Annotated in this window: 215 protein-coding genes, 1 tRNA gene and 1 pseudogene (1 of these 217 only partly in view); 91 read left to right on the top strand and 126 right to left on the bottom strand. The window is 71.0% G+C overall.

The genetic code is table 11. The features are described from left to right. Positions 1–628, bottom strand: the 5' portion of a protein-coding gene (locus ACP7BP_RS13355; protein WP_426245163.1) for an LCP family protein. It extends 284 nt beyond the left edge of the window; only the first 628 of its 912 coding nucleotides appear in the window; its start codon is at positions 626–628; the stop codon falls past the left edge of the window. Then, a complete protein-coding gene (locus tag ACP7BP_RS13350) occupies positions 625–1,233 on the bottom strand; it encodes a hypothetical protein (RefSeq protein ID WP_426245161.1) in 609 nt (202 codons plus the stop codon). The genes ACP7BP_RS13355 and ACP7BP_RS13350 overlap by 4 nt, the downstream gene beginning before the upstream one ends. 141 nt (positions 1,234–1,374) lie before the next feature. Here ACP7BP_RS13350 and ACP7BP_RS13345 point away from each other — a divergent pair, with 141 nt between their 5' ends. The 5 genes from ACP7BP_RS13345 (at position 1,375) to ACP7BP_RS13325 (ending at position 8,234) form a co-directional block, all read left to right on the top strand. Continuing rightward, positions 1,375–5,229 (top strand): multifunctional oxoglutarate decarboxylase/oxoglutarate dehydrogenase thiamine pyrophosphate-binding subunit/dihydrolipoyllysine-residue succinyltransferase subunit, encoded by a 3,855-nt coding sequence (locus ACP7BP_RS13345; protein ID WP_426245159.1) that lies wholly within the window; start codon positions 1,375–1,377, stop codon positions 5,227–5,229. Positions 5,230–5,239: 10 nt separating this feature from the next. Next, positions 5,240–5,416 (top strand): DUF6104 family protein, encoded by a 177-nt coding sequence (locus tag ACP7BP_RS13340; RefSeq protein WP_426245157.1) that lies wholly within the window; start codon positions 5,240–5,242, stop codon positions 5,414–5,416. A 282-nt stretch (positions 5,417–5,698) separates the two neighbouring features. Then, positions 5,699–6,667, top strand: coding sequence for a helix-turn-helix domain-containing protein (locus tag ACP7BP_RS13335; RefSeq protein WP_426245155.1), 969 nt, complete (start codon positions 5,699–5,701; stop codon positions 6,665–6,667). Then, complete coding sequence (locus tag ACP7BP_RS13330) at positions 6,667–7,512, top strand: alpha/beta fold hydrolase (RefSeq protein ID WP_426245153.1); 846 nt, start codon at positions 6,667–6,669, stop codon at positions 7,510–7,512. The genes ACP7BP_RS13335 and ACP7BP_RS13330 overlap by 1 nt, the downstream gene beginning before the upstream one ends. A gap of 38 nt (positions 7,513–7,550) precedes the next feature. Then, on the top strand, positions 7,551–8,234 hold the full coding sequence (locus ACP7BP_RS13325; RefSeq protein ID WP_426245151.1) for an HAD family hydrolase: 684 nt from the start codon (positions 7,551–7,553) through the stop codon (positions 8,232–8,234). An 11-nt stretch (positions 8,235–8,245) separates the two neighbouring features. Here ACP7BP_RS13325 and ACP7BP_RS13320 read toward each other — a convergent pair whose 3' ends face one another. Continuing rightward, the gene (locus ACP7BP_RS13320; protein ID WP_426245150.1) at positions 8,246–8,407 is read right to left on the bottom strand and encodes a DUF7218 family protein; all 162 of its coding nucleotides are present in this window, start codon (positions 8,405–8,407) and stop codon (positions 8,246–8,248) included. A 251-nt stretch (positions 8,408–8,658) separates the two neighbouring features. Here ACP7BP_RS13320 and ACP7BP_RS13315 point away from each other — a divergent pair, with 251 nt between their 5' ends. Beyond that, the gene (locus tag ACP7BP_RS13315) at positions 8,659–8,814 is read left to right on the top strand and encodes a hypothetical protein (protein ID WP_426245447.1); all 156 of its coding nucleotides are present in this window, start codon (positions 8,659–8,661) and stop codon (positions 8,812–8,814) included. An 81-nt stretch (positions 8,815–8,895) separates the two neighbouring features. Here ACP7BP_RS13315 and ACP7BP_RS13310 read toward each other — a convergent pair. After that, positions 8,896–8,999 (bottom strand): annotated as a pseudogene (locus ACP7BP_RS13310) (DUF6766 family protein); the annotation flags it as partial. A gap of 56 nt (positions 9,000–9,055) precedes the next feature. Between ACP7BP_RS13310 and ACP7BP_RS13305 the strand changes: the two are divergent. The 4 genes from ACP7BP_RS13305 (at position 9,056) to ACP7BP_RS13290 (ending at position 12,847) form a co-directional block, all read left to right on the top strand. Next, a complete protein-coding gene (locus tag ACP7BP_RS13305) occupies positions 9,056–9,250 on the top strand; it encodes a hypothetical protein (RefSeq protein WP_426245149.1) in 195 nt (64 codons plus the stop codon). A gap of 245 nt (positions 9,251–9,495) precedes the next feature. Continuing rightward, a complete protein-coding gene (locus tag ACP7BP_RS13300; protein ID WP_426245147.1) occupies positions 9,496–10,050 on the top strand; it encodes a hemerythrin domain-containing protein in 555 nt (184 codons plus the stop codon). 152 nt (positions 10,051–10,202) lie between these two features. Then, the gene (locus ACP7BP_RS13295) at positions 10,203–11,891 is read left to right on the top strand and encodes an alpha-amylase family protein (protein ID WP_426245146.1); all 1,689 of its coding nucleotides are present in this window, start codon (positions 10,203–10,205) and stop codon (positions 11,889–11,891) included. After that, entirely contained in the window at positions 11,891–12,847 is a 957-nt protein-coding gene (locus tag ACP7BP_RS13290; protein ID WP_426245144.1) for a TIGR03557 family F420-dependent LLM class oxidoreductase, read from the top strand. Before ACP7BP_RS13295 ends, ACP7BP_RS13290 begins: the two co-directional genes overlap by 1 nt. Position 12,848: 1 nt before the next feature. Here ACP7BP_RS13290 and ACP7BP_RS13285 read toward each other — a convergent pair whose 3' ends face one another. From ACP7BP_RS13285 to ACP7BP_RS13275, 3 genes are all read right to left on the bottom strand, one after another. Then, positions 12,849–13,838 carry an LLM class F420-dependent oxidoreductase gene (locus tag ACP7BP_RS13285; protein WP_426245142.1) on the bottom strand — a complete coding sequence of 330 codons (990 nt, stop codon included), beginning with the start codon at positions 13,836–13,838 and terminating at the stop codon, positions 12,849–12,851. 39 nt (positions 13,839–13,877) lie between these two features. Beyond that, entirely contained in the window at positions 13,878–14,687 is an 810-nt protein-coding gene (locus tag ACP7BP_RS13280) for a sigma-70 family RNA polymerase sigma factor (RefSeq protein WP_426245140.1), read from the bottom strand. Positions 14,688–14,791: 104 nt separating this feature from the next. Continuing rightward, complete coding sequence (locus ACP7BP_RS13275) at positions 14,792–15,982, bottom strand: alcohol dehydrogenase catalytic domain-containing protein (RefSeq protein ID WP_426245138.1); 1,191 nt, start codon at positions 15,980–15,982, stop codon at positions 14,792–14,794. 216 nt (positions 15,983–16,198) lie between these two features. Here ACP7BP_RS13275 and ACP7BP_RS13270 point away from each other — a divergent pair, with 216 nt between their 5' ends. Then, positions 16,199–16,615 (top strand): ANTAR domain-containing response regulator, encoded by a 417-nt coding sequence (locus ACP7BP_RS13270; RefSeq protein ID WP_426245137.1) that lies wholly within the window; start codon positions 16,199–16,201, stop codon positions 16,613–16,615. A gap of 7 nt (positions 16,616–16,622) precedes the next feature. Here ACP7BP_RS13270 and ACP7BP_RS13265 read toward each other — a convergent pair whose 3' ends face one another. The 6 genes from ACP7BP_RS13265 to ACP7BP_RS13240 all read right to left on the bottom strand — a co-directional run bounded on the left by ACP7BP_RS13265 (position 16,623) and on the right by ACP7BP_RS13240 (position 21,577). Beyond that, entirely contained in the window at positions 16,623–17,390 is a 768-nt protein-coding gene (locus ACP7BP_RS13265) for an ANTAR domain-containing protein (RefSeq protein WP_426245135.1), read from the bottom strand. A gap of 170 nt (positions 17,391–17,560) precedes the next feature. Beyond that, a complete protein-coding gene (locus ACP7BP_RS13260) occupies positions 17,561–18,151 on the bottom strand; it encodes a response regulator transcription factor (RefSeq protein ID WP_426245133.1) in 591 nt (196 codons plus the stop codon). A 46-nt stretch (positions 18,152–18,197) separates the two neighbouring features. Beyond that, the gene (locus tag ACP7BP_RS13255) at positions 18,198–18,896 is read right to left on the bottom strand and encodes an SDR family oxidoreductase (RefSeq protein WP_426245131.1); all 699 of its coding nucleotides are present in this window, start codon (positions 18,894–18,896) and stop codon (positions 18,198–18,200) included. Beyond that, complete coding sequence (locus ACP7BP_RS13250; RefSeq protein WP_426245129.1) at positions 18,893–19,861, bottom strand: zinc-binding dehydrogenase; 969 nt, start codon at positions 19,859–19,861, stop codon at positions 18,893–18,895. The genes ACP7BP_RS13255 and ACP7BP_RS13250 overlap by 4 nt, the downstream gene beginning before the upstream one ends. A gap of 104 nt (positions 19,862–19,965) precedes the next feature. Then, positions 19,966–21,153 (bottom strand): NAD(P)-dependent malic enzyme, encoded by a 1,188-nt coding sequence (locus ACP7BP_RS13245; protein ID WP_426245128.1) that lies wholly within the window; start codon positions 21,151–21,153, stop codon positions 19,966–19,968. Positions 21,154–21,226: 73 nt separating this feature from the next. Beyond that, positions 21,227–21,577, bottom strand: a complete 351-nt coding sequence (locus ACP7BP_RS13240) for a S24 family peptidase (RefSeq protein WP_426245127.1) — start codon at positions 21,575–21,577, stop codon at positions 21,227–21,229. Between the two features lie 48 nt (positions 21,578–21,625). Between ACP7BP_RS13240 and sodN the strand changes: the two genes are divergently transcribed. Then, positions 21,626–22,027, top strand: coding sequence for a superoxide dismutase, Ni (gene sodN, locus ACP7BP_RS13235; protein WP_426245125.1), 402 nt, complete (start codon positions 21,626–21,628; stop codon positions 22,025–22,027). A 111-nt stretch (positions 22,028–22,138) separates the two neighbouring features. Here the strand turns inward: sodN and ACP7BP_RS13230 are convergent, their stop codons facing one another. Continuing rightward, positions 22,139–22,714: a GNAT family N-acetyltransferase gene (locus tag ACP7BP_RS13230; protein ID WP_426245123.1), complete on the bottom strand. Its 576-nt coding sequence runs from the start codon at positions 22,712–22,714 to the stop codon at positions 22,139–22,141. Positions 22,715–22,826: 112 nt separating this feature from the next. Between ACP7BP_RS13230 and ACP7BP_RS13225 the strand changes: the two genes are divergently transcribed. The 8 genes from ACP7BP_RS13225 to ACP7BP_RS13190 all read left to right on the top strand — a co-directional run bounded on the left by ACP7BP_RS13225 (position 22,827) and on the right by ACP7BP_RS13190 (position 29,755). Next, positions 22,827–23,465: a M15 family metallopeptidase gene (locus ACP7BP_RS13225; protein ID WP_426245122.1), complete on the top strand. Its 639-nt coding sequence runs from the start codon at positions 22,827–22,829 to the stop codon at positions 23,463–23,465. Next, entirely contained in the window at positions 23,462–24,610 is a 1,149-nt protein-coding gene (gene alr, locus ACP7BP_RS13220) for an alanine racemase (protein ID WP_426245120.1), read from the top strand. Before ACP7BP_RS13225 ends, alr begins: the two co-directional genes overlap by 4 nt. Then, positions 24,610–25,551, top strand: a complete 942-nt coding sequence (locus ACP7BP_RS13215; RefSeq protein ID WP_426245119.1) for a D-alanine--D-alanine ligase family protein — start codon at positions 24,610–24,612, stop codon at positions 25,549–25,551. The genes alr and ACP7BP_RS13215 overlap by 1 nt, the downstream gene beginning before the upstream one ends. Next, positions 25,548–26,546, top strand: a complete 999-nt coding sequence (locus tag ACP7BP_RS13210) for an acyltransferase family protein (RefSeq protein WP_426245117.1) — start codon at positions 25,548–25,550, stop codon at positions 26,544–26,546. The genes ACP7BP_RS13215 and ACP7BP_RS13210 overlap by 4 nt, the downstream gene beginning before the upstream one ends. Continuing rightward, a complete protein-coding gene (locus ACP7BP_RS13205; RefSeq protein WP_426245115.1) occupies positions 26,507–27,778 on the top strand; it encodes a sensor histidine kinase in 1,272 nt (423 codons plus the stop codon). The genes ACP7BP_RS13210 and ACP7BP_RS13205 overlap by 40 nt, the downstream gene beginning before the upstream one ends. Continuing rightward, positions 27,775–28,446 carry a response regulator gene (locus ACP7BP_RS13200; RefSeq protein ID WP_426245114.1) on the top strand — a complete coding sequence of 224 codons (672 nt, stop codon included), beginning with the start codon at positions 27,775–27,777 and terminating at the stop codon, positions 28,444–28,446. The genes ACP7BP_RS13205 and ACP7BP_RS13200 overlap by 4 nt, the downstream gene beginning before the upstream one ends. Positions 28,447–28,527: 81 nt before the next feature. Next, positions 28,528–28,935: an anti-sigma factor gene (locus ACP7BP_RS13195; protein ID WP_426245113.1), complete on the top strand. Its 408-nt coding sequence runs from the start codon at positions 28,528–28,530 to the stop codon at positions 28,933–28,935. Between the two features lies 1 nt (position 28,936). Beyond that, positions 28,937–29,755: an RNA polymerase sigma factor SigF gene (locus tag ACP7BP_RS13190; RefSeq protein ID WP_426245111.1), complete on the top strand. Its 819-nt coding sequence runs from the start codon at positions 28,937–28,939 to the stop codon at positions 29,753–29,755. 10 nt (positions 29,756–29,765) lie between these two features. On the opposite strand, the gene ACP7BP_RS13185 is transcribed toward ACP7BP_RS13190, so the two are convergent. Next, positions 29,766–30,164: a hypothetical protein gene (locus ACP7BP_RS13185; RefSeq protein ID WP_426245110.1), complete on the bottom strand. Its 399-nt coding sequence runs from the start codon at positions 30,162–30,164 to the stop codon at positions 29,766–29,768. A gap of 148 nt (positions 30,165–30,312) precedes the next feature. Here ACP7BP_RS13185 and ACP7BP_RS13180 point away from each other — a divergent pair, with 148 nt between their 5' ends. After that, positions 30,313–30,564 (top strand): WhiB family transcriptional regulator, encoded by a 252-nt coding sequence (locus ACP7BP_RS13180; RefSeq protein WP_110182611.1) that lies wholly within the window; start codon positions 30,313–30,315, stop codon positions 30,562–30,564. Positions 30,565–30,585: 21 nt separating this feature from the next. On the opposite strand, the gene ACP7BP_RS13175 is transcribed toward ACP7BP_RS13180, so the two are convergent. Beyond that, complete coding sequence (locus tag ACP7BP_RS13175; protein WP_426245108.1) at positions 30,586–32,061, bottom strand: sensor histidine kinase; 1,476 nt, start codon at positions 32,059–32,061, stop codon at positions 30,586–30,588. Between the two features lie 54 nt (positions 32,062–32,115). Between ACP7BP_RS13175 and ACP7BP_RS13170 the strand changes: the two genes are divergently transcribed. Genes ACP7BP_RS13170 through ACP7BP_RS13155 form a run of 4 tightly spaced genes read left to right on the top strand, consistent with a single transcriptional unit; the run spans position 32,116 to position 35,585 of the window. Then, positions 32,116–32,964, top strand: coding sequence for a DUF2785 domain-containing protein (locus ACP7BP_RS13170; RefSeq protein WP_426245107.1), 849 nt, complete (start codon positions 32,116–32,118; stop codon positions 32,962–32,964). Between the two features lie 50 nt (positions 32,965–33,014). Then, positions 33,015–34,715: an acetolactate synthase gene (locus ACP7BP_RS13165; protein WP_426245105.1), complete on the top strand. Its 1,701-nt coding sequence runs from the start codon at positions 33,015–33,017 to the stop codon at positions 34,713–34,715. 1 nt (position 34,716) lies between these two features. Beyond that, entirely contained in the window at positions 34,717–35,208 is a 492-nt protein-coding gene (locus ACP7BP_RS13160; RefSeq protein WP_426245103.1) for a GNAT family N-acetyltransferase, read from the top strand. Positions 35,209–35,222: 14 nt separating this feature from the next. After that, the gene (locus ACP7BP_RS13155; protein ID WP_426245438.1) at positions 35,223–35,585 is read left to right on the top strand and encodes a thioesterase family protein; all 363 of its coding nucleotides are present in this window, start codon (positions 35,223–35,225) and stop codon (positions 35,583–35,585) included. 75 nt (positions 35,586–35,660) lie between these two features. Here ACP7BP_RS13155 and ACP7BP_RS13150 read toward each other — a convergent pair whose 3' ends face one another. From ACP7BP_RS13150 to ACP7BP_RS13125, 6 genes are all read right to left on the bottom strand, one after another. After that, a complete protein-coding gene (locus ACP7BP_RS13150; RefSeq protein WP_369759046.1) occupies positions 35,661–35,735 on the bottom strand; it encodes a 50S ribosomal protein bL37 in 75 nt (24 codons plus the stop codon). A gap of 85 nt (positions 35,736–35,820) precedes the next feature. Then, the gene (rsrA, locus tag ACP7BP_RS13145) at positions 35,821–36,081 is read right to left on the bottom strand and encodes a mycothiol system anti-sigma-R factor (protein WP_426245102.1); all 261 of its coding nucleotides are present in this window, start codon (positions 36,079–36,081) and stop codon (positions 35,821–35,823) included. Next, positions 36,078–36,791: a sigma-70 family RNA polymerase sigma factor gene (locus ACP7BP_RS13140; protein WP_426245100.1), complete on the bottom strand. Its 714-nt coding sequence runs from the start codon at positions 36,789–36,791 to the stop codon at positions 36,078–36,080. The genes rsrA and ACP7BP_RS13140 overlap by 4 nt, the downstream gene beginning before the upstream one ends. A 62-nt stretch (positions 36,792–36,853) precedes the next feature. Then, positions 36,854–37,516, bottom strand: a complete 663-nt coding sequence (locus tag ACP7BP_RS13135; protein ID WP_426245098.1) for an alpha/beta family hydrolase — start codon at positions 37,514–37,516, stop codon at positions 36,854–36,856. Continuing rightward, positions 37,513–38,274 carry an SOS response-associated peptidase gene (locus ACP7BP_RS13130; protein ID WP_426245097.1) on the bottom strand — a complete coding sequence of 254 codons (762 nt, stop codon included), beginning with the start codon at positions 38,272–38,274 and terminating at the stop codon, positions 37,513–37,515. The genes ACP7BP_RS13135 and ACP7BP_RS13130 overlap by 4 nt, the downstream gene beginning before the upstream one ends. Before the next feature lie 74 nt (positions 38,275–38,348). Further along, on the bottom strand, positions 38,349–38,975 hold the full coding sequence (locus ACP7BP_RS13125) for a hypothetical protein (RefSeq protein WP_426245096.1): 627 nt from the start codon (positions 38,973–38,975) through the stop codon (positions 38,349–38,351). A 310-nt stretch (positions 38,976–39,285) separates the two neighbouring features. Between ACP7BP_RS13125 and ACP7BP_RS13120 the strand changes: the two genes are divergently transcribed. Genes ACP7BP_RS13120 through rsgA form a run of 4 tightly spaced genes read left to right on the top strand, consistent with a single transcriptional unit; the run spans position 39,286 to position 43,926 of the window. Beyond that, entirely contained in the window at positions 39,286–41,088 is a 1,803-nt protein-coding gene (locus ACP7BP_RS13120; protein WP_426245094.1) for a sigma-70 family RNA polymerase sigma factor, read from the top strand. A gap of 27 nt (positions 41,089–41,115) precedes the next feature. Further along, positions 41,116–41,646, top strand: coding sequence for a DoxX family protein (locus ACP7BP_RS13115; protein WP_426245092.1), 531 nt, complete (start codon positions 41,116–41,118; stop codon positions 41,644–41,646). Positions 41,647–41,656: 10 nt separating this feature from the next. After that, positions 41,657–42,931: a 3-phosphoshikimate 1-carboxyvinyltransferase gene (gene aroA / locus ACP7BP_RS13110; protein WP_426245090.1), complete on the top strand. Its 1,275-nt coding sequence runs from the start codon at positions 41,657–41,659 to the stop codon at positions 42,929–42,931. Continuing rightward, positions 42,928–43,926, top strand: a complete 999-nt coding sequence (rsgA, locus tag ACP7BP_RS13105; protein ID WP_426245088.1) for a ribosome small subunit-dependent GTPase A — start codon at positions 42,928–42,930, stop codon at positions 43,924–43,926. The genes aroA and rsgA overlap by 4 nt, the downstream gene beginning before the upstream one ends. A gap of 51 nt (positions 43,927–43,977) precedes the next feature. Here the strand turns inward: rsgA and ACP7BP_RS13100 are convergent, their stop codons facing one another. Continuing rightward, positions 43,978–44,424 carry a DUF2231 domain-containing protein gene (locus ACP7BP_RS13100; protein WP_426245086.1) on the bottom strand — a complete coding sequence of 149 codons (447 nt, stop codon included), beginning with the start codon at positions 44,422–44,424 and terminating at the stop codon, positions 43,978–43,980. Positions 44,425–44,476: 52 nt separating this feature from the next. Here ACP7BP_RS13100 and hisN point away from each other — a divergent pair, with 52 nt between their 5' ends. The 3 genes from hisN (at position 44,477) to ACP7BP_RS13085 (ending at position 46,317) form a co-directional block, all read left to right on the top strand. Then, a complete protein-coding gene (gene hisN / locus ACP7BP_RS13095) occupies positions 44,477–45,367 on the top strand; it encodes a histidinol-phosphatase (protein WP_426245084.1) in 891 nt (296 codons plus the stop codon). 116 nt (positions 45,368–45,483) lie between these two features. Continuing rightward, positions 45,484–45,915 carry a CBS domain-containing protein gene (locus ACP7BP_RS13090; RefSeq protein WP_426245082.1) on the top strand — a complete coding sequence of 144 codons (432 nt, stop codon included), beginning with the start codon at positions 45,484–45,486 and terminating at the stop codon, positions 45,913–45,915. A 33-nt stretch (positions 45,916–45,948) separates the two neighbouring features. Beyond that, complete coding sequence (locus tag ACP7BP_RS13085; protein ID WP_426245080.1) at positions 45,949–46,317, top strand: FKBP-type peptidyl-prolyl cis-trans isomerase; 369 nt, start codon at positions 45,949–45,951, stop codon at positions 46,315–46,317. A 9-nt stretch (positions 46,318–46,326) separates the two neighbouring features. On the opposite strand, the gene ACP7BP_RS13080 is transcribed toward ACP7BP_RS13085, so the two are convergent. Together ACP7BP_RS13080 and ACP7BP_RS13075 are read right to left on the bottom strand one after the other, a co-directional pair. Beyond that, the gene (locus ACP7BP_RS13080) at positions 46,327–46,572 is read right to left on the bottom strand and encodes an RNA-binding S4 domain-containing protein (protein WP_426245078.1); all 246 of its coding nucleotides are present in this window, start codon (positions 46,570–46,572) and stop codon (positions 46,327–46,329) included. An 87-nt stretch (positions 46,573–46,659) separates the two neighbouring features. After that, positions 46,660–47,934 (bottom strand): DUF445 domain-containing protein, encoded by a 1,275-nt coding sequence (locus tag ACP7BP_RS13075; RefSeq protein WP_426245076.1) that lies wholly within the window; start codon positions 47,932–47,934, stop codon positions 46,660–46,662. 38 nt (positions 47,935–47,972) lie between these two features. Here ACP7BP_RS13075 and ACP7BP_RS13070 point away from each other — a divergent pair, with 38 nt between their 5' ends. The 4 genes from ACP7BP_RS13070 to ACP7BP_RS13055 all read left to right on the top strand — a co-directional run bounded on the left by ACP7BP_RS13070 (position 47,973) and on the right by ACP7BP_RS13055 (position 51,529). Then, positions 47,973–48,368 (top strand): adenylyltransferase/cytidyltransferase family protein, encoded by a 396-nt coding sequence (locus ACP7BP_RS13070; RefSeq protein WP_426245075.1) that lies wholly within the window; start codon positions 47,973–47,975, stop codon positions 48,366–48,368. A 117-nt stretch (positions 48,369–48,485) separates the two neighbouring features. Continuing rightward, complete coding sequence (locus ACP7BP_RS13065; protein WP_426245073.1) at positions 48,486–49,991, top strand: MXAN_6640 family putative metalloprotease; 1,506 nt, start codon at positions 48,486–48,488, stop codon at positions 49,989–49,991. 56 nt (positions 49,992–50,047) lie between these two features. Beyond that, positions 50,048–50,848, top strand: coding sequence for a siderophore-interacting protein (locus ACP7BP_RS13060; RefSeq protein WP_426245071.1), 801 nt, complete (start codon positions 50,048–50,050; stop codon positions 50,846–50,848). 48 nt (positions 50,849–50,896) lie between these two features. Beyond that, positions 50,897–51,529: an RsmD family RNA methyltransferase gene (locus ACP7BP_RS13055; protein WP_426245070.1), complete on the top strand. Its 633-nt coding sequence runs from the start codon at positions 50,897–50,899 to the stop codon at positions 51,527–51,529. A gap of 43 nt (positions 51,530–51,572) precedes the next feature. On the opposite strand, the gene ACP7BP_RS13050 is transcribed toward ACP7BP_RS13055, so the two are convergent. Together ACP7BP_RS13050 and ACP7BP_RS13045 are read right to left on the bottom strand one after the other, a co-directional pair. Continuing rightward, the gene (locus tag ACP7BP_RS13050) at positions 51,573–51,782 is read right to left on the bottom strand and encodes a CDGSH iron-sulfur domain-containing protein (protein WP_426245068.1); all 210 of its coding nucleotides are present in this window, start codon (positions 51,780–51,782) and stop codon (positions 51,573–51,575) included. After that, positions 51,779–52,726 carry an iron-containing redox enzyme family protein gene (locus tag ACP7BP_RS13045; RefSeq protein ID WP_426245066.1) on the bottom strand — a complete coding sequence of 316 codons (948 nt, stop codon included), beginning with the start codon at positions 52,724–52,726 and terminating at the stop codon, positions 51,779–51,781. The genes ACP7BP_RS13050 and ACP7BP_RS13045 overlap by 4 nt, the downstream gene beginning before the upstream one ends. Positions 52,727–52,903: 177 nt before the next feature. Here ACP7BP_RS13045 and ACP7BP_RS13040 point away from each other — a divergent pair, with 177 nt between their 5' ends. The 4 genes from ACP7BP_RS13040 to ACP7BP_RS13025 all read left to right on the top strand — a co-directional run bounded on the left by ACP7BP_RS13040 (position 52,904) and on the right by ACP7BP_RS13025 (position 56,955). Beyond that, positions 52,904–53,341: an SRPBCC family protein gene (locus ACP7BP_RS13040; RefSeq protein WP_426245064.1), complete on the top strand. Its 438-nt coding sequence runs from the start codon at positions 52,904–52,906 to the stop codon at positions 53,339–53,341. Between the two features lie 4 nt (positions 53,342–53,345). Then, the gene (locus tag ACP7BP_RS13035) at positions 53,346–54,950 is read left to right on the top strand and encodes a phytoene desaturase family protein (RefSeq protein ID WP_426245063.1); all 1,605 of its coding nucleotides are present in this window, start codon (positions 53,346–53,348) and stop codon (positions 54,948–54,950) included. 142 nt (positions 54,951–55,092) lie between these two features. After that, the gene (locus tag ACP7BP_RS13030; RefSeq protein WP_426245061.1) at positions 55,093–55,950 is read left to right on the top strand and encodes a glycosyltransferase family 2 protein; all 858 of its coding nucleotides are present in this window, start codon (positions 55,093–55,095) and stop codon (positions 55,948–55,950) included. A 48-nt stretch (positions 55,951–55,998) separates the two neighbouring features. Beyond that, positions 55,999–56,955, top strand: coding sequence for a 2-hydroxyacid dehydrogenase (locus ACP7BP_RS13025; RefSeq protein ID WP_426245060.1), 957 nt, complete (start codon positions 55,999–56,001; stop codon positions 56,953–56,955). 33 nt (positions 56,956–56,988) lie between these two features. Here ACP7BP_RS13025 and ACP7BP_RS13020 read toward each other — a convergent pair whose 3' ends face one another. From ACP7BP_RS13020 to ACP7BP_RS13005, 4 genes are all read right to left on the bottom strand, one after another. Beyond that, positions 56,989–57,222 carry a hypothetical protein gene (locus ACP7BP_RS13020; protein WP_426245058.1) on the bottom strand — a complete coding sequence of 78 codons (234 nt, stop codon included), beginning with the start codon at positions 57,220–57,222 and terminating at the stop codon, positions 56,989–56,991. Continuing rightward, positions 57,219–58,655, bottom strand: a complete 1,437-nt coding sequence (locus tag ACP7BP_RS13015; RefSeq protein ID WP_426245056.1) for a glycosyltransferase family 2 protein — start codon at positions 58,653–58,655, stop codon at positions 57,219–57,221. Before ACP7BP_RS13015 ends, ACP7BP_RS13020 begins: the two co-directional genes overlap by 4 nt. Beyond that, positions 58,655–61,654, bottom strand: a complete 3,000-nt coding sequence (locus ACP7BP_RS13010; RefSeq protein ID WP_426245054.1) for an EAL domain-containing protein — start codon at positions 61,652–61,654, stop codon at positions 58,655–58,657. The genes ACP7BP_RS13015 and ACP7BP_RS13010 overlap by 1 nt, the downstream gene beginning before the upstream one ends. Positions 61,655–61,761: 107 nt before the next feature. Continuing rightward, positions 61,762–62,301, bottom strand: coding sequence for a cysteine hydrolase family protein (locus tag ACP7BP_RS13005; protein ID WP_426245053.1), 540 nt, complete (start codon positions 62,299–62,301; stop codon positions 61,762–61,764). A 76-nt stretch (positions 62,302–62,377) separates the two neighbouring features. Here ACP7BP_RS13005 and ACP7BP_RS13000 point away from each other — a divergent pair, with 76 nt between their 5' ends. Further along, positions 62,378–63,472, top strand: coding sequence for a hypothetical protein (locus ACP7BP_RS13000; RefSeq protein ID WP_426245052.1), 1,095 nt, complete (start codon positions 62,378–62,380; stop codon positions 63,470–63,472). Between the two features lie 8 nt (positions 63,473–63,480). Here ACP7BP_RS13000 and ACP7BP_RS12995 read toward each other — a convergent pair whose 3' ends face one another. The 3 genes from ACP7BP_RS12995 to ACP7BP_RS12985 all read right to left on the bottom strand — a co-directional run bounded on the left by ACP7BP_RS12995 (position 63,481) and on the right by ACP7BP_RS12985 (position 65,859). Further along, positions 63,481–64,665, bottom strand: a complete 1,185-nt coding sequence (locus ACP7BP_RS12995) for an acyl-CoA dehydrogenase family protein (RefSeq protein ID WP_426245050.1) — start codon at positions 64,663–64,665, stop codon at positions 63,481–63,483. Between the two features lie 58 nt (positions 64,666–64,723). Further along, positions 64,724–64,861 (bottom strand): hypothetical protein, encoded by a 138-nt coding sequence (locus ACP7BP_RS12990; protein WP_426245049.1) that lies wholly within the window; start codon positions 64,859–64,861, stop codon positions 64,724–64,726. A gap of 86 nt (positions 64,862–64,947) precedes the next feature. Then, on the bottom strand, positions 64,948–65,859 hold the full coding sequence (locus ACP7BP_RS12985; protein ID WP_426245048.1) for a LysR substrate-binding domain-containing protein: 912 nt from the start codon (positions 65,857–65,859) through the stop codon (positions 64,948–64,950). A gap of 113 nt (positions 65,860–65,972) precedes the next feature. Here ACP7BP_RS12985 and ACP7BP_RS12980 point away from each other — a divergent pair, with 113 nt between their 5' ends. From ACP7BP_RS12980 to ACP7BP_RS12970, 3 genes are all read left to right on the top strand, one after another. Further along, on the top strand, positions 65,973–69,383 hold the full coding sequence (locus ACP7BP_RS12980) for a bifunctional proline dehydrogenase/L-glutamate gamma-semialdehyde dehydrogenase (RefSeq protein WP_426245047.1): 3,411 nt from the start codon (positions 65,973–65,975) through the stop codon (positions 69,381–69,383). A gap of 166 nt (positions 69,384–69,549) precedes the next feature. Further along, positions 69,550–70,587 (top strand): ornithine cyclodeaminase, encoded by a 1,038-nt coding sequence (locus tag ACP7BP_RS12975; protein WP_426245045.1) that lies wholly within the window; start codon positions 69,550–69,552, stop codon positions 70,585–70,587. Positions 70,588–70,654: 67 nt separating this feature from the next. Beyond that, on the top strand, positions 70,655–71,092 hold the full coding sequence (locus tag ACP7BP_RS12970; RefSeq protein WP_426245044.1) for an Lrp/AsnC family transcriptional regulator: 438 nt from the start codon (positions 70,655–70,657) through the stop codon (positions 71,090–71,092). Here ACP7BP_RS12970 and ACP7BP_RS12965 read toward each other — a convergent pair. Genes ACP7BP_RS12965 through ACP7BP_RS12950 form a run of 4 tightly spaced genes read right to left on the bottom strand, consistent with a single transcriptional unit; the run spans position 71,089 to position 75,054 of the window. Next, positions 71,089–72,144, bottom strand: coding sequence for a threonine aldolase family protein (locus tag ACP7BP_RS12965; RefSeq protein ID WP_426245042.1), 1,056 nt, complete (start codon positions 72,142–72,144; stop codon positions 71,089–71,091). The genes ACP7BP_RS12970 and ACP7BP_RS12965 overlap by 4 nt on opposite strands. Next, entirely contained in the window at positions 72,141–73,523 is a 1,383-nt protein-coding gene (locus ACP7BP_RS12960; protein WP_426245041.1) for an aldehyde dehydrogenase family protein, read from the bottom strand. The genes ACP7BP_RS12965 and ACP7BP_RS12960 overlap by 4 nt, the downstream gene beginning before the upstream one ends. Continuing rightward, positions 73,520–73,954: a cupin domain-containing protein gene (locus tag ACP7BP_RS12955; protein WP_426245040.1), complete on the bottom strand. Its 435-nt coding sequence runs from the start codon at positions 73,952–73,954 to the stop codon at positions 73,520–73,522. The genes ACP7BP_RS12960 and ACP7BP_RS12955 overlap by 4 nt, the downstream gene beginning before the upstream one ends. Then, positions 73,951–75,054 (bottom strand): isocitrate/isopropylmalate dehydrogenase family protein, encoded by a 1,104-nt coding sequence (locus ACP7BP_RS12950; protein ID WP_426245039.1) that lies wholly within the window; start codon positions 75,052–75,054, stop codon positions 73,951–73,953. The genes ACP7BP_RS12955 and ACP7BP_RS12950 overlap by 4 nt, the downstream gene beginning before the upstream one ends. Before the next feature lie 65 nt (positions 75,055–75,119). On the opposite strand from ACP7BP_RS12950, the gene ACP7BP_RS12945 reads away from it, so the two are divergent. Beyond that, positions 75,120–75,998: a GntR family transcriptional regulator gene (locus ACP7BP_RS12945; protein WP_426245038.1), complete on the top strand. Its 879-nt coding sequence runs from the start codon at positions 75,120–75,122 to the stop codon at positions 75,996–75,998. 645 nt (positions 75,999–76,643) lie between these two features. On the opposite strand, the gene ACP7BP_RS12940 is transcribed toward ACP7BP_RS12945, so the two are convergent. Beyond that, positions 76,644–77,183 carry a hypothetical protein gene (locus tag ACP7BP_RS12940; protein ID WP_426245037.1) on the bottom strand — a complete coding sequence of 180 codons (540 nt, stop codon included), beginning with the start codon at positions 77,181–77,183 and terminating at the stop codon, positions 76,644–76,646. Positions 77,184–77,286: 103 nt separating this feature from the next. Here ACP7BP_RS12940 and ACP7BP_RS12935 point away from each other — a divergent pair, with 103 nt between their 5' ends. Together ACP7BP_RS12935 and ACP7BP_RS12930 are read left to right on the top strand one after the other, a co-directional pair. Beyond that, positions 77,287–77,619: a transposase gene (locus tag ACP7BP_RS12935; protein ID WP_426245036.1), complete on the top strand. Its 333-nt coding sequence runs from the start codon at positions 77,287–77,289 to the stop codon at positions 77,617–77,619. A 63-nt stretch (positions 77,620–77,682) separates the two neighbouring features. Then, the gene (locus ACP7BP_RS12930) at positions 77,683–77,829 is read left to right on the top strand and encodes a hypothetical protein (RefSeq protein WP_426245035.1); all 147 of its coding nucleotides are present in this window, start codon (positions 77,683–77,685) and stop codon (positions 77,827–77,829) included. A gap of 44 nt (positions 77,830–77,873) precedes the next feature. Here ACP7BP_RS12930 and ACP7BP_RS12925 read toward each other — a convergent pair whose 3' ends face one another. From ACP7BP_RS12925 to ACP7BP_RS12910, 4 genes are read right to left on the bottom strand one after another with little or no spacing between them, the layout of a single operon-like run. After that, on the bottom strand, positions 77,874–78,629 hold the full coding sequence (locus ACP7BP_RS12925; protein ID WP_426245034.1) for an MBL fold metallo-hydrolase: 756 nt from the start codon (positions 78,627–78,629) through the stop codon (positions 77,874–77,876). After that, entirely contained in the window at positions 78,626–81,211 is a 2,586-nt protein-coding gene (gene acnA, locus ACP7BP_RS12920) for an aconitate hydratase AcnA (protein WP_426245033.1), read from the bottom strand. Before acnA ends, ACP7BP_RS12925 begins: the two co-directional genes overlap by 4 nt. Beyond that, positions 81,208–81,771, bottom strand: coding sequence for an SGNH/GDSL hydrolase family protein (locus ACP7BP_RS12915; RefSeq protein ID WP_426245032.1), 564 nt, complete (start codon positions 81,769–81,771; stop codon positions 81,208–81,210). The genes acnA and ACP7BP_RS12915 overlap by 4 nt, the downstream gene beginning before the upstream one ends. Before the next feature lie 2 nt (positions 81,772–81,773). Then, positions 81,774–82,559 (bottom strand): MurR/RpiR family transcriptional regulator, encoded by a 786-nt coding sequence (locus tag ACP7BP_RS12910; protein WP_426245030.1) that lies wholly within the window; start codon positions 82,557–82,559, stop codon positions 81,774–81,776. A gap of 199 nt (positions 82,560–82,758) precedes the next feature. Here ACP7BP_RS12910 and ACP7BP_RS12905 point away from each other — a divergent pair, with 199 nt between their 5' ends. From ACP7BP_RS12905 to ACP7BP_RS12845, 13 genes are read left to right on the top strand one after another with little or no spacing between them, the layout of a single operon-like run. Then, on the top strand, positions 82,759–83,889 hold the full coding sequence (locus ACP7BP_RS12905; protein WP_426245028.1) for a C45 family autoproteolytic acyltransferase/hydolase: 1,131 nt from the start codon (positions 82,759–82,761) through the stop codon (positions 83,887–83,889). A gap of 10 nt (positions 83,890–83,899) precedes the next feature. Next, entirely contained in the window at positions 83,900–85,543 is a 1,644-nt protein-coding gene (locus tag ACP7BP_RS12900) for an ABC transporter substrate-binding protein (RefSeq protein WP_426245026.1), read from the top strand. Then, a complete protein-coding gene (locus ACP7BP_RS12895; protein ID WP_426245025.1) occupies positions 85,543–86,493 on the top strand; it encodes an ABC transporter permease in 951 nt (316 codons plus the stop codon). Before ACP7BP_RS12900 ends, ACP7BP_RS12895 begins: the two co-directional genes overlap by 1 nt. Beyond that, positions 86,490–87,344, top strand: a complete 855-nt coding sequence (locus ACP7BP_RS12890; RefSeq protein ID WP_426245024.1) for an ABC transporter permease — start codon at positions 86,490–86,492, stop codon at positions 87,342–87,344. The genes ACP7BP_RS12895 and ACP7BP_RS12890 overlap by 4 nt, the downstream gene beginning before the upstream one ends. 4 nt (positions 87,345–87,348) lie before the next feature. Next, positions 87,349–88,182: an ABC transporter ATP-binding protein gene (locus ACP7BP_RS12885; protein WP_426245023.1), complete on the top strand. Its 834-nt coding sequence runs from the start codon at positions 87,349–87,351 to the stop codon at positions 88,180–88,182. Beyond that, positions 88,179–89,018 (top strand): ABC transporter ATP-binding protein, encoded by an 840-nt coding sequence (locus tag ACP7BP_RS12880; RefSeq protein WP_426245022.1) that lies wholly within the window; start codon positions 88,179–88,181, stop codon positions 89,016–89,018. Before ACP7BP_RS12885 ends, ACP7BP_RS12880 begins: the two co-directional genes overlap by 4 nt. Positions 89,019–89,067: 49 nt before the next feature. Further along, positions 89,068–89,916 carry an alpha/beta hydrolase gene (locus ACP7BP_RS12875; protein ID WP_426245021.1) on the top strand — a complete coding sequence of 283 codons (849 nt, stop codon included), beginning with the start codon at positions 89,068–89,070 and terminating at the stop codon, positions 89,914–89,916. 2 nt (positions 89,917–89,918) lie between these two features. After that, positions 89,919–91,103 carry a CopD family protein gene (locus ACP7BP_RS12870; RefSeq protein WP_426245437.1) on the top strand — a complete coding sequence of 395 codons (1,185 nt, stop codon included), beginning with the start codon at positions 89,919–89,921 and terminating at the stop codon, positions 91,101–91,103. Beyond that, positions 91,100–92,047: an ornithine cyclodeaminase family protein gene (locus tag ACP7BP_RS12865; protein ID WP_426245020.1), complete on the top strand. Its 948-nt coding sequence runs from the start codon at positions 91,100–91,102 to the stop codon at positions 92,045–92,047. The genes ACP7BP_RS12870 and ACP7BP_RS12865 overlap by 4 nt, the downstream gene beginning before the upstream one ends. Before the next feature lie 8 nt (positions 92,048–92,055). Beyond that, positions 92,056–94,428, top strand: coding sequence for an aminotransferase class III-fold pyridoxal phosphate-dependent enzyme (locus tag ACP7BP_RS12860; RefSeq protein WP_426245019.1), 2,373 nt, complete (start codon positions 92,056–92,058; stop codon positions 94,426–94,428). 32 nt (positions 94,429–94,460) lie between these two features. Next, complete coding sequence (proC, locus tag ACP7BP_RS12855; RefSeq protein WP_426245018.1) at positions 94,461–95,273, top strand: pyrroline-5-carboxylate reductase; 813 nt, start codon at positions 94,461–94,463, stop codon at positions 95,271–95,273. Positions 95,274–95,276: 3 nt separating this feature from the next. Continuing rightward, a complete protein-coding gene (locus ACP7BP_RS12850) occupies positions 95,277–96,563 on the top strand; it encodes an aconitase X (protein ID WP_426245017.1) in 1,287 nt (428 codons plus the stop codon). Further along, on the top strand, positions 96,560–97,006 hold the full coding sequence (locus ACP7BP_RS12845) for an aconitase X swivel domain-containing protein (RefSeq protein WP_426245016.1): 447 nt from the start codon (positions 96,560–96,562) through the stop codon (positions 97,004–97,006). Before ACP7BP_RS12850 ends, ACP7BP_RS12845 begins: the two co-directional genes overlap by 4 nt. 18 nt (positions 97,007–97,024) lie before the next feature. Here the strand turns inward: ACP7BP_RS12845 and ACP7BP_RS12840 are convergent, their stop codons facing one another. From ACP7BP_RS12840 to ACP7BP_RS12795, 10 genes are all read right to left on the bottom strand, one after another. Continuing rightward, positions 97,025–100,231, bottom strand: a complete 3,207-nt coding sequence (locus ACP7BP_RS12840) for an amidohydrolase family protein (RefSeq protein WP_426245015.1) — start codon at positions 100,229–100,231, stop codon at positions 97,025–97,027. A 171-nt stretch (positions 100,232–100,402) separates the two neighbouring features. Then, positions 100,403–101,686, bottom strand: coding sequence for a pyridoxal phosphate-dependent aminotransferase (locus ACP7BP_RS12835; protein ID WP_426245014.1), 1,284 nt, complete (start codon positions 101,684–101,686; stop codon positions 100,403–100,405). Further along, positions 101,683–102,558: an FAD binding domain-containing protein gene (locus tag ACP7BP_RS12830; protein WP_426245013.1), complete on the bottom strand. Its 876-nt coding sequence runs from the start codon at positions 102,556–102,558 to the stop codon at positions 101,683–101,685. Before ACP7BP_RS12830 ends, ACP7BP_RS12835 begins: the two co-directional genes overlap by 4 nt. After that, positions 102,555–104,870 carry a xanthine dehydrogenase family protein molybdopterin-binding subunit gene (locus tag ACP7BP_RS12825; protein ID WP_426245012.1) on the bottom strand — a complete coding sequence of 772 codons (2,316 nt, stop codon included), beginning with the start codon at positions 104,868–104,870 and terminating at the stop codon, positions 102,555–102,557. The genes ACP7BP_RS12830 and ACP7BP_RS12825 overlap by 4 nt, the downstream gene beginning before the upstream one ends. Then, positions 104,867–105,367, bottom strand: coding sequence for a (2Fe-2S)-binding protein (locus tag ACP7BP_RS12820; protein WP_426245011.1), 501 nt, complete (start codon positions 105,365–105,367; stop codon positions 104,867–104,869). The genes ACP7BP_RS12825 and ACP7BP_RS12820 overlap by 4 nt, the downstream gene beginning before the upstream one ends. Before the next feature lie 24 nt (positions 105,368–105,391). Continuing rightward, positions 105,392–106,375 carry an ABC transporter substrate-binding protein gene (locus ACP7BP_RS12815; RefSeq protein ID WP_426245010.1) on the bottom strand — a complete coding sequence of 328 codons (984 nt, stop codon included), beginning with the start codon at positions 106,373–106,375 and terminating at the stop codon, positions 105,392–105,394. Further along, positions 106,375–107,811: a UbiD family decarboxylase gene (locus ACP7BP_RS12810; protein ID WP_426245009.1), complete on the bottom strand. Its 1,437-nt coding sequence runs from the start codon at positions 107,809–107,811 to the stop codon at positions 106,375–106,377. Before ACP7BP_RS12810 ends, ACP7BP_RS12815 begins: the two co-directional genes overlap by 1 nt. An 11-nt stretch (positions 107,812–107,822) precedes the next feature. Continuing rightward, positions 107,823–108,623: a GntR family transcriptional regulator gene (locus ACP7BP_RS12805; RefSeq protein ID WP_426245008.1), complete on the bottom strand. Its 801-nt coding sequence runs from the start codon at positions 108,621–108,623 to the stop codon at positions 107,823–107,825. Then, positions 108,620–109,225, bottom strand: a complete 606-nt coding sequence (locus ACP7BP_RS12800) for a UbiX family flavin prenyltransferase (RefSeq protein WP_426245007.1) — start codon at positions 109,223–109,225, stop codon at positions 108,620–108,622. The genes ACP7BP_RS12805 and ACP7BP_RS12800 overlap by 4 nt, the downstream gene beginning before the upstream one ends. Further along, on the bottom strand, positions 109,218–110,012 hold the full coding sequence (locus tag ACP7BP_RS12795) for a creatininase family protein (RefSeq protein ID WP_426245006.1): 795 nt from the start codon (positions 110,010–110,012) through the stop codon (positions 109,218–109,220). Before ACP7BP_RS12795 ends, ACP7BP_RS12800 begins: the two co-directional genes overlap by 8 nt. A 274-nt stretch (positions 110,013–110,286) precedes the next feature. On the opposite strand from ACP7BP_RS12795, the gene ACP7BP_RS12790 reads away from it, so the two are divergent. From ACP7BP_RS12790 to ACP7BP_RS12760, 7 genes are read left to right on the top strand one after another with little or no spacing between them, the layout of a single operon-like run. After that, positions 110,287–111,165 carry an ABC transporter permease gene (locus ACP7BP_RS12790; protein WP_426245005.1) on the top strand — a complete coding sequence of 293 codons (879 nt, stop codon included), beginning with the start codon at positions 110,287–110,289 and terminating at the stop codon, positions 111,163–111,165. 45 nt (positions 111,166–111,210) lie between these two features. Continuing rightward, positions 111,211–112,227: an ABC transporter substrate-binding protein gene (locus ACP7BP_RS12785; protein WP_426245004.1), complete on the top strand. Its 1,017-nt coding sequence runs from the start codon at positions 111,211–111,213 to the stop codon at positions 112,225–112,227. A 35-nt stretch (positions 112,228–112,262) separates the two neighbouring features. Further along, on the top strand, positions 112,263–113,054 hold the full coding sequence (locus ACP7BP_RS12780) for an ABC transporter ATP-binding protein (protein ID WP_426245003.1): 792 nt from the start codon (positions 112,263–112,265) through the stop codon (positions 113,052–113,054). 21 nt (positions 113,055–113,075) lie between these two features. After that, positions 113,076–113,672, top strand: a complete 597-nt coding sequence (locus ACP7BP_RS12775; RefSeq protein ID WP_426245002.1) for a hypothetical protein — start codon at positions 113,076–113,078, stop codon at positions 113,670–113,672. Positions 113,673–113,731: 59 nt separating this feature from the next. Next, the gene (locus ACP7BP_RS12770; RefSeq protein WP_426245001.1) at positions 113,732–114,787 is read left to right on the top strand and encodes a zinc-binding dehydrogenase; all 1,056 of its coding nucleotides are present in this window, start codon (positions 113,732–113,734) and stop codon (positions 114,785–114,787) included. Continuing rightward, positions 114,774–115,529, top strand: coding sequence for an acetate--CoA ligase family protein (locus ACP7BP_RS12765; protein WP_426245000.1), 756 nt, complete (start codon positions 114,774–114,776; stop codon positions 115,527–115,529). The genes ACP7BP_RS12770 and ACP7BP_RS12765 overlap by 14 nt, the downstream gene beginning before the upstream one ends. An 8-nt stretch (positions 115,530–115,537) precedes the next feature. Next, the gene (locus ACP7BP_RS12760; protein WP_426244999.1) at positions 115,538–116,977 is read left to right on the top strand and encodes a CoA-binding protein; all 1,440 of its coding nucleotides are present in this window, start codon (positions 115,538–115,540) and stop codon (positions 116,975–116,977) included. 62 nt (positions 116,978–117,039) lie between these two features. Here ACP7BP_RS12760 and ACP7BP_RS12755 read toward each other — a convergent pair whose 3' ends face one another. Beyond that, the gene (locus ACP7BP_RS12755; RefSeq protein WP_426244998.1) at positions 117,040–117,966 is read right to left on the bottom strand and encodes a LysR family transcriptional regulator; all 927 of its coding nucleotides are present in this window, start codon (positions 117,964–117,966) and stop codon (positions 117,040–117,042) included. Positions 117,967–118,037: 71 nt separating this feature from the next. Here ACP7BP_RS12755 and ACP7BP_RS12750 point away from each other — a divergent pair, with 71 nt between their 5' ends. After that, a complete protein-coding gene (locus ACP7BP_RS12750) occupies positions 118,038–119,072 on the top strand; it encodes a YeiH family protein (protein ID WP_426244997.1) in 1,035 nt (344 codons plus the stop codon). A gap of 93 nt (positions 119,073–119,165) precedes the next feature. Here ACP7BP_RS12750 and ACP7BP_RS12745 read toward each other — a convergent pair whose 3' ends face one another. The 4 genes from ACP7BP_RS12745 to ACP7BP_RS12730 all read right to left on the bottom strand — a co-directional run bounded on the left by ACP7BP_RS12745 (position 119,166) and on the right by ACP7BP_RS12730 (position 123,024). Beyond that, positions 119,166–121,412 carry a heavy metal translocating P-type ATPase gene (locus ACP7BP_RS12745; RefSeq protein WP_426245435.1) on the bottom strand — a complete coding sequence of 749 codons (2,247 nt, stop codon included), beginning with the start codon at positions 121,410–121,412 and terminating at the stop codon, positions 119,166–119,168. A gap of 72 nt (positions 121,413–121,484) precedes the next feature. After that, positions 121,485–122,423 (bottom strand): hypothetical protein, encoded by a 939-nt coding sequence (locus tag ACP7BP_RS12740; protein WP_426244996.1) that lies wholly within the window; start codon positions 122,421–122,423, stop codon positions 121,485–121,487. Continuing rightward, on the bottom strand, positions 122,420–122,626 hold the full coding sequence (locus tag ACP7BP_RS12735) for a heavy-metal-associated domain-containing protein (RefSeq protein ID WP_426244995.1): 207 nt from the start codon (positions 122,624–122,626) through the stop codon (positions 122,420–122,422). Before ACP7BP_RS12735 ends, ACP7BP_RS12740 begins: the two co-directional genes overlap by 4 nt. Before the next feature lie 47 nt (positions 122,627–122,673). Next, positions 122,674–123,024, bottom strand: coding sequence for a metal-sensitive transcriptional regulator (locus ACP7BP_RS12730; RefSeq protein WP_426244994.1), 351 nt, complete (start codon positions 123,022–123,024; stop codon positions 122,674–122,676). 157 nt (positions 123,025–123,181) lie between these two features. Here ACP7BP_RS12730 and ACP7BP_RS12725 point away from each other — a divergent pair, with 157 nt between their 5' ends. Both ACP7BP_RS12725 and ACP7BP_RS12720 read left to right on the top strand, forming a co-directional pair. After that, a complete protein-coding gene (locus tag ACP7BP_RS12725; protein ID WP_426244993.1) occupies positions 123,182–123,682 on the top strand; it encodes a DUF4396 domain-containing protein in 501 nt (166 codons plus the stop codon). Between the two features lie 37 nt (positions 123,683–123,719). After that, the gene (locus tag ACP7BP_RS12720) at positions 123,720–123,860 is read left to right on the top strand and encodes a hypothetical protein (protein WP_426244992.1); all 141 of its coding nucleotides are present in this window, start codon (positions 123,720–123,722) and stop codon (positions 123,858–123,860) included. 22 nt (positions 123,861–123,882) lie between these two features. Here ACP7BP_RS12720 and ACP7BP_RS12715 read toward each other — a convergent pair whose 3' ends face one another. The 4 genes from ACP7BP_RS12715 to ACP7BP_RS12700 all read right to left on the bottom strand — a co-directional run bounded on the left by ACP7BP_RS12715 (position 123,883) and on the right by ACP7BP_RS12700 (position 126,757). Beyond that, on the bottom strand, positions 123,883–124,074 hold the full coding sequence (locus ACP7BP_RS12715; protein WP_426244991.1) for a DUF1918 domain-containing protein: 192 nt from the start codon (positions 124,072–124,074) through the stop codon (positions 123,883–123,885). 97 nt (positions 124,075–124,171) lie between these two features. Next, positions 124,172–124,933 carry an amino acid ABC transporter ATP-binding protein gene (locus ACP7BP_RS12710; protein ID WP_426244990.1) on the bottom strand — a complete coding sequence of 254 codons (762 nt, stop codon included), beginning with the start codon at positions 124,931–124,933 and terminating at the stop codon, positions 124,172–124,174. Beyond that, on the bottom strand, positions 124,930–125,853 hold the full coding sequence (locus ACP7BP_RS12705) for an amino acid ABC transporter permease (protein ID WP_426244989.1): 924 nt from the start codon (positions 125,851–125,853) through the stop codon (positions 124,930–124,932). The genes ACP7BP_RS12710 and ACP7BP_RS12705 overlap by 4 nt, the downstream gene beginning before the upstream one ends. After that, positions 125,846–126,757 carry an ABC transporter substrate-binding protein gene (locus ACP7BP_RS12700; protein WP_426244988.1) on the bottom strand — a complete coding sequence of 304 codons (912 nt, stop codon included), beginning with the start codon at positions 126,755–126,757 and terminating at the stop codon, positions 125,846–125,848. The genes ACP7BP_RS12705 and ACP7BP_RS12700 overlap by 8 nt, the downstream gene beginning before the upstream one ends. A 205-nt stretch (positions 126,758–126,962) precedes the next feature. Here ACP7BP_RS12700 and ACP7BP_RS12695 point away from each other — a divergent pair, with 205 nt between their 5' ends. After that, the gene (locus ACP7BP_RS12695; RefSeq protein ID WP_426244987.1) at positions 126,963–127,649 is read left to right on the top strand and encodes a GntR family transcriptional regulator; all 687 of its coding nucleotides are present in this window, start codon (positions 126,963–126,965) and stop codon (positions 127,647–127,649) included. Positions 127,650–127,703: 54 nt separating this feature from the next. Here the strand turns inward: ACP7BP_RS12695 and ACP7BP_RS12690 are convergent, their stop codons facing one another. Genes ACP7BP_RS12690 through ACP7BP_RS12650 form a run of 9 tightly spaced genes read right to left on the bottom strand, consistent with a single transcriptional unit; the run spans position 127,704 to position 138,111 of the window. After that, entirely contained in the window at positions 127,704–129,401 is a 1,698-nt protein-coding gene (locus tag ACP7BP_RS12690; protein ID WP_426244986.1) for a DUF885 domain-containing protein, read from the bottom strand. Then, the gene (locus ACP7BP_RS12685; RefSeq protein ID WP_426244985.1) at positions 129,402–130,238 is read right to left on the bottom strand and encodes a M55 family metallopeptidase; all 837 of its coding nucleotides are present in this window, start codon (positions 130,236–130,238) and stop codon (positions 129,402–129,404) included. It abuts the gene before it with no gap. A 10-nt stretch (positions 130,239–130,248) separates the two neighbouring features. Further along, positions 130,249–131,508, bottom strand: a complete 1,260-nt coding sequence (locus ACP7BP_RS12680) for a methylaspartate ammonia-lyase (RefSeq protein WP_426244984.1) — start codon at positions 131,506–131,508, stop codon at positions 130,249–130,251. Then, entirely contained in the window at positions 131,505–132,461 is a 957-nt protein-coding gene (locus tag ACP7BP_RS12675; RefSeq protein ID WP_426244983.1) for a N(4)-(beta-N-acetylglucosaminyl)-L-asparaginase, read from the bottom strand. Before ACP7BP_RS12675 ends, ACP7BP_RS12680 begins: the two co-directional genes overlap by 4 nt. Then, on the bottom strand, positions 132,458–133,543 hold the full coding sequence (locus ACP7BP_RS12670) for an ABC transporter ATP-binding protein (RefSeq protein ID WP_426244982.1): 1,086 nt from the start codon (positions 133,541–133,543) through the stop codon (positions 132,458–132,460). The genes ACP7BP_RS12675 and ACP7BP_RS12670 overlap by 4 nt, the downstream gene beginning before the upstream one ends. After that, positions 133,540–134,595, bottom strand: a complete 1,056-nt coding sequence (locus tag ACP7BP_RS12665; RefSeq protein ID WP_426244981.1) for an ABC transporter ATP-binding protein — start codon at positions 134,593–134,595, stop codon at positions 133,540–133,542. The genes ACP7BP_RS12670 and ACP7BP_RS12665 overlap by 4 nt, the downstream gene beginning before the upstream one ends. Further along, positions 134,592–135,458, bottom strand: a complete 867-nt coding sequence (locus tag ACP7BP_RS12660) for an ABC transporter permease (RefSeq protein WP_426244980.1) — start codon at positions 135,456–135,458, stop codon at positions 134,592–134,594. The genes ACP7BP_RS12665 and ACP7BP_RS12660 overlap by 4 nt, the downstream gene beginning before the upstream one ends. Positions 135,459–135,474: 16 nt before the next feature. Further along, a complete protein-coding gene (locus ACP7BP_RS12655) occupies positions 135,475–136,419 on the bottom strand; it encodes an ABC transporter permease (protein ID WP_426244979.1) in 945 nt (314 codons plus the stop codon). Between the two features lie 15 nt (positions 136,420–136,434). Further along, on the bottom strand, positions 136,435–138,111 hold the full coding sequence (locus ACP7BP_RS12650) for an ABC transporter substrate-binding protein (protein WP_426244978.1): 1,677 nt from the start codon (positions 138,109–138,111) through the stop codon (positions 136,435–136,437). Between the two features lie 222 nt (positions 138,112–138,333). On the opposite strand from ACP7BP_RS12650, the gene ACP7BP_RS12645 reads away from it, so the two are divergent. Both ACP7BP_RS12645 and ACP7BP_RS12640 read left to right on the top strand, forming a co-directional pair. After that, positions 138,334–140,457 (top strand): amidase family protein, encoded by a 2,124-nt coding sequence (locus tag ACP7BP_RS12645; RefSeq protein WP_426244977.1) that lies wholly within the window; start codon positions 138,334–138,336, stop codon positions 140,455–140,457. Between the two features lie 144 nt (positions 140,458–140,601). Further along, positions 140,602–141,540 (top strand): zinc-binding dehydrogenase, encoded by a 939-nt coding sequence (locus ACP7BP_RS12640; protein ID WP_426244976.1) that lies wholly within the window; start codon positions 140,602–140,604, stop codon positions 141,538–141,540. Between the two features lie 39 nt (positions 141,541–141,579). Here the strand turns inward: ACP7BP_RS12640 and ACP7BP_RS12635 are convergent, their stop codons facing one another. Genes ACP7BP_RS12635 through ACP7BP_RS12610 form a run of 6 tightly spaced genes read right to left on the bottom strand, consistent with a single transcriptional unit; the run spans position 141,580 to position 147,278 of the window. Beyond that, the gene (locus ACP7BP_RS12635) at positions 141,580–142,758 is read right to left on the bottom strand and encodes a dipeptidase (RefSeq protein ID WP_426244975.1); all 1,179 of its coding nucleotides are present in this window, start codon (positions 142,756–142,758) and stop codon (positions 141,580–141,582) included. Next, on the bottom strand, positions 142,755–144,155 hold the full coding sequence (locus ACP7BP_RS12630; RefSeq protein ID WP_426244974.1) for a dipeptidase: 1,401 nt from the start codon (positions 144,153–144,155) through the stop codon (positions 142,755–142,757). The genes ACP7BP_RS12635 and ACP7BP_RS12630 overlap by 4 nt, the downstream gene beginning before the upstream one ends. A 13-nt stretch (positions 144,156–144,168) precedes the next feature. After that, positions 144,169–144,873 carry an SDR family NAD(P)-dependent oxidoreductase gene (locus tag ACP7BP_RS12625; protein WP_426244973.1) on the bottom strand — a complete coding sequence of 235 codons (705 nt, stop codon included), beginning with the start codon at positions 144,871–144,873 and terminating at the stop codon, positions 144,169–144,171. After that, positions 144,870–145,583, bottom strand: coding sequence for a creatininase family protein (locus tag ACP7BP_RS12620; RefSeq protein ID WP_426244972.1), 714 nt, complete (start codon positions 145,581–145,583; stop codon positions 144,870–144,872). Before ACP7BP_RS12620 ends, ACP7BP_RS12625 begins: the two co-directional genes overlap by 4 nt. Before the next feature lie 44 nt (positions 145,584–145,627). Beyond that, positions 145,628–146,548 (bottom strand): M14 family metallopeptidase, encoded by a 921-nt coding sequence (locus tag ACP7BP_RS12615; protein ID WP_426244971.1) that lies wholly within the window; start codon positions 146,546–146,548, stop codon positions 145,628–145,630. Between the two features lie 25 nt (positions 146,549–146,573). Then, the gene (locus ACP7BP_RS12610; RefSeq protein ID WP_426244970.1) at positions 146,574–147,278 is read right to left on the bottom strand and encodes a GntR family transcriptional regulator; all 705 of its coding nucleotides are present in this window, start codon (positions 147,276–147,278) and stop codon (positions 146,574–146,576) included. Between the two features lie 125 nt (positions 147,279–147,403). Between ACP7BP_RS12610 and ACP7BP_RS12605 the strand changes: the two genes are divergently transcribed. After that, positions 147,404–148,720, top strand: a complete 1,317-nt coding sequence (locus tag ACP7BP_RS12605; RefSeq protein ID WP_426244969.1) for a class I adenylate-forming enzyme family protein — start codon at positions 147,404–147,406, stop codon at positions 148,718–148,720. A gap of 95 nt (positions 148,721–148,815) precedes the next feature. On the opposite strand, the gene ACP7BP_RS12600 is transcribed toward ACP7BP_RS12605, so the two are convergent. The 3 genes from ACP7BP_RS12600 to ACP7BP_RS12590 all read right to left on the bottom strand — a co-directional run bounded on the left by ACP7BP_RS12600 (position 148,816) and on the right by ACP7BP_RS12590 (position 152,721). Then, positions 148,816–149,202, bottom strand: coding sequence for a VOC family protein (locus ACP7BP_RS12600; protein ID WP_426244968.1), 387 nt, complete (start codon positions 149,200–149,202; stop codon positions 148,816–148,818). A gap of 383 nt (positions 149,203–149,585) precedes the next feature. After that, positions 149,586–151,427 carry a fibronectin type III domain-containing protein gene (locus ACP7BP_RS12595; RefSeq protein ID WP_426244967.1) on the bottom strand — a complete coding sequence of 614 codons (1,842 nt, stop codon included), beginning with the start codon at positions 151,425–151,427 and terminating at the stop codon, positions 149,586–149,588. A gap of 118 nt (positions 151,428–151,545) precedes the next feature. Further along, positions 151,546–152,721 carry a HupE/UreJ family protein gene (locus ACP7BP_RS12590; protein WP_426245433.1) on the bottom strand — a complete coding sequence of 392 codons (1,176 nt, stop codon included), beginning with the start codon at positions 152,719–152,721 and terminating at the stop codon, positions 151,546–151,548. A 428-nt stretch (positions 152,722–153,149) separates the two neighbouring features. On the opposite strand from ACP7BP_RS12590, the gene ACP7BP_RS12585 reads away from it, so the two are divergent. Continuing rightward, positions 153,150–153,653: a hypothetical protein gene (locus ACP7BP_RS12585; protein ID WP_426244966.1), complete on the top strand. Its 504-nt coding sequence runs from the start codon at positions 153,150–153,152 to the stop codon at positions 153,651–153,653. A gap of 87 nt (positions 153,654–153,740) precedes the next feature. Here ACP7BP_RS12585 and ACP7BP_RS12580 read toward each other — a convergent pair whose 3' ends face one another. The 4 genes from ACP7BP_RS12580 to ACP7BP_RS12565 all read right to left on the bottom strand — a co-directional run bounded on the left by ACP7BP_RS12580 (position 153,741) and on the right by ACP7BP_RS12565 (position 162,423). Then, positions 153,741–159,407: a GH92 family glycosyl hydrolase gene (locus ACP7BP_RS12580; protein WP_426244965.1), complete on the bottom strand. Its 5,667-nt coding sequence runs from the start codon at positions 159,405–159,407 to the stop codon at positions 153,741–153,743. A 467-nt stretch (positions 159,408–159,874) separates the two neighbouring features. Beyond that, positions 159,875–160,276 carry a low molecular weight phosphatase family protein gene (locus ACP7BP_RS12575; RefSeq protein WP_426244964.1) on the bottom strand — a complete coding sequence of 134 codons (402 nt, stop codon included), beginning with the start codon at positions 160,274–160,276 and terminating at the stop codon, positions 159,875–159,877. After that, complete coding sequence (locus ACP7BP_RS12570) at positions 160,276–161,682, bottom strand: FAD-dependent oxidoreductase (RefSeq protein WP_426244963.1); 1,407 nt, start codon at positions 161,680–161,682, stop codon at positions 160,276–160,278. Before ACP7BP_RS12570 ends, ACP7BP_RS12575 begins: the two co-directional genes overlap by 1 nt. A gap of 24 nt (positions 161,683–161,706) precedes the next feature. Beyond that, complete coding sequence (locus ACP7BP_RS12565) at positions 161,707–162,423, bottom strand: aquaporin (RefSeq protein WP_426244962.1); 717 nt, start codon at positions 162,421–162,423, stop codon at positions 161,707–161,709. Between the two features lie 46 nt (positions 162,424–162,469). On the opposite strand from ACP7BP_RS12565, the gene ACP7BP_RS12560 reads away from it, so the two are divergent. Both ACP7BP_RS12560 and ACP7BP_RS12555 read left to right on the top strand, forming a co-directional pair. Further along, the gene (locus ACP7BP_RS12560) at positions 162,470–163,144 is read left to right on the top strand and encodes a helix-turn-helix domain-containing protein (protein WP_426244961.1); all 675 of its coding nucleotides are present in this window, start codon (positions 162,470–162,472) and stop codon (positions 163,142–163,144) included. A 46-nt stretch (positions 163,145–163,190) separates the two neighbouring features. Beyond that, complete coding sequence (locus ACP7BP_RS12555; protein WP_426244960.1) at positions 163,191–163,847, top strand: arsenate reductase ArsC; 657 nt, start codon at positions 163,191–163,193, stop codon at positions 163,845–163,847. 255 nt (positions 163,848–164,102) lie between these two features. Here ACP7BP_RS12555 and ACP7BP_RS12550 read toward each other — a convergent pair whose 3' ends face one another. Both ACP7BP_RS12550 and ACP7BP_RS12545 read right to left on the bottom strand, forming a co-directional pair. Beyond that, positions 164,103–164,327, bottom strand: a complete 225-nt coding sequence (locus tag ACP7BP_RS12550; RefSeq protein ID WP_426244959.1) for a hypothetical protein — start codon at positions 164,325–164,327, stop codon at positions 164,103–164,105. A gap of 165 nt (positions 164,328–164,492) precedes the next feature. Continuing rightward, positions 164,493–165,809, bottom strand: a complete 1,317-nt coding sequence (locus ACP7BP_RS12545) for an NAD(P)-binding domain-containing protein (RefSeq protein ID WP_426244958.1) — start codon at positions 165,807–165,809, stop codon at positions 164,493–164,495. Positions 165,810–165,894: 85 nt separating this feature from the next. Between ACP7BP_RS12545 and ACP7BP_RS12540 the strand changes: the two genes are divergently transcribed. After that, complete coding sequence (locus ACP7BP_RS12540) at positions 165,895–166,260, top strand: ArsR/SmtB family transcription factor (RefSeq protein WP_426244957.1); 366 nt, start codon at positions 165,895–165,897, stop codon at positions 166,258–166,260. A 720-nt stretch (positions 166,261–166,980) separates the two neighbouring features. On the opposite strand, the gene ACP7BP_RS12535 is transcribed toward ACP7BP_RS12540, so the two are convergent. From ACP7BP_RS12535 to ACP7BP_RS12510, 6 genes are all read right to left on the bottom strand, one after another. Next, a tRNA-Met gene (locus ACP7BP_RS12535) sits at positions 166,981–167,057 on the bottom strand. A gap of 101 nt (positions 167,058–167,158) precedes the next feature. Further along, positions 167,159–170,125 carry a UPF0182 family protein gene (locus ACP7BP_RS12530; RefSeq protein WP_426245431.1) on the bottom strand — a complete coding sequence of 989 codons (2,967 nt, stop codon included), beginning with the start codon at positions 170,123–170,125 and terminating at the stop codon, positions 167,159–167,161. Positions 170,126–170,130: 5 nt separating this feature from the next. Then, positions 170,131–170,712 carry a PPA1309 family protein gene (locus ACP7BP_RS12525; RefSeq protein ID WP_426244956.1) on the bottom strand — a complete coding sequence of 194 codons (582 nt, stop codon included), beginning with the start codon at positions 170,710–170,712 and terminating at the stop codon, positions 170,131–170,133. Continuing rightward, positions 170,709–171,764, bottom strand: a complete 1,056-nt coding sequence (locus ACP7BP_RS12520; protein WP_426244955.1) for a YlbL family protein — start codon at positions 171,762–171,764, stop codon at positions 170,709–170,711. The genes ACP7BP_RS12525 and ACP7BP_RS12520 overlap by 4 nt, the downstream gene beginning before the upstream one ends. 26 nt (positions 171,765–171,790) lie before the next feature. Beyond that, positions 171,791–172,015: a hypothetical protein gene (locus ACP7BP_RS12515; protein WP_426244954.1), complete on the bottom strand. Its 225-nt coding sequence runs from the start codon at positions 172,013–172,015 to the stop codon at positions 171,791–171,793. Positions 172,016–172,064: 49 nt separating this feature from the next. Next, complete coding sequence (locus tag ACP7BP_RS12510) at positions 172,065–172,490, bottom strand: molybdenum cofactor biosynthesis protein MoaE (RefSeq protein WP_426244953.1); 426 nt, start codon at positions 172,488–172,490, stop codon at positions 172,065–172,067. Positions 172,491–172,710: 220 nt separating this feature from the next. On the opposite strand from ACP7BP_RS12510, the gene ACP7BP_RS12505 reads away from it, so the two are divergent. Both ACP7BP_RS12505 and ACP7BP_RS12500 read left to right on the top strand, forming a co-directional pair. After that, positions 172,711–174,027 (top strand): zinc-dependent metalloprotease, encoded by a 1,317-nt coding sequence (locus tag ACP7BP_RS12505; RefSeq protein WP_426244952.1) that lies wholly within the window; start codon positions 172,711–172,713, stop codon positions 174,025–174,027. Beyond that, positions 174,024–174,578 carry an NUDIX domain-containing protein gene (locus ACP7BP_RS12500; RefSeq protein WP_426244951.1) on the top strand — a complete coding sequence of 185 codons (555 nt, stop codon included), beginning with the start codon at positions 174,024–174,026 and terminating at the stop codon, positions 174,576–174,578. The genes ACP7BP_RS12505 and ACP7BP_RS12500 overlap by 4 nt, the downstream gene beginning before the upstream one ends. Here the strand turns inward: ACP7BP_RS12500 and ACP7BP_RS12495 are convergent. Together ACP7BP_RS12495 and ACP7BP_RS12490 are read right to left on the bottom strand one after the other, a co-directional pair. Continuing rightward, positions 174,575–175,108, bottom strand: a complete 534-nt coding sequence (locus ACP7BP_RS12495) for a SprT-like domain-containing protein (RefSeq protein ID WP_426244950.1) — start codon at positions 175,106–175,108, stop codon at positions 174,575–174,577. The genes ACP7BP_RS12500 and ACP7BP_RS12495 overlap by 4 nt on opposite strands. Then, the gene (locus ACP7BP_RS12490) at positions 175,105–176,163 is read right to left on the bottom strand and encodes a PHP domain-containing protein (RefSeq protein ID WP_426244949.1); all 1,059 of its coding nucleotides are present in this window, start codon (positions 176,161–176,163) and stop codon (positions 175,105–175,107) included. Before ACP7BP_RS12490 ends, ACP7BP_RS12495 begins: the two co-directional genes overlap by 4 nt. Before the next feature lie 23 nt (positions 176,164–176,186). On the opposite strand from ACP7BP_RS12490, the gene ACP7BP_RS12485 reads away from it, so the two are divergent. The 3 genes from ACP7BP_RS12485 to ACP7BP_RS12475 all read left to right on the top strand — a co-directional run bounded on the left by ACP7BP_RS12485 (position 176,187) and on the right by ACP7BP_RS12475 (position 178,654). Then, a complete protein-coding gene (locus ACP7BP_RS12485) occupies positions 176,187–177,032 on the top strand; it encodes an MOSC domain-containing protein (protein ID WP_426244948.1) in 846 nt (281 codons plus the stop codon). A gap of 499 nt (positions 177,033–177,531) precedes the next feature. Further along, positions 177,532–177,690 carry a DUF5679 domain-containing protein gene (locus tag ACP7BP_RS12480; RefSeq protein ID WP_011754982.1) on the top strand — a complete coding sequence of 53 codons (159 nt, stop codon included), beginning with the start codon at positions 177,532–177,534 and terminating at the stop codon, positions 177,688–177,690. 151 nt (positions 177,691–177,841) lie between these two features. Then, on the top strand, positions 177,842–178,654 hold the full coding sequence (locus tag ACP7BP_RS12475; protein ID WP_426244947.1) for a hypothetical protein: 813 nt from the start codon (positions 177,842–177,844) through the stop codon (positions 178,652–178,654). Positions 178,655–178,664: 10 nt separating this feature from the next. Here the strand turns inward: ACP7BP_RS12475 and ACP7BP_RS12470 are convergent, their stop codons facing one another. The 5 genes from ACP7BP_RS12470 to ACP7BP_RS12450 all read right to left on the bottom strand — a co-directional run bounded on the left by ACP7BP_RS12470 (position 178,665) and on the right by ACP7BP_RS12450 (position 181,993). Then, complete coding sequence (locus tag ACP7BP_RS12470; RefSeq protein WP_426244946.1) at positions 178,665–178,826, bottom strand: hypothetical protein; 162 nt, start codon at positions 178,824–178,826, stop codon at positions 178,665–178,667. 130 nt (positions 178,827–178,956) lie between these two features. After that, a complete protein-coding gene (locus ACP7BP_RS12465) occupies positions 178,957–179,157 on the bottom strand; it encodes a hypothetical protein (RefSeq protein WP_426244945.1) in 201 nt (66 codons plus the stop codon). Between the two features lie 34 nt (positions 179,158–179,191). After that, positions 179,192–179,479 (bottom strand): WhiB family transcriptional regulator, encoded by a 288-nt coding sequence (locus ACP7BP_RS12460; protein ID WP_426244944.1) that lies wholly within the window; start codon positions 179,477–179,479, stop codon positions 179,192–179,194. A 108-nt stretch (positions 179,480–179,587) separates the two neighbouring features. Then, a complete protein-coding gene (locus ACP7BP_RS12455; RefSeq protein ID WP_426244943.1) occupies positions 179,588–179,800 on the bottom strand; it encodes a hypothetical protein in 213 nt (70 codons plus the stop codon). Between the two features lie 144 nt (positions 179,801–179,944). Continuing rightward, positions 179,945–181,993: a UvrD-helicase domain-containing protein gene (locus tag ACP7BP_RS12450; RefSeq protein ID WP_426244942.1), complete on the bottom strand. Its 2,049-nt coding sequence runs from the start codon at positions 181,991–181,993 to the stop codon at positions 179,945–179,947. Positions 181,994–182,082: 89 nt separating this feature from the next. Between ACP7BP_RS12450 and ACP7BP_RS12445 the strand changes: the two genes are divergently transcribed. Then, positions 182,083–182,331 (top strand): mycoredoxin, encoded by a 249-nt coding sequence (locus ACP7BP_RS12445; RefSeq protein WP_426244941.1) that lies wholly within the window; start codon positions 182,083–182,085, stop codon positions 182,329–182,331. A 107-nt stretch (positions 182,332–182,438) separates the two neighbouring features. On the opposite strand, the gene nudC is transcribed toward ACP7BP_RS12445, so the two are convergent. Continuing rightward, entirely contained in the window at positions 182,439–183,380 is a 942-nt protein-coding gene (gene nudC / locus ACP7BP_RS12440; protein WP_426244940.1) for an NAD(+) diphosphatase, read from the bottom strand. A gap of 32 nt (positions 183,381–183,412) precedes the next feature. On the opposite strand from nudC, the gene deoD reads away from it, so the two are divergent. Beyond that, entirely contained in the window at positions 183,413–184,117 is a 705-nt protein-coding gene (gene deoD / locus ACP7BP_RS12435) for a purine-nucleoside phosphorylase (protein ID WP_426244939.1), read from the top strand. Here the strand turns inward: deoD and ACP7BP_RS12430 are convergent. Beyond that, positions 184,098–187,325 (bottom strand): UvrD-helicase domain-containing protein, encoded by a 3,228-nt coding sequence (locus ACP7BP_RS12430; protein WP_426244938.1) that lies wholly within the window; start codon positions 187,323–187,325, stop codon positions 184,098–184,100. The two genes, deoD and ACP7BP_RS12430, sit on opposite strands and share 20 nt — an antisense overlap. After that, a complete protein-coding gene (locus ACP7BP_RS12425) occupies positions 187,322–190,531 on the bottom strand; it encodes an ATP-dependent helicase (protein ID WP_426244937.1) in 3,210 nt (1,069 codons plus the stop codon). Before ACP7BP_RS12425 ends, ACP7BP_RS12430 begins: the two co-directional genes overlap by 4 nt. 54 nt (positions 190,532–190,585) lie before the next feature. On the opposite strand from ACP7BP_RS12425, the gene ACP7BP_RS12420 reads away from it, so the two are divergent. Further along, on the top strand, positions 190,586–191,134 hold the full coding sequence (locus tag ACP7BP_RS12420; RefSeq protein ID WP_426244936.1) for a TIGR03086 family metal-binding protein: 549 nt from the start codon (positions 190,586–190,588) through the stop codon (positions 191,132–191,134). 1 nt (position 191,135) lies between these two features. On the opposite strand, the gene ACP7BP_RS12415 is transcribed toward ACP7BP_RS12420, so the two are convergent. Continuing rightward, complete coding sequence (locus ACP7BP_RS12415) at positions 191,136–193,814, bottom strand: ATP-binding protein (RefSeq protein ID WP_426244935.1); 2,679 nt, start codon at positions 193,812–193,814, stop codon at positions 191,136–191,138. A gap of 112 nt (positions 193,815–193,926) precedes the next feature. On the opposite strand from ACP7BP_RS12415, the gene ACP7BP_RS12410 reads away from it, so the two are divergent. Further along, positions 193,927–194,388: a nuclear transport factor 2 family protein gene (locus ACP7BP_RS12410; protein WP_426244934.1), complete on the top strand. Its 462-nt coding sequence runs from the start codon at positions 193,927–193,929 to the stop codon at positions 194,386–194,388. Between the two features lie 86 nt (positions 194,389–194,474). Here ACP7BP_RS12410 and ACP7BP_RS12405 read toward each other — a convergent pair whose 3' ends face one another. The 5 genes from ACP7BP_RS12405 to ACP7BP_RS12385 form a co-directional block, all read right to left on the bottom strand. Then, complete coding sequence (locus ACP7BP_RS12405; RefSeq protein ID WP_426244933.1) at positions 194,475–195,587, bottom strand: ring-opening amidohydrolase; 1,113 nt, start codon at positions 195,585–195,587, stop codon at positions 194,475–194,477. Positions 195,588–195,598: 11 nt separating this feature from the next. Beyond that, a complete protein-coding gene (locus tag ACP7BP_RS12400) occupies positions 195,599–196,534 on the bottom strand; it encodes a carbamate kinase (protein ID WP_426244932.1) in 936 nt (311 codons plus the stop codon). A 97-nt stretch (positions 196,535–196,631) separates the two neighbouring features. Continuing rightward, on the bottom strand, positions 196,632–197,378 hold the full coding sequence (locus tag ACP7BP_RS12395) for an SDR family oxidoreductase (RefSeq protein WP_426244931.1): 747 nt from the start codon (positions 197,376–197,378) through the stop codon (positions 196,632–196,634). A 19-nt stretch (positions 197,379–197,397) separates the two neighbouring features. Next, positions 197,398–198,090 carry an SDR family oxidoreductase gene (locus tag ACP7BP_RS12390; RefSeq protein WP_426244930.1) on the bottom strand — a complete coding sequence of 231 codons (693 nt, stop codon included), beginning with the start codon at positions 198,088–198,090 and terminating at the stop codon, positions 197,398–197,400. A 10-nt stretch (positions 198,091–198,100) separates the two neighbouring features. After that, positions 198,101–198,670 (bottom strand): TetR/AcrR family transcriptional regulator, encoded by a 570-nt coding sequence (locus ACP7BP_RS12385; protein WP_426244929.1) that lies wholly within the window; start codon positions 198,668–198,670, stop codon positions 198,101–198,103. Between the two features lie 105 nt (positions 198,671–198,775). Between ACP7BP_RS12385 and ACP7BP_RS12380 the strand changes: the two genes are divergently transcribed. Continuing rightward, positions 198,776–199,468, top strand: coding sequence for an SDR family oxidoreductase (locus ACP7BP_RS12380; RefSeq protein WP_426244928.1), 693 nt, complete (start codon positions 198,776–198,778; stop codon positions 199,466–199,468). Between the two features lie 16 nt (positions 199,469–199,484). Here the strand turns inward: ACP7BP_RS12380 and ACP7BP_RS12375 are convergent, their stop codons facing one another. The 10 genes from ACP7BP_RS12375 to ACP7BP_RS12330 form a co-directional block, all read right to left on the bottom strand. Next, on the bottom strand, positions 199,485–201,404 hold the full coding sequence (locus ACP7BP_RS12375) for a hydantoinase B/oxoprolinase family protein (RefSeq protein ID WP_426244927.1): 1,920 nt from the start codon (positions 201,402–201,404) through the stop codon (positions 199,485–199,487). Continuing rightward, positions 201,401–203,611: a hydantoinase/oxoprolinase family protein gene (locus tag ACP7BP_RS12370; RefSeq protein WP_426244926.1), complete on the bottom strand. Its 2,211-nt coding sequence runs from the start codon at positions 203,609–203,611 to the stop codon at positions 201,401–201,403. The genes ACP7BP_RS12375 and ACP7BP_RS12370 overlap by 4 nt, the downstream gene beginning before the upstream one ends. A 107-nt stretch (positions 203,612–203,718) precedes the next feature. Next, a complete protein-coding gene (locus ACP7BP_RS12365) occupies positions 203,719–204,120 on the bottom strand; it encodes a nuclear transport factor 2 family protein (protein ID WP_426244925.1) in 402 nt (133 codons plus the stop codon). Between the two features lie 72 nt (positions 204,121–204,192). Further along, a complete protein-coding gene (locus ACP7BP_RS12360; RefSeq protein ID WP_426244924.1) occupies positions 204,193–205,584 on the bottom strand; it encodes an amidase in 1,392 nt (463 codons plus the stop codon). 109 nt (positions 205,585–205,693) lie between these two features. Beyond that, positions 205,694–206,329 (bottom strand): SRPBCC family protein, encoded by a 636-nt coding sequence (locus ACP7BP_RS12355; protein WP_426244923.1) that lies wholly within the window; start codon positions 206,327–206,329, stop codon positions 205,694–205,696. Continuing rightward, complete coding sequence (cutA, locus tag ACP7BP_RS12350) at positions 206,326–208,713, bottom strand: aerobic carbon-monoxide dehydrogenase large subunit (protein WP_426244922.1); 2,388 nt, start codon at positions 208,711–208,713, stop codon at positions 206,326–206,328. The genes ACP7BP_RS12355 and cutA overlap by 4 nt, the downstream gene beginning before the upstream one ends. Next, the gene (locus tag ACP7BP_RS12345; protein WP_426244921.1) at positions 208,710–209,231 is read right to left on the bottom strand and encodes a (2Fe-2S)-binding protein; all 522 of its coding nucleotides are present in this window, start codon (positions 209,229–209,231) and stop codon (positions 208,710–208,712) included. The genes cutA and ACP7BP_RS12345 overlap by 4 nt, the downstream gene beginning before the upstream one ends. After that, positions 209,224–210,063, bottom strand: coding sequence for an FAD binding domain-containing protein (locus tag ACP7BP_RS12340; protein ID WP_426244920.1), 840 nt, complete (start codon positions 210,061–210,063; stop codon positions 209,224–209,226). Before ACP7BP_RS12340 ends, ACP7BP_RS12345 begins: the two co-directional genes overlap by 8 nt. Beyond that, positions 210,060–211,418, bottom strand: coding sequence for a uracil-xanthine permease family protein (locus ACP7BP_RS12335; RefSeq protein ID WP_426244919.1), 1,359 nt, complete (start codon positions 211,416–211,418; stop codon positions 210,060–210,062). Before ACP7BP_RS12335 ends, ACP7BP_RS12340 begins: the two co-directional genes overlap by 4 nt. A gap of 145 nt (positions 211,419–211,563) precedes the next feature. After that, positions 211,564–212,811 carry a PucR family transcriptional regulator gene (locus ACP7BP_RS12330; RefSeq protein ID WP_426244918.1) on the bottom strand — a complete coding sequence of 416 codons (1,248 nt, stop codon included), beginning with the start codon at positions 212,809–212,811 and terminating at the stop codon, positions 211,564–211,566. A 79-nt stretch (positions 212,812–212,890) separates the two neighbouring features. Between ACP7BP_RS12330 and ACP7BP_RS12325 the strand changes: the two genes are divergently transcribed. From ACP7BP_RS12325 to ACP7BP_RS12315, 3 genes are read left to right on the top strand one after another with little or no spacing between them, the layout of a single operon-like run. Further along, a complete protein-coding gene (locus ACP7BP_RS12325) occupies positions 212,891–213,631 on the top strand; it encodes a DUF2877 domain-containing protein (protein WP_426244917.1) in 741 nt (246 codons plus the stop codon). Then, positions 213,628–215,103, top strand: coding sequence for an FdrA family protein (locus tag ACP7BP_RS12320; RefSeq protein ID WP_426244916.1), 1,476 nt, complete (start codon positions 213,628–213,630; stop codon positions 215,101–215,103). The genes ACP7BP_RS12325 and ACP7BP_RS12320 overlap by 4 nt, the downstream gene beginning before the upstream one ends. After that, entirely contained in the window at positions 215,100–216,488 is a 1,389-nt protein-coding gene (locus ACP7BP_RS12315; RefSeq protein ID WP_426244915.1) for a DUF1116 domain-containing protein, read from the top strand. The genes ACP7BP_RS12320 and ACP7BP_RS12315 overlap by 4 nt, the downstream gene beginning before the upstream one ends. Positions 216,489–216,635: 147 nt before the next feature. Here ACP7BP_RS12315 and ACP7BP_RS12310 read toward each other — a convergent pair whose 3' ends face one another. The 8 genes from ACP7BP_RS12310 to ACP7BP_RS12275 form a co-directional block, all read right to left on the bottom strand. Further along, positions 216,636–217,304, bottom strand: coding sequence for a lysophospholipid acyltransferase family protein (locus ACP7BP_RS12310; RefSeq protein ID WP_426244914.1), 669 nt, complete (start codon positions 217,302–217,304; stop codon positions 216,636–216,638). Positions 217,305–217,610: 306 nt separating this feature from the next. Further along, positions 217,611–218,015 carry an MGMT family protein gene (locus ACP7BP_RS12305; protein ID WP_426244913.1) on the bottom strand — a complete coding sequence of 135 codons (405 nt, stop codon included), beginning with the start codon at positions 218,013–218,015 and terminating at the stop codon, positions 217,611–217,613. Continuing rightward, the gene (locus tag ACP7BP_RS12300; protein WP_426244912.1) at positions 218,012–218,539 is read right to left on the bottom strand and encodes a hypothetical protein; all 528 of its coding nucleotides are present in this window, start codon (positions 218,537–218,539) and stop codon (positions 218,012–218,014) included. Before ACP7BP_RS12300 ends, ACP7BP_RS12305 begins: the two co-directional genes overlap by 4 nt. Then, positions 218,536–219,816, bottom strand: coding sequence for a DUF58 domain-containing protein (locus ACP7BP_RS12295; RefSeq protein WP_426244911.1), 1,281 nt, complete (start codon positions 219,814–219,816; stop codon positions 218,536–218,538). Before ACP7BP_RS12295 ends, ACP7BP_RS12300 begins: the two co-directional genes overlap by 4 nt. Beyond that, the gene (locus tag ACP7BP_RS12290) at positions 219,813–220,778 is read right to left on the bottom strand and encodes an AAA family ATPase (RefSeq protein WP_426244910.1); all 966 of its coding nucleotides are present in this window, start codon (positions 220,776–220,778) and stop codon (positions 219,813–219,815) included. The genes ACP7BP_RS12295 and ACP7BP_RS12290 overlap by 4 nt, the downstream gene beginning before the upstream one ends. Positions 220,779–220,798: 20 nt before the next feature. After that, a complete protein-coding gene (locus ACP7BP_RS12285; protein WP_426244909.1) occupies positions 220,799–221,266 on the bottom strand; it encodes a hypothetical protein in 468 nt (155 codons plus the stop codon). Then, positions 221,263–222,000 (bottom strand): DUF4129 domain-containing protein, encoded by a 738-nt coding sequence (locus ACP7BP_RS12280; RefSeq protein ID WP_426244908.1) that lies wholly within the window; start codon positions 221,998–222,000, stop codon positions 221,263–221,265. The genes ACP7BP_RS12285 and ACP7BP_RS12280 overlap by 4 nt, the downstream gene beginning before the upstream one ends. 70 nt (positions 222,001–222,070) lie before the next feature. After that, the gene (locus ACP7BP_RS12275; protein ID WP_426244907.1) at positions 222,071–222,955 is read right to left on the bottom strand and encodes a hypothetical protein; all 885 of its coding nucleotides are present in this window, start codon (positions 222,953–222,955) and stop codon (positions 222,071–222,073) included. Positions 222,956–223,262 lie beyond the last annotated feature (307 nt).

Below are 223,262 nucleotides of genomic sequence, written 5' to 3'. Positions count from 1 at the left end.
GGGTGCGCTGCTGGTTGGCGGAGCGCTCGAAGTCGCCTCCCGCCAGTGACTTGCGGATCCGCGAGAACGCCATCGCGCCGTAGCCGTCGAGGTGGATGGGCCCCTTCTTGAACCCGTTGCTCTTGAGCGCCGGGTCGTAGAAGAAGCGCGGGTTCGCCACCGTGATGCCGCCGATGTCGTCGACCATCTGCTCGAAGAACGGGAAGCGCGTCACCATGACGTAGTCGGCGGTGATGCCGGTGAGGTTGCGGATGGCCGCGGCCATCAGCTGGGGACCGCCGAAGAAGAGTGCGGCGTTGATCTTCTCCATGCCGTAGCCGGGGATGCTCACCCAGGAGTCGCGGGGTACGCCGATCGCCGTGGCCGCACCCGTGTGGGTGTTCATCCCGACGAGCTGGAGGGCGTCGCCCCGGCTGCGCAGCATGTTCTGGCCAGGACGCGCGTCGGAGCCGACGGCCAGGATCCAGATGACGTCAGGGGTGTTGGCGACTCCCGACGCCTTGGTCACCCGCACCAGGGCGACGTCCGTCGGCTGGACTGCTGCGTCCGGCACCACGAGGCAGCACACCGACAGCACGACTCCGAGCACGACGGTGCGGGCGGCTGCCCGCCAGGAGGGTCCGGTCACTTCACGGCCTTGCGGACGTCGTACCCGAAGATGCGCCACGTGCCCTCCTTGCGGGTCAGGAACACCCGCCCGCGCACCGTGACCTGGTGCGGCTGCTCACCGGTCGTGTCGTAGTCGAGCGCGATCCGCGCGGTGACACCGGCGATGCGGCCCGACGGCGCGATGACGTCGAGACGTACGTCGCGCTTCGTGGCTGTCACCGCGGTCACGTCGGCGCCGATGTCGGCGTTGCTCAACAGGTCCTTGTCGCGACGCGCCTCCTTGGTGGCGCCCTGCGTGAAGCCCGGGAACGCGTCACGGAAGGCAGTGCGTGGCCAGGTGCCACCCAGGTAGGCGGCCTCCCACCACGTGTCGACCACCGGCGTGATCTGCCGGACCAGCTGGCCCCGGCCGCCCGACTCGAGCTTGCCAACCACCTTCTTGACCTCGGCCTGGGTGGTCAGTGGCGGTGCGACGGCAGGCTCGGCGACCGTGGTGGTGCTGGACGCCGGGGTCGTCGGGGCCGACTGTGCGCGCGGCTCGTCGTCGGAGCACGCGGTCATCATCGAGAGGCAGATCACGGCGACCGTTGCCGCCGCGACGCGCCCGTGGATCGGGCTTCTCATCTACTGCTCATCCCCTGCTCGTGTGGCTCTGGTAACACCCTGCCGCAATCGGACCCCTCGGCCCTGCATTTGTGCGCCCGTGCGACTAGCCTTGTGGGCGTTCACACACCGCGCGCGATCCCGGAAGAGGCGAACCAAGCCGTGCCGCAGTCCTCCCGTCCTGACCAGACCTCCACCGAGTCGGCCGGGGCCGACCCAGGTTCCGACCTGGGAGCCAACGAGTGGCTCGCGGAGGAGATGCTCGAGCAGTACCAGAAGGACCCGGGCAGCGTGGCCGCCGAGTGGGTGTCCTACTTCACGGCGCACGGCATGACCGGCAACGCTGCAGCCTCCAACGGTACGTCGGCCAGTGCGCCCGCCGCGCAGGCGACCCCCCAGCAGGCCGCCCCCGCGGCGCCCGCCCAGGAGAAGACCGAGCAGGAGAAGACCGAGCAGAAGGCTCCCGAGAAGGCTCCGGCGAAGACTGCGCCCGAGCCGGCGAAGACCCAGCCCGCCGAGGCCAAGGCCGCCCCCACGCCCACGGCGAAGCCGCGTCCCGCGGCCGCCGCGGCCGAGCCCGCGCAGGGCACCAGCAAGCCGGTCGCCAAGGACCCCACGCCCCCCGCGCGCTCCGAGGCCAGCGACGCGCCGAGCTTCACCGTGCTGCGCGGCGCCCCAGCCAGGACCGTCACCAATATGGACGCCTCCCTGACCGTGCCGACCGCGACGTCCGTGCGGTCGGTCCCGGTCAAGCTGCTCTGGGACAACCGCACCGTCATCAACAACCACCTGGCCCGCGCCCGCGGCGGCAAGGTGTCGTTCACCCACATCGTCGGCTACGCCCTGGTGAAGGCCGTCGCCGCGATGCCCGAGATGAACGTCGGCTTCGACATGGTCGACGGCAAGCCCAACCTGATCACCCCAGCCCACATCAACCTCGGCCTGGCCATCGACGTCGCGAAGCCCGACGGCAGCCGTCAGCTCCTGGTGCCGGCCATCAAGGCCGCCGAGAACATGGACTTCGCGGCCTTCTGGACGGCGTACGAGGAGATCGTCCGCAAGGCGCGCGACAACAAGCTCGCGGTCACCGACTTCCAGGGGACGTCGATCTCCCTGACCAACCCCGGCGGCATCGGCACCAGCCACTCCGTGCCGCGGCTGATGAAGGGACAGGGCGCCATCATCGGCGTCGGCGCGATGGAGTACCCGCCCGAGTGGCAGGGCGCCTCGGAGGAGGCCGTCGCGCGCAACGCCATCGGCAAGGTCATGACGCTCACCTCGACCTACGACCACCGCGTCATCCAGGGTGCGCAGTCGGGCGAGTTCCTCAAGCGCCTGCACGGACTCCTGCTCGGTGAGAACGAGTTCTACGACGAGATCTTCCGCTCCCTGCGCATCCCCTACCAGCCGATCCGCTGGGCCTCCGACATCGCCACGTCGCACGACGAGGACATCAGCAAGCAGGCCCGGATCCTCGAGCTGATCCACGCCTACCGGGTGCGCGGCCACATGATGGCCGACACCGACCCGCTGGAGTACCGCCAGCGCAGCCACCCCGACCTCGAGATCGAGTCCCACGGCCTGACCATGTGGGACCTCGACCGGGAGTTCGCGACCGGCTCGTTCGGCGGCGAGGGCCGGCGGTTCATGAAGCTGCGCAACATCCTGGGCATCCTGCGCGACTCCTACTGCCGCACCACCGGCATCGAGTACATGCACATCATGGATCCCGAGCAGCGCCGCTGGATCCAGGAGCGCGTGGAGCGCCCGCACACCAAGACGCCGCGCGAGGAGCAGCTGCGCATCCTGCTCAAGCTCAACCAGGCCGAGGCGTTCGAGACGTTCCTGCAGACCAAGTTCGTCGGCCAGAAGCGCTTCTCCCTCGAGGGCGGCGAGACGACCATCCCGCTGATCGACGAGATCTGCGAGGCCGCCGCCGAGGTCGACCTCGACGAGGTCACCATCGGCATGGCCCACCGCGGCCGCCTCAACGTGCTGGCCAACATCGTCGGCAAGAAGTACTCCCAGATCTTCCGCGAGTTCGAGGGCAACATCGACCCGCGCACGGTCCAGGGGTCCGGTGACGTGAAGTACCACCTGGGTGCCGAGGGCACCTTCGTGGCCGGCAACGGCGACGAGATCAAGGTGTCGGTGGCCGCCAACCCCTCGCACCTCGAGGCTGTCGACCCGGTGCTCGAGGGCATCGCGCGCGCCAAGCAGGACGTCCTCGACAAGGGCGCCGCCTACCCCGTCCTGCCGCTGCTCATCCACGGGGACGCGGCCTTCGCCGGCCAGGGAGTCGTGGCCGAGACGCTCAACCTCTCGCAGCTGCGCGGCTACCGCACCGGCGGCACCATCCACGTGGTCGTCAACAACCAGGTCGGGTTCACGACCTCCCCCGGCTCGTCGCGCTCCTCGCTCTACTGCACCGATGTCGCGCGGATGGTCCAGGCGCCGATCTTCCACGTCAACGGCGACGACCCCGAGGCGTGCATCCGGGTGGCCAGGCTGGCGTTCGAGTACCGCCAGACGTTCAACAAGGACGTCGTCATCGACCTCGTCTGCTACCGCCGTCGTGGACACAACGAGGGCGACGACCCGTCGTACACGCAGCCGCTGATGTACGACCTGATCGAGCAGAAGCGCTCGGTGCGCAAGCTCTACACCGAGTCGCTCATCGGCCGGGGCGACATCACGCTCGACGAGGCCGAGCAGGTCCTCAAGGACTACCAGCAGCAGCTGGAGCGGGTCTTCACCGAGGTGCGCGAGGCGAGCTCGGACGCCGTGTCGGAGTGGACCACCGTCCCCGACTACCCCGACAAGCCGGCCGGCGACACCGCCACAGCGGTCACTCCCGAGGTCCTCAAGCGGATCGCCGACGCCTACATCACGCCGCCCGAGGGCTTCACCGTCCACCCGAAGGTGATGCCGCAGCTGCAGCGTCGGGCCGCCGCCATCGCCGACGGCCCGATCGACTGGGGCACCGGCGAGATCCTCGCGCTCGGCTCGCTGCTCATGGACGGCCGCCCGGTGCGACTTGCGGGCCAGGACTCCCGCCGCGGCACGTTCGTCTCGCGCTTCGCCACGATCATCGACCGGGTCAACGCCGACGAGTGGACGCCGCTGACCAACCTCACCGACGACCAGGCGAAGTTCCACATCTACGACTCGCTGCTGTCCGAGTACGCCGCGCTGGGCTTCGAGTACGGCTACTCCGTGGCCCGTCCCGACGCGCTGGTGCTGTGGGAGGCGCAGTTCGGCGACTTCGTCAACGGCGCCCAGACGGTCATCGACGAGTTCATCAGCGCCGGCGAGACCAAGTGGCGCCAGCAGTCCGGTGTGGTGCTCCTGCTGCCGCACGGCTACGAGGGACAGGGTCCCGACCACTCCTCGGCCCGCATCGAGCGCTTCTTGACGATGTGCGCCGAGGAGACCATGACGGTCGCCCAGCCGTCGACGCCCGCGTCGTACTTCCACCTGCTCCGGCGGCACTCGCTGGGTGAGGAGCACCGACCGCTGATCGTCTTCACGCCCAAGTCGATGCTGAAGCGCAAGGAGGCGGCCTCGCAGCCCTCCGACTTCACCGAGGGCACGTTCCGGCCGTTCATCGGTGACGAGAAGGCCGACCCGTCCACCGTGGAGACGCTGCTGCTGTGCTCGGGCCGCGTCACCTGGGACCTGATGGTCGAGCGGGCCAAGCGCGACGACGGCGACACCGTCGCGATCGGGCGCGTCGAGCAGCTCTACCCGCAGCCGATCGACGACATCCGGGCCGAGATCGCCAAGTACCCCAACCTCAAGGCGGTCCGCTGGGTGCAGGACGAGCCGGTCAACATGGGCCCGTGGCCGTACTTCGCGCTGAACGTGTGGCCGAGCCTGGACGTGGCCGTCGAGCCGGTCACCCGGCTCGCGTCGGCGTCACCGTCGGTCGGCACCATCAAGCGGCACGCCGAGGAGCAGAAGTCGCTGATCGCGGCGGCCTTCGCTCCGTCGGCGGGCGACGGCACCGACTACTGATCCCTGACCCGTGTACTTCACCGACCGAGGCATCGAGGAGCTCCAGACCAGGCGGGGTGACGAGGACGTCACCCTGGCCTGGGTGGCCGACCGGCTTCAGGAGTTCACCGACACCCATCCCGAGTTCGAGACCGCCGTCGAGCGCTTCGCGACCTGGCTGGCGCGCGAGGACGATCCCGACGACTGAGGCCGCCGGGAGCGGGCGACGCCGAGCTCCCGGTGGATGCGGGCGAGGTCGGCGTCGCCCTCGGCGTCCGCCCCGAACGGGGCACGGGGCAGGCCCGCCGTACGACGGTGGTTGTGCTCGAGGAGGACGACCAGTCCGATCAGGACCAGCGCCATGGTCACGGCTGCTATCACTGCGTTGAGGTCTGCGAGAGTGTTCATGGCAGGAACTTTGCCACCGCACGTTTCCTGCCACGAGTGGCAGGAAAGACCGTGCTCGCAAAGTTTCTGCCATACTGGGGCGATGGCTCTCACCTCCGTCGCCGTCGTGCTCCCCGGTCGCCCCACTCTCTTCGAGCTCGGCGTCGTCCACGAGGTCTTCGGCATCGACCGCACCGACGATGGCGTGCCCCTGATCGACTTCCGGCTGTGCGCTGAGCGCCCCGGCGTGCCCGTCGAGATCTCGCACGGCATCACGGTCACTCCTCCCTACGGGCTGGACGCCGCCCGGGGCGCCGACCTCGTGGTCGCGCCGGCGTACGAGTACTCCGACACCCCCAGCGAGGCCGTGCTCGAGGTGTTCCGGCAGGCACACGCAGACGGTGCCTGGCTGCTCTCGGTCTGCTCGGGCGCCTTCGCGCTCGGCGAGGCCGGACTGCTCGACGGCCGGTGCAGCACCACACACTGGCGGCACAGCGACGAGCTGAAGCGACGGTTCCCGCGCACCCGGGTCGACCCCGGCGTGCTCTTCGTCGAGGACGACCGCATCCTCACCAGCGCCGGCACCGCCGCTGGGATCGACGCGTGCCTGCACCACGTGCGCTGCGAGCTCGGAGCCGCCATCGCGACCCGGATCGCGCGCCGGATGGTGGTGCCGCCCCAGCGCGACGGCGGGCAGCGGCAGTTCATCGACATGCCGGTGCCCGAGATCGCCGGCGAGACGCTCCAGCCGGTGCTCGAGTGGATGCGCGAGCACCTGGTCGAGGAGCAGCCCGTCCGCGTGCTGGCGAGTCGGGCCGCTATGTCCGAGCGCACCTTCGCGCGCCGCTTCGCCGCCGAGACCGGCACGACCCCCGCCAAGTGGCTGCTCGCGCAGCGGATCCACCACGCGCGGACGCTGCTCGAGGGCACCGACCTGCCGGTCGAGACGGTGGCCGACCGCGCGGGCTTCGGGTCGGCCGCACTGCTCCGACACCACTTCGGCGCCCGGGTCGGGGTCGCTCCCGGTGAGTACCGACGGACCTTCCGGTCCAACGAGCGGCGGGCCGGCTGATGGCGCCGCGCCTGTCGTCGTACGCCCACGACGGGCTGAGGTTCGACGTCCGCGACCAGGGGCCGGTCGACGGACCGGCCGTCGTGCTGCTCCACGGCTTCCCGCAGACCTCGACGTCCTGGGCGGGGGTGGCCCCGCACCTCCACGCCGGTGGCCTCCGCACCCTGGCCCCCGACCAGCGCGGCTACTCCCCCGGTGCGCGCCCGCGCCGACGGCGCGACTACCGCCTCGACCACCTCGTCGGGGACGTCGTCGCCCTGGCCGAGGCGGCCGGGCTGGACTCGGTCCACCTCGTCGGACACGACTGGGGTGCCGCCGTCGCCTGGTCGACCGCGGCGGCGCACCCCGACCTCGTCCGCTCCCTGACCGCCGTCTCGGTGCCGCACCCACGAGCCATGATGCGGTCCCTGCGCACTCCCCGCCAGCTCCGCAAGAGCTGGTACATGGGCGGGTTCCAGCTCCCGTGGCTGCCGGAGCGACTCCTTTCAGGCGGGTACGCCGACCGGTTCCTGCGCTCCTCCGGCATGAGCGAGGCGTCGGTGGCGCGCTACCACGAAGAGATGGTCCGCGGCGGGGCCCTGCCGCACGCGCTCGGCTGGTACCGCGCCATGCTCCTGCCCACTCCGCCCGGCCTGGGCCGACGGGTCCGGGTGCCCACCACCCACGTGTGGAGCGACCGCGACACCGCCCTCGGCAGGCACGGTGCCGAGCTGGCGGCGTCGTACGTCGAGGCCGACTACCGCTTCGAGGTCTTCGAGGGCGTCAGCCACTGGATCCCGGAGGAGGAGCCGGCCCGGCTCGCCGAGGAGATCCTCCACCGGGTGCGCTCGGCGGAGCCACGCTGAAGGGCGCATGAGTCGTGACCCGCGGGGTACCTCGGGAGATGGACACGCAGGACCAGCGGCCCGTGGACACGGTCGTCCTGGACGTCGACGGCACGCTGATCGACTCCAACTACCGGCACGTCCGGGCCTGGGCCGAGGCGTTCGCGGAGATCGGGCGGATCATCCCGGAGTGGCGCATCCACCGGGCCATCGGCATGGGTGGTGACCGGCTCGTGCCGGAGGTCGCCGGGGAGTGCACCGAGCGCGCCGCCGGCGACGAGCTCCGGGCGCGGCACGACGCCCTCTACGAGCGGGTGCTGCCCCACATCCAGCCGCTCCCGGGCGCCCATCAGCTCATCAGCACCCTCAAGGAGCGCGGTTTCCGGGTGGTCGTCGCCAGCTCGGGCACCGAGGAGCAGACCCGCTCCGCCATCGAGAAGCTCGAGGACTCGCGCCAGCTGGACGCGTGGGTGGCCGGCAGCGACGTCGAGGCCACGAAGCCGGCCCCCGAGCTCCTCAAGGTCGCGCTGGAGCGGGTCGACGGCCGGCATGCGATGGTCGTCGGCGACTCCGTGTGGGACATGCTGGCCGCCGAGGAGCTCGACTCGTACGCCGTGGGCCTGCGGTGCGGTGGCTTCTCCGACTCCGAGCTGGTCGACGCCGGTGCCGACGTCGTCTACGACGATCCGGCAGACCTGGTCGCGCACGCGTCGAACCTGCCCGTGCGCAGGCCGGTGGGCTAGCCCTTCCTCGGCTAGCTCTTCTTGGCGGCCGCCTTGCCGCCCTTGCGGCCTGCCTCCTTCTTCTGGGCGGTCGTGCCCCCCTGGCTGCTGTTGCCACCCCTGCCGCTGCTCTTGCCGCCGTGCTTGGACGCGTCCGGGGAGTTGGCGATCCTCGCCGCGCCCTGCGTGGACATGCCCTTGTCCTTCAGCGCCTCGTACTGGCCTCGTTCTTAACGTTCGCCTTCTTGCCGCCTGGCATGGCGCACCTCCCGATCTCACGGCCAGTCTCGTGGCCGATCGCGTGGCTGGTCCCTCCTCGCGGGTACCCGACCCGGGTCCGGGCCATGCAGGATTTTCGTCGCACCGGAGCGTTTGGAACGTCGCCAGCGGGATACCGGGTGAGGTCGGCGGCCCACCGCGGCGGGCTCACGCAGGACACGTCGTCTTGGGCCGTCGACGCCACGTCTGCGAGCCGGCCGAGGAGGCCATCTCGGCCGCCGATGCCTCGCGACGCGTCGAGGAGGACCCGGACCAGCAGGTGAACTTCCCCGAGCAGCCGCATCCCTCGGGCACCGACGCCTCCGGCCCGGAGGACCTCTGAACCGGCCTCAGCCCTCGATCCCCGTGCTGCTGTGGGTTCCCCGACCGGCTTGCTCTCGGGTGAGCCGCGCTCGCGCAGGTAGATGGACAGGGCCACCACGACCCGACGGCGAGGAACTCCGACTGCCAGTTCTGCAGGCTGCGGCTCCAGAAGTCGGCCGAGGCAGTCGTAGGACTGGTGGCCACGTGGACGACAGGCGGCCGCCGTGATGAGCCAACCGTGCCGGAAGTGCGAGAGGAACGTGACGTCTCCGCCGCCGCGCGCTTGGGCGACGTTCGACATCACGACCACGGAGCGCGGGCCGACGGCCGCGCTCACCTCGTCGAGCACCGCGGTCGGGCAGGGCGCCCCGCTCGACTCCTCCAGCTCGCGGCGCGTCTCCGGGGCGAGGAGCCTGCAGGCGGTCGCTCCGTCCTGCGCGTCCACCGCCTCGTAGGAGCGGGGGACGCTCGCGCCCACGTCGTCGTCGCGGGCGCCGGCACAGTCGGTCGCGGCCAGGAGGACGAACAGCACGACGACGGTGGTCGAGCGTCCTCGACGCCAGGCAGGATGCGGCCGCACGTCTCGGAGTCCCCCACCCCCGGCCGAGCTGACCCAGCACCGTGGGGGCGTGGCATGAACCAGGGCCGAGGTGGGTACCGGGGGCCCGAACTGCCGTCGCCACACCTAGGAGCCCTGTCAATGCCAGAGGACGTCGTCGACCTGATCATGCGCGACCACCGCGAGGTGGAGCGGATCTTCGAGCAGCTGCGGTCCGACCCGAGCTCCCGGCCCGGGATGACCCCGGTCCTGACCACCCTGCTCACGGCCCACAGCCGGGCCGAGGAGGCAGAGGTCTACCCCGTCGCCAAGGACGAGGCAGGCGAGTCCGAGGAAGTGGCCCACAGCCAGGAGGAGCACCTCCTGGCTGACCAGCTGCTGGCCGACCTGGCGGCGTGCGACCCCGAGCAGCCGGCGTACGACGAGAAGCTCGCCAAGCTGGTCGAGGCCGTCACCCACCACGTCAAGGAGGAGGAGTCCAGCGTGCTGCCCGGCATGCGCGACAAGCTCACCGACGAGCGTCGGATGGAGCTCGGCCAGGCGTTCCTCGACAGTCGGGCCGCCCACCTGGGTGAACAGCCCGACGACATCACCAAGCAGGAGCTGCAGCAACAGGCTGCGAACGCCGGCATCCCCGCCGGGGGTCGCAGCAAGGCACAGCTCGCCGCGGAGCTCAGCAAGCACGCGGAGGAATAGCTGCCTGCGCCTCGACGGGGGTCGGCGCAGGCGTGTTGCTGTCGCGGTTCTCGCCACTTACGCAGCTGGCGAGGCCGCGACAGCAACCCACTTCTCGGGCGGTCCGGGCGCGTTGGTTGGCGTGCGGCGGCGATCGCCGTACGGTCAGGCGGGTGAACTTCACCGACACCGCCGACCTGTGGTGGAAGAGCGCGGTCGTCTACTGCGCCGACGTCCAGACCTTCCTCGACCTCGACGGCGACGGCCAGGGCGACCTGAGGGGCATGACCCGCCGCATCGACTACCTGGCCGACCTCGGCATCACCTGCCTGTGGCTGATGCCATTCTACCCGACGGCGGATCGTGACGACGGCTACGACATCACCGACTTCTACGGCGTCGACAAGCGCGTCGGCACGCACGGCGACTTCGTCGAGCTCGTGCACACCTGCCGTTCCCGCGGCATCCGGGTGGTCATCGACTTCGTCATGAACCACACCTCCGACCGGCACCCGTGGTTCCGCGAGGCGCTGCGATCCACGGACAGCCCCCGGCGCAACTGGTACGTCTGGCGCAGCTCGGCTCCCCCCGGCACCTCGAAGCAGGTCGTCTTCCCCGACGTCGAGGACAGCATCTGGGAGCTCGACGAGAAGTCCGGCGAGTACTTCCTGCACAACTTCTACAAGACGCAGCCGGACCTGAACCTCGCCAACCCCGACGTGCGCGACGAGATCGCGCGCACCATGGGCTTCTGGCTGCAGCTCGGCGTCTCGGGGTTCCGCATCGACGCCGTGCCGTTCCTCTTCGCCGAGGACCAGCTGCCCCAGAAGGAGCGCCGGTTCCCCTCGTTCGACCCGCACGCCTACCTGCGCAGCCTGCGCACCTACGCCGGTCGCCGGGTGGGTGAGTCGGTGCTGCTCGGCGAGGTGAACCTTCCCTACGAAGGGCAGCGCGAGTTCTTCGGCGGTGGCGACGGCGACGAGCTCTCGATGCAGTTCGACTTCGTCGGCATGCAGGCGATCTACCTCTCGATGGCCCGCGGCGACGCCACCCCTCTCGTCGAGGCCCTCCGGGCGCGACCCAGCGTCGACCCGGCCAGCCAGTGGGCCAACTTCCTGCGCAACCACGACGAGCTCACCCTGGACAAGCTGAGCGCGGCCGAGCGCCAGGAGGTGTTCGAGGCCTTCGGCCCGGAGGAGGACATGCAGCTGTTCGGTCGCGGCCTGCGACGCCGGCTACCCACCATGCTCGGGGGCGACATGCGGCGCATCAAGATGGCGTACTCCCTCATGTTCTCCCTGCCCGGCACCCCCGTGCTCTTCTACGGCGAGGAGATCGGGATGGGTGAGAACCTCGACGTGCCTGGCCGGATGTCGGTGCGCACGCCGATGCAGTGGAGAGCGGCCGACAACGGGGGGTTCTCCCCCGCCACGACGCGCCGGTTGCCACGGCCGGTGCCTACCGGCGTGTGGGGCCCCGAGCACGTCAACGTCGCCGACCAGCGCAGCGACCCCGACTCGCTGTGGTCCTTCATGCAACGTCTCATCTCGCGCTACCGCCAGTCCTCCGAGATCGGCTGGTCCGGGGTCGAGATCCTCGACCACGACCACTCCTCGGTGCTCGCGCACGTGTGCCGGTACGACGAGTGGACGCTGCTAGCCGTCCACAACCTCGGAGCAGAGCCGGTGGAGGTCGAGCTGACGGTGCCGGACCTCGAACCCGGTTCGTGGTTCGTCGACCTGCTGGTCCCGGCGCAGGAGCGACTGGAGCCCGGCCCCAGAGAGCGCCTGGCGCTGACGCTGTCGGCCTACGACCACCGCTGGCTGCGCGTCGTACGCCCCGACGACCGGAGGATCAGCTGATGCCGACCGAGATCGCCTGGCACGCCTCGCACGAGGAGCTGCCACCAGACCGGCTGCTCGAGCTCGCGGTCCGCGCCGAGCAGGCGGGATTCGACGGGGTGCACTCCTCGGACCACCTGGCGCCGTGGTTCCCGGACGGGGAGTCGGGCCACGCCTGGAGCTGGCTGGGCGCGGCGATGGCCCGCACCCACGTGCCGTTCGGCGTCGTGACGGCGCCCGGACAGCGCTACCACCCGGTCGTCCATGCGCAGGCGATCGCCACCCTCGCCCGACTGTTCCCCGGTCGGCTGACTGTCTCCCTGGGCTCGGGTGAGGCGACCAACGAGCACGTCACCGGCGACCCCTGGCCCGAGAAGCCGGCGCGCAACGCGCGGCTTGCCACCTGCGCCGGACTCTTCCGCGACCTGCTGGCCGGCGAGACGGTCGACTGCGACGATCCCGTGGTGCACCGGGGCCGTCTCTACTCCCTTCCCGATCAGCCGCCGCGGCTCTTCGCCGCGGCCATGACGCCCGAGACGGCAGCGGAGGTCGCAGGCTGGGCCGACGGGCTGATCACCGTGGGCAGCGATCCCGACGCCGTACGCCGCGTGGTCGACGCGTTCCGTGAGCACGGAGGCGACTCGCTGCCGGTCCACCTGCAGGTGCACGTCGCCTGGGCGGCCGACGACGAGGCGGCGCAGCGGCTCGCGGTCATGCGCTGGCCCGTCAACGCGCTCCCGCCCGCGCAGACCCAGGACCTCGAGACGCCCGAGGAGGTGGCGCGGGCGGTCGCCGGCGTCGACCCGGCCACGATCCTCTCGACCATGGTCGCGTCGGCAGACCTGGACCGACACGTCACCCGCCTCGCCGAGCTCTGCGAGATCGGCCTCGAGCGACTCGTGGTCCACCAGGTCGGGCCCGACCAGGCGGAGTTCATCGACGTGTTCGCCCAGCACGTGCTGCCGCGGCTGCGCTGACTCAGCCGGCCGCCGCCCTCAGCTTCTCCAGCAGCGGCCCCGCCGCCGTCCGCAGGAACTCGTCGACGGAGTCTCCCCCGACCTGCACGAGCGCGATGTCGGTGAAGCCCGCCTCCCAGTAGGGCCTGACCTTGTCGACGATCGCGTCGAGGTCGGGCCCGCAGGGGATCTGGGCGGAGACGTCCTCGGGACGCACGAACTGGGTCGCCGCCGCGAAGCCGGCGGTCGTCGGGAGGTCGGCGTTGACCGCCCAGCCACCGGCGAACCAGCGGAACTGGTCGTGCGCGCGACGTACGGCCCGCTCCTCCTGCGGGTCCCAGCAGATCGGGATCTGCCCGATCGCCCGGGCACCGCCCGCCCCGATCGTCCGCGCACCGTCGGTCGCGTTCCAGGTCTCGATGAGCTCGGGCTCGGGCTCGACCGCGACCAGGTGGTCGGCCACGGGCGCGAACCGCTCGACCGACTTCTCCCCCGACACCGCCACCCCGATGGGCGTGGGCTCGTCGGGCAGGTCCCACACCCGCGCGGAGTCCACCCTGAAGTAGGTGCCGTCGTGCGTCACCAGCTCACCGGTGAACAGCCGCTGGATGATCTCCACCGCCTCGGCGAGCATGTCCTGGCGGACATCGACGGCCGGCCAGCCATCCCCGACGACGTGCTCGTTGAGGTTCTCGCCGCTGCCCAGCCCGAGCATGAACCGCCCGTCGGCGAGGAGGTTCAGCGTCGACGCCTTCTGGGCGACCACCGCCGGGTGGTAGCGCATGGTCGGGCAGGTGACGTACGTCGCCAGGTCGACGCGCTCGGTCGCGTGCGCGACCGCACCGAGGACCGTCCAGGCGTACGGCGCATGGCCCTGCGCGCTGAGCCACGGGAAGTAGTGGTCGCTCGTGACCTCGAAGTCGAAGCCCACCTCCTCGGCCGCGACGGCGTGCCGGAGCAGGTCCTTGGGCCCCGACTGCTCGGTCATCAGGGTGTAGCCGAACCGGGTCACGGCTCGACCCGGCCGGGCCCCTCGACGAGCGACAGCACCTCAGCCGGCCTGCAGCACGTCGGTTCCGAGCTGCTCCCGCAGCCGCAGCAGGATGCGGCTCAGCCAGCGTGACACCTGCATCTGGGCGACGCCGTACTCGTCACCGATCTGCTGCTGGGTGCGGTCCTCGACGAAGCGCAGGTAGAGGATCCGGCGCTCGTCGTCGGTCAGCCGCCGCAGGAGCGGGGCCAGCGTGAGACGGGCCTCGGCCGCCTCCAGGTCACGCTCGGGCTCGGTGATGGCGTCGCCGATGGTCGTGCCGTCGGTGTCGGCCACGGGCTGGTCGATCGACGGCGGCTGGAAGCAGCCGAACGCCATCACGGCCTGGGCGTACTCCTCGTAGGTGATGTCGAGGTCGGCCATGATCTCGGCCTCGCTCGGCTCACGACCGAGCTCGCCGCAGAGGCGGTCGATGCACTGGTTGACGCGCCACTGCAGCTCCTGGATGCGCCGCGGCGGACGCACCGTCCAGCTCATGTCGCGGAAGTAGCGCTGCACCTCGCCGCGGATCGTCGGCACCGCGTAGGTCAAGAAGTCCTTGCCGAGGTCGGACCGGAAGTTGAGCACGGCCTTCACGAGGCCGTGGAAGGCCGCCTGTTGCAGGTCCTCCTCATCCACCCCGCGGCCTCGGTAGCGGGCGGCCACGGCGGTCGCGACACGCATGTTGAGACGCACGAGCTGGTCGACCAGCTCGCCCTTCTCCTCGGACGTCGGGTCGGCGTGCAGACGCGCGAAGAGCTCGCTGGTGCGAGAGGATCGTTCTGCACGCGTCGGGCTGGAGGTACGGGATGGCTCGAACAGCATCGTCATCTGGATCAGCTCCACTTGTAGTGAAGGGATCCCCGTGCCGGCTGCCTGACGTGGGGCGCAGACGACGTTACATCATCATCGCTGTGTTGCAACCCCCAGCGAGGTCAGGCCGCAACAGGCGTGAAGACGACCTTGATCATCCCGTCCTGCTTGTCGCGGAACTTCGCGTACGCCGACGGCGCGTCGTCGAGCGGCAGCCGATGGGTGGCGAAGGACTCGGTGCCGAGCGGGTCCGCGTCGTCGACGAGCAGCGGCAGGATGTCGTCGGTCCAGGCCCGCACGTTGGCCTGTCCCATCCGCAGCTGGACCTGCTTGTCGAACAGCTTGAGCATCGGCATCGGGTCGGCCGCGCCGCCGTAGACGCCCAGCAGCGAGACGGTGCCTCCACGGCGTACGCACTCGATCGAGGCGTGCAGTGCGGCCAGCCGGTCGAACCCCGCCTTCTTCATCAGCGGTCGCATCAGCGCGTCGGGAAGGAGGCCCATCATCTTGATGGCCCCCGCGGCCACCGGGTTGCCGTGGGCCTCCATGCCCACCGCGTCGATGACCGAGTCGGCCCCGCGCCCCGACGTGCGGTCACGCACCTCCGTCGCGAGGTCGTCGACCGCGTCGAGGTCGATGGTGTCCGCGCCGAGCGCGCCCACCCGCGCCAGCCGTTCGGGGACCCGGTCGACCACGATCACCCGGTGTCCTCGGTGCAGCGCGATCCGCGTCGACATGTCTCCGATGGGTCCGGCACCCATGACGAGCAGGGTTCCACCCTCGGGGACGTCGGCGTACTCGACGCCCTGCCACGCGGTCGGGAGGACGTCGGACAGGAACACGAAGCGGTCGTCCGGCGGGCCGTCGGGCACCTTGACGGGCAGGAAGTCGGCGAAGGGCACTCGTAGGAACTCCGCCTGCCCACCCGGCACGGACCCGTAGAGCTGGCTGTAGCCGAACAGGCTGGCCCCGGTGCCGTGCTGGCGGTTCTGGGTGGTCTCGCACTGGCTGTGCAGTCCGCGTTCGCACATCCAGCACGATCCGCACGCGACGTTGAACGGTACGACGACCCGGTCGCCGACCGACAGGCCGGTGACCTCGCCTCCCACCTCCTCGACGACGCCCATCGGCTCGTGGCCCACGATGTCGCCGGGGGTCATGAAGGGAGCCAGCGGCTCGTACAGGTGCAGGTCGGAACCGCACAGTCCGGTCGTCGTCACCCGGATCACCGCGTCGGTCGGGTCGACGAGCGCGGCGTCGGGCACCTCCTCGACGCGGATGTCCTTCGGACCCTGCCAGGTGACCGCCTTCATGCCAGCACTCCTCGTCTCTCGGGTGTCTCGTGGTGCGCGTGGTGCGTTGTGCAGCACCGGTACCCGACGGTCAGGTGGTCATGCGACAGGGTCCGCGGAGCAGCGACCGGTACGTCCGTCGGCGCGCATCCTCATGTACTCTTCGTACCCGGTTGGGACATCAGCCGGCGGCACAACGTCCGCACCCCGGTTTCTGTGCCTAGGAATCGCACCCGGATGACTGACCTCGAAGATGTCGGCTCCACTGAGCCGTCACCCCCACCCGCCGGCGGGTCGCGCAGCCGACTCCACATGTGGCATGCCCCCGTCCCAGAAGACGACGAGGACGATGGCCCGACGGTCGCTGCGTTGCGGCGCGAGAACCAGGACCTCCGCGACGCCCTGGCCAGCCAGCCGGTGATCGACCAGGCCAAGGGCGCCCTGATGCTGCGCTACTGCGTGGACGCGGACAGCGCCTTCGGGCTCCTGGTGAGGTGGTCGCAGAACACCAACATCAAGGTCAGGGACATCGCCGAAACGCTGGTGCGGTCGATGAGCGGCGGCCGGGCCGGCGCCCACGACGGCGCCCTCGCGCGCGAACTGGACCACGTCCTGGGACGTGGGTCCTGCGACGGCGACGAGGCCCCGGACTGAAGCCAGGTCAGCGGGCCGTGTCGCCGCTACGGCGGAACGGCACCGGCTTGGTCGGTGCCATGCCGGTGTGCCTCTCGATCAGCTCGCGGGCCACGTCGCGCAGGCGCTTGTTGTGGTTCTGCGAGTGCTGCCGCAGCAGGGCGAAGGCGTTCTCGGCGCTGCACCTCTGCTGCGCCATCAGGATGCCCAGCGCCTGGTCGATCACCGAGCGCGACTGAAGGGCGTCCTCGAGCTGGCTCGCGTGCTGGTCCTTCTCGATCTGGCGCACCGTGAGCGTGAGGGCCGTGGACGCCTGCGCCGCGAACACCTGCGCGCGCTGGAACTCCTCCTCGTTGAAGGAGTCGGGACGGTCGAAGCCGTAGATGTTGAGGGCTCCGCGACGCTCGCCATGGATCCCGAGAGGCATGGCCAGGATGCTGCGGACACCGTGGCCGCGGGCGCTCTCGACGAAGACCGGCCAGCGCGTCTCGTGGTCCAGGTCGGGGATCTGCTGGTGCTCCCCGGTGCGCATGGCCGTCAGGCACGGCCCGTCGCCGGCGCCGTACTGCTCCTCGTCGATCAGCGAGGCGCGCTCGTCACTGGTCGCGGCCGTCACCACCCGGCCGTCGTAGTGCGTCGTGATGCCGCAGGACGCGGGAGGCTCGACCAGCTGGGCGGCGAGCCTGGTCACCTCCTCGAGGAAGGTCTGCACCTCCACGGTGCTGAGCGCCAGCGAGTGGAGCGATCCGAGGAGCTCAGGGAACTCGTAGTCGGAACCGGATTCAGTGGGGGTCATCGCCGTGCTCCGTCTCCAGCCCGCACGAGTGTCATGTGACTCTGGTCGGCACAACCCTGGCCGTCGTGGTGACGGTGCATCCGACTGCCTCCATCATCGCACAGGGTTGGGACGAGGGCCGGACCCGCGGGGGCTGCATTTTGAACCCCCGCAGGTGCCCGGGACCTCCCTCAACGCGGCTCCAGACCGTGCTCGGTGACCCAGCGCACGGCCTGGGTGCGCCTCTCCACACCCATCTTCCGGTACGCGGAGCGGATGTAGGTTCGCACGGTGTTGACCGAGACGTAGCTGCGCTCGGCGATCTCCTGGTTGCTGAGGCCGTCGGCGACGAGCAGGATCACCTCGAGCTCGCGGGCACTGAGCGAGTGCTCGTGCGTGGGCCGGCCTGCCGCGTCGGCACACGGGTCGGGGCTGACCACCACCGACCCACCCGCCACCTTCTCGAGGGCGGTGACGAGGTCGGCCGCGTCGAGGCTCTTCGAGAGGCAGCCCTGGACGCCCGCGGCGAGGCTCTCGTTGGCCTGCCTGGCGGAGAACTCCCAGGTGTACAGCACCACCGGCACGCGGGATGCCTCGACCACCTGCCGCAACGGAGCGGCCGTGGAGAGCCGGGCGTCGTACAGCACCATGTCGAAGTCGGGACCGACAGCGTCACCACAGCGCAGGGATGCCACGACCACCCGGTCGGCGTACGGCTCGAGCAGGGTCCGGAGTCCGGAGACGACGACCGGGAAGTCATCGACGATGGCGACACGAAGCATGCCGTGCAGTACCCAGAGCAGGCGGCAATCATGCAGGCCAGGCCACCTACCCCCTGGATGGCGGCATGGCTGGGCGCACCGTCACCTCGGGGATCGTGGCGTCGGCGGGCAGGTCGAGGACGTGCAGGATCGTCTCGGCGACCGTGTCGGCCCGCAGCCAGTCGGCCGGGTCGTAGACCCGGCCCTCCTGCTCGTGCACCTTCTCCTGCATCGGCGTGGCGGTCCGGCTGGGGAACACCGTGGTGACGCGCACGCCATGGGCGATCTCCTCACCCCGCAGGGCATCGGCGAAGGCACGCAGCCCGAACTTGGACGCGGCGTATGCCGACCAGCTCGGGCTGGCCGCCAGGCCCGCTGAGGAGTTCACGAATACGAACGTGCCCCGCGCACGGCGTACGGCGGACAGCGCGGCCCGGCTCAGCAGCGCCGGCGCGACGAGGTTGACGTCGAGGTGCTCGCGCAGCTGTGCCAGCTCGAGGTCGGCGACCGGGGCCAGGTCGACCACGCCTGCGACGTGCAGCACCGAGTCGAGGCGGTCGGGCAGTCCGGTCAGGCCGTCGACGGCGGTCGGGTCGGCCAGGTCGGCGACCAGCACGGTCGCACCGGGATGGCGCCGGCTGAGCTCGTCGGCACGGGTCTCGCTGCGGGCCAGCAGGCACAGCGAGTCGCCCCGCTCCTGGAGGCGGTCGGCGACGGCGGCACCGATGCCCGAGCCGGCGCCGGTGACCAGGTGGGTCCTGTTCATCGGGTGAAGACGACCTTGCCGAAGATGTCACCCTCGGCCATGGCCGCGAACCCGTCGCGGGCCTGCTCCATCGGCAGGATCCGGTCGATGAGCGGTCGGGCTCCGCTCGCGGCGAGCAGGTTCATCAGCGACCCGAGCTCGGAGCGGGTGCCCATCGTGGAGCCGATGACGCTGAGCTGGAGGAAGAAGATCCGGGTCAGCTCGGCGTTCTCGACGTCAGGGCCCGACGTCGTACCGGAGATGACGATGCGACCGCCGGGTCGCAGGGCCCGCACCGAATGGCCCCAGGTGGCCCTGCCGACGGTCTCCATGACGGCGTCCACCTTGACCGGGAGCCGCGCACCGGACTCGAACACCTCGTGGGCGCCGAGCTCCAGCGCCCGTCGGCGCTTGCCGTCGTCGCGGCTGGTCGCGAGCACCGTCAGCCCACCTGCGCGGGCCAGGGTGATCAGCGCCGTCGCCACACCCCCGCCGGCACCCTGCACGAGGACGGTGTCTCCGGGCCTGAGGTCGCCCTGCACGAAGAGCATCCGGTAGGCGGTCAGCCAGGCCGTGGGCAGGCAGGCGGCCTCCTCGAACGACAGCGCCGCCGGCTTGGGCACGAGGTTCGCCTTGGGTACGACGACCTTGTCGGCGAGCGTGCCCTGGTAGCGCTCGGAGAGCAGGGACCGGCGCGGGTCGAGCGTCTCGTCGCCGGTCCAGAGCGGGTCGCTGATGACGGCGTGCACGACGACCTCGTTGCCCTCGGGGTCGAGGCCGGCCGCGTCGCAGCCGAGGATCATCGGCAGCGCCTCCTGCTTGAGGCCGACGCCCCGCAGGGACCACAGGTCGTGGTGGTTGAGCGACGCGGCCTTCACCTCGACCGTCGTCCAGCCGTCAGGCACCTCCGGCTCGGGGCGCTCCCCCACCACGAGGGCGGCGAGCGGGTCGTCGGGCGAGAAGGACTCTGCATACACGGCGAACATGTGCCGACCCTAGCCGGGCACGACGGAGGAGTGCGCGGCGTGGGGAGGCAGCTCGAGCAAGCCCGCGACCGAGCTCGCGAGGTCGCGACGGCGCGTCGAAACCGCTAGCTGCGCGCGACCCCGTCGGCGCGCGCCGCCGCCGAGACTGCGGAGGCCACGGCCGGCCCGACGCGCGGGTCGAACGGCGACGGGATGACCAGGTCCTCGGCCAGGTCGTCACCGACGAGGTCGGCCAGCGCGGTGGCCGCCGCGAGCTTCATGCCCTCGGTGATGGCGGTGGCGTGCACGTCGAAGGCGCCGCGGAAGATGCCGGGGAAGGCGAGCACGTTGTTGATCTGGTTGGGGAAGTCGGAGCGACCGGTGGCGACGACACGGGCGTAGCGGTGCGCGACGTCCGGGTGCACCTCCGGGTGCGGGTTGGCCAGGCCGAACACGATGGCATCGTCGGCCATCGACGCCACGACCTCCTCGGGCACCGTTCCGCCGGAGACCCCGATGTAGACGTCGGCTCCATGCATCACGTCGGCGAGCGAGCCGTGGCGGTCGAGGCCGTCGGCGGTGAGGCGAGCAAGGCCCGACTTCACCTGGGTCAGGTCGGTACGACGAGAGTTGAGCACGCCCTGCCGGTCGGTGACCGCGATGTCGCGCACCCCGGCCTCGATCAGGATCCGGGCCACCGCGACGCCGGCGGCGCCCGCGCCCGAGATGACGATGCGCGTCGTCGCGGGGTCGCGACCGGTCAGGCGCAGCGAGTTGGTGAGCGCGGCGAGCACGACGACCGCCGTACCGTGCTGGTCGTCGTGGAAGACCGGGATGTCGAGCATCGCCTTGAGGCGGTTCTCGATCTCGAAGCAGCGGGGCGCCGAGATGTCCTCGAGGTTGATGCCGCCGAAGCTCGGGGCGAGCCGGGCCACCGTCTCGATGATCTCCTCGGTGTCGGTGGTGTCGAGGCAGATCGGGACCCCGTCGACACCGCCGAACTGCTTGAAGAGCACCGCCTTGCCCTCCATCACCGGCATCGCTGCCGCAGGGCCGATGTCGCCGAGCCCGAGGACGGCCGTGCCGTCGGTGACGATGGCCACGGTGTTGGGCACCCACGTGTAGTGCTGGGCCATGGACGGGTCGGCGGCGATCGCCTCGCACACGCGTGCCACCCCAGGCGTGTAGGCGAGCGAGAGCTCGTCAGGTCCGGTCAGCGCGACCGTCGAGACCGTCTCCATCTTGCCGCCTACGTGCAGGTCGAAGACGGGGTCTCCGGCGTGCGGATGTGCTGGCGATGCGTCTGCGGGCATGCCGGTCAGTCTGGCACGCAGCCCGGCCGCCCCCACGGCGTGTCCAGGCGACGTAGGGGCCCTGTGGGCAGCGTCACGCGTGGTCGCGCAGCCGCCTGGGCCGCGGCCACGCCCTGAGGAGTACGACGCCCGCGACGGCCCTCGCCGACACCGGGCCGCGATGCCGGCTGTCGATCCCGACCAGCGGGTTGTCGCTGAGCAGCCACCAGCCGTCGGAGCCGTCGCGCAGCAGCCGGCGCTCGGCGACGCGCTTGACGGAGAGCACGCCGTCGGGGAAGCGGGCGAGCACCAGGTCGCCGGGCCGCACCGGGACGCCGTACCGCACCAGGAGGCGGTCGCCCGGCAGCAGCGTCGGACGCATGGAGTCACCGGTGACCCGGGCGAGTCCCACGCGTGGACGACCCGGGTGCCTGGTGCCCTTCACGCCGAGTAGTGTCGCAGGAGTATCAGGCCATCGATCGAGAGGAACCCGATGTTCTCGCGCTTCATCGCCCCCACCGTCGACGTTTCGGCCCACTGCGACCTGCCGTGCGGGGTCTACGACCCGGCGCAGGCACGCATCGAGGCCGAGTCGATCAAGGGCATCATCGCCAAGGTCGCCGACAACGACGACCCCGACTTCCGCACCCGCGCGATCCTCATCAAGGAGCAGCGCTCGGAGCTGGTCAAGCACCACCTGTGGGTGCTGTGGACCGACTACTTCAAGCCCCCGCACTTCGAGAAGTACCCGCAGCTCCACACGCTCGTCAACGAGGCGACCAAGCTCGCGGGTGCCAGCGGCACCAAGGGCGAGCTCGACGCCGGCAAGGCCGACGAGCTGCTCGCGAAGATCGACGAGATCGCCGAGATCTTCTGGGAGACCAAGAAGGCCTGACCGCTGCGGCGGGCCGCCGGACCGCTGCTTCACGCATCCGACGCCGCCTCGGTCCGCACCCGGACCGAGAGCGGCGTCGAGCACGTGCGGGGTGCGTTCCTCAGGCCTGCCTCATTCCCGACGGGCGACACCTCGGAGCGACGGCCGCCACTCCCGCCTGATCAGCCCGTACACCCACGAGTCCGAGACCTCGCCGCTCACGACGCAGTCCTCGCGCAACGTCCCCTCACGCACGAATCCGAGCTTCTCCAGCACACGGGCGGATGCGGCGTTGCGCGTATCGGTCTCGGCCTGGACTCGGTTCAGGTCCAGCGTGTCGAATGCCCACTGCAGCACGGCGCGCGCGGCCTCGGTGGCGTAGCCCTGGCCCCAGGCCGCCTCCTCGAGGCAGTAGCCCATCGCCGCGCTGCGGTAGTCCGGGTTCCACCGGGTCAGGCTGCACCAGCCGATGAATACCCCGTCGGAGACACGGTCAACGGCCAGCCGCGCCCCCGTCCCTGCTTCGGCCATCTCCCGGCAAGCCGTGATGAACCGCCCGGCACGCCCACGCTCGCTCCAGGGCGGGGCGTCCCAGTAGCGCAGCACGTGGTCGTTGCTGTGCAGCGCGAAGAGGGCGTTCGCGTCGTCGTCGTCGAAGGGACGCAGTCGCAGGCGAGAGGTGTGGAGGGTGGGGGTCGACAAGGACATGCGTGCCATGGTGCCTGGTCACGCACCCACGGCCCACGGTTCTGTCCTCCAGGACAGCACTCTCATACCTGAGGTGGAGGCCGAGCACCCCCTCCCCAGCCAGCCTGGGAGCATGACGATCCTCCTCTCGGACCCACGCGTGTCCGCGGTCCCCGTCCACGACACCGGCGAGCCCCTGGTCGCCCTCGACGCCTCCTTCGGCAAGGCGCGGGCACTGGTGCGCGCGGGCCTGGCCGATCGGCTCGCAGGCGCCCAGGACCTGTTGCCGCCGGGTGTGCGGCTCCACGTGGTCGAGGGGCACCGCTCGGTCGAGGCGCAGCGAGCGATCATCGCCCGCTACTCCGCGCAGGTGTGTGCGGCCCGACCCGGGATCTCAGCCGACGAGCTCCACCGGCTGACCAGTCGGTACGTCGCCCCGGTCGAGGTCGCGCCGCACGTCGCCGGGGCGGCGGTCGACCTGACCCTGGTCGACGTGTGCGGCGACGAGCTCGACCTCGGCACGGCGATCGACGCGACACCCGAGGAGTCCGACGGCGCCTGCTACTTCGCGGCCGACGGCATCGGAGCCGATGCGGCCGCGCACCGCCGACTGCTGGCCGCGGTGCTCACGCCTTTCGGCCTCGTGAACTACCCCACCGAGTGGTGGCACTGGTCGTACGGCGACCGGTACTGGGCGCTGAGGACCGGCGCGCCCGCGGCGCTCTACGCACCCGTCGACGTCCGTGTCGGCGTGGCGAGCGACGCGGCATGACCGCGCTGGCCATCGCACCGCGCTCGGCCATCGCCGGTCCCCGCCTGGCCGTGGACCTGGCTGCCGTCGCGGCGAACACCCGCCTCTTCACCCGTCGTACGCCCGGGGAGGTGATAGCCGTCGTCAAGGCCGACGCCTTCGGCCACGGCGCCGCGGGTGTCGCCCGGACCGCCCTCGCGAACGGCGCCGTCCGGCTGGGCGTGACCAGCCTGGAGGAGGCGCTGGCCCTGCGCACGGCCGGGCTGGATGCTCCCGTGCTGAGCTGGCTCAACGTCGTGGACGCCGACTGGGCGACCGCGGTGGCCGGCGACGTCGAGGTGGCCGTGCCCTCGCGTGACCACCTTGAGGCGATCGTCCACGCGACGACGAGGGCCCGGATCCATCTGCACCTCGACACCGGGATGGCTCGCGACGGAGCCGCGCCCACCGAGTGGGCGGCCCTGTGCCGGGCCGCCCGGCTGGCCGAGCGCCGCGGACTTCTGCAGGTGGTCGGGGTGATGGGCCACCTCGGCTGTGCCGACGACCCGGCCGACGCCTGCAACGCGACCGGGCGGACCCGGTTCGCGTGGGGGCTCCAGGTCGCGCTCGACGCCGGCCTCCGCCCGCAGCAGCGCCACCTCGCGGCGACCGCCGCCACCCTCACCGACCCGCGCACCCACCACACGATGAGCCGCATCGGGGCCGGACTGGTCGGCATCGACCCCACGCGGACGACCGACCTGCACCCTGCGCTCACGCTGACGGCTCCACTGGTCGGCGTCCGCTCGGTGCGGGCCGGCACCGGCGTCGGCTACGGCCACACGTGGGTCGCCCCGGCGGCCACCCGCCTCGGGCTGCTGCCCGTGGGGTACGCCGACGGGCTCCCGCGGGCGTCCTCCGGCCGGGCCGAGGTCCTGGTCAGGGGCCGCCGCCGCCCCCTGGTCGGCCGGATCTCGATGGACATGGCCGTCGTGGACCTCGGCGACGAGTCGGTGACCGGCGGCGAGACCGTCACGATCTTCGGGCCGGGTCACGACGGGGAGCCCACGGTCCGCGAGTGGGCCGAGTGGTCCGAGACCATCGAGCACGAGATCGTCACCGGCCTGGGCGCTCGCCTGCACCGCACCACCCTCGCAGCCACGACTCCCGCCCTCCGGAGCCTGTGATGGACCTGCGCATCGCCGTCATCGGCGGCGGCCAGAACTGCGAGCACGACGTGTCACTGGCCTCCGCGGCCGCGGTGGCCGATGCCCTGGCGTCCTACGACCACGACGTCGTCCGGCTCACCATCGGCCCCGACGGGACCTGGTACCGCGAGGGCGGCCACCCGCTCGGTCTGGCCGGAGCCGTCCACGTGCTGCGCAGCTGCACGGTCGCCGTCCCGGTGCTGCACGGGCCCCGCGGTGAGGACGGCACCGTGGCCGCGCTGTGCGAGCTCGCCAAGGTGCCCTACGTGGGATCCGGCGTCGGCGCCGGCGCGCTGGCCATGGACAAGTGGGCGACGAAGCTCGTGGCGGGTGCGCTCGGCATCGCCACGGCTTCCGGCCGCCTCCTCACCGCCTCCACTGCTGAGTCGTACGTCTGGACGCACCCGGTGGTGGTGAAGCCGGTGGCCGCGGGCTCCAGCCGCGGCGTCAGCCTGGTCCGCACGGCTGCTGAGCTCGCGCCGGCCCTCGCCGCCGCGCTGGCGCTCGACGACCGGGTGCTCGTGGAGGACCTGGTGGTCGGCCGTGAGATCGACCTGGCGGTGCTCGGCCGCCCGGACGGCAGCCGGGTCGTGGCTCCCGCCCTCGAGATCGTCGTCGACGGCGTCTTCGACTTCGACAGCAAGTACGACGGCACGGCCGACTTCCGCATCCCGGCCGAGCTCGCCGACAGCGACCGCGCGCAGCTGGAGCGGGCCGCCGTCGGGGTGTACGACGCCCTCGGCTGCGCGGGCGTGGCCAGGGTCGACTTCTTCCTCACCGACGACGGGCCGGTGCTCAACGAGGTCAACACGATGCCCGGCTTCACCGAGCAGTCGCAGGTGCCCAAGATGTTCGCCGCGGCAGGGACGTCGTACGTCGAGCTGCTCGACCTGCTGGTCCGCGACGCACTGGCCGCATGAGCGGGACGAGGATCGCCGGGCTCGATGTGCTGCGTGGGGTCGCCATCGGTCTGGTGATGCTGCGGCACGCCTTCCCGGTCCCGTTCGCCGGGGCGGGCGTCGTCGGGGTGGTGATGTTCTTCGCGCTGAGCGGTTACCTGATCACCGGGGTGCTGACCCGGGAGCTCGACCGCACCGGGCGCGTCGACCTGCGCCGGTTCTACGCGCGCCGCGCGCGGCGGCTCGTGCCGGCGCTGGTGGCGCTGGTCGCCGGCGTCGTGCTGGTCACCGTGACCCTCGACCCCCTCGGCGACCGCGCCGAGCTGGGCAAGACCGTGCTGGTGGCGCTCACCTGGACGGGCAACCTGCCCTTCGGCCACGCCAGCGACGCGACGTTCCACCTCTGGACGCTGGCGACCGAGGAGCAGTTCTACCTGTTCTGGCCGGCCGTCCTCGCCATCGCCTTCGCCCGCCGGCGGGTCGGCACGGCGGTGCTGGTGGTCGCGGGTCTCTGCCTGGCCGCGTGCCTGGCGACGGTGCTCTGGCTGCGCGAGGATCCCGACCTGGCCTACGCGCTGCCGACGTCCTGGGCGCTCTGCTTCGTGGTCGGCGCCGCCACCAGGCTGCTCCAGCACCGGTTGTCCGTCCCGTCGTACGCCGTACCTCTCGCACTTGCCGGACTAGCCTTCCTGAGCGTGGTTCCATTGCGTGGTCACGCCCTCACCTACTTAGCAGGAGGCCCCGCCATCGCCGCGCTCACCGCGGTGCTGCTGCTGTCGTGGCGCACCTGGACCGACGTCTCGGCCCCGGCAGTGCGCGCCGTGTGCTGGGTGGGGACGGTGTCCTACGGCGCCTATCTCTGGAACTACCCGCTGACCCTGTGGCTGCACCCGTCGCTCGGCGATGCTGCCGGACCGGTCGCCGCACTAGTCACCCTGGTCGCCGCGGCGGTGAGCTGGCACCTCGTGGAGAGGCCGTGGCAGGCCCGCCCGGCACGAGAGCCGACGCCGGCATGAGGCGCGGCTGGACCCCCGACCTCGCCGTCGGCGGGGCGGTCCTCATGATCGGCCTGCTGGAGATCAGCTGGGGCACCTTCTACACGGCGTCCGGCAGCCTGCTGATGTTCGTGCTCCTGGGCACGGCTGCCGCGGTGACACTCAGCCGGCAGGCGCCGGGCGTCGCCCTGGCCCTGGTCTGGATCGTGTGCAGCGTTCAGGTCCTGAGCGTCACCCCGACGCTCCTGACCCAGCTCGCCATCGCGTGCGTCGCCTTCGGCACCGCGCGCTGGGGCAGCACCCTCACCGTCTGGCTGAGCGGGCTGTCGATCCCGGCGGCCGCGCTGGTGGGCGTGTTCTTCTTCGTCCTCGACCACCTCACCTGGGTCGAGGTGCCGAACTACCGCAACCTGCTCGAGGCGGCGTACGGCTTCGGCGACACCTGGCAGGTGGGGGCCGTGATGCTGGGCGCCCTCGTCCTGGCGGCACCCTGGCTGCTCGGCCTGGCGTTGCGGTTCGGCGCCCGGGCGCGGGACTCCCGGGTCTCCCAGCTCGCCGCGGAGGAGGATGCGGCTCGTGCCCAGGTCGAGACCGCGCAGGCGCAGGAGATCGCGCGACTGCGCGAGGAGCAGGCCAGGCTGGCGCGCGACGTGCACGACGTGGTCGGGCACTCGCTGGCGGTCATCCTCGCCCAGGCCGAGTCCGCGCAGTACCTCCCCGGCGAGGATCCGGAGGCCCTCAAGATGACGATGCGCACCATCGCCACCTCCGCGCGCAGCTCGCTCCAGGACGTGCGCCAGGTGCTCACCACGACCCGGCAGCCGGCCTCACGGCCCGGCGGGCTCGACAGCCTCGTCGACGGCGTCCGCTCCAGCGGCCACGAGGTGGTCTCGACCGAGGTCGGGACGCCGCAGCCGCTGCCGCCCGAGCTCGAGACGGTGGCATTCCGGGTGCTGCAAGAGATGCTCACCAACGCGATGAAGCACGGACGCCGCGACACCCCCGTGCGCGTGGAGCGACACTGGGAGGGCGACCTGCGGCTCGAGGTGCGCAACGGCGTGGACACCTCCGCCGACCAGACCATGCCGATCGCCACCCGCGACCCGGCCGGGTCGCCCGGGCAGGGACTCGAGGGGATGCGGCGCCGGCTCGAGTCGGTGGGCGGTCGTCTCGACGTACGCCGCCGCGGCGAGGACTCGGGCCAGACCTTCACCGCGACGGCGTGGCTGCCCCTGCGTACGGTCGCTCCGTGACCGCGGACATCCGCGTGCTGCTCGTGGACGACCAGGAGCTGTTCCGCGCCGGGGTGGCCGTCATCATCGACGCGCAGGAGGGCATGGCCGTGGTCGGCCAGGCCGGCGACGGGCTCGAGGCGCTGCGACTCGTCGACGAGCTGGAGCCCGACGTGGTGCTGATGGACATCCGCATGCCCGAGATGGACGGCGTCGAGGCCACCCGGCAGCTCTTCCACCCCGACCGGGTCGCCCGCCGGTCGGTGCCCTCGCGCGTCGTGGTGCTGACGACGTTCAACCTCGACGACCGCGCCGCGACGGCGATCCGCCACGGTGCCAGCGGCTTCCTCCTCAAGGACACCACCCCGGTCATGCTGCGCGACGCGATCCGCACCGTGCACGCCGGAAACGCGGTGCTCGCGCCGCGCGACCTGTCGGCCCTGCTCGACCACCAGTTCCGGGCGGCGACGCCCCCTCCCGCGGCGTACGTCTCCCTCACCGACAAGGAGAAGGAGGTGTTCGGCGCGGTGGCCCAGGGCCTGTCCAACACCGAGATCGCGGGGCGGATCTTCGCGAGCGAGTCGACGGTGAAGTCGCACGTCGGCGCCATCCTGCGCAAGCTGGCGCTGCGGGACCGGGTGCAGATCGTCGTGTTCGCGCACGAGCACGGCCTGACGCGCACCGGGTGAGCGTGGCCGGGCCTCCGGCACGCGGAGGTCGACCACGGATAGTGTTTCCATCGCAAGCTCAACGCGAGGACGGTGCGAAGCATGAGTGACGACTCCAGCAGTGGCGCGAGGCCCGACGTCGAGCTCCGGCTGCCTGCCGACGGCGCCTACGCATCCGTCCTGCGCACCACCACCGCGGGTCTCGCCGCCCGTCTCGAGTTCACGATGGACGACATCGAGGACCTGCGCATCGCCATCGGGGAGGCGAGCGCCATGGTGCTCCCGGACGCGGACCCGGCCTCCGACCTGACGTGCCTGTACTACCTCGAGCCGCGGCGGATGACGATCGAGGTGGCCGTCGACGCCGCCGAGCCGCCCGAGCCCGACCTCGACAGCTTCGCGTGGCAGGTGCTGAGCACCCTCGCCGCTCAGGCCGAGGTCCTCACGGATGGGGGTCGCCTGCGGGTGCGGCTCACCATGGAGTCGAGTCTCGCCGGGGCTGGCCTGTGACATGAGCCAGGAAACTTCGGGGGACGGGCTCGAGGATCCGGACGACGCGATGCCCACGCGCATCGAGCTGACCCGGCTTCGCAGCGCGGAGTTCTTCATCATTCTCAGGGACGCCGAGGCGTCGGACGCCGCCCGCAGCACGGCACGCGACGACCTGGTCCATCTCCACCTGCCGCTGGTGGAGCACTGTGCCCGGCGGTTCCGCAACCGCGGCGAGCCCTTCGAGGACCTCGTGCAGGTCGGCACGATCGGGCTCATCAAGGCCGTCGACCGGTTCGAGACCGATCGCGGGGTCGAGTTCTCGACGTACGCGACGCCCACGATCATCGGCGAGATCAAGCGCTACTTCCGCGACAAGGGCTGGGCGATCCGGGTGCCCCGGCGGCTGCAGGAGCTGCGCATGCAGATCGGAGCCACCACCGGGGAGCTGACCCAGAAGCTGGGGCGCTCCCCGCTCCCCCGCGAGCTGGCGGAGGCGCTCGGGTGCACGGTGGAGCAGATCATCGAGGGCCTGGAGTCGGCCAACGCCTACTCCACGCTGTCGCTCGACGCCGGCGACGACTCCGACGAGGGCCCCACGAGCATGCTGGCCACGCTCGGCATCGACGACGAGGGGCTCGAGCACGTCGAGATCCGCGAGTCCATCAAGCCGCTCCTCGAGGGGCTCGACCCGCGGGAGAAGAAGATCCTGCTGCTGCGCTTCTTCAAGAACATGACGCAGTCGCAGATCGCCGCCGAGATCGGGGTCTCGCAGATGCACGTCTCGCGGCTGCTGACCAAGACCCTCGACCAGCTCCGCACCTCGCTCGAAGCCGACTGATCGGCTCTCGCTAGCCCCGGTCGAAGAGCGCGCGGGTGCTGGCCGGGTGCAGGATGCCGGCGAGCACGATGAGCGCCACCACCACCAGCGCCACGGCCACCGGCGTCGTGTCGCCGCCGCGGAAGTTCCAGGCGAGCCCGAGCTGGATCAGCTGACCGAGGACGATCGGGCTGCGCGACCACGGCCGCAGCCGGACGGCGCCCCAGGCGCAGATGACCAGCCCGACGCCGTACGCCGCGAAGAAGGCCGCGGTGGTGACGCCCATGGTCACCCGAGCCGACGAGAGCGCGAAGGCCTCCAGGATGCCCAGCACCACCAGCAGCCCGCCCTCAGCCGCCACGAGCGAGGCCGCCACGGTCAGCGGCACCGGCCGGGCGGGGGCTGGCTCGGTCGAGGCGGTGGGGGTCACGCCGAGAAGGGTAGTTGTGACGGACGTGACGACGGATGGGGGTTGTGTGAAGCCCGATCTCTTGGGAGTCTGGAGGGCGCGCTCGTGAAAGCGTTCACATCGGCGCGCCCCCAGAAAACTTCTTTGTGGAAAGTGGGAAAACCCAGCCATGGATTGGCGCCACCGCTCTGCCTGCCTCGACGAGGACCCGGAGCTGTTCTTCCCGATCGGCAACACCGGTCCGGCCATCCTCCAGATAGAGGAGGCCAAGCAGGTGTGCCGACGGTGCGAGGTGCGCGAACCGTGCCTCGCCTGGGCGCTGGAGGCCGGTCAGGACCACGGCGTCTGGGGCGGCCTCAGCGAGGACGAGCGCCGGGCGCTCAAGCGCCGCAACGCTCGCGCCCGGGTCCGCACCGCCTGAGGGACAGTCCAGCCGGAGAGGTCAGTCGATCGGCACATCGACGCTGACCCTGGTGCCGCGCGCGTGCGGCACCGCTCCGAGCTCGAGCTGACCACCGAGCTCGGACTCCACCAGGGTGCGCACGATCGAGAGTCCGAGATGGGTCGAGGTGTCGAGGTCGAAGCCCTCGGGCAGCCCGGCGCCGTCGTCGTCGATCGTGACGTGCAGCCGACCGACCAGGCGCCGTACGGTCACGACGATCTCGCCCGTCTCCGTGCCGTCGTCGCGATAGCCGTGCTCGACGGCGTTCTGGACGGCCTCGGTGAGCACCATCGCGAGCGCCGTGGCGGTCTCGGAGGCGAGCTCGCCGAAGCTGCCCGTCCGCCGGGTGCGCACCCGCTCCCCCGACGAGCCGACGTCGGTCACCATCTGGCCGAGGCGGTCGGCGATCTCGTCGAAGGCGACACGCTCGGAGAGCGCCTGGCTGAGCGTCTCGTGCACGATCGCGATGGAGCCGACCCGGCGGACGGCCTCGTCGAGCGCCGCCTTCGCCGCCGGCTCGTCGATGCGCCGCGCCTGGAGGCGCAGGAGCGCGGCCACGGTCTGCAGGTTGTTCTTCACCCGGTGGTGGATCTCGCGGATCGTCGCGTCCTTGGTGACCAGCTCGCGGTCGCGCCGCCTCAGGTCGGTCACGTCGCGAAGCAGCACCAGCGCGCCGATGTGGTCGCCGTGGGGTCGCAGCGGGATCGAGCGGACGATCAGCGACACCTCCTCGGTGCCGATCTCGGTGTCGCGGGGCGCCCGCCCGCCGAGCACGGCGCTCAGCGCCTCCTCGTCGGGCCGCCGACGCGGTGGCACCAGCTCGCGGGTCAGATCCGCCAGGGCGACGCCGTCGAGGTCGCCGCTGAGCCCGAGCCGCCGGTAGACCGACAGCGCGTTCGGGCTGGCGTAGGTGACCCGGCCGGTGGCATCCACGCGCAGGAAGCCGTCGCCCACTCGCGGTGAGTCCGCGTGGTCGCTGCGCTGCGCGGCACCCGGCGGGAAGAAGCCGTGCGCGATCATCTGGGTGAGGTCGGCGGCCGTCTGCAGGTAGGACAGCTCCAGCCGGCTCGGGGTCCGCACACCGAGGAGGTTGGTGTTGCGCGCGATCACCGCGATGACGCGCTCGTCGCGGCGCACCGGGATCGTCTCGACCCGCACCGGCACGTCGTCGCGCCACTCGGGATCGCCCTCGCGCACCAGTCGGCCGTGCTCCCAGGCCTGGTCGAGCAGGACCTTCCGGCCGCGCGGGACGAACGTGCCGACGACGTCGTCCACCAGCGCCGTGGGGCCGGTCGTCGGCCGCATCTGGCCGCCCGCCCAGAAGCCGGTGTCCTGGCGGTCGGGCAGCCACAGCACGAGGTCGGCGAACGACAGGTCGGCGATGATCTGCCAGTCGGCCATGATGAGCTGCAGCCAGGCGATGTCGGCATCGTCGAGGTCGGTGTGCAGACGCACCAGCTCGTTGAGGGAGGCCACCGGACCAACCTAGTGGGGGTCGACGCCCACGGTGCTGCTGGCAGGATGGGCGCCATGGCGACGGCGTACTGGCAGCAGGTGCTCTCCAAGGGTCTCACCGTGCCGACCGACCGGCCGCTCGACGACCTCACGGCCGAGCTCGCCACCATGCTCGGGTCACCCGACCCCGCCCTGCGCGACGGCATCGCCTACCCGGCGATGGCGACCTGGATCGGCCGCGGCGTGTACGACGACCTGCTGGTCGGGCTCGGCGACGGCATGGCCACCGGGCTCGGCGTGGGGCTCGGCGAGCGCGGCACCGACACCGTGTTCCGGCGCTCCTTCTCCGCCCTCGTGCTGGCAGAGGTGATCGACCGGGACAACATCGCGCGGCTGGTGCCGGCCGGCCGGGTGATGGACTGGGCCGACCGGATCGTGGCGTGGTACCTGCGCGAGCAGGACCTGCGGGGCTACGTGCCCGGTGCCGGCTGGGCGCACGCGGCGGCGCACGGCGCGGACGCGATCGGCGTACTCGCGAAGTCGCCGCACATCGCCACCCCTGAGCTCACCGTGCTCCTCGACGTGATCGCCGACCGGGTGATCTCGGCCGACGTCGTGCTCCTCTCCGGCGAGCCCGACCGGATGGCATCGGCCGTCCTGGCGGTGCTGCGTCGCGACCAGGTGCCGCTGAAGGTGATCGAGCCGTGGATCGCCCGGATCGCCGGGTCGGCCGGCTCGATCGGCAACCCCGAGGACCGGGACCCCTACCTCGGCTCCGCCAATCCCCAGGCACTGCTGCGGGCTCTCTACCTGCAGGTCGAGCTGGCTGCCGACCCGCCGCCCGTGCGCGCCGACCTGCTGCTGGTGCTGGTCGATGCCCTGCGCGCGACCAACCCCTTCACGTTGGCCAAGCGGCGCGGGTAGCACCAGCCCATCACCGTCACCGTCATGTGACCAGCCGGTAGCCTGCGCACATGAACGACGCTCCTGAGCAGACGACCCAGGCCGACACCGACACCGACGCGGGAGTCCTCTCCGGCCACAGCGGCGAGCTCGCCGTGGCCGTGGCCCGCGCACACGGCGTGGAGACGATGTTCACGCTGTCGGGCGCGCACGTCTTCCCGATGTACGACGGCGCGGTCAAGGCCGACCCGCCGATGCGGCTGCTCGACGTGCGGCACGAGCAGACCGCGGCGTTCGCGGCCGAGGCCACCGGCAAGCTCACCCGCAGACCCGGCCTCGCCGTGCTCACCGCCGGACCCGGCGTCACCAACGGCCTGAGCGCCATCGCGCAGGCGCAGTTCGCCGGGTCGCCGATGGTCGTGGTCGGCGGTCGCGCACCCGCCAACCGCTGGGGCACCGGCAGCCTGCAGGAGCTCGACCAGCCGCCGATCATCGCGCCGATCTCCAAGATGGCCCGCACCCTGCACTCCGCCGACGAGGTGCTCGGCGGCATGGACGAGGCGTTCACCCTGGCGGGCAGCTCGCACCGCGGACCGGTCTTCGTGGACATCCCGATGGACGAGTTCTTCAACTCCGCGAGCGGCCCGGCGCCGATCGGCGGCACCACGCCCGGCCAGGAGCCCGACGGAGACCTGGTCGGCGAGATCGCCGAGCTGATGGCGGGCGCCCGCCGCCCGCTGCTGATCCTGGGCACCGACGTGTGGTCCGACGGAGCGGAGGAGGCCGCGCTGCGGCTGGTCGAGCACGCCGGGGTGCCAACGATCACCAACGGCATGGGCCGTGGCGTCGTACCCGGTGGACACCCCCTGCTCGTCACCAAGGCCCGCAGTCAGGCGCTCGGCACCAGCGACCTGGTCGTCGTGGTGGGCACGCCGCTGGACTTCCGGCTCGGGTACGGCGTCTTCGGCGGCAAGGACGGCGCCCCGCCCGCCCAGGTCGTGCACATCGCCGACTCCCCCGGGCAGCTGTCGGCTCACGCCGACCTCGCCGCATCGGTCTCGGGTGACCTGACCCGCATCCTCGACGGGCTGGCGCAGGCGCTCGACCAGGTGGTGCGGCGCCCCGACTGGTCGTCGTGGGTCACCGACCTCCAGGCCGGCGTCAAGGCCGCCATCGAGCGGGACGCCGCCCTGCTCGGCGCCGAGGCGGACCCGATCCACCCCGCCCGCATCTACGGCGAGCTGGTGCCGCGACTGGCCGACGACGCGGTCGTCATCGGCGACGGCGGCGACTTCGTCAGCTTCGCCGGCAAGTTCGTCGAGCCCAAGCGCCCGGGTGGCTGGCTCGACCCCGGCCCCTACGGCTGCCTCGGCGCGGGCCTCGGCGGCGCCATCGCCGCCCGTCTGGCCCGGCCCTCCGCCCAGGTGGCGCTCCTGCTCGGCGACGGCGCCGCCGGTTTCTCGCTGATGGACGTCGACACCCTCGTCCGGCACGACCTGCCGGTGGTGATGGTGATGGGCAACAACTCGGCGTGGGGCCTGGAGAAGGGCCCGATGCAGATGATCTACGGCTACGACGTGGTCGCCGACCTCGCCCCCCGCACGGCCTACGACGAGGTGGTCAAGGCTCTCGGCGGCGCCGGCGAGACGGTCACCGACCCGAGGCAGATCGGCCCGGCCCTCGACCGCGCGTTCGCCGCGTCGGTGCCCTACCTCGTCAACGTCATCACGGACGTGAACGCCGCCTACCCGCGCGCCACCTTCGGGATCTGACGTGCGCATCAGACTGGCCGAGGACGCTGACCTGAAGGTGGTCGCCGACGTCACCGAGGCGGCGTACGCCGAGTTCACCCGCGGCCCCGACGATCCCTACATCGCCCACCTGCGCGACACCGCGTCGCGGGCCGCCGAGGCGGAGCTGTGGGTGGGCGTGGACGAGGACGGCGTCATCCTCGGCACCGTCACCCGGTGTCCGACCGGCTCCCCGTGGCGGGAGGTCTCGGAGCCGGGTGAGGGCGAGTTCAGGATGCTCGCGGTCGCCCCGGAGGCCCGCGGCCGCGGCGTGGGAGAGGCGCTGACCCGCCACGTCCTGGACCTCTGCGCCGCAGCCGGCGAGGACGTCGTCGTGCTGTCGAGCCTGGCCGAGATGTCGGCCGCGCACCGGGTCTACGGCCGGCTCGGCTTCCGGCGGCTGCCCGAGCGCGACTGGAGCCCGAATCCCCACGTCGACCTGATGGCGTTCATCCGCGACGGCCGGACCTCGTGAGCAGCGGCGTGAGCATGGAGGCGAGGCTGACCTTCACCGTGACCGACGCCGACACCGCGGTCGCGATGGGCAGCGGCAGCCTGCCGGTGCTCGGCACGCCCCGGCTGCTGGCGTGGTGCGAGGCGGCCACCTGCGCCGCCCTCGAGCCGACCCTGGCCGCCGGCTCGACGAGCGTGGGCACCCGGGTGACGCTCGAGCACCTGGCCGCCAGCCCCGTGGGCGCCGAGGTGGAGGTGAGCGCCGCCGCGTCGTACGTCGACGGGCGGCTGCACCGCTTCACGGTCTCGGCCCGGCACGCGGGCGACGCGAAGCTCGTGGGCACCGGCGAGATCACCCGGATCGTGGTCGACGGCGAGCGCTTCCTGGCCCGCCTCTGACCCTGCGACCTCGCAGGCACCCACAAATGCGACCGACCCGCCCGAGACTCTCGGGCGGGTCGATGAAAACTACGCTCAGGCGTTGGGGCGCTTGCCGTGGTTCGCGCCCTTCTTCTTGCGAGCGCGGCGCTTGCGGCCAGTCTTGCCCATGATGTCTCCTCGATCGGATCGAATGCCGGGCCATCTTCTCAAATGCCCGGGCGGAGAGCCAATCAGGGACCCCGACGAGCGCTCGTCAGCCCTCTTCGGTGATGCGGACCTGCACCTCGCGGATCTGGACGCGGACCCGGTCGAGCAGTCCCTCGGGCGCCCGCTCGGAGCACGACCGGGCAACGATGGACTTCACGGTGCGCTGCAGGTCGTACTTCTCCAGGCACGGGCCGCACTCGTCGAGATGGCCGCGGACCGCCGCGCAGTCGGCGTCGTCGAGCTCGTTGTCGAGGAAGTAGACGATCCGCTCGAGGTAGTCGGCACAGTCGTGGTGCTCGCTGCTCATGGCGTGTCACCCTTCCCGTTCTGACCCGCCGGCAGGAGGGTGCCCTCGCGGACGTAGTCGGACAGCATGTCGCGCAGCTGGCGACGGCCACGGTGCAGCCTGGACATGACCGTGCCGATGGGAGTGTCCATGATCTCGGCGATCTCCTTGTAAGGGAATCCTTCGACATCGGCGAGGTAGACCGCCATGCGGAACTCCTCGGGGAGACGCTGCAGCGCGTCCTTGACCTGCGAGTCGGGCAGGTGCTCGAGCGCCTCGGTCTCCGCGGACTTGAGACCACCGGACGTGTGCGACTCGGCGCGCGCGAGCTGCCAGTCCTCGACGTCCTCGGCCATCGACTGCTGCGGCTGGCGCTGCTTCTTGCGGTAGGTGTTGATGAAGGTGTTCGTCAGGATGCGGTAGAGCCAGGCCTTGAGGTTCGTGCCCGGCCGGAACTGGTGGAAGGACGCGTACGCCTTCGCGAACGTCTCCTGGACCAGGTCCTCGGCGTCGGAGGGGTTGCGCGTCATCCGCATCGCCGCGGAGTAGAGCTGGTCGAGGAAGGGCAGCGCGTCACGCTCGAAACGGGCGGAGCGCTCGGTCTCGGTCTCGGTCTCGACGTCGATCTCCTCGGGAGGAGTCGGGTCGTCCGTCAGGGAGTCGGTCATCGCGTCCCAGACTAGCCGGGTGGCCTCGTCGAGGGGCGGGTCCACCGGCTTCGGGGGCGACATCAGAGCAGGCACATGGTGGGAACACGTCGGGGCCGCCCGTGATTCCCGAACCCGAGCGGGACTCAGGGACCAGCCTCGGACCGGACCTCCGGGCCGGTGATCTCGCGGACGATCCACTCGAGCGCGGACTCCACCACGATCCCGTGCGCCTCGTCCTGGCTCACCGATCCGCGTCGGGGCACCTTCAACCCGTGGTCGGCGTCGGGCACCACGCACACGTCGAGGTCGGCGGGGAACTCATCGGGCCGACCGAAGGTGTCGCGCTCCCCCTGCACGACGAGGGTGGGTACGCCGGCACCGGTCAGCTCGTCGAGCCTCGACTTCTCCGGCCGCCCCGGCGGGTGCAGCGGGAACGACAGGGCCAGGCACCCCCGGGCGCCCAGGTGCTTCGCGGTGCGGGCCGCCGAACGCGCCCCTGCCGACCGGCCCCCCACGACCAGCGGGGTACGGACCCGCATGAAGTCGGCGGCCGCGGTGAACGCGGCGTCCAGGGTGGGAGGCGGGGTGGCCACCTTGCGACCCGCCACCCGCCACGGCTGCTCGAACAGCACCACGGTGATGCCCTGGGCGGGCAGGTCACGGGCCAGGGCCTCGAGGTCGCCGGCGTCGATCCCCCCACCCGCGCCATGGCTGAGCAGCAGCGTCGCGAAGGGGCTCTTCGCCCGCCGCGTCACCAGCCGACCGTCGCCGTGCGGGGTGGGAATGACGCGCTCGACTCTGCTCACTCGACCACCTCCTCCAGCGGAAGGGGCTCGACGAGCTCGGGGCCGTTGTTCTTCACGTTGCCCACCGCGGTCGACACCGGGAACGCCTCCAGGCCGCCCGGCGCGGCCGGCACGAGCAGTCCGAGGTCGCCGGGGATCCGCGGGTCCAGCCACTCCGCCCAGCGGTCCCGCTCCACCATGAGCGGCATCCGGTCGTGGATGTGGCCGAGGGAGTCCTCGGCCTCGGTGGTCAGCACGGTGCAGCTCCAGCGGAACCGATCCTCGGCGTCGTCGTCCTTCGACGGGTCGCGCCAGATCTCGTAGAGACCGGCCATGGCGAGCACCCCACCGTCGCGGGGGCGGATGAAGAAGGGCTGCTTGCGAGGCTTCCCGGCGGCGGTGAGCTGGGAGGTGGGGTACCACTCGAAGTAGCCGTCAGCCGGCAGCAGGCAGCGCCGTACGGCGAAGGCGCGCTTGAACGCCGGCTTCTCGGCCACCGACTCCATGCGCGCGTTGATCATCCGGCTGCCGATGGCGGGGTCCTTCGCCCACGATGGCACGAGCCCCCACGTGAGCACGCGCAACTGGCGCTGCGGCTGGTCCGGACCCTCGCCGCGCTCGGCGTCCGGTCGCGCGGCCCTCTCCAGGACGGCATAGACGGGCTTGGTGGGCGCGACGTTGTAGTCGGGCTCCAACGGCGCGCCGACGCGGCTCTCAACGATCTCGAACTCCTCGACGAGGTCCTCGGGCTTCCGGCTCGACGCGTAACGACCACACATGTGGACCACCCTAGGGAGCGCGCCCACACGCGACCAGACTCAGCCGGCGACACGGCCGGGGCCGCCGGCTGAGGTCAGGGTCGCGCGAGCTCGTCGAGCAGCATCATGGCGCCGGCGTCGGTGCCCGGCAGCCCCTCGATCCAGATACGGCAGGCGTGGCCGTCGAGCTCCACGCCCTCCACGAGATGACGCAGCAGCCGCACCCGCTGCCCGAGCCGCTCGTCGCGATCGGCGATCACGACGACCCGGTTGGGGCTGATCCGGCCGATGGTCTCGGCACCGTTGAAGACGGTCCGGGCCGCCTCTCCCAGCCGTGCCATCCGCAGCGAGCGGGTGATGGAGAGCCCGTTGCGGGCAGCGACCAGGCCGTGCCGGTCGTGCGGAAGATCGAGCACGACCAGGCAGTACCAGTCTCCGAGACGGGTGTGCGCCGCCTCGCGGAACTGACCCCTGAACAGTTCCGCGAGGCGGCTCCGTACGTGAGCCGAGCTGGCCAGGCCAGTCATCGGCTCTTCGCACGAGATCTGATGGAGATACGCAAGCGTCGTGTCACTCCAGGCGACCAGCAGGGCCGCGACGTCGTCGTACGACGGGTCGACCCGGCAGACCAGGCGTGATGTCCTGCGCAGCGCCTCGAGCGCCTCCTCCAGCGATGCACCGTCGCGCGCCAGCTCCTGGCCGACGAAACGACACGCAGCCACCGATCCCGATCCCGACGCGAGTGCCTCCGCGACCGCCTCGAAGCGAGGCGGCAGCTCCAAACGCAGTTCGGGAGACAGTTCCCCCCCAGCGTCGGGATCGGCTGTGGAGTCAGTGCGCGAACGCATGGCGAAAAGTCCCACAGGTGCTCCTTGATCGGTGTCTACGTGCCAGGAACGGCGTCGCGGGCACTCCATGACGCGATATCCCGAAGTTTTCTGCCGAGCAGCCTCATCACGGCTTTCGGGCCAGTCCCGAGCGCCCGAGCCCGTAGAGTGGGCCGCACCATTCGCCACCCGGACGTTGAACATCGTGAGCAACGCGCTGCAAGTCATCGAGGGCCCCGGTGACCCCGAGCTGATCTCGGCGGTCCGGGGCGGAGACCTCGACGCCTACGGCCGCCTCTTCGAGCGGCACGTCGAGGCTGCGCGGCGGCTGGCCCGGCAGCTGGTCTCCGCCGGCGACGTCGACGACCTGGTCTCCGACGCCTTCGCCAAGGTGCTGGGCGTCCTGCAGCGCGGCGGCGGTCCAGACGTGGCGTTCCGCGCCTACCTGCTCACCGCCGTGCGCCACCTGCAGGTCGACCGGTTCCGCGCCGCCTCGAAGGTCCACGTCACCGACGACCTGGAGGCGTTCGACCCCGGCGTGCCCTTCCGCGACACCGCGGTCGAGGGCTTCGAGAATGTCGCGGCGGCCCAGGCCTTCGCGTCGTTGCCCGAGCGCTGGCAGGCGGTGCTGTGGCACACCGAGGTCGAGGGACAGAAGCCGGCCGAGGTCGCCGTACTCCTCGGCATGACCGCGAACTCCGTCTCCGCGCTGGCCTACCGCGCCCGTGAGGGGCTGCGCCAGGCCTTCCTCACCCAGCACGCGAACGAGCTCGAGGACGACACGTGCCGCTGGACCCACCAGCACCTGGGCGCCCACGTCCGCGGCGGGCTGTCCCGCCGCGACACCGCCAAGGTCGAGCAGCACGTCAAGGAGTGCCGCACCTGTGCGGCGATCTACCTCGAGCTCACCGAGGTCAACTCCAACCTGGCGGCGCTCCTCGCCCCACTGCTGCTCGGCGGGCTGGCCGCGGCGTATGTCGCCTCCGGCAGCGCCGCCACGGGCGCCGGCGCGGGCATCGGGGTCCTGGTGGGACGCATCCGCGACCTGGTGCTGAGCAACGCGCCCGCCGCCGCGGCCGCGGGGGTGGCCGCCACGGCCGTCGTCGCGGGAACCGTCTTCGTCGCGGTGCAGAACGGTGGTGGGCAGCTCTCGTCGGCCGACCAGCCGCTCGGCCCCGTCGCCAGCTCGAGCACGAGCAGCCCGGGAGCGCCGGCCGCCCTCGAGCCGGCCTCCGGGCCGACCGGGTCGCCAGGCACGACCGATGCTCCCGTTGGGATCCCGGCCGACAGCGGCGCCCTCGTCACCGACCTGCCCACCGTCGACCCGACCGTCGTCCCCACGCCGGAGCCTCCCGTCGGCACTCCGACGGGCGACCCAAGCGACGAGCCGTCCGACGAACCGAGCGACGAGCCCACCGGCAAGCCGACCGACAAGCCCACCGACAAGGCCACCGACAGGCCCACCGACAAGCCCAGCGAGAGCCCCACCGCGCCGCCGACGGCCACGCCCACCACGACGCCCTCCAGCGATCCACGACCCTCGAGCGACCCGACGCCGACGGGTGACCCGAGCCCGACGCCTAGCCCGACGCCGACGGGTGACCCGAGCCCGACGGGTGACCCGAGCCCGACGGGTGACCCGACGCCGACGCCGACCCCGACTCCTACCCCAACGCCGACGCCCACCTCGACCCCCACTCCCATGGCCGTCTCAGCCACGGACACCTGCAGGCTCATCCTCCGGTGCGCCATCCGGGTGTCGGTGTCCGACGTGCCCGCAGGCGGCGCCGGGCAACTGACAGCGCGCGTCAACGGGCTGGCGGGCGTGATCGGGCTGGTCGACCTGGACACAGGCGAGCCCGGGTGCGTCCGCGTGTCCAGCGGCTTCGACTGCTCCCTCTCCGACGGCGAGTACCTATTCACGGCGTCTCCTTGGCCCGGCGCCGGCGTCACCTTCACGGTCACCGCCGGTGGCCAGACGGTCACCCGGACGGTCACCTTCGACTGACTGCGCCGCATCGGGTAGGAATGGCACATGACCGTGACGCGACTGATCGCCCGCCCCATGCTCGCCTCGATGTTCGTCGTCGGTGGCGTGAACGCCCTCCGCAACGCCGAGGCGCTGGCCGCGAAGGCCAAGCCCGTCACCGACAAGGTCGTGCCGATGGTCAAGCGGGCCGTGCCGCAGCTGCCCATCCCGAGCGACGCGCTGACCCTGGTGCGCATCAACGGCGCCGCCCAGGTCGTCGCCGGCCTGGCGCTGGCCACCGGGCGGGCACCGCGACTGTCCTCGACGGTGCTGGCCGCCACGCTCGTGCCGACCACCGCGGCCGGGCACCGCTTCTGGGCGGAGACCGACCCGGCGGCCCGGGGAAACCAGAAGGTGCACTTCTTCAAGAACCTCTCGATGCTCGGCGGCCTGCTCATCGCGGGTGTCGACACCGACGGCAAGCCCGGCATGGCCTGGCGCGCCCGCCGGGCCGGCCGCGACGTACGCCGCGAGGCCCGTCGCCTGGCCAAGGACGCGCGCCACGAGGCCAAGCTCGTCCGCGCCCAGATCAGCTGACGCCACGGCCGTGACCGAACTCGTCGACGACCCGTGGCCGGCCCCGCGGGCCACGGAGGCCGTCGACCTGACGATCGACCTCCCCGGCTCGAAGTCGCTGACCAACCGGGCGCTCATCCTGGCCGCGCTCGCCGACTGGCCGGGCGTCGTACGCCGCGCCCTGCGCTCGCGTGACACGACCCTGATGGCGCGCGCCCTCACCTCGCTCGGCGCCCACGTCGACACGAGCGGCGACGACTGGCACGTCAGCCCTGGAAGGTTCGACGCGGACGCCGCCGTCGACTGCGGGCTGGCCGGCACGGTGATGCGGTTCGTGCCGCCGGTGGCCGCCCTGTCGACGGGCACGACCACGTTCGACGGCGACCCGCACATGCGGACCCGTCCGATCGGCGAGGTGCTCGCCGGGCTGCGCGGCCTGGGCGTGGAGATCGACGATGCCGGTCGCGGCGCGCTGCCGTTCGCGGTCATCGGCCGGGGCGCGGTGCCCGGCGGCAGGGTCGTGATCGACGCGTCCGCGTCGTCCCAGTTCGTCTCCGCGCTGCTGCTGGCCGGTGCCCGCTACGACAAGGGCGTGGAGGTCGTCCACGTGGGCAAGCCCGTGCCGTCCCTCCCCCACATCGACATGACGGTGGCGATGCTGCGGGCCCACGGGGTCGAGGTCGACGACGCCGACGCCAACCGGTGGGCGGTCGCCCCCGGCCCGGTGCAGGCACTCGACCAGGTCATCGAGCCCGACCTCTCCAACGCCGCGCCCTTCCTCGCCCTCGCAGCCGTGTCGGCCGGGTCCGTCGTCGTACGCCGCTGGCCCGAGGCCACCACCCAGGCCGGCGACGCACTGCGAGAGATCCTCACCCTGATGGGGTGCGAGGTGACCCGGGTGCCCGAGGGGCTGCGGGTGCGCGGCACCGGCGTCCTCCACGGCATCGACGTCGACCTGCACGACGTCGGCGAGCTCACCCCCGCGGTCGCGGCGCTCTGCGCGCTGGCCGACTCCCCCTCGCACCTGCGCGGGGTCGCCCACATCCGGAGCCACGAGACCGACCGGATCAGCGCGCTCGCGACCGAGCTGTCCGGCCTGGGCGCCGACGTCATCGAGCGCGAGGACGGGCTGTCGCTGCGTCCGGCGCCCTTGCGGGGCGGCGTCTTCCACACCTACGGCGACCACCGGATGGCCCACGCGGCGGTGATCATCGGCGCCGCGGTCGACGGGGTCCTGGTCGAGGACATCGCGACCACGGGCAAGACGTTCCCCGACTTCGCGGCCTTCTGGTCGGGACTCCTGTGAGCCGGCAGCAGCAGCGCTACGGCGTCGACGACCAGGAGCACTACGACCGCCCACGCCGGCGCACGCGCCCGCGCACCAAGGAGCGCCCGACCTACGACGACGCGGTCGAGGGCCGCGTCGTGACCGTCGACCGCGGGCGGTTCACCCTGCTGGTCGACGGCCACGTGGTGATGGCCATGAAGTCCCGCCCGCTGGGGCGCAAGGGCGTGGTCGTCGGCGACCGGGTGCGGGTGGTGGGCGACGTCACGGGCGACGACGGCTCGCTGGCCCGCATCGTCGAGGTCACCGAGCGCACCACCACCCTGCGGCGGACCGCCGACGACGATGATCCCGTCGAGCGGGTCATCGTCTCCAACGCCGACCAGCTGGTGGTCGTCACCGCGCTGGCCGACCCCGAGCCCCGCCCCCGCCTGATCGACCGGGCGCTGGTCGCGGCCTACGACGCGGGCATGGCGCCGCTGCTCTGCCTCACCAAGGCCGACCTGCGCGACCCCGAGACGCTGCTGTCCACCTACCGGTCACTCGGCGTGCCGTGGGTGGTCACCCAGCGTGGCGGCGAGCTCGACGTCGTGCGCGACCGGCTGCGTGGGCGCACCAGCGTGCTGGTCGGGCACAGCGGGGTCGGCAAGTCGACGCTCGTCAACGCCCTGGTGCCCGACGCGCACCGCGCGGTCGGCATCGTCAACACGGTCACCGGCCGCGGCCGGCACACGTCCACCTCGGCGTACCTGCTGGAGCTGCCCGACGGCGACGGGTGGATCATCGACACCCCCGGAATCCGCTCGTTCGGCCTGGCGCACGTGCGGCCCGAGCGGCTGATCGAGGCGTTCCCCGACCTCGACGAGATGACCGAGGACTGCCCGCGCGGCTGCACGCACGGCAACGACGAGCCCGAGTGCGGGCTCGACGAGGCGGTCGCCGCCGGGGAGGCCGACCCGGAGCGGGTCGAGTCGTTCCGCCGCCTGCTCGCCGCCCGCGAGGGATCGGTCGACTAGCAGGATCCCTGGTTTCGAGACAGGCGCCGACGCGCCTTCCTCGACCAGCGATCAGCCTCCCCAGACGGCCTGGGCGCCGGCCTCGCCGGTGAGGACGGTCCAGACCCCCACGGCGACCGCCGCGACGAGGAGCAGCACCGACAGCAGCACCCGGACGGCACCGCCGCGGCGGTGCACGAGAGCGGCCAGCAGCGCCACCGCCCCGAAGCCGCTCACGACCAGCCGCAGCGTGTCGGCGAGCTCCTCGTGGTCCTCGACCAGCTCGAGCGCCGGACCCGACAGGCCCTCGAACCGTGCCGAGTCGAGGAAGTCCTCGCCGGTGAGGTACGCCGCCCAGATCGCGCCGGTGGCCACCAGGGCGAGCAGGAGCATCGGCCACCGCATCCGGTCGCGCCACGCCGGCACGAGATAGGCCAGCGCTGCCAGGGCCGCCAACGGGCCGAGGACCACGGCGGCGTGTACGACCAGCGGGTGCAGGGGTAGTCCGTTGATCTCCATGCGGACAACCTAGTCCTCATTTCAACCAGCCCCGTGCGTCTAACCTGTGCCCATGGCGATCACCGGAACCGGCTCGACCGACTACACCGACGACCTCCGGCTCGCGCACGTCCTCGCCGACGACGCCGACTCGACCACGATGTCGCGGTTCAAGGCGCTCGACCTGCACGTGATGAGCAAGCCCGACCTGACCCCGGTCACCGACGCCGACCAGGCCGTCGAGGAGGGGATCCGGCGGACGCTGTCGCGGGTGCGCTCCCGGGACGCGGTGCTCGGCGAGGAGCAGGGGTCGACCGGTCACAGCCAGCGCCGGTGGGTGATCGACCCGATCGACGGGACGAAGAACTTCGTGCGGGGTGTGCCGGTCTGGGCGACCCTGATCGCCCTGGTCGTCGACGGCGAGGTCGTGCTGGGGGTGGTCTCCGCACCGCAGCTGCAGAGACGGTGGTGGGCCTCGAAGGGCAACGGCGCGTGGACCGGCCGGTCACTGCTCAAGGCGACGCGGTGCGAGGTCTCCGACGTACGCCGCCTCGAGGACGCCTCGCTCTCCTACAGCAGCCTCACCGGCTGGGACGAGCGCGGCCGGCTCGAGGACTTCTGGTCGCTGTCGCGCCGCTGCTGGCGCACGCGTGCCTACGGCGACTTCTGGTCCTACATGCTGCTGGCGGAGGGCGCCGTCGACCTGGCCGCCGAGCCGGAGCTGGAGGTCTACGACATGGCGGCTCTCGACATCATCGTGCGCGAGGCGGGCGGCCGGTTCACCGCACTCGACGGCACGGACGGGCCCTTCGGTGGCAACGCGCTGGCATCCAACGGACACCTTCACGAGGCGGCGCTGTCCTTCCTGGGCTCGATGCCCGACGACGAGCTCGACCCCGACGCCCGGCGCCCGGGCCCGGGCTCGGTGCACGAGCTGCGCGATCGGCGTCCGTCCATCGACTAGTCTCCCCAGCCAATCCACGGCTCGGGCACGTGAGCGTCTCGCGAGCCGTGTCGGCCCTGTTCGCGGCCGCCGTACCCCGCTAGATTCGAGGTCAACGAGTCACCGGAGGTATGCACATGCGGATCAACGACGTACTGAACGCCAAGCCGAGCCACGACGTCATCACCATCAGTCCCGACGCCAGCGTGCGAGACATGGTCGCGCTGCTCGCCCAGCACAACGTGGGGGCACTGATCGTCAGCGGTGACGGCACGTCGGTCGACGGGATCGTCAGTGAGCGCGACGTCGTACGCCGCCTCCACGACGACGCCGACATCCTCGACCGGCTGGTCGGCTCGATCATGACGTCCGAGGTCCGCACGTGCGAGGGCGACCTGGAGCTCACCGAGCTGATGCAGGTGATGACCGAGCACCGGATCCGCCACGTGCCGGTCGTCTCGCAGGGCCGGCTCACGGGGATCATCAGCATCGGCGACGTCGTGAAGCAGCGCATCGGCGAGCTGGAGTTCGAGCGCGACCAGCTCGACAGCTACGTCCACCAGACCTGACCCGGTCGGCGCCGCCCCACTAGGGTGGCCCCCATGGACAAGCCTGAAGTCGACCCGCACATGGGAGCCGTCCCGTCCGACCTCGAGGTCACCGACCTCATCGAGGGCGACGGCGACGAGGCCACCACCGGCAAGACCGTCTCGGTCCACTACGTCGGTGTCGCCCACTCCTCGGGCGAGGAGTTCGACGCGTCGTACAACCGTGGAGACCCGCTGCAGTTCCGGCTGGGCATCGGTCAGGTCATCGCCGGTTGGGACCAGGGGGTGCAGGGCATGAAGGTCGGCGGTCGACGTCGGCTCGTCATCCCCGCGCACCTGGGCTACGGCGACCGCGGCGCCGGTGGCGTGATCGCGCCGGGCGAGACGCTGATCTTCGTCGTCGACCTGCTCGGCGTCAGCTGACCCGGCGCCTCACCAGGGCAGGTCGTCCGCGACCGGCCCGGTAGCGACCCGCGCCGACACCCCACCCAGCGTGACCACGTCGCCGGGCACGAGCTGGCGCCCACGGCGGGTCTCCACCTCGCCGTTGACCTCCACCGATCCCTGGACCATCAGCTGCTTGGCCTCCGACCCGTGGTCGATGAGGTTGGCGAGCTTGAGGAACTGACCGAGCCGGATCGACTCGTCGCGGATCGGGACGTCCTGCGGGGCGGGCATGGGGCCATTGTCCCCCGTGTCCACGGCGCCTGGCGCCCCGGTCACTAGCGCAGGCGCTGGACGACGCGCACGAGGCTCGCTCCCGCGCTACTGCACCAGCACGCTGACGGTGTGGATCACCACGCCGACCAGGCCGCCCACGATGGTGCCGTTGATCCGGATGAACTGGAGGTCGCGGCCGACGTGCAGCTCGATGCGCCGCGCCGCCTCCTTGCCGTCCCACCGCTCGATCGTGTGGGTGATGACCGCGGTGAGCTCGGCGCCGTACCTCGAGACGGCGAAGACGGCGACGTCGGCAGCGGTCCGGTCGAGGCGCGTGCGCAGCTCGGCGTCTGTCGTGAGGCGGCCGGCGAAGGTGGAGAGCTCGGCGAGCAGCCGCTTGCGTACGGCGCCGTCCCGGTCGTGCAGCGAGGCAAGGAGCGTCCGGCGCAACGCGTTCCACAGCGAGACGCCCGTGGCGAGCACCTGCGGGTGGGCGAGCACCCGTTCCTTGAGCCGCTCGGCGCGCTTCTGGGTCTCGGGGTCGAACAGCAGGTCCTGGGCCAGCTGCGCCAGGAGCTGGTCGAGCGCGTCACGGGCGTGGTGGTGCGGGTCCTCGCGGATGTCGGTGACCCAGCGGACCGCCTCGACGTGGATCCGGGCGGTGACGGCCTCGTTGAGGCGCGGCGGCGCCCACCAGGGGGCCCGCTCGGAGAGCACGGTCGTGAACGTGTCGGGGTTCTTGACCAGCCACCTGTGGAGCTCCTCCAGCACCAGGTCGACCATGCCGTGGTGGAGGTCGTCGGCGACGACCTCGGCCAGCAGGCCGCCGGCCAGCGGTGCGATGGGCTCCTCGCGGAAGCGCGGCAGCAGGGCCTCGGTGAAGAAGTCCTCGATGTGGTCGTCTCGCACCTTGCCGAGCGCGATCGCGGCCACGTCGGCGATCTCGTCGACGACCCGGCGGGCGTTGGCCTCGTCGGTGAGCCAGGCGCCGACCCGCGCCGAGATCGTGGCCGCGGCCACCCGGTCGCGGATGACGGCCTCCTGGAGGAAGTTCTCACCCACGAACTCCTCGAGGCCGCGGCCGAGGTCGTCCTTGCGCCGCGGGATCAGCGCGGTGTGCGGGATGGGCAGGCCGAGCGGGTGCTTGAAGATTGCGGTGACGGCGAACCAGTCGGCGATCGCGCCGACCATGGAGGCCTCCGCGCCGGCGTTGACGAACCCGAGGAATCCCTCCTGGCCCAGGGTGGCGACGTACACCACCGCTGCGAGGACCAGGAGCGACACCGCCACGGTGCGCATCCGCCTGAGCCCGCGTCGTCGCGCCTCGTCGGCGGCCGGTTCGGGCGTGATCATCGAGATGGTGTCGGTGCTGGTGCTCATCGCGGCCATCCTCCCCTGCCCGTGCCAGAATGCCGCCCATGCCTCGCACGATCATCACCTTCGGCACGTTCGACGTGTTCCACGTGGGCCACCTCCGGGTCCTGCAGCGGGCCGCCGCGCTCGGCGACCGGCTCGTGGTGGGCGTGTCCGCCGACGCCCTCAACGAGCGGAAGAAGGGCCGGGTTCCGGTGTTCAGCGAGGGCGAGCGGCTGGCGATCGTCGGGGCCCTCAAGGTCGTCGACGAGGTCTTCGTCGAGGAGAGCCTGGAGCAGAAGCGCGACTACATCGTCGCGCACGGCGCCGACGTGCTGGTGATGGGCGACGACTGGGCCGGCAAGTTCGACGAGTTCGGCGACGTCTGCGACGTCGTCTACCTGACCCGCACCCCGGCCATCTCCACCACGGCGATCATCGAGCACATCGCCGACCTCTGACCGACTGATCGCGGCCACGCCGGGGTGCTTCACGTACGCCGGGCCGCTTCGCCCCGTAGCCTGTGGCCCACACGTGCCGCGTCGGACCAGACCGACGGGCCCGATGGAGGGATTCTCGTGCGTCGTCTCGTCACCCTGGTGCTCGCTGCGGCTGTGCCGCTCACCCTCGCCCTTCCGGGCGCGGTTGCTGCCGACCCCCGCACGCCGGCGGCCCCCGTGCCGTCGGTGATCGCCCAGGCGCGCGCCGCCCTCGACGGCAGTGCGCAGCAGGCCGACCGCGACGTCAGCATGGCGATGCGCGACGTCTTCCTGGCCCGGCCCGACCTCAGCCCGGCCGGCAAGCGCCAGGCCGACGCGCTGCTGGGCCGCCCGACCGACCCGGAGAGCCCCGACAACCCCAACAGCACGACGTACGACCCGGCGGCGCCGCGCGCCCAGGTCTGCGGGCCGCACGTCTGCGTCACCTACGTCACCTCGACCGGGGACCAGTCGAGTGCCGCGTGGGCCGCGCAGACGCTCCAGGTGATGGAGACGTCGTGGACCCGTGAGGTCGACCAGCTCGGCTACCGCGCCCCCGCCAGCGACGGTGCCGCCGGTGGCGACGCCCGCTTCGACGTCTACCTCGCCGACGTGTCGTCGCAGGGCTACTACGGCTTCTGCGTCCCGGAGGCGCCGGTGGCCGGCCAGGCCTACCTCGCACAGGCCTACTGCATCCTCGACAACGACATGCTCGGCTTCCCGATGGACCCGGTCTCGAGTCTGCGGGTCACCGCCGCGCACGAGTTCTTCCACGCGATCCAGTTCAACATCGACGCCGCCGAGGACAAGTGGTGGATGGAGGCGACCGCCACCTGGATCGAGGAGCAGGTCGCGGGCGACGTCAACGACAACCGCCAGTACCTCCCCGTCGGGCAGCTCGGCAAGCCGCGCGCACCCCTCGACACCTACGACGGCACCCTGGCGATGTACGGCAACTGGATCTTCGTCCAGCGCCTCGCCCAGGCCTACGGAGTCGACGCGATCCGCCAGATCTGGGCCCGCCTCGACGCCGCTGCCGGGGCGCCCGACCAGTCCTCGATCAAGGGCATCTCGAGCTTCCTGGCGACGAAGAAGACCAAGTTCGCGACGTTCTACTCCTCCTTCGTCGAGGCCAACCAGATCCCGAAGAAGAAGTACGCCGAGGGCTCGGCGTACAAGCCGGCACCGGTGGCCGCCAAGGTGACGCTGACCGGCAAGAAGCGCAAGTCGGGCACCAAGAAGCTGGCGGCCCCGCACCTGGCCAGCACCTCCTTGAGGATCACGCCCGGCAAGGGCATCAAGGGCAACCGCAAGGTCCTCGTCTCCGTCGACGCGACGCGCGGCAAGAAGGCCAACCCCGTCGCTCGGGTGATGGTCTTCAAGAAGAAGGGCTCCGTCTCGAAGGTCACCATCAAGCTGAACAAGAAGGGCAAGGGCAGCAAGCTGGTGAACTTCAACCGGAGCAAGGTCTCGAAGATCATCCTGCTGCTCAGCAACGCATCGACCCGCTACACGGGCTGCGTCTCCGCCAACACCACGTGGGCCTGCGGCGGGAAGCCGAAGGACGACAAGCAGAAGTTCATCGTCAACGCCACCGTCCGCTAGGTCCGCCACCGCCCTGCGATAAGTTAGGCCTGCCTAACCATTCGAGAAGAGGGCCGATGTACGCACGCGTGACGGCACGACAGCAGCTGACGCCCAGCCTGGTGAGGGTCGTCCTCAGCGACGGCGACCTGGCCGGCTTCACGATGCCGGCGGCCACCGACGCCTACGTCAACGTGGCCATCCCTCCCCCGGACGCGCCGTACGACGACGTCTTCGACCTGGCGGAGGTCCGCGAGCGGTTCGCCAAGGACCTGTGGCCGGCCAGGCGTCGCTACACCGTGCGCGCGTGGGACGCCGACCGGAAGGAGCTGACGCTGGACTTCGTGGTGCACGGCGACTCCGGCGTGGCAGGCCCGTGGGCCGCCCGAGTCAGGCCGGGCGACGTGCTGGTCTTCGAGGGCCCCGGTGGCGGCTACCTGCCGGACCCGGCGGCCGACTGGCACCTGATGGTCGGCGACGAGTCGGCATTGCCCGCGATCGCGGCCTCGCTCGAGATCCTGCCGGCAGGCACGAGGGCTCTCGTCCGGCTGGTCTGTGACGGCCCCGCGCACGAGGTCGAGCTGCGCAGCGAGGCGGAGGTCGACCTGTTGTGGCTGCATCGCGCCGGGATGCCGAGCGACGAGGAGCTCCTGGTGTCGGCGCTGCGGACCGCCGCCTTCCCCGAGGGGCGCGTGCAGGCGTTCGTGCACGGGGAGGCGGCCGAGATCCGCGAGATCCGCAAGCACCTGCTCGTCGACCGCGGCCTGGCGCGGGCCGACATGTCGTGCTCGCCGTACTGGCGGCGCGAGATGACCGACGAGGACTGGCGGCAGGTCAAGCGCGACTTCGTCGCCGCCATGGAGACCGATGTCGCCTAGGCAGCGGGTGCACGCATGCGAGCCGTCCTGCTGGGTACTGGCGCGGGCATGAGGGAGTCCCTGAGCTTCGGCACCCTGGAGATCGCCTTCGACGAGCGAGTCCTCCGGCCGCGTGAGTGGACGGCGGCGCAGTCCCGCTGGGCCGCCGAGCTGCTCGGCGAGGCGCCCCAGGGTCCGGTGCTGGAGCTGTGCGCCGGTGCCGGTCACATCGGCCTGCTCGCCGTCACCGGCACCGCGCGACGCCTGGTGTGCGTGGACGCCGACCCAGTGGCCTGCGAGTTCGCCAGGGCCAACGCGCACGCGTCCGGGCTGGGCGAACAGGTCGAGGTGCGCGAGGGACGGCTGGAGGAGGCGCTGCGTCCCGACGAGCTGTTCGCCCTGGTCATCGCCGACCCGCCGTGGGTCTGCCGCGAGGAGACCGGCCGCTTCCCCGAGGACCCGCTGCTCGCCATCGACGGCGGCCCTGACGGCCTCGACGTGGCCCGTACCTGCCTGGGCGTCATCGCGGCGCACCTGATGCCCACCGGCTCGGCGGTCCTCCAGCTGGGCTCGGTGGCTCAGGTGGAGGCGTTGCGCGAGGACCCCCGGGTGCGCGCCCTCGAGCTGCACCTGGCCGAGACCCGTCCGCACGAGCGCGGCGTGCTCGTGCGCGTGGACCGGGCTCCGGACGAGCGGGCCTGACGGCCCAGACGACTGCTCAGGTCGACTGCTCAGGTCCGGCTGCTCAGGGTCGGGCGTCCTCGGGGAGCAGCTTGTGGGTGCCGTCGCACCACGGGAGCCGCGCGGACTTGTGGCACCGGCACAGCGCCACCACCGGGCGGACGGACTCGTGCACGCGGCCCTCGGCGTCCTGCACCCTCTGGACCCCCCTCACGAGCATGGGGCCGCCGGGACAGAGCACCACGTCGGGGTGCTCGAAGTCGGGCGCGGTCATGCCTCGACGCCCCACCGGTCGAGCATCGAGCGCCCGAAGCGGCCCTCGAGGTCGAGGCAGACGAACGCGCCGAAGAAGACCTCGGCAGCCTGGGCGGGCTCGTCCTCGACGAGGCTGCCGCAGATGTTGCGAGCGGCGAGCTGCTCGTGCACGGCGTCGGCCTCCACGTGCTCCTCGTAGTAGCCGACCAGGGCGTCCGCGAACCCGAGCCTGCTGAGTCCCTGGGCCATCTTGCGCGAGGGCACCGAGCTGGTGGCCTCGAACGCCGCCAGGTGGCCCATGGCCGCGCCTCGCAGCCGGCGGTGGAGGCCGAGCAACGACATCGCGTTGTTCACCTCCAGCGCCTCGACCGTGGCCTCGTCGATGTAGGCGCCGTACTCCGAGCGCATCCCCTCCGCCTCGAGGCCCCGGGCGAACAGGTGGGCGTGCAGCTTGTTGGGGTCGCCGTCGCCGTACTCGTCGAACTGCAGCTCGGCCAGGGCCGCCTTCGCCCGGACCGGCAGCCGCGGCACCACCCAGGCCGAGGGGTCGGCCTCCTTGAGGTGGTAGATCGAGCGCTGGCGCATGAGCTCGAGCGTCTGCTCCCGCGTCGCGTGCTTCTGGACGTACGCCGCCAGCGAGGGGCCGTCGTCGGCAGCGACGTAGGCCAGCAGCTCGTCGGGCGAGTAGCCGCCGCCCGGGTGCCCGGGCCAGCGGTCGCGGAGCCGCTGCTCGAGGTCCCGCTCCAGGGTGCGCCGGACGCCCAGCGTTGCCGGGTCCCACTCCGCCTCGTCGTCCACGTCGTCGAACCCGCGGTAGGACAGCTCGTGCAGCACCCAGAGCGAGAGCGCCGCATCCTCAGGGCTGTCCGCGGACGCGGGCACGGACATGCCTGCCTCCGGCAACGCCCGCAGGCTCTCGAAGAGCGCGGCGCTGAGCTCCCCACGGGGCTTGGGCAGGATCATGCGGCTGTCTCTCGACGGGCAGGTTGCGCACTGACGGGCATGCCCGTCAGTACCCACTTGGGCCCGAACCACCCACCCGCCGACTCGGGTCCCCGGATGTGGGTACCTGTGAACCTGCGTACGGTGGACAGATCCTTCGCCTTCTGCCGCGCCCCAACCGACGGGAGTCCGAGATCCATGAGCACGAACCAGCGACTGATCGAGGCATCGGCGGAGCACGTCTGGGACGTGCTCGCCGACGGCTGGCTCTACCCCCTCTTCGTGGTGGGCGCCTCCCGCATGCGAGACGTCGACGAGGAGTGGCCCGCCGAGGGTGCCGAGCTTCATCACTCGGTCGGGGTGTGGCCGGCCCTCATCGACGACACGACGACCGTCCTCGACTGCGTGCCGAGAGAGCTGCTGAAGCTGCGTGCCCGGGCCTGGCCCGGTGGCGCCGCGGAGGTGACGTTCCGTCTCGACGCGCGCGGCAGCGCCACGGAGCTGACCATCGAGGAGGACGCGGTCGCCGGCCCCGCTCTGATCGTTCCCAAGCCGCTGCGCGACGTGCAGCTGGCGTGGCGCAACACCGAGACCCTGCGCCGCTTCGCCTTCATCGCCGAGCGCCGGGCGCACTGAGGCTGTGACGCAGTACGACGCAGTGGTGGTCGGCGCCGGGCCCAACGGCCTGGTGGCGGCGAACCGGCTCACCGACGCGGGCTGGTCGGTGCTCCTCCTCGAGCAGCAGGAGCAGGTCGGCGGGGCCGTGCACAGCGACCGCGGCGTGCATCCCGCCTACGTCCACGACACGTTCAGCGCCTTCTATCCGCTGGCCGCGGCGTCGCCCACGATCCGGTCCTTCGACCTGGAGGACCACGGGCTCAGGTGGCGGCACGCCCCTGCCGTGCTCGGTCACCCGAAGGCGGACGGGGGCTGGGCCCTGATGCACCGTGATCGCGAGCTGACCGCCGGCTGGCTGGACGACGACCATGCCGGCGACGGCGAGCGCTGGCTCGACCTCTGCGCCACGTGGGACCAGATCGGTGACCAGATCATCGGCTCGCTGCTCTCGCCGTTCCCGCCGGTACGTGCCGGGATGGGAGCGTTGACCCGGCTGCGCCGCGCCGGGGGTCTCGACCTGGTCAAGACGTTCCTGACGCCGGTCGCCGACCTCGCCCGCGACCGCTTCGGCGGGCCCGGCCCGGGCCTGCTCCTCGCCGGCAACGCCGGCCACTCCGACATCCCCCTCGAGTCGCCGGGTTCCGGCCTGTTCGGGATCCTGATGACGATGCTGGGGCAGACCGTCGGCTACCCCGTCCCGGAGGGGGGTGCGGGCGAGCTGGCCGGCGCGCTGGCGCGACGGCTGCAGTCGCGCGGCGGCGAGATCCGCTGCGGGCACGAGGTGACCGCCGTCCTGCTCGACCACGGGCGCGCAGGCGGTGTCGCCACGGCCGACGGCCAGCGTTTCGCCGCCCGCCATGCGGTGATCGCCGACGTGACCGCCCCTCGGCTGTTCGGTGGCCTGGTGGCCGCAGAGCACCTGCCGGCGCGCGTGGCCCGGGGCATGCGGCACTTCAAGCTCGACCCCGGCACGGTCAAGGTCGACTGGGCGCTGAGCGGTCCGGTGCCCTGGGCCGGCCGGCCGGCGTACGCCGCCGGGACGATCCACGTCGCAGACTCCGTCGACCAGATGTCCGAGGCACTGGGCCAGGTCTCCGCCCGCGCGATCCCAGCCACGCCGTTCCTTCTCGCCGGGCAGATGACGACCAGCGACCCGACCCGCTCCCCCGCCGGCACCGAGTCGATGTGGGCCTACACGCACGTGCCCCAGCCCGACCCGGCGGTGCGCGACGCGGGCGACGGCTCGATCCGGGGCACGTGGGACCACGACGACTGCGAGCGCTTCGCCGACCGCATGCAGGAGCGCATCGAGCGCCTGGCCCCAGGGTTCGGCTCGCGGGTGCTGGCCCGCCGGGTCCTCGGGCCGCACGAGCTGGAGCACCGCAACGCCAACCTGATCGGCGGGGCGGTCAACGGCGGTACGTCGCAGCTCCAGCAGGAACTGTTCCTGCGGCCGGTCCCCGGGCTGCTGGGTCGGGCTGAGACCGGCATCCCCGGCCTCTACCTCGGGTCGGCGAGCGCGCACCCGGGCGGAGGGGTCCACGGCGCGCCCGGCGACAACGCGGCCCGCGCGGCACTCCTTCACCGGCGGCTCGGACGACTCAGACATCCGTGGTCTCGACACTGAGCCTCACCCTCCGCGCGCTGCGTGAACGCTGTCCGCGCGGGTACCGATGGCCCATGACCCGCCTGCTGCCGTCCCCCAGGCAGCACCCCTTCGGTGGTGGCGTCGTGGTCATCGAGGGTGTCGCCAGCCGGATGGTGCCGGCATGACCCGTGTCGGCGTCGTGACCGTCGCCCACGGCCGGCACGCCCACCTCCGGGCCCAGCGCCAGTCCCTCGCCCGCTCCACCCGGCCGCCCGACGAGCACGTGCTGGTCGCCGTCGAGGACCCCGTGCTCGAGCGAGACGACGCCGACGTCTCCCTCCCGGCCACCGCCGACGGCCTCCCGATCGCCGCGGCGCGGAACCTGGGTGCCGAGGTGGCTCTCGGCCGGGGCGCCGACGTGCTGGTGTTCCTCGACGTCGACTGCTTGGCGGGACCGCGCCTGCTGGAGGCCTACGCTGACGTCGTACGGACGACCCCCGACACCGTGTGGTCGGGCCCGGTCACCTACCTGGACCCGCCGGCACACGCCGGCTACGACCTCTCCCGCCTCGACGAGCTGGACCCGCCGCACCCGGCCCCGCCCGCGCCCCGGCCGGGCGAGGCGCACCACCAGCAGGACCCCGCCCTCTTCTGGTCCCTGTCGTTCGCGTGCTCGGCCGAGGCGTGGCGGCGGACGGGCGGCTTCTGCGAGCGCTACGTCGGCTACGGCGGTGAGGACACCGACTTCGGGCACCTCGCCGTCTCTGCCGGCCTGGGTCTCGGCTGGGTCGACGCAGCGCGCGCCTACCACCAGTGGCACCCGGTCTCGCACCCACCGGTCGAGCACGTCGTCGACATCGTCCGCAACGCCGCACTCTTCCGCGAACGGTGGGGCCGCACACCCATGCTGGGCTGGCTCGAGGCCTTCGAGGAGCGTGGTCTGGTCGTACGCCGCGGCGAGGACTTCGTGCTTCCGGACGCGGCCCCGGCGCCCGCGCCACCTCCGGTGGGCGCGGTGCCTCTTCCCGCGATGCCCTAGACCGGGCTGTCGCGAGACACGAGGTCGCGCGTGTGCTGTCATGCCCCGGTGACCCGCACCCACCTCGCCTTCAGACCACCCGACAGCGCCAGGGACGCCGTCGACTCGCTGCCCGGCGACGTCACGGCGAGCGACGACCCGTCAGGGCAGGGTCGCGACGCCCTGCTGGCGGACGTCGCGGGCTGCGCTGCCGTGGTCACGCTGCTGACCCAGCGTGTCGACGACGAGCTGCTCGACGCCGCCGGCCCGGGGCTGCGCGTCGTGGCCAACATGGCCGTCGGCCACGACAACGTCGACCTCGACGCCTGCCGGCGGCGCGGCGTGGTGGTGACGACGACACCGGGCGTCCTCGACCAGGCCACCGCCGACCTGGCCTTCGCGCTCGTGCTGGCGACCGCCAGGCGCGTGGTGGAGGCCGACGCGTTCATCCGCTCGGGCGAGCCCTGGACCTGGAGCCCCGACCTCTTCGTCGGCCTCGACGTCAGCGGCGCCACGCTCGGCATCGTCGGGCTCGGGAGGATCGGTCAGGCAGTGGCCAGGCGCGCCGTCGCCTTCGACATGCGGGTCGTGGCCACGCCCTCGCGCAGCGGTGCGGCCACCGCGGCCGAGCTCGGCGTCGAGTCGATGCCGCTCGAGGCGGTTCTGAGCGAGTGCGACGTGGTCTCGCTGCACACCCCGCTCACACCCGAGACCCGGCACCTCATCGGGGCCGCGGAGCTGGCCTTGATGAAGCCCGACGCGATCCTGGTCAACACCTCCCGCGGCCCCGTCGTCGACGAGGCGGCGCTGGCGGCGGCCCTCGCCGCCGGGCAGATCGGCGGTGCCGGACTGGACGTCTACGAGCAGGAGCCCGACATCCACCCCGGTCTCGTCGGCCGGCCGGACGTCGTACTGCTCCCCCACATCGGCAGCGCCGGACGGCGCACGCGGCTGCGCATGCTCGAGCTCGCGCTCGGCAACGTGCGGGCCGTGCTGGCAGGAGAGCCTCCGCCGACCCCCGTCTGAGAGATGTGGTCGGGCGTCGTGCGCACCCGTGGGTCAGACCGGCGCGTCGTCGGGGTGGATGCTCCGAGTCTGGGACCGAGTGTTGCGCCGGCTGACCCAGTCAGTGAGGTAGACCTTCGGGAGCGCCTTCGCGACGGCCAGGGCGACGTACATCACCGTGTTGATCGCGACGAAGGCCGAGAGCACGGCGAAGAAGCCGGAGCCGAGCACCGACTGCGGGAACACGATGCCGAACGGGACGATGCCCGTCAGCTGGGACGCGATCACGTGACCTCCATCGAGTGGGGGGAGACCGGATGCGGGACGTGCTTCCAGCTGGCCTGGCGGCCGAACGAGATGTCGAGGACGCCCTTCACGTAGACGACGTTGAGGAACATCGCGAAGAACAGCTCCGGGAACAGGGTGGCCCCGAGGAGGCGCGCCGCCCAGCCGCCTCGCCACACGGTCACCACGCGCTCGACCATGAAGACGAGGCCCACGCCCAGCCAGAACGGGAACCAGACCCACGCGTCCAGGGCCAGCACCATCAGCAGGATGGTCAGGAGGTAGGAGGCGAGCGCGATGACTCCGTAGCCGATGCCGAGCTGCTGGGCCCAGTAGCGGAACGTCTGCGGCGTCACCCCGTAGGCGCCGAGGTTCTCCAGGGCACCGCGCTGCCAGCGGAGTCGTTGCGCCCATAAGGCACCCCAGGTAGGCATGACCTCCGTGACCACGGTGCACTGAGCAGGCGAGATCATCAGGCCGCCGAGCGACTTCAACGCGATCGTCAGCTCGTTGTCCTCGGTCAGGGCCGCCGTGTCGTAGACGTCGCCGGGCGTGCCCGGGATGGTCGTCCCGCGGCTCTCCGCGATGGTGCGCAGCGCCCGCGGACGGAACAGGGACGCCGTGCCGGTGAGCACGAAGACCCGGCCGCGTCGCCGCTTCATCTCCCGCGCGTAGCGGATGTACTCGTTGCGCTGGAACTGACCGAGGAGGCCCTGGCCCTCCTCGCCGTAGAACAGTCCTCCGATGGCCATCAGCGCCCGGTCGGCGGTCATCCGGGCGACAGCCGCCTCGAGGAACCCCGCGTCGAGGGTGGTGTCGGCGTCCATCACCATGACCAGGTCGTTGTCGCCCTGCTCGGGCAGGAGCTCCTTGAGCGCCTGGTTGAGCGCGCCCGCCTTCTTCTGGGTGTTGTCCACCGACGTGAACACGTCCACGCCGGCAGCGCGCGCTATGTCGACCGTCGAGTCGGTGCAGTTGTCGGCGACGACGACGATCCGTGCCGGCGGATGCGACTGCGACATCAGCGAGGCCAGGGTCGCCGACAGGCAGGCCTCCTCGTTGTGCGCCGGGATGAGCACCGTGATCGTCACCGGTCCCGCGTAGACCCCGTAGGTCGAGGCCATCACGATCTTCGGGGCCAACGGCGTGACTCCCAGGTCCTCGGAGCGACGGGACCGGTTCGCGATCCGGCGCTCGAGCAGCGCGACCCCGACGGCGAACAGCACGGCCATCGCGCTGGCGGCCAGGAGTGACCGGGACGACGGCGCCTCGGTGTCGTAGAGGACGTCCCAGACCCCGAAGAGGAGGCCCTCGCTCTGGGCGCTGCCGACCCGGGGGCCGGACACAGCCACCGCGAACCACAGGAGTGCAGCGGCCAGGACCGCGAGGCCGAGGATCACCAGGCCGACGAGCCGCTGGAACCTTGCCCCGCGCATCACACGACCTCCTTGTCGGCCAGGTCCCGCAGGAACGCCGGGGTCCGGGCCTGCGGTCCGGTCAGGCACGCGGCGACGAACGCGTCGTACGGCATCGGCTCGCCGATGAGGTAGCCCTGGGCGAGGTCGACGCCCTGAGCGCGTACGACGTCCAGGACCGCCTGCTCGCCGACGAACTCGGCCACGGTCTGCTTGCCGAGGTCGTGGGCGATGCCCACGATCGACCTCATGATCGTGCGGTCGATGCCCGATCGGTGGCTCCCGGCCACGAACTCGCCGTCGATCTTCACGTAGTCGAACTGCAGGTGCTTGAGGTAGTAGAAGGAGCCGAACCCTGCCCCGAAGTCGTCGAGCGCGAACCGGCAGCCGAGCGCCGTCATCCGCTCGGCGAACTGCCGGGCGATCTCGACGTCGGCCACAGCGGCCGTCTCGGTGATCTCCAGGATCAGCGCCGAGGGGACGACCGAGTGCCGCGCGAGTGCCTGACAGATCGCCGTCTCGATGACGGGGTTGCCGATCGAGTGGCCGGAGAGGTTCACCTCGAGCTGGAACTCCGGCGCCACCTGCCGCAGCCTGGCCAGCATCGCCACGCTCTTGTCGATGACCCAGGAGTCCACGGACGGAGCCAGGCCGGCACGCTCTGCGATGTAGAGGAAGCGTCCGGGCAGGACCACCTCGTCGGTGTCGCACAGCCGCAGCAGCACCTCGGCGGAGTGGATCTTGTTGGAGTGCAGGTCGAGGATGGGCTGCAGGTAGAGGGCGAAGTCGTCGTTCTCCAGGGCCTGCTCGATGCGTCCCTTCCACTGCAGGCGGGCCCCGGTCCGCGGTTGCCTGAACGTCTCCTCGTCGAGGACGGCGTAGCCGTCCCGGCCGGCGTCCTTGGCGTCGTACATCGTCATGTCGGCCAGCGCGAGCACGTCGGCCGCGTGCTCGTTGGCGGCCCGGATCGTCACGACCCCGACGCTGGCGGTGACCCGGCGGCGCGTGCCGTCGAGCGTGGCGGTGTACTCGCGGACCCTCTCGACGATCGACTTGGCCACCACCTCGGCGGCGGCCAGGTCGGCATCGGGCAGCAGGATCGCGAACTCGTCGCCGCCCAGCCGCGCCACGATGTCGGTGCTGCGGACGCCTCGCTGGAGCAGCGCGGCGGTCGAGATGATCAGCTGGTCCCCCACGCCGTGGCCGAGCGTGTCGTTGACGTCCTTGAAGTTGTCGAGGTCCAGGAGCAGGAGCGCACCGGTCGGCCCGTAGCGGTCGCAGTGCTCGAGGTGCCGGGCCAGCTCCTCGTCGAAGCGCCGGCGGTTGGCCAGCCCCGTGAGCACGTCGTGGTCGGCGAGGTGGGCCAGCCGCCGCTCGTAGCGACGGCGCTCGGAGACGTCGACGACGTTGACCAGCACGAGGTCCTCACCGCCCTCCGCACCGGGCAGCACCCGGCTGCTGAGGAAGACGTCCACCTCGTTGCCGGTGGCCGCGCGCAGGGTCCAGTCGGTCTCGACCAGCACACCGGGATCGGCGAGCGCGCGGTTCAGGTGCACCTCGAGGTCCTCGTTGCCGGGTCGCGACAGCCGTGCAAGGGGATGACCGACGAGGCCTTCCGGAACGTCGCCGACGATCGAGCTCATCGCCGCGTTCACCCGGAGCACCACGCCGTCGGTCGTCAGCACGGCGACACCGTGCGGCGCGTCGGCGAACAGCCGCTCGGCGCGCTCCATCGCCTCCACCACCGCTCGCTCCCGAGCGCGCTCCTTGCTCACGTTGCGCGCCAGGATGAGGGCCCGGGCGCCACCGACCTCGGGCGGCAACGGCGCCACCACGATCTCGAGCTCGGACCCGGTCCCCGTGCCGCCCACCTGGACGGTCGACTCCTCGCCCGCGAACGCCTGGCTGATCAGGTCCTCCAGCACGAACATGTTCTCCGAGCCGGCCACCTCGCCGAGGAGCCGACCCTCGCTCTCGCGGACGTTCTCCCCGGCGCCGGCGACCACGCGGACCCGCAGCTCCTCGTCGACCACGATGACGGTGATGTCCGGGAGGTTGTCCAGCAGGACCCGCCATCTCGACTCGGACCTCTCGAGGGAATGCCTGGCCTCGACCCCGGCGGTGACGTCGATGGCCACGCCCAGGTAGCCCGTGGTGACCCCGTCGGCGTCGCGCACGTCGGTGATGGCCAGTTGCACGTAGATGCGCTCGCCGTCGGCTCGCACGTAGGTCCAGATGCGACTCGGCGCCCGCAGCCGCGCCAGCTCCGCGAAGACCGCGAAGCCGGGCTCCACCCCGAGCTCGGTCGCGACGGCCGCCACTTCCTCCGGGTCGTGGAAGAGCCCGGGATCGTGGAGACCCACCACGCTCGCCGCGTCGTAACCGAGCAGCTCCTCCGACCCGGCGCTGAAGGACCGGATCGTGCCCGAGAGGTCCGTCGAGATCATGCTGCTCAGGCGCGCTCCGCGCATGATGTCGGCCAGCTCGGCGCTGACCGTCCGCGCGCGCAGGGACTCTCGCGCCAGCTGCTCGACCACGCGCTGAACGACCGGTGCCACGAGCAGAGCCACCGCGGACCACAGCGCAGCCCGGCGCCAGTCGCTCAGGGAGTACTCGGGCTCACCCAACGCGAGCAGCGGGACCAGGAAGACGGCCGCTGTCAGGACTCCCGCCACCACGATGTCGCGGCGCGTGCCGGTGAGCGCGAGCCAGAGGATCGGCACCGCGACCAGCGGTGCGAGACCGGAGGTGGAGCCGCCCGTCATGTCCCTGGCCAGGGCCACCACCGCGAAGAAGACGAGGGGCGCAGCCGGGTCGACCCAGGTCCGCACAGGCCTGCGGATGCTCACGGCGACCAGCGCGATCACGATCCCGAAGGCGAGGAGCATCAGCCAGGGCGGGCCCGACCCGTCGGCGTACGGCGGGAGGAAGGCGCTGCCGATGCCGAGCGCTGCCACGACCGCGAACGGCACCGCCGTCCGGGCAGTGGGGCGCGCGGGCTCGATCCGAGGGGAACCCATGGCCCGAGTCTGGAGCACGGGGCCGGCGGGCACGGACTCTTCAATATTTCCTGACCGATCGGATGATGCCACGGGCCGGCGGGCCCGATCGGCGCACCCGCTGCCAGTCAGATCCGGTCGGACGTCGTGACCCGCACCAGTGGGTCGAGCTGCTCCATCAGCACCAGGGCCTGGCCGTGCAGCCCCTCCGTGGCGCCGGCGCACGCGTCGGCGACCACGGTGACCTGGCGACCGGCGTCCGCGGCGGCGAGCACGGTGCCCAGCACGCAGCACTCGGTCGCCACGCCGCACATCACCAGCGGCGCGTCGCCCACGATCGCCTGCAGGCCAGGGCCCCACTTCGAGAAGCTCGGCCTGCTCAGCACCCGCGCGCCGGCTGCCACGGGCAGCGTCAGCTCCCAGAGCGCGTCGTCCTCCGGCACCCGGAACGACGGCCACCGGTCGTAGTAGGACCGCCACTGCCCCGGCTCCGCCGGATCGCGGACGAACCGTGTCCACACGACCCGGTCCTCGAACCCGTCGGCGAGGCGCGAGACCACCTGCTCGGCGCGGTCGTAGTTGTGGGTGGTCCACTCCGACAACGGGTCGCCGAACGCCACCTGCATGTCGATGACGACCAGCCAGGGCGGGGTCGGGCTCGCGTCCATGTCGCGACCGTATCGCCTGGCCGCACAACTTCCTCGGCCGCTGCCGCGTCACACCCCCGACGAGGGGAGGCGGCAGGTGCGCATCAAGAGACGTACGGCGGCGCTGGGGGCAGCGGTCACCGCGCTGGTGGCGCTCGTCGCCGCCAGCGTGGTGATCGGGGATGCCCCGGGCCGACCGTCACCGCCCGCGGCGGCCTCTGCTGCCCCGGCCTCGCTCGACGACCTGCCGATGGGCCCGGAGACCCGGGTGCCGTGGTGGCAGGACGGCCGCCTCCACGTCGGCCAGACGACCATCGAGACCCGACTGGAGCTCGTCCACCATGCCAACGGGACCACGGTCGTCGGTCGGTCCCACGTGACGCGCGGGTCAGCCTGGTTCCTGGTCCGGGGCTCGTCCCTCGAGCGGCTCGTCACGTCGCGCGGGCCGGTCAGCCCGGAGGTGTCGGCGGACGGCCGGACCGTCGTCTGGGTGGAGGCGATCGCCGAGGACCGGCGCCGCATCACGGCGTACGACGTCGCGTCAGGCGCGGAGACCGGCTCGATCGAGGTGCCGGTCGAGACGTTCTGCTGCACCGGGGACGGCGAGCTGTACCTGCGCGGCGTCACGACGGACGGGCGGGTCGTCTGGTCGGTCGACCGCACCTCCTTCGTCTGGCGGCCCGGCGAGCCCACCGCCGTGCGGGTGGACATGCCCGGCCACCAGCTCGCCATGGACAACTGGCCGGGAGGCCTGATGTGGCAGGGGCACGGCGACTCGGTCTTCGAGCTCCCTGGTGTCCTGGCCACCGTGTCCGAGACCGGCGGCGTGCAGCGCATCGGCCGGGTGCCCACCGAGGACGGCCGTTGGTCGCCGGACGGGTCGTCGTACGCCTATGCGGGCCAGGCCGACGGCCGGTCGTTCGCGAAGGCGCCCCGCGACCACATCTGGGTGCAGGACATCGACTCGCGCGAGACCCGGCTCCTCGACCTGCCCGGCGGGGCGCCCGCCTCCCTGGTGTCACTGGTCGCCTGGGAGTCGCGCACCGCTGTCATCGTGGGCAGCTGGCTGCCCTTCGACGGGGGCGACGACCAGCACGCCGGGCTGCAGTGGCTGGTGCGGTGCGACACCGGGACGGGCGCGTGCGAACGGGTGCCAGGCTCCCCTGCGGGCGTCCCGACCTTCCCCACCTGACCTCTCGGTCAGCGGAAGGCGGCCCGCCCGGTGAGGGCCTGGCCGATGACGAGCTGGTGGACCTCGCTGGTGCCCTCGTAGGTGAGCACGGACTCGAGGTTGTTGGCGTGTCGCATGATCGGGTACTCCAGCGTGATGCCGGCGGCGCCGAGCAGGGTGCGGCACTCCCGGGCGATGGCGAGGGCCTCGCGGACGTTGTTGAGCTTGCCGAGGCTGACCTGCGCCGGGGTCAGGGTGCCGGCGTCCTTGAGCCGGCCCAGGTGCAGGGCGAGCAGCATGGCCTTGCCGAGCTCGAGGGTCATGTCGGCCAGCTTGGCCTGGGTGAGCTGGTAGCCCGCGAGCGGCTTGTCGAAGATCTCCCGTTCGCCGGAGTAGGCGAGCGCGGTCTCCAGGCAGTCCCGGGCCGCGCCGAGCGCCCCGAACACGATGCCGTACCGCGCCTCGTTCAGGCACGACAACGGGCCGGCGAGCCCCCTGGCCTTCGGCAGCATCGCCGAGGCCGGCACCCGGACGCCGTCGAGGACCAGCTCGGAGGTGACCGAGGCCCGCAGCGACATCTTCTGCTTGATCGCCGGTGCCGTGAACCCCGGAGTGTCGGTGGGCACCACGAACCCGCGGATCTTCTCCTCGGCCCCCTCCTGGACCTGGGCCCAGACCACCGCCACGTCGGCGACCGAGCCGTTGGTGATCCACATCTTGGTGCCCTCGAGCACCCAGTCCCCGCCGTCGCGGACCGCACGGGTGCGCATCCCGGCCGGGTTGGAGCCGAAGTCCGGCTCGGTCAGCCCGAAGCACCCGATGACCTCCCCAGCAGCCATCCGCGGCAACCACTCCTGCTTCTGCTCCTCCGACCCGTGCTGCCAGATCGCGAACATCGCCAGCGAGCCCTGCACGCTGACCAGCGACCGCAGCCCGGAGTCACCGGCCTCCAGCTCCATGCACGCCAGCCCGTACGCCGTCGCCGAGGTGCCGGCACACCCGTAGCCCTCCAGGTGCATGCCGAGCACCCCGAGCCCACCCAGCTCCTTCGCGAGGTCGCGCGCCGGGATCTCACCGGACTCGTACCACCCGGCGAGGTGCGGGCGGACCTTGTCCTCCACGTAGCGGCGCACCGTGTCCCGGATCGCGCGGTCCTCCTCACCGATCAACGCGTCGGTGCCGAACAAGCCCAACGGGCTCTGAGGGATAGCCATGGGGGCATGCTCTCAGGTGGTCGGACGGACTCCCTGCCGGCGCGGTCCCGATGCCGGATCAGGACTCGTCGCCACGCTCTTCCACGTGGTCGTCGGAGGAGTCCTCCGGCAGCACACCGTCGGGCCGCCCCTCCTCGGGAGCGTTCAGCGAGGGCTCGGCGTCCTGGTCATGTTCTGGTTCTTCGCGTCCGCTCATGGACGGGCGGTACCCGTTCGTGCCCTGAACACTCGGCAGGCAGCGACTGCCTGCCGGATACAGCGTGGTTCGCGAGCGGCTGAAGCCTAGGCGGGCTGCAACCGAGAGACGGTCATCGCGAGTGCGCGGCGACACGCCACGACACCCGGGTGCGACGCAGAGGCCTGGCGCGCCGAGGTGAACACGGCGCGGCGGGGATCCCCTGGCAGGTCGCGCAGCCGGACCGTGGGTGTCGTGCCCAGCCACAGGAGGTCCGGGGTGAGTGCGACGGCATGGCCGGTCTCGACGAGTCGTATGTGGGCCTGGAGGTCGGCCGTCTCGTACCGGACGTCGGGCTCGAAGCCTGCGCTCCGACAGGCCTGCTCGGCCCAGTGACGCGACGCCGCGCCCTCGGGCTCCATGACCCACGGCGCCTCCGCGGCCTCCTCGATGGTGCTGACCCCGCTCCACCGTGAGTCCCCTGCCGGCACCGCGAGTCGGATCAGGTCTGTCGTCAGGTCCACTCGGTCGAGCTCGTCGTGCCACGGCGCGGCGTGGCCGGGGTACTGCTCGGCCACCACGAGGTCGAAGTCGCGAAGCGACGTCTCGCGGAGCGCCGTCTCGGGCTCGCGCTGGACGAGCGTCACCTTGAGCCGCGGGCTCTCGATGGCCAGCTGGGCCAGGGTGTCGGGCATCAGGGCCAGCACCACGGACTGGAACGCCGCGATCCGGATGGTCCCGGACGCGGTCTCCAGCGATGCCGCGAGATCGGTCTCAGCCTGCTCCAGGCGCTCCAGGACCGCCGCCGTGTGCTCGACGAGGATCGTGGCCGCAGCGGTCAGCTGGACTCCGCGGCCGGCTCTGCGCAGCAGTTCCACGCCGACCTCCCTCTCGAGGAGGGTGAGCTGCTGTGAGACCGACGAAGGACTCTGGTGCAACGCCGCGGCCACCTGCGCCAGCGTGCCCCGCAGGTGCAGCTCGCGCAGGAGGCGGAGTCGGCGGACATCCAGCACAGGCACAATCCATTCGTCAGCACAGGTGAAGGGTGTTCGTCAAGAAAGGTCACTTTACCTTAATCGATTCTGCTCGCAGACTTGGTGGCAACCTCCGCCGTCGAACCTCATGAGGACCCGTGACCGAGACCATCAGCACCGAGCCCGAGCTCGCAGACGCCGCCGTCGCGCTGGCCCGGCGCTGGCTCGAGCAAGCCGCCGACGTGCCGCCCGACACAGCAGCTCTGCGCCTGGCGGGCGTCCTGCGCGATCCCCAGGGCCTGCCGTTCACGGTCGGGTTCATCGACGGAGTCATCCGCCCGGAGGATCCCGCGGTCGCCGCTCGCAACTTCGCCGCCCTGGCCCGCGACGTCCCGGCCTTCCTGCCGTGGCACTTGCGGGCGGCCGTGCGGCTGGGCGGACGGGCCGGGCTCGTCGCCCCCCGCCTCGTCCTCCCGCTCGTACGCCGAGCGCTCCGCTCGATGGTCGGGCACCTCGTCGTCGATGCGACCGCCCCTCGACTGGGTCGCGCCATCGCGAAGATCCGGCAGCGGGGTGTGCGCCTCAACCTCAACCTCCTGGGTGAGGCCGTGCTGGGACACCAGGAGGCTGCTCGTCGGCTGGCCGGCACGCACGAGCTGCTCGCCCGGCCGGATGTCGACTACGTCTCCATCAAGGTGTCGTCGACCGTGGCGCCCCACTCCCCCTGGGCGTTCGACGAGGCGGTCGCGAACGCGGTCGACAGCCTTGCGCCGCTCTTCGAGCGCGCTGCGGCGTCGCCGACACCGAAGTTCATCAACCTCGACATGGAGGAGTACCGCGACCTCGACCTGACGATCGCGGTGTTCACCACGATCCTCGACCGGCCCGACCTGCTCGGGCTCGAGGCCGGCATCGTGCTGCAGGCCTACCTCCCGGACGCGCTGGCCGCGATGATGCGGCTCCAGGAATGGTCTGCCGACCGACGGGCCCGCGGTGGTGCCGGGATCAAGGTCCGCATCGTCAAGGGCGCGAACCTGCCCATGGAACGGGTCGAGGCGTCCCTGCACGACTGGCCGCTGGCGACCTGGGGAAGCAAGCAGGAGACCGACACCAACTACAAGCGGCTCATCAACTACGCCCTGACCCCCGAGCGGATCGAGAACGTCCGCATCGGCGTCGCGGGGCACAACCTCTTCGACCTCGCCTACGCCTGGCTGCTCGCTGGTCGTCGCGGTGTCCGCGAGGGCATGGAGGTCGAGATGCTCCTCGGCATGGCCCAGGGGCAGGCGGAGGCCGTGCGCAAGGACGTCGGCGGGCTCCTTCTCTACACCCCGGTCGTCCACCCGCACGAGTTCGACGTCGCGATCGCCTACCTGATCCGGCGCCTGGAGGAGGGCGCGAGCCAGGACAACTTCATGTCCGCCGTCTTCGAGCTGCACGAGAACGAGGTGCTGTTCGAACGCGAGAAGGGCCGGTTCCTCGCCTCGCTCGAGGCGTTGGACGACTCGGTGCCCACCCCCCGGCGCACGCAGAACCGTTCCCTGCCTGCGTCCGCTGACCGACACCAGGATTTCCACAACACGCCCGACACCGACCCGGCCCTCCCCGCGAACAGGCAGTGGGGGCGGGAGCTTCTGGCGAGGTCGGGGACATCGATGCTCGGCGTGGACGCCGTGGCAGAGCACACCGTGACCACCCCGGACGCGCTCGAGTCCGTCCTGGCCGGCGCCCTCGAGGGCGGCGCGGCCTGGGGCCGGCTCACCGGCGCCGAGCGGGCGGCCGTCCTCGAGCGGGCCGCCGACGCGCTCGAGGTCCGGCGTGCGGACCTCGCCGAGGTCATGGCGGCCGAGACGGGCAAGACGCTGGACCAGGCCGACCCCGAGATCTCAGAGGCCATCGACTTCGCCCGCTACTACGCGCACCTGGCGCGAGGGCTCGACACGGTGGACGGAGCGACCTTCGTGCCGTCCGCCCTCACCGTCGTCACGCCGCCGTGGAACTTCCCGGTCGCGATCCCGGCCGGCTCGACCCTCGCCGCACTCGCCGCCGGATCGGCGGTCGTCATCAAGCCCGCTCCCCAGGCGGCCCGCTGCGGATCGGTCCTGGTCGAGACGCTGTGGAGCGCCGGCGTGCCTCGCAGTGCGCTGCACCTGGTCCACCTCGAGGAGGGCGACCTGGGACGCCGACTGGTGGCTGACCCCAGGGTCGACCGGTTGATCCTCACCGGCGCGTACGAGACCGCGGAGCTCTTCCGGTCGTTCCGGCCCGACCTCCCCCTGCTCGCCGAGACGAGCGGCAAGAACGCGATCATCGTCACCCCCAGCGCCGACCTCGACCTGGCAGCCAGGGACGTCGCCCACTCGGCGTTCGGACACGCGGGGCAGAAGTGCTCGGCCGCGTCCCTCGTCATCCTGGTCGGGTCCGTCGCGACGTCGAGGCGCTTCCGAGCGCAGCTCGTCGAGGCCGTTACGTCCCTCGTGGTGGGGCTGCCACAGGATCCGGCGACGCAGATGGGGCCGCTGATCGAGCCGGCCCGGGGCAAGCTGCTCGATGCCCTGACGAACCTGGCGCCCGGGGAGTCGTGGCTCGTCGAGCCCCAACGCCTCGACGAGGACGGACAGCTCTGGTCCCCTGGCGTGCGTGACGGCGTACGACGCGGCTCTGTCGCGCACCTCACCGAGTTCTTCGGCCCCGTCCTCGGGGTGATGACCGCGGCGACGCTCGAGGAGGCGATCGCCGTGCAGAACGAGGTCGACTACGGCCTGACTGCGGGCCTGCACTCGCTCGATCCAGCGGAGGTCGACACCTGGCTCGGCCAGGTGCAGGCGGGCAACCTCTACGTCAACCGGGGGACGACGGGCGCGATCGTGCGGCGTCAGCCCTTCGGAGGATGGAAGAGGTCCTCGGTGGGAGCAGGCACCAAGGCTGGTGGTCCCAACTACCTGCTCGGCCTCGGTGGCTGGTCCATTGCTCCGTCCTCGTCGACCTCGGCCCTGGACCGCAGCGCCGAGCAGCTCCTGGCAGCAGCGCACGAGTCCCGGCTCCCGGCGATCGAGCTCGACTTCCTGCAACGAGCGCTGCGCAGTGACGCCGCCGCGTGGTGCGACGAGTTCTCGCTCAGCAAGGACGTCTCGGGGCTCACGGCCGAGCACAACATCTTCCGGTACCTTCCGGCCCCGGCCACCATCCGGCTGAGCTCCGGGTCGGTGGCGGAGCTCCTGCGGGTCGTGGGAGCCGCCGTGCGCGCCGGTGCGCCGGTAGTGGTGTCGAGCGCCGTCACTCTTCCGCCCTCGGTCGCGGGGGTGCTCGACGGCCTCGGCGTGGTGTGGAACGTCGAGGACGACGAGCAGTGGCTCCGGCGACTGCCGGGGCTCCACGCCGGACGGGTCCGTCTCATCGGCGGCGATGCGCAGGCCTTCGCCCGTGCCACGAACGGGCGCCCCGATCTGGCGCTCTATGCGCAACCGGTGACCGAGGCCGGACGCGTCGAGTTGCTCGCGTTCCTGAAGGAGCAGGCCGTCAGCGTCACCGCGCACCGCTTCGGCAGCCCCCACGATCTCCTGGGCTGAGCGACGCCGAGTGCATGTCGCCATTCGCCGGTAGAGGCCCCGAATCGCGCGTCGAGGCACGGATCTGCGCAACAACCGGCGATTGTCGTCGCACAGGACGGCTCATATGTTCTGAGTGCACCGTTCACACCCCAGAGGAGCTCACCATGACCTGGAACCGTCTCGCATGACCGCACGATTCATGGACGTGGCCGGCACCGCCGCCTGGGTCGCCGAGCAGGGCCCGGAGCGGATCATCGCCGACATGGCCAGCGCCATCGAGACCGATTTCCGGAGGTGGGAGGAGTTCGAGAAGACGCCCCGCCTGGCCTCACACTCCGCGGAGGGGGTGATCGAGCTGATGCCGACGAGCGACGGTACGACGTTCTCGTTCAAGTACGTCAACGGTCATCCGGCGAACCCCTCACGCGGCGAGCAGACCGTCACCGCCTTCGGCGTCCTGGCCGACGTACGCAACGGCTATCCCACGTTCGTGTCCGAGATGACGCTGCTGACCGCGCTCCGCACGGCGGCGACGTCAGCCATGGCGGCCCGGGCCCTGGCGCGCCCCGACTCGACGACCATGGCGATGATCGGGACGGGATCCCAGGCGGAGTTCCAGGCCCTCGGGTTCCGCAGCCTGCTGGGAGTCGACCGGCTGCGCGTCTGGGACGTCGACGCGGCAGCCACGGCCAAGCTCGTCCGCAACCTCGTGCCCCTCGGCTTCGACATCCACGACGCCGCGAGCGCCGCCGACGCGTGCCGCGACGCGGACATCCTGACGACCTGTACGGCGGACAAGACCAACGCCACGGTGCTGCTCGACGCGATGGTGGACCCGGGTGTGCACATCAACGCTGTCGGCGGAGACTGCCCGGGCAAGACCGAGCTCGATCCTCGCATCCTGGAGCGATCGCGCGTCTTCGTCGAGTACGCCGAGCAGACCCGCATCGAGGGCGAGATCCAGCAGCTCGCCCCTGACTTCCCGGTCACCGAGCTCTGGACGGTGCTGACCGGCTCGGCAGCGGGCAGGCTCTCCGGCCATGACGTGACGGTGTTCGACTCCGTCGGCTTCGCCATCGAGGACTTCTCGGCCCTGACCTACGTCCGTGACGCGACCCGGCTGACCGGCCATGGCACACTCATCGACCTGGTCGCCGAGCCCGCGGACCCCAAGGACCTGTTCGAGCTCGTCAGCCGACCCGTCCGCGCCGGCGCCGCTTGACGCCGACACCGGGTCTGCGCCCTCGGGGCCCTGGCACGTCCGGACACACCAGCCAAGAGGAGACAGCATGGATGCCGTCAACCAGGAGATCATCCGCATCCTCCTGAGCGACGGGCGCGCGTCCTTCCACCAGATCGGCCGGGAGATCAAGATGTCGGCGTCGGCGGTCAAGCGGCGCGTCGACCAGATGGTCGCCCGCGGCGAGATCGCCGGCTTCAGCGCCGTGATCGACCCGGCCGCGCTCGGCTGGGAGACCGAGGCCTACATCGAGCTGTACTACAAGGGCAACGTCCGCAAGCCCGAGCTCGAGCGGAACCTGTCGGCCATTCCGCAGGTCGTGGGGGTCTGGAGCGTCTCGGGCGACGCCGACGCGCTGGTGCACGTGATGGCCGGCAGCATGTCCGAGCTCGAGGACACCATCGAGCTCATCCGCGCCAACCCGAAGATGGACCGCACCCGCAGCTCGATCGTGCTCTCGCGGGTCTTCCAGCGTCCGCGGGCCTAGCCGGCGACGGCACGCTCCCACGACGACACGAGGTCCTCGATGTCGTCGGCGGAGGTGTCGAAGGAGCACATCAGGCGGATGACGCTCCCCGCCCGGTCCCACGTCTCGAACGGGTACGACGAGGCAAGCCGCTCGGAGACCGAGGCGTCCACGAGGGCGAACACCCCGTTCGCCTGGGTGGGGTGCGCGAAGGCGACACCCGGGACTCGCTCAGCGATCGACGAGCGCAGCAGCCGCGCCATGGCGTTCGCGTGCTCGGCGTTGCGTCGCCACAGGTCGTCGGAGAGGAGCGCGACGAGCTGGGCCGACACGAAGCGCATCTTCGACGCGAGCTGCATGTCGACCTTGCGCAGGAACGTGAGGCCGTGCGTCACCTCTGGTCGCAGCGCGACGAGGCACTCACCGAGCATCAGCCCGTTCTTGGTGCCGCCGTAGGACACCACGTCCACCCCGGCATCGCGCGTGACGGCCCGCAGGGACACGCCCAGGCTCGCCGCGGCGTTGGACAGCCTGGAGCCGTCCATGTGCAGCGACATGCCTCTGGCGTGCGCGTGGTCGGCCAGGGCCCGGATCTCGTCGACGGTGTAGACCGTGCCGAGCTCTGTGCTCTGCGTGATCGAGACCACCAGTGGCTGGGCCCGGTGCTCGTCGCCCCACCCCCACGCCTGAGCGTCGACGAGCTCCGGCGTCAGCTTGCCGTCGGGCGCGTCGACCGCCAGCAGCTTGAGCCCGCCGACCCGCTCCGGGGCGCCGTTCTCGTCGGTGTTGACATGGGCCGACGCAGCGCACACCACGGCGCCCCAGCGGGGCACCATCGACTGGAGGCCGAGCACGTTGGCGCCCGTCCCGTTGAAGACCGGGTACGCCTCCGAGCCCGCGCCGAACTGCTCGGCGACGACCTCCTGAAGACGGGCGGTGTAGACGTCGGCGCCGTAGCTCGGCTGGTGACCCTCGTTCGCGGCCGCGATGGCCGCGAGCACGTCGGGGTGGATGCCGGAGCGGTTGTCGGAGAAGAAGCCACGCTCAGCGGGGTCGTGCAGTCGCGGGCTCATCCTCCCGCCACCCAGAAGGCCCTCGTGTTGACGAACTCGCGGATACCGGCTGCGGCGAGCTCACGTCCGTGGCCCGAGGCCTTGGTCCCGCCGAAGGGCAGCCGCGGGTCGGACATCACGACGGCGTTCACGAAGGCGGCCCCGGTCGTGATCTGCCTGGCGACACCCAGCGCCCGGTCGCGGCTGCCGGACCACACGCTCAGGGCCAGGCCGTACGGCGAGCCGTCCGCGAGCTCGATGGCGTGGTCCTCCCCGGTGGCGACCGCGATGGCCGCGACCGGACCGAACGTCTCCTCGTCGAAGGCCGCCATGCCCGGGCCGGTCCGGCCCAGCACGGTCGGCTCGAAGAACCAACCCGGCCCGCTCACGGGCCGTCCGCCTGCGAGCAGCTCGGCGCCCGCAGTGAGCGAGCTCGCCACCTGGCGCTCCACGCCGTCCCGCAGGTCCTGCCGGGCCAGCGGGCCGATCCGGGTCGCGGGGTCGAAGGGGTCCCCCACCGTGAGGGCGAGCGTGTGCGCGACGAACTGCGCGACGAAGTTGTCGGCGACCTGCTCGTCGACGATGAACCGCTTGGCGCACACACAGCTCTGGCCGCAGTTCGTGAAGCGCGCGCGGGCCGCGGCCTCTGCCGCGACCGACACATCGGCGTCCGCGAGCACCACGAAGGCGTCGGAGCCCCCGAGCTCGAGCACGGACTTCTTGGTCACCCCTCCGGCGATGGCGCCGACCGCCGCCCCGGCCCGGTTGGAGCCCGTCAGCGTGACAGCGGCGATGCGGTCGTCCTCGATCAGCGACCGGGAGACGGCAGGCACGTCCGCCTCGGCCACGACCAGTGTCGTGAGGAGGTGCTCGGGGAACCCGGCGGAGACGAAGAGCCGCTCGATCGCCAGCGCCGTGCCGGTCACGTTCGGCGAGTGCTTGAGAACGACCGCGTTCCCGGCCGTGACGGCCGGTATCGCGAACCGCATCACCTGCCAGAGGGGGAAGTTCCACGGCATGACGGCGAACAGGACACCCATCGGCTCGTAGGAGATCCACGCCTCCACCGACTCGATCTCGACCCGCTCGTCGGCGAGGTGGATGGGGCCCTTCGACGCGTAGTAGTCGGCTGTCAGGGCCGACTTCTCGACCTCGCCGAGGGCCTCCGCCACAGGCTTGCCCATCTCCCGGGTGATGAGCTCCGCCACGGCCTGACGGTCGCGGCGCAGCACGCCCGCGAGCCCCCTCACGAGGGCGACGCGGTCGTCCAGCGGCGTACGCCCCCAGACCTTCGCGGTCTCCGCGGCATGCCCGAGCGCGGCCTCGATCGCCGCCTCGTCGTGCGTCTCGTGGTGGGCGATCTCCCGCTCGGTCGCCGGGTCGATCGTGGTGACCGTCACGGGGCCGCGATCCCGCCGCGGTCGCTCTCCGAGAGGTGCGCGAACGTCTCGCCGGTCGCCGTGATCGTGCGGGTGACCTCGCGACCGCCGTAGACCCAGTAGATGCGCATCGGCGAGTCACCGCGGTTGGCGAAGCGGTGCGATACACCCGCGGGAACCCACGTCGCCTGCCCGGCGACCAGGTCGACCCGGACGTCGCCGATCTCGGCCATCGCCTCGCCCTCGAGGATCAGGACGGACTCCTCCACGTTGTGGCTGTGCAGCGGGAGGGCCGTGCCCGGCTGGAAGGTCGTCTGTCCCGTGGTGATGACCGACGACTCGGAATTCCAGACTCCGACGTACGGGATCGTCGCCACGCCGTTGCCGCGGTCGAACGGCTCGACCTCGTCCGGGGTGATCAGCAGGTTGGGTGGTGCGAGCCGTTCGCTCATCGGTGCTCCTTCGTGAGGGCGGTCGTGGCGACTGCCACGCCCGAGCGGATCTCGTCGACGACGTACGCCGCGAACTCCTGGGTGCCGGTGCTGCCGCCGACGTCGGCGGTGCGGTGCTCGCGGACGTCGAGGACCCGCTCGACCGCGTCGTGCAGCACGGTGGCGGCCTCGACGAACCGGGGGTCGCAACGGCGCTCGCCGTGCCACTCCAGCAGCATCGCCACCGAGAGGATCAGCGACGTCGGGTTGGCCACGTCCCGGCCCGCGATGTCCGGCGCCGAGCCGTGCTGCGCCTGCGCCAGGCACATGTCGTGGCCGACGTTGATGGAACCGCCGAGGCCCAGGCTGCCGGAGAGCTCGGAAGCCTCGTCGGAGAGGATGTCGCCGAACATGTTGGTGGTCACGATGACGTCGAAGTCGTCGGGCCGGCGGATCAGGGCAGCCGCCGCCGCATCGACGATGAGCTCCTGCAGCTCGACGTCCGGGAAGTCCGCGGCGATCTTGCGCACCTCTCGGAGGAACAGCCCGTCGGTCAGCTTGACGACGTTGGCCTTGTGGACCGCGGTCACCCTGCGCCGGCGCTTGCGCGCCAGCTCGAACGCGGTGCGCGCGATGCGCGACGATGCCCCGGCGGTGATCTTGCGGATCGACAGGGCCGTGTCCTCGTCGGGCATGAACTCCCCCGACCCGGCGAACATGTTGCGGTCGGAGTAGAAGCCCTCGGTGTTCTCCCGCACGATGACCAGGTCCATGGGCCGGCGCAGGGCCGTCAGGTCCGCCCGGGAGACACACGGCCGGATGTTGGCGAACAGGTCGAACACCGTGCGCAGCTCCGCGGACGGGTTGATGCCGCCCTTCGAGCGCTCCGGGTACTCGTAGTGGGACACCGGCCCCAGGACGACGCCGTCGACCTCGGGGATGCACGCCATGGTCTCCTCGGGCAGCGTCGAGCCGGACCGCTCCAGGGCGAGCAGCCCGATGTCGTGCTGCTCGGTCTCGATCCCGAGGCCCAGAGCCCGGTTCAGCTCGTCGAGGACGGTCGAGGTCGCCGCGGTGATCTCCGGCCCGATCCCGTCGCCGGGTAGCACGAGCATCCGCATGGTCATCTCCTTGGTGGTATTTTGTGTCCGCATAATACCACTTCCGGTGAAAGTAGGATCCCGCTGTGTCCACGAAGCCCGAGCCGACTCCCCTGAGTCGTGAGGTCGCGGGGCGCATCGGCGAGCTGATCAGGGACGGACGTCTCGGCCACGGTGACCGCCTGGTCGAGCGGCGTCTCGCCGAGGACCTCGGCGTCTCGCGCTCGCCTGTTCGGGGAGCCCTGCAGCTGTTGCGGGACGAGGGCATCGCCGGTCCCGGAGCGGTCGGGCTCGTGGTGATACGGACCCCCGAGTCGATGCCCGCCGACCCCGATGACCCGGTCGAGCTGTACGAGCGGCTCGCCCGCGACCGGCTGTCGGGTGAGCTGGCCGAACGCGTCACCGAGGCTGCGCTGCTGCGGCGGTACGGCTGCGGCCGGGCCGCGCTTCGTGACGCGCTGCGACGGGTCGCCTCGGAAGGCTGGATCGAGCGGCTTCCCGGGTACGGCTGGCGGTTCCTGCCGACCCTGACGACATTGCGCGGGTACGAGGAGAGCTACCGCTTCAGACTCGCGATCGAACCGGCCGCGCTGCTCGAGCCGGGCTTCCTCGCCGATCGTCCCGCCCTCGAGGCGCGCCGGGGAGAGCAGCAGGCCCTGCTCGACGGCGGTGTCCACACGGTGTCCGACCGGGAGCTGTTCGACCTCAACTCGAGGCTGCACGAGACCATCATCGGCTGCTCGCACAACGAGTTCTTCATCGACGGGCTCACCCGCGTCGACCGGCTGAGGCGACTCATCGAGTACCGGCAGCGCCTCGACCCGGAGCGCGCACTCGTTCGCTGCCGGGAGCACATCTCGCTGGTCGACGCGATCCTGGCGGGGCGGCTCGTCGATGCGTCGGAGCTGATGCGCGAGCACCTGAGCTCTGTGATCCCGGAGAAGCTGACCGAGCGCAGGTCCTAGGCCAGGGCCTTCACGGCCGAGGGCCACCTCGCCGCTCCTAGCGCTCTGGTGGAAAGGTGGGTGGCCGATAAGCACTATCTCGTTCGGTACGCAGTGGCGGAGCGACCTCGACCCGCGGGCGTGGCGGATCGCGCTGGCAGCCGCGGATCCCCGTGTCCGAATGTTTTTGGCTCCGATCGCCCGCGTGGAAGCCCGCGACGAGGAGATCAAGGAGACCGCACCGGGGTCTGCGCAACGCCGTCTTGTGGTTCGCCGAACGCGGCGTCACGGTCAACAGGTCCTCAGTGACAACGGCAGCTGTTACCGCAGCAACCTGTGGCCCCCAGACCTGCGCCGACCTGGGTGTCGCGCGGAAGCGGAAGCGGACGCGGCCCTACCGCCCGCGGACCAACGGCGGGAGATCGAGCGGTTCCACCGCACCCTCGCCGGGGGCGGGCGTTCAAGAAGTCCTACAACTCCGAAGCCGCCCGACTCGCTGCCATGCCAGCATGGGTCCACGAGTGCAGTTGCCACTGGCCCCTACTCCGCCATCGGGGAACGCTCACCGATCGCCAGGTTGAACAACCTGACTGGACGTCACATCTAGGCAAGCGCTATCAGAGACCTTCGCCCGAGCGTTACGAAGCGATGTCTCCGTACGCACGGCTATCCGGACGTGGCGTCGTAGAAGCCGTTGTCGCCGGGAAAGGATGAGGCAGCGTCTCTGATCTCAAGGCCGGTCATGCCGCCATCGATCAAGGCCTGACGTACCTCTTCGTTGATCGCCACCCGGCCCGCGCGGCGTCCTCGCCACATGCTGTGAACCGGACCGGGAGCGGCAACGTCCTCCAGCACGGAGAGATACCCCTCCACAGGCGAACCGTCTTTGAACCGGACGTCGGCCGGCCACGTCTGAAGACGAGCGCCGCACGACTCCATCGCCGCACACATCCGTTCGCTGTAGACCTTCAGCCCGAAGCCGTACTGCCACAGAGCGTCAACCAAGCGCTTGCCGCGGTGGTCTCGTGGCTGGATGAAGTACCACTCGACATCGCGGACTCCGGGTGGTCCTTCGATGCCGAGAGTGGCCTTGACGTTCTTTCCCGACGGTGCGTACCAGACGCCGTAGTCGGGCGCTGTCGGCCCCTTGATCGAGACCCACAGATCTCGGGTGGCAGCAGCCGCGCCCATCACGTACCAGTCCACGTTGGGACCATATCGTCGGAGCGTCGGTTGTCGTCCACGACTAGGGTCACCGGGCTGGGCGAGGAGCGGAAGCCAGTGACGAATCCTTGACCCCGACGGGCTCGTGCGGCCTAGGGCGTGGCTCCTAAATTTCAAAGACCTGGGCGCCGAGCCACCCGATCACGCGCTGGGACGCTCCCGCGGTGGGATGTCGACCAAGATCCACCAACTCGTCGACGGCCACGGCCGCCCGTTCGTCACCGCGGTCACGCCAGGTCAGGCTGGCGATTCCCCGATGCTCAAGCCGCTCCTGGCACACCTGGCCGTCAATCGCCTGGGGCCTGGTCGACCGCGCACCCGCCCCGACGCGGTGATCGGCGACAAGGCCTACTCCTCGCGCGCGATCCGCGCCGAGCTACGGGCACATCGGGTCAAGGCGGTCATCCCGCAGCCCTAGGACCAGATGGCTCACCGCAAACGACGCGGACCGGCCGGCGGGCGACCGCCTGGATTCGACGCGGTGATCTACAAGAGTCGCAACGTCACCGAGCGGTCCTTCAACGAACACAAGCAGTGGCGCGGCCTGGCCACCCGCTACGACAAGCTCGCAGCCGTCTACCGAGGAGGCGTCGTCCTACGCGCCATCACCATCTGGCTTCGCAAATAGGGAGCCACGCCCCAATGCCACGTTCCAGCCGTCAGGTGCCGGCGTCACGTCGCGGGCCGGGGCGAGGTCGCGAGGTCGTCCGGGGACGCCGGCCGGCCTCGCACCCGGAAGACCAACGAGGTCGGCTCGACGAGATAGCCCGCGGGCCGGCCGTCGGCGACGCGGAACGCCCTGTCGTGCCCGGGCCACACCACGTCGGCCGTCGCGCCGACGAGGTCGATGGACTCCTCCGACAACCGCAGGTCGTGGTGCGCTGCCGCGCATCGCCGCGCGCCCATCGCGAACGCCGTCGAGACTGCGTCGCCAGTCAGCACGTGCAGTCCGTCCGACGCCTCCACCACGAGCCCGATCGATCCCGCGGTGTGCCCGGGGAGGTGCAGCACCCGGACGCCCGCGACCACCTGCTCGTCGGGCCGGACGGGGTGCGGGCGGGCCGCGGAGAGCAGGGAGGAGGTCCACGGGGGTACGCCGAGGTCGTCAGGGCCCGGCGACTCGGCGTACACGAGCTCGTCCGGGTGCATCAGGACCCGCGCTCGCGGGAAGAGGTCGACGTTCTGCACGTGGTCCCAGTGGGAGTGCGAGAGGACCACGGCATCGATGTCGCCGGGCGTCAGGCCCACGCGGTGCAGCTCGCGGATCAGCGCTCTCCGGCGGCCCGCGTGACCCGTGTCGAAGAGGATGCGGTGGGCCGGAGCCCCGGGAAGCACGGTCGTGACGAGCATGACCGAGCAGAACCCCAGGCTCCCCTCGTCGGAGCCCATCGAGCGCCCTAGCAGCAGCGGCTCGACGGTCGACGTCACGCGACCAGCAACCGGCGCAGGACGAACGGCAGGATGCCACCGTGCCGGAAGTAGTCGGCCTCGCGCCTCGTGTCGATGCGCGCGAGCGCCTCGAGCTCGACGTCCCGTCCACCGGCCCGGACCCGGACCAGCACCCGAGTCCCCGGTGTCAGTGCTCGCCGGACCCCGATGATGTCGATCGTGTCGATCTCACCCAGCGTCGCGAGAGCCGCCCCATCGACCAGCTCCAGCGGGAGCACGCCCATCTGCACGAGGTTGGAGCGGTGGATGCGCTCGAACGACTGCGCAAGGACCGCCTTCACCCCGAGCAGGGACGTCACCTTGGCCGCCCAGTCGCGAGACGACCCGGAGCCGTACTCCGTGCCGCCGATCACGACGAGGGGGGTGCGTGATCGGGCGAACGACTGCGCCGCCTCGTAGATCGGCACGACGGCGCCGTCGGCGTCCCGCGTCAGGCCGCCCGGGGCGTCGGGCACCAACCGGTTGCGCAGCCGCGGGTTGGAGAACCCTCCCCGGGTCATGACCTCGAAGTTGCCGCGGCGCGAGGCGTAGGTGTTGAGGTCCTTCGGTGCGACTCCGAGCGACGTCAGGTAGCGACCCGCGAGGCTCTCGACCGGGATGCGCCCGGCGGGGCTGATGTGATCGGTCGTGACGGAGTCGCCGAGGTGGGCGAGCACCCGGGCGCCCACGACGTCCTCGGTCTCGGGCACGTCGCGCCCGACGCCGTCGAGGAATGGTGGTCGTCTCACGTAGGTGGAGTCAGGGTGCCACCCGAACCGCGCTCCGGGCTCGCCGGACAGCGCCGCCCAGCGCTCGTCCCCCGTGAGCAGGTTCTCGTACGCCGCGGTGAACATCCCAGGCTGGAGAGAGCTCCGGATGACGTCACCGATCTCGGCGTCCGACGGCCAGATCTCCGACAGGTAGACCGGCACGCCGTCCGGTCCCTGGCCGAGGGGCTCGCTCGTCAGGTCACGGTCGACGGTCCCGGCCAGCGCGTAGGCCACGACGAGCGGCGGCGAGGCGAGGTAGTTGAGGCCCACGTCGTTGTTGATGCGACCGTCGAAGTTGCGGTTGCCGGACAGGACAGAGGCGACGACCGAGCCCTCGTGCACCGCCTGCGCGGCCACCGGCAGCAGCTGACCCGAGTTTCCGATGCAGGTCATGCACCCGTAGCCGACGGTCTGGAAGCCGAGGGCGTCCAGGTCCTCGTCGAGGCCCGCGCGGCCCAGGTAGCTCGTGACCGCCTTCGACCCGGGAGCCATGCTCGTCTTGACCCACGGCTGCGAGGTCAGGCCACGCCGGCGTGCGTTGCGCGCCAGCAGGCCGGCGGCCACCATCACCTCCGGGTTCGAGGTGTTGGTGCACGACGTGATCGAGGCGATCGCGACCGAGCCGTGCGGGATCGTCCTGGCTCTCGCAGGGGCCGCCGCGACCGCTTCCCGGAAGCTCGTCCGGACCTGCGGCAGGCTGACCCGGTCCTGCGGCCGACGCGGTCCGGCCAACGAGGGCTCCACGTCGTCGAGGACGATCGAGACGCGCTCGTCGTAGGCGGAGACGGAGCCGGGGTCGTGCCAGAGGAGCTGCTCCTTGCAGTACGTCTCGACCGCAGTGACGTGCTCGGGCGCGCGACCGGTCAGGCGGAGGTAGCCGAGCGTCGCCGCGTCGATCGGGAAGAGCCCGCTCGTCGCGCCGTACTCCGGCGCCATGTTGGCGATGGTGGTGCGCGTCTCGACGCTGAGGCCGGACAGGCCTGCTCCGAAGAACTCCACGATCTTGCCGACGACGCCGTGCGCCCGCAGCCGCTGGGTGACCGTGAGGACCAGGTCGGTGGCCGTGACCCCGGGCGACAGTGCGCCGACGAGCTCGACGCCCACGACCGGCGGCACGAGGATCGAGACCGGCAGGCCGAGCAGCGCCGACTCGGCCTCGACCCCACCGATGCCCCAGCCGAGCACGCCGAGGCCGTTGACCATCGTGGTGTGCGAGTCGGTGCCCAGGCAGGTGTCGGGGAAGGCCCAGCCGTCGCGGCGCTCGACCACGCGCGCCAGGCGCTCGACGTTGATCTGGTGCATGATCCCGCCGCCGGGCGGGATCACCGTCATGCCGTCCAGGTGTGAGCCCCACTTGAGGAACCGGTAGCGCTCCGCGTTGCGGGCGTACTCGATCTCGATGTTCCGCTCTCGGGCGTCAGCCCGCCCGGAGACGTCCGTCGACACCGAGTGGTCGACCGTCAGCTCACCGGGGACGACTGGGCTCACCTTCGTGCTGTCGCCGCCGGCACGCTCCACGGCGTCCCGGAGAGCCGCCAGGTCGGTCAGCAGGGGCACGCCGTTGGTGTCGTGCAGGAAGACCCGCGACGGCAGGAACGCGATCTCCCCGCGGTCCGAGCCGGGATCGAGCAACGCCTGGATCTGACCCGCCGTGACCGTCTCGCCGTCCTCGTGGCGCAGAAGGTTCTCGAGGATGATCCTGGTCGACATCGGCAGGCGCTCGAGGCCCGGCAGACCGGCCAGCCGGTGCACGTCGTACGCGATGCCCGCCAGTTCGAGGCGGCCTCGCGTGCCGAAGCTGTCGGCGGTCATGCCCGTCCCGTCGCGGCTCGCAGCCCGACCGTCATGGCGTCCGCGAGCGCCGGGACCACGAGGTCGTAGCTGCTGGACGTCAGGTGGAGGCCGTCGGCCTCGAGCGTCGGGACCCTCGTCACCCCCGCGAGGATCCGGTCGACCTCGACGCAGCCCTCGGTCTTGGCCCGGAGGACCTCCCGATAGCGGTCCAGGTCGGCGTTGCGTCGACGACCGAGCCCCGGGCGGTCGACCTCGAGGATCACCGGCGGCAGGAGGCCGACGACGTAGCTGTGGCTGAACGCCGCGAGGATCTCGGTGACGTGGTCGGCGAAGGCGTCGACCGGGACCTGCTTCCAGGGTGCGCAGTCGTTGCTGCCGAGGGACAGGACCATGAGGTCCGGCCGCAGCGGGGCAAGCGCCGGTGCGCGTCGGGCACAGTCAGCGCTGTTCCACCCGCCGGCTGCGCAGTTGAGGACCGTCGCCGGCACGCCGACGGCCTGCTCGAGTGCGTCGATCCGCGGCTTGGTGAAGCGCCCCAGCATGCTGTCGCCGTAGAGCACCACCGTCGAGGTCGTCATGCTCAGAACCCGAGCTGCTGACGGACCGTGGTGAGCGTGTGTGAGGCCTCCACCGTCCGCTCCACGTCGGAGGTCGCGACGCCCTGCGCGAGCGCATCGGCGAGGACCATCGTGGTCAGCGGCTCTCCGGTCAGGCCCGTGGGCGTATTGGGCGCGTGCAGGGTCACCGTGACGGCGTCGTCCAGCCGGCCGATGAGCTCGTCGGTGACCAGGATGGTCGTGGCGCCCACCGTCCGTGTGCGGTCGAGCAGGACCTCGACGTCCGTCAGCAGCCGGCCCGGGGTGAACAGCACGAGGACGTCTCCACGCTCGATGCCGAGCAGCTCGTCGGCCAGCCGGAAGCCCGATGCGTTCATGGATCGCGAGCGACGTCCCATCCGGCGGAGCTTGAGGGCGAGGTGGTCCGCGACCACGAACGAGGCGCCGAACCCGTACGTCGTGATCTCGCGCGCCTCCAGCATGAGGTGGACGGCCGCCTCGTAGCGCTCGAGGGAGAAGGTACGGCGCAGCAGCTCGATCCGGTCCATGGACTCGGTCGTGACCCGGTCCCACACCTTCTGCAAGTCACCACCGGTCGCCTCCATCCGTCGCCGGGTGCGCACCTCCGGAGGGATCGCCGTGCTGAACGGGCCCGCGACGAGCCCCTTGAGCTCCGCCAGACCCGAGTAGCCCAGGGCCTGCAGGGTCCGGATCACCGTGGCGTTGCTGGTGCGCGTCTCCGTCCCGAGGTCGGCGGCGGACATGTAGAGCAGGTGCTCCGGGGTGATCTCGGACAGTGACCGGCACACGTTGCGAGCCGCGGGCGAGAAGCCGTCCCAGTGCTCGCGGATCCTGGACCGCAGGTCGCTGATTCCACGATTTTTGTTCGTAGCATCTGTTACAACCGCGTCAGGCTGTGTATCGTCCACTCCACTCATGTAGCGAACACTACAAGATCAAGCCGTTCGTAACCAGCGTCTCGCCACCGAAGTCAGGAGCATCCCTTTCATGCCAACGCCCAGGGTCATCGAGATCTCGAGTCCGTCTGCGCTCGAGCGCGGCCTGCAGCACGGCAGCGCCGCCGCGGACCTGATCGCCCGGTCGATCGCGTACTACCGGGAGGCCTTCGCCTACCAGGCCGGCCTGAACTGGGAAGAGGCGCAGGCGCACGCCGCGGGCTGGCAGGAGCTCATCGCCCAGGAGTACCCCGAGATCCACGAGGAGATGGTGGGCATCGCCCGCGGCGCGGACGTCGCGCTCTCCGAGATCGTGGCCCTCAACTGCCGCGGCGAGATCATGTACGACAATTGGTTCGTGCGAGCCGGGACGGCCGATCCCCGGCGCGAGGAGATCGACGGCTGCACGTCCTTCTCGCTGAGCGACGAGGCCACGGGCGACCAGCACGTCTACGCCGGGCAGAACTGGGACTGGCGGCACGCGGTGCGCGACACCGTCGTCGTCCTGCGCATCGAGCAGCCGCCGAAGCCGACCCTGGTCATGCAGGTCGAGGCCGGCCAGGTGGGCCGGCACGGCGCCAACTCCGAGGGCATCGCCCTCAACGCCAACGGACTCGGCGGTCGGTTCGAGGACGTGATCGGCGTGCCCCAGACGGTCATCCGCCGTACCGTCCTGGACGCGGCCAACATCGCCGACGCCCTCAAGGTCCTGGTGCGCACCCAGGCTCACATCGCCAGCAACGCGCTGCTCACCCACCGTTCCGGGTTCTCGATCGACATCGAGACGACTCCCGGTGGCCACGGCTGGGAGTACGCCGTCGACGGCGTCCTGGTCCACGGCAACCACTACGAGGCATTCGTGCCCCCCCAGCTGGCCGCACACCACCGGCCGATGTCACCCGACTCGCTCCTACGCGTGCCACAAGCACGCAAGGGCCTGCGTCGAGCAGCGAACCCGGAGAAGTCCGTCGACGTCCGGACCGCCATCCACACCGCGATGGCGGACCACCTCGGCTTCCCGGACTCGCTGTGCGCCCACCCGGACGAGCGCCTGCCGGAGATCGACCAGTGGTCGACCACCCTCTCCAGCTGCGTCGACCTCTCGACCGGCGACTACTACCTCGCGTACGGGCCCCCGTGCGAGACCCCCTACGAGCTCATTCCGTTTAACCTCTATTCCTAGGAGCAACATCATGTCCGCATCGACCCCCAGACGCTGGCTCGCTGCCGGTGTCTCCGTCTGCGCGATGACCGCGCTCACTGCCGCCTGCAGCGCGTCGTCGCCCTCCGACAACGCAGCCGAGGCCAAGAAGTCCGTCAAGCTCGTCAACTCGACGCCCGCCGCGACCGGTCAGCTCGACCAGGCCACGTGGCTCATGTCCAAGGAGCCGGTGAGCCTGGACCTCGACAACGACGGGGCCAACTCCCAGACCGACCTGATCATGTCGAACGTCTGCGAGCGACTGAACAAGCTCGGCACCGACCTGACCCTCGGCCCCGGCCTGGCGTCGGAGTACGAGTGGACGACCCCGACCACCCTCGTCTTCACCCTCCGCGACGACGTCACCTTCCACAGCGGCGCGCCGATGACCGCCGACGACGTGGTCTGGAGCATGGAGCGGCACCGCAACGGCGACTCCGAGGGCGACGAGTTCGTCAACGTGACCGACATCGAGAAGACCGGCGACCACGAGGTGACGTTCACGCTCGGCCAGTCCGACGCCGTCTTCATCGAGTCTCTGGCCGGCGACGCCGGGGTGGTCTACGAGCGCAAGGCGCTCGAGGCCCAGGGCGACGACTTCGGCACCCCTTCCGGCAAGGACGCGTGCTCGGGGCCCTTCACCCTCGACTCGTGGAGCTCCGGGGAGAAGGTCGTGCTGACCAAGGCCGAGGACTACTGGGACGCCGACAAGGCCGCCAAGACCGACGAGCTCACCTTCAAGTGGGGCAGCGACGACGCGATCGTCAACTCCCTCGTCACCGGATCGGCGCAGGGCGCATACCTCGAGAACCTCGCCAGTGCCACTCGCCTGTCCGAGGGCGGCGCGACCACGGTGAGCCAGGGCCCCGACACCCGGGTCTGGAACCTGATGGCCACCGAGCGCGGCGGGCTCACCGACCCCAACCTCCGCAAGGCGCTCTCGCTCGCGCTCGACCGCGATGGCATCAACCGCGCCGCCTTCGCCGGGCTCGGACAGCCGTGGAAGGAGCCGGTCGGCTCCGGAGCGTGGGGCTACGAGCGCAGCACGTTCGAGACGGCGTACGACGACCTGGCCGGCTCTCCCGCCAAGCCGTCCGCCGACGACATCGCCGAGGCGAAGAAGCTCGTGGAGGCAGCCGGCACGACGAAGCCGATCGTCGTCGCCAGCGACAGCACCCCGGTCCGCAACGTGCTCGCCAACGCGGTCGTCGACGCCGCCAAGAAGATCGGGCTCGAGGCGAGCATCACGCAGATCCCGACCGTGCAGTACGGCGACTACTACTCCAGCCCGGAGGTGCGCCAGGAGGCCGACCTGTTCTCGGACGACTACTTCATCTCCAAGAACGACCCGGTCGGCTTCTACAAGAACGGCGCGTCGGACTCCGAGGTGCAGTGGCTGCTCAACGACCCGGCGTACGACCAGCTCGTCAAGGACGGCCGTGCGGCCCTCGACGACGGCGAGCGGGCCGACATCGCCATCGAGATGGCCACGATGTGGGCCGACCAGATGCCCTGGATCGCAGCGATCCAGAGCCCCAGCACCGTCGCGATGTCCTCGGAGGTGACGGGCGTGCCGGCCTCCGGCTCGTACCGCTACTACCCGTGGGCGGCCGACCTGGGCACGACGGGCGAGTGATGTTCGCGCTACTGCGGCGACTCGGCGCCCTGGTCCTGACCCTGGCCGTGAGCTCATTCGTGATCTTCGGGGGCATGTACGCCGCCCCCGGCGATCCGGTGACCTTCCTGATCGGCAACCCCGAGGACAGAACCCCGGAGCGGGTCGCCGCAGTACGCGCGCAGTACCACCTCGACGACTCGTTGATCCAGCAGTACCTGCTGTGGGCCAAGGACCTGCTGCACGGCGACCTGGGCTCGTCGTTCGTCTACCAGCAGCCCGTGGCCAACCTGCTGGGAACCAGGCTCCCGGTCACCATGACGCTGGTCGCCTACGCCGCGGTCCTCTTCATCGTGATCGGCGTCCTCCTCGGTGTCCTGTCCGCTCTGCGCCGGGGCACGGCGGTCGACTCCTTCATCACGGGCGCCACGACGTTCGCGACCTCGGTCCCCAACTTCGTCGTGGCCCTGGTGCTGGTGTCGGTCTTCGCGGTGGAGCTGCGCTGGTTCGAGGTGACGGGCTCGGGAGAAGGCTTCGTCGACCGGGTCTACCACCTGACCCTCCCGGCCGTCGCGCTCGCACTGGGCGCCCTGGCGGTGGTGAGTCGCGTGACGCGCCAGACCATGGTCGAGCAGCAGAGCCTCGAGCACGTCGACGTCGCCCGCAGCTTCGGCCTGTCGACCCGCAGGATCATCTGGCGCCACGTGCTGCGCAACTCGCTCGGCCCGGTCATCACGATGTGCGGCCTGATCATCGCCGGGATGCTCGCCGGCACCGTCGTCATCGAGTCCGTCTTCGGCCTCAACGGCGTCGGCAGCCTGTTGGTCGACGCGATCAACGCCCACGACTTCCCGGTCGTCCAGGCGATCCTCCTCTACATGGTGATCGCGTACATGGCCGTCACGACGTTGATCGACCTGCTCTATCCGCTGATCGACGCCCGCACCCTGGCTAGGAGCGACTCCGCATGAGCATCGACGCCGTAGCCGCACCGGTCCTGGCCGCCGCACCACGCCGCGGCCGCAACCGGATCTACTACCTGTGCCTGGCGATCCTCGGGATCGTCGTCACTGCCGCGGTCCTCGCGCCGTGGGTCTCGCCGTACGACCCGGCTGCCACCGACTTCAACGCGATCTGGCAGCCGCCGAGCCCCTCACACGTGCTGGGCACCGACCAGCTGGGACGCGACCTGCTCTCCCGCATCATCCACGGCGCGCGCCCCACCCTGCTCGGCTCGATGGCCCTGCTGGCCCTCGCCACGACGCTCGGCGTCCTGATCGGCGTCACCGCGGCGTGGCACCGGGGCTGGGTGGACGCCCTGCTCGCCCGCATCACCGACGTGATGTTCGCCTTCCCAGGGCTGCTGTTCGTGATCTTGGTGATCGCCGTCTTCGACAGCGGTGCCGTCACCGCGATCATCGGGATGGGCCTGGCCTACGCCCCTGCCATCGCGAAGTTCACCCGCGCCGTGGCGCTGGAGGAGATGGCGAGGCCCTATGTGGACTCCTACCGCCTGCAGGGCGTCGGCGGCTTCGTGCTGTGCGCGCGCTACCTGCTGCCCAACATGCTGCCGACGCTCGTCGGCTACCTCGTGGTGCTGTTCGGGGAGGGCCTGATGAGCCTGGCGTCGCTCAACTTCCTCGGCTTCGGCTCACAGCCGCCGAGCTCCGACTGGGGCCTCATGGTCGAGGAGAGCCGGGCCGGTGTCATCCAGGGCATCCTCGGCCCGGCCATCGTCCCCGGTCTCACGATCGCGATCGTCGTCGTGGCGACCAACGTGGTCGGCGTCAGGCTGTCCGACAAGCTCGCCGTCAGGAAGTAGGACCATGCTCCTCACCATCCGCGACCTCAGCCTCACCGTGCCGACGGCGAGCGGTCCGCGCCAGATCCTGCGCGACGTCTCGCTCCACGTCGCGACGGGCGAGACCGTCGGCCTCGTGGGCGAGTCGGGGTCGGGCAAGTCGACCACCGCGCGCGCCGCGCTACAGCTGGTCCCCGACGGGTCGGAGACCTCCGGCGCCATCACGGTGTGCGGCGTCGAGGTCTCCGACGAGAACCCGGCGAACATCCGGGACGTCCGCACGCACAAGGCGGCGATGATCTTCCAGGACCCGCGATCCGCGCTCAACCCGGTGCGCCGCATCGGCGACTCGGCGACCGAGCGCCTCGTCCACGTGCACGGCGTCCCCAAGGCCGAGGCACGCAGGCGCCTGGTCGAGCTGTTCGCGGAGGTCGGGCTCAGGGAGCCCGAGAAGCTGCTGCGGCAGTATCCGCACCAGCTCTCCGGCGGCATGCTGCAGCGCGTCGTGATCGCCTCCGCGCTGAGCACGGATCCGGACCTGCTGCTCGCCGACGAGGCGACGAGCGCGCTCGACGTCACGACCCAGGCCGAGGTGCTGGCCGTGCTGCGTCGCCTGCGGCGAGAGCGCGAGATGGGGGTCCTGTTCATCACGCACGACCTGCTCCTCGCCGCTGCCTACTGCGACCGGGTCTACGTCATGAAGGACGGGTCCGTCGTCGACGAGCAGCCCGCCGAGACGGTCTTCGTCAACCCGACCAACCCCTACACCCGGGCCCTCGCCGATGCGACACCGCGCCTGCCGGGGCGCACCGCCGCATCGCCGTCCACGGCCCGGCCGACGACGCGAGCAGGCCGATGACAGACGCACTCGTGGTGAGCGACCTCACCAAGACCTACCCCTCGACCCGCCGCGGGACGCCCGTCGCGGCGGCGAAGGGCATCAGCTTCTCGCTGCCCAAGGGCGGGTCGATGGGCCTGGTCGGCGAGTCCGGCTCGGGCAAGACGACGGTCTCCAGGATGATCGTCGGGCTCTCGCGGCCCGACGCCGGCACCGTCACGATCGACGGCCGCGACCGCGACCGCCAGTGGACCGCACGTGGCAAGAAGGCCAGGCTCGCCCGGGCGCGCGAGGCCCAGATGGTCTTTCAGGACCCGTACGGGTCGCTCGACCGCCGACTGACCGTCGAGGGGACCCTGCGTGACGTCCTCCGCCGGCACCGGCCGCACGTGTCGCGCGAGGAGGCCGAGGCGCGCATCGCCACCCTGCTGGACCGCGTCGGCCTCGACGCCACACTCCGGCTCTCCCGTCCGCACCAGCTCAGCGGCGGGCAGCGGCAGCGCGTTGCGATCGCCAAGGCGCTCGCCGTCGACCCAGCCGTCCTGGTCCTCGACGAGGCCGTCTCGGCCCTCGACGTCTCGGTCCAGGCGCAGATCCTGGTGCTGCTCAACGAGATCCGACAGGACTCCGGGGTGAGTCTCGTCTTCGTCAGCCACGACCTGGCGGTCGTCGCCGAGGTCACCGACCAGATCCTCGTCATGTACCAGGGCGAGGCGGTCGAGCAGGGCAGCACCGACGACGTTCTGCAGCGACCCACCCATCCCTACACCGAGATGCTCCTGTCGTCCGCTCCCGGGCCGGACTGGCAGCCCGAGCGCGTGGCAGAGCTGCGCGCGGCCTTCGCCCGGACGCACTGACCGTTCCACCCAGCACGCCCCCTTCCATCACGATGAAAGTGAGTCCAGCGTGACGGCTGCCGAGCCCGACGCCCCGACGTCCGCCTTCTACCAGCGCGGCGGTGTCCCCTTCACCGCCTCGCAGTACGACCAGAGACTCTCCTACTGTCTCTACGTCCCCCGCGACCTCGACATCGAGGATGCTCCGCTGGTGGTCGTGCAGCACGGCACGGCTCGTACCGCTGCGAAGTATCGCGACGACCTCAGGCCGTTCGCGGACGCGAACCGGGCAGTCATCCTCGCCCCTCTCTTCCCGGCGGGTCTCATCGACCCGAGCGACCTCCACAACTTCAAGTTCATCGAGTACGGCGGCATCCGCTTCGACGACGCCCTCCTGGCGATCGTCGACGAGGTCGCCGCCCGGTTCCCCGTGTCGGCCGACAGGTTCTACCTGCACGGGTTCTCCGGCGGCGGTCAGTTCGCACACCGCTTCTTCTACCTGCATCCCGATCGCCTCGCGGGCGTCTCGATCGGAGCGCCGGGCCGCATCACGCAACTCGACGACGCCCTCCCCTGGTGGCTGGGCACCCAGGACTTCGAGAAGCGATTCGGCCGACCAGCCGACATCGAGGCCATGCGCCGCGTGCCCGTGCAGATGGTCGTCGGAGCCGACGACATCGAGACCTGGGAGATCAACAACCCCGGTGAGTCGAACTGGATGGACGGCGTCGAGAAGACGGGCAGCACCCGGATCGAGCGCCTGCGGACCCTCGAGCGGAACTTCGCAGCGCACGGCATCGACGTCCGCTTCGACATGGTCCCGGGTGTCGCACACCGCGGGTCCCTCATCCTGCCGGCGGTGGAGCCGTTCTTCGCCGAGCTCATCTCAAACTCTCGCGACGGAGGAACCACCTCGTGACCATGACCGCTTCCATCATGCAGGCCGCCGTCGTGGAGGACTTCGTTCCACCACTGTGGCGAATCCTCACCAAGTTCGGCTTCTTCGCAGGCCTCGCGGCAGGTATGGGCCCCGCTGTCGTCCATCTCGCGGCACTGCGGCCCGCCCTGCGTGACGCGAACACCGACCCGCGCGACCGTGCCGTGCTCCGACGCCGGTCGGGGCTGGTCATGGCGTGGGGCGGCGTCGTCCTGCTCGCCTCGCTCTACCCCCAGCTGGCGAGCAAGACGACCCGGGCCACCGAGGGCATGCCGTACGGCGAGGGCCTCAAGCCCTCGGCGATCTGGGACTACCTGAGCGTCAGCAAGGCTGACGACGTGTGGATCGCACCCGGCATGCTGACGCTCCTGCAGTTCGTCATGTTCCTCATCTCCGCGCTGCTCCTCGTCGTGCTCTTCAGCCCGCGGGTGAGGGAGCGAATGGACCGCCTGGCCTTGATCTCGGCGGCCGTGCTCTTCGTCGCCCAGTGGGTCCTCGGCATCCCCGGGACGCTCGAGGGCCAGAACGCCGACACCTGGACCGCCAACGTCATGAGCCACACCCACCCGATCGCGGGGACGGCCTGGATCGGCGGCGTCGTGGCGCTCGCGCTCCTCGCCGCCGTCCGCGGGGCGCTGACGCCGGCGGCCGGGCTGGTCTGGGCCCAGGTGTGGAAGCGGTTCAGCCTGGTTGGAGAGATCTGCGTGGGTGCGGTGCTCGTGTCGGGTCTCTGGCTCGGCTGGAAGTCCGTCGGCGGTGTCTCCCAGCTCTGGGAGACGCCGTACGGCCGCGTCCTGCTGCTGAAGGTCCTGCTGGTGTTCACGATGATCGGCCTGGGGGCGTTCAACGAGTACGTGCTCCTCCCCCGCATCGCCCAGCTTCGAGCCGCGGGCGAGGATCGTCCCCTGTTCCGGGTGTGCCTGGACCACTTCCCGCGCGTCGTGCTCGTCGAGGCCGTGATGGGCCTGGCCGTGCTGGTGGTCATCCCGTTCCTGAACGGCTCTGCCCGCGAGCAGGCGGGCGGAGCCGCCGAACCGCCCGCGACGGGTGGCATCTTCACCGCCGTGTTCGTGCTGCTCGCGATCGTGATGATCTCGTTCTACGCCAACCTCAAGGTCCACGAGAGGCTCGAGCAGGGCAGGCCCGCCGACGAGCTCGTAGCGAGATGACCGGCCCCCGGGTCATCGACGCGGACGCCGTCCTGGCTGCTCTCACGCCCCGGGAGGCAGCCGGGGCGGTCGCGGAGGCCCTGCGGGCGGGGTTGGACACCACGGCCGATCCACCACGCTCCGTCGTGGACGTCGAGCGCGGCCAGATCCTCCTCATGCCGTCGCACCTGCTCGGCGCCGCCGGGGTCAAGATCGCGACGGTGGCCCCGGACAACCCGGCCGCGGGGCTGCCACGGATCCGGGCTACGTACGTCCTGCTCGACGCCGACACCCTCGCGGTCGCCGCCCTCATCGACGGCACGGCGCTGACCACGCTGCGGACGGCCGCGGTCTCGGTCGTCGGCATCGAGCCGGCCCTGAGACGGCACGCCCGACCAGTCGACGTGGTGGTGTTCGGCGCGGGACCTCAGGCGATCGCGCACGTCGAGGCCTTCGCGGACTGCCCCGGCATCACCCTGGGGGACGTGTCGCTCGTCGTACGGCGACCCGAGCGCGTCGACGACGCCGTGGCGAGCCGCTTCCGGGTGCTCGCGGCGGGATCGACCACGGTGGACGCGAAGCTGGAGGCCGCCCAGCTGGTGGTGTGCGCGACCAGCGCACGTGCGCCGTTGTTCGACTCCAGCCTGCTCGCCGACGACGTCTGCGTCGTCGCGGTCGGCTCCCACGAGCCGGACGCGCGGGAGCTCGACTCCGCGCTCATGTCCCGCGCCGAGGTCGTCGTCGAGGACGTCGCGACCGCGTTACGTGAGTCTGGGGACGTCGCCATGGCAGTGGCCGACGGCAGCCTGAGCGGGCGTGACCTGGTGCCCATGGCGAGCGTCGTACGCGGCGAGCACCTGCTCGACCTCGGGCGCCCCACCGTCTTCAAGAGCTCGGGAATGTCGTGGCAGGACCTCGTCGTCGCGCAGGCCGTCGTCGCGTCCGGGTCGGAGCGTGTCGGATGATGGGCGCTATGACCGGCCCTCAGACCGGCCCTCAGACCGGCCCAGTGACCGGCCCAGCACCACAGCCGTCGGCGACGATCCTCGTCGAGCCCGCGCCGGCGGTGGACGAGGACTGGGCCCGAGACGCCCTCCTCGCGGAGTTCGGGATCGAGGCCACCGTGAGTCCGCTCGTCAGCGAGCGCGACCGGAACTTCCTCGCGCGCACCGCCGACGGTGACGCCTTCGTGGTGAAGGTGTCCAACTCGGCCGAGGACCCGGACGTCGTGACGATGGAGAACGACGCCATGCAGCACGTGGCCACGACCGCTCCTGACCTGCCGGTGCCGCGGCTGCTGGCGCGGCCGTCCGACCAGGCGACCGCGGTCGTCGTAGAGGCCCCGGACGAACGCCGTCACCTGATGCGGGTCGTGACCGTGCTGCCGGGGGCGTCCGTCGCCCACCCGCTCCCCGCTCGGTTCGCAGCCGAGCTCGGGGCCTCCTGCGCGAGGCTCGCGAACGCCCTGCGCGGGTTCTTCCACCCGGCGGCCGGCCGCAAGATCGAGTGGGACCCGCGCCGGATCGCGATGCTGCGGCCCCACGTGAGCGCTCTCCACCCCGAGCGTCGGCAGCAGATCACCCGCTTCCTCGATCGCCTCGACGGGCTGCCGGGGCTGACGGAGTCGCTGCCCGGCTGGCCGTTGCACGCCGACGTCACGCTGAGCAACGTGCTGGCCTCCCCCGACGGCACCGTCACCGGGCTGATCGACTTCGGCGACCTGCACCACACCGCCCGGGTCTGTGACCTGGCCATCGCCCTGGCCTCGCTGCTGCGCGAGGCGGAGGATCCCTGGACCGCGAGCGCGGAGTTCCTCACCGGCTACCAGCGCCACGCCCCGTTGGAGCCGGCAGAGGCCAAGGTGATCGGCGAGCTCGTCCTAGCGCGCCTGGTCGCGACCGTGCTCATCTCCGCCTGGCGCTCCGACCTCCACACCGACAACGTCGCGTACGTCAGTGAGAACGACGAGGGCAGCTGGCGCATGCTCGACCGGCTCACGGGCATCTCGCCCGAGGACCTGTCCCTCCGCTTCCAGCGGATGTGCGGCACGTCCCGTGTCGCGGCCGCGCAACGGTCGTCGAGCGGGCTCCTCGAACGGCGGCGCTCCAGGCTGGGCGGAAGGCTGTCGCCCCTCTTCTACCGGGAGCCGCTGCACGTCGTACGAGGCGATGGCCCGTGGCTCACCACCGCGGACGGGCGCCGATACCTCGACGCCTACAACAACGTGCCGGTGGTCGGACACGCGCATCCCGCAGTCGCCCAGGCGATGGCGCGGCAGATGGCGACGCTCAACGTGCACTCCCGCTACCTGCACGAGAACGTCGTCGAGCTCGCCGAGCGCATCGTCGCGACCATGCCGCCCGGCCTCGACACGTGCGTGTTCGTCAACTCCGGCAGCGAGGCGAACGACCTCGCGTGGCGGATGGCCACCGAGTACACCGGTCACCGGGGCGCCATCGTCTCGGACTGGGCCTACCACGGGGTGACCGAGCCGACCGCGGCGATGTCGTCGAACACCTGGCCCGAGGGCCATCGGCCCGACCACGTCGCGACGTTCGCATCGCCGTACGCACTAGCCGAGGGGACCGCCCCCGGCGCGGCCGAGGCAGCCGCGCGCATGGCCGTGGCGGTCGAGGACCTCGGTCATCGGGGGCTGGCGATGACAGCGATCGACTCGATGTTCGTCAGCCCCGGAGTGCTCGAGCCCAGCGACGACTTCGTCGCCGAGCTCGTCGCGCACACCCGACGTGCGGGCGGGCTGTTCCTCGCCGACGAGGTGCAGGCAGGCTACGGCCGCGGCGGGACGAACCTGTGGCGCTTCGCGGACTTCGGTGTCCTCCCCGACTTCGTGACCCTCGGCAAGCCGATGGGCAACGGCCACCCCATCGCCGCCCTGGTCACTCGACGCGAGATCGCCGACCGGTTCACCCAGGTCGACGAGTACTTCTCCACCTTCGGCGGCAACCCGGTCTCCTGCGCGGCTGCGCTGACCGTCCTGGACATCATCGAGGAGGGCCGGCTGCCTGCCCGGGCGACCGAGGTCGGGGCGCACCTGCGTCGGGGCGTCGAGACGCTCGCGGATCGGCACCCCGACCTGGTGGGCGAGGTGCGGGGCCACGGGCTGATCGCCGGGATCGACGTCCGCGACACCGAGCACAGCCGGGGCGCGGCGTGGCTGGCCGAGCGGATGCGTGAGAACGGCGTGCTCGTCAGCACCACCGGCCGCGGCGACGGTGTGCTGAAGGTGCGGCCTCCCCTGGTGTGGGACCTCGGCCACGTCGCCGTGTTCCTGGAGGCGCTCGACCGTGCCCTGAACCGAGGCCCCGAAGGGGCGGCGTACCCGTGACCCGACCCACGAATCCGAGACAGGTTGAGCAGATGACCCAGAGATTCGCCGTGCTGGGCGCGGGCGTGATCGGCGAGACCATGGTGTCCTCGATCCTGCGTGCGGGCCATCCGGCCACCGCGCTGGTCGTCAGCGAGAGGCATCCGGAGCGGGCTGCTGAGCTGCGGCAGGAGTACGGCGTCGCCGTGACCTGCAACAACCCGGAGGCCGTCAGGGGTGCCACCGTCATCCTGCTCGCGGTGAAGCCCGCCGACGTCTGGTCGTTGCTGGTCGAGATCAGCGTCGACGTCGAGCCAGGGGCCACGGTCGTCTCGCTGGTGTCCGGCGTGGGCACCGCGACGATGGAGGCGGCTCTCCCCCGCGGCGTCGCGGTCGTGCGCGTCATGCCCAACACCCCGGCCATCGTGGGCGCCGGCATGTTCGGCGTCTCACCGGGCTCCGACGTCAGCGCCGAGCAGCTGGCCCAGGTCGTGTCGCTGCTCGAGACCGGCGGCCGGGTAGCGGTCGTCGACGAGAGCCTCCAGGACGGGGTCACCGCGGTCTCGGGCTCCGGGCCGGCCTATGTCTTCTACCTGGCCGAGGCGATGATCGCCGCCGGCGTCGCGACCGGCCTCAGCGCCGATGTCGCGCTCCTCCTGACCCAGCAGACCCTCGTGGGTGCGGCCAGGCTGCTCGACGACGCGGACGACACCCCTCAGGAGCTCCGGCGCCGGGTGACGTCACCGAACGGCACGACGGCCGCTGCCGTGGCCGTCTTCGACGAGCGCGGCGTCAAGGATGCCCTGGTCGCGGGCATGCTGGCCAGCGCCGCCAGGTCGGCAGAGCTGTCCGAGCCGGGAGCCTGAGCCGTGCTGTCGGCGCTCGACGATCCCGTCCTCGACGACGAGGAACGCGCCATGCTCGAGGGCGAGCACGGCCAGGGGGTGGCACTGGCGATGCGGGTCGTCGTCGGTCTGGCCCGCGTCCTGGGCGCACGCAGGCTCGTCGCGGTCGAGTCCGTCCACGTGGACGGCTGCCTCTTCCACGGGATGGCCGGCGTCGACTTCGTCCAGCGCCTCAACGACCTGGGCGCGTCGGTGCGCGTCCCCACGACGCTGAACGTCGGGTCCCTCGACCTGCTCCATCCGGAGCTCGTGAACGCCGACCAGGAGCTCCGCGACCTCGCCGGCCGGCTGATGGCCGGCTACGTGTCGCTCGGTGCGACGCCCACCTGGACGTGCGCGCCGTACCAGCTCCCGGACCGGCCCTCCGCAGGAACCCACATCGCCTGGGCGGAGTCCAACGCCATCGTCTTCGCCAACTCGGTGCTCGGCGCGAGGACCGATCGGTACGGCGACTTCCTCGACATCTGCGCGGGCGTCACGGGCCGCGCGCCGTACGCAGGCCTCCACCTCGATGAGAACAGAGCGGCCGGCATCGTCTTCGACTTCTCCGAGCTCCCCGCCGAGACACTCGGCAGCGATGCGGTGTGGGGCGCCCTCGGCTACATCGTCGGCATGCGCAGCGGCGGTCTCGTGCCGGCGGTCGTCGGTCTCGCGGCCGTTCCCGACGAGGACGACCTCAAGTCGTTCGGCGCCGCCGCGGCGTCCAGCGGTGGGGTCGGGCTCTTCCACGTGGTGGGCGTGACGCCCGAGGCTCCCACCATCGAGGACGTCGTACCGCGGTCGCGTGCCCGGCCGGGGACCGTAGTCACCATGGCCGAGCTGCGCTCGGCCCGCGACCGGCTGACCTCGGCGGACGGGACGCGCCTGGACGCCGTCAGCATCGGGACACCGCACCTCTCCCTCGCCGAGTTCCGGACCCTGGCCGACACGATCGAGGCCGTGGGCCGGGTCCATCCCGACGTGGAGTTCTGGGTGAACACCGGCCGAGGCACCCTCGCGGAGGCCGAGCGGCTGGGCATCGCCCAGACCTGCCGCGATGCCGGTGTGCGCGTGCTCGTCGACACGTGCACCTACGTCACGTCGGTGCTGAAGTTCACCTCGCGCGCGGTCATGACCAACTCCGCGAAGTGGGCCTGGTACGCCCCGTCGAACCTGGGCGTCCAGGTCGTCTTCGGGAGCCTGGAGGACTGCGTGCGCTCGGCGCACGCAGGACGGGTCACCCGGGACGCCACGATCTGGGGAGACTCATGAAGGGCGTGTCGCTCCAACCGGGCAGCGCCGCCGGCGAGCTGCTGGTCCTGGAGGAGCCGCTGTCGTTCTGGGGAGGGACCGACCTCGCGACCGGCACGGTGGTCGATGCGCACCACCCGCAGCTCGGGCTCGCCCTCACGGGACGGGTCGTCGCCATGGCGGCGAGTCGCGGCTCCAGCTCCAGCTCGTCGGTGCTCGCCGAGCAGATCCGGCTGGGCGTCGGACCGGCCGCGCTGCTGCTGCGCTCCCCGGACGCCATCGTGAGCCTCGGGGCGATGATCGCGGCCGAGCTCTACGACCGCGAGACCCCCGTCGTGCTGCTCGAACCGGGCGACTTCGATCGCCTGCCGGGCCACCCGGGCCTCGCCCTCGTCGATGCCGGACCCCGCGACGCACTCGTCGCGTTGGCACACCCGCACCGGGCCGCCGACCTCGACCGCTGACCAGCGGAGCATTGGTGCCTACCGCTCGGACGACGACGCCTCGCCTCCCCACTCCCCCTGGTGCTCCAGGGCCTCGTAGGCGTCGCAGGAGTGGGCGTACTGCTCGGCCACCACGTCGGGGTCGTGCCACCAGTAGCGCTGCGCCACCGCCGGGTCGACCCGACCGGTGACCTGTCGTGCGGGCGCGGGACCCTGCGCGGCCTCGGTCAGCGCCTTCGCCGACCCGGTGAAGGGCTTCACCAGCTCGCGCTGGGTGTAGAGCCTCCCGCCCACCATCGTCTTCGAGACCCGAGCAGCAGCGTCGATGTCGGCCAGCGGGTTGCCGCGGACCGCGATCAGGTCGGCGACCTTGCCCGGCCTCAGCGTGCCCACGTCGTCCGAGACGCCGAGATAGCGTGCCGGCGTCACGATCGCGGCGCGGAGCGCGGCGTACGGCGTCCACCCGTAGCCCACCATCTCCTGCATGTTGGCGTGCACCCCGATGGCCACGTTGTCCAGCGGGGAGTCGGTCCCGACCAGCACCTGCCCCCCGGCCTTCGAGATCCGCTCCAGGGTGCGCACCTCCTTGCACGCGGCCGAGGCGCACTGCGGGTCCTGCGGGTCGGCGGCGTGCTCGCCGACGTCCTCGAGCAGCGCGGAGCGCTTCCACGGGGGCAGCAGCCGGAGCCGCCGGTCACCCGCGAACTCGTCCTTGGTGAGGAAGTCGGTGGTGAAGAGGGTGGTGGTCACCGTGCGGTTGCCCCGGCCGTAGAGCGCCGGGACGTCGGCGTAGCTGTTGCCCGTCGCGGTGATGGTGCGGGCGTAGCCCAGCCGCTGGGTCGCGGCCAGGTGGGTGGTGCCGTCCTGCCCCACGAGCGCGCCCGGCGAGAGGTAGTGCGAGGACGACGGGACCCCCAGCCGGTGTGCGGCGTCGACGACCATCCGCATCCGCGAGGCCTGCAGCCGCACGTAGCTCTTGACGAAGTCGTAGTCGAGCTTGCGGGCGCGCGTCAGCTCGCGGGCGACCTGGGCGTCGGTGTAGGTCGGGCGCATGAAGTTGTAGTAGACGCGGGAGCCGTCGATCGGCTCGCCGGTGGCGTAGAACCGGGGCCCGACCCGCTCGCCGGCCCGCAGCGAGTCGCGGTCCTCCATGGCGCGGTAGACCTGGTCACCGACCGAGAGCGTCGAGGTGATGCCCCACGCCAGGCTCACCCGTCCCTGCCGGTCGCCGAAGAAGCGCGACTCGTAGGCCTGATGCACGTGGGAGTCCATCAGCCCCGGCATCACGGTCAGCCCGGATGCGTCCACCACCCTGCCGCCGCCGACGTGCCGACGGTGGGGTGTGATGCTTCGGATCCGGTTGCCGACGACCGTGATGTCCACGTTGCGGCGCAGCTTGTTGGCGGCTCCGTCCCAGAAGCGCCCGGCGTGGATCACCTTGCGGCCCTGCTGGACCTGCGGCCGGTAGCCGAGCCGCACCGGCACGGTGCGGGCCTTGCCGCTGCCGACGTTCGCCAGCCGCAGCCTGCCCTGCGAGAGGTAGAGCAGCCGACGGGAGTCCCCGCTCCACGACGGGGCGTCGGCGACCTCGCTGTTGACCTGGCGTACGGCGCCCGTCGGCGTGCCGGCCGAGTCGACCGGCATCACCTGCAGCGCGGAGTTGGCGACGAAGGCGAGCGACCTGCCGTCGGGAGACCACACGGGCCCGTCGTCGCCGCGGGTCGAGAGCGAGTCGCGCCGGTCACCCGGGGCCTGGTAGGTCTGCCTCCCCGTGGCCACGTCGACGGTCAGGATGTGGCTGACTCCCTCTCGGAAGCGCTGCGAGTAGGGCCGCACCGCGGCGAACGCGACGGTCGAGGAGTCGGCGGACCAGGTCGGGCGGCCGGGGCCGAACAGCGACGACACCAGCTCGCGCACCGCGCCGCTGGCGAGGTCGAGCACGTACGTCGCACCGGTCTGGTCCTGGAAGGCCATCGACCGGCCGTCGGGCGACCACGAGGCGGCGACCTCGGCGGAGTCGAGGGCGGTGACCCGCCGCTCCTTGCCGCTCTTCAGGGTGCGGACGAAGATGTCCTCGGTGCCCTTGCGGTCACTGCTGTAGGCGAGCCGCTTGCCGTCGGGCGAGAAGACCGGGTCGACCTCCTGGTAGGAGTCGTCGGTCAGCCGCTTCGGCTTGCGGCCGATCTTCATCAGCCAGAGGTCGTTGAGGGCGACGAAGGCGATCCGCTTGCCGTTGGGCGAGAGCTGCGGCGTGAGGACGCCGGTGACCTTGCGGTGGCGGCGGTCGTCGAAGTCGTGGTCCTTCTTGTCGTAGCTGCCGCCGCGCAGCTGGACGTCGGCCGTGAAGGGGATCTCGCTGGTCGTCCCCCCGGTGACCGCCCGCGTGCGGATGCCGCCGTCGGCGGTGTAGAGCAGCCGGTCGTCGGCGATCCACTCGGGGGTGAACATGAAGACGTCCTCGCCCGAGGTGACGGCCCGGTCGCCCACCTTCAGGTCGGAACGGGTGCCCTGCTGCTCGACGTACGCCACCCGGGTGCCGTCCGGGGCGACGGCCGGGGAGTGCAGCGTGACCGTGGCGTCGGCGGGCCTCGGCACGAGCACCTGGCTGGTGCCGTCGCGGCCCGTGCTCGAGATCTGGTTGCCATCCACGAAGACGACGCGGGAGCCGTCGGGCGTCCACGAGGGCTCGAACTCCTGCCCGGTGCCGGAGGTCCAGCGGGTGAGGGCGCCCGTGGCCACCTCGACGCTCCAGATGTCGTAGCTGCCCTCGCGGTCGGAGGAGAACACCACGTGCCGGCCGTCGGGCGACCAGCGCGGTTCACGGTCGTCGTACCCGCCGGTGGTCAGCTGGGTGAGGTTGCCGCCCGCCGGGTCGGAGGCCCAGATGTGGAAGCGACCGTCGCGGTAGGACTGGAACACGATCTGGCCGTCGGGCCCCACGTCGGGACGCGCGACCTCGTCGGTCGGCTCGGTCAGGCGGCTGGCGGCACCACCCGACGCCGGGACGCGGTAGAGCATGCCGTGCAGGTCGACGACGACGGACCCGTCCGGCGCCTGCGCCGCGGTGAGGTTGGTCGCCTCGGACAGGGTCACGGTGACCTCACGTGGCTGCGTCGACCGCGACGGCGCGGGCTCGGCCAAGGCTGTGGGAGCGTTCGAGGCGGCCAGCGCGAGGCCGGTCGTCGTGGCGACGATGGTGGTCAGGGCCGCGCGGAGCCGCGCCTGCCCGATGCGTCCCGAGGGCATCTGGATCCTCCTGGCTGTGACGATGTCTGTCGCCACAGTGCCGAGGAGTGCGGCGGGCAACCAGCGCCCTTCCGGGTCTCGGGGACGAGCGGTCGGGAATCTGCGCCGAGCGGTCGCGACGACCCGCCCGGGCCCGCTCGGATCAGGGCCGGGAGGTCGGCCGGCAGTGGGTCAGCGTGCCTCGTCGACCATGGCGCTGAGCCGATCGAGGCCCTGGATGACGTTGTCCATCGGGGGGCCGAACGAGAAGCGCATCCAGTTGTCGTAGGTGGACGGGCCCCGGCGCCGTTGACCGGGGTTGACCCCGAAGAACTTGCCGGGAACCGTCATGACCTTGCGGTCCAGCGCCCGCCAGAAGAAGGTCATCGGGTCGTTGAGCGGCTCGGGCAGGTCCTCGAGCGAGCCCCACACGTAGAACGTGCTGTCCGGCTCGCCCGCGAAGCGCACGCCCATGTCGCGCAGCCGGCTGACCATCAGGTTGCGCTTCTCGACGAACACCTTGCGGAGCGCGGTGGTCTCCTGGTCGGCCACACCGGGCTCGAGGGCGGCCATGGCGGCCCGCTGGGCGAGCTTCGAGGTGCCGCCGTCGAGGGAGCTCGCGACCCGGGCCACGGTCGAGATGATGGCCGGGGGGCCGAGGATCCACCCGAGCCGCCAGCCGGGGTAGCGGTAGTTCTTGGTGAGGCCGTCGAAGATGATCACCTGGTCGGTGTCGACGTCGTCGATCTCCGAGGCGATGCTGACGGGTCCGTCGCCGGGCCCCCAGTCGCCGTTCTCTCCCTTGGTGTAGATGAAGTGGCTGTAGAACTCGTCGAGCAGCATCGCGCACCCCGACGTCTTGGCCAGCTGCGCGATCTCGCGCAGTGCCGCCTGGTCGAGGTACCGCCCGGTGGGGTTGCAGGGGTTGGACACCAGGAACGCCGACAGCCCGAGGTCGTCGACGGCGCGCTCGATCTGCGCAGGCGTGAGCAGGAACCCCGAGTCCTCGTGGACCGGGACGGGCATCGGCGTCAACCGGCTCATGTGCGCGGTGAACATGTCCTCGTAGGCGGTGTAGTCGGGCACCTGATAGCCCACGTTGACCCCGTCGAGGGCGGCGAGCGCCCTGCTCAGCGCCAGTCGTCCGCCCTGCGCGACCGCTACGTTCTCAGGCCCGTACTGGGAGGCCTTGCCCTGCCGGAAGAGGCGGTTGTAGTGGTCGGCGATGGCCTGCCGCAGCTCGGGCGTGCCCTCCAGCGGACCGTAGGCGTGGTCGAGAGGAGCCATCTCGAGCTCGGAGATGCGAGGCGGAGAGCCCTCCATCTCGCCGACCTCGGGCTGCCCCTGGCCCAGGTTCGACCAGTCGGGGTGGCCGTTGACGAACCCACGCTTCTCGGCCTCGGCGACCACGAAGATGACGCCCATGTAGGGCACCTCGCGGAAGGGACCCAGCTGGGGCGATGCGGTGACGGTCACGAGTTCTCCTGGTCGATGGCTTCCGCCATGGTTCGTTGTGAGATGACCTCGACCATGGCGGCGCGGTATCGCGCACTGGCCCGGGTGTCATCGATGGGCCTGCTGGCCTGGCGGCAGCTGCTGGCAGCTTCCGCGATGGCGGTGGCGACCGCCGAGCGGTCGCTGACGTCCACGCCGGTGAGTGCCTCCTCGGCGTCCGGCACCCGCGTGGCCACCGCGTTGACGGCGCCGATGGCGACCCGCGCCTCGGCGACCCGCCCGTCGACCACCTGGAACCAGGCCGAGGCGCTGACGATGGCGATGTCGACCGAGCGCCGCAGCTCCATCCGCCGGTACGCCGAGCGCTGGTCGCCTCCCACACCGGGCAGGCGCAGCGCGACGAGCAGCTCACCCGGGCCCAGGGTCGTCCGACCCGGGCCCTCGAACAGCTCGGCCAGAGGGATCTCCCGGCGACCCTGCGGTCCGGCGATCTCCGCCTGGGCGTCGTACACGAGGAGCGGGGTGGTGCTCTCCGCGGCAGGCGACGCGTTGCAGATGTTGCCGCCGAACGTCGCCACCGCCTGGATCTGCCTGCCCCCAAGGAGGTGGGCCGCCTGGGCGAGCGCTGGATGGCGAGCGACCAGCTCGCGGACCTGGAGGAACTCCCGCAGCGTCACGGCCGAGCCGATGTGCGTGTCGTCGGCACCGGCCTCGAGCCGGTGCAGCTCGTCGAGCGCGCCGGTGCCGACGAGCAGCTCCGGGCTCCGATGGCCGAGACGCATCTGGACCATTAGGTCGGTGCCGCCGGCGATCATTCGTGCCCCGGGGTGCGACTGCAGCGTCGCGACGGTGTCAGCCACCGAACCGGGGCGGGCGTATCCGGGCCCGCTCATGCGTGCACCTCCTGAACGTCCGCGGCCAGCGCCGGGCCGTTCTCCTCGGAAAGCAGCTCCCAGATCCGTTCGGGTGAGAGCGGCAGGTCGTGACAACGGACGCCGGTCGCGTCGTAGAAGGCGTTCGCGATGGCTGCGGTGACCGGGTTGATCGCCGCCTCCGCGAGGCTCTTCGCCCCGTGCGGCCCGTTGGGCTCGAAGCCGTCGACGAACTCCACGAACGTCTCTGGCATGTCACCCCCGCCGGGGATGCGGTAGTCGAGGAAGTTCGGGTTCTTCACGCGACCGGCCTTCACGTCGACGTTCTCCATGAGCGCCCACCCGACTCCCTGTGCGATCGCGCCCACGACCTGGCCGCGCGCGGTCGACGGGTTGAGGATCGTCCCGCTGTCGTGGACCGCCCAGTAGCGCACGACGCGAATCTGGCCGGTGGCGCAGTCGACCTCGACCTCCGCGACGTGCGCAGCGAAGGGGTACGCCGGCGAGGGGTTGCCGTACTTGTTGGCGTCGGGCATCTGGGTCGCGGGGTGGTGCACGCCTTCACCCAGCAGCGGGAGTCCGCAGTGAGCCACGGCGTACAGCGCCATCGCCTCACGGAACGTCACGGCCCGCCCCTCGGCCTGGACGGTGCCGCCATCCCACTGGAGCGCGTCCGGTGAGGTCCCCCACTCCTTGGCGAGGAACTGGTTCAGCTTGTCCTGCGCCGACTTGGCGGCGGCTACGGCCGCGTTGCCGGCGAGGGTGGTGGCCCGCGACGCGAGAGTTCCGACGGCGTCCGGCGAGAGCGCCGAGTCGACGCCGCGCAGCGTGACGTCCTCGGGGTCGCAGCCGAGCCCGTCGGCGACGACCTGAGCGAGCACGGTGGCCTGGCCCTGGCCGATGTCGGGCTCGCCGACGAACAGGGTCACGCTGCCGCCGCTGGTGACGTGGACGATGGCGGAGGACCCGTCGTAGTCGGCGAGGATCGGCCGGTAGCCCGAGACGTGGTGGGCGATCGCCAGGCCGAAGCCCCGACGGACGCCGGTCGTGCCCCGCTGCTTGGCGGTGTCCTTGCGCTTGTTCGTGAGGTCGGACAGCTCCTCCACGCGGTCCAGGCACGCGGGCAGCTTCGAGGAGCTGATCTGCCAGCCGTGGAGCGTGGTCTCCCCTTCGCGGACCGCGTTGAGCCTGCGCAGCTCGACGGGGTCGATCCCGAGCTTCTCGCCGATCTCGTCGATCATCTGCTCGATGCCGAACAGCGACTCCGCGTTGCCGAAGCCGCGCATGCAGGTTGTCGGCGACTCGTTGGTGTAGGCGAGGCGGCCGTGACCGGCCATGTTGTGGAAGTGGTAGAGCGAGTCGACGCGGTGGACCGCCGTCGCGAGCACCGAGGGAGACCAGAAGACGCGCGAGCCGGCCGTTCCCACGACCTCGGTCTCGCGGGCGATGAAGAGCCCGTCGGACGTGACGCCGATGCGGTGGTGGAACCAGAAGGGGGGCCTCGAGCGCGCGATCTGCGCGTCCTCCTCGCGGTCGTAGACCAGGCGGACGGGCCGACCTGTCTCACGGGCGAGCACGGCCGCCATCAGCGGCTCGATCATCTCGTACTTCGCGCCGAAGCTGCCGCCGATGGGCGGCACCACGATGCGGACCTGGTCGGGGCGGACGCCCAAGGCCCCCGCATAGGTCAGTCGGGCCTTGTAGGGGATGTGGCTCGGGACCGTCAGCGTGTAGGAGCCGGACGGGTGGTACTCCGCCATCACCCCGATGGGCTCGAGGTAGGCGTGGTAGATCTGGTTCGTCGAGTAGCTGTCGGTCACGACGAGGTCGGCCTTGTCGAACCCGGCCGCCACGTCGCCCCGTGCGATCTGGAAGCTGTTGGCGACATTGCCCGGCCGGTCGTCCCACACGGTGGGAGCGTCGGGCTCGAGCGCCTCGTAGGGGTCGAAGACCGCGGGCAGCTCCTCGATCGTCGCCGTCACCAGCGCGGCGGCCTCGCGGGCCGCATCGATGGACGTCGCCGCGATGGCGGCGATCTCGTCCCCGAAGGAGCGGACCTTCTCGCTCGCGAGGATCTCCCAGTCGTTCGCGTGCGGCCCGAAGAACCGCTGGGGGGTGTCGGCCGAGGTCAGCACCGCCCGCACCCCGGGAACCCTCCGGGCCCGCTCGACGTCGACGGCGTGCAGGCGGCCGTGCGCGACCGGGCTGCGCACGATCACCGCGTGGAGCATGCCGGGCACCGTGATGTCGGCGATGTATTCGGTGGCGCCGCGCAGCTTCGAGTCGATGTCGACCTGCGGTATGCCACGGCCCACCCAGGTCGAGCTGGTCATCGGGACTCCTTCGTTGCGTGGGCGGCCTCGGCGATCGCGTCGACGATCGACTCGTAGCCGGTGCAGCGACACAGGTTGCCGGCGAGGCCCCGGACGATCTCGTCCCGGTCGGTGTCGTCGGGACGGTTCAGGAACGGCACCGACGCCATCAAGATGCCGGGGATGCAGAACCCGCACTGGCTTGCGTTGTTCGCGCGGAAGGCCTGCTGGAGCGGGCTCAGGGCGCCCTCGCCCGCCAGCCCCTCGATGGTCGTGACCTTCCGCTCCCCCACCTGACTCATGGGCATCAGGCACGAGGCCACCGGGACGTCGTCGAGGAGCACCGTGCAGCTTCCGCAGTCCCCGGCCCGGCAGCCGAGCTTCGTGCCGGTGAGACCGAGGTCGTCACGCAGGAAGTCAGCCAGTGGCTTGAGCGGGGGCACGGCGCCCTGTTCGACCTTGCCGTTGACCTCGACGGTCACCGACACATCGCCGTGCTCGATCTTCGTGTTGGACATGGATGCCTTTCTCGCGGCCACGAGTCAGATGCGGGACTCGGCCAGGGTGGTGGGGCTGAACAGCTCCTCAGGCTTCGGCGGTGTCTCGAGAAGGCCCTGCTCCTGCAGGTAGGACATGAACGTCTCCAACGCGTGCCGGTTCGGCTCGAGCCCGTAGGGCCACGGGTCGTCACCGAAGACCTCGGCCTGCTCCTCGAGTGCGGCCAGCAGGAACGGCATGGTGTACCGCAGGGCGGGCAGGTCTGCCAGCCCGGTGGTGGCCACGCGTTTGGACTCGGCGAGCGCCTTGTAGAGGCTCTGGGCGACCCACGGGTTCTTCTCGAGCACGTCACGCCGTACGACCACCAGGTGCATGATCGGGAACAGGCTCGTGCGCTCGAAGTAGTCACGCTCGCGTTCGCGGTAGTCCGGGAACAGGCGGTGGACGCCCTTGCCCTTGCGGAAGACCTTGGGGACGCGAGGTGCCATCAGCGCGTCGATCTCACCGTTGACGAGTGCCGCGGACAGGGTGCTGTCCTTCGAGAGGGGCTCCACCCGAACAGAGTCGGGAAGCTTCAGCGGCTGCCGCTCGACGCGACCGGGCTGCTCGAGCCCGCCCGTGCACCAGGTGACGTCGGAGACGTCGACCCCGAGGTCGTGGGTCAGCAGTCCCCGGGTCCAGACCGAAGCCGTCATCTGGTACTCCGGAACGCCGATCCGCCTGCCGGCGAGGTCCTTGGCGTCGGTGATGCCGGCGCCGTCCCGGACGTACAGCGTCGAGTGCCGGAAGCTCCGAGACAGGAAGGCCGGGATGCCGACGAACCGGTCGTCGCCCGCGGCCACCGCGATGGAGTACGACGACAGCGACATCTCGGCGGCGTCGAACTCGGCGTTCTGGAGCATCCGCCAGAAGCACTCCTCCGGCTCCAGGCGCAGCATGTTGAGGTTGACGCCCTCGACGGAGACCCGGCCGTCGGCCAGGGGCTGGACGCGGTCGTAGCCGCCGCAGGCGAAGGTGAGATCGAGCATCAGGACTCCTCGTTCCAGGGCAGCTGGCCCTCGCTGACCACGTCGGTCATCGCGCCGGTGTCGGCGGCCTTGACCACGTCGGCCGGGACCTGGGCCCGCGGCGGGAAGATCACCGGCGGGGCAGGCTTGGTCGCATCGATGATGACGGCCGAGGACATCTTCTTCTTGCGGGTGCCATGCTCGTCGTACTCCCAGTTCGTCGGGAGCAGGCCACCCGGCCCGTTCCACTCCGGGATGATCTGCAGGTCCTTGGCGGCGTCGAAGCGCGTGCCGATCGCCCACGACACCTCTTCCTCGTCGAAGACGTCGATGTCGTCGTCGACGACGACGACCATCCGCAGGTTCTCCGGCTCGGTGTTGAAGGCGGCGAAGGCGGCGCGCGTGGGGTCGCTGTCGAGCGCCTTCTTGATGGAGAGGTAGCAGTGCATCCGCGTGTGGACCGGGACGTTGACGGCCTTCAGGCCGGGCACGACCTGGCGCACCCGCTGGTGGATGCTGGAGATGCGGGGCAGCGCGCCCATCAGGCGGTGCTCACGCCCCGACGCCTGGATGTCTTGGAAGATCGCGCCTTCGCGCATGGTCACGCAGTCGATGCGGATGACGGGCTTGGGCCCACCGCCGACGTAGTGACCGGGCCACTCGGCGAACGGGCCCTCCTCCACCATCTCGCCGGGGATGATGACACCCTCCAGGACGATCTCGGCCCGGGCAGGCACCATGATGTCGGAGTTCTCGGCCTTGACCACCTCGACGGACTCGCCCAGGAAGGCGCCGGCCGCGTCGTACTCGCCGCCGATGCCCGCGATGCGCGACACCGCGCCCATCAGGAAGCCGGGGTGGTGGCCGATCGCGATCGCGATCGGCGTCGGCTCACCCTTCTCCTCGTACCGGCGGTGGATGGTGCCGCCGTCGTGGGAGCCGAAGAACCAGACGCCCATGCGTCGGGAGTCGTAGACGTGGTGCCGGTAGATGCCCGCGTTGATGGCACCGGACTCGGGGTCCTTCATCAAGGAGACGGCGGCGGTGAGGAACGGTCCGCCGTCCAGCTCGTTGTGGACCGGGATCGGGAGCTTTCCGAGGTCGACCTCGTCGTCACGCCAGATGATCTGCTTGACGGGGGCGTCGGCCCGGTCGACGGTGACGGGTGGGTGCGGCTCCATGCCCTGCGTGCGGTCGGAGGCGTTGGTGAGGTCCTCCACCTCCAGGCCCAGGGCGAGGGCCATCCGCTCGTGCGTGGCGAGCAGGTTCGTCAGGCAGGAGACCCCGGCGTCGTTGACGTCGGTGAACAGCAGTGCGGGGTACTGCTTGCTCTTGTCGAGCTTGGCTCCATAGGCGGTGATGCCGAAGTTGCGGTCGACTGGGGTGTCGACTCGTTTGAGGGAGCCGGGTTGGGCCTTGACCAGGTCGGACAAGAACGTGCGAAGGTCGGAAGTCATGACTGGCTCTCCTACGAGTCGGTGTATGTGCGGACGACGGAGAATCGAAGCAGCTCGTCGTTGATGTAGGCGCGCGTGAACGCGACTGGTCGGTCGTCTTGGTCGATGTGCGTGTGGCGCAGGAGGATCAGCGGCACTCCGGCCGTGATCCCCAGGTCTTCGGCGATCTTGGTGGTCGCGATGAAAGGAACGATGTCGGCGACGGAGTAGCGCACCTGGCGTCCGGTCGTGCGGCGCACGAACTCGAACACCGACTCGTACCCCTCGAGACCGTCGATGCCGTCCAGGAGGAATCTGACCGGGACGACGTCGATGCTCAGGACGGCGGGCTTGCCCGACGCCCCGAAGATGCGCTCCACGTGGACGGCGTCCTCGGTCTCGGTCAGCTCGAAAGGCGTCAGCAGCGCGTCTTCCAGCGGCTCGATGTGCAGGTCGACGTTGTCGACGGCGACGTTGTGACCCATCTCCTCGAGCAGGGCCGCGAACGGACGGTCCTGGCTGATGTTGGCCTGGATCTTGAACGCGTGCCTGTTGATGAAGGTGCCGCGTCCGTGGATCCGCTGGATCGTCCCCTCCTTCTGCAACGAGAGGAGGGCTGAGCGCACTGTGGCCCGGCTGACCTCGAGGCTCTCCGACAGCTCGTCCTCAGAAGGCAGGCGGAGCTGGTTCTCCGCCGCGAGGGTGCCGATGAGCAGCTCGAGCTGGGCCTTCGCGTGGGAGTAGGTGTCGCGTCGAACGCGTCCTGCCGTGATGGAGAACGCCGAGCTGCCCACGCGTACCTGGGGGCTGACCCCCTCGGGAGGCTGCCTCATGCCACGACTCCCGTCTGCTGCCCGCTCCACCGTGGCATCCCCGCGTCCAGCCCGAACAGGTCGAGCACGCGAGCCACCGAGTGATCGACCATCTCGTCGATCGTCGTGGGGCGGGCGTAGAAGGCCGGCAGCGGCGGGAAGATCGTCGCGCCGTTCTCCGCGGCGGCGTCCAGGAGCCGGATGTGACCCCGGTGCAGCGGCGTCTCCCTGACCATCAGCACGAGCGGGCGCTGCTCCTTCAACGTCACGTCCGCGGCGCGCTGGAGCAGGTTGTCGCCGTAGCAGTGGGCGACGCCGGAGAGCGTCTTCACCGAGCAGGGGGCGACGATCATCCCTCGGGTCAGGAAGGAGCCGCTGGCGATCGACGCACCGATGTTGCGGATGGGGTGGACCGTCGTGGCCAGGGACTTCAGGTCCTCGGCCGTGTAGTCGGTCTCGTAGCGCAGGGTTGCGAGCCCGGGCTGGGTGATGACCAGGTGCCGCTCGACACCGAGCTCGGCGAGCGCCTGAAGGATGCGTACGCCGTAGATCGCGCCGCTCCCGCCGCTGATGCCGACGACGATCGGCAGGCCGTTCGCATCTCGCGATCCCCTGCTACCCATCCGTGGCACCGATCGGCCCGTCGTACTGTCGCAGCCAGTCGACGAGCTCACAGAGCCGCCCGACGATGTGGTCGTGGTAGGCCTTGCCCTTCGCGTCGGTGGTCCCCATCGACGAGCTGAAGCTGCCGGTCGGGGTGAACGCCCGCTGTTCGTCGCCGCTCCACATGATCTCCACGCCGTCGGGCGCCGGGCCGAACAGGTCGTTGCCGACGAAGCCGCCGAACACCTCCTGGAAGTCGACGCCCTCGTCGGTGAGGCGGTCCATCCGGATCAGGCCGGGGAAGCGGTGCAGGATGTGGGAGAGCTCAAGCTCCCCTGCGTGGTGCTCGTTCGTCTCCTTGATCGTCGGCGAGGCCGACCGGGACAGGTGAAGGGGATCGGCGACCGCGAAGACGACCCCCGGGTACTCCTCCTCGTGCAACGCGCGGACCGAGCTGATCAGGCCGGGCAGGTTCGATCCCTTGTGCCCGTTGATCAGCACGATGCGGTTGAACCCGTGGCGCGCCAGGCTGCGACACACGTCGCGGACCAGAAGCATGAGGGTCTCGGTGCGCACACTGATGGTGCCGGGGAAGCCGGAGTGGTGGGAGGAGTCTCCGAACCAGATGGGCGGCGTGCACAGGACGTTGCTGCGCTGGGCCGCGTCCTCGGCGAGAGTGATCGCAACGTAGGCATCCACGCCCAGCGGGCCGGCCGGGCCGTGCTGCTCGGTCGCCCCGATCGGCACGAACGCGATCCGGTCGTGCTCGAGGTAGCTCTCCACCTCTTCCCACGTCAGGTCTTGCATCCACACGGACGGTAGGGCGGGCGTTCCAGTCATGAGCAGCTCCCAAGGTGTCAGACGTCTGACGTCGCACGAGTTATAGCAGTCCCGATGTGACCGAGGCAATAGCAACGCCGAGACGTCCCAACACGCAAACGTGGTCACCTGGACAGCCAGGCGTGATAGAGGCTTGGGACGTCCGCAGTGGCTTGTCAACCCTTGCGCCGGGACCCCGACGAGTGCATGATCACACATCAGTCGTCAGACGTCCGACGTAGAAACCCACCTGGAGGGGTTCATGGAAAAGACTGGAGATGCTACGAGCGAGGTCGGCCCGCTTGGGTCGGCACCGCCGATCAGCGCAGGCGCCGGCTCGGGCGACACGCGCTCCGACACGCTGACCGACGCCGCGGACCGGGCCGCGGACCGGCGTGAGCGCTACACCGTCATCGCAGGCCAGGTCGGCATCGGGGTCGCGTTCCTGGCCATCTGGCAGCTGGTCAGCGGGTTGTGGGTCGACCGGTTCTTCCTCAGCGAGCCCTCGCTGATCGCGGAGCGGATCGTGGACCTCGCCGTCAGCGGCGAGCTCTGGAGACACCTGCGCGTGACCATGCTGGAGACCGGGCTAGGGCTGCTCATCGGGCTTCCTCTCGGCGTCGTGCTCGGCATCGGGGTCGCCACGTCACGGGTGGCGGGTCGCTGGATCTACCCCTACGTCATCGCGCTCTACAGCCTCCCCCGCGTCGCCCTGGCGCCCCTCTTCATCGTGTGGTTCGGGATCGGGCTGTTCTCCAAGGTCGTGATGGTCGTGACGATGGTCGTGTTCGTCGCCTTCTACAACGTGTACCAGGGCGTCAAGAGCATCGACCAGGACCTGCTGGACATGACCAAGAGCTACCGCGCCTCGCGCTGGCAGACACTCCAATGGGTGATGCTGCCCTCGATCGGCGCCTGGATGCTCACCGCGCTGCGTCTTGCCATCGGTCTCGGCCTCATCGGCGCCATCATCGCCGAGCTCATCGGGTCCAGCGTCGGGGTGGGCTACTACATCAAGCTGTCCTCCAACCTCTTCGACACCACAGGAGTCTTCACCGGACTCATCATCATCACCGTCGTCGCCATGTTGCTCGAGCAAGTCGTGGCCCTCGTCGAGAAGCGAGTCCTGCGTTACCGCTAGTCCCCACCTCGTCGGTGCCACGCACCCATCCGCACAGGAGTAGTCATGCAAGGAATGCGCAACAAGCTCAACCGGAAGGCGGCGACGGGCGTAGCTCTCGCCTCCGTGCTCGCCCTCGCGCTCAGCAGCTGCGGCGACTCGTCCTCGGGATCGTCCGGAGATGGTGAGGGCGGCGACGCCGGGTCGATCCGGGTCGCGATGGTCTGTGGGGGCATGACCCCGATGGCCACCCAGATGGCCATCGACGCAAACACCTTCCCCGACGGCCTCAAGGTCGAGAAGCTCTGCTTCGACAGCGGGTCCGACGCGATGCAGGCGCTCATCGGCGGCAGCCTCGACGTGTTCATGGGCTCGACCGAGCACGTCATCTCCACCCGCGCCCAGGGCCTGTCCACCAAGGGGTACGCCGGCATCAACGTTCGTGCGCCGTACGCGCTGCTCACCGAGACCGGTTCGGACGTGCAGTCCGTCTCCGACCTCGAGGGCGAGAACGTCGGGGTCACGTCGCCCGGAAGCCTGGCCGACACCGAGCTGCACATCGCCGCCGAGCAGAACGACGTCGACTACACCAGCATGAAGGTCGTCGGCGCCGGCAGCGGGTCGACGATGGCCTCGGCGATCAAGCAGGGCCAGGTCGCGGCGGGCATGGTCAGCGAGCCCCAGCAGTCCGAGCTCATCGCGAGCGGCGACTACCGGATGGTCTGGGAGCCGGACTTCGACTACGCGTCCATCATCGCCGTCGCCGACTCCGACTGGGTGGCCGACAACGAGGCCACCATGAAGTCCTTCCTCGAAGGCGTCGCGACCGCGGCCGACAAGGCCAAGAGCGACCCCGACTGGGCCCTCACCGCCATGAAGGAGGAGAAGTTCCCGGTCAGCGACGAGGTCCTCTCGTCCGCCGTGGACGCCGGGATCACCACCATCCCGGACGGCCTGTCCGTGTCCGAAGAGGTCTACAAGAGCACGACCGACCTCCTGGTCAGCGTCGGGACCCTGGAGGAGGACGCCGTCCTCCCCTACGACGAGGTGTTCGACTTCAGCTATCTGCCGGACGCATCATGACCTCGACGTCAACCACTGAAGGACTGGAAGCAACGATGGTCACGCCGAAGCTGAGCATCCAGAACCTCAGCCTCTCCTACCGGACGAAGCAGACCCGGCACCTGGCGCTGAACGGCGTGAACCTCGACCTCGCCGAGCGTGAGTTCGTCGCGATCGTCGGCCCGAGCGGGTGCGGCAAGTCCACGCTGCTGAAGATCATCGCGGGTCTCGCCAGCCACACCGCCGGCGACATCTACCTCGACGGGGAGAACCTCGGAGAGGGCGTCCCGAAGGGTGTCGGGATGGTCTTCCAAAACGACGCGCTCCTCCCCTGGCGCACCGTCAGGGAGAACGTGCGCCTCCCGCTCGTCATCTCCGGGATGCCGAAGAGCGACCACGCCGCTCGGGTGGCGGAGCTCCTCGAGCTCGTGGGCCTGGCCGGCTATGCCGACTACTACCCTCGGCAGCTCTCCGGCGGCATGCGCAAGCGCGTCGCGCTCGCGCGGACCCTCGCCTACGACCCGCAGCTGTACCTGATGGACGAGCCGTTCGGTCCGCTCGATGCTCAGACCCGCATCCGGATCGGCGGAGAGTTCCTCAAGATCTGGGAGCGTGTCGGGAAGAGCGTGCTCTTCGTGACGCACGACGTCGAGGAGGCCATCGCCCTGGCCGACCGCGTCGTCGTCATGACGGCGGGCCCGGGGCGGATCAAGTCCGAGCACCTGGTGCCGATCCCGCGCCCCCGGGACTTCGAGGAGGTCCGCTTCACGGACGAGTTCCATCAGATCAGGCAGCAGATCTGGCACGAGCTCCAGTCCGAGCCCCTCCCCGATTCCGTCAAGCCCTGACCGGACGTTGAGAGGACACCGATGAACGAGCATCTGGACGCCTTCGTCCAAAAGATGGACGCCCTGGTGGCGGGGAGTGACGACCCCCACCACCTGGCACAAGAGACCACCGGGCACCTGGCCGCGCTCATCGAGCACCCTGAGTTCCTCGAGGAGCGCCATCGCCAGCCGGCCGAGGACAGGTACCAGCAGCACGTGGTCCACGTACACCCGGAGGGCAAGTACTCCGTGGTGGCCCTGGTGTGGAAGCCCGGTCAGGAGACCTCGATCCACGACCACCGTTGCTGGTGCATCGTGGGGGTCCTGCAGGGGCGCGAGACCGAGACGCGCTACGAGCTGCACGAGGCCGACGGCTCGTGGGTCCTGGCCAAGGTCCAGGAGTCGCAGTACGAGCCCGGCGAGGTCTGCGCGCTCGTCCCACCGGACGAGAACATCCACAAGGTCGCCAACAGCGACCAGGGCGACGGCCTGACCATCTCGATACACATCTACGGTGCGGACATCGCTCGACTGGGCACGAGCATCAACCAGGTCTTCGACCATCCAGTCATCGATGCCCCGCACCCCGACTCAGAGTCCATTTCCTGGCGGACCGAGACTGATCTCCCCCGCAGCTGAGCTGCGCCCGGGGCGGCCGTCCACGACGTCACACCAGCACCACGACATTGGAGGAACACATGGGAACGACCATGCGCGCAGCAGTCTTCGAGGAGACCGGAGGTCCCGAGAAGCTGGTGTACCGAGAGATCGACCGGCCCGAGCCCGGTCGCGGCGAAGTGCTGGTGCGCGTTCGCGCCTGTGGGATCAACGGCTTCGACCTGCTGGCTCGCGGCGGGCGCTACAAGACCGGGCAGGCGAAGCCGCACATCCTGGGCGGCGACGTCGTGGGCTCGGTCGACAGCTACGGCCCGGGCTGCGAGGAGAAGGTCGGAGTCGGGGAGAACGTCGCCCTCCACTGGGTCATCAGCTGCGGCCGGTGTGAGCAGTGCCTGCGCGGCTTCGAGACCACGTGCCTGCGCTACGGCTACCTCGGGGCCAAGTATCCGGGTGGCTACGCGGAGTACGTCGTGGTGCCGGAGCGCAACATCTTCCCGCTCGGCGACTACCCCGACCTGAACGTCGCGGCGGCGTTCCCGATGGCCTTCGGCACCGCGTGGCACATGCTGGTCGAGCGAGCGGCCCTCCGCCCGGGCGAGACCGTGCTGGTCCAGGCCGTCGGCAGCGGCATCGGCGTGGCGGCGATCCAGATCGCGAACCTCATCGGCGCGCACGTGATCGGCACCGCTGGATCCGACTGGAAGCTCGAGAAGGCCGTCGGCATGGGCGTGGACCCGTCGAAGCTCATCAACTACAACGAGCGCGACATCTACGACGAAGTCATGAAGATGACCAACAAGCGGGGCGTCGACGTCGTCTTCGAGCACATCGGTGGCGAGAACTTCGGCAAGGTGGTGCAGTCGGTGACTCGCAACGGGCGGCTCGTCACCTGCGGCGGTACGGCGAGCTACGACGTCTCGATGAACATCGCGCACGTCTTCCACAAGCAGGTCTCGATCATCGGCTCGAACAGCGCCACCCGCTGGGAGTTCGAGCAGATCTCGCGGCTGCTGCTCGAAGGAAAGTTCGAGCCTGTCGTCGACCGCGTCTTCCCGCTCCAGGAGGCCGCCGCGGCCCACGAGTACCTCGACGGCCGGAGTGGCTTCGGAAAGGTGATCCTCAGTGTCGGTGACTGACGTCGCCGCTGCATCTGTGGACCTCGCTGCGTTGCGCGCGGCCGGAGTGAGGGTGCTGGACGAGCCCACGGGCAAGGAGTTCCTGCGGGGCGTCGGCATCGACGTGCCGACGGGCGTGCTGGCGGACTCCGCCGAGAGTGCGGCCGCCGCCGTGGACCGGGTCGGGCTGCCGTGCGTGGTGAAGCTCGTGGCTCGCGACCTTCCGCACAAGAGCGACGTGGGCGGAGTGGCGGGGCCCCTCAACTCGGTGTCCGAGGTCGAGGAGGCAGCGGCCCGGATGCTGAGGTCGGGGCCGCCGTCCACGCAGGGCGTCCTGGTCGAGCCGTGGGTCCAGGCGAGCGCCGAGGTGTTCATGGGCCTGACGATGAACACCTCGTTCGGCCCCGTGGTCGTCTTCGGCGCGGGTGGCATCTGGGTCGAGGAGCTCAAGGACGTCGCCTACCACGTGGCTCCCGTCGACGAGGTCGAGGCCCTGGCGATGATCAACTCCCGTCGGTCGACCAGGTCGCTGGCCGAGGGCCGGCACGGCAGCGGTGCGGTGGCCCTCGACCAGGTCGCCGCTGTGATCGAGCGGTTCAGCCGCCTCGCCCTCGATCCCGTCGTCCGGGACCACGTCCGCGAGATCGAGGTCAACCCGCTGCTCGTCCGCTCCGATGGAGCCCCCGTCGCCGTGGACTGCACGGTGGTGCTCCGAGAGCCCGGCAGCGTGTCCGAGAACCATGACAACAATCCAAGGAACTGAGCATTCTCATGTCGAACCTGAAGTCGTTTCTCGACCCCCAGTCGGTCGCCGTCGTAGGCGCCTCGAAAGACCGTCGTAAGCCCGGAAACCTCATCCTGCGCAACATCATGGAGGGCGGGTACGCCGGCACCATCTACCCGGTCAACCCGGGCGGCGGCGAGATCGAGGGCCTCACGGCGTACACGTCGGTCGCCGAGGTGCCCACCAAGATCAACCTCGTGGTCATCGTGCTGGGCCGTGCGCACGTCGAGGAGGCGCTGCGCCAGTGCATCGAGGTAGGAGCCAGCAGCGTGGTCATCGTGACCGCCGGCTTCGGTGAGGGCGACGAGATGGGCAAGGCAGCCCAGGTGCGCTTCAAGGAGATGGTCGCCGACTCCGGCATCATCGCGATCGGCCCGAACACCATCGGCTACATCAACAAGGAAGTCGACCTGTTCGCCAGCTTCGTGAACTTCCCGAGCTGGGACGACGGCCCGGTCGCCCTCGTGGCGATGACCGGCATCTACTCCGGGGCCGTGGTGCACGAGCTGATGAGCGACCCGTCGCAGAGGTTCGGCATCCGGCTCAGCATCGACATCGGGAACCGCATCGGTCTCTCCGAGCTCGACCTGCTGGAGGAGCTGGCCACGCGTGCGGACATCGAGGTGCTCGGCTTCTACATCGAGGAGTTCGACGATGCGCGCGCGTTCCTGGCCCGGGCCGCCGAGGTCAAGCGCGAGAAGCCGATCGTCCTCCTCAAGCCCGGACGCACCGAGGAGGGTGCCCAGGCGGCGCTGTCCCACACCGGCTCGCTGGCCTCCGACGACGCGATCCTCGACCAGCTCCTGCAGCAGCACGGAATCATTCGGGCCGACGACAACGAGGAGTTCGTCAGTCTGCTGCGCACCTTCTCCTACTGCCCGACCCCAGCCGGCCGTCGCGTCGGGATCATCACGTACAGCGGGGCACTGGGCATCACCGCGACCGACGCCGTCGTCCAGGCAGGTCTCTCGCTCGCCGAGCTGAGTCCCGAGACGAGCGAGAAGCTGAACGAGCTCGCGCCGGACTGGCAGCACGTCCGCAACCCGGCGGACCTCTGGTCGGCTGCGGAGGCAGACCCGGGTAGGGCGGCGCGTCTCTGCTTCGGGGCGATGCTGGCGGACCCCTCCGTCGACCAGCTGCTCTTCGTGCTCCTCGCTCTCCCGAACGTCGACTTCGAGGGCATGCGTGAGGTGTTCGCGGACCTGCGTCAGCAGCGCCCGGAGATCCCCATCCACGTCACCCTGCACGGCGGGCTGCGCGGAGAGTGGGCCAGCCGGCTCGAGGGACTGGGCATCGTCGTACACGACTCGGCCCGATCGGCTGCTCGCGCGATGGCCGCGCTGGCGACCTACACCGAGACACGGGAGCTCCTCCCGAGCGCCCATGCTCACCGCGTCGACCCGAAGGCTGCACCCGCCGCGGAGTGAGCCGGTAGAGGAGCTCGGGCTCCTCGATGCGTTGCGCGACCACTCAGCCGTACGACGTGGGGCTAGTCCGCGCCGGTGCTCTCACCGGTGCGGACCTCCCCCGCGACGGCCCGGTGGGCGAGGTGAGCCGCCGGCCCCCGCAACGACGTCCCCTTCCGCCATACGACGCGAAGCCTGCGCCGCAGCTCGAGGTCCTCCAGGGCCACGATGCACAGTCGCCCGGTGGACACGTCGTCGGAGGCCGCCAGCAGGCTGAACACCGTTGCGCCCTGGGACGTCAGCACCGCCGCCTTGACGGCCGCGGTGGACCCGAGCTCCAGCTTGGGCGGGACGGCGGTGTGACCGGCGGCGCCCAACGCGTGGGCCAGCGTCTCGCGGGTGCCCGAACCCGGCTCCCGCATGATCAGCGGTGTCGCGGCCAGCTCCGCCGCGGTGATCGCGCTGCGCCGGCTCCACGGGTGACCGCTGCCCACCACGACGACGAGCCGGTCGCTGCCGAACACGCGCTGTGCGAGTCCCCTGGGCACCTTGAGACCCTCCACGAACCCGATGTCGGCGGTGCCTCGAAGCACGTCGTCCGCTACCTGTTGGGAGTTCCCGACCCGCAGCGAGACGCTCAGGCCGGGTGAGGCCTCCCGCAGGTCGATGAGCCACCTCGGCACGAGGTACTCGGAGATCGTCATGCTGGCCGACACACGCAGCTCGCTGTCGTGCTCACGGCGCAGGGCGGCACACCCCGCGTCAAGACGGTCGGAGGCAGCCAGCACCTCGCGCGCCCAGTCGGCGACCGCATTGCCCTCGGCCGTGAGCCGCGTGCCTCTGGGTGATCGCTCGAGCAGCGAGAGCTGAAGCTGTCTCTCCAGCCGCTTCAAGCGATCGGTGACGGAGGGCTGCCGCAGGCCCAGCACGCGTGCCGCCGCCCCGATGCTGCCGTGCTCGGCGACGCCCAGGAGGGTCTCGAGGAGGGCCAGATCCGGTCGCGCACTCATAGACGCACTCTATGACCTGCCGGGGAAGATGTGGGCTACCGCGGCCGACCGTGCCACCTGACGATGAGTACGTGACCGAAGCCCAACACCGTCAGCACGTCGCGCCCGCCGATCCCGCCGCACCGCGAGGTCCCCAGGGCTACCGAGCCGGCCTGCTCGCCGTAGCAGCCGGCGTGGCGGTGTCGTACGCCTTCAACGCGCTCGTGCCCACGGTCAGCGCACTCACGGTCGCGGTCGCCGTCGGCATCGCGGCTCGCAACTTCGCGCTGATCAGTGAGCGTGCGCTCGAGAGCGCACGGCTCGCGACCAAGACCCTGCTGCGCACCGGCGTCGTCCTGCTCGGGCTGCAGCTGGCGCTGAGCGAGATCGTGAAGCTGGACCCCGGCGTGCTCGCCGTCGTCTTCACGACGGTCACCATCACCTTCGCCGGCACGATGTGGATCGGTCGTGCTCTCGGAGTGAGTCACGGGACCACGCTCCTGGTCGCGACCGGCTTCTCCATCTGCGGAGCCTCTGCGGCAGCGGCCATGAACGCCGTGAGCGACAGCGACGAGGACGACCTGGCCACGGCCGTCGCGCTGGTCACCCTCTTCGGGAGCGCAGCCATCGTGGCATTCCCGTTGCTGCAGGGGCCGCTCGGCCTCACCGACATCTCCTTCGGCGTCTGGTCGGGGGCGAGTGTGCACGAGGTGGCGCAGGTCGTGGCCACGGCCTCGGCGGCGGGCTCCGCCGCCCTGGCTGTCGCCACGGTCGTCAAGCTCACGCGAGTCGTCCTGCTCGCTCCCATCATCGCCGGTTACAGCGTGCTCCAGCGCAGGCGGACGCCCGAGGTCGTCGGCACCAAGAGGCCACCGCTCGTCCCGTTGTTCGTCATCGGGTTCGTGGCGATGGTGGGTGTGCGCAGCACGGGCGCCGTGCCCGTCAGCGTCCTGGACCTGGCCCACACCGCCACCACGCTCCTGCTGGCCGGCGCGTTGTTCGGCCTGGGCACGGCGGTCCACCTGCCGAGCCTGGTCAGGACCGGCGGCCGAGCCGCGGTCCTGGGGCTCGCGTCGACCCTGGTGGCAGCAGGTACCTCGCTGGTGGGCATCTGGCTCGTCATGTGAGGCGTGCGGTCAGCACCGCTGAGGACCAGGCAGCTGGACGTGGCGCGCGCGACGAACGTGGCTCGCACGGCCCCAGCTGGGGCTCCTCCCCCATCAGCGTCCGGTGGCCGGCACCTGGGTGAGTGGCCGGAAGCGGCGCAGGCGCAGGCTGTTGGTGACCACGAACACGCTCGAGAACGCCATCGCGGCACCGGCCAGCATCGGGTTGAGCAGCCCGGCCGCCGCGAGCGGCAGGGCCGCCACGTTGTAGGCGAACGCCCAGAAGAGGTTGCCCTTGATCGCCCCGAGGGTGCGACGTGAGAGGCGGATGGCGTCCGCCGCCACCCGGAGGTCGCCGCGGACCAGCGTCAGGTCACTCGCCTCGATGGCCACGTCGGTGCCGGTGCCCATGGCCAGGCCCAGGTCTGCCTGGGCCAGGGCGGCGGCGTCGTTGACGCCGTCGCCCACCATGGCGACGACCCGGCCCTCGGACTGCAGCCGCTTGACCACGTCGACCTTGTCGGCCGGGAGGACCTCGGCGATCACGTCGCCCGGCTCGATCCCGACCTGTGCGGCCACGGACCGGGCGACGGCTGCGTTGTCGCCGGTGAGGAGGATCGGCCGCAACCCGAGGTCGCGGAACCGGATGATCGCCTCGGCCGACGTCGGCTTCACGGCGTCGGCCACCACCACCACACCGCGCGCGGCGCCGTCCCAACCGACCGCCACGGCCGTACCGCCACGGGCCTGGGCGTCGCTCATCGCGGCGTCCAGCTCGGCAGGCAGGTTCTGGGACCACTCGGCGAGCAGCTGCGGCCGGCCCACCAGGACGGCGTGGCTGCGTCCGTCGCCGTGGACGACTCCCTGGACGCCGAGGCCCTCAAGGCTGGCGAAGTCCTCCACGGTCGACTGGCTGCCGAGTCGGTCGCGGGCCCCCGTCGCGATCGCCCGGGCGATCGGGTGCTCGGAAGCGTCCTCCAGGGCACCGGCGAGCCGGAGCACCTCGTCGGGGTCCTCGCCGGGGGCCGCGACGACGTCGGCCAGCGGCATCTGGCCCGTGGTGACGGTGCCGGTCTTGTCGAGCACGATGGTGTCGACCCGGCGGGTCGACTCGAGCACCTCGGGGCCCTTGATCAGGATCCCCAGCTGGGCCCCGCGGCCGGTCCCCACCATCAACGCCGTGGGCGTCGCCAGCCCGAGAGCGCAGGGGCAGGCGATGATCAGGACCGCGACGGCCGCGGTGATCGCCGTCGCGAGCCCGGCACCGCTGCCGATCCAGAAGCCGAGCGTGCCCAGCGCGAGCGCGATCACGATCGGGACGAAGATGCCCGAGACGCGGTCGGCCAGGCGCTGCACCTGCGCCTTGCCGTTCTGCGCGTCCTCGACCAGGCGGGCCATCTGGGCGAGCTGCGTGTCGCCGCCCACCCTGCTGGCGCGCACGATGAGCCGCCCGCCGGCGTTGACCGTGGCACCGACGACGACGTCCCCGGGACCCACCTCGACCGGCACGGACTCGCCGGTGAGCATCGATGCGTCGACGGCAGACATACCGTCCTCGATGACCCCGTCGGTCGCGATCTTCTCGCCGGGCCGGACCACGAACCTCATCCCCACGGCCAGCTGCTCGGTGGGAATGCGCTCCTCGACCGGCCCGTCCGGCCCGTCCCGGAGTACGGCGACCTCCTTGGCACCCAGCTCCATGAGGGCTCGCAGGGCAGCACCGGCGCGGCGCTTGGACCGCGCCTCGAAGTAGCGCCCCGCGAGGATGAACGTCGTCACCCCGGCCGCAGCCTCGAGGTAGATGTTGCCCGCGCCGTCGGTGCGCTCCACGGTCAGCGCGAACGGGTGCGTCATGCCCGGCGTCCCCGCCGTACCCCAGAAGAGGGCGTAGACCGACCAGCCCAGCGCCGCGATCGTGCCGAGCGAGATCAGGGTGTCCATCGTCGACGTGCCGTGCCGCAGGTTCACCCACGCGGCGCGGTGGAACGGCCAGGCGCCCCACACCACGACCGGGGCGGCGAGGGTGAGCGAGAGCCACTGCCAGAACTCGAACTGCAGCGCCGGGACCATCGCCATCGCGATGACCGGGACGGTGAGCAGGGCGGAGAGCAGCAGGCGCTGGCGCAGCGAGCGGGTGGGGTCCTCAGCCTCGACCGGCTCGGTCGACGCGTCCGCGCCCTCCGGCCTCGGCAGGGCAGCGCCGTAGCCGGCCTGCTCGACGGTCGTCACCAGCTCCGCGGGGGCCAGCCCTGCGGGGAAGGTGACCTTCGCCTTCTCGGTGGCGTAGTTCACCGTGGCCGTCACGCCTTCGATCTTGTTGAGCTTGCGTTCGATGCGGTTGGCGCAGGAGGCGCAGGTCATGCCGCTAATCTCCAGCTCGATGGCCTGGGTGGATGTCGTGCTCAACTGCTCCTCCTTCGTGGGCGGTCGCGGTCAGTGATCGGTGTGGCCGTCGTCTGAGTCGGCCGTCGGGGACGCGGCGACGGTGCCGTCCGCGCTCACCGTGACCCCGGCGGTGCGGACCACTCCGCGGTGCTTGAAGTCCAGGTAGAGGTGGTAGGTCCCGGTGCTCGGAACCGCCGCCTGGAAAACGATGTCGGGGCCTGGCCGGGTCGTGCCGTCCTCGGGAGTGCCGTCCGGATGGACGTGCAGGTAGGCCAGGTCGCCGGAGCGCAGGGCGACGAGGTGGCCATAGGCGCCGAGGTAGGGCTCGAGGTCGGTGACGGGCTCGCCGTCGCGCTCCACCGAGAGGGTCAGCTCCGCGTCCGCCCCGGCGGCCAGGTCGCCACCCAGGGTGACGGTGTAGCCGTCGACCTCCGAGGAACGTGAGTCCCCGGCGGGGGGCTCGGGCCGGTAGCCGCCGGCGACGGCGAGGTCGGCCCCGAGGGTGAGCGCGTCGGCGCCGGTGGCCTTGAAGTCGGCGAAGAGGCGCCACTGACCCCCTGTGAGGTCCAGCGCCGTCGACCAGGTGCCGTCGGGTGACAGCTCGGGGTGGACGTGCTGGAAGCCGGTGAAGTCGCGGCGTACGGCGATCAGGTGCAGCTGCTTGTCGTGCGCGACGTCGTACGCCGTCACCGGCTCGCCATCGGGACCCGTGATCGTGAAACGCACGGGAACGTCAGCGCCGGCCGCGGCGGACGACTGCCCCAGCGCCAGCGTGTAGCCGTCCTGCGAGACCATCAGGCCTCCGGGGATGTCTGCCGAGCCGGCCGAGGCCGGCCGCGGGGCGCCGGCCTCGTCGGCAGCGTGGGAGTCGTGGGCGGTGGGCGCCGGCTCCGCGTCGGGTCCGAACGCCTTGCCGACGCCGAGCGCGAGGGCGAACACCGCCGCCAGCGCGACGGCGAACCCCGCGACCCTGGTGGCGGTGTTCATGCGAGCTGGTAGCCGGCCTCTTCGACAGCGGCCCGCACGGCAGCCTCGTCGATCGGGTCGGCGCTAGTGATGGTCACGGCACCGGTCTCCAGGACCACGTCAACGTTCTCGACGCCGGCGATCTCCTGGACCTCTTCGGTGACCGAGGAGACGCAGTGGCCGCAGGTCATGCCGGTGACGGTGTAGGTGCTGGTCTGACTCATCGTTCTCGTTCCTTCTCGTCGTAGCTGGCTATGGCTGGTGGGGCGGGTCAGGAGCGGACGAGCCGGGCGATCGCGTCGGAGGCTTCCTTGATCTTGATCTCGGCCTCGTGCCCGCCTTCGCGCGCGGCGTCGACGACGCAGTGGGACATGTGCTCGTTGAGAAGGCCCAGCGCGACCGACTGGAGCGCCTTCGTCATCGCCGAGACCTGGGTGAGGATGTCGATGCAGTACTGCTCCTCCTCCACCATCCGCTGGAGTCCACGCGCCTGGCCCTCGATGCGGCGCAGCCGCTTGAGGTAGTCGCCCTTGGTGTTGTTGGCGATGTAGCTGTGCTGGTGCGCGGGCTGCTCAGCAGTCGGCTCGGTCTCGGTCATCTCGGCGCCTTCCAGGTTCTTCATCGGAATCTTCATCCTCAAGGTACCCCCCTCCGGTATCTAGTGATAGGTTCTCTCGTGCCCAATACAATACCCCCCTATGGTATGAAGTCAAGGCCGATCGGATTGGTCACTCCCTAACCGATGAAAACCAGCCGGGGTATCTACGAGAGGATGCACGATGAAATCCCGCAACAGCATGGCCGCGAGCGCCACGCTCCACTGCCTCACCGGCTGCGCGATCGGCGAGGTCGTCGGCCTGCTGATCGGCACCGCCCTCGGACTCAGCAGCTCCGTCACCATCGCGCTGGCCATCGGCCTTGCCTTCCTCTTCGGCTACGCGCTGTCCACCCTGCCGCTGATCCAGGCCGGCCTGGGCTTCTTCGCCGCACTGAGCGTGGTCTTCGCCGCCGACACCCTCTCCATCGCCGTCATGGAGGTCGTCGACAACCTGGTCATGGCGATCATCCCCGGCGCCATGGACGCCGGCCTGGTCAACCCGATCTTCTGGATCGGCATGATGATCGCCCTCAGCGCAGCCTTCGTCGCCGCGTTCCCCGTCAACCGCTATCTCATCGACAAGGGGAGGGGCCACGCCCTGACCCACCAGTACATGCACGGCGATGAACACAGCGCACCTGCGGGCCACGACGAGCCGGGGCGCCCGCGCCCTCGCGACTGACCGGCCCGCTCACCCACCCAGACCCTTGGAGCACGAGATGAACACCAGCACCCTCGCCGCCGGCGTGGTCGGGTTCCTGCTCGGCGGACTCACCGTGTCCGTCGCCGCGGAGCTCGAGAAGGACGACGCCCGAGAGCCCGCGCACGGATCCAGCCTCCACCAGAGCATCGACCGATAGCCGAGCAGGACCGGATCCGGTGCTACGCCGGATCTCGCGGGTGCACGCGGGCGTCCGGCCCCGGGTAGCACAGGGCCTCGTGACCGTCGAACCAGCGCACCACGAACGGCGGATCCCCGTCCGGCCCGCGCACCTCGATGATTTCACCCTCCCTGCGGTGCTGCTCCGCCGAGTTGCTCTCGATCCACAAGAGATCACCGACACTCGCCTTCATGGCTCCTCCTCGTAGCGTCAGCTACCACGATGCGCCTCGACGGCGGCGGAGACAACCGGCTCGGGTCCTCGACGCGGTCGAGCTCGGAGCCGGCGCGCTACAGGACGCGCCGCAGGAAGTCCTGGGTGCGGGGATGCTTCGGACTCGAGAGCATGTCGCGCGGCGACCCGCTCTCCAGCACCTGGCCGTCGTCCATGAACGTCAGCGTGTCGCCGACCTCCCGGGCGAAGCCCATCTCGTGGGTCACCACGACCATGGTCATGCCGTCGACGGCCAGGGACTTGAGTACGTCGAGCACCTCGCCGACGAGCTCCGGGTCGAGCGCGGACGTCGGCTCGTCGAACAGCATGAGCGTGGGGTCCATGGCGAGCGCCCGAGCGATCGCGACCCGCTGTTGCTGGCCACCTGAGAGCTGGCTCGGGTAGAACCCGGCGCGGTCGGCGAGGCCCACCCTGTCCAAGAGCTGCTCGGCCTTCGCGATGGCCTGCTTCTCGGCCGTCCTAGCCACCGTCCGGGGTGCCTCGATGACGTTCTGGAGCGCCGTCATGTGCGGAAAGAGGTTGAACCGTTGGAAGACCATGCCGATGTGGCGGCGTTGGCGGGCGACCTCCTTGGGACGCATCTCGTGGAGGTGACCGCCCTTCTGCCGGTAGCCGATCAGCTCGTCGTCGACCCAGATCCGGCCTGCCTGGACCTTCTCGAGGTGGTTGACACAGCGCAGGAGCGTGGACTTCCCCGACCCGGAGGGCCCGATCACGCAGGCCACCTCACCCTCAGCCACCTCCAGCGTCACGCCGCGCAGCACCTCGGTGCTCCCGAACCGCTTGTGGACGTTCTCGACTCGCAGCTTCGCCGTCATGACGCCGTCCTCCCCAGCTTGAGGTTCGCGAAGATCCGGGAGCCCAGGCGGACGTCCCCGCCGGAGACACTGCGCGCGAACCGCCGCTCCACGAAGTGCTGAAGGACGCTGAACACCGAGGTGATCGCGATGTACCAGATCGAGACCGTCAGCAGCAGCTCCACGATCTGCAGGTTGTTGGTGTAGATCTTGACCGCGGAGAGCAGGAGCTCGCCGTACTGGATGGCGTAGGCCAGCGACGAGAGCTTGAGCATGTTGATGAACTCGTTGCCGGTCGGGGGCACGATGACCCTCATCGCCTGCGGCAGCACGACGCGTCGCAGCGCCTGCTGGCGGCTCATCCCGAGTGCCGCGGCCGCGTCGTTCTGACCCTCGTCCACCGAGAGCAGACCCGACCGGATGATCTCGGCCATGTAGGCGCCCTCGTTGATGCCGAGGCCGAGGAGTGCCGCCAGGAACGGCGTCATCAGGTCGTTGGTCGACTGCCCGAGGATCATCGGGAAGACCAGGGCCAGGTTGTACCAGAGCAGCAGCTGCACGAGGATGGGCGTCCCGCGGAACAGCCACACGTAGAGCATCGACACGTACTTGGTCACGGGGTTGTCCGAGATGCGCATTACCGCGGCCACGACGCCGAGCGCGATGCCGACCGCCTGGGCGGCGACACTGATGAGGATCGTGTTCAGCGCCCCGGTGACGACGGTCGAGGAGAACAGGAAGTCGAACGTCGTCGAGTAGCTGATCTCCGCCTGCAGCGCCGCCCGGACCAGGAAGGCCACCCCGGCCAGGACCAGGATCGCCGAGACCCACCGGCCCCAGTGCGTGAGCGGCTTCGCCTCGATGACGTCGTTCGACCCGCCGGTCGACGCCTCGGCCGGTGGAGCCGTGAGACCGCCCTCGTCCCTCGCCCTCCTAGGCACCGGGCTGGCCGCCGTTGACCACCGGCGCGTCGAGCGCGCTCCCCTCGAGCCCCCACTTCTCGAGCACGGCGTCGTAGGAGCCGTCGGACATGATCGTCTCGACCGCCTTGAGCATGGCGTCCCGGAGCTCGGCGTCGTCCTTGCGTACGCCGATCCCATACGAGCCCACGGCCGGGATCAGGTCGCCCGCCACCTCGTAGAAGTCCCCGCCGCCGGCGGTCTCGACGTTGTACTTGGCCACGGCGAAGTCATTCAGGTTCGCCACCGCGCGGCCCTGCCGCACCTGGAGCAGGCCCTGCGAGTCGTTGTCGAAGTTGAGCTGCTCGATACCGGGCTTGCCCGCCTCGGTGCACTTGGCGCTCTGGTCGTCCAGCATCGCCTCCTGGGTCGTCCCGCGGAGGGCCGCGACCTTCTTGCCGCACAGGTCGTCGAGCGAGGCGATGCCTTCGGGGTTGCCCTTCTTCACCACGATCGCCGTCCCGGCCTTGAGGTAGTCGACGAAGTCGATCTCCTGGCGGCGCTCGGGGGTGTCGGTCATCGCGGAGATGATGACGTCGGTGCGCTTGGCGTTCAGGGTCGTGATCTGGCTCGCCAGGGTGCCGTTGGCGAAGGTCACCGGCACGCCCAGGACCTTGCCGAGCGCCTTCGCCAGGTCGATGTCGGCGCCCTTCGGCGTCTTGCCGTCCTCGTCGTAGAACTCCATCGGCGCGTAGCTGATGTCGGCGCCGACGATCAGGGAGCCACGGTCCTTGATCGACTGGGGAAGCGCGGCGTAGAGGGCCGCGTCCTTGTCCACCGTCGCCTCCTTCGCGTCGCTGGATCCGCAGGCGGCGAGCGAGGCGAGGAGCAGCACGGACGACAAGACGGCGAGGGCTGACTTCTTGGGACGCAGGTGACGAGACACGACGTTCGACCTTTCGCGAGCTCGCTCATGCCGGACCGCGGCCACAGCGAGGAACTGGTGTGACGGGACTCTCGCATCGCGTTGCTAACATGTCAACAATCTTCAAACGAACATGGACACGATCGCAATGTGTGCGTATGACCCGACTCCCCGCGGATGGGATGCTCGGCCTGGATCCGATGGCTGACGACCGAGAAGGACTGCGATGACCCAGACGAACTCGGCCGCCGACGGCGAGCTCACCCACATCGACGTTCGATCCACCGCGGAGCAGATCGCCGAGCAGCTGCGGAGCGCGGTCCTCCGCGGCCGCATCGTGGCGGGCGAGCAGCTGAGCGAGGTGGAGCTCGCCTCTCGGTTCGGGGTGAGCCGAGGACCGGTGCGCGAGGCGATGCAGCGCCTGATGCAGGAGGGCCTGCTCACCCGGGCCCGCAACCGCGGCGTGTTCGTGGTCGCCTTCGGGCAGCAGGGAGTTCGTGACATCTACATGGTGCGCAACGCCGTCGAGTGCGCCGCCGCCGAGCAGGTGCTCGACGGAGACGTCGACGGGGCGGTCCAGCGGCTCACCGACCGGTGCCGGGTGATGCAGGAGGCAGCCGATGCGGGCGACCCGGCCGCCTTGACCAACGCCGACCTCGAGTTCCACGCCGCCCTGGTGGACGAGTCGGGAAGCCTGCGCCTGACCCGGATCCACGGGACTCTCCTGATCGAGTCGCGCATCTGCATGACGCAGCTCGAGTCGCTCTACGAGAACCCGTCGGCGACGGTGCGTGAGCACGTCGCGGTCGTCGACGCTCTGCGAGATCGCGATCCGGTGCGCGTGCGTGAGGCGATCCGGCTGCACATGCAGACGGCCATCGACCTGCTCGGGGCCTGCACGCAGGAGGGTTGAGGCCGCTCCCCGTCTCGTCGACCAGGGGCCCTGGGGCGGTCCTCCCCCAGGCGCTCAGCCGAGCAGGGACTCCTGCCAGGTCGACACCTCGTGGTCCGCCACCGACAGTGGGATCGGGCCGTTGCGGATCACCGCCCAGTGAAAGGCCGGCAGGTCGAACCGCGGGCCGAGCGCTGCCTCGGCTCGCGACCGCATGCGGAGGATCTCCCGCTTGCCCACCGCATAGGCACAGGCCTGGCCCGGCCAGACGATGTAGCGGTCCACCTCGTGCTCGACGTGCTCGCGGGTCGTGGCGGTGTTCTCCCACATGAACGTCACGGCGCGCTCGCGAGACCACCCGAGCGCGTGCATCCCGGTGTCGACGACGAGCCGGCATGCCCGCAGCGCCTGGAACGACAGCATGCCCAGGCGCGAGAAGTCGTCGCTGTAGAGGCCGAGCTCGTCGGCGAGGTCCTCGGTGTACAGCCCCCAGCCCTCGTTGAAGCCGCAGACCTCGGCATCCAGGTGACGCCGGTAGCGGGGCAGGTCCAGCAGCTGCGAGGTGGCGAGCTGGAGGTGGTGCCCCGGCACCGACTCGTGGAACGACAGCGCCTCGTACTCGTATCGGTACCGGGTGGTCGGGTCCGAGGTCGCGATGCACTGCGCCCCGTTCCGGCTCCCGTCGACCGCCGGTGGGCGGTAGTAGGCCAGGGCGCTGTTCTCCGACTCCTCGGCGCCCAGCTCGACGATGTCGCACTCACCGATCGGCACGTCGGTCGGGAAGTAGCGCGGCAGCGCGTCCTCCGCCCGCCCCAGGGCACCCCGGACGACGTCGACGATCTGTTCCCGTGTCTCGAACCGCAGCGCGGGGTCGGAGCGGAGGCGCTCGGCGATCGCGGTGCGCTCGGACAGGCCGAATGCCTGCTGTCCCACGACCGCCCAGCGGTCATCGAGCTCCGCCAGCATCTCGTGGCCGAGCTCGTGGATCTCCTGGGCGGACAGCTCCGTCGTGGTGTTCTGGAACAACGCGTCGACGTACGCCTCCTCTCCCCCGGCCATCCAGCACACGCCGACCTTGTCGTCGTCGCGGGCGACCGGCAGCAGCTCGCCCTCGACGAGATCGGCGAGCTCGCCCAGGGCCGGTACGACGGTGTCCACCAGCTCGACGGCCCGGGTCCGCCAGGCGGCTGCCGGCTCCCCGGTGACCGGCCGGAGAAGGCCCGCGGCCGTGGTGTCGGATCGCAGCTGCCCGATGGCATGGCGTACGCCGACCCGCGTCGCCAGGCGCCCGGAGGCCAGCTCCTCTCGGTAGCGGATCCCGAGCTCGCGGAGGTAGTCCGGAACGGCACCCACCCGAGCCAGGTACCGCTCCCACGACTCCGGGCTCGTGACCGTCGTAGCAGCCAGTGCCTGGAACAGCGTGCCCTGCCGGCTCACGTAGCCGGATCCCGAGACGTTCGCGGCCCACAGGCTGTGCCGCGCGTCCGTCTCGGCGCCGCGCAGGAGTGCGGTGAGCACCTCCCGATCGACCCGTTGCGGCTCGTCCAGGACCGTGGGGTCGAGGCGCTCGACCTGCTGGCGGAGAGCGGCGAACGCCCGGGCCGCCTCAGCGGAGGCCTCCGAGCTCGCCGAGCCGGTCAGGCCGTCGAACTCGGTCAGGCCGAGCAGCGTCGCGTTGAAGGGGTCGTAGCGGTGCTTGGTCTCGAAGTACGACTCACCCAGCTGCACGAGCTCGCGCGCCGGGTCGGGCATCGGGTGCTCGGGCCGGCTCACTCAGCGCCCCCCAGCCTGACGGGTGATGTAGTTGACCGCGACGAAGCGCCGGAAGACCGTGAGGAGGTCGTCGCCGGCGATGGCCACCGTGCGCTCCTCCACCCGCTCGACACCGCCGACCCACGTGGCGACCTCCGCCATGTCCCCGGTCCGCACGTCGAGCTCGAGCCGCACCGGGACCACGATCGACGACGTGACGGCCGCACCGGCGGCGACCCGCTCGACGGCGCGACCGGCGGCCTCGCGGATCCGGTCGCAGGACTCCTCCGGATGGAGGTTGAGCGCCGAGAAGCGGGTGATCGACTCCTTCACGACGACGTACTCCGCGTCCGGGGCGAAGGGCTCGGTCTCGCGCTGAGTGACCTGGTCACCGCTCACGAGCGCGATGGGGACCCCGAAGTGCTGGGCGACCAGGGCGTTCAGCCCGCTCTCGCCCACCCACTGCCCGTTGACGCGGGCTCCGGAGAAGACCTCGGGGTTGTAGGTGTGGGACATCGCGGACGGCGAACCCGAGATCGAGCCGTGGTAGCCCACGAAGAAGATCGCGTCCACGCTCTCGTCGAGCCCCTGCATCATGTACAGCGGCTTGTGGCGCCCGGCCAGGTAGCTCGCCCGCCCGTGCAGGGCAGCAGGATCGAGGTTGAACATCCGGCCGTGGGAGTCGTTCACGACGATCTCGTCCGCGCCCGCCGCCACGGCGCCGTCGATCGCTGCGTTGACCTCGCCGAGCATCAGGTCACAGCCGCGGGCGTAGGAGGCCGCGTCGTCGGGCATGCACTGCACCCAGTCCACGACGCCGGCGACACCCTCCATGTCGCAGGAGATCCATACCTTCACTGCTTCCTCCTCAGTCGGTCTGCGCTGCCCGGAGGCTCCGGGTCCGCGCCAGCGCGGCGGTTCTCGTCATCTCGTTGCCGACGATCATGAGTCCCTCGTCCACGCCCATCCCGGGCTTGGCCAGCACCTGGTCCGCGCCGCATGCCATCGCGATCTGGGCGGAGACTCGCGCGGAGACGTCGGTCTCGTTGCAGGTCCCCCCGCAGAACGCGCCGAAGCCCGCGCGGCGTACGTCGAGGAGCGCCTCGATGGTGTTGCCCACGCCGCCGAGGTCGGGTGTCTTGACCTGGATCATGTCGGCGGCGGAGGCGGCGAGGAACGCCCGGATGTCGTCGAGGGTGTTGCACCACTCGTCGGCCACCAGCTCGACGGCCGCGCCCCGTGACGCGAGCATCCGCCGGAGCGCCACGTACGCCGCGATCTGCCCCTCCCGGTCTCCCGCGTCGACCGGGTGCTCGACCCGCAGGTGGAACGGCGCGGCCTCCTTCGCCAGCCGGGCGAGATAGTCCGCCACCGCGTCGAGGTCGCCGTCGAAGATGAGACCGACCGTGCCGTAGACGTCGACGTGGATGACGGGGGCGTAGTCGTCGACCCGCAGGTGGAGGATCCGGTCGCGGACCCAGGCGACGTACTCCAGGAGGAGCTCGCCCCGCCGCCCGAGCTTGCCGTCAATGGTGTTGATCAGCCCGTGCGGGAGCACGTCGACGCGCTTGAGGATCATCTTGTCGACCGTGCTGTAGCGATCGTCACCGCTCTGCGCGTAGATCGGCACCGGCGCCAGCTCGACGCCCGTGTCGTACTCGTCGCGCACCACCTCTGCCATCGTGACGCCGGCAGCCTGGGCGGCCGCGTCGAGCAGAGCCTGGGAGATGCCGTAGCGCAGCGGCAGCGATATCGGCCCGCCGTCCACCAGGGCCGCGTCGATCTCCTCCGCGAGTGGCCGGAACCCGTCGATCTCCCGTCCCACCAGCGCCGGCCGCAGCCCCCGCACGGCCTCGTCGAGCAGCCGGTCGGGGTCGATGAGCGTGGACCGGCCACCCGCACCGGCGTACTGCACCTCGGCGCAGTCGCCCAGCGCCACCCTTCCGTCCTCCAGCAGCAGCATGAGCGACACCGCCATGCCGGGCTCGCGCACGGCCCGGAACCCGGGCGTGAGCGGTGCGTCGGAGTACAGGAAGCCGTCGTGGGTGGCGCCCGCCCGGATGCTCGCCTGGTCGTCGCGGAAGAAGCCGGCGCGCACAGGTACGCCGAGCAGGTCGAGGATCCTCACGCGGTCACCACCCGGCGAGGCCGGAACCTCACCGCGTCGTCGTCGGCGCTCATCACGGCGTAGGTCGACCCCTCCTGCCCGGCCGCGCCGCCGTGGCGCCCGTCCGGTGTCAGGGCGAGGACGCGCAGCTCGGCGCGGAACGCGTCGGGCAGGCAGGCGGCATCTTCCAGCATCACCGCGCAGGCGGTCTCGGGGTCGTCGCCGGCGGCCAGCCGGTCCACCACGACCCGCGCGCCGGTCGCCCGGAGCGAGAGCTCGCCGCGGCCGGTGCAGGCAACGGCCCCGTAGCGCAGGTCGCAGTAGTTGCCCGCGCCGGGGACGGCCGAGTCACCCACCCGGCCGGGATACTTGTAGGGGTACCCGCTGGTGGAGACTCCGGCGACGAGCTCGCCCGAGGCGTCCAGAGCGAGCACGTTGATCGTGCCCCAGGGACCCTCGTGCGGCGCCAGGCGTCGGACGAGCTCGAGGGCCGCGACGCGGTAGGCGACGTCACCGGACGTCGCCGAGGTGTTCTCGCCCTCGACCGACTGCGCCTGCGCGGGAGCGAGGGCCCGACGCCATTCGGCGAGCGACTCCTCCGTCAGGAGGTCCGCGGTCTGGAAGCCGCACTCGGCCGCGAAGAGCTCGGCCCCCTGCCCGACCAGGAGGGCATGCTGCGGCAGCCGCTCGAGCACGGCGCGAGCGATCGAGATCGGGTGTGGATACCCCTTGACGGCCGCCACGGCACCGAAGGCGCGGGTGGAGCCGACCATGACCGAGGCGTCCAGCTCCACCTCGCCGCGGGCGTTGGGGAGGCCGCCGGTGCCGACGTACAGGTCGGCCCGGTTGTCCTCGCAGCGGCTCAGCGCCTCCTCGACCGCATCGAGAGCGGTGCCGCCGTCGCGCAGGATCGACATGGCCGCCGGCAACCCGATCTCGCTGCGCTCGCTGCCGATGACGATCGGCGTGGTCACCGGGCGGCTCCGCCGACGGTCTCCGGGTCCTCGACGTGCCAGCAGGCCGCCGAGTGCTCCGTGGTGCCGAGCACGCTGAGCAGACCGGGCTCCTGCACGCACTGCTGCATCGCGACGGTGCAGCGCGGCCGGAACCGGCACCCGGGGCCCTCGCCGTGCTCGACGGTGTGCGCGGAGTACGGCGACTCGTCGGCCTCGGGCTCCCCGTCGACCACTGCGAGCGGGTCCGCTGTGCCCTCGGAGACCGCCGCGTGCGGCGTGGTGAGCATCCGCGGCACCGACCCGAGGAGGAGCCGGGTGTAGGGATGCGCGGGCTCCTCGAAGACCTGCTGCGTGGATCCGATCTCGACGATCCGGCCGCGGTACATCACGGCGACGCGGTCGCTGACCTGGCGGACCACCGCCATGTTGTGCGACACGAAGATCATCGACAGGTCGAGCGACGCCTTCAGGTCGACGAGCAGGTTGATGATCGTCGCCTGGACGGACACGTCGAGAGCGGAGACCGCCTCGTCGGCGATGAGGACCTTGGGCTCGAGCGCCAGGGCCCGGGCGATCCCGACGCGCTGGCGCTGCCCCCCGCTGAACTGCCGAGGCCGACGACCGAGCGCGTCCTCGGGGAGCCCGACCAGGTCCATCAGCTCGCGGCTGCGCTCCTCCACCTTGGCCTTCGGGACGATCTGGTGGTAGCGCAGCAGCTCCCCCAGCATCTGCCCGACGGTCATGCGCGGGTTCAGTGAGCTGTAGGGGTCCTGGAAGACCATCTGCGTCTCCCGGCGCTGCTGCCGGTTCGGCAGGCCCTGCACCGGGGTTCCCCCGTAGCGGATCTCGCCGGACGTCGGCCGGTAGAGCCCCATGATCGCGCGGCTCAACGTCGACTTGCCACAGCCGGACTCCCCCACGAGTCCGAGGGTCTCCCCCTGGGCCAGCGAGAAGGACACGCCGTCGACCGCCTTCACCGGCTCCGGCGGGGTCTTCTTGAGAAGCCGGTCGGTCCACGCTCGAGACACGGAGAAGTGCTGCACCAGCCCGCTCACCCCGAGGGCCTCCTCGCCGCGGGTCGGCACGGTCACGGCACTCATGCGCGCTCCTTCGTGAGGTCGGCGGTGTCCCTGAGCTCGATCTCCTGCCACCGCACGCAGGCACTCGTGTGCCGGTGCCCCACGGGCACCAGGTCCGGCGGCTCGGGGTTCGCGGTGCAGACGTCCCTGGCGAAGGCGCAGCGCGGCGCGAAGGCACAGCCGGGTGGGACCGTGACGAGGTCGGGAGGCTGACCCGGAATGGTGAGCAGGCGCTCCGCCGGCGCATCGGGATCGGGCACCGAGCGCAGCAGGGCATACGTGTAGGGGTGCTGGGGCGCGCCCAGCAGCCCGGCGGCCTCACCGGCCTCGACCACGCGGCCGGCGTACATCACGTAGATCCGGCTGCAGGTCTGGCTGACGACCGCGAGGTCGTGGCTGACCAGCACCAGCCCGAGGTTCCGCTCCACGCGCAGCCGGTCGATCACCTGGAGGACCTGTGCCTGGATCGTCACGTCGAGGGCCGTCGTCGGCTCGTCCGCGAGGATCACCCGAGGATCGGTGGAGAGGGCGATCGCGATGCAGATCCGCTGCCGCATGCCTCCCGAGAGCTGGTGAGGGTAGGCGCGGTACCGCTGCTCGGGATCGGGGATGCCGACCTGGTCCATCAGCTCGATGGCGCGCGCCCGAGCGGCGCTCTTCGACATCCCCAGCCGTCGACGGGGCACCTCCGCGATCTGGTCGCCCACGCGCATCACGGGGTTGAGCGCGGTCAGGGAGTCCTGGAAGACCATGCTCACGGCGTCGGTGAGCGCGCGGTGCCGCCGCCGCGGTGAGAGCCCGAGGACGTCGACGCCGTCGAGCAGCAGGGACCCGCTGACCACCCTGGCCGGCACCGGGAGCAGACCCAGGAGGGCGCGGAGCGTGATGCTCTTGCCGGAGCCCGACTCGCCCACCAGGCCCACGGCCTCGCCGGCCGCCACGCCGAACGACACCCCGCGGACCGCATGCAGCCGCCCTCTCGGCAGGGGGATCTCCACGTGGAGGTCGACCCCCTCGAGCACCGGGGTGCCAGCCTCCTGAGACGTGCTCTGCACGGTCATCCCTTCACTCATCGCCGGTTGAACCTGGTGACGAGGCCGTCTGCGACAAGGGCCAGGGACAGTCCGACGAGTACGACGCACAGGCCGGGGATCGTCGACAGGTACCACTGCGTCATCAGCGAGTTCTGGCCCTCGGCGATCATCGAGCCCCACTCGGGCGTCGGCGGGGAGATGCCCAGCCCGAGGTAGCTGAGGGTGACGATCGCGAGGATCGTCAGCACGATGTCGCTCATGGAGTAGACGAGGGCCTGCAGCATCACGTTCGGCAGCAGGTGTCGGATCAGGATCCGCCAGGTCGGCAGCCCGCTCGCACGAGCGGCCAGGGCGTACTCCTGCTCCTTGGCCACCAGCACCTGGCCGCGGACGATGCGGCAGTAGGCCACCCAGCCCACCATCGAGATCGCCAGGTAGATGCTGGTCGCCCCCTGGCCGAGCGCGAAGACCAGGGCGATCACCAGGATGTAGAAGGGGAAGGCGACCACGACGTCGATGACTCGCATCACGATCATGTCCAGCCAGCCGCCGAACCACCCGGTCAGCAGGCCGAGCAGGGAGCCCATGACCAGCGGCGTCAGCACCGCCAGCACGCCGACGCGCAGGTCGACCCGCGCGCCGTAGAGCAGCCTCGCCAGAACGTCGCGGCCGAGCTCGTCGGTGCCCAGCAGATGTCCGGGCGAGCCGGGCGCCAGCCGGGCGCTCAGGAGATCCTGCTTCAGCGGGTCGGCAGAGGTGAGCAGCGGCGCGAAGATGGCGGCGAGCACGATAAGGCCGAAGATCGTCAGGCCCAGGGCCAGCGCGAGGTTCGGGCGGCCACGCTCGCGCCGCTGCCGGACCACCTCGACGGCGGGAGCGCCTGGAAGAGGCAGGGTTGTCATGACATCACCTGTCGGTTCATCCGATGCGGACGCGAGGGTCGAGGGCGGCGTGCGCGAGGTCGGTGGCCAGGTTGACGAGGACGACGAAGACGGCGAACACCAGCGTCACCCCTTGGATCACCGGCAGGTCGCGCCCCAGGATCGCGTTGTACATGAGGTAGCCGATGCCGTTGAGGGCGAAGACCTTCTCCACCGCGACCGTGGCCCCCACCAGGTAGGCGAGGTTGACGCCGAGGACCGTGACGGTCGATACGGACGCGTTGCGCAGGGCATGGCCGAAGAGCACCCGCGACCGACCCAGTCCCTTGGCCCTCGCCGTCACCACGTAGTCGCTGGCCAGCACCTCGATCAGGGATGCTCGGAGGCTTCGGATCAGGATCGGCATCTGGATCAGCGCCACCGTCATGGCCGGCAGCACGATGTGCTCGAGGTGACTGGCGAAGGAGTCACCGAAACCGGAGACGGGCAGGATCGGGAACTTCAGTCCCAGCAGGAGCACCAGCATGATGCCGACCCAGAAGGACGGCAGCCCGATGCCGACCAGCGGGATGACCCGGATCGCGCCGTCGGCCGCCCCGCCGGGACGGCTGGCCGAGATCATCGCGAGCGGCACCGTGACCACCATCGCCAGGACCACGCCCGCCACGACCAGCCACACCGTGGGCGCCAGGTTGCCGAAGACCAGGCTGGACACCGAGACGCCGCGGAACTGGTAGGAGTCCCCGAGGTCCCCTTGCAGGGCGTTGCCCAGGAACGTCAGGTACTGGTGCCACCACGGCTGGTCGAGCCCCATCTGCTCGTGCAGCGCAGCCACGGCCTCGTCGGTGACGTGGGTTCCCAGCAAGGTGACGGCCGGGTCACCCGGCACCAGCTTGACCAGGAGGAAGACCACGAGGGTGATCCCGAACAGCACCGGGACCAGCATCGCGAGGCGACGCACGATGTAGAGGACGTACTGCATGCGCGCGCGGTCAGCTCACGAGGTGAGGCTGACGACACCCATGTCGTACAGCCCGGTGGGCTTGACGTAGAACCCCTGCACGTTCGTCGCGGTGGCGTAGGGCAGCGGCTGGTAGAAGAGCGGCGCGACGAACGCGGACTCGGCCAGCACCTTCTGCAGCTCGGAGTAGATCTCCTGACGCTTGGCGGTGTCGAACTCCTGCTGGGCCTGCTTGGCCAGGTCCTGGGCCTTCGGGTCCTCGTACCCCGTGACCATCGAGTGCCCGCCACCCTCGGGAAGGACCGCGAACTGCACCAGCTCGTCCGGGTCGGCGATGTCCATCGTCCAGTAGGTGTGGCTGATCTCGTAGTCCAGGTTGGACTGCCGCTCGTGCAGGGCGCTGGGGTCCACGTTCTCGATCTCCATGGTGATCCCCAGCTCCTTGAGCGAGGACTGCAGCACCTGGGCGATCGCGGCATCCACCGCGTCGCCCGAGGCCGCCGCGTAGGTGCAGGAGAACCCGTCGGCGTACGCCGAGGCGGCCAGCGCTGCCTTCGCTTTGTCCATGTCGTAGCTCTGGCCCGGCGTGCTCTCGTCGTAGTAGGCCAACGTGGGCATGAACAGCGAGTTCGCCGCCGTGCCGTTGCCGTACAGCACCGCCTTGATCAGCGACTCACGGTCGATGGCGTGGGAGACGGCGAGGCGGACGTTCTGGTCCTTGAAGAACTCGGTCTTCTGGCACATGACCACGTAGTCGGTGCGGGTCGACGGGAACAGCGTGACGTCGACCTTGCCCGAGCCCTGGAGCTGCTCGATGGAGGAGAACGGGGGCGTCTCGTTGATCTGGACCTCCCCACCCTGGATCTGCACGTTGCGAGAGTTCGTGTCGGGAACCACGGTCCACACGACCTCGTCGAGGTAGGGCAGCTGGGTGCCCTTCTCGTCCTCGCGCCAGTAGTTCGGGTTCTTCTTCAGGGTGATGCTCTGCCCCTTCTTCCACGAGTCCCACATGAACGGGCCCGTGCCCATGGGGGCGTCGTAGTAGTCGGTCTTCGAGCGGCCGCCGTAGTCCTTCGGCACGATGCCGTTGTTGGGGCAGGCGAGGTCGGCCAGCAGCGGAGCCCACGGGTACTTGGTCTCGATGACCAGGGTGGTCGGGTCGGGGGCGCTGACCGTCTTGATCGCCGAGTTGATGAACTCCCAGCCGCCCTCGGTGCTGCGCGCCTCGTCGAGGGTGAACTTGGCGTCCTCGGAGGTCATGGGGGTGCCGTCGGCGAACTTGACGCCCTCCTTGATCTTGAGGGTCCACGTCAGCTGGTCGTCGGACTGGGTCCAGCTCTCGGCCAGCCAGGGCTCGACGGACTTGCCGTCGGTGCTGCTGATCGTCAGCGTCTCCCAGAAGTTCACGTAGACCCAGATCGAGGAGTTCGCGAACACCATCGTCTTGTCGAAGCCCTGGGCGTCCTGTGCTCGAGCGATCGTCACGCTGCCACCCGGCGTGCCCGGAGGAGCCGACGGGTTGAGGCTGCCCGCTGCACTCGGAGACGGCGAGCCCGACGACTCCGAGCCGCTGCTGCAGGCGGCGAGGAAGCTGGCGAAGCCGACCGCGCCCGCACCCATCACGCCGGCTCGGAGCATGCCGCGCCGGCTGAGGCGGTACGCCTCCATCGCGGCACGTCGCTGTCCGTTACCACTCGACTGGGAAGACACCATCACGCACTCCTGGTTCGTCGAGACGCAGATCACTCCGCTCGAGGATTCTGTATGCAGAGCACGGTACTATATGCACAATCTGCGTGACCGTCCTCAGACGTCCACGTTCCCCTTTTCGCACCGGTCCCTCCAGGCCTGCAGGCACGGCGGGGCGCTCACCACCCAGCGGCCCGCTGACCTCAGAGGTGGGCACGCCGCTCGACAGAAAGGCCGAAGATCCGGATGCAGTTCACAGTCATCGGAGCAGGAGCCATCGGGGGCACCGTGGGCGCCCATCTCGTGCGTGCCGGTCATGACGTGCTCTTCGTCGATGCCGACGAGGCGCACGTCAAGGCCATGAACGCCCAAGGACTGCACGTCTCCGGCCCGGTGAACGACTTCGTCGTGCCGGCCCGTGCCGTCACCCCCGACGGTCTCCCCGAGGTTCTCGACGGTGTCGTGCTGGTCGGGGTCAAGTCGCAGCACACCGCTGAGGCCGTGGCCCCGCTGGCCGGTCGCCTCGCCCCCGACGCCCTGGTTGTCTCGCTGCAGAACGGGCTGACGGCCGACATCATCGGACCTGTCGTCGGGTACGAGCGACTGCTGGTCTGCTTCGTCAACTTCGGCGCTGACTACCTCGCCCCCGGCGAGGTGATCCAGGGCAATGTGGGCACCTTCCGCATCGGGGAGCTCGACGGGCGCCTGACCGAACGGCTCGCCCTCCTCGCCGAGACGCTCCCGTACGCCGAGGCCACCGACAGCATCCTGGGCTACCTGTGGTCCAAGGAGGCCTACGGCGCGATGCTGTGGGCCGGGGCCGTCTCCGACCTGTCGATCGCCGACAGCCTGGAGGACCCGCGCTACCAGCCGCTCATGCTCGCGATCGCCCGCGAGGTGCTCGACCAGGCCCCGGTGACCCCGCTGCCGTTCGACGGCTTCGAGCCCGACGACCTGCCCGGCTCCCTCGAGCGACTGGTGGTCTTCAACCGCGGGAGCGCGAAGTCGCACAGCGGCATCTACCGCGACCTCGCCGTGCGGAAGCGCCCCACCGAGGTCGCCGAGGGTCTCGACCCGCTCGACGGACCGCTCACGAGCTACGTCTCGGCGCTGATCCGTGCGATCGAGCGCGGCGAGCGCAGCTGCGAGGTCGCGAACCTCGACCTGCTCGCGACGTACGAGCGGCTGGAAAGACTCGGCCGACCGCTGAACGCGGTGGTGACGGCACTGCCCGCCCCTGCCCGCGCCGCGGAGGGGCCGCTCCACGGCGTCGCCGTCGCGGTCAAGGACATCATCGCCGTCGCCGGCTCGCCGCGGGGCAACGGGAACCCCGACGACATGTCCGGCCCGGCCGAGACCGAGGACGCGCCCGTGGTCGCCCGGCTCCGCGAGGCCGGCGCCGACGTCTTCGCCCTGTCGACCCTGCTGGAGTACGCCGCGGGCGCGCCGCACCCCGACCTGCCGGAGGCCCGCAACCCGGTGAATCCCGACCGGACGGCGGGCGGATCGAGCGGCGGGTCGGCGGCCCTCGTCGGAGCCGGCGTGTGCCCGGCGGCGTTGGGCACCGACACCGGCGGATCCATCCGGATCCCGGCCGCCTACTGCGGCGTCGTCGGGTTCAAGCCGACGTACGGCCTGGTCAGCGCCGACGGGGTCGTGCCCCTCTCCCCCACGCTCGACCACGTGGGCGTGCTGGCCGCGAGCGTGGCCGACTGTCTCGAGGTGATGGCGGCGGTCGCCGACCTCCCCCGGGTGCCCGCCACCACGGAGGGGCCGGTGCGCCTCGGCGTCCTCGAGCAGCAGCTCGCCGATCCGCGGCTCGACCCCGAGATCGCCCAGATCACCCGTGCTGCGCTGGAGAGGCTCGCGTCCGCCGGGATGGAGCTCACGCCACGAAACGCGACCCCGCTCACCGAGATCGGCGCGCTCCTCGAGCCGATCCTGCTGGTCGAGGCCTGGGAGGTGCACCGGGACGCCATGAGCAACCGACCGGAGCACTACGGTGAGCCGACCCGCCGCCTGTTCGCCATGGCGGGCCGGACCGACCCACAGGTCCTGCCGGAGGCGCTGGCCCGGCGCGAGCTGCTCCAGCCGGCCGCGACCGACGTGTGCACCGGGGTCGACGCGCTGATCGGGCCGGTCGTGCCCTACGCCGCCCCGCAGCTCACGCCGCCGATCGACACCCCGGAGGGCGAGATCGAGGGCATCTTCACCGGTCCCTACAACGTCACCGGGCAGCCCGCGATCAGCATCCCGTGCGGGGTCACCGCTGCCGGCCTCCCGGTCGCGGTCCAGCTGGCGGCCCCCGTCGGCGGCGACGCGGCGCTGCTGCGGGTGGCCGCGGCGGTCGAAGCAGCGCTCCGGCCCTGAAACCCCGCCCCACCCCACGATCGAGAGGAACCCTCCCATGCGCGCTGCCCTCTACCTCGATGCCGGCGACGTCGTCGTCGACGACGTCCCCGACCCCGGGTCGAGCGGCCGACCGACGCCGTGGTCCGCGTGGTGCGGTCCTGCGTGTGCGGGTCTGACCTGTGGGCCTACCGGGACACCTTCAAGCGGGACCCCCGGTCGCGTCTCGGCCACGAGTTCGTCGGCGTGGTGGAGGAGGTCGGCTCGGAGGTGAGCGGCTCGAGGGTCGGCGACCTGGTCGTCGCCCCGTTCAGCTACGGCTGCGGCACCTGCTGGTGGTGCCTGCAGGGCCTTCCGACCTCGTGCCCCGACTCGGGCACGTGGGGCGCCCGTGGCGACGACGGTGGCCAGGGCGAGGCTCTCCGGGTCCCGTTCGCCGACGCCAACCTGGTGGTGGCGCCCGGCGGCGCCGCGGCGTACGACGACACCGGGCTGCTCAACCTGCTCGCCCTGTCCGACGTGATGGCCACGGGCCTGCACGGAGCGGTCATGGCCGGAGTGACCGAGGGCTCCACCGTGGTGGTCGTCGGCGACGGGGCTGTCGGGCTGTGCGCCGTGCTGGGCGCCGTCGAGGTCCTCGGGGCCGAGCGCGTCATCCTGCTGAGTCGCAACCCGGCCCGCCAGGCGGTCGGCCGGCTGTTCGGGGCCGCCGAGGTGGTCGCGGCCCGGGGCGAGGATGCCAAGCAGGCCGTGCTGGACCTGACGGACGGCCACGGGGCGCCTGCCGTGGTCGAGGCCGTGGGCAGCCCCGGCGCCTGGCAGACCGCGATCGACACGGTGTGCGACGGCGGGCAGATCGGCGCCGTCGGCGTCCCGCACACCGCGCCCACGATCGCCACCATGCCGCTGCTGGCCCGCAACCTCGGGGTCCGGGTCGGTATCGCGCCGGTGCGCCGCTACCTGCCGGACCTGCTCGACCGGGTCGTCGCGGGCACTCTCGCACCGGCGCCGGTCTTCGACCTGACGCTGTCCCTGGAGCAGACGCCCGAGGCCTACGCCGCCATGGACCGCCGAGAGGCGATCAAGGTCGCGCTCGCCCCCTGATCCCTGACGCCCCGGCGGGACGGCCCAGCCGGGCTCGCCTCAGGCGGGCCAGATCTCGCGCAGCGCGCGCAGGATGTTGCCGCCCACCACGGCCTGGATCTCGTCGTCCGTGTAGCCGTGCTTGACGAGCCAGCCGATGATGTTGCGGAAGCACTCCTCGGGGCTCTCCAACCCGGCGACGTACGGGACGCGGGGATGCTCCGGCGCCGAGTCGGTCGCCCCGGCGAGCAGGTGGGCGAACTGCCGGTGCAGTCCGACATGGTCGACGAAGAGCGTGTCCGGGCCGAACGCCACGTGGTCGAGGCCCACGAGCTCCGCGCAGTACTCGAAGTGGTCCATGACCGACTCAAGCGAGTGCTCCCGGTGGGCGGTGGAGATGGTGGTGTGCGGGGCGGCGGAGATGCCGATGACGCCGCCGGTGTCGGCCACCGCCCGGAGGACCGGGTCTCCCTTCAGTCGCGGGATGTCCCAGAGCGCACGCGCGCCCGCATGGGTCATGAACACCGGTGCCGTGCTGGCGGCGCAGGTCTCGATGCCGGTCCGGTCGTTCGAGTGGGACACGTCGACCGCGAGGCCCACCGCGTTCATGCGGGCGACCGCGCGACGACCGAACCCGGTCAGTCCTCCGTCCGGGCCGTCCACGAGTCCGGCGCCCAGGGCGTTGGAGTCGCTGTAGGCGATCCCGATCTGACGCAGCCCGAGCCCGAACAGCACGTCGAGCCGGTCGAGCTCGTTCTCGATCGGCGTGGCGGCCTCGAGCCCGAAGACCAGCGCCACGGTGCCGTTCGCGTGCGCTCGGAGGATGTCGTCGACGCTCCGCGCGACCACGACGTCGTGCTGGTGCGCGAGGTCGGCCTGGCGCATGCCGAGGTCGGTCACGACGTCGTCCCAGCGCCACGGCGCGTGCCCGCTGACGCAGGCGGTGCCGTCCATCATGTTGTCGAAGACCGCGGTCATCCCCGAGCGGCGCAGCCCCTCGAAGGCGGTGCGCTGCCGCCCGGTCCGGTTGTACGCCGGGATCTGGGCCACATCCTTGGGGAACACCACCGGGTGGTCGTGGAGGCTGATCACGAGGGACTCCCGGAGCAGCCGCTCGGCACGACGGGCCTGCTGCTCGTCGAGCCCCAGCGGGTACGGCGGAACCCGGTCGAGCTCCGCGTCCAGCTCGAACTCGGGGATCTCGCCCTCGGGCAGGTAGCCGTAGGAGGCGTAGCTCACGGTGCGGTCCCGAGCCGGTGCTCACCCTCGGCCAGCAGCCGGAGCAGGGCCTCCCACGCCCGCATGCCCTCGCGCAGCCGGCGCAGCCGCATGAACTCGTTCGGGGCGTGGTGGAACTCGTCGGCGAACGCGAAGGAGAAGAACAGCGTCTTGGCGCCGAGCACCTCCTCGAACAGTGTCGTCGCAGGCAGCGTGCCGCCGATGCGCGCGAGCAGGACCGGCTCACCGGGGTAGACGACCTCCAGGGCAGCCCGAGCGGCCCGGATCGCCGGGTGGTCGGCCGGGATCGTGTACGCCGGGACCGGACCGGGCTCGTGAGTCGTCGTGACCCTGACCCCGGCGGGAGTGTGGGCGTGCACGTGGCGCTGGACCGCGTCGTACACCGCCAGCGGGTCCTGCCCCGGGACGAGCCGGCAGGTCACGTGGGCGGAGGCGACCCGAGGGATCACCGTGTAGGCACCACCGCCGGTGATGCCGTTGACCTCGAGGGTCGGGCGCGTCCACAGCCGGGCCAGGGTGGAGAGCCCGGGCTCACCCACCAGCTCGTCGACGCCGAGGTCGGTCCGGTAGGCCTCCTCGTCGAAGGCCACGGCGGCGATCTCGGCGAGCTCGCCGTCCGACGTCGGTGCGATGCCGTCCTCGAAGCCCGCCACCGCTATCCGGCCGTCGGAGTGGTGGAGCGAGGCGAGGATCTCGGCCAGGGCGTGGATCGGGTTGGCGACCGTCCCGCCGTAGCGGCCCGAGTGCAGGTCGCGGTCGGCGCCGGTCACCTCGATGTCCAGCGCCAGCAGGCCCTTCGACGCCGTCGACAGCGACGGCTCGTCGGGGCGCCACATCGCGCCGTCCGCGGAGATCACGAGGTCGGCGGCCAGCGCGTCGGGATGGGCTTCGACGTACGACGCCAGGTGCGGGCTGCCGATCTCCTCCTCTCCCTCGAAGAGGAAGCGCACGTTGAGCGGCAGCGCGCCCTCCTGGCCAAGGAACTGGCGGCAGGTCTCGACGGCGAGGTACGTCGGCCCCTTGTCGTCGGTCGCGCCGCGACCACGCAGCCGCTCCTCGCCGGAGTCCGGGTCTGTGTAGCGGGTCATCTCGAACGGCGGCGTCACCCACTCCTCGAGGGCACCGGTGGGCTGCACGTCGTAGTGGCCGTAGACGAGCACGGTCGGCGCGCCCGGCCTTCCGAGCCAGGCGCCCACGACGGCCGGATGCCCCCCGGTCTCGACGATCTGCGGGTCCGCGAAGTCGATCTTCTCGGCGATCCACTCCGCTGCGCGACGCATCGTGGAGGCGTCCGCGTCACGGCTCACGGAGGGAATCGCGACGTACTCGGTCAGCTCGGCGACGTAGCGCTCGTCGTCCGGCTCGAAGTTCAGTAGCTGCTCGGCTGTCTCGGTCACGGTGTCCTCCAGCTCAGAACATCGCCGAGCCGCCGTCGACCGACAGCACCTGGCCGCTCACCCAGTCGGCCAGCTCGGAGGTGAAGAACCGGACGCCGTTGGCGATGTCGAGCGCTCGACCGGTGCGGCGGAGGGCGATGCCCTGGACCAGGGCGTCCTGGCCCTCGGGGCCGTAGCTCTCCCACTGCCTCTGGGTCGTGGGGTTGGAGAGAACGAAACCCGGCGCGATGCAGTTGACCGTGACCCCGTAGGGCCCCAGCTCGTGTGCCATCTGCCGGGTGAAGCCGATCTGTCCCGCCTTGGCGCTGGTGTAGGCCTGGACGCCGGTGAGACTCACGGAGCGGCCGGCGCCGGAGGAGATGTTGACGATCCGGCCCCAGCCGGCCTGCTTCATCCCGGGCGCGACGGCGCGCGTCATGAGGAACGTCGAGGTCAGGTTGGCGTCGACCACGGCGGCCCAGGCCTCGTCGGTGATCTCCTCGATCGGGTGGTGGACCTGGCCGACGACACCGCCCGCGCAGTTGACCAGCACGTCGACGAGGCCGAGCTCGGCCAGGTACGCCGAGACCGCTGCGGAGTCGGTGACGTCGCACTCGGCCTTGTCGACGCCGTGCACCGTGGCGCCCTCCTCGGCGAGCACCTCGGCGATCGCGGCGCCGATGCCGTTGGCCGTGCCGGTGACGACCGCGGTCTTGCCGGACAGCCCAGCCCCGATCACCGGAACGCCCACCCATCGGTCAGCAGCTCTCGCACCTCGTCCACTCCCGTCCTCCAGATCTCGTCCATGACGTCGTCGCCGAGTGCGTACGACCCACCGAAGCTGCCGTCCTCGCTGAGCTCGCGGATGTCCGCCGGGTTCGCCTGCCCGACGACGTCTCGGGAGAGCACGGGCTTCCCGCCCGCCGGCATCTCGACTCCCGGCAGCCGGGTCCAGGGGAAGTTCTCGAACCAGCCGCCGTGCGTCGGGTCGTGCTCCTTGCTCTCCGCGAGCGCGGCGACGCGGGGCGCGGCGTACCAGCTGGTGAAGACGACCTGGACGCGGTGCTCCCGCGGCTGCGCGATCCACTCGCGGGCGAGGTTCATCGCCGGGGTGTTGCCGCCGTGGCCGTTGACGATGGCGAACCGCCGGAACCCCTGGCCCGCCAGGGTGTCGAGCAGGTCGCGGATGACCGCGAGGAAGGTCTCGGTGCGCAGGGTGAGGCTGCCCGGGAAGGCGGTGAAGTACGGCGCCAGGCCGAACGGCAGCACGGGCAGCACCGGGATGCCCAGCGGCTCGGCCGCCTCGATCGCGACGCGCTCGGCGAGGATGGCGTCGGTCCCGAGCGAGAGGTAGCCGTGCTGCTCGGTCGAGCCGATGGGCAGCACCACCCGGTCGTCGGTCTCGAGGTAGGCCTCGACCGCTTGCCAGTTCATGTCGTGCAGACGCACGCGCGCCTCCTTGGGGCCTCGGGGTGTTCGTCCGTGGACGACGGTCAGGTCAGGGCGAGCCCCATGAGCAGGCCGCCGGCGACCACCGCCGGACTGCTGGTGATGAAGAGGGGCACGCCGGCCTGGGGTGCCCGGATCTCGGTCGGCGCCCCGCCGAGCACGGGTGCGACGGTGCCGATCAGCGCACCGGCGGGCACGTCCTCGCCGGTCTGGACTGCGGGCTCCCACCATCCCTCGGCCTCGGTGGAGAGCCACAGCCAGCCCTCGTGCTCGGCCGGGGCCGGGAACTGCGTCGCCGGCTCTCCGGTCATGCCGAGGTGGCACAGGATGTTGCGCAGGCCGCGGAGATGGCGCTCGACGGCGGCCCGGTCCAGGATCCCGCACTGGCCCGACTCGGCCGTGATCGCGGGGATGCCCAGGTCGGCCGCGACCGCCGACGTGCTCCCCCCGACCGTCCGCCCGGCCGCGGCCTGCCGGACGACGTGTCCGAGACCGTAGGCGAGCGCGAGGGCCCGGGCCTGCTCGGAGACCGGCGACTCGTCGTAGAGGGCGAAGGGCTCCAGCGCCTCGGGCAGGTCGCCCGCATGCAGGTCGAGGAAGTAGTCGGAGCCCTTGATGAACCGCTCGGTCACGGCTGCCGCGATCCGCTCGGAGGCGGTGCCGGCGGCGTCACCGGGGAAGCTGCGGTTGAGGTTCTTCCCGTCGAGCGGCACCACGAAGGGCGACCGTGCCCAGAAGGCCGGGAGGTTGACCACGGGCACGACCGTCAGTCGCCCGTGGAGCGACTCCGCGTCCACCGTCGCGGCCAGCTCTCGGGCGGCTGCGATGGAGGTGTACTCCGTGCCGTGCACTCCGGCGATGACCGTCAGGTGCGGCCCGTCGCCGGCGCGGCCCTCCACCTCGACGTACGGGATCGTCAGCGGCGCGGCGGCGCCGAGGTCGACGGTCAGCTCTTCAACAGGCACGGTTCCTCCTGGTCCTCGCGGACGGTCACTTCCCGGTGGGCAGCTTGGTGAGCACGGAGAGCAGCTCCTCGCGGCTCCACTGGAGCAGCTCGGTCGTGGCTTGGAACGCCTTCTCGGGGTCGCGCTTGCGCAGGGCGGCCTGGATCTTGCCGTTGCGGCGCAGTGACTGCTGGCTGTACTGGCCGGAGTGGCGCACCAGCAGGGCCCAGTAGCGCAGCGAGCTGCGCCACGTCGACTCGGCGTAGCCGAAGAGGAGCCGGTTGGGGCACGCGTCGAACAGCTGCCGGTTGTAGTTGGTCAGGGCGGCGACGTAGGCCTCGGAGTCGGCGCCCTCCGCGGCCGCCGTCATGTCCCCGAACGACTCCTCCAGGCGGGCGAGCGTGCCGTCGTCGATGCTCCGCGCCACCTCTTGGATGCATGCCGGCTCGATGAGGAGACGGCAGACGTACAGGTCGGCGGCGTGCTCGGCATCGAGCTCGGCGACGAAGGCCCCGCGTCGCGGCTCGACGACGATCAGCCCCTGGGCGGAGAGCGACCGCAGCGCCTCGCGCACCGGGGAACGGCTGATGCCCATCTGCTCGGCCAGCGCGCCCTCGGCGAGCTTCTCCCCGGGCTTGATCCGTCCCTCGATGATCTGAGTCGCGATCCAGTCCTGGGCGATACTCGCGAGCGACGAGTGCTGCGCGGCCACGCTGGGCAGCACGCCCTCTGCCCCACGATTCTCGGTCATGCGCCCTCCGTCCTTGCGGTACGCGGATCGTACTCAGTACTTTGCATACTACCTACAGCCCGGAAGGGCCGCCACCGCTCCGCTCGGGCCGGAGCAGATCCCTCAGACCGGGAGCGTCCAGCCACATGCACGTCGAACTCGACCGCCCGGCCGCCGAGCGGCTCGCGAGCGGTTTCCTGGCCGGGCTGCACCAGCGCGGCATCGGGTCCGGCGCCATGGTGGCGTTCTCCTCGCCCAACTCCCCCGAGCTCCTCGCCGCCGTCTTCGCCTGTCTCCGGGCGCGCGTCGCGCCGGTCGTGCTCAGCGCGTCGCTCACGTCCTTCGAGCGCCACGACATGCTGCGCGACCTCCCGATCGCCCTGGTCGTCGACGACGAGTCGTGCACATCGCTGGCTCGGACGCCGGTGAGTGCGTCGACTCCGAGGATGGACGACTCCTTCGCGTGCCGGCCCCTGCACTTCACCTCCGGCACGTCCGGTCGCCCCAAGGCGGTCTGGAGTGGCTGGCTGGACGCGTCGGCGTCGGCCGCGGCGACCGACGAGGAGCGCGCCGTCTGGGGGTTCGAGCCGACGGACCGTCATCTCGTCAACGCGCCGCTGAGCCACTCCGCACCCTTGCGCTTCGCGCTCAACACGCTCCTGCACGGCGGCACCGTCCTGCTCCCGCGGCGCTTCGACACCGGCGAGACGAGCGGCCTCCTGAGCGACGCCGGCGTCACGACCACCTTCATGGCCCCTGCGCACCTCCAGCGAGTCCTGGCCCAGGCGCCGCCCCGCGACCACTCACTCCGACTGCTGGCGCACGCCGGCTCGGCCTGCCCGACCTGGGTGAAGCACGCGGCGATCGACCGCTTCGGGGCGTCTGTCGTCACCGAGTTCTACGGCTCCACCGAGGGCCAGTTCACGGTGTGCGCCTCGCACGAGTGGCTCGAGCGGCCGGGCACGGTCGGACGGGCCAGGCCCGGCCGCGAGCTCAAGACCGTCGACGACCAGATCTGGTGCCGCACTCCGCTGCACGCGCGCTTCGAGTACTGGGGCGACCCCGACAAGACCGCGGCCGCCTGGGACGGTGACTGGTTCACCGTCGGCGACCTGGGCCGTATCGACGCGGACGGCTACCTCTACCTGGAGGGCCGCCGCGGAGACCTCGTCATCACCGGGGGCGTCAACGTCTACCCCGCGGAGGTCGAGCGGGTCCTCGGAGAGCTCACCGGCGTGGACAAGGTCTGCGTCGTCGGCGTGGACGACGAGCGCTGGGGTCAACGGGTGTGCGCAGCACTGACCGGGGAGGTGACCGACGCCGAGGTCCGCGCGTACGCCGAGGCGCACCTGGCGCCGTACAAGCGACCCAAGACCGTGCTCGTCGCCGACGCCCTCCCACTGACCCACTCCGGGAAGGTCGACCGCCTCAAGGTCGCGGCGCTGCTCGCGGCTGTTGCCTGAATGACGACCATCCCGCTCGAGTCGGCCGGCGCAGGCCGCGATCACCCGAGGGGCGGCCCCGGTGAGGACCGCTCCGGCGGTGGACCGCAGTGTGCTCAGCCCGTCGCGGCGTCGTCGAGGCACATGATGTTGCCCTCGCTGTCCTTGAACCAGGCGGCGCTGCCCATCCCCTCCATCCTGGCGACGTCGCCGTCCCAGGTCACGTCGGGCATGTCGTAGTGCTCGAACTCGATGCCCTTCGACTTGAGCCCTCGCACCTCCTCGGCGACATCGCTGACATGCCACTGAGCGATGGTGTGGCCGGCCAGGCCGGCGTACTCGGTCTCGTAGAGGAAGAAGGTCGTCCCGCCGCTGGTGGTGTAGACGAGCCCTGCCGGGTTCTCGTCCGCGGGCGTGAGGCCGAGCTTGTCGGCGTAGAAGCGTCGCGCCCGGTCGATGTCCGAGGCCGGGACGTTGGCGGTGACCTTGCTGTCGTTCAGCATGGCTGCTCCTTAGGGTCGGGAAGTGCCCGAGCCGCTTCCCTTGCAACGTAGTCCCGCCGAGGCGCTGTGACTACGTCTGCCGACGGGGCAGGCCGAGGAGGCGGAGCGCCGCACGACGGACCCACAGGGTCGATCAGGGATGCGGACGGTGGGGTGGGTTTCCGAGACGACCCCCGGGGCCTTCCCCACGACCCGGGGGCCTGCGAGCGCTCACCCCCCACGGCTGGGACCCGCCACGGCCCAGTACCCGCTCAGCGGGCCGGCATTCGCTGGTCTAGTCCCCTCAGGACGCATCACCCTGACCCGACCCTGACCCAGGAGAGCAGCAGCGACCCCCGGAGTCTTCTCCGGGGGCCGCTGCTGATGTGGTTGTCGCTACGGGCTCAGCCGAGCTGCTTGCGGATGGCGCGGTAGGCCGCCACCTGGGCCTTGAGCTTGATCTTCTTGGTGCCGTGGGCCTTCTTGATCTTCTTGGTGAGCTTCTTGATCTTCACGGCGACCTTCGCCTGCACCGCGGCGGGGACGACGTCCTGGAAGACCGTGTTGTCCTTGACGACGGTGTTGTCCCTGACGATGGTGTTGTCCCTGACGATGGTGTTGTCCCTGACGACCGTCTCGGTCTTCGTCACCACGTCCATCGGCGCGAAGATCGGCGAGACGTCTTCCGGGTTGCGGAAGAGGCTGAACAGGTCCTGGATGGAGCCGATCGGAGCCGTCCAGGCCCCCAGCTCGGGGCCGATGCCGTCGACGTTGCCGCGATCGACGGCCGGGTTCGGGCCCGAGGTGTCGTCGTTGGCGCGGATGTTCTTGACCTGGAGGCCCTTGTCGTTCACCGTGACCTCGATGTAGGTCTGGACGTGTTCCTGGTTCTCCACGGAGTTGGCCCAGTGCCGGACATGCGTCTTGGTGGTGTCATCGCTCTGGACCGACTGCGGTCCGCCGATCTTGGTGTCGGGCCCGTAGCCAGCCTCGGTCGCGTCGGGCTCGGTCAGGTCGTAGTACTTCGAGCCGGAGGCCGAGTTGGCGGTCACGTAGACGACGCCGCCCTCCTTGGCTACGACCGTGGGCTGGCCGGGCTGCTCGTTGGGGTCGGCCTTGACGGCATCCGAGCCGAGCGCCGTACCCCTGAGGGCGTAGGAGCGTGAGTAGGAGTGGTCGTGGCCCTGCAGGACCAGGTCGACGCCAAGGTCGGAGAACGCCTTGGTGAAGTCGCCACGACGAAGCTGGTTGTCACCGTCGTTGGCGTGGTCGGCCGGCGAGTAGATCGCGTGGTGGTAGACGAGCACGACGTGCTTGATGGCGGCGTCCTTCTGCTCCTGGATCGTCTTCGTGACGAAGGCGACGTGAGCCGGGTCGCTGCCGTTGGTGGGCGAGTAGGCGTTGGAGTTCAGGTCGATGAACAGCATGCCCTTCCACTTGTACCAGTAGTCGCCGCCCGACAGGGTCGCCTTGTTCGCGGCGTTGGTGTACAGCGCGTCGCTGCGGTCGAGCGTGTCGGGCAGGGCGAAGTGCTGCTCGTAGGCGTAGCCGGAGACGTCGTGGTTGCCGATGGTGGCTGCCCACGGGATCGAGCGCAGCTGGTCGGGCTGGAGGAAGTTGTCCCACTCGGTCTCGTTGTTCGCGGTGTTGACCTGGTCACCGCCGGAGACGTAGAGCTCCGCCTTCGGGCTCTGCTTCTGGGTCTGGTCCATGGTCCACTCCCAGCCATCGCCGTCGGCCTCCGGGTCACCGGAGGCGCCGATCTGCGGGTCGCCGAAGAAGAGGAACTGGAAGTCGCCGTTGCCGAACGTGCCGGTCTTGAAGGAGTACTCGTCCGAGACGTTCGACGACGAGCCCTTCTCGGCCACGCGGTAGTGGTAGGTGGTGTTCTCCTTGAGACCGCTCAGCGTCACCTTGCCGTTGAAGCTGGTGAGCGCGAGGCCGGTCTTGGCGTCCTTCGTGGTGTTCTGCTCGACCGTCGCCGGGATGACGACCTTGTCCGAGAAGTCGGCCTTGGTCGCCAGCTCGACGGCCTCTCCGGCCGCCGGGTCGGTGGCGGAGTACCACGCCACGCTGCGCGAGGTCTCGTCGTCACCGACTCCCAGGACGATGCTGCTGACGGAGAAGGCGGCCGGATCGGCACCGTTGGCAGACACGGTCACACCGGCGCCCACGACCGCGCCGACGGTCAGCGACGCAGTCGCCACTGCTGCGCCGACACGGCGACGGGTGATTTTGAACGTCATGTAAGTGAGTTCCCTTTCGGATCCAAGGAAGAGGCGGGTTTCATCGGTTCACCATTTCGACGTCCAGCGACCGGCTGGTGAATAGAACGCGTGCTCTCAGGTGGGGTTGAGGAAACACTCAGCCTGAAGCGAGTCGCTGGACGAACCAGACGAGTCCGAAGACCGTGACGACTGCGGCGATCGCACCTGTCACGAACAGGCCGGCGGTCGGCGCCTTGCGCCGCAGCAGTGCCATCAGCGGGAAGAGCAGGACGATGAGCCCGAGCTGGACGGCCTCGATGCCGAGGTTGAAGACGATCAGCGACCAGAGCAGCGTCCACGACCAGGCCTGCTGGATCCCGAGCGCGCCCGCGAACCCCAGTCCGTGGATGAGGCCGAAGCAGAAGACCACCGCCAGGCGGCTCCAGCCGGCGCGGTCGAGCGCGAAGTGGCTGGTGCCGATGACGTCGAGGTCGGTCGCGTGCTCGCGCTTGCGCCACAACCGCCACAGGTGCCAGCCGGCCACGACGGCGATCGACAAGGCGATGGTCGGCTCGACGACACGGGCCGAGACGGTGACGATGCCGAGGGCGGCCAGGAGGAGCGTCACCGAGTGCGCCAGCGTGAAGGTCGTCGCGGCCAGCACGATCTCCCGCAGGCGACGCGACCCGGCGATCAGGGCGAGCAGGAAGAGGATGTGGTCGATGCCGGTGAGCAGGTGCTCGCAGCCCAGCTTGAAGAACTCCCAGAACCTCTCGGCCGTCGACTGGTCGGTCGAGAACGACGTCTGCGAGGCGTCGAGCGCCGCGCTGCCGTCGACGAAGTCCAGGTCGTAGGTGACGACCGTCTTCGTCCCCGTGACATAGCCCTCGTCGTCCGGGAAGAGCGTGCTGTGGACCTGGTGGGCCTGCGCGTCGTCGGGGCACTGGTAGTCCAAGACGGCGCGGAGGTACGGCACGTCGCGCATCTCGACCGTGAAATGCCCGTCCTGGGATGGCGTGCAGGCCGCGCCGTCGACGCTGACGCCGAACCGATCGTCGACGTAGGCCAGCACCGAGGCCGCATGGTCGTTCGCCGCCTTCGTCATTCCCGGGAAGTCAGCCGTCTCCCAGGCCGGCTGGCCCGACTTCACCAGCAGGTCGTCCTGCTGGGTGTCGCCGACCGAGTAGAGCAGCAGGTCGTACTCGAGCCCCAGCTCGACGCGGACGTGCCCTTGCGACGGAGCGGTGAGGTCGGCGTACACGACCGAGGAGAACCCGTGCGCCTCGGCTCGCGAGAGCGGCAGGAGGATCAGCAGCAGGACGGCACAGGACACGAGCAACGCACAGATTCTTCGCATGGCAAGGCGGAGAGTGTCGGCAACAGATGAACGAACGGCGACGCGCTGGCGAACACATCAGCAGAGGTGGCGATCGCTTTGGAATCGTTCCGATCCGTCAGGTAGATATGACCTCGCCACGTCCCACTTCTGAGAGGCCCCCTGTGTCCCCCCGCGTTATCGGCCTCGCCACAGCCGCCGTTGCCCTGCTAACCGTGTCAGCCTGCTCGTCGAGCTCGGCCGAGGAGTCGGTCACGCCGCCGTCGCTGTCGGCCTCGTCGGCCAGCCCGTCAGCGAGCCCCGCAGCGTCGCCCTCCCCGTCGCCCATGGGCGCCGACGGCGGACCCGTCGTGCCATCGCCTGGGACCGGCACCCTTCGCCCCGGGTTCGTCACCCCGACGGCGCCTCCGCCCCCGGGCGGCACGATGACCCCCAGCCCGAAGTCCTGGTCCAGCGTCACCGTCCCTGCTGGCTACACGGTCGCTCTCCTGTCGACCGACGACTCAATGGCTGCGCGTCATCTCACCGATGCCGTGAAGGCCTGGGCTAGGACCACCGGCGTCCACCTCACGCTGGTGCCCGCGCACGATCCGAGGAACTACCTCGCGTCCATCGAGAAGGCGATCGAGGTCCACGCAGATCTGGTGGTCAGCGCCGGCGACCCCCTCGCCGACCCACTGGCCCTGGTCACCGCGAGCTGGCCGGACCAGAAGTTCCTCCTCCTCGGTGCCGAGCTGGCGGAGCCGACGTTCAACGTCACGGCAGCGGTATGGAAGGGCACGACGGCCCGAGGCGGCGGCAGCGGCGCCGGGAACGCCTGGAAACACGACCCGGCGACGTTCACCGTAGAGCGCGCACGTCGGGCACTTGATGCCGGCGTCGCCGCGGTGCTGCGCGGCTACGCGGGCTTCGTCGTCCAGGTCGACTGAGCAAGGCCGGCCGCGGCCACGCCTCTTCTGCTCCGAACGCACCGCCGCCCCGGCTCGAGAGCCGGGGCGGCGGGCTTGCCGGTCGGGTCAGTGCTTGACCTTGACCGCCCTGCTGGTCACTGTGGTGGGGGTCCAGTCACCGAGGGTGCCGGTGACTCGAACGGTGACCTTCTTGCCCTTCATGCTCTTCTTGAGCTTGAGCTTGGCCCCGTGCCCGACGACATGGCCGTTCACCAGCCACACGTAGCTGAACCGCGTGCCTGCGGTCCAGGCTCCGGCGTGCAGGCTCACCGACAGGGTCTTGCGCACCTTCGCCTTGGCCTTGATCTGCACCGCGTGCGCCACGACTGCGGGATGCGGAGGGGACTGGTCCGTCCCCGTCCCCGTCCCCGTCCCCGTCCCCGTCGCCGGGCCGGTGCCACCCACCGAGGTGTCGCGCACAGGGTCGGTCGCCGGGATGACGATCGCCGGGAGGACTGTCGCTCTGTCGGAGGCCCGCGAGAAGCTCGACCTGCCGTTCACGTTCGCGGCCGCCACATAGGCCGAGAAGTCGCCGGGGGCGAGGTCGCCGAAGGTGTGGCTCCTCTCCGTGCCTGCGACCTCCACCTCGGTGCCATCGCTCAGCTGCACCGTGTACCGGGTGATCGTCGAGCCACCGTCGTCAGGCGCCTCCCAGCTGATCGTGACCGCCCGGCCGACGACCGAGATGCCGGGCTTGGCGGGGACGTCGGGCTTGCTGCTCGCGATCGGGACGTCCGTCGCATACTCACCCGCCTGCGAAGCGCCGAAGGCGTTGAGCGCCTTCACGCTCGCCCGGTACTGACGGCCGCGCCTGAGGCCCGTGAACGTGTACGACGTGGTGTCGGCGTCGACGGTCGCCGACTCCTCACCGGTGAGCTGCACCTGATAGCCGATGACCGGAGAGTTGCCGTCGTAGGTCGGAGCGGCCCACGACACGCTGATGCTCTGGCCGGACGCCGTCGCCGAGACGGCCTGTGGAGCGTCGGGCGTCGAGGACGCCTTCAGCTCGAGGGCGTCGATCGCCGTCTCGAGGCTGGTCGCCTGGCCGGCGTACGCCTCGTCGGTGGCGGTTCCAGCCGCGAGCATCGCCGTCGACGACGCCAGGACCGCCCTCAGGGCATCGGCCGTGGCCTTGGTGTAGCGGTCGAGGTCCAGCGCCTCGGCGTCCGTCACCGCAGCCACGAGCGACCGCTGGGCCCGCGGTGCCAGCTGGCCGGCAGCGAGCTGCAGGTTGCGCAGCGCACTGGTGACGCCCGAGGCGACGGCGGTCTGGTCGGCGAGGACCTCGTCGGCGGTGGTCATCGCCTCGGAGAACGTCCGGAAGTCGACCCCGACGTAGCGGTCTGCGTCGGCCAGCTCGGGCTGGTACCGGTCGTACAGCTCCTGCAGCCCGGTCTTGTCGACCCCGTAGTTGAACGTGAATGAGTCGAGATTCGCCACGAACGGGTGGTTGGCGTCCGGAACGTCCGTGTGCAGGACGAGGACCACCTTGTGCACCCCGCTGATGGCGGTCGGGAGGGCCACCTTGGTCGTGCCCGCGTTGGACCATCCCGAGCCGGTCACCGGGAGCGGGACCGTGACCACCGGGTCTCCGACCGCCGCGTCGAGGTAGACGTCGATCCGCGAGTTGTTGCCGCAGCGCGAGGAGTTGTTGACGTAGTGCACGGACATCGACGTCGCCGTGTCCGCGAACGCCAGGTCGTCGTACTCGAGCACGTTGCCGTCGTGGCTTCCACCGACGTCGGTGCCGGAGGTGCCGTCGCTCCAGTTGCTGAACGCCTCGGTCTTGAGCTCCGCGCCGGTCCAGGCGGTCCGGTCCTCGAACTCGACCTTGAGGCCGTCGGACGGCTCCACGTCGGGAACGACGAACGTGAGGTTCCCGATGTTGCCCACGTAGGGCTGCGCGGCGGTGTACGTGCCGTGCAGGACGACGTAGACGTCGTGCGTGCCGGTGATTCCGGCGGGCAGGTCCACCGTGGCGGTCCCGTCGAGGTTCCATGCGTTGCCGGTGGCCGGCAGCGGCACGTTGACCAGCTTGGTGCCATCGCGCGAGTCGAGGTAGACGTCGATGTTCGCGTCGGCGGCCACCCGGCTGGAGTTGTTGATGTAGTGCACCGACAGCTGGTCCGGCGACTGCGAGAGGTCGACACCCGACCAACGCACCCAGTCACCGTTGTGGGTGTTGGCGATGGCGGTGAAGCTGCCCGCGGAGCCGGTGTCGGTCTCGGTCTTCATCGTGTTGCTGCCGACGCTGACGCCGTCACCGCCCCATTCGGCTCGTCCCTCAGGTGTGAGCACCGTGTCGTTGTCGACGTCTGCTGGAGCGCCGGACTCGGCGAACTGCATGAAGTCGACGTTGGCGACCCAGTGAGCCCTCCCGTCGGTGGACGAGCCGGTGAAGACGAAGTAGATCGTCGCCGGCGCGGCCTCCAGCAGCGCCTGCACGTTCGTCAGGTCAGCGGTCGCGGTGGCGTAGGTGCCGAAGGTGGACGCTGTCGGAGGGATCGCGACGGTCGCCAGCAGCGGGCCGTCGACCGCACCGAGGTGGACCTGGACGGCAGCGTTGTCGTAGCCGTCCGCGGAGGCACCCGAGTAGCGCACCTGGACCTGGTCCGGGACCTGGTCGTCACCGAAGGTGACGCCGTTGAACGCGATCCACGAGCCCGGCCGGACGCCACCGAGGCCGCCGGGCTCGTCGTGCAGGTCCGAGCCCCCCGACCAGGAGTCGTGCTCCTCGGCCTCCAGCCTGCGGTAGCCACCCAGGCTCAGCGCGAGGCCGTCGAGCGCAGCAGTGAGGGTGGCGTCGGCGTTGTTGATCTCGTCGTCGGTCGCTCTTGCGTCGGCCAGGACGGTCCTGGCACTGTCGCGAGCCGTGACCAGGGCGGCGTACGTCGAGCCGTCGTAGTTCCCGGCCGCAACCAGCCGCGCCTCGTCGTACGTCGCCTTCAGCTGCGCGCGCCAGTGGTCGGTGACCACGATGGCGAACGGGTCGAGTGCCGACAGGCCGATGCCTGTGACCGACGACGCCGCGACGCCGCCGTTCAACGCACCGTCGGTCAGCCGGACCGCGAACCTGGCCTTCTCCAGCCTCGGCAGTGTGCCGGTGACCTTGACCGCCAGGGTGGTGCCGCTGGTCCGTGTGACCGTGGCGGTGACGCCGGCAGGCAGGCCGGTGACCGACACCGTGCCGGTGCCGGTGAGCTCGTCGCCGTTCGCGCCGGCGAACGTCGCGCCCGACAGCGTCATCGTGATGGTGCCGTCGACCTTGCCGGCCGCGTCCGCGGTGATGCTCGCGCGGTCGGCGGTCGCGCTCGCGGTAGCCGGCGTGCCCGTCTCGGCGGTGCTCAGCGAGAAGGCCGGCTTGCTGTCCGTGCCCCAGCTGGAGGCCGTGGCGCCCATCGTGACGTCGAACGAGCCGTCGCCGGCGATGTCGGAGTAGTCGACCCAGGTGTTGCCGTAGGCCTTGCCGTCGAGCTCGGCGTCCTGGATGTAGTAGTCGTCCGGGGAGACGCCGTCGGCGGCGATGCTGAAGCTGGTGCCGTCGGCGTGCGTGATGTCGACGCGCGGGAAGAAGGGCGAGCCGACCTGGTACTGCGAGGAGCCGGCGGTCACCGGGTAGAGGCCGAGGGCGGCCCCCACGAACGTCGCCGACATCGCGCCGGTGTCGTCGTCCATCGTGGGCAGGAAGCCCAGCGGCTCGTTCTTGAAGACCTTCGTCTTGATCGGCGGGGTCAGGTGGCCGTTGCTCGACGGCGGGTTGTTGCCATCGGTGCCTCCGGTGGCGATGTAGTTCTGCCACGTCTCCTTGGTGTAGAGGTCGCGGACCCACTTCTGGGTCTTCGACGGCTCGCCGACGTAGTTGAAGAGGTACGGCGTCTGCAGGTCGACCTCGTTGGCGTTGGACTTCAGCATCCTCGTGCCGTCGTCGGGTGCCTGCTCACCGAAGTAGTGGCTGAGCGCCTGCTGTGTCGCGGCCGTGCCACCCATCGCCGCGATCAGCCCTGCCATGTCGTGGGAGGGGTACCAGTTGAACTGCCACAGCGTGCCCTGATAGAGCCTGGCGGCCTGGAACTGCTCCAGGTCGTCGGTGCCCCAGGCGCCGGTGGCGTCCTTGGAGGAGAGCACGGAGACCGGGGTGTCGTCCTCCGCGGTCCACGCGCCTGGCTTCATGACGTTCTTGTAGTTGCCCGAGCGCGCCGCGTAGGACGCGGCGTCGGCCGTCTTGCCGAGCGACGTCGCGATCACCGACAGCGCGAAGTCGTCGTAGGACGTGGCGACGGTCGTGCCCGGGTCGCCCGCGATGTAGCCGAGGGACTGGTTGGCCGAGTTGTAGGTGTTGGAGTTCGCCACGAGCGCGGGGTAGGCCTCCGCGAGCCGGTCGAGGTGCACACCCTTCGAGACGGCGTCGGCGATCACGATCGCGGAGCGCTCGAAGCGGACGGTCGGCACGGCCATGGTGCGGCTGCTCAGCGTCGCGTTGCCCACCTTGGCGTCGTCGGCGTAGAGGTCGACGAGCGACTGGACGACGTCGGCGTACATGTCCGGGTACATGGTGGCCAGCACCGAGTACTTGCGGAAGTCGTCCCACGTGCCCCAGCCGTCGTAGTGCGTGTAGCCGTCGGCGGTGTGGACGGCGCCGTCCACACCGCGGTAGGTGCCGTCGGTGCTGGTGGCGTCGGTCGGTGTGGCGAGCATCCGGTAGAGGCTCGTGTAGAAGATCCTCTCCAGGTCTCCGTCGGGGTCGCTGGTGGCGTCGCTGGTGACCGCGACCCTGCCCAGCGTCTCCTGCCAGTCGTCGTGCGCGTCCTGGCGGACATCCTCGAACGACTTGCCCCCCAGCTCGGCGGTCTGGTCCCTGCGAGCCTGGGCCACGCTGACCGGCGACAGGGTCGTGGTGAGCTGGACGGCCTCGCCGGCGGTCACGTCGAAGCTGATGACGGCGCCGGTGTCAGTGCCCGTGCGGTGCTTGGTGGCCCCGAAGCCGGCCCCCTCGCCCCAGGTCTGCACGCTCGCGACCGGTCGGCTGGTGACGGAGTCGAAGTAGAGCTTGTAGTTGTAGCCGTTGAACGTGCCCGTGACACTGCCGGACAGCTCCGCGCGGCCGTCGTCGAGCATCTTCACGTCGAGGTCGGACGCGAGCCGGCCCGTGAAGTTGTTCGCCAGGTCCACGACGAGTGAGGCCTGCCCAGCCTGAGGGAAGGTGAAGCGCTCCAGCCCGCTGCGGACCGTTGCGGTCAGCTCCGCGTCGATCGTGCCCTCGGCCGCTTGCAGGCCGACCTGGTAGTAGCCCGGCTCCGCCGTCTCGTCGCTGTGTGAGAACGGAAGGGCGTAGGTGCTGGTCGACGGCCGCGTCGTGTAGTCGGCGTACGTCGGTACGACCAGCAGGTCACCGCCTCCGCCTGAGCCACCGACACCGTCCAGGTTGGTGAGCGTGAAGCCCTTGATCTTGCTCTGCGCGTAGTCATAGCCCGAGTGGGTGCGACCCGGCGCGGTCATCGGGTTGGGCTTGGCCAGGCCGTGCGGCACCTGGGCGCCCGGGATGTTCTGGCCGTTGTCGCCCTGGGTGGACATGAACGGGTTGACGAACTGGGTGTAGTCGGCGGGCGCCATCTGAACGGCGGGCGTCGCCTCGGCAGGCGCCGTGGCGGCGAGTCCGGCGACCGCGAGGGCGGCGGCGAGGACGGAGGGGATGGCACGTGGCAGGTGAAGGCCACGCGAGTGCGTGATGGGCATGCAGTCGCTTCCTTGGCATCAGGGGTGTTCGGCAGGAGCCGCCGTGACACTAGGGAGCGCTGGTGAACCGGAGACAACCTCCGGGCGAGGGGGAAGGTCTCAGGGAGGGGCCAGCGGCTGTCGATCAGGTGAACGAGGTCAGGGAGGCCGCCGGACGACGCCTTCGTGGGCGGCTCAGATGGCCTGTGGACGCGCCCTGGCCCGGCTCTGAGGCGTCCGCGCGACACCAGCCGACGTGGGCTCAAACCCACGTGGCCCCTGATCTGCGTCTTCGCTGATCAAGGGCCACTCTCGGGTAGCTGGGGCAGGATTTGAACCTGCGACCTCTGGGCAATCTCGAGAGCTTGTCTGTTGCTACCGAACGTTGCGGGAAACAGCCAAATCGCTCGTGTTGTAGCGGTGTTCGCTGTTCGAACACCTCCGTGAATCGGGTGCGCCCAAGTCCGGATCTACTTGCGATCCGGTGGCTAGCGTGGGGCAACCCGGTCGAGCAGCTCCTCGACCTGCCTGCTGATGTGTTCGCGAAGCGGTCGGATCGCCGGGGCTTCCCAGTTCTGAGGGTTGGGCAGGTCCCAGGTCTCGTACTGAACGCCGTCGACCTCGGGCAGATCGAGGCCCGGCTTCATCGCGATCACGACAGTCGCGTTGCTCACGAGTTCCTCGGTGACCTTGGTCGGAACGTGCGCGGAATCGTCGATCCCGATCTCAGCGAGGCTGGCGATCGTGCCGGCACTCGCAGTCTCGGCCGGTGCGACACCGGCAGATAGCACAATCGCGCCGTCACCTGCTTGCTCGCGCGCAAGCGCGGCACCGAGGGCGGATCGGCCAGCGTTATGGGTGCAGACGAAGAGCAGGGTCGGCTTGGTCATCAGTTGTCCTTCGTGAGGCTGGCGCGCTCCGCGTCGATCTGGTGTTCCTTGACCCACGCCTGGGTGGCCATCTGGACGGCGTCCCAGGGCGAGCCGAGGGGCGGGGTGTAGGAGAGGTCTAGCTCGGTCATGCCGGAGACGGTCATCTCGTGGAACAGCGCGGTCGCGTAGGTGTCGACGCGCTTGGAGATCTCAGCGCCCTTCGAGCCGATGAGTTGGGCGCCGAGGAGACGACCCGTGCCGGCGTCGCCGGTGATGCGGATCGAGATCGGGGTGGCACCTGGGTAGTAGGCCTTGTGGTCGTCCGGGTTTGCGGTAGTCGAGACAGGCGTGAAGCCAGCGGCGGTGGCTTCGTGTTCGCGCAGACCTGTGCGGGCTGCGACGAGGTCGAAGACCTTGACGACTTGGCTGCCGAGCGAGCCGGCGAACTTCACCGATCCGCCGAGTGCGTTCTCGCCAGCGACGCGGCCCTGCTTGTGGGCTGTGGTGCCGAGTGGGAGGTAGGTCGTGCCGAGGAGGCGGTGATGGGTGACGACACAGTCGCCGGCGGCCCACACGTGAGGGAGTCCGGTAGCCATGGACTGGTCGACGAGTACGGCGCCGCGCGGGCCGGTCTGGGCGCCGGCCTGGACGAGCAGATCGGTGTCGGGCCGGACCCCCACGACGACGAGGACGAGGTCGACGTCCCAGGTCAGGGCTTCACCGTCGGCCGTCGTGCCGTCGACGTGGAGGCCTGAGTCGACTTTTGAGAGACGGGTGACGGTGGCGTTGGTGTGGACGTCGACGCCGTGCTTGACCAGCTCGTCGTGGACGAGTGAGCCGAGTTCGACCTCGACGGTTGGGAGCACCTCCGGGAGCGTCTCGACCTGGCTGACACGGATGCCGCGCATCGTGAGGCCCTCGGCCATCTCCAGGCCCACGTACCCGGCACCGACGATGAGCGCGCTCTTGGGCTGGATGCGGTCGAGGGACTCCGTCAGGGCGAAGGTGTCGCCCATCGAGTGCAACAGGTGGACACCGTCCGCCGTATTGAGGGTGTCGAGTCCCTCGATCGATGGGCGGACGGGGACGGCTCCGGTGCCGACGACCAGCTCGTCGTACTGAATGAAGTCGTTGCTGCCGTCGGGGTTGCGCACGGCAAGCCGTTGTCCGGCGACGTCGATCGAGGACGCCCAGGTGTCCAGGCGCAGCCTCATGCCGGTGGCTTCGAGATCGGCGTGGGTGCGGTGCGCGAGGTTGCGCCAGTGCCCGACCTCACCGGAGATGTAGTACGGGATCCCGCAGATCGAGAAGTTCGGATAGGCGTCGGCGACGACCACGGTCACCTCGACCGACGGATCGAGTTCCCGCGCTCGCAGAGCTGCGGAGATCCCGGCGTCGCTTCCGCCGATGGCTACGAGTCTCATCGTTGTGTCCTTGGCGTTTCGAGGTCAGTGGGTGTGCGGGACGACGACGTCGTCTGCCCTGGTGCCGGCGTCGGGATAGAGGGCGAGGGTGAGTCCGATGCCGACGATGAGGCCGACCAGTTGCATGCCGATGAACGCTGGGGCCGACGTCGGTGCGATGCCGGCGAAGGTGTCGGAGAACATCCGGCCGATCGTGACCGCGGGGTTGGCGAACGAGGTGGAGCTGGTGAACCAGTAGGCGGCGCCGATGTACGCGCCCACCGTCGGTGCCGCGATTGCGCCTCTCTCGGTGCGGACTAGCGCGAAGATCAGTGCAACCAGACCGGCCGTGGCGACGATCTCGCCGACGAGGTGTCCGCCCGTGACGCGGTCCTTGGTGGACGGGTTCGTGCCGACCTCGAACATCACATTGGCCAGCAGCGCTCCGCAGACGCCGCCCAGGATCTGCGCGACCGAGTAGAGGCCAACGTCAGTCAACGACAGCCCGGTCCGCGTCCGTCGACCGAGGAACCAGTCGGCCAGGGAGACGACCGGATTGAAGTGCGCTCCGGAGACCGGCCCGAACCACAGGATCAGAACGGTCAGTCCGAACACGGTGGCCGTGGAGTTCTCGAGGAGCTGCACGCCGATGTCATCGGGGGAGAGCTGCTGGGCGGCGATGCCCGAGCCGACAACGACGGCGACAAGGAGGCCGGTGCCAAGGAACTCGGCCAGGAGTCGGCGCGCAAGAGAGTCAGTCACGCAGGCATCTTGACCGAACGACAATCACTCAGTCAAACTTGACTCAATGAATACTGAACGAACAGACGAGCTGGAGCGGCGGGCCGCGGTGCATGCGGCACTCGGCGACCCGGCGCGGCTTCGGATCGTCGACACGTTGCTGCTCGGAGATGCTTCTCCTTCGGAGCTGGCTACTCAGCTGGGGATGCCGTCGAACCTGCTTGCCCACCACCTCAACGTCCTCGAAAGCGCCGACGTGGTGTCGCGGCACCGCTCTGAGGGCGACCGCCGCCGGACCTACCTGCGGCTCACCGGCGTCGCCCTGGACCAGCGCACGTCCACCCATCTGACGCCCAACCGGGTGGTGTTTGTCTGCACGGCCAACTCCGCCCGCTCTCATCTCGCCTCGGCGTTGTGGCGCCAGGTGAGCCCGATTCCGTCGATCTCGGCCGGGACGCACCCCGCCGATCGCATCGACCCCGCCGCCATTGAGGTGGCTCATCGACATGATCTACCCCTGCCGCGGGTCCGGCCCCGGCACCTCGACGACGTAGTCGCCGACGACGACCTGGTGGTGTCCGTGTGCGACCTCGCCCACGAGGAGCTCGGCCGGCGCTCCCAGCTGCACTGGTCGATCCCGGACCCCGTCCGGATCGGCACCGCTCCTGCGTTCGACACCGCCTACGAAGAGATCGAGCACCGCGTCGCCGAGCTGGCTAGCCGGTTCCCCGTCGCTTCCTGAGCCACGTAGACGAACCCATCCGTAACGTCACCCGGAGGAGTCCAACATGAGCATCCACGTGAACCCGGAGATCACCCTGGACCAGCAGGTCGCGCTCAAGACGGCCGCCACGCGTCTGCACAAGGAGTTCGAGGGAACCTTCAACACCGAGACCATCGAACGCTTCCTGCACAGCTCCTACGGAGAGTTCGCGGGCAAGGCCACGATGCTCAACTTCCTGCCGCTCCTGGCCGAACGGTTCGCCAAGCAGCGCCTCCAGGCGATGGCGAAGATCGAGGGCAAGGGCGCCGACGGGACGCCGGTGGTGCTGTTCTTGTGCGTCCACAACGCCGGTCGGTCCCAGATGGCGCTCGGCTTCTTCACCCACCACGCCGGCGACCGGGCTGTCGCCTGGTCGGGCGGCTCGGAGCCGAGCGACCAGGTCAACGGCGCCGCTGTGGCGGCGATGGCCGAGCGTGGCATCGACATCGCCCAGGAGTACCCCAAGCCGTGGACCGATGAAATCGTCCAAGCCGCAGATGTGGTTGTCACGATGGGCTGTGGCGACGCGTGCCCCTACTTCCCTGGCAAGCGATACGAGGACTGGGAGCTGGAGGACCCGGCTGGTCGCGATGTCGCCGATGTCCGGCCGATCCGCGACGAGATCGAGCGTCGCGTGCTCGCGCTACTCGACGAACTGGGCGTGCCCGCGAAGCCGAACTGAGGCGGCCGAGCGCTGCACGCGCGCAGCCAGCACGGCCGCCGTACCCGTGACCGCCACGAGGAGGCGAACAGTCCGGTGAGACCGCCGGTCGCGTCCGCGATCACGGCGCCGAGCCACGGATCGGCGCGTTGAGGCCGCTGATCGCGGTATACCGCTCAGGACCGCAGTAGTCGCAGACCTGGTGGCGCCGACCAGGGTGAACAGGCCACGCGCTGCGCCAGCGAGCACCGCGAACAGGACCAGCACGAAGTAGGTCTAGCGACAGGTCAGCTGCGAGTCCAGCGCGCCGGTGAGCGGGGCGAAGATGGTGCCGGAGAACACGACGTACGACGGGTTCCAGGCGACGCCGAGGATCGAGACGGTGCCAAGAGCGCTTCCGCCGGTCATCACCCACTGAGGCCCGTGCCGCTGGAGGGCGCGGCCGACGACGATCCCTGCCACGCCACCGGTCAGGCTGCCCGCTGAGAACGCGGCCGTCACGGCGGGCTGCGACCAGCCGCTCTCCGTCAGCGTTGATGTGCGGAAGCAGAACGGTGAAGGCGTAGAAGGGAGCGCCGCATCTAACGATCTCGGTCACGCACAGGGCCACCAGGACCCGGCGGAGGGAGCCCTCGATCGGATGCCGGGCTCCCTCGGAGCGATGTGTCAGAGGCTGACAGGGGTGCGTCCGATCTGCAGGACCGTCGGCGCTGGGGCGCAGCAACCACCACCGGCGCTGTCAGGGTCGTCGAACACACCCGCGCCACCGCACACCCCGGTGTCGGGCAGTTCGAGCTCGACCCGGGCGGCCGCCTCGTGATCGCCCGCGAGCTGGGCGACGACGCTGCGGATCTGCTCATATCCGGTCAGGGCCAGGAAGGTGGGTGCGCGGCCGTAGGACTTCATACCCACCAGGTACAGGTCCGGCTCAGGCTGCGCCAGGTCAGCGGCGCCGGTAGCCCGCACCGAGCCGCAGGAGTGGACGTTCGGATCGATCTCGACCGCGATCTTCCGCGGTGCCTCGAGCGTCGGGTCGAGGTCGAGCCGCATCTCGGACAGGAAGGACAGGTCCGGACGGAAACCGGTGAGCACCACCAGCGTGTCGGCCGCAGGCAGCTCCCGGCCGTCCTCCCCGACCAGGACCGCGCCGCCCCCCATGCGGCGGATCTCCGCGACGCGGAATCCAGTGACCAAGTCGACAGCCCCCGACTCTACGGCCTTCTTCGCCCGTTGCCCGAGGGCACCGCGCTCGGGCAGCTCGTCGGCCGCGCCACCGCCGAAGGTCCCGTCGCCGACCACCCGGCGGATCACCCAGGTGATCCGCGTTCTCGGATGGTCGGCGGCGATCTGGACCAGTTCGTGGATCGCGTTGAAGGCCGAGTCACCAGCGCCGACCACCACGGTGTGCTTGCCCGCGAACCGGGCGGGCTCGGCCCGATTCGGCACCTGGTAGGCGATCACGTCCGCCGCCGCCCGCTCGCCCAGCGCGGGCAGACCGTCCGCGCCAGCAGGGTTGGGCCCGCGCCACGTGCCCGAGGCATCGATGACCGCCCGGGCTTCCAGGCGCGACTCGTTGCCCTCCGCATCGACCCGATGGACCGTGAACGCTTGCTCGGCACGGTCCGCGTCGACCAGGCGGTCGCGGCCCTTGCGGGACACCCCGGTGACCCGGGCGTCGTACTGGATGCGGTCCCCCAGCGCCTTCGCCAGTGGGGCGAGGTAGCCGTCTATCCACTCCGCGCCGGTCGGGTAGCCCGTCTCGGGGGACGCCCATCCGGTCGGCTCCAGCAGTCGCACCGAAGCCTTGTCGACCAGTTCGGGCCACGCCGAGAACAACCGAACGTGCCCCCACTCGGCTACCGCCGACGCCGGGCTCACACCAGACTCCAAGACGAGTGGCTCCAGGCCCCGCTCCAGCAGGTGCGCCGCAGCAGCCAGGCCCTGCGGTCCCGCACCGATCACCACGACAGGAAGGTCACTCATCCCAACTCCTCACATTCAAGATCATCGATGCGACTACCCTACGGACGCATCGACAAATGTCAATGTATGAGCCAGAATGCTTTTCATGCCGTCTTCCCTGCCCGTGCTCCAGCCCGCCGAGCTCGCCGCCTGCTGCTCCCCGGTGACCGCGGGCATCGTCAGCGACGAGACGGCCGAGACGCTCGCTCGGATGTTCAAGGCACTGAGTGACCCGACCCGCGTCAAGCTGCTCTCGATGATCGCAGCCGCCCCCGATGGCGAGGCGTGCATCTGCGACATGACGGAGCCGGTGGGCCTGAGCCAGCCCACGGTCTCGCATCACATGAAGTTGCTGGTCGAGGCGGGCCTGGTGACCCGTGAGCAGCGCGGCAAATGGGCGTTCTACCGCGCAGCTCCTGATGTTCTCCGGTCCCTGGCCGCCGCCCTCAATCCCACCAACACTGCCGGCTGAAGGTTTCGCCCGCGCGTTCTCGGGGGCTCGTTGGATCAGTCAGATTGCTCTCAAGTTGAGAAGTTCGGCTTCGTCCGCTGCGCGTTCGGAGGCGCGGGCTCGGGTGCGGGCAGGGACACGATGCGGCGTTCCGACGGCTGAGATGCTTCTGGCCGGCTCACGCGAGGCTTGACCACGAGCTTGACACTCTGCATGAGGTCTACGCGATGCCGAGAAGGCCAGCAAGTGGAGCGGCCGCACCAGCGACGTCCCAGCGTGTCGCCTACAACCCGCACGAGCGCTGACGGCCGCGCTGCCTCGATAGCCAGTAGATCCAGTCCCGTGCCTCTTGCCCAGAGCTGCCGGGGGCAGTGAGCGTCGTTGCTTGAGTCGCCACATCACGGCCCGAGCGGCCAGGCACCAACGGATCTCGCTCGCCTTCCAGAGCGGAATATCCAACTCCTAGCCGGCTCTCCGTGCTGATACCAGCAGCTTCGGCGGATCGGGAGGCTCCCAGTGCTGTGCCTTCACCGTCACCCCCAGGCCTTCGCCGACTCCTTGGGCATGGAATTCGTCCATCCGAGCAGTGACCCGTACACGATTCGGCCCGGGCCGACGAGCAGGGCGAGCCAGCAACCGAGGCTCGTCGAGCCGAGGCGAACCACTACGACCTCGACCTGGAGGGATGACTGCTCAAATGCTTTCAGGCCCGGGATTCACAATGAATCCCGGGCCTGAGTTTGGTAGCGGGGGCAGGATTTGAACCTGCGACCTCTGGGTTATGAGCCCAGCGAGCTACCGAACTGCTCCACCCCGCGTCGCTGAACAGAACCTTACGTGATGCCCGGACGCGAACCCAAATCGGGTCGGGGTGACGCTCGGCACTGCGGCGAGCAGGCTCCGCGACCGGTCACGCCGGCTACGGCTTGGGGGTGCGGCCGGCGATCTGGACGGCCTGCTTCACCAGGTCGCGGGCCTCGTCGAGCGCCTTGGCCCAGCCCACGGTGTCGCCCTGCTGCTGGAGCCGGTCGGCCTCGGCGAACTTGTCCTCGGCGCGCTCGAGCAGCTGCCCGACCCGCTGGTTGAGCGTGCCGGTGGGCGGCTGGGTGGGCTCCTCGGTCGGGTCCCCGCTCGGCTCCTCCGTCGGCTCCTCCGTCGGCTCACCGGTGGGCGGCGTCGGCGGCGTCTCGGTCGACGGCTCGCCGGACAGCGCGCTCTCGATCGCCCCGGTCAGGGTGGTCGCGATCCCTACGCTGCCGTCGTACGACACGAGGACGTACTGGAGGATCGGGTACGACGCGTCCGATCCCGACTGCGCGGCGTACAGCGGCTGCACGTACATCAGTCCGTCGCCCACCGGGAGCGTCAGCATGTTGCCGTAGATCGGCCGCCGGCCGCCCTGCTCGAACTTCAGCAGCTCGGCGCGCACGCTCTCGTCGGCCGCGAACTCGTTGGCGATCTGGCCGGGTCCGCTGGTCGCCTCGTTCGGCAGCTCGAGCGCCCGGATCTTGCCGTAGTCGGGGCTGGTCGCGTCGCTGTCGACCGACACGAACGCGGCCAGGTTGTTCTTGTTGCGCGGCACGTAGACCGACGTCAGCGAGTAGACCTGGTCGGCCGGGCTCTCGGTCCCGGGCGGGTTGACGAAGAGCCGGTACGGCGGCTGGTACTTCGTGTCGCTGTCGTCGTTCGGGTCGAACGGCACCTGCCAGCGGTTGTTGCCCTCGTACCAGTCCTTGGCGTCCGTCACGTGGTAGCGGGCGTACTGGTAGCGCTGCACCTTGAAGAGGTCCTCGGGGTAGCGCAGGTGCTCCATCAGCCCGTCGGAGATCTCGGACTTGTCCTGCACGACGCCGGGGAAGATCGAGCGCCACGCCTTGAGCATGGGGTCCTCCTCGTCCCAGGCGTAGAGCCGGACCGTGCCGTCGTAGGCGTCGACCGTGGCCTTGACCGCGTTGCGCATGTAGTTGATGTCGTCGGTCGGCAGGGTCTGGAAGCCCGTCTGCTGCTGCAGCGAGTCGTCGGTCATCGTGGTGAAGGACGCACGCTGGGAGAGCGGGTACTGGTCGGTGGTGGTGTAGCCGTCGAGGATCCACTGGATCCGGCCGTCGATCACCGCGGGGTAGGGGTCGGCGTCGACGGTCAGCCACGGCGCGACCTTCTCGACCATGGTCCGCGGGTTGCGGTCGTAGAGGATCTTGCTGTCCTCGTGGACCCGCGAGCTCAGCACGAGGTTCGGCTCGCCGAACTTCGTGGCGTAGAGCAGCTTGTTGAAGAGCCCGCCGACCGGAACGCCGCCGGCGCCGTCGTAGGAGGTGGTCGTGTTGTCGTCGTCGCGCTCACCGCGCGGCAGGTCGAGCTCGACCGCCTTGCCGTCGGGGTCCCTGCCGACGATCGAGTAGCTGGGACTCTGCTCGCCGTAGTAGACGCGGGTCTCGTAGGGCTCGGGCGGCAGGTCGGTCAGCGCCGTCTCGTCGGGCTCCCCGCCCTCGGCCCACTGCACCTCGGTGCGCTGGGACTGGTTGTCCTCGGCGCGCTGGTTGGCGTAGGCGGCGATGACGCCGTTGCCGTGGGTGTAGACGGTGTGCAGGTTCGACCAGTTCTTGTCGTCGTCGTCGAGGCCGGCCTGGTCGAGCTCGCGGACGCCGAGCACGAGCGCCCGCTGGTCGGCGCCGGTGCCGTAGCGGTCGACGTCGAGGACGGGGGCCACGGAGTAGTAGGCACGCACCTGCTGGAGCTGCTCGAAGCTGTCGCGCACCTGCTGCGGATCGACCAGCGGGACCGAGGCGGTGGCCGCCTCTAGCGAGGCCAGGTTGGCTGCGTCGGAGGCCGAGCTGCTGGTGAAGGGCTGTTCGTCGACGTCCTCCACGTCGTACGCCGCCCGCGTCGCGTCGATGTTCTTCTCGATGTACGGCGCCTCCTTGTCGGCCTCGCTGGGCGTGACCTGGAAGCGCTGCACGACGCCGGGCCAGATGAGGCCGAGCAGGATGGCGGACAGCGCGAGCAGGCCGACCCCGAGCGTGGGCAGCATCCAGGTGCGGCGCCAGACGTTGAGGAAGAAGAGGATCGCGCAGATGACCGCGATGCCCATCAGGATGTTCTTGGCCGGCAGCACCGCGCGGTCGTCGGTGTAGTTCATGCCGGTGATGAGGTTGCCGGAGTCGCTGAGCAGGTCGAAGCGGTCGAGCCAGTAGTCGGCGGCCTTGGCGAGCACGAAGACGCCCACCAGGGCGGAGAACTGCGCCTGCGCGGCCCGGCTGAGCCGATCGCTCGACGCCTGGAGCCGGATGCCGCCGTAGAGGTAGTGCACCACGGCAGCGGTGATCAGCCCGATCATCGCGATCGCCATGGTGAAGTCGACGACGTAGTGCCACCAGGGCAGGTCGAAGACGTAGAAGCCGACGTCACGGTGGAAGTAGGGGTCCTTCTCGCCGAACGAGACGCCGTTGCGCCACAGGGAGTACTGGCGCCACTGACCGGCGGCCGAGGTGCCGGCGAAGACGCCCATGAGCACCGCGACGCCGAGCAGCAGCCAGCGCCGGATCGGCGCGACGGCACCGCGGTAGCGCTCGAGGTTGTCCTGCTCCATCGACGTCGGCCGGAAGAACGGTCGGAACCGGTGGGCGAGATACATGTTGAGGGCGACGGTGGCGGCCATCAGCGCGCCGAACACCGCGAAGAGGCCGATGCGGGTCCAGACCAGCTTGCTGAAGACGTCGCCGTAGCCGAGCGAGCCGAACCACAGCCGCTCGGTCCAGAACGACGCGAAGCCGGTGAACAGCAGGAACGCCGCCAGCAGCACGCCCGCCGTGATCACCAGGCTGCGTGAGCGCCGGGGCGCGGTGGCGGCAGGCTGCGGCCGACCTGACTTCGGGTCGTCGCCCAACATGTCGCTCACGGATGCTCCTCATCGAGGCTGGTGTCATCGAAGGTACTCAACAGAAGTTGCAGCAAGCCAGGCACCAGCTCGGTGCCGTCGACCACGGACAGCTCGTCGTCGTGGGCGCGCAGACGCAGCGCAGAGTACGTCGCCCCGGCGCGGGTGACACCAGCGACGATGCGCACCTCCTGGCGCAGCGGGTGCTGGCTGGCGAACGCGGCGGCGGCCTCGGGGTCGTCGGGGATGTCGTCGTCGACCTCGGGCGGCAGCACCAGGCGCTCCACGACGGCCGCGCAGCCGGTGACGGTCGGCGGCCAGACGATCTGCTCGAGCACCCGCTCGAGGTGCTGCCCGGGCGGCAGCTCCTCCTGCTCGATGGCCGTGAACGAGCCGTCCTGGGCCTGGTCGTCCAGACCCATCGACGCCGCCAGGGCCGGCTCGGAGGCGACCAGCCGTGCGGTGTCGACCAGCGCGTAGAGGCGCTCCTGCTGGTCCCAGCCGACCGTGGCGGCATGCGCCTCGATCTCGAGTACGGCGGTCGCCAGGGCGGGATCGCTGGGCAGCTGAGTGCTCAGCTCCTCGGGAAGGTCGGTCACTGGGGGCCCTCCTCGGGGCACGTCGGGAGTGGAGCGTCGGGGTCGTCGGTCCACGTCTCGATGGCCTGTACAGCCTCGTGCATCGTGGCCACCACGGCCAGCCGCATGTCGCCCCGGGGCGCCTTCGCGGCCTCCTTGCAGTTGTCGATCGGCACGAGGAAGAGCTCGGCGCCCGCCTCTCGCGACGCGGCGATCTTCTGCGGGATGCCGCCGATCGGCCCGACCTCGCCCTTCTCGTCGATCGTGCCGGTGCCGGCCACGACGGCGTCCTCGGTGAGCGAGCCCGGCGTGAGCGTGTCGTAGATCGCGAGCGAGAACATCAGCCCTGCGCTGGGTCCGCCGATGGTCGGGTCGATGTTGACGCTGACGTCGAACGGGAAGTCGAACCCGGGACCCGGCGTGATGCCTACCCGCTTGTCACCACCGACCATCTTGGGCGTCACCTCGATGGTGCGCTCGGACTCGCCGCGTCGTACGCGGAAGGTCAGGGGCTTGCCCGCCGGCGCGGCGTCGACGACGTCGACGACGTCCTCGGCCGAGGTGATCTTGCGACCGTCGATCTCGAGCAGCACGTCGCGGACCTCGAGCCTTCCGGACGCAGGCATCCCCTTCGCGACGTTGAGCACCTCGGTCACCGGCGAGACGTCGTAGCCCAGCTCGGTCAGCGCGGAGGCCACGGCGGAGTCCTGCGACGACACCATCTCGACCGCCGACTCCGTCTTGGAGTCCTCCTGCGTCTCGTCCGGCGCGTAGACCGCGTCGTACGGCACGACGGCGTCGTCGCGGCTGATCCAGGCGCCGGTCGCCTCGAAGAGGTTGACCGTCGACTGCGGCCGAGTCACGTAGACCGTCGTCATCCGCAGCTGCCCGTCGTCACGGTAGGTCTTGTGGCCGGAGACCTGCACGATCTCCTTGCCGTCCTGGGAGCCGAGCACGTCGACCGTCACACCGGGCTGGTAGGTGACGTAGGGCAGGCCCGAGGTGAGCGCCACCACCCAGAGCACCACGAGGAGCGGGACCGCGAGGATCCCCGCGAGGGTGCGCTGACTCATGCGCCAACCCTCTCAAACGTTGGCAACTACGACGCGTCGCGGGTCGGGCGTACGGCGATGCCCGTGCTGCGCTCGCGGGTCCGCACCACCGGGTCGGCGCGCGGCAGGTCCTTCTCGAGGGCGTGCGCGAGGCGTCGTACCGCGACGTCGCGGTCGACCTCGCCCCGGCCGTCCCGGCCGAGCCACATCACCCACGCCATGGCGCCGAGGGTGACGACCAGGGGCGGCACGAGCCACAGGAGGATGTCCACGAGGCTCAGGGTAGGGACTCCGTGGGGTGTCTCGCGTGAGGCGTGCCGGTCAGGGAGTGCCCACCCACTCGTCGGAGCCGTCGTCGAAGCGCTGGTGCTTCCACACCGGGACCTCGGCCTTGAGGGTGTCGATCAGTGCGCGGGACGCTGCGAAGGCCTCCCCGCGGTGGGCGGCGGTCGTGGCCACGATGACGGCGATGTCGCCGACGGCGAGGCTGCCGATGCGGTGCACGGCGGCCACACCGTGCACGTCGTACTCCTCGGCGACCCGCTCGGCGACGGCGCGCAGCCGGTCGAGAGCGGTGGGGTGGGCGGAGTAGTCGAGGCCGTTGACGCCCTTGCCGTGGTCGTGGTCGCGCACCCGGCCGACGAAGAGGGTGAGCCCGCCGGACTCGGCGTCGTCGAGCGCGGCGAGCACCTCGCTCACGTCGAGCGGGGTCTCGCGCAGGTCGACCAGGCGTACGGCGTCAGTCACGGGCCGAGTCTAGATGTCCCCGTGCTCCGGCGGACCGGCCCTCCCGCCCCCGGGCAGCGGTGGGCCACCCACCTTCGCCCCGGTCGGCGGTGAGCCAACCACATTCAGCCGGCCACGGACTGTGGCTGACCCACCGCTCGAGTGACGGTGCGTGCCGGTGATGGGCGCGCGGCTGACTCAGCATGGAGACGCGCTAGGGAAGGCTGAGTACCGTGGGGCCATGGGTTTCACGAATGATCCGACCAGCGGCCCGCCCGACGAGCCTGAGCAGAACCCCTTCAAGGGCACGCCCTTCGAGCAGCTGTTCTCCGGCGCCGGGGCCGCGTTCGGCGGGATGGACCTCTCCGCCCTGATGGGCCAGATGCAGGCGATGATGAAGCCCCACGACGGCCCCATCAACTGGGACGTCGCCATCGACATGGCACGTCGCGCCGCCGCCCAGGAGCCCGACCCCTCCCCCACGTCGCGCGACAAGGACGCCGTCGCGGACGCCATGCGGCTGGCCGACCACTGGCTCGACTCGGCGACCGACTTCCCGTCGGGCGTCACGGGCACCGCGGCCTGGAGCCGTGCCGAGTGGATCGTCAACACCACCGACGCGTGGAAGGTGCTCGTCGAGCCTATCGCCAGCCAGGCGGTCGAGTCGCTCGGCAAGGCGCTGCCCGAGGAGGCCCGCGCGATGGCGGGCCCGCTCATCGGGATGCTCTCGAAGGCCACCGGCGCGATGGTGGCCAGCCAGGTCGGGTCCGGGCTGGGCGCGCTCGCCGGCGAGGTGCTCGGCGCCACCGACATCGGGCTGCCGCTCTCGGCGCCCGGGGTCGCCGCCCTGGTGCCGACCAACGTCGCGACGTTCGCCGGCGGCCTCGACGTCGGTCACGACGACGTGCTGCTCTACCTCTCCCTGCGCGAGGCCGCCCACCAGCGGTTGTTCGCACACGTGCCCTGGTTGCGCGAGCACCTGATCGGCGCGGTCACCGACTACGCCCGCGGCATCGAGATCAACACCGCCTCGATGGAGGAGCAGGTGCGCGGCCTCGACCTCAGCAACCCCGCTGCTCTCCAGGACGCGTTCGAGGGCGGGTTGTTCGACCTCGCCCAGTCGCCTGCTCAGCAGGCCGCCCTGCAGCGCCTCGAGATCACCCTCGCCCTCGTCGAGGGCTGGGTCGACGAGGTGGTCGGCCAGGCCACCGCGGAGCGGATGCCGTCGGCCGCCAAGCTGCAGGAGGCCGTACGCCGCCGCCGCGCCGCCGGCGGTCCCGCGGAGCAGACCTTCGCCTCGTTGGTCGGGCTCGAGCTGCGCCCCCGTCGACTGCGCGACGCCTCCACCCTGTGGGGCTCGCTGCGCACCCGGCAGGGCACCGAGGCCCGCGACGGCGTGTGGATGCATCCCGATCTGCTGCCCACTACCGCCGACCTCGACGATCCGCTCGGCTTCCGCGAGGACGCCGCGACGCCCGACTCACTCACCGAGGAGGACTTTGAGGCGGGTCTGCGCGAGCTGCTCGACGGCCCCGGCGACGACCGTCCGAAGGAGTGACGCTCCACGCCGACGCCCTCGGGAGCCTGACCCGCTGGACGCCGCCGGCCCCGGACCAGCTGGCCCTCCGAGACCGCTTCGTGGCCCACCTGCGGGCTCATCCGGAGGGGATGACCCGCGCGTGCTTCCCCGACCACCTCACCGCGGGCACCCTGGTGCTCTCGGCCGACCTCGACCACGTGCTGCTCAACCTGCACCGCAAGGCGCGCCGCTGGTTCGCGTTCGGTGGTCACTGCGAGCCGGGTGACCTCACCCTGCTCGCTGCGGCCACCCGCGAGGCGGCCGAGGAGTCGGGCATCGCCGGGCTCGACCTCGACCCCGTGCCGGTCCACCTGGACGAGCACACGGTGGAGTTCTGCGACCCGCGCGGGACGGTCGCCCATCTCGACGTGCGCTACACCGCGCGGGCCGCACCGGACGCCGTACACGAGGTGAGCGAGGAGTCGCTCGACGTGCGCTGGTGGCCGGTGGACGCCCTGCCCGAGCTGGAGGACGAGATGCACACGCTGATCGACCTCTCCCGCGCCCGGTGGGCGCAACGCGCCGCCTAGTCGACGTCGTCGCCCTCGGGTGGCTCGAGGTGCGCCGCGGCGGACCAGCCGGTGAGGTAGCCCCTGGCGCGCTCGGCGCGCGGGAAGCGGTCGACCCAGGCCCAGAACCTCGCGTCGTGCCCCGGCTCGAGCAGGTGGGCCAGCTCGTGCACGAGCACGTAGTCGATCACCCATGTCGGCATGCCCTGCAGCCGCTCGGAGAGCCGGATCGACTTGTCGCCCGGAGTGCACGAGCCCCACCGGGAGCGCTGGTTGTCGACCCAGCGCACGGAGTCGGGCATCGCCAGGCCACCGAAGATCTCGTCGTTGAGCTGCCGCGCCCGGGTCATCAGCTGGTCGTCGCTGGGGCGCTTGCGAGCCTCGGCGCGGTCCAAGCGGGCGATCATCTTGGCCACCCACGAGGCCTCGTCCCTCTTGCTCATGGTCGCGGGGATCAGCACCACGATCCGGTCGCCGTCGCGATACGCCGAGACCGTACGGCGACGCCTGGCGGAGCGGCGTACCTCGACCTCCGGCTCCTGCCCGGTCACGACGACCCTCCCGCCGCCCAGGCGAGCAGTCGATCCTTCGGCCAGGTGTTCACGATGCGCTCGGCGTCGATGCCGACCGCTTCGGCGCGCTCGCAGCCGTAGACGAGGAAGTCGAGCTGTCCAGGAGCGTGGGCGTCACTGTCGATCGAGAAGAGACAGCCGGCGTCACGGGCCAGCTCGAGCAGCTTCGTCGGCGGGTCCCGGCGTTCAGGACGGGAGTTGATCTCGACGGCGACACCGTGCTCGGCGCAGGCCTCGAACACCGCGCGCGCGTCGAACTCGCTCTGCCCGCGGACACCCCGGTTGCCCGTGACCAGGCGGCCGGTGCAGTGGCCGAGCACGTTCATCCGGGGGTTCTCGATGGCGCCGATCATCCGGCGGGTCATCGCGGCCGACTCCATCTTCAGCTTGGAGTGCACGCTGGCCACGCGCAGGTCGAGCCGAGCGAGCATCTCGTCGGTCTGGTCGAGGTCGCCGTTGTCGAGGATGTCGACCTCGATGCCCTTGAGCAGGGTGAAGTTTCCGCCGAGGTGCACGTTGACCGCGTCGATGACGTCCAGCTGGCGGGCCAGCCGCTCGGCGCTGAGACCGTGGGCGATGGTGAGCCGTGGCGAGTGATCTGTGAGCACGAGGTAGTCGTGGCCCAGCTCGATGGCGGTGAACGCCATCTCCTCCAACGGGGACCCGCCGTCGGACCAGTCGGAGTGCGAGTGCAGGTCGCCGCGGAGCGCGGCGCGCAGGGTCGTGCCGCCGTCGGTCAGCGGCCCGCCGTGCTCGCGCTCGGCCCTGGCCAGCCGCTCGGGTACGACGCCGCGCACGGCGTCGGCGATCACCGCGCCGGTGCTCGGCCCGATGCCGGACAGGTCGGTGATCGTGCCGGCCTCGACCATGTCGGCCACCTGGTCGGAGGGGATCGGCAAGATCGCGGCGGCGGCGGTCCTGAAGGCCTGCACCCGCCGGGTGTCCTCGCGTCCACGCTCCAGGAGGAAGGCGATGCGTCGTAGAGCCGCCACCGGACCCGCGGTGTAGGCAGGGTCTGGATGGGTGCTGGCCATGGGGCAAGACTACGGTTTGCAGGGTGCGAATCGAGGCGCTCAACGTGCACCCGGTGAAGAGCACTGCGATTCGATCGGTCCTCCGCGCCGACGTCGGCCCGGCGGGGCTGCGGGGTGACCGCACCTGGATGGTCGTCGACGAGGCCGCCGCGATGGTGTCGGCCCGCGAGCTGCCCGAGCTCTTCCGGGTCGTCTCCGACACCTCGTCGACCGACCCGGCGCTGCGCTCGGCGTTGCGACTCCGCGCCCCCGGGATGCCCGACCTCGAGCTCGACGAGCCCGCCGGCCCCGACGTCGAGGTCACCATGTTCGCGCGTCCCCCGATGCGGGCGCGGGAGGCCGGGGCCGAGGCCGGCGAGTGGCTCTCGTGCGCCACCGGGCGCCGCGGTCTGCGGCTGGTCTGGTGCGACGATCCCACTCGCCGCAGGCTCAACCCGATGTTCGCCGCCGACGCCGACCACACCGCCTTCGCCGACGGCTACCCGGTCACCCTCGCGACCACGGAGTCGCTGTCCCGGCTCAACGACCAGGTGACCGGCACGGCACTCGAGCGCGGCGAGGAACCCTCCCCGCCGCTGCCGATGGCTCGCTTCCGGCCCAACATCGTGATCTCCGGCTCGCCCGCGCCGTACGCCGAGGACGACTGGACCCGGGTCGCGATCGGGGCCGTGGCGTTCCGGGTGGTCAAGGACGTCGACCGCTGCGTGATGACCACCATCGACCCGGACACGCTGTCCCGCGGCCACGAGCCGATCCGCACCCTGGCGCGGCACCGGCGGTGGGAGGGGAAGACGTGGTTCTGCCGCCACCTGGTGCCCGACGGGGTCGGCACCGTTGCCGTCGGCGACGAGCTCCGGGTCCTCGGCTGAGGAATTCCCTCGTCCCCAGCTCCCGCGCGGTGTCCGTGCAGGTCAGCGGCGGGTACGACGCCCGGGCCGGGCGTGTCCTCCACAGCTGCGTCCCGGGTTGTACGGGGGTTCTCCACGGCTCGGCGGCCTTCTCCACAGCTTTGTCCACAGGGTTCTCCACAGGGGTGGACAAGGTGGCGTTGACCGTGGTGGTCCCCGACTCCTAGCGTGGCCCCCGATGAGGCCCCCGGCCCATCCGCACGGCGTTGGCAAGGGGAAGGCACACGTCGGACGGAGCGGCAGGGGGCCTCCTCTCTGTCCGGTCCCGGGGCTCGTCCGGGGCTCGTCCCGGGTGTGTGGCCATCCCGACACGGTCACGCTTGGCGGGGTCCCTGCCACGCCTGGGCTCAGGCGTGAAGTAGGGTCGATCACGGCTCAGGGACACCCGTCCCAGAGCACCGGCGGGCTTCCCCGAAACCCCGTCGCGACGACCAAGTAATTCATAGGCAAGGAGGCCGTCATGGCGGAGACCTGGAGCGGCGAGTTCTACTGCGTCAAGTGCAAGGAGAAGCGCGAGGCGGAGGGTGAGGTCAAGGTCAACGACAAGGGCACTCGGATGGCCAAGGCCGTCTGCCCCGTCTGCGGAACCAACCTGAACCGCATTCTCGGCAAGGCGTAAGTAGCGCCCCACAGCTGACACGGCGGCGTCACCCCTACGGGGTGGCGCCGCCTCTGTGCGTTCTGGGCAGGCGTTCTGGCCATCGCGCAGCTGCTCGAAGGCTGTGGATGGCCGCAGCGCTCCCCCGCCGCCCGATGCCAGGGTGGGCGACATGGGCGACGAGCAGGCAGCACAGTGGGTTCGGCTGCGATCGGGCGTGCCCGTCGTACGCCGCGACGCCGGCCATCTCCAAGTGGGCGCCCATCCCGACGCCAGCCTCGTCGTGGCGGCCACGCCGGCGCACGCCGAGCTCTTCGCCAGGCTGGTCCGTGGGCTCGACCCGTCGTCGCTCGGCCCGGGTCCCGCCCGGCTCGTCGCTCGCCTCGCCTCCGCCGGGCTCGTCGTCTCACCCGGCGAGCGTGATCGCCGTCTGCTCCGGCGCTCGGCGACTCTCGTCGAGATCGCAGGTCCCGCCGCGTGGCAGGACGGCCTGGCCGCCCGGCTCGCCGAGGTGGGCATCCGGAGCGTCCCGGCAGCCGAGCGGCACGTGGACGCCGGCCTCGCCGTGGTGCTCTCCGCCGGGGAGCCCGACCGGGACCTGGCCGACCGGTGCCTGCACGACGACCGGACGACCCTGTTCGTCGCCGCCGTCGACGGCCGGATCCGGCTCGGGCCGTGGGTGGTGCCCGGCCGGACCGCCTGCCTGCACTGCCTCGACGCCCACGCCCGGGACCGCGACAGCCGCCATCCGGTGCTCGTCGAGCAGTGGACTGCCTCCGAGGCCGTCGCGGAGGTGGAGCCCTCGCTCGTGTCGCTGGCCCTGGCCTGGGCCTGCGCCGACGTGGTGCGCTGGTGCCACGCCGATCAGCCGACCACGTGGTCGTCGACCATCTGGCTCGAGGAGGACGCCCTGCCCGTCGCGCGGGGCTGGACACGTCATCCTTGGTGCGGCTGCTGCTGGGCCGGTCTCGAGGTCACCGGCTGAGCACGCCCTGTCACCACCACTCGCTGTCGAGCTTGCCCTCGATGCTCCGAAGGTGGGTGCGCGAGCAGGCGTCGCAGTAATTGCGCCGGCGGCCGTTCTCGACCGACGTCGTCCAGGTCAGGGTCTCCCCCTCGGTCTCGACCTGGCGGCCACAGTTGTCGCACGTGAACACCTCGCCAGGCTACGCCCGAGCAAGGGGGTGCGGACGCACGAGAGCCGGGTACGACGTGGTCGTCGTACCCGGCTCCCGTGCTTTTGTGAGAGTCACCCGCGATCAGGTCAGTGCTGGTGACCAGCCCTGATCAGAGCGCGCGGGCGAGGGCGAGGCGTGCCTGCTGCGCGGCCCGCTCGGCCTTGCGGCTCATGCGACGGGCCAGGGCCAGCTGGTAGCCGCGTCGCAACTGCTGCGCCTCTCCCAGGCGCGCGGACATTTGTGCGCGCGCGAGGTTTTCATGCATGAGATTCATGTCGTTACGTCCTTCGGTCTTCGAGGTGAGGTTCATCAAGGGATGTCTTTCGTGATGTGGTGTCCGCCGCTCAGGCAGCCACCCCGTTGTTGGTGTCCTTGCGGGGTCGGCCGCGTGGGCGCTTGCGCGGGATCACCACGCCTTGCAGGAAGAGTTCGCCGCCCCAGACACCCCACGGCTCACGCCGTTCGAGTGCGTTGTCGAGGCACAGAGCCTGAACCGGGCAGTCCTGGCACAGGGTCTTGGCGTGCTCCACGTCGCTGGGCGATTCGGCGAACCACAGGTCCGGGTCGTTGATGCGGCACGGAGCCAGTTGCTGGAGCTCTTCCGGCACACGGTCGAGAACACTGATGGTCATGTGTGTCACCTCCTTCTGACCTGATCGCTGAATGGTTCGGAGAAACAGAAAGGCCGCGGAATCCCTGATTCGGGATCCGCGGCCTGGAGGTGCCGGCGCTGTTGGGTCTCAACAGGACGGTGGTCTCCAGGCAGTGGTCCCCGGGAAGGCTCCCTGGGTGGCCGGAACGGTCACGAGGTTGGCGTCCGCGGCGATGACGCCCAGCTGACGCACTCGCTTCGCGGCAACCCAGCCGGAGCAGGCGAGGGTCGAGGAGGCGGCGTAGCCGGGCATGCCGAAGGACGGCGTCTGCGCCGTCATCGTGATCATGTGCTTGTTCATGCGGGCCACCTCCTTCGGTGCGTTGTGCGCGGACCGTGCCAAAGCCCTGTGCGCTGCGGACTCGATGGGAGGAAAACTATCGCGCCGGCTGCGTAATGGGCAAACCATTTTATGGGTATTTCTCGGAAATTCTTCGTGACTTCCTCAGCCCAGCAGGTCGAGGAGCTCCGAGCCGTACTTCTCCAGCTTCGTCGGGCCTACTCCGGCGATCTTGAGCAGGCCGGCGTCGGTGCGCGGCTTGTGCTCGGCGATCAGCTGGAGGGTCGCGTCGGTGAAGACGACGTACGGCGGCACCTCGTCGTCGCTGGCCCGCTCGCGACGCCAGGTGCGCAAGGCCTCGAAGAGCTCCTCGTCGTAGGACGCCGGGCAGTCGGCGCAGCGGCCGATCTTCTTCTGGGCCGCGGTGTCGAGCGGCTTGCCGCACTCGCGGCAGTGCACGGCCCGGCGGTTGCGGCGGGTGCCGGGCTCGTGGCCCTTTGCCTGCACGGCGCGCGGATCGCGCAGCACGGCGTCGAGGAAGCGCGAGGGCTTGCGGCTGGCCCGGCCGCCGGGGTTGCGGGCGGCGGACCACGAGATGGAGAGCGTGCGCCGCGCCCGGGTGATGCCGACGTAGAGCAGGCGGCGCTCCTCCTCGATCTCGGCGGGTGACTCGGCGTAGACGATCGGCAGGGTGCCCTCCTGCATGCCGCAGAGGAAGACGGCGTCCCACTCGAGGCCCTTGGCGGCGTGCAGGGTGGCGAGCGTGACGCCCTCAGCCGTCGGGGCGTGCTGCTCGGAGGCTCGGCGGTCGAGCTCGTCGACGAAGCCGCCGAGGTCGTGGGGATCCGCCCGGGCGAACTCGACGGACTGATCGACCAGCGCCTGCAGCGACTCCCACCGGTCGCGGGTCTGGCCGCGGCTCGTGGGCGCCTCCGGCGACCAGCCCATGCCGCCCAGCGTGGCCCGGACGACGTCCACGAGTGGCTCGTCGGCCGACTGGCCGCCGCGGGCGGTGCCCCGCAGCAGGGTGACCGCCTGGCGCACCTCCGCCCGGTCGAAGAAGCGGGCGGCGCCGCGGATGACGTAGGGGATGCCGCGCCCGGCCAGCGCATCCTCGAAGGCCTCGGACTGGGCGTTGATGCGGAACAGGACCGCGATCTCGGACGCCGGCGTACCGGCGGCGCGGAGCTCGGCGATGCGGCCGGCGACGTGCTGTCCCTCGGCGACCTCGTCGGGACAGGCCTGGGCGACCACCGTGGGACCGGACGGGCGCTGGGCCACCAGCTTGACGCCCTGGCTCGGCGTGCCGGCCAGCACCTGGTTGGCGAAGCCGACGATCTCGGGCGTGGAGCGGTAGTTGCGGACCAGGTCGATCGACGCCGCGTCCGGGAACCGGGAGGCGAAGTCGCGCAGGTAGGAGGCCTGGGCGCCGGCGAAGGAGTAGATCGTCTGGGCGGGGTCGCCCACCACGCACAGCTCGTCGCGACCGCCCAGCCACAGGTCGAGGAGGGCGTACTGGATGGGCGAGACGTCCTGGAACTCGTCGACGACGAACCATTTGTACTGCTGGCGCACCTGGGCGGCGACCCGGGCGTCGTCGGCGAGCATGCCGGCGGTGAAGAGCAGGACGTCCTCCATGTCCATCCGGCCCTGCTCGCGCTTGGTCTCCTCGTAGGACTCGAACACGCCGGCCACCGTCTCGGGGGCGACGTCGCCCACGCTGCGGCCCCGCTGTGGGGCGAGGCGTGGGTAGTCGGCCGGGGAGACGTTGCTGACCTTCGCCCACTCGATCTCCGACGCCAGGTCGCGGAGCAGCGCCTGGTTGGTGGTCAGCCTCCGGCGCCGGGCCGCGGTCGCGAGGATGCCGAGCTTGGACTCCACCAGCGTCGGGAGCTCGTTGCCGTGGAGGCGCGGCCAGAAGAACCGAAGCTGCCGCAGCGCAGCCGAGTGGAACGTGCGCGCCTGCACCCCCGAGGCGCCCAGCACGCGCAGGCGGCCCCGCATCTCGCCCGCGGCACGGGTGGTGAACGACAGCGCCAGCACCTCGGTCGGGGCGTACATCCCGGTGGCGACGCCATGGGCGATCCGGTGGGTGATGGCCCGGGTCTTGCCGGTGCCCGCGCCCGCGAGCACCCGCACCGGGCCGCGCAGCGTCTCCGCGACGCGTCGCTGCTCGGGATCGAGCGCCGCGAGCAGGTCGGCGGGCGTGGGCACCGGGGCGGGCAAGGCGGGGAACAACTCCTGGAGCGAGGTGGTTGCAAGATGTGCCAGCAACCCTAGACGTCCGAGGGGACAGTCCCACGATGAGCGAAACCTTCACGATGTACACCACCCCGTGGTGTGGCTACTGCCACCGGCTCAAGAGCCAGCTCGACCGCGAGGGCATCCCCTTCGAGATCGTCGACATCGAGCAGGTGCCCGAGGCCGTGGCGATCGTCGAGCAGGCCAACAACGGCAACCAGACGGTCCCGACCCTGGTGTACCCCGACGGCTCGGCGCAGACGAACCCCTCGCTGGCCCAGGTCAAGGAGAAGCTGGCCGCGCTGGCTTGAGGTTGCCCGTTGCGATACCCGGGTACCCGGGTATCGCGACGCTTCACGAGGGTTGCAACCCCCGTGAAGCGCATGGAAGCCCCGTGAAGGTCGCGTCCCGTCGGCTGCTACCAGCCTCCGTGGAGCGACTCGCCGGCCCAGCTCTCGAGCAGTGACGACGAGATCGAGACGCCCTTCGGCACCGTGATGGCACCGGAGGCCGCGTCGGCGAGCAGCTCGGCGCGGGTGAACCAGCGCGCCTCCTCGATCTCGGCTCCGTCGACGTCGATCCGGTCACTCGTGGCGCGGGCCAGGAAGCCGACCATCAGGCTGGCCGGCAGCGGCCACGGCTGGTTGCCGAAGTAGGTCACCTCGCCGACCGGGGTACCGACCTCCTCCATCACCTCGCGGCGTACGGCGTCCTCGAACGTCTCGCCCGGCTCGACGAAGCCCGCCAGGGTCGACCAGCGACCGGCCGGCCAGGCCTGCTGGCGCCCCAGCAGGACCCGCTCGTCCGCGGCACCGGGCTCCCCCAACGTGACCGCCATGATCACGGCCGGGTCCGTCCGCGGGAACTGCGCCCTGCCGCACGAGGTGCACACCAGCTCGTGCCCGGCATGGCTGGAGGTGAGCCCGCCGCCGCACCGCGGGCAGAACCTGGTGACCCAGTGCCACTCGGCGAGACCGATCGCGTGGAAGAGCCACGGAGCGTCGTCCGCGCCGCCGTCGACGAAGTGCGGGAAGAGCCCACGCAGGCCGACCCACTCCTCGCGCTCCCCCGGCGCCGTCGCCGGGTCGCAGATCAGCGCGAACCTCGTGACGCCGTCACGCTCCCCCAGCAGCACGCGCACGCCGTCGGGTGCGTCGGCCGGCGCCACCCACTCGATGATCCCGTCCACCGGACGGATCCGATTGCCCGCCACCACCAGCACGCGGGTCGAGGCGTCGGCCCAGCGCTCGGCCAGCCACGCGTCGTCGGTGCGGCGCAGGCCCTCGCGGTTGTGCGCATGGGCCGAGAGGGCCAGGTGTGGGAGTGTGCTGAGGCGTTCGCTGGTGTCCTGGGTGGTCACGCCGCCACCGTACTTGGGTACCTTCCACCACCATGAGCACCCACATCGGCGCCGCCGACGGCGAGATCGCACCCACCGTCCTGATGCCCGGCGACCCGCTCCGCGCGAAGTGGATCGCCGAGACGTTCCTCGACGACGCCCGCTGCTACAGCGAGGTCCGCGGCATGTACGGCTACACGGGCACCTGGCGCGGCCGGCCCGTCTCCGTGCAGGGCTCCGGCATGGGTCAGCCGTCGCTCGCGATCTACGCCACCGAGCTCTTCACCGAGTACGACGTGCAGTCGGTGATCCGGGTCGGCTCGTGCGGCGCGCTCACCGAGAAGCTCGCCGTGCGCGACGTGGTCATCGCGTCCGCGGCATGCACCGACTCGTCGATGAACTCCCACCGGTTCCACGGCTACGACTACGCCCCGGTCGCCGACTTCGGTCTGCTGCGAGCGGCGTACGACGCGGCGACGGCGCTGGGCATCGACCCGCACGTGGGGCTGATCTTCTCCAGCGACTCGTTCTACTCCCCGCGCGTCGAGCTGATGGCGCCCATGGTCGAGCACGGCGTGCTCGCGGTGGAGATGGAGGCCAGCGCGCTCTACACGCTGGCCGCGAAGCACCGCCGCAGGGCGCTGGCGATCTGCACGGTCTCCGACCACATCGTCACCGGCGAGGAGACGACCGCGCTCGAGCGCGAGCAGACGTTCGGCGCGATGGTCGACATCGCGCTCACAGCAGCGTCGGCCTGAGCAACGCCTCCAGCCCGGCCCGGTCGGGCAGGTCGGCCGGCTCGACGGTGTGCCCGGTGCGCACGTAGTGGAACGCGGCGCGGACCTGGTCGAGCGCCACGCCGTGGAGCTCCGCCCACGCCACGCGGTAGACGGCCAGCTGCAGCGGATCAGCGGCCTCGTGCCGGTTGGTCTTCCAGTCGACCAGGAGGAAGCCGTCACCCTCGGCGTAGACCGCGTCGATGCGACCCCGCACGACCTGGCCGTCGAGCACCAGCGCGAAGGGCGCCTCGACGGCGTACGGCATCCGGTCGGCGAACTCGCCCGCCTCGAACGTCGCAATGAGCTCGGCCAGGTCGTCCTCGTCGTCGATGCCAGTGTCGAAGCGACCCGGCAGCTCGTCGGGGTCGATCAGGCCCTGCTGCCCGAAGCGCGACTCCACCCACGCGTGGAAGCGCGTGCCAAACCGCGCCGAGGCCGAGGGCTTGCGCGGCATCGGCCGCGCCAGGTCGGCGGCGAAGCGAACGGGATCCTCACGCAACCTGGCCAGGGACGTGGCCGAGAGGCTGCTCGGCAGGGTCACCTCGATCGTGTCGGCGCGGTCACGTCGCGCCTCCTCGAGCAGCCGGGTCAGCTCGGCGTCCCACTGGGCCACCTGGTCGGCCACGAGGAGGTCCTCGACGACGTCCTCGGGGGCCCCGTCTCGGAGCTGCTCCTCGGCCACGGCGATCCGCTTCGCGGCGTCGGTGCGCCGCTCCACCTCGGCGGTGTAGTGGGACATCGGCCACGCCTGGTCGGGGTCGTCGAGCGCGTAGGGGCTGACGTCGGTCTTGGTCACGGCCGGCTGCCAGCGCTCCGGCTCGCCGCCCCACCCCGCGACCGCCTCACGCGTCGCCAGGAGGTACGACGACGCGCCCAGGCCGCGCTTGAGGGACGGGTGCCAGCACCAGGCGCTGGCGAGGAGGTGGTGCCGGGCGCGGGTCCAGGCGACGTAGGCCAGCCTGAGCTCCTCGGTCGCCTCGTGCCTCTTCGCGGCGGCGGCGTAGGCCTTGATGTCGTCGGGGCGGTGACCCCCGAGCTTGGGCAGGTCGCGATGGTCGCCGCGCAGCACGTTGGGCATCACCGACGGCACGGTGAGCCAGCTGCTGCGGGACTGGTTGGTCGGGAACTTCTGCTCGGTGACCCCCACGAGGAACACGACGTCCCACTCGAGCCCCTTCGCGCGGTGCACGGTGAGCAGCTTGACCGAGTCGGCCTCCGACGGGGTCGCCACGTCGAGGCCCTGGCCGAAGCTGTCCTCGGCCTCGAGCCAGGCCATCAGCGCAGGCAGCGTGACCTGGCCGTCGACGGCCTGGAACTCGGCCACCGCCTGGACGAACAGGTCGAGGTTGTCGCGGCGAGCCGCGGCGGCCGGGCTGACCGACGAGGCGAGCTCGACGTCGATGCCGGTCAGGTCGATGATCCGGCGGACGAGGTCGAGGATCGGCTCGTTGGCTGCCGCCCGCAGTCGGCGCAGCTCGGCGGCCAGCAGCGCGAACCGGCTGGCGGCCTGCGGTGAGTAGGGCAGGTCGCCCGGGTCGTCGAGCGCGTCTCCGAGGGCGGCGATCTCGGTCGGGTCGGAGCCGTCGACGGCGGACGCCAGCTCGTCGGCGACGCTGGGCGCGCCTGTGGCCCGACGCCCGCCCGGCCCGGCCAGCTCGCGGGCGCGGCGCCCGAGCAGCGCGAGGTCCCGCGGCCCGATCGCCCACCGCGGACCGGCCAGCAGGGTGAGCAGCGACGGGTTGTCGGTCACGTCGGAGACCAGGCTGAGGGTGGCCACCACCTCGGCCACCTCGGGCAGGCGCAGGAGACCCTTCAGGCCGACGATCTCGACCGGGATCTCGTGCCGTGACAGGGCGTCGAAGACATGGGCCGCGTGCGCGTTGTTGCGGGTGAGCACCCCGATCTCGTTCCATCGGGGCGTCTCCATCGCCTCGTGCGCGGCGGCCACCTGCTCGGCGAGCCACGCGAGCTCGTCGTCATACGTCGCGTGCAGCGCCACCGTGACCGAGCCGTCGTCGGCCTCGGGCTTGGGCTCGAGCGGGCGCACCTGGGAGAGGTCGGCGTAGAGGTCGGCGGCCAGGTGGTTGGCGGTGTCGAGGATCCGCCGGTCGGAGCGGCGGTTGACGGTGAGGGGGTACGTCGTCGGCTCGCGGTCGAGGGCCGGGAAGTCGCGGCCGAAGTCGAGGATGTTGGAGACCGACGCGCCGCGCCAGCCGTAGATCGCCTGGTTGGGGTCTCCCACCGCCGTCACCGGATGCCCGCGGCCGGACGCGGCGTCCGGCCCGGAGAAGAGCCGGCTGAGCATCAGCGCCTGGGCGACCGAGGTGTCCTGGTACTCGTCGAGCAGTACCACCTTGAACTTGCCGCGCTCGAGCTCCCCGACCTCGGGGCACTGCTCGGCCATCCGGGCGGCCAGGGCGATCTGGTCGGAGAAGTCGATCAGGCCCAGGTGGGCCTTGAGCGCGCGGTAGCCCGCCACCAGGTCGAGCAGCTCGGCCCGCCGGTCGATCGCCAGGATCGCCTTCTCGTTGAAGGCGCGGTAGGTGCTGCGTGACTCGTCGGCCATGCCTTCGACGAAGCGCGGCCGCTCGGCGGCGTCGAGGGCACGCACGTCGGCGGGGTCGACGAGGTGCTCGCTCATCTCGGCGTCGAGGGAGAGGAGGTACTGCACGACGTGGGTGGGCGAGTCCGTGAGGTGCTCGACGGGTGCCGTGTGCCGTTGTACGGCGCGGGCGGCGAGCTGGTAGCGGGACGCGTCGGCGATCAGCCGGGCGTCGGGCTCGTGCCCGATGCGCAGCCCGTGCTCGGAGAGCAGGTTGGCGGCGTAGGAGTGGTAGGTGGCGACCGTCGGCTCCTCCACCTCCTCGGACTCGTCGAGGGCACGCGTGCCGGGCGCCGGCAGCAGGCCGGCGGCCCGCAGCGACGACCGGATGCGGTGCGCCAGCTCGGCGGTCGCCTTGGTGGTGAACGTCAGGCCCAGCACCTCGTGCGGCTGGACCCGGCCGGTCGCTACCAGCCAGACGACCCGCGCGGCCATCACCGCGGTCTTGCCGGAGCCGGCACCGGCGATGACCACGGCCGGCCCCAGCGGGGCGGTGATCGCGTCGAACTGCTGGGCGCTGAACGTGAAGTCGGTGCCCATCACCTCACGCAGCTGCTCCGGCGTGGTGATCTCGCGGGCCGTCACGACAGCACCGACCCGGAGCTCTTGTCGGGGCAGATGGCCGTGAAGGCGCACCGGTCGCACTGCTTGCCCGGGCGCGCCACGAACTCCTCGGCCCGCAGCGTTCGGGCCACCTGCATCAGCTGACGCTCGACCAGGGTCACGCCATCGGCGTCGGGCTGCTGGGGCTGCTGGGTCTGCTCCTTCGGCAGCTCGGTGCCCTTGCGCAGCTGCACCAGCTGGGCGCCGCCCGGCTGCGCGGGCCGGCCCACCAGCTCGTCGGCGGCGCCGTGAGCCACGGCGTACTGGTAGACGCCGAGCTGGGCGTGCTCGGCGACCTCGGCCGCGGTGGGCGGGTACTTGCCGGTCTTGAGGTCTACCACGACGACGCGACCGTCCTCGTCCAGCTCGAGGCGGTCGGCGTAGCCGTGGAGGCGCACCGCCTGGCCGTCGGGCAGGGTGACCTCCGCGCTCACCTTGGCCTCGGTCGACAGCAGCATCCGGGCTCCGGGTCGCGCGTGCCACGCGACGAACCGGGCCAGCGCGTCGTGCACCTCCGCGCGCTCGCGCGACGCCGACCAGGGCGTGCGGAAGTCCATCCGGCCCCACACCTCGTCGACCAGTGCCATCACGTCGTCCATGAGGCGCGGCCCAGGAGCCAGCTCGTCCTTGGCGATGCGGTCGGCGAGGGCGTGGACGACGTTGCCGAAGCCCTGGCTCGCCGAGCTCGGGACCTCGCCGCCGGCCTCGCGGGTCAGGAACCACTGCGCGGGACAGGTCAGCAGCCCCTCGACGGCGCTGGCGGAGAGCACCAGGGGCTCGTCACCTGCCCGGACCGGCTGGTCGGCGCGGCTGGGGCTGCGCAGCCCCCACCACGTCGCCGGGTCGGCCTGCGGGGCCACCGGGCGGCCGTGGACCTGCGTGGCGGCGAGCATGGCCAGCCGCCGGGCCGCGGCGTCGCGGAGCGCCTCGGGCTGGTCGGGGTCGGCGAGGGTACGACGCAGCTCGGCGACCAGGCCGGCCAGCGACAGCGGCCGGCGCGGCCGGCCGACCCGGTGCACGGGCGCGACGCCGAGCTCGGTGATGAAGCGCGACGGCTGCTCGCCGTCGTCGTCGGGCGATGCGACGGCGGTGACGACGAGGCGCTGCCGGGCACGGGTGCTGGCGACGTAGAAGAGGCGACGCTCCTCGGCGAGCATGGCAGTGGTCGTGACGGGCGGCAGGAGACCGTCGCGACTGATCCGATCGGCGGAGAGCAGGGACTCGCGCCTGCGGAGGTCGGGCCAGGTGCCGTCCTGAACGCGTGCGACCACGACCAGCCGCCACTCGAGGCCCTTCGACCGGTGGGCGGTGAGCAGCCGGACGGCCTCGCCGCGCACCCCGCGGTCGGCGAGCGTGTCGGCCGGGATCTGCTGGCCCACGAGGGTGTCGAGGAACGCGCCGACCGAGGTGTGGCCCTTGCGCTCCTCGGTCTGCGCGGCCACCTCGAAGAGCGCGCAGACGGCGTCGAGGTCGCGGTGCGCCAGCCGGGCGCCCTGACCGCCCGCCCGGGTGGCGGCTCGCAGGCGGCGCCCCCAGTCGGTGCCCTCCCAGAGCACCCAGAGCACCTCCTCCACGGTGTCGCCGGCGGCGAGGGACTCGCGTGCGGTCGCCAGCAGCGACGCGAAGCGCGCGGCGCGCTCGACGGAGGGACCGGTCAGCCCGGTGACGAACCCCGGCTCGAGCACGGCACGCCGCACCAGCGCACGCGACGACGAGCCGGTGTCGTCGCGCTGGCGCAGCACCCGGGCGAGGGCGCGTACGTCGGTGGCGTCGAGGCCGCCGATCGGGGAGGTGAGCAGCGAGTCGATGCGGTCGTGCCCGAGGTAGCGGGGGTCGTCGGGGTCGTGGACGTCGGCGTCGACCACGGCGCGCAGGACGTCGAGCAGCGGCAGGACGGCGGGCTCGCGCACCAGCGGGGTCTCGTCGCTGGCGACCTCGACCGGCACCCCGGCCGCGGCGAGCGACCTGCGCAGCGGCGGGATGGAGTTGCGTCCGGAGCGGACCAGCACGGCCATGTCGTTCCACGCGACGCCGTCCTCGAGGTGCGCGCGCCGCAGCAGGTCGGCGACCTGCTCGGTCTCGGCCCGCGCGGTGTCGAAGGTGAGCACCTCGACCTGCCCCGGCCCGAGCTCGTGGACGGTCGGCGTGGGGTGCCGGAACGCTTCGTAGGTGCCGGCCGGGATGGCCCCGGTGATGCCGATGCCGGCGGCTATCGAGCGGGACGCGGTGAGCAGCCGGGAGCCGAACCGGCGGGTGGTGCCCAGCGCGATCACCCTCGCCGGCTCGCCGCCGGCCTGCGGGAAGTCGGTCGGGAAGTCGAGGATGCCGCGCACGTCGGCGCCTCGGAAGCCGTAGATCGACTGGTCGGGGTCGCCCACCACCACGAGGTCTCGGCCGTCGCCTGCGACCGCGTGCAGGAGCCGCACCTGGCTGGGGTCGGTGTCCTGGTACTCGTCGACGAAGACGGCAGTGAACCGCGCCCGAAGCTCCTCGCGGTGGATCTCGGCCTCGACCACGGCACGTGCGACCAGGTCGGCGTAGTCGATCGCGCTCTGGCCGCCGAGGTTGTCGAGGTACTGCGCCATGAAGGCCCCGGCCGCCTCGAACTCCGGCACGCCCTCGGCCCGGCCCAGCGCCACGAGGTCCTCCGGGTCGAGGCCGCGCTCGCGCGCCCGGGACAGCACGGCGTGCACCTCGCGCGCGAACCCGCGGGTGCCGACGGCCGCCTGCAGGGAGTCGGGCCATCGCACCGCCTCCGGGGTGTCGGCCAGCAGCTCCTGCAGCACGACGTCCTGCTCGGGCGCGGACAGCAGGCGCAACGGGGCGGCGTACAGCTCGGCGGGGGCGTAGCGACGCACCAGCGCATAGGCGAAGGAGTGGAAGGTCGAGCTCAGCGACGTGGCGGTGGTGCGACCCAGACGCGCGGTGACCCGGTCGCGCAGCTGCTCGGCGGCCTTGCGGGAGAACGTCAGGGCCAGCATTGAGTCGGGCTGGGCGCCTCGTTCGACCCGATCGACGATCGCCTCCACGAGCGTGGTCGTCTTGCCGGTGCCCGGACCCGCGAGCACGAGCAGCGGACCACCCTGGTGCTCGACGACCCGGCGCTGGTCGGCGTCGAGCTCCGGCACGGCCGCCGGCGCGTGCGGGCGCGTCAGCTGATAGCGCGCCATCGGGGTGGATCCGGTCATGTGACCAGCCAATCAGAGCGCACCGACAGGTGCGGGAAGGCCTACCGTGTCACCATGACCACTGCCACGGAAGCCGTCATCGTGCTCTCTCGGGCACTCGACCAGACCGGGGACGTGCTGGCCGCCGTGCACGCGGACCAGCTCTCAAAGCCGACCCCCTGCACCGACTGGGACGTCGCGCACCTCATCGGCCACGTGACCGGTGCGCCCGGCCGCTTCCTCGAGATGCTGCAGGGCGAGCAGCCGGACTGGTCGACCGGGCCGGAGCCGGCCACCGAGGGGTGGGCCGCACGGTTCCGTGCCGCGGCCGACGACCTGATCCACTACTGGCACCAGCAGGGCGACGCCGCCGACGCCGGCCAGGTCGACTGGCAGATCGCGGAGCTGGCGGTGCACTCCTGGGACCTGGCCACGGCGACCGGCCAGGACGTCGACCGCCTCGACCCCGAGGTCGCCGAGCGCGGCCTGGCCTTCATGTCCGCCAGCCTGACCGACGACAACCGGGGCGGTGTGTTCGGCGCCCCGGCGGCCGTGCCCGACGACGCGAGCGTCTACGACCGGCTCGCCGCGTGGGCGGGCCGCACGCCGGCTTGGAGTGCCTGACTCAGCCGGAGGCGACCTGTGACGCGAGGGCCGCGCGGGAGGACACACCCAGCTTGGCGAAGGCCTTCGACAGATGGGACTCGACGGTCTTCTCGCTGAGGAACAGCCGGGCCGCGATCTCGCGGTTGGTGAGCCCCTGCGCGACCAGGCCCGCGATCTCGCGCTCCCGGCCGCTCAGCGCGTCGACTCCTGTCGCCCCGGTGCCCCGCGCACCCCCGCGCGCGACGCGCCGGCCGAGACCGCGGAGTGCGCGGCTGGCCGCGTCCGCGGTCCGCACCGCGCCGCCCCGGGTCGCCAGGCCCTGCGCCTCGAGGAGATGGCCGACGGCGGCCTCCCGGTCGGTGCCGGTCAGCGCCTCGGCGGCCAGCAGATGTCCCCGGGCAGCATCCAGGTCGGCACCGATGGCCCGACCGTGGCCGATGGCCGAGACGGCCACCGTCACCGCCGTCTCGTGGTCACCACGGGCGAGGGCGACCATCGCCGCGGCCCGGTCCGCGGCCGCGAGGGCGCCGCTCAGTCCGGACGTTGCTGCCAGGGCGGCGGCCCGATGGGCCGCCGCCGCCGCCGCGTCGAGGTCGCCGAGCGCGATCTCGGCCCCGACGAGCGCCGGCGCCCACCGGCAGACCCAGCCCGGCTCCACGTCGTATGCCGCCAGCAGCGGCCGCGCCTCCTCCGGCTTCCCGATCGCCAGCAGCACCGAGCCCAGGACCGCATTGGCGATCGTGACCAGCGCCGACCGGTCGAGCCGCTCGGCCAGGGCCGCGCTCTCCCTCGCCGTCGCCAGCGCCGCGTCGAGCTCGCCCCGGTCGAGCAGCACCCAGGCCCTCATCCAGAGTGCCCACTGCACTGACTGGTCGTTGTGCGTCAGTCGCGCCGTGAGCTCAGTGCGGTCGGCCACGGCGGCCGCCTCCTCCATCCTGCCGAGCAGGCCGAGGGCGAGCACCTCGGCGATCAGCAACGGGGTGGCGCCGGCGACGTTCCCGACCTGCTGCGCCGTCGCCGAGCCACGCCTGGCAGCCGCGAGGGCGTCCTCCAGGCGTTCCACGGCCACGAGCGCCCACGGAATCGCGGTCACCAGCTCGGCCCGGGCGGCCAGCTCCGCGTCCGACGCGCGCCGTACGGCGTCGACGGCGTGGTCTCCCGCGATCCTGGACTCGGCTCCGCGACCGGCGAACCGGAGGCCGACCCCCACCAGCGCAGCCGCCACCCCATGCACCAGCGGGTCGGCCGACGCGTCGTCGTGGGCCAGCCGGCCCCAGTGCGCCAGGCCCTCGTAGTCGCCGCGCTCGTACGCCGACAGCGCAAGGGCCGCCATCAGGTCTGCCTGTCCGGTCGGGTCCCGGATCTCCTCGAGCGTCCTCGAGAGTCGGCGCAGTGAGGCGTCGTGCCGGCCGAGCAGTCGCTCGACGGCGGCCGCGGCGAGCGTCAGCCGCACCCGGTCGGGGTTCGCGCCGGCACCGAAGATGAGGCCCTCGTCCGCCACGCTGAGGGCCTCGGTGAGCCGGCCGGCCTGCACCAGCGCCTCGGCCAGGTCGGAGAACGGACCGAAATCGGTCGGCGGGGCAACTCGCTTGGCGGCGAGCAGCCAGTCCGCGGCGATGGACGGAGCGGACGTCCGGACCATCCCGGCGGCGGCACGCAGCAGCGCCGCCGAGTCCGCGTCGCCGGGTGCCGCGGCGTGCGCCAGGTGCCGGGCCCGGCTCGGCAGCGGGCGTCCGGCCTCGGCGAGCACCTCGGCGGCGCGGGCGTGACCCTGCAGCCGGTGCGCCGCCGACTGACCCTCGTACACGGCGCTGCGGACCACCGGGTGGCGGAAGGCGAACTCGCGAAGCGTGCTCGTCGCCCGGACGATCCGGCGGTCGACCAGCTCGTCCACGGCGGCCAGGGCCGCGGTCAGGTCGAGGCCCGCGGTCCTGCGGGCGATGTCGATGTCGAACGGGTCGCCCACCAGCGCCCCTGCCCGGACCAGCCTCCGGGCGGCCTCGCCGAGCCGGGCCAGGTCAGCCGAGACGGCAGCGACGATCCCGTGCGGGACGCCCTCCGGGCTCCCGGCCCGGGCTAGCTCCTCGAGGAACATCGGGTTGCCGCCGGAGACCGTGTAGAGGCGACTCAGCTCCGCCTCGGTCCGGTGGTCGCCGGCCAGGGCATCGGCGGCGGCGCGGGACAGGGGTGCCAGGTCCAGGACCGTGCACTGCCGCCCGGTCGACCTCGCAGCCGCGACGAGCGAGTCGGCGACGGGTCCCGGCCGTACGCCGACGACGAGGGCGTGCGACGTCCCGGGAGGGCGTCGTACAAGCGTCTCGAGCAGCTCGAGCGACACCGGGTCGGCCCAGTGCGCGTCGTCGAGCACCAGCACCAGCCTGCGCCAGGTGGCCAGCTCGGCAGTGAGGCTGCGGAGCAGCTCCCAGCGGGCTTCGACCTCCTCACCCATGGCCGGCGACAGCCCGGGCAACGCCTCGCGGAACATGGCGAGGGGTACGTCGCTCTCGAGCTCCGTCGCCCGGCCGAGCGCGGGCTCGAGCCGCCTCCGCCGGGCGCTCTCGACCAGCAGGGTCAACAGCCGCGTCTTGCCGATCCCGGCCTCCCCGCGCAGCACCAGGAGCCTGCGTCCACCCGTGGCAACAGTTGAGAGCGCCTGCTCCAGCTCGGCGATCTCCGCGTCCCGGCCCACCACGTGCATCCCGCGAGCATCGCGCACCCGGACCGGTGAGGGACAGGGGATTCCCCGATGTTCAGGGGCGACCGGGCTGGGAGCGTCGTAGTCACGCAACCACTCACTTCAGGAGGTCGTCATGACCAGCAGCCACACCACCCCGCCCGACCTCGCGTCCGCCCGGGCCCGCAACGAGTCCACGTGGCGGGCCTCGGCGGTCGCGCTCTATGCCGGCGACATCGACGAGTTCCTGGCCCACTGGTCCGCCGAGCCGCGCTACGCCGTCGCCTACCCGGTCGAGGGGTTCCCGTCGGTCGTCGAGGGCCGCGAACAGCTACGGGTGCTGTTCTCCGGGTTCGCGGCTGCTGCGGCACGGATCGACGTCACCGACGTGCGCGTGCACCAGACCGACGACCCCGACGTGGTCTTCGTCGAGGAGCACATGACGGCGCAGCTCCACGGCGGCATGCGCTACCAGAACGACATGGTCATCCGGGTCACGTTCCGCGACGGCCTGATCCACGACATGTTCGAGTACTACGGCCAGGCCGCCCACCAGCGCCTCGCCGACACGGTGTTGGCCGCGGCTCAGGCGTCGTGACAGCTGAGTCGTCCTGACGGCTCCCGGACGTCATACGGATCGTGGACACGCTCCCACGATCCGCATGACGTTGCGGGAGTACGCCGTCAGCCAAGGTCGACGATGGCCGCCACCGGGCCGCCGCCGTCGGGACCCTGGTGCGCCGCGGAGACCGACACGAAGACCGCGGGGTCACCGGTGACCGCCGCCGTCACGCCGCCCACGGCGGCCTTGATCTGCCGGTGCCAGTGGACGTCGGAGTCGTCGAGCATCGCGTTGCGGCGGCCGCGCACGGAGCCGTCCTGCGACACCTCGCACTTGAGGAAGACGTTGACGAGCTTGCCGTCGAGGTCGTCGGTGCGGGGGCGCTCGGGCAGGTCGAGCCCGGCGGAGCGGATCGCCTCCCAGATGCCGTCCTGGTCGAGGGCGTCCTTCATCACCGAGTGGCCGACACGGTAGCGCCCGCCCACGCCGGTGGCGTTGCCCACGACGACCACCTGCGCCACGTCGAGCTCGACGCCCGAGGAGCACGAGGCGACCGACGAGAACAGCGCGCGGTTGTGCATGACGTCCTCGTCGGTCGGCATCTCGATCTCGCCGAGCGCGACGGCGATGCCGAGCGCAGTGCAGCCGTTGGAGAGGTCCATCGACTCGTGGGTGTGCTCGGTCCAGACGGTCTTGCCGCGCGACTTGGCGTCGCGGATCGTGTGCACGGTCAGCAGCGGCGTCTTGGTCTGCACGTAGTGCACGTCGGCGACGTCGGTGATGCCGGCCTTCTCCATCGCGACCTTCACTGCGTCGGCGACCTTGGTGACCATGGCGACCCGCCCGATGTCCTCGGGCAGCAGCTGCTCGCTCATCGCGAAGCCGACCGTGAGGCGCGGCTCGTCCGTCTGCACGGCGTCCTCCGCCGGCACGGTGGCGAAGATCGTCGCGTGCGGGCTGATCACGCCGTCGGTGCCTCCGGACCAGACGATCGGGATCTGCTTGACCTGCTCAGTGGGCACGCCCCGGTCGACCAGCACCTCGCGGAACGCGCGGTCGGAGATGATCCTCGTGTAGTCGTTGACACCGCCGTTGCCCTCGGTCTTGCCGATGATCGCGATGACGCGTTCGGCTGCCATCACGCCGTCGTCGATGAGCTTCGCGAACTCGGACGCGTCGGCGACGGAATGGATCGGGACCTTGCGGACTTCGATGGCTGATGGACGAGGGGGCATGGAGTTTCCTCTCAGTTGGGTACGACGACGGTGCCGGCGTCGCCGGTCACCGCCTCCACGATGTGGTCCAGGTTGGTGATGACGGAGCGGCCGCCGCCCTGCTCGACGAACCGGCAGACGGCGTCGACCTTCGGGCCCATCGAGCCGCTGGCGAAGTGGCCCTCGGCGGCGAGGGCGCGCATCTCCGCGACGGTGACCCGGCCGACCGGCTCGGCGTCGGGGGTGCCGAAGCGCAGCACCGCGTTGGCCACGTCGGTGGCGATCACGAGCACGTCGACGGTGATGGAGCGGGCGAGCAGCGCCGCCCCGAGGTCCTTGTCGATGACCGCCTCGACGCCGGCGAGCGTGCCGTCGTCGCGGCGTACGACGGGGATGCCTCCGCCGCCGTTAGCGATCACCACGAAGCCGGCCTCGACCAGGGCGTGCACGGCGGGTGCGTCGACGACCTCCAGCGGCTCGGGCGAGGCGACGACACGGCGCCAGCCCTTCTCGCCGCGGTCCTCCCAGGTCTCGCCGTGGTCGATCAGGTAGGCCGCCTCGTCAGCGGAGAGATACCGCCCGATCGGCTTGGTGGGCGCGGCGAACCCGGGGTCCGCGGCGTCGACCCGGGTCCGGGTCACCACCGCGGCGCTGCGCCGGTCGACGCCGCGACGGGCCAGCGCAGCGTCCAGAGCGTCCATCAGGACGAAGCCGAGGGTGGCCTGCGTCTGCGCGCCGCACCAGTCCAGCGGGACCGGGGGTACGACGGCCGCGGCCAGCTCGTTCTTGACGAGCAGGTTGCCCACCTGGGGGCCGTTGCCGTGGGTGACCACGACCTCCACGCCCTCGGCGACCAGCCCGGCCACGGCCTCCATCGCCACCTCCGCGGCGGCGATCTGGTCGTCCGGGCGCGCCCGGCCCTCGGCGTTCGTCATCGCGTTGCCGCCGAGCGCGAGCAGGACCCTCATGGCGACGAACCTAGTGGCGCCGGCACGGCGCGGGCACCAGCAACAACGGTCAACGAACCGCGCGAGGTCAGGCAGTTGTTGCCAAACTGCCGGGCGCTCAGCGGCCGCCGGCGACGCGCAGCGTGCTGCCCGTGACGTACGACGCCGCGTCGCTCATCAGCCAGGCGATCGCGTCGGCGATCTCGGCCGGCTCGCCGGGCCGGCCGAGCGGGATCCCCGTCGACACCCGGTGCAGCCGGTCGGGGTCGCCGGCGTCCTCGTGGATGCGCGTGCGCACCATGCCCGGGGCGACGCCCACCACACGCACCCCGGCGTCGGCGACCTCCTGGGCCAGCCCGATGGTCATCGCGTCGACACCGGCCTTCGCCGCGGCGTACTGGACGTACTCCCCCGGCGACCCGAGGGTCGCCGCCCCGGAGCTGACGTTGACGAGCACCCCGCCCTTCCCGCCGTGAGTCGTGGCGAGGGCACGCACCGCGGCGCGAGCGACGTAGAGCGCGCCGGTGAGGTTGAGCTCGACGGTGCGCGCGATGACGTCGACCGGGGTCTCGGCGAGCGGCCCGACGTGGAGGGTGGCACCGGCGTTGTTGACCACCCCGGTGAGCCGGCCGTGACGCGCGGCCTGGGCGAAGAGGGCGTCGACCCCGGCTGGGGCCGAGACGTCGGCCTTGACGACGACGCACCGGGCGCCGGCGTCCTCGACGGCGAGGCGGCACTCCTCGGCGGCCGCGTCGTCGCGGACGTAGCCCAGCACCAGGTCATGGCCGTCGTCCGCGAGCCGGAGGGCGGTGGCGGCGCCGATCCCCCGGGTGCCGCCGGTGATCAGGGTGAGTGGTCGATCCATGGCGGCAGTCAACCAGCAGTCAGCGCGCTCGTCCGTCGAGGAGGGCGCGCAGCGGCAGGGTCCCGACCGGGAGGCCGTGGGCGTCGTAGTAGGCGAACATCGCCCACAGCCAGGCCTCCTCGCGGTCCCGGGGCTCGCCCGACGGGAGCGCCACGACCACGTCGACGCCCGCCTCCGCCGCGAGCTCCGCGACGGTGGCCCGGCGCGAGGCCAGCTCGTACGTCGCGCCGTCATGGCCGGGCTCGGTGAGCACGACGGCCGCAGCCTGCGCCACCTCGCCGAGATCGGCGAATCCGAACGGGGCGTCCGCGCGGTACGGCAGCCGCACGGTCTGCGTGAGGTCGAGGTTCTGCAGGTAGGCGCCCGGCTGGAGGATGGTCCATGCCAGGCCCGAGCGTCGTACGACGTCCTCCGCAGCGGCCTTGCCGAGGTGGTGGGGCATCTGGGGCACGTATGGCGAGGCGACCGAGTGCAGCACCACCCTGGCCACCCCGGCCTCGCGCGCCGCCACCACGGCTGTCTCGACGTACGCCGCCTCGTCGGGGTGCAGGTTGGGCGCGATGACGTACGCCGCGTCGCAGCCGGCCAGCGCCGACGGCAGGTCGTCCCACTCCGCGCGTCCGGTCGCCACCACCTCCGCCCCGCGCGCGACCAGGGCAGCCGCCACCGCCCGGCCGGTCTTGCCGCGCCCACCGACCACCGCGATCCTCATGCGATGCCCCTCAGGCGGCCGTGAGCAGGTCTTGGACCAGGCCCACCGCGGTCGAGGCGGCCTTTTCGCGGTCGCCGTACGGCGCACTCGCGTAGGCGCCCTCCAGCACCAGCCAGATCCGCTCGGCCAGGACCTCGGGGTCGTCCGTGCCGAGCTCCGCGACCAGTGCGTCGACCCGGTCCCGGAGCCGCCGCACCTCGGCGAGGGCGAGACGACCCGAGCTCCCGGACAGGTCGCGCATCTCGCGCAGGTAGTTGCGGAAGGGGCAGCCCCGGAAGTCCGGCGCGGCCACCTGGTCGGCGACGTGGCGCGCCACGGCGACCAGCGCCGCGGCGGGAGCCCGCTCGAGGCCCGCGACGGCGGCGTCCATCTCCGGGCCGAGCCGCTCGGCGAAGCGCTCGAGGTAGGCGCGCACCAGCTCGTCCTTGCCCGGGAAATAGCGGTAGAGCACGTTCTTGCCGCAGCCCGCGGCGGCGATGATCTCGGCGAGGCCGACGCCCCGGATGCCGCGTGCGTAGAACAGCCGGCCGGCGGTGTCGAGGATCCGGTCACGCGTGGCGGGGTCGGCGAACGGGGTCATCCGCACATGATACGGACCGATCGGTCCCGATCGGGAATGAACTGGGTCGGTCGGCGGCTCCACCCGTAACGGACCGATCGGTCCGCATCTTTCGAAAGGCTCTCCATGCAGATCTCAGAATCCGTCGCGTTCGTGACCGGCGCCAACCGCGGGCTCGGCAAGGCGTTCACCGACGCCCTGGTCGCGCGCGGCGCGACGACGGTCTATGCCGCCGCCCGGAACCCCGACACGATCACCGACCCCCGGCTCACTCCCGTGCGGCTCGACGTCACCGACCCGGCCTCCGTCGCAGCAGCCGCGAGCCTCGCCGGCGACGCGGACCTGGTGATCAACAACGCGGGCATCTCGCGGGGCGGCTCGGTCCTGGGAGCCGACGTGGCCGACGTCCGCGCGCAGCTCGAGACGAACCTCCTCGGGCCCCTCGAGGTGACCAGGGCGTTCGCGCCGGTGCTGGCACGCAACGGCGGCGGCGCCCTGGTCAACGTGCTCTCGGCGCTCTCGTGGATGTCCTTCAGCAGCCTCGCCGGCTACTCCGCCTCGAAGGCGGCCGCGTGGTCGCTGACCAACGCCACCCGCGCCGAGCTGCGAGGCCAGGGCACGCTGGTCGTAGGCGTGCACATGGGCTACGTGGACACCGACATGGCGGCGTCGGTCGAGGGGCCCAAGGCCGACCCCGTGGACGTCGTGACGCAGGTGCTCGATGCCGTCGAGGCGGGCCAGGACGAGGTGCTCGGCGACGACGTCGCGCGTCAGGTCAGGGCCGCGCTCTCCGGGCCCGTGGCCGACCTGGCGGTCTGACACGAGCTGGGGGCGCTCACACCACGTCGACGTCGGCGTACGCCGTGCCGTCGGCAGCGAGCCGGGCGTATCCCGGGCCACGGTCGAAGAACGCGTCCTCGCGCACCCAGGCCGCCCGCGAGGCGCGCTCGGTCGCCGTCGCGTCCGCGTCGTGACCCAGGGTGTCGTCGTCGAGCGAGCCGGTGAGCACCACGCCGTAGTCGGCGAGCGCGGCCTCGGGAGACACCTTGCGCCAGACCACGTCGCGCACCACCAGCTCCGGGTCGCGGGCCAGTGGGTCGCCCCAGCCGCCGCCGCCGGTCGTGCGGATGCGGATGACCTCGCCGGCCCGCACAGCCTCGTCGTCGGCGAGGGCGTCGACCTGGCGCTCGTTCGGGCCGCCGGGGTCGATGGTGACCTCGAAGGGCTGGCCGGCCTTGCCGCCGCGCACGCCCCAGCAGGCCAGGATCGATCGGTCGGCGATCGACATGAAGTGCCCGTCCTTGAGCATCCGGATGTGCTTCTCGTAGCCGAGCCCGCCGCGGAACTGGCCGGCGCCGCCGGAGTCCGTCGCCAGTCCGAGCGACTCCACGAGGAACGGGAAGCGCGACTCGGTGAACTCGCTCGGCAGGTTGCGGGAGTCGGGCACGACGTGGATGGTGTCCTCGCCGTCGGCGTAGTAGCGGCCGCCCGAGCCGCCGCCGAGCACCTCGCGCATGAGGTAGGACCGGCCGTCGCGGTCCTCGCCGTACACACCGGTGTAGCGGATGGTCTCCTGGTCGGCGGGCATCTTGCCGTCGACCGCCTTGGCCACCACCCCCGCGAGCACCCCGAGCAGCCGCAGGATGACGAAGGTGCGCGCGTTGGTCGGCGCCGGGAAGACCGGTGTCAGCAGCGTGCCGGGCTCGGGGAAGCGCATCTCGATGAGCGGCACGATGCCCTCGTTGACGTCGAGCTCGGCCATCCGCTCGGGCGACTCGGCGAGGTTGCGCAGGATCGGCGCCAGCCACTTCTTGAGGAAGACGCCGTCGCTGTAGTCGCCGCAGTGGTTGATCGGCCCCTTGGCCTGCGGGCTGGTGCCGTCGAAGTCGAGGATCAGCCGCTCGCCGTCGGGGTCCTCGGCCGCGGTGCGGGTCAGGGTGATCCGCTGCGTGTGCAGCTGCGGCTCGTCGACGCCGTCGTGCTCGGCGTAGTCCTCCCACGTCCAGGAGCCGACAGGGATCCGGCTGAGGATCTCGCGGCGGTACGTCGTGGTGGTGCGGTCGAGGATCGCGTCGAAGCACGACTCGACCGTCTCGACGCCGTACCTCTCGAAGAGCTCACCGAGCCGGCGGGCACCCATCAGGCAGGCCGAGCACTCCGCGTCGAGGTCGGCGGCCAGCGACTCCGGCATCCGGGAGTTGCGGGTCATGATGCTCAGCGCGGCGCGGTTGGGCACCCCGGCGTCCCAGAGCCGGATCGGCGGCACCATCAGGCCCTCCTCGAAGACGCTGGTGGCGTGGCTCGGCATCGAGCCCGGCACCGCTCCCCCGATGTCGTCGTGGTGGCCGAAGGCCTGCACGAACGCCACCACCCTGCCGTCGGCGAAGACCGGCACGGTGACGCAGAGGTCGGGCAGGTGGCCGATGCCACCCTCGGAGCGGTAGACGTCGTTGTGGAAGAAGACGTCGCCCTCCTTCATCTCCTCGATCGGGAAGTCGCGGGCGACCGGGTGCACCAGCGCGGAGTAGGACCGGCCGGTGAGCTTGCGCAGCAGCCGGTCGTGGATGCCGGCGCGGAAGTCGTGCGCGTCGCGGATCATCGGGCTGCGGCTGGTGCGGCCGATGGCGGTCTCGACCTCCATCTCGACGCTGGCCAGCGAGCCCTGCACGATCTCGACCAGCACCGGGTCGGCGCTCGCCCCGGCGTCGTCGGTCAGCATGCCGTAGGGGAACTGGGTCGGCGCGCGCCTGCTCATGCTTCATCCCTCTTCTCGACGCGGGTCACGATGATGTTGAGGTAGTCGTCGACGCGGGCGGTGAAGCCCGGGTGCACCGGGACCGTCGAGCCGAACTCCTCGATGATCACCGGCCCCTCGACCGAGTGGCCCGGTGGCAGGTCGGGCCGCCACAGCACCGGCGTCTCGACGTACCCCTCCTCCGCGTCGAAGCAGACGGGCCTCCCGCTGTTCTTCGCGCTGGTTGAGGTGCGAAGGCGCCCTGGCGCGTCCCCGCTGGTTGAGGTGCGAAGGCGCCCTGGCGCGTCCCCGCTGGTTGAGGTGCGAAGGCGCCCTGGCGCCTGAGCCTCGAAACCAAGGGGATCCACCCTCGTGATCTCCGGCCGCTGGATGGGCCCGATGCCGGAGGTGCGCACGTTCACCCACTCGACCTGCTGGGTGTCGTCGGCGGAGAAGTCGTAGCCGTAGAGAGCCCTGTGCTCGGCGTGGAAGCGCCGCGCGACCTCGTCGAGCGCGGCGCGGTCGAGCGGACCGTCCGGCACCGGGACGCGCACCTCGAACGCCTGCCCGAAGTAGCGCACGTCGGCGGTCCGTTGGAAGACGTGCGTCTCCTCGGCGAACCCCTCCGTGGCGAGCGCGGTGCGCGCCCGCTCGGTCAGCGCGTCGTACGCCGTCTGGAGCGTCGCCGGGTCGAGGGACTCGTGCAGCGCGACGTGCGTCTGCACGTAGTCGTTCTTGACGTCGACGGTGAGCAGCCCGAACGCCGACACGTTGCCCGGGTTCGGCGGGACGAGCACCGTCGGCACGCCGAGGATGTCCATGAGCCGGCACAGCAGCAGCGAGCCGGAGCCACCGAACGTGGTGAGGGTGAAGTCGCGGACGTCGAGGCCGCGCTTGACGGTGACCTGGCGCAGCGCGTTGGCCTGGTTCCACGCGGAGATCTCGAGCACCCCGGCCGCACAGGCCTCGGCGGAGATCCCGAGCTCCTTGGCGAGGGCCTCGATGCCGTCTCGTGCGGCATCGGCGTCGAGCGGGATCTCGCCGCCCAGCAGGTGCGGAGGGATGCGGCCCAAGAACACGTGGGCGTCGGTGATGGTGACCTCGGCGCCGCCCTTGCCGTAGCAGATGGGGCCGGGGTCGGCGCCTGCCGACTGCGGGCCGACCTTGAGGGTGCCCTCGGGCGAGAGCCAGGCGATCGAGCCGCCGCCCGCGCCCACCGTGACGACGTCGATCATCGGGATCTTGGAGGGGTAGACGCCGACCGTCCCCTCGGTGGTGAGTGCCGGCTGCCCGTCGATGACGACCGAGACGTCGGTGGAGGTGCCGCCGCCGTCGCTGGTGAGCACCCGGTCGAAGCCGGCGACCTTGGCGATCAGCGCAGCGCCCAGCGCGCCCGCGGCCGGGCCGGACAGCACGGTCGTGATCGGCTGGTGCACGACCTCGTCGGCCGACAGCACCCCGCCGTTCGACTTCATGACGTAGAACGGCACCTTGCGGCCGCCGTACTCCTCGAGCCGCCGGCTGATGTTGGTGACGTAGCGGCTCAGCCGGGGCTTCACGGCCGCGTCCACGAGCGTGGTCATGGCGCGCTCGTACTCGCGGTACTCGCGCAGCACCTCGCTCGAGATCGACACCACCGCGTCGGGGTGCTCCTCGGCGATGATCGCGCGCATCCGCTCCTCGTGGTCGGGGTTGGCGTAGGCGTGCAGGAAGCAGACCCCGAGGGTGTCGATGCCCTTGGCCTTGAACCAGCGCGCGACCTCGCGGGCGCCGTCCTCGTCGAAGGGCCGCACCTCCGCGCCGGTGAAGTCGAGCCGGCCGCCGACCGCCTTCACGAAGTGCCGCGGCACGATCCGGGGCGGCTTCACCCAGAAGTAGGAGTTGCCGTAGCCGTCGGGCACCGACTGCCGCGCGATCTCGAGCAGCGCGTCGTACCCCTCGGTGGTGATGAAACCCAGGGCGTCGACCTTGCCCTCGAGCAGCTGGTTCGTCGCGACCGTGGTGCCGTGGGAGACCGCCGCGATGGCGCTGCCGTCACCCGCGGGGAGCCCCAGCAGCCCCAGCACCTTGTCGATGCCGGCCATGAACCCGTCGGCGGGGTCGGCCGGCGTCGAGGGGGTCTTGGTGGTGACCAGCTCCCCGCTCTCCTCGTCGAGGGCCACGACGTCGGTGAAGGTGCCACCGGTGTCGATCCCGATGCGGATCCGGCGAGTTGCGGGCTCAGGCATGGGGACCATTCAATCGGCCGTCACAGCACCGAGCGAGGGCAGGACGTGCCGACGAGCCTGCTGATCGTTGGCATATGGTGCCAAATCGAAGCGCTGATGCCCCTCCGTCAGCCCTCGCTAAGGGTGTCGGCATGGCGATGGACGACCCGCCAGTCGCCGGCCTCGCGGCGATAGACCTGCGTGGCTCGCAGGATGAAGGTGCGCTGCTGGCCGTCGACGGTCGCCGAGACGTGCTCGAGGCCGGCTGTGTAGGCCAGGTCTCCGACGACGTCGGACTCCTGCAGCTCGAAGGCGTACGACGTGCAGCCGGAGAAGGTCTCACCGAGGGCGCTGAAGAGCTCGTCGACCTCTCGCAGGCCGTGGGCGTTGCGCCACGCGCCCAGGACGCTCACCGGCTCGTTGCGGGACCACAGCTCCCGCCGCAGTGTCGGGTCGCCGTTGAGCAGCCCGATCTCCGCTTCCTGCAAGGCCGTCTCGACCCACGTGAGGAAGTCCTCGTGGCTGGTCATGCCTCATGATGCGCCCGGCAGGGGCGTTGGCGCACGCCCTGTGGGCGCGCGACTTTCGGGGCCTCTAAAGGCTCACGCCCGGGTGGCGCTCTCGTACGCCGCGGCGATCTCCAGCAGCCTCCGGTCCGCCCCGTGCGGGGCGACGACCTGGATGCCCACCGGCAGCCCGTCCGGGGTGTGCCCTACGGGCAGCGAGATGGCGGGGCAGCCGGTGACGGTGATGAAGTACGCCGACCGCATCCAGTCGAGGTAGGTCTCCATCGGCTTGCCGTTGATGTCGGAGGGAAACTCCTGGTCGGCCGGGAACGGCGGGACCTGGGAGACCGGCAGCACGAGGACGTCGTACTGCTCGAAGAACAGGCGCATGGTCTCCGTGAGCGACGTGCGCTGGAAGTAGGCGCGGGCGACGTCGGCGCCGGTGAGGTCCTCCCCGAGCCGGATGTTGTCGGCCAGCGACTGCTTGAAGGAGTCGGGGTTGTCGGCGAGCAGCCGGCCGAACTTCGCCTGGAAGTGCCAGGCGCGCAGCGTGCGGAACGTGTCGTCGGCGAGGCCGAGGTCGGGGTGGTCGCCGGAGACGTCCGCGCCTTCGCGGCCGAACGTCGCCGCCGACTGATCGACCACCGCGGCCACCCGGTCGTCCACCTCGAAGGCGCCGCCCAGGTCGACACTGACCGCGACCCGCAGCCCGGACAGCGAGGCCGAGGTCGGCGAGGCGAAGGTGGAGCCGGGGTCTCCCAGCGCGAGCGGGGCGCGGGAGTCCGGACCGGCGAGCACGGAGAGCAGGAGGGCGAGGTCGCCCACGTTGCGGGCCATCGGGCCGGCGACGGAGGTGGACTCCCACTGGTTGTAGAGCGGCCACTCCGGCACCCGACCGAGGGACGGGCGCATGCCGACGACCCCACAGAACGACGCCGGATTACGCAGCGAGCCGCCCATGTCGGAGCCCTCGGCGAGCGGCACCATGCCTGAGGCCAGCGCGCACGCCGCTCCCCCGCTGGAGCCGCCGGCTGAGAACCTCGGGTCGACGGGGTTGAGCGTCGTGCCGAAGATGGTGTTGAAGGTGTGCGAGCCGGCGGCGAACTCCGGCACGTTGGTCTTGCCGATCGTCACCGCGCCCGCTCGGCGTACGCGCTCGACGACCAGCTCGTCGCGCTCGGGGACGTTGTCCGCGAAGAGCGGCGAGCCGTACGTCGTGCGCCAGCCCTGGACGGCGTGGGTGTCCTTGAAGGCGAAGGGCAGGCCGTGGAGAGGGCCGACCTCACGTCCCGATGCCAGCGCCTCGTCGGCGTCGGCCGCGCCGGCCCGCGCGCGATCCTCGTCGAGCGAGACGATCGCGTTGAGCTCCGGGTTGCGCTCGGCGATCCGGGCCAGGTGCAGGTCGAGTAGCTCGCGAGCGGAGATCTCGCGGGCGGCCACGGCCGCGGCCATGTCCCGTGCGGTGGAGTCGACGGTCAGCTCGGTCACGACGTCCTCCCGCGAGCTTCGCGGGGCTTTCCGACGCTTCTCGGGGGTTGCAACCCCCGTGAGGCGTCGCGATACCCGGGTAGCCGGGTATCCCGACCGCTCCACCCGCTCACCGACGTCGCCCCAGGAGCGCGCCGGCGAAGACCCCGGCGAGCACGAGACCGGCGCCGACGGCGATGCCCAGGAGGAACTCCTGCTGGCTGCCAGCCTGCTTGGCGGGGGCCGTGAACACCTGGCCGACACCCGTCTCGCCTTGGTCACGAGCCGGTTGCCGCTCAGCCGACTCGGCCACCGGGGCTGGGGCGGCACCCGACAGCACGTCGCCGACGTTGCCGAAGAACTCGCCCGCCATCTTGCGCGAGACCGAGGTGAGCATCCGCTGACCGACGCCGCCGACCATGCCGCCGACGACGGCGTCGGCGTCGTACGTGATCTTCGTGGTGCCGTCACCGGCGTCCTCGAAGGCCACCGACACCTCCGCGCCGATCGTGCCGGGAGCACCCGCGCCCTGCAGGTCCATCCGCAGCGACTCGTGCGGCTTGAGGTCGTGGAGCTTGCAGGTGCCGGCGTACGTGCCCTTGATCGCGGCCACGCCGGCGGTGACGGTCATGTCGTAGGAGTTCTCGCCGGTCGCCTCGAGCCGCGAGCAGCCCGGGATCGTGCGCACGAGCACGGCCGGGTCGAGCAGGGCGTCCCAGACCTTCGCGACGGGAGCCTGCAGGACGTTCTCGCCGGTGAACTTCATCGGGTCTCCTTGGTCAGACGCAGGGCGTGGAGCTCGGACGGCGAGATCGGCATCGCCGTGATGGTGATGCCCTCGGCGTCCTCGATGGCGGCGGCGATCGCGGCGGAGCCGGGGATCACGCCGGCCTCCCCTGCGCCCTTGATGCCGAGCGGGTTGAGCGGGGAGGGAGTCTCGAGGTGGTCGATCTCGATGGTGCTCGGCACCTCGGTGACGTAGGGCATCAGGAAGTCCATGAACGACGCGTTCTGCAGCTGGCCGGACTCGTCGTACTCCATCCGCTCGTAGAGCGCGCCGCCCACGCCCTGCGCGACGCCGCCGTGGATCTGGCCCTCGACGATCATCGGGTTGATGATTTTGCCGCAGTCGTGGACCACGGCGTACCGCACGATCGTGATCTCGGCGGTGTCGGGATCGGTCTCCACGATCACGGCGTGCATGCCGGAGGCGAACGTCGCGCGCTGCGGCGAGTAGAAGTCGCGGCCCTCCAGGCCCGGCTCGTCGTCCTTGGCGACCGGCGGCTTGCCGGGGTCGCCCACGACGAACTGGGTGGCCAGCTTGGAGGCCTCGTCGAAGGCGTAGCGCAGCGGGTTCGACAGCACGGCCACCGTGCCGAGGGCGAGAGTCGTATCGGTGCCGCGCACCCGCACCAGTCCGTCGCTGATCTCCAGGTCCTCGACGTCCGCCTCGAGCGCCTCGGCCGCGATGCGGAGCGCCTTGGCCTTGGTGGCCTTCGCAGCCAGGTGCACGGCCGAGCCGCTCATCACCGCCGCGCGCGAGGCGAAGGTGCCGACGGCGTACGGCATCTTGCGGGTGTCGCCGGAGACGACCTCGACGTCCTCGATGGGTACGCCGAGCTCGTCGGCGACGATCTGCGCGAAGACGGTGGCGTGCCCCTGGCCCTGGGTGGTGAGACCGATGGCCACCTTCACCTTGCCGGAGGTCTCGACGTGCACGTGCGCACCCTCGTAGGGCCCGACGCCGGTGCCCTCGACGTAGCAGGCGAGGCCGATGCCCAGCCGCCGGCCCTCCTTGGCCGCCTCCGCCTTGAGCGCCGGGAAGTCGTCCCAGCCGATGAGCGCCTTGATCTTCTCGAGCGAGGCGGGGTAGTCGCCGGAGTCGTACTCCAGCTCGCGGCCGTCCTGGAAGACCAGCCCGTGGTCGTAGGGGAACTCGTCGGGCTGGATGAAGTTGGTGGCCCGCACGGCGGCCCGGTCGAGGCCGAGCTCGGCGGCGATGGCGTCCATGGTGCGCTCCATCACGAAGCAGCCCTGCGGTCGCCCGGCACCGCGGTACGGCGTCACCATCACCGTGTTGGTGAACAGCGACTCGAACACCACGCGGTAGGCGCCGGGCTTGTACGGCCCGAGCAGCTGGGTGGCGGTGATGATCGGCACGATCAGGCCGTACGGCGAGTAGGCGCCGTGGTCGTGCCAGAACTGCACGTCGAGCCCGAGCACCCGGCCGTCATCGTCGAAGCCGACCTCGACGTGGTGGACCTGTCCGCGCTCGTGCGCGGAGGAGATGAAGTGCTCGCGCCGGTCCTCGGTGAACTTCACCGGCCGCCCGAGCACCCGCGCCGCCATCGGCACGAGCAGCTCCTCGGGCCACGGGTGGTTGATCTTGACGCCGAAGCCGCCGCCGACGTCGGGGGTGACCACGTCGACGTTCGCCAGGTCCAGGCCGAGGCGGGCGGCGATGCAGCCCCGCACGCCGGTCGAGGTCTGCGTCGAGCTCCAGACGGTCAATCGGCCGACGTCGGGGTCCCAGCGGGCCACCACGCCTCGGCCCTCCATCGGCTGGCAGGAGCTGCGCTCGATGGTGAGGTCGAGGGAGAGCTTGCGGGGCGCGGCGGCGATCGCCGCCGGCGCGTCGCCGTTCTTCTGCTCCATGCGAGCGCCGACGTTGCCGGGCACGTCGTCGTGCACGAGGTGGGTCGCGGCCCGGGCGGCGTCGATCCCGACCACGGGAGGCAGGAACTCGTAGTCGACCCGGATCCGGTCGACGGCGTCCTCGGCGATGTAGCGGTCGTCGGCGACCACGAAGGCGATCGCCTCGCCGACGTAGTTGACCTCGTCCTTCGCCAGGGCGTACTGCGTGCGCCCGTGGGTCAGCGCCGGGTGCGGGATCAGCAGCGGCAGCGGCTCGGCCATCGCACCGGCGAGGTCGTCGTACGTCCACACCGAGTGCACGCCGTCGAGGGACAGCACCGCCTCCACATCGATGTCGACGATCCGGGCGTGGGCGTGAGGTGAGCGGAGCACGGCGGCGTGCAGGGTGCCCGCGTGCGTGCCGACCAGCACGTCGTCGACGTACCTGCCCTTGCCGCGCAGGAAGCGCTGGTCCTCGACGCGCGGGACCTTGGTGCCAAACAGCTTGGTGGTCATGGTCGCTCCCCCTGGCCTCCGGAGGAGCCGTGGCTGCCCTGCTCGGCCAGCTCGGCGGCGCGCAGCACCGACGCCACGATGTTCTGGTAGCCAGTGCAGCGGCAGAGGTTGCCGGCGATCATGTCTGTCGCCTCCTGGCGCGTCGGCGACGGATTGTCGCGGATGCCCGCGGTGATGGTGGTCAGGAAGCCCGGGGTGCAGAAGCCGCACTGCAGGCCGTGGCAGTCGGCGAAGGCCTGCTGGACCGGTCCGAGCGAGTCGTCGTCGCCGCCGAGTCCCTCGACGGTGGTGATCTCGGCGCCCGCGACCGAGACCGCGAGCAGCAGGCAGGACCGCACCGGCCGGCCGTCGAGCAGCACCGTGCACGCGCCGCAGACGCCGTGCTCGCAGCCGACGTGGGTGCCGGTCAGGCCGCAGTCGTGGCGGATGGCGTCGGACAGCAGCCGCCGGGCGGGCACGCGTACGTCGTGGGTGGCGCCGTTGACCGTGAGTCGGACGTCGTGCAGCTCCTCAGACATGGGCCCTCCCCCGGGCGTGCCCGGTCGCGGCGGCCAGGACGCGGGGCGTGAGCACCCGCACCAGATGGGCGCGATAGTCGGCGCTGGCGTGGATGTCGGCGCCCGGCTCGAGGTGGGCGAGCGCCGCCTCGCCCGGGTCGTCCACGCCCGTGAGGTCGACGACCGTCGGCACGTCGCAGACGGAGAAGAAGCCGGCCTTGGCCGAGACCACCCGTTCGCCCTCGAGCTGGACCAGCGCGGCGACGCCGGCCATCGCGTAGTCGCCGTGCCGCCGGGCGATCTCCTCGAAGCCCACCCCGGCGTTCGCTGCGAGCGCGGGGAAGGTCGCCTCCACCGCGATCTCGTCGTGGCCGATCGACGTCTCGAGCGGGCCGACGTACAGCTCGTCGGCGGGAATGCTCCGCCGGCCCGACGGCCCCTCGACGTCGACGGAGCCACCGAGCAGCCTCAGCACGGCCGGCAGCTCTGACGCCGGATCGGCGTGTACGACGGAGCCCACCGTGGTGCCGCGGTTGCGGATGGTCGCGTGCGCGACGTGCCGCAGGGCCAGGGCGAGCAGTGGCTGCACCCGCTCGGCCTCGGCGGAGGCGAGCACGTCGCTGTGCCGCGCGAGCGCGCCGACGCGGACGCCGTCCGCCGTGCACCGCACGTCGTCGAGGCCGGGCAGCCCGTTGATGTCGACCAGCATCGTCGGGGCGGCGAGCCGCATCGACAGCAGCGGGAGCAGGGACTGGCCGCCCGCCAGCACCTTCGCGTCCGGGTCGCGGCCGAGCGCGGCGAGTGCGTCCGAGAGCGACGACGGGCGGACGTAGGCGAAGGGTGCAGGCTTCACAGCGCCCGGGTCACCTTGCCCGAGTCAGAGCTCTTGCGGAAGTTCACCATGTGGAAGAAGACGATGACCATGATGGTGCCCAGCGCGATGCCGCCGAGCTCGAAGTCGTCGCCGATGGTGAGGGTGACGCCGCCGATGCCGGCGATCAGGCCGCCCGCCAGGCCCACCATGTTGACGGGGTCCCCGAAGTCGACGCGGTTCTCGACCCAGATCTTGGCTCCCACCAGTCCGATCATGCCGTAGAGCACAACCGTGATGCCGCCGAGAACGCCTCCGGGGGTGGCGTTGACGATGGCCCCGAACTTCGGGCACAGGCCGAGCAGGATCGCGACGATCGCGGCGACGTAGTAGGCCGCCGTCGAGTAGACGCGGGTCGCGCCCATGACGCCGATGTTCTCGGCGTACGTCGTCGTCGGCGAGCCGCCGAACGCGCTGGCGAACGCCGTGGCGAGGCCGTCGGCGCCGATGGCGCGGCCCATGTAGGGGTCGAGGTTGTCGCCGGTCATCTCGGCGACCGCCTTGACGTGCCCGGTGTTCTCGGCGATCAGGGCGATCACGCCGGGCAGGACGAGCAGGATGAAGGTGAGGGAGAGGCTGGGGGCGTGCACGACGCTGACGCCGTCGGCGAGCTTCCCGCTCGGCAGGCCGATCCAGTCGGCCGCCTCGACGCCGGCCCAGCTGACGCGGTCGTGCGAGGTGGCCTCGGTCGCGCCGCCGAGGACCGAGGTGATCGGGCCGAAGAGGATGTCGGCGAAGAGAGAGATGAGGTAGCCGAAGATCAGCGCGAGGAACACTGCGATGCGCGACCAGAAGCCGGGGAAGGTCACCGCGGCCAGCACCATGAAGGCGGCGGTCAGGAGGGCGATCCACTGGTCCTGGGGCCAGTAGATGCCGGCCACCACCGGCGCCAGGTTGAAGCCGATGAGCATGACCACCGCACCGGTGACGGCGGGCGGCAGGATCCGGTGGATCAGGCCCGAGCCGGCGAAGTGGATCAGCACGCCGATGAGGAGCAGCACGATGCCGGCGACCATGATCGCGCCGGTGACGTCGGCGGAGTCGCCGCCCTGCGCGCGGATGGCGGCCACGCTGGCGACGAACGAGGCGCTGGTGCCCAGGTAGCTCGGCACCTTGTTAGCACAGATCAGCAGGAACAGGATCGTGCAGATGCCGGAGAACATGATGGCGAGGTTGGCGTCCAGCCCCATCACGAGCGGGAAGACGAACGTGGCACCGAACATCGCCACGACGTGCTGGGCTCCCAGCCCGATCGTCTTGCCCCAGGCGAGCCGCTGGTTGGGCGCGACGGCCACCCCGGGCTCGGGATCGACTACGTCCCACTTGAACATCGACATGTTGGGAGTCCCTCTCGCGTTGGTGCTGGGTGAGTACCCCGAGGTGCCAAGTTAGTGCTCTCCATGACACACCCATCAGGGCGATAACTGTCGAAGGAACGCCGAAGTCGCTGGCAGAGGTTGACGTGTGTCGCTGCCGATCTGCCTAGCCGATCTCCAGCACGCGCAGCGCCACGGCCACGTCGAGCCGCAGGTGCGGGTCGCTCGAGAGCGGGCCGAGCTGGCGCTCGAGCTTGCCCACCCGGTAGCGCAGCGTGTTGTAGTGGACGAACTGCTCGCGCGCGGCCTCGGCCACGTTGAAGTTGGTGTCGAGCAGGACCTGCAGCGTCTCCCGCGCCTTCGCCGCCTCGGCGGTCGGCTCCGCGAGCGGCCCCAGCACGTCGCGGGCGAACTCCCCGAGCTCCCGGGCGTCGGGGACGAGCGCGAACAGCCGGTGCACCCCGAGCTGGTCGAAGAACGTCGTCGAGCCGCTGCCGTGCAGCTTCCTGCCGATCGACAGGGCGCGCTGGGACTGCGCGTAGGCCCCCGGAAGCTCCTGCAGCGAGGACGTCACCCGGCTCACGCCGACCGTGAACGGCCGCCGCCCGCCGCCCTTGTCGCCGGCCACTGCCTTCACCACCCGGCGTACGACGTCGTGGCCGAGGCGGTCGTGCTCGAGCGCGGGCAGCAGCGCCACCACCTCGGAGGAGAAGTCGGCCGTGGGGATGCCCTCGGCGACGTCGCGGGTGACCTGTCGCCACGCCTGCGCGAAGCGCTCCTGCCACCGCCGGTGCTGCGCCGACTCCCCCGCGACGTCCGCCGGTGCCGGGTCGATCTCGGCACACACGACCACGACGGGCCGGGTGAGGTCCCAGCCGAAGGAGGCCAGGTGCCCGGTGACGTAGGCGCTGTCCCCGGCCCGGCCGAGGAAGAGGTCGCGCAGGAAGTCGCCCTGGTACTTCGTCTCGACGGCGGACACCGCCTGCTCACGGGTGATGAGCAGCGCGGCCACCGCCGCCGCGCGTTCGAGGGCGTGCACGTCGTCCTGGGTGATCGACCCGTCCGCCCGGCAGCCCACCAGCCGGGCCAGGTCGGTGCCGCCCGCCACGACGCGCAGCATGCGGGCCTCGCCACCACCCACGGGTACGCCGTCGGCGCCGGCACGCTCGACCCGGAACCGGCCGGTCGGGTCGACCAGCCCGCCGCCCTCCAGAAGGGCCCGCAGGTCGTCCGTCATGGCCGAGGCTCGCTCGCGACCGTCCGTCGACGTGATCAGCACGCCGATGCCGAGAACCCGCGCCGCCTCGGCGGCGATCCGGTCGAGGTCGCCGCCCTCCAGCACCAGCTCGGTCAGCGCCGAGTGCAGCGCGTCGATGCGGGCCAGCGCAGCACTGGCGCCCTCGCGTGTCGTCAACTCTTGGACCTCATCCACGGGATCATTGGCAGAACCTCACATCGGCAAACCCTAGTCGTGGCCTCTAGCGTGGTCGAACGTGAGTGCCGAACTGCCTGTCAGCGCCCCGGCACGGCTCCGTTCCCTCCTGGCCGGCACCGCCGACAATGCCCTCAAGATCGTCCATCGCGGGCCGCACGCCGTCTACGTCGCACTGCCCTCCGCCGACAACCGCTGCGTCGGGGTGCTGGGCTCGGCCGCGACCGCGGTGCCCTGCGGCTTGCGCCTCGCGACCCCCACGGTCGGCCCGCTGACCGGCGAGCGCGCCGAGGTCCGAGCCGGCGTCCTGCACGTCGACGGCGTCGCCCTGCCCGTACGCCGGGTCGTGGACGCGACCGTCCCCGCCATGCCTCGGGTCCTCGACGGCGGTGACCCGCTGCGAGGCATCGACGCCACCGTGGCCGGCGAGCTCACCGCCCTCCGTCTCGATCCCCAGCACCTGGACCGGGTGCTGGGCCACGGTGGCGGCCTGACCCCACTGGGCGACGACGTGATCTGCGGCTGGCTCGCCCAGCACCGGTCGCTCGGCGTCGCAACTCCGTGGGCCGACGACGTCGTACGCATCGCTCGCACACGCACCACCACCCTGTCGGCCACCCTGCTCGAGTGTGCGTTCCACGGCGAGGTGATCCCGGAGTTCGCCGCCTGGGTCGCCGCGCACGAGACCGACGAACCCGCCCGCGCCGCCGAGCTCGCCTCGGTCGGTCACTCATCCGGCGCGGGCCTGCTGTACGGCGCCCGCGCCGCCCTGCTCCATCTCTCCCGAAAGGCCGCTGCATGAGCACTGCCACCCACGTCGAGCTCCGGCCCGGCGCGTACGCCGACTCCGTCGCGCTGCTGCAGGTCAGCCGCACCCTCCAGCAGCTGCCGGGTGTCGCCGCGGCGCAGGTCGCGATGGCCACTCCGCTCAACGTCGACGTGCTCACCCAGATGGGCTTCGAGGTGCCCGGCGGCGCCACGCCCAACGACCTGGTCGTCGCGGTGCGACTCACCGACGATGCCGGACCCGACGCGCTCGCCCAGGCCCATGCCGCGATGGAGAGCGCGCTCGCCAGTCGCACCGAGTCGGCCGCCGTCGAACAGGCACCCCCGCGCACGACCGCCACCGCGCTCAGGTCGGCACCGGACAGCGCCCTCGTGCTCGTCTCGGTGCCCGGGCCGAACGCGCTCGTCGAGGCCATGGACGCCGTCGAGGCCGGGTGCGACGTGATGGTCTTCAGCGACAACATGCCGCTCGACCATGAGCTCGCCCTCAAGCGGGCAGCGGCGCAGCGCGACGTCCTCGTCATGGGACCCGACTGCGGCACCAGCGTCATCGGCGGCGTCGGCCTCGGCTTCGCCAACACCACCGAGCCCGGTCCGGTGGGCCTGGTCGCGGCGTCCGGCACCGGCGCCCAGCAGCTCCTCTGCCTGCTCGACCACGCCGGTGTCGGCGTCACCCACGCGCTGGGGGTCGGCGGTCGCGACCTCTCGGCCGACGTACGCGGGCTGTCGACCCGGGCCGCGCTGGCCCGGCTGGACGCCGACGACTCCGTCGAGCTCGTCGTCCTCGTCTCCAAGCCGCCCGCCGACGACGTCGCCGAGGAGATCTGGGAGTACGCCGCCGGGCTGGGCACGCCGGTCGAGCTGGCGTTCCTCGGCGCCGGCCGGCACGACCTGACCGCCGCGGCCGAGTCGGCGTTGAGGGCACTGGGCCGGGAGGTGCCGACGTGGCCCGTGCACGAGCCGGCGACGCCGCGTCAACCCACCGGCGGCCACCTGCGCGGGCTGTTCGTCGGCGGCACGCTCTGCGACGAGGCGATGCTCATCGCGACCGAGGAGCTGGGCCCGATCCGGAGCAACATCCCACTCTCGCCCGGCCTCGAGCTCGACGCGGGTCTCACCGCCGAGGGACACACGATGGTCGACTTCGGCGACGACGAGCTGACCGCGGGCCGGGCGCACCCGATGATCGACCCGACGCTGCGCCTGGACCACCTCGCCCGGACCGCCGCCGACCCGACCACCGGCGTACTCCTGCTCGACGTCGTCCTCGGCCACGGGGCCGAGCCCGATCCAGCGGCGCTGCTCGCCCCGGCCATCGCCGCGGTCAGCCAGCCCGTCGTGGTCTCCCTGGTCGGCACCTCCGCCGACCCGCAGGGCCTCGACAGGCAGGTCGAGGCGCTGACAGACGCCGGTGCGCAGGTGCACTTCTCCAATGCGGCGGCGACCCGCTCCGCCGTCGCCCTGACTCTCGCGGGAGGAACCCGATGACGACCCCTCAGCTCGTGGTAGGCGTCGGCGCCGACCTATTCGCCGACGCGGTGGCCGGACAGGCCGTCGACGTCAGCCGCGTCGACTGGCGCCCACCGATGTCGGGCACGGCCGACGACCTCGCCACCGTCGCGGGAGATCCGCTGCGTGTCGAGGCGAACGAGCGCGCCCTGGCGGCGATGCTCGGCGTGCAGGCGATGCTCGTCGACGTCGGCCCGGCGTCCGAGGTGCTAGGACTCCAGCAGGGCGAGTTCCTGCACGCGGGGCCGCCGATCGGGTGGGACCGCACCTCCGGCCCGCTGCGCGGGGCCTTGATGGGTGGGGCCGCGCTCGAGGGGCTGGTCGAGGACCCCGACGACGCCGTACGCCTCTTCGAGTCCGGCACCTCCGTCAGCCTCGAGCCCTGCCACCACCGCAACACCGTCGGACCCATGGCCGGCGTGGTCACGCCGTCGATGTGGATGTTCGTGCTCGAGGACCCGACCACGGGCCGGCGTACGCACTGCTCGCTCAACGAGGGCCTCGGCAAGGTGCTGAGGTACGGCGCCTACTCACCGGACGTGCTCCAGCGACTGCGGTGGATGGGCGACGTGCTCGGCCCGCTGCTCCGCACCGCCGTGCGCGCCACCGGCCCGGTCGACGTGACCGGGATCCTGACCCAGATGCTCCAGATGGGCGACGAGGCCCACAACCGCAACCGCGCGGGCACCCTGATGCTGCTGCGCGACCTCGCTCCAGCGATGGCGATGTCGGGGGCTGATGCCGCCGACGTCGGCGAGGCGCTGCGCTTCGTCGGGGCCAACGACCACTTCTTCCTCAACCTCGCCATGCCGGCCTGCAAGCTGGCCCTGGACGCCGCACGCGGCATCGAGGGCTCGACGATGGTGGTGGCGATGGCCCGCAACGGCACCGACTTCGGGATCCAGGTGGCCGGCACCGGCGACGAGTGGTTCACGGGTCCGGCGCAGGTGGCCGAGGGCCTCTACCTCGGCGACTACGGGCCCGACGACGCCAACGCCGACATCGGCGACTCCGCCATCACCGAGACCGCCGGCATCGGCGGGTTCGCGATGGCGACCGCCCCCGCGATCGTGCGCCTGGTCGGCGGCACCGTGCCCGACGCGCTGGCCACCACCCGCCGGATGCACGAGATCACGCTCGGCGAGAACCCGCGTTGGACCGTGCCGATCCTGGAGTTCCGCGGCGTACCGTCCGGCATCGACGTGACCCGGGTGTGCCGGACCGGCATCCTCCCGCAGATCAACACCGGGATGGCCGGCAAGGTGCCCGGCACCGGACAGGTCGGCGCCGGCCTGGTCACCCCGCCGGCCGAGATCTTCCCAGCCGCCCTGGTCCGGCTCGCCGAGCTGGCCCGTGCCCGTTGAGTCGCGCCCGCGTACCCGTCGGGTTGCGCCCGCGTACCAGTTGAGTCGCGCCCGCGTACCCGTCGCAGAGGTACAGCGGCGCCACTCAACAGGTACGGCGGCGCAACTCGACAGGCACAGGGGCGCAACTCAACAAGGACACCGGGGTCAGAGGTCCGGTGCCCGGTCGTTGTAGACGCCGGCTAGCTCCTGGCCCGACAGGGCGGCGATCGCGGCCATCACCTCGTCGGTGACCTCTCGGCGGGCGCGGCCCAGCGGGACGCCGTCGAAGCGCCCGGTGAAGTCGAGGGGCTCGCCGAACGCGATGTGCACCTTGGCGAGCCGCGGCCGGTTGGACCCCACCGGCATCAGCGCCTCGGTGCCGCGCAGTCCGACCGGCACGATGGGTACGCCGGCGGTGAGCGCCACGTGGGCGGCACCGGTGCGGCCCCGGTAGAGCCGTCCGTCGCGGCTGCGCGTGCCCTCGGGGTAGATGCCGAAGGCCCCGCCGCGGCTCACCACCGCGAGCGCCGTGTCGAGGCTGTTGATGGCGGCCTGGGGGTCGTCGCGGTCGACCGGGAGCATGCCGATGCCCTCGAACCAGGCCCGGGTGAGCAGGCCCTTCACGCCGGTGCCCTCGAAGTACTCCTTCTTGGCGAGGAACGCCACCTTGCGGGGGACCACGACCGGGATCACCACGGAGTCGACGAAGCTGAGGTGGTTGCTGGCCAGGATCACGCCGCCGGTGCGCGGGATGTTGTCGAGGCCGGTGACGACGGGACGCCATACCGCCTTGGAGAGGGGGGCGATGACGGGGTGGACCAGGCCATAGAGCATGGCGTCATCATGCCGGTTCGCGACGGCGCCCGGCGCCGTGTCCGAGATGGACGAAGGGCCCCTGCATGTATGAGATGCAAGGGCCCCCCTGGTGACCGGATCGTGGTGACGCTTCCGGTCGATCGCCCATCGACTCCGATCCCGACACCCCGTCACCCTGGTGCCTCGGCGGCCCCGCCCCGGAGGGCTGAGCAACCGTACGGACCCTTGTCTTTGAGCCACCACGCCCTCCCCGGAGGGAGTGCGTGGGAGAAGTTCTATGTGCACGGAACCCATGCGCACAAGGGCTTTCGGGAAATTTCCCCACTATTTGCGACGGACGGGCGTGTCGTGCACAGGGCCGGGTCCGCTGTCCACAGGAGAGCCCGGTTCATCCCCAGCCTCGTCCACAGGCAGCACCGCCGGCCAGAACGCCGCGGCCAGGTCGACCGATCCCGAGGGCCGCATCGGCGTCGCCTCCTCCAGGTAGGCCTGCCGGGCCTCACCCTGGTGGCTGGGCGGCAGCGACCCGTCGGCACGCACTACGCGCCACCACGGCACCGGCCCGCCGTACGCCGCCATCACCGCGCCGACCTGCCGCGGCCCGCCGCCGCCGGCCACCCGGCCCACGGCCTCGGCGATCGAGCCGTACGTCGTCACCCGGCCCCACGGCACCTGCTCGACGCACGACAGCACCAGCTCGGCGTAATCTTCGGGATCCACGCGGGTCACGACGACGACTCCCGCAGTCCGCGCACGGCCAGGGCGCAGAGCACGGTGGCGACCATGACGCCGACCAGCCCTGCCGTCCAGACTCCCGCAACATCCGCGTCACCACGCAGCAGCCGCGCGACCACGAGAAGCGCGGGCACGGGCAGCAGCACCGCCAGGCCACGTCGTACCCAGGTCAGCACGAGGGCGCGGGGCACGCCCACCTCGGCGGGTGCGTACGACGACAGCAGTGCCGTCACGTGCGCGAGCACCAGGCAGCCCGCGGCTGCGACCACCACCGGGTGCAGGGCCTGGTCGCCCTCGAGACCGATCGCCCACCACGCGACCACCAGGGCGAGTACGACGACCCCGACGGCCGATTCCGGGAAGACCGCCCAGCCCCCCGCCAGCACCGTCAGCACGACCAGCAGCACCGTCCCCGGGCCTTCGCCGACGGTCGCCGTCAGCAGCACCGCGGCGACCGGCGCGGCCGTCACCACGGCCCGCATCAGCCACATCCTGGCGCCGCCGTGCAGGCGCTTCATCGGACCCGCACCGTCGGCAGCTGGGCACGCCGGGCCAGCCGGTACAGCACCTGGTCGAGGGTGCCCGGGCCCCGCCACGGCACCACCGGGCAGCCGGTCGCGGCCAGGTGGCGCAGCAGGTCGTCGCGGTCCAGCTGCCGCATCCGCCAGGCGAGCTCCGCCAACGCCTCGTCGGTGCCCTCGGCCACCGCCATCCGCACGTCCTCCGGCAGCGTGTCGACCACGACGACGGGCACCCCCCGCTGGCTGGCCGACGCGACCGCGGTCACCACGCCGTCGTCGAGCATCGGCGAGAGCACATAGACCACGGTGCCTCCCGGGACACCCAGCGTGAAGCCCTCGGGCAGCCGCGACCGCTCGATGCGGGTGCGGGCCAGGAGTCCCTGCAGCCGACGCAGGTGCCGCTGGCCGCCGGCCGTGGCGAGGCGCGCGTCGTGGGCACCGAGCACCCGCAGGCCCACGCGGTCGCCGCGGCGTACGTGGTGCTCGGCCAGCGCCGAGGCGGCCCGGACGCCGAGATCGAGGCTGCTGGCCTCGCCGTCCACACCTCCCGAGCGGCCGAGGTCGACGAGGGCGTCCAGGACGACGAGCACCGCGCTGTCCTCCTCCGCCCGGGTCGTCACGACGTGCAGGGCACCGGTGCGCAGCGAGGTGCGCCACTGGATGCGCCGCAGCCGGTCGCCGGAGGCGAACGGCCGGATCCCGGAGAACTCCGTGCCCGACCCGTTGCGGCGAGAGCGGTGCGCACCGACGAGCCCGACGGGTGCAGGGGCCTCCGCGCGGGAGTCGTACGGCGCCCGAGCGGGCAGCACGAACATCTCCTGCCCGCTGACCGTCACCACGCCGAACCGGAAGCCCGCCCACCGGCTCGTCAGCGCGACGCCCTCGGCGCCGAGCAGCCGGCGCCCCCAGCGGCGCGGGCTCAGCTGGAGGTCGTGGTTGTCGGTCGCCAGAGCCACGAGGGCCCCTGCGGCGGGACGCATCGCGACGTACGGCACCGGTTGCGCGACGCGCGTGACGACCTCCACGTCGTCGGCGTTGGTCAGCCGTAGCCGCGACCGGGTCCCCTGGCCCTCGTGCAGGCTGACGTGCTCGAGCCGGTTGTCGACCCTCGGACGCTCGGTCGGGCGGTGCAGTACCGACATCAGGGTCAGCACGAGGAACGGGCTCACCAGCACCACCACCACCGGCTCGCCGAGGGTGACGGCGGCCAGCGCCCCGACGGCAGCCAGGATGGCGGCCCGGGCGAGGGCCGGCGTCGTCTGCCAAACCGTCACGACCTCCGGCCGCCCAGCGTCGGCGGCGCGGCGACGTCGGAGAGGACGGCGTCCACGATCCGCTCCCCCGACGCCTGGGTCATCCACAGCTCGGGCCGCACGGTGATGCGGTGCGACAGCACCGGCCGCGCGACGGCCTTGACGTCCTCGGGGATCACGTAGTCGCGACCGCGCAGGACCGCGAAGCCCCGGGCCGCCAGCACCAGGCCCAGCGAGCCACGGGGCGAGGCGCCGGTCAGCGCGTCGGGATGGCGCCGCGTCGCGGTGACGAGGTCGACGCAGTAGCGGCCGATGCTCTCGTCGACCTCGACCTCCTCGACCGCGGCCTGCATGCCCAGCAGCCCGGAGGCGTCGGTCACCTGCTCCAGCTGGATCTCCTCGCGTCGCCGGGCCAGCCGCCGCGCCACCACGTCGTACTCCTGCTCGGCACCGGGGTATCCGAAGCTGACGCGCAGCAGGAACCGGTCGAGCTGCGCCTCGGGCAGCGGGTAGGTGCCTTCGTACTCCACCGGGTTGGCGGTGGCGAGCACGTGGAACGGCGCCGGCAGCTGGAAGGTCTCCCCCTCGATGGTGATCTGGCGCTCCTGCATCGCCTCCAGCAGCGCGGCCTGGGTCTTGGGCGGCGTCCGGTTGATCTCGTCGGCGAGCAGCAGCCCGGTGAACAGCGGCCCCCGCCTGAACTCGAACCGCCCTTCGCGCTGGTCGTAGATGAACGACCCGGTCAGGTCGGCGGGCAGCAGGTCGGGCGTGAACTGCGCGCGCGCGAAGTCGAGCCCGAGGGCCTGCGCGAACGAGCGGGCGGCCAGCGTCTTGCCCAGCCCCGGGAAGTCCTCCAGGAGGACGTGCCCCTTCGCGAGCACCGCAGCCAGCACCAGCGCGAGCTTGTCGGCCTTGCCCACCACCGCCCTCTCGACCTCGGTGAGCACCCGGCCGGCCAGCTCGCTCGCGTCGGTGACGCTCATCGTCGGGTTCGTCTCTGCGGTCACAGTTCCTCGATTCGGGTGAGCATTCGGTCGATCTCGGCCACCGACAGGCGGCGGTGCGGGTCCCGGCACATGGCGGCCCACTCCGGCCCCAGCGCGTCTGCCGAGGTCGTGTCGTCGGGGGGTACGCCGAGACGCGCCTCGAGCCGCGCGTGCCCGAGCGCGAGGAGCCGTCGACGCAGCGCCTGATCGGGCTCGCGCGAGGCGGCGTGGCTCTCGAGAAGGCGCAGGTACCCGGAGAGCACCACGTCCTGGCCGGGCGGCTGGAACGGCGACGTCGAGGCGACGTTCCACTCGGCAGGTGGGGCGTCGAGCGCGTCGATCACCAGCCACCAGACGAGCAGTCCTAGCAGTACGAGCAGGAGCAGCGGCACCGCGTGCGGCTCGAAGTCGAGGGTTCGCAGGGCGACGTACAGGACGGCGTACAGGACCGCGGCGACTGCGACGCGGCCGACCCACCCCTTCACGACGGCTCCCGGTCTGCCCGGGTCGTGCGGGGGCTCAGCTGGATGTCCTGCAGCGCGGCTCGGGCTGCCGTGCGGGCGTCCTCGCCCAGCGGGTGCTCGGAGAACCGTGCCTCCCGGTAGAGCTCCCCCAGCGTCAGGACCGCGTGCGGGTCGGCGCCCACCAGGTCGAGCATCCGGTAGGTGAACTCCGAGGACGTCTCCCAGGGCTCACGGGGCAGCCCGGCCTCCCGGGCCTGCACCTCGAACCGGTGCCAGCACGCCTCGATGGCCGTGCGCGGGGTGCCCTCGTCGAGCAGGGCCCGCTGGATCGAGGCGTCCCTCTCCATCTGCTCGCTGACCCTCGCGGGCTGGTCGAGGACGTCGAAGTCGACCGGCGCCGGGTCGGTCACGCGACGCGCGAGACGGGCCTGACCCCACAGGGCGCGCACGACCAGGAACGCCACCGCCGCCACCAGCACCCAGAAGGCGATCACCACCAGCCCTGCGAGCACCCCGAGGAGAGCAGGCGGCTCGCCCGGCTGATCGGTCCCCGCAGGCAGGGGGCCGGTGGTCTCCGCGGTCGGTGTGGCAGGCACGGTCGACACCTGCACCCGTTCGGGACCCTCGCCGGACAACACGGCGTCGCGCCCGATCGAGGCCGCCCACACGGCCAGCACCGCCACGAGCATCAGGCCCGCGACGGAGAGCACGGCGACGACGCCTGCGCGCGTGCCGCCAGTCGTCTGCCCGCGCATGGCAGCAACCTAGCCGGACCGTACGACGCCCGTCCCCCCGCGGCGGACGGGGCGTCGTACCCCGGGGAGGTCAGAGGATCGGGCTGAAGGGCTCGGTGCCGTCGACCAGGGCGAGGCCGCCGATGCCGGAGTGCGCCTGCGCGTAGGCGAGCTCGCGCGCCAGGTCGCCGATGTTGTTCGACGCCGGCAGCGGTGCCAGGCCGAGCGTCGACAGGGTGCCGACCGCGGCGCCGTCGGCGCTGAGGAACCCGGACCCGGAGTCACCGGGGACGCCGGGGGTCACCGTGTAGAGCGGGTGGGTCCAGCCGGTGTCGGCGGCGCTGTCCCCGAGGCTGACGCCCACGTGGGGCGACAGGATCTCGATGCCGGCGCGGAGGCTTGAGTTGCCGTAGGTGTAGACCTTGTCGCCCGTGGTGGTGCCGTTGGTGTCGATCCCGACCGGACCGCCCCAGAAGGGCACCGACGGGTTGACCTTCGACACGTCGGCCGCGTCGACCCTGACCAGCGCGAGGTCGTTGTAGGCGCAGGTGCTGGCGTCCTGCTCGTTGCCCTGCTGCATGGTCAGCCAGGAGCTGTAGGCCAACGTGCCGGCGCCGACCTGCCTGCCCTCCGAGAGCAGCGAGCCGCCTTCGTTGAACGTCACCCGCGTGCCCAGCGGCAACGACTGCGCCAGGCAGCCGTCGGTGTCGGTGGCGGAGCCGAGGCCCGCGCAGTGCGCGGCGTACCCGACGTAGGTGTTGCCGGCCGCGTCGCTGAAGACGAAGTTGGCGGTGCACTGCGCGCCGTCGGTGTACATCTGCACACCCGGGTGGATCCGGGCGGTGGCCGCGGGTGCCCAGCCCGTCGAGGCGTTGGTGGCGGCCGTGGCGGTGACCGCGGTCGCGGTCAGGGCGGTGAGCAGGACGGCGGCGCCGAGCAGCGGGCCGACGGTGAGACGTGTGCGATGGGTACGCATGAGCTCCCTCTCGTCAGGTACCGGCGGCCCTGAGTCGCCGCCGGGAGTCTGTCGAGAGGCTCAACGACGTTGTTACCGACGGGTTACGTCGGGCATCGCGAGCTCACCCGGGCCCTGTCAGTACGACGGCACGCTGGGTGCCGACCCGACCTTCGCCGGGACTCCTCGCGGTTCGTGGCCGTTGCAACGAGTGCGAAGCGTGGTGATCCCCGGATATCCGGGGATCACCACGCCGGCACCCCCCCGGCAGTACGAGGGGGGGGTCGGGGGGACCGGGGTGTCACCGGCCCCCACGCCCCCCCCCACC

This window comes from Nocardioides sp. LHG3406-4 (assembly GCF_049897745.1).
Taxonomy (GTDB): Bacteria; Actinomycetota; Actinomycetes; order Propionibacteriales; family Nocardioidaceae; genus Nocardioides.
Note: the sequence above shows the minus strand (reverse complement) of the source record. Positions and strands in the feature narration are given on the sequence as shown.

What these genes read in the sequence shown, in the direction of transcription:
- ACP7BP_RS13180 (WP_110182611.1), top strand. Translation starts at nt 30,313, where the DNA reads ATGGATTGGCGCCACCGCTCTGCCTGCCTCGACGAGGACCCGGAGCTG.
- ACP7BP_RS12725 (WP_426244993.1), top strand. Translation starts at nt 123,182, where the DNA reads ATGAAATCCCGCAACAGCATGGCCGCGAGCGCCACGCTCCACTGCCTC.
- ACP7BP_RS13165 (WP_426245105.1), top strand. Translation starts at nt 33,015, where the DNA reads ATGAACGACGCTCCTGAGCAGACGACCCAGGCCGACACCGACACCGAC.
- ACP7BP_RS13170 (WP_426245107.1), top strand. Translation starts at nt 32,116, where the DNA reads ATGGCGACGGCGTACTGGCAGCAGGTGCTCTCCAAGGGTCTCACCGTG.
- ACP7BP_RS12735 (WP_426244995.1), bottom strand. Translation starts at nt 122,626, where the DNA reads ATGAGTCAGACCAGCACCTACACCGTCACCGGCATGACCTGCGGCCAC.
- ACP7BP_RS13100 (WP_426245086.1), bottom strand. Translation starts at nt 44,424, where the DNA reads ATGGAGATCAACGGACTACCCCTGCACCCGCTGGTCGTACACGCCGCC.
- ACP7BP_RS12800 (WP_426245007.1), bottom strand. Translation starts at nt 109,225, where the DNA reads ATGGGTAGCAGGGGATCGCGAGATGCGAACGGCCTGCCGATCGTCGTC.
- ACP7BP_RS12610 (WP_426244970.1), bottom strand. Translation starts at nt 147,278, where the DNA reads ATGACCGAGAATCGTGGGGCAGAGGGCGTGCTGCCCAGCGTGGCCGCG.
- ACP7BP_RS12390 (WP_426244930.1), bottom strand. Translation starts at nt 198,090, where the DNA reads ATGAGGATCGCGGTGGTCGGTGGGCGCGGCAAGACCGGCCGGGCGGTG.
- ACP7BP_RS12365 (WP_426244925.1), bottom strand. Translation starts at nt 204,120, where the DNA reads ATGACCAGCCACGAGGACTTCCTCACGTGGGTCGAGACGGCCTTGCAG.
- ACP7BP_RS12355 (WP_426244923.1), bottom strand. Translation starts at nt 206,329, where the DNA reads ATGAAGTTCACCGGCGAGAACGTCCTGCAGGCTCCCGTCGCGAAGGTC.
- ACP7BP_RS12575 (WP_426244964.1), bottom strand. Translation starts at nt 160,276, where the DNA reads ATGACCAAGCCGACCCTGCTCTTCGTCTGCACCCATAACGCTGGCCGA.
- ACP7BP_RS12760 (WP_426244999.1), top strand. Translation starts at nt 115,538, where the DNA reads ATGTCGAACCTGAAGTCGTTTCTCGACCCCCAGTCGGTCGCCGTCGTA.
- ACP7BP_RS12810 (WP_426245009.1), bottom strand. Translation starts at nt 107,811, where the DNA reads ATGACTTCCGACCTTCGCACGTTCTTGTCCGACCTGGTCAAGGCCCAA.
- ACP7BP_RS13015 (WP_426245056.1), bottom strand. Translation starts at nt 58,655, where the DNA reads ATGCGCGGGGCAAGGTTCCAGCGGCTCGTCGGCCTGGTGATCCTCGGC.
- ACP7BP_RS12415 (WP_426244935.1), bottom strand. Translation starts at nt 193,814, where the DNA reads ATGCACGTGGTGGGCCGGGACGCGGAGATCGCCGAGCTGGAGCAGGCG.
- ACP7BP_RS13255 (WP_426245131.1), bottom strand. Translation starts at nt 18,896, where the DNA reads ATGAACAGGACCCACCTGGTCACCGGCGCCGGCTCGGGCATCGGTGCC.
- ACP7BP_RS12780 (WP_426245003.1), top strand. Translation starts at nt 112,263, where the DNA reads ATGGTCACGCCGAAGCTGAGCATCCAGAACCTCAGCCTCTCCTACCGG.
- ACP7BP_RS12660 (WP_426244980.1), bottom strand. Translation starts at nt 135,458, where the DNA reads ATGACAACCCTGCCTCTTCCAGGCGCTCCCGCCGTCGAGGTGGTCCGG.
- ACP7BP_RS12480 (WP_011754982.1), top strand. Translation starts at nt 177,532, where the DNA reads ATGGCGGAGACCTGGAGCGGCGAGTTCTACTGCGTCAAGTGCAAGGAG.
- ACP7BP_RS12280 (WP_426244908.1), bottom strand. Translation starts at nt 222,000, where the DNA reads ATGCGCGGGCAGACGACTGGCGGCACGCGCGCAGGCGTCGTCGCCGTG.
- ACP7BP_RS12965 (WP_426245042.1), bottom strand. Translation starts at nt 72,144, where the DNA reads ATGAGCCCGCGACTGCACGACCCCGCTGAGCGTGGCTTCTTCTCCGAC.
- ACP7BP_RS13115 (WP_426245092.1), top strand. Translation starts at nt 41,116, where the DNA reads ATGACCGTGACGCGACTGATCGCCCGCCCCATGCTCGCCTCGATGTTC.
- ACP7BP_RS12860 (WP_426245019.1), top strand. Translation starts at nt 92,056, where the DNA reads ATGACCGGCCCTCAGACCGGCCCTCAGACCGGCCCAGTGACCGGCCCA.
- ACP7BP_RS12955 (WP_426245040.1), bottom strand. Translation starts at nt 73,954, where the DNA reads ATGAGCGAACGGCTCGCACCACCCAACCTGCTGATCACCCCGGACGAG.
- ACP7BP_RS12870 (WP_426245437.1), top strand. Translation starts at nt 89,919, where the DNA reads ATGACCGCTTCCATCATGCAGGCCGCCGTCGTGGAGGACTTCGTTCCA.
- ACP7BP_RS12375 (WP_426244927.1), bottom strand. Translation starts at nt 201,404, where the DNA reads ATGAGCAGGCGCGCGCCGACCCAGTTCCCCTACGGCATGCTGACCGAC.
- ACP7BP_RS12600 (WP_426244968.1), bottom strand. Translation starts at nt 149,202, where the DNA reads ATGCTGAACGACAGCAAGGTCACCGCCAACGTCCCGGCCTCGGACATC.
- ACP7BP_RS13335 (WP_426245155.1), top strand. Translation starts at nt 5,699, where the DNA reads ATGGCTCTCACCTCCGTCGCCGTCGTGCTCCCCGGTCGCCCCACTCTC.
- ACP7BP_RS12740 (WP_426244996.1), bottom strand. Translation starts at nt 122,423, where the DNA reads ATGAACACCGCCACCAGGGTCGCGGGGTTCGCCGTCGCGCTGGCGGCG.
- ACP7BP_RS12585 (WP_426244966.1), top strand. Translation starts at nt 153,150, where the DNA reads ATGACCCCCAGCCCGAAGTCCTGGTCCAGCGTCACCGTCCCTGCTGGC.
- ACP7BP_RS13230 (WP_426245123.1), bottom strand. Translation starts at nt 22,714, where the DNA reads ATGTCCTTGTCGACCCCCACCCTCCACACCTCTCGCCTGCGACTGCGT.
- ACP7BP_RS12300 (WP_426244912.1), bottom strand. Translation starts at nt 218,539, where the DNA reads ATGAAGCGCCTGCACGGCGGCGCCAGGATGTGGCTGATGCGGGCCGTG.
- ACP7BP_RS13195 (WP_426245113.1), top strand. Translation starts at nt 28,528, where the DNA reads ATGAGTGACGACTCCAGCAGTGGCGCGAGGCCCGACGTCGAGCTCCGG.
- ACP7BP_RS12805 (WP_426245008.1), bottom strand. Translation starts at nt 108,623, where the DNA reads ATGAGGCAGCCTCCCGAGGGGGTCAGCCCCCAGGTACGCGTGGGCAGC.
- ACP7BP_RS12380 (WP_426244928.1), top strand. Translation starts at nt 198,776, where the DNA reads ATGCAGATCTCAGAATCCGTCGCGTTCGTGACCGGCGCCAACCGCGGG.
- ACP7BP_RS13130 (WP_426245097.1), bottom strand. Translation starts at nt 38,274, where the DNA reads ATGTGTGGTCGTTACGCGTCGAGCCGGAAGCCCGAGGACCTCGTCGAG.
- ACP7BP_RS12405 (WP_426244933.1), bottom strand. Translation starts at nt 195,587, where the DNA reads ATGCCCCCTCGTCCATCAGCCATCGAAGTCCGCAAGGTCCCGATCCAT.
- ACP7BP_RS13210 (WP_426245117.1), top strand. Translation starts at nt 25,548, where the DNA reads ATGAGCGGGACGAGGATCGCCGGGCTCGATGTGCTGCGTGGGGTCGCC.
- ACP7BP_RS13010 (WP_426245054.1), bottom strand. Translation starts at nt 61,654, where the DNA reads ATGGGTTCCCCTCGGATCGAGCCCGCGCGCCCCACTGCCCGGACGGCG.
- ACP7BP_RS12275 (WP_426244907.1), bottom strand. Translation starts at nt 222,955, where the DNA reads ATGCGTACCCATCGCACACGTCTCACCGTCGGCCCGCTGCTCGGCGCC.
- ACP7BP_RS12490 (WP_426244949.1), bottom strand. Translation starts at nt 176,163, where the DNA reads ATGGCCAGCACCCATCCAGACCCTGCCTACACCGCGGGTCCGGTGGCG.
- ACP7BP_RS12570 (WP_426244963.1), bottom strand. Translation starts at nt 161,682, where the DNA reads ATGAGACTCGTAGCCATCGGCGGAAGCGACGCCGGGATCTCCGCAGCT.
- ACP7BP_RS12505 (WP_426244952.1), top strand. Translation starts at nt 172,711, where the DNA reads ATGGGTTTCACGAATGATCCGACCAGCGGCCCGCCCGACGAGCCTGAG.
- ACP7BP_RS12465 (WP_426244945.1), bottom strand. Translation starts at nt 179,157, where the DNA reads ATGAACCTCACCTCGAAGACCGAAGGACGTAACGACATGAATCTCATG.
- ACP7BP_RS12650 (WP_426244978.1), bottom strand. Translation starts at nt 138,111, where the DNA reads ATGGTGTCTTCCCAGTCGAGTGGTAACGGACAGCGACGTGCCGCGATG.
- ACP7BP_RS12385 (WP_426244929.1), bottom strand. Translation starts at nt 198,670, where the DNA reads ATGACCCCGTTCGCCGACCCCGCCACGCGTGACCGGATCCTCGACACC.
- ACP7BP_RS13055 (WP_426245070.1), top strand. Translation starts at nt 50,897, where the DNA reads ATGAGGGAGTCCCTGAGCTTCGGCACCCTGGAGATCGCCTTCGACGAG.
- ACP7BP_RS13270 (WP_426245137.1), top strand. Translation starts at nt 16,199, where the DNA reads ATGACTGACCTCGAAGATGTCGGCTCCACTGAGCCGTCACCCCCACCC.
- ACP7BP_RS13085 (WP_426245080.1), top strand. Translation starts at nt 45,949, where the DNA reads ATGGACAAGCCTGAAGTCGACCCGCACATGGGAGCCGTCCCGTCCGAC.
- ACP7BP_RS12395 (WP_426244931.1), bottom strand. Translation starts at nt 197,378, where the DNA reads ATGGATCGACCACTCACCCTGATCACCGGCGGCACCCGGGGGATCGGC.
- ACP7BP_RS12900 (WP_426245026.1), top strand. Translation starts at nt 83,900, where the DNA reads ATGTCCGCATCGACCCCCAGACGCTGGCTCGCTGCCGGTGTCTCCGTC.
- ACP7BP_RS13075 (WP_426245076.1), bottom strand. Translation starts at nt 47,934, where the DNA reads ATGAGCACCAGCACCGACACCATCTCGATGATCACGCCCGAACCGGCC.
- ACP7BP_RS13250 (WP_426245129.1), bottom strand. Translation starts at nt 19,861, where the DNA reads ATGTTCGCCGTGTATGCAGAGTCCTTCTCGCCCGACGACCCGCTCGCC.
- ACP7BP_RS13330 (WP_426245153.1), top strand. Translation starts at nt 6,667, where the DNA reads ATGGCGCCGCGCCTGTCGTCGTACGCCCACGACGGGCTGAGGTTCGAC.
- ACP7BP_RS12840 (WP_426245015.1), bottom strand. Translation starts at nt 100,231, where the DNA reads ATGCCCTCGGGACGCATCGGGCAGGCGCGGCTCCGCGCGGCCCTGACC.
- ACP7BP_RS13280 (WP_426245140.1), bottom strand. Translation starts at nt 14,687, where the DNA reads ATGACGATGCTGTTCGAGCCATCCCGTACCTCCAGCCCGACGCGTGCA.
- ACP7BP_RS12335 (WP_426244919.1), bottom strand. Translation starts at nt 211,418, where the DNA reads ATGTCGATGTTCAAGTGGGACGTAGTCGATCCCGAGCCCGGGGTGGCC.
- ACP7BP_RS12755 (WP_426244998.1), bottom strand. Translation starts at nt 117,966, where the DNA reads ATGAGTGCGCGACCGGATCTGGCCCTCCTCGAGACCCTCCTGGGCGTC.
- ACP7BP_RS12895 (WP_426245025.1), top strand. Translation starts at nt 85,543, where the DNA reads ATGTTCGCGCTACTGCGGCGACTCGGCGCCCTGGTCCTGACCCTGGCC.
- ACP7BP_RS12885 (WP_426245023.1), top strand. Translation starts at nt 87,349, where the DNA reads ATGCTCCTCACCATCCGCGACCTCAGCCTCACCGTGCCGACGGCGAGC.
- ACP7BP_RS12975 (WP_426245045.1), top strand. Translation starts at nt 69,550, where the DNA reads ATGACCGCACGATTCATGGACGTGGCCGGCACCGCCGCCTGGGTCGCC.
- ACP7BP_RS12345 (WP_426244921.1), bottom strand. Translation starts at nt 209,231, where the DNA reads ATGTCTGAGGAGCTGCACGACGTCCGACTCACGGTCAACGGCGCCACC.
- sodN (WP_426245125.1), top strand. Translation starts at nt 21,626, where the DNA reads ATGTTCTCGCGCTTCATCGCCCCCACCGTCGACGTTTCGGCCCACTGC.
- ACP7BP_RS13325 (WP_426245151.1), top strand. Translation starts at nt 7,551, where the DNA reads ATGGACACGCAGGACCAGCGGCCCGTGGACACGGTCGTCCTGGACGTC.
- ACP7BP_RS13225 (WP_426245122.1), top strand. Translation starts at nt 22,827, where the DNA reads ATGACGATCCTCCTCTCGGACCCACGCGTGTCCGCGGTCCCCGTCCAC.
- ACP7BP_RS12665 (WP_426244981.1), bottom strand. Translation starts at nt 134,595, where the DNA reads ATGAGTGAAGGGATGACCGTGCAGAGCACGTCTCAGGAGGCTGGCACC.
- ACP7BP_RS13050 (WP_426245068.1), bottom strand. Translation starts at nt 51,782, where the DNA reads ATGACCGCGCCCGACTTCGAGCACCCCGACGTGGTGCTCTGTCCCGGC.
- ACP7BP_RS12555 (WP_426244960.1), top strand. Translation starts at nt 163,191, where the DNA reads ATGAGCATCCACGTGAACCCGGAGATCACCCTGGACCAGCAGGTCGCG.
- ACP7BP_RS12445 (WP_426244941.1), top strand. Translation starts at nt 182,083, where the DNA reads ATGAGCGAAACCTTCACGATGTACACCACCCCGTGGTGTGGCTACTGC.
- ACP7BP_RS12670 (WP_426244982.1), bottom strand. Translation starts at nt 133,543, where the DNA reads ATGAGTGCCGTGACCGTGCCGACCCGCGGCGAGGAGGCCCTCGGGGTG.
- ACP7BP_RS12745 (WP_426245435.1), bottom strand. Translation starts at nt 121,412, where the DNA reads ATGACCTGCGCCTCCTGCGCCAACCGCATCGAACGCAAGCTCAACAAG.
- ACP7BP_RS13155 (WP_426245438.1), top strand. Translation starts at nt 35,223, where the DNA reads ATGGAGGCGAGGCTGACCTTCACCGTGACCGACGCCGACACCGCGGTC.
- ACP7BP_RS12770 (WP_426245001.1), top strand. Translation starts at nt 113,732, where the DNA reads ATGGGAACGACCATGCGCGCAGCAGTCTTCGAGGAGACCGGAGGTCCC.
- ACP7BP_RS12785 (WP_426245004.1), top strand. Translation starts at nt 111,211, where the DNA reads ATGCAAGGAATGCGCAACAAGCTCAACCGGAAGGCGGCGACGGGCGTA.
- ACP7BP_RS12830 (WP_426245013.1), bottom strand. Translation starts at nt 102,558, where the DNA reads ATGAGCGGGCCCGGATACGCCCGCCCCGGTTCGGTGGCTGACACCGTC.
- ACP7BP_RS12890 (WP_426245024.1), top strand. Translation starts at nt 86,490, where the DNA reads ATGAGCATCGACGCCGTAGCCGCACCGGTCCTGGCCGCCGCACCACGC.
- rsrA (WP_426245102.1), bottom strand. Translation starts at nt 36,081, where the DNA reads ATGAGCAGCGAGCACCACGACTGTGCCGACTACCTCGAGCGGATCGTC.
- ACP7BP_RS12580 (WP_426244965.1), bottom strand. Translation starts at nt 159,407, where the DNA reads ATGCCCATCACGCACTCGCGTGGCCTTCACCTGCCACGTGCCATCCCC.
- ACP7BP_RS12990 (WP_426245049.1), bottom strand. Translation starts at nt 64,861, where the DNA reads ATGAGCGGACGCGAAGAACCAGAACATGACCAGGACGCCGAGCCCTCG.
- ACP7BP_RS12695 (WP_426244987.1), top strand. Translation starts at nt 126,963, where the DNA reads ATGACCCAGACGAACTCGGCCGCCGACGGCGAGCTCACCCACATCGAC.
- ACP7BP_RS13080 (WP_426245078.1), bottom strand. Translation starts at nt 46,572, where the DNA reads ATGCCCGCCCCGCAGGACGTCCCGATCCGCGACGAGTCGATCCGGCTC.
- ACP7BP_RS13005 (WP_426245053.1), bottom strand. Translation starts at nt 62,301, where the DNA reads ATGGACGCGAGCCCGACCCCGCCCTGGCTGGTCGTCATCGACATGCAG.
- ACP7BP_RS13300 (WP_426245147.1), top strand. Translation starts at nt 9,496, where the DNA reads ATGCCAGAGGACGTCGTCGACCTGATCATGCGCGACCACCGCGAGGTG.
- ACP7BP_RS12545 (WP_426244958.1), bottom strand. Translation starts at nt 165,809, where the DNA reads ATGAGTGACCTTCCTGTCGTGGTGATCGGTGCGGGACCGCAGGGCCTG.
- ACP7BP_RS12315 (WP_426244915.1), top strand. Translation starts at nt 215,100, where the DNA reads ATGACGACCCCTCAGCTCGTGGTAGGCGTCGGCGCCGACCTATTCGCC.
- ACP7BP_RS13215 (WP_426245119.1), top strand. Translation starts at nt 24,610, where the DNA reads ATGGACCTGCGCATCGCCGTCATCGGCGGCGGCCAGAACTGCGAGCAC.
- ACP7BP_RS12915 (WP_426245032.1), bottom strand. Translation starts at nt 81,771, where the DNA reads ATGACGACCTCGACGGTGGTGCTCTACGGCGACAGCATGCTGGGGCGC.
- ACP7BP_RS13070 (WP_426245075.1), top strand. Translation starts at nt 47,973, where the DNA reads ATGCCTCGCACGATCATCACCTTCGGCACGTTCGACGTGTTCCACGTG.
- ACP7BP_RS13350 (WP_426245161.1), bottom strand. Translation starts at nt 1,233, where the DNA reads ATGAGAAGCCCGATCCACGGGCGCGTCGCGGCGGCAACGGTCGCCGTG.
- hisN (WP_426245084.1), top strand. Translation starts at nt 44,477, where the DNA reads ATGGCGATCACCGGAACCGGCTCGACCGACTACACCGACGACCTCCGG.
- ACP7BP_RS12995 (WP_426245050.1), bottom strand. Translation starts at nt 64,665, where the DNA reads ATGGCTATCCCTCAGAGCCCGTTGGGCTTGTTCGGCACCGACGCGTTG.
- ACP7BP_RS12710 (WP_426244990.1), bottom strand. Translation starts at nt 124,933, where the DNA reads ATGACGGCGAAGCTGCGAGTCGAGAACGTCCACAAGCGGTTCGGGAGC.
- ACP7BP_RS13140 (WP_426245100.1), bottom strand. Translation starts at nt 36,791, where the DNA reads ATGTCGCCCCCGAAGCCGGTGGACCCGCCCCTCGACGAGGCCACCCGG.
- ACP7BP_RS12845 (WP_426245016.1), top strand. Translation starts at nt 96,560, where the DNA reads ATGAAGGGCGTGTCGCTCCAACCGGGCAGCGCCGCCGGCGAGCTGCTG.
- ACP7BP_RS12410 (WP_426244934.1), top strand. Translation starts at nt 193,927, where the DNA reads ATGACCAGCAGCCACACCACCCCGCCCGACCTCGCGTCCGCCCGGGCC.
- ACP7BP_RS12520 (WP_426244955.1), bottom strand. Translation starts at nt 171,764, where the DNA reads ATGAGTCAGCGCACCCTCGCGGGGATCCTCGCGGTCCCGCTCCTCGTG.
- ACP7BP_RS12950 (WP_426245039.1), bottom strand. Translation starts at nt 75,054, where the DNA reads ATGCGGATGCTCGTGCTACCCGGCGACGGGATCGGGCCGGAGATCACC.
- ACP7BP_RS13090 (WP_426245082.1), top strand. Translation starts at nt 45,484, where the DNA reads ATGCGGATCAACGACGTACTGAACGCCAAGCCGAGCCACGACGTCATC.
- ACP7BP_RS12540 (WP_426244957.1), top strand. Translation starts at nt 165,895, where the DNA reads ATGCCGTCTTCCCTGCCCGTGCTCCAGCCCGCCGAGCTCGCCGCCTGC.
- ACP7BP_RS12290 (WP_426244910.1), bottom strand. Translation starts at nt 220,778, where the DNA reads ATGAGCGTCACCGACGCGAGCGAGCTGGCCGGCCGGGTGCTCACCGAG.
- ACP7BP_RS12825 (WP_426245012.1), bottom strand. Translation starts at nt 104,870, where the DNA reads ATGACCAGCTCGACCTGGGTGGGCCGTGGCATACCGCAGGTCGACATC.
- ACP7BP_RS13030 (WP_426245061.1), top strand. Translation starts at nt 55,093, where the DNA reads ATGACCCGTGTCGGCGTCGTGACCGTCGCCCACGGCCGGCACGCCCAC.
- ACP7BP_RS12795 (WP_426245006.1), bottom strand. Translation starts at nt 110,012, where the DNA reads ATGCAAGACCTGACGTGGGAAGAGGTGGAGAGCTACCTCGAGCACGAC.
- proC (WP_426245018.1), top strand. Translation starts at nt 94,461, where the DNA reads ATGACCCAGAGATTCGCCGTGCTGGGCGCGGGCGTGATCGGCGAGACC.
- ACP7BP_RS12475 (WP_426244947.1), top strand. Translation starts at nt 177,842, where the DNA reads ATGGGCGACGAGCAGGCAGCACAGTGGGTTCGGCTGCGATCGGGCGTG.
- ACP7BP_RS12530 (WP_426245431.1), bottom strand. Translation starts at nt 170,125, where the DNA reads ATGTTGGGCGACGACCCGAAGTCAGGTCGGCCGCAGCCTGCCGCCACC.
- ACP7BP_RS13275 (WP_426245138.1), bottom strand. Translation starts at nt 15,982, where the DNA reads ATGAAGGCGGTCACCTGGCAGGGTCCGAAGGACATCCGCGTCGAGGAG.
- alr (WP_426245120.1), top strand. Translation starts at nt 23,462, where the DNA reads ATGACCGCGCTGGCCATCGCACCGCGCTCGGCCATCGCCGGTCCCCGC.
- ACP7BP_RS12790 (WP_426245005.1), top strand. Translation starts at nt 110,287, where the DNA reads ATGGAAAAGACTGGAGATGCTACGAGCGAGGTCGGCCCGCTTGGGTCG.
- ACP7BP_RS13320 (WP_426245150.1), bottom strand. Translation starts at nt 8,407, where the DNA reads ATGTCCACGCAGGGCGCGGCGAGGATCGCCAACTCCCCGGACGCGTCC.
- cutA (WP_426244922.1), bottom strand. Translation starts at nt 208,713, where the DNA reads ATGACCACCAAGCTGTTTGGCACCAAGGTCCCGCGCGTCGAGGACCAG.
- ACP7BP_RS13190 (WP_426245111.1), top strand. Translation starts at nt 28,937, where the DNA reads ATGAGCCAGGAAACTTCGGGGGACGGGCTCGAGGATCCGGACGACGCG.
- ACP7BP_RS13045 (WP_426245066.1), bottom strand. Translation starts at nt 52,726, where the DNA reads ATGATCCTGCCCAAGCCCCGTGGGGAGCTCAGCGCCGCGCTCTTCGAG.
- ACP7BP_RS12970 (WP_426245044.1), top strand. Translation starts at nt 70,655, where the DNA reads ATGGATGCCGTCAACCAGGAGATCATCCGCATCCTCCTGAGCGACGGG.
- deoD (WP_426244939.1), top strand. Translation starts at nt 183,413, where the DNA reads ATGAGCACCCACATCGGCGCCGCCGACGGCGAGATCGCACCCACCGTC.
- ACP7BP_RS12865 (WP_426245020.1), top strand. Translation starts at nt 91,100, where the DNA reads ATGACCGGCCCCCGGGTCATCGACGCGGACGCCGTCCTGGCTGCTCTC.
- ACP7BP_RS12420 (WP_426244936.1), top strand. Translation starts at nt 190,586, where the DNA reads ATGACCACTGCCACGGAAGCCGTCATCGTGCTCTCTCGGGCACTCGAC.
- ACP7BP_RS12320 (WP_426244916.1), top strand. Translation starts at nt 213,628, where the DNA reads ATGAGCACTGCCACCCACGTCGAGCTCCGGCCCGGCGCGTACGCCGAC.
- ACP7BP_RS12310 (WP_426244914.1), bottom strand. Translation starts at nt 217,304, where the DNA reads ATGCTCTATGGCCTGGTCCACCCCGTCATCGCCCCCCTCTCCAAGGCG.
- acnA (WP_426245033.1), bottom strand. Translation starts at nt 81,211, where the DNA reads ATGACCGCCGACAGCTTCGGCACGCGAGGCCGCCTCGAACTGGCGGGC.
- ACP7BP_RS12460 (WP_426244944.1), bottom strand. Translation starts at nt 179,479, where the DNA reads ATGACCATCAGTGTTCTCGACCGTGTGCCGGAAGAGCTCCAGCAACTG.
- ACP7BP_RS12880 (WP_426245022.1), top strand. Translation starts at nt 88,179, where the DNA reads ATGACAGACGCACTCGTGGTGAGCGACCTCACCAAGACCTACCCCTCG.
- ACP7BP_RS12655 (WP_426244979.1), bottom strand. Translation starts at nt 136,419, where the DNA reads ATGCAGTACGTCCTCTACATCGTGCGTCGCCTCGCGATGCTGGTCCCG.
- ACP7BP_RS12400 (WP_426244932.1), bottom strand. Translation starts at nt 196,534, where the DNA reads ATGAGGGTCCTGCTCGCGCTCGGCGGCAACGCGATGACGAACGCCGAG.
- ACP7BP_RS13060 (WP_426245071.1), top strand. Translation starts at nt 50,048, where the DNA reads ATGTACGCACGCGTGACGGCACGACAGCAGCTGACGCCCAGCCTGGTG.
- ACP7BP_RS13245 (WP_426245128.1), bottom strand. Translation starts at nt 21,153, where the DNA reads ATGCCCGCAGACGCATCGCCAGCACATCCGCACGCCGGAGACCCCGTC.
- ACP7BP_RS12455 (WP_426244943.1), bottom strand. Translation starts at nt 179,800, where the DNA reads ATGAACAAGCACATGATCACGATGACGGCGCAGACGCCGTCCTTCGGC.
- ACP7BP_RS12820 (WP_426245011.1), bottom strand. Translation starts at nt 105,367, where the DNA reads ATGTCCAACACGAAGATCGAGCACGGCGATGTGTCGGTGACCGTCGAG.
- ACP7BP_RS12595 (WP_426244967.1), bottom strand. Translation starts at nt 151,427, where the DNA reads ATGACGTTCAAAATCACCCGTCGCCGTGTCGGCGCAGCAGTGGCGACT.
- ACP7BP_RS12425 (WP_426244937.1), bottom strand. Translation starts at nt 190,531, where the DNA reads ATGACCGGATCCACCCCGATGGCGCGCTATCAGCTGACGCGCCCGCAC.
- ACP7BP_RS12720 (WP_426244992.1), top strand. Translation starts at nt 123,720, where the DNA reads ATGAACACCAGCACCCTCGCCGCCGGCGTGGTCGGGTTCCTGCTCGGC.
- ACP7BP_RS12905 (WP_426245028.1), top strand. Translation starts at nt 82,759, where the DNA reads ATGCCAACGCCCAGGGTCATCGAGATCTCGAGTCCGTCTGCGCTCGAG.
- ACP7BP_RS12730 (WP_426244994.1), bottom strand. Translation starts at nt 123,024, where the DNA reads ATGAAGAACCTGGAAGGCGCCGAGATGACCGAGACCGAGCCGACTGCT.
- ACP7BP_RS12815 (WP_426245010.1), bottom strand. Translation starts at nt 106,375, where the DNA reads ATGCTCGATCTCACCTTCGCCTGCGGCGGCTACGACCGCGTCCAGCCC.
- ACP7BP_RS12645 (WP_426244977.1), top strand. Translation starts at nt 138,334, where the DNA reads ATGCAGTTCACAGTCATCGGAGCAGGAGCCATCGGGGGCACCGTGGGC.
- ACP7BP_RS13290 (WP_426245144.1), top strand. Translation starts at nt 11,891, where the DNA reads ATGCCGACCGAGATCGCCTGGCACGCCTCGCACGAGGAGCTGCCACCA.
- ACP7BP_RS12775 (WP_426245002.1), top strand. Translation starts at nt 113,076, where the DNA reads ATGAACGAGCATCTGGACGCCTTCGTCCAAAAGATGGACGCCCTGGTG.
- ACP7BP_RS12715 (WP_426244991.1), bottom strand. Translation starts at nt 124,074, where the DNA reads ATGAAGGCGAGTGTCGGTGATCTCTTGTGGATCGAGAGCAACTCGGCG.
- ACP7BP_RS12370 (WP_426244926.1), bottom strand. Translation starts at nt 203,611, where the DNA reads ATGCCTGAGCCCGCAACTCGCCGGATCCGCATCGGGATCGACACCGGT.
- ACP7BP_RS13260 (WP_426245133.1), bottom strand. Translation starts at nt 18,151, where the DNA reads ATGCTTCGTGTCGCCATCGTCGATGACTTCCCGGTCGTCGTCTCCGGA.
- ACP7BP_RS13265 (WP_426245135.1), bottom strand. Translation starts at nt 17,390, where the DNA reads ATGACCCCCACTGAATCCGGTTCCGACTACGAGTTCCCTGAGCTCCTC.
- ACP7BP_RS12605 (WP_426244969.1), top strand. Translation starts at nt 147,404, where the DNA reads ATGCACGTCGAACTCGACCGCCCGGCCGCCGAGCGGCTCGCGAGCGGT.
- ACP7BP_RS13040 (WP_426245064.1), top strand. Translation starts at nt 52,904, where the DNA reads ATGAGCACGAACCAGCGACTGATCGAGGCATCGGCGGAGCACGTCTGG.
- ACP7BP_RS12560 (WP_426244961.1), top strand. Translation starts at nt 162,470, where the DNA reads ATGAATACTGAACGAACAGACGAGCTGGAGCGGCGGGCCGCGGTGCAT.